This is a genomic window from Actinacidiphila sp. bgisy160, assembly GCF_965342435.1.
In the GTDB taxonomy this organism is placed as follows: Bacteria; Actinomycetota; Actinomycetes; order Streptomycetales; family Streptomycetaceae; genus Actinacidiphila.
Genome location: NZ_CBDRCM010000009.1, coordinates 1 through 186,664, shown reverse-complemented (window position 1 = coordinate 186,664; position 186,664 = coordinate 1). Strand labels below are relative to the sequence as shown.

General features: G+C 71.2%; 190 protein-coding genes, 4 tRNA genes and 4 pseudogenes. 55 read left to right on the top strand and 143 right to left on the bottom strand.

Annotation, left to right across the window (positions count from 1 at the left end):
* Window positions 1-59 precede the first annotated feature (59 nt).
* Together ACRWNP_RS11450 and glmS are read right to left on the bottom strand one after the other, a co-directional pair.
* Window positions 60-428, bottom strand: a complete 369-nt coding sequence (locus ACRWNP_RS11450) for a holo-ACP synthase (RefSeq protein WP_431960968.1) — start codon at window positions 426-428, stop codon at window positions 60-62.
* A gap of 7 nt (window positions 429-435) precedes the next feature.
* Complete coding sequence (glmS, locus tag ACRWNP_RS11445) at window positions 436-2,283, bottom strand: glutamine--fructose-6-phosphate transaminase (isomerizing) (protein WP_431960967.1); 1,848 nt, start codon at window positions 2,281-2,283, stop codon at window positions 436-438.
* 218 nt (window positions 2,284-2,501) lie between these two features.
* Between glmS and coaA the strand changes: the two genes are divergently transcribed.
* The 5 genes from coaA to ACRWNP_RS11420 all read left to right on the top strand — a co-directional run bounded on the left by coaA (window position 2,502) and on the right by ACRWNP_RS11420 (window position 5,703).
* Window positions 2,502-3,482, top strand: coding sequence for a type I pantothenate kinase (coaA, locus tag ACRWNP_RS11440; protein WP_431960978.1), 981 nt, complete (start codon window positions 2,502-2,504; stop codon window positions 3,480-3,482).
* 30 nt (window positions 3,483-3,512) lie between these two features.
* Window positions 3,513-4,460: a DUF389 domain-containing protein gene (locus tag ACRWNP_RS11435; protein WP_431960966.1), complete on the top strand. Its 948-nt coding sequence runs from the start codon at window positions 3,513-3,515 to the stop codon at window positions 4,458-4,460.
* A 176-nt stretch (window positions 4,461-4,636) separates the two neighbouring features.
* Entirely contained in the window at window positions 4,637-4,939 is a 303-nt protein-coding gene (locus tag ACRWNP_RS11430; RefSeq protein WP_431960965.1) for a hypothetical protein, read from the top strand.
* Between the two features lie 90 nt (window positions 4,940-5,029).
* A complete protein-coding gene (locus tag ACRWNP_RS11425) occupies window positions 5,030-5,293 on the top strand; it encodes a CopG family transcriptional regulator (RefSeq protein WP_431960964.1) in 264 nt (87 codons plus the stop codon).
* On the top strand, window positions 5,290-5,703 hold the full coding sequence (locus ACRWNP_RS11420; protein WP_431960963.1) for a PIN domain-containing protein: 414 nt from the start codon (window positions 5,290-5,292) through the stop codon (window positions 5,701-5,703). Before ACRWNP_RS11425 ends, ACRWNP_RS11420 begins: the two co-directional genes overlap by 4 nt.
* Before the next feature lie 353 nt (window positions 5,704-6,056).
* On the opposite strand, the gene glmM is transcribed toward ACRWNP_RS11420, so the two are convergent.
* The 4 genes from glmM to ACRWNP_RS11400 all read right to left on the bottom strand — a co-directional run bounded on the left by glmM (window position 6,057) and on the right by ACRWNP_RS11400 (window position 10,415).
* The gene (glmM, locus tag ACRWNP_RS11415) at window positions 6,057-7,415 is read right to left on the bottom strand and encodes a phosphoglucosamine mutase (RefSeq protein WP_431960962.1); all 1,359 of its coding nucleotides are present in this window, start codon (window positions 7,413-7,415) and stop codon (window positions 6,057-6,059) included.
* Window positions 7,416-7,560: 145 nt separating this feature from the next.
* Window positions 7,561-8,061, bottom strand: coding sequence for a 30S ribosomal protein S9 (rpsI, locus tag ACRWNP_RS11410; protein ID WP_431960961.1), 501 nt, complete (start codon window positions 8,059-8,061; stop codon window positions 7,561-7,563).
* Window positions 8,062-8,101: 40 nt separating this feature from the next.
* On the bottom strand, window positions 8,102-8,548 hold the full coding sequence (rplM, locus tag ACRWNP_RS11405) for a 50S ribosomal protein L13 (protein ID WP_018562765.1): 447 nt from the start codon (window positions 8,546-8,548) through the stop codon (window positions 8,102-8,104).
* A gap of 241 nt (window positions 8,549-8,789) precedes the next feature.
* Window positions 8,790-10,415 (bottom strand): ATP-binding cassette domain-containing protein, encoded by a 1,626-nt coding sequence (locus tag ACRWNP_RS11400; protein ID WP_431960960.1) that lies wholly within the window; start codon window positions 10,413-10,415, stop codon window positions 8,790-8,792.
* Window positions 10,416-10,481: 66 nt separating this feature from the next.
* On the opposite strand from ACRWNP_RS11400, the gene ACRWNP_RS11395 reads away from it, so the two are divergent.
* Window positions 10,482-11,519 carry a hypothetical protein gene (locus ACRWNP_RS11395; RefSeq protein ID WP_431960959.1) on the top strand — a complete coding sequence of 346 codons (1,038 nt, stop codon included), beginning with the start codon at window positions 10,482-10,484 and terminating at the stop codon, window positions 11,517-11,519.
* Between the two features lie 26 nt (window positions 11,520-11,545).
* Window positions 11,546-13,396: a hypothetical protein gene (locus tag ACRWNP_RS11390; protein WP_431960958.1), complete on the top strand. Its 1,851-nt coding sequence runs from the start codon at window positions 11,546-11,548 to the stop codon at window positions 13,394-13,396.
* A gap of 43 nt (window positions 13,397-13,439) precedes the next feature.
* On the opposite strand, the gene truA is transcribed toward ACRWNP_RS11390, so the two are convergent.
* The 33 genes from truA to ACRWNP_RS11225 all read right to left on the bottom strand — a co-directional run bounded on the left by truA (window position 13,440) and on the right by ACRWNP_RS11225 (window position 32,758).
* Complete coding sequence (truA, locus tag ACRWNP_RS11385; protein ID WP_431960957.1) at window positions 13,440-14,297, bottom strand: tRNA pseudouridine(38-40) synthase TruA; 858 nt, start codon at window positions 14,295-14,297, stop codon at window positions 13,440-13,442.
* Between the two features lie 71 nt (window positions 14,298-14,368).
* Window positions 14,369-14,872, bottom strand: coding sequence for a 50S ribosomal protein L17 (gene rplQ / locus ACRWNP_RS11380; RefSeq protein WP_431960956.1), 504 nt, complete (start codon window positions 14,870-14,872; stop codon window positions 14,369-14,371).
* A gap of 82 nt (window positions 14,873-14,954) precedes the next feature.
* Complete coding sequence (locus ACRWNP_RS11375; protein ID WP_431960955.1) at window positions 14,955-15,977, bottom strand: DNA-directed RNA polymerase subunit alpha; 1,023 nt, start codon at window positions 15,975-15,977, stop codon at window positions 14,955-14,957.
* Between the two features lie 106 nt (window positions 15,978-16,083).
* Window positions 16,084-16,710 (bottom strand): 30S ribosomal protein S4, encoded by a 627-nt coding sequence (gene rpsD, locus ACRWNP_RS11370; RefSeq protein WP_431960954.1) that lies wholly within the window; start codon window positions 16,708-16,710, stop codon window positions 16,084-16,086.
* Between the two features lie 36 nt (window positions 16,711-16,746).
* Window positions 16,747-17,151 carry a 30S ribosomal protein S11 gene (gene rpsK / locus ACRWNP_RS11365; protein ID WP_018558890.1) on the bottom strand — a complete coding sequence of 135 codons (405 nt, stop codon included), beginning with the start codon at window positions 17,149-17,151 and terminating at the stop codon, window positions 16,747-16,749.
* A gap of 67 nt (window positions 17,152-17,218) precedes the next feature.
* Window positions 17,219-17,599, bottom strand: coding sequence for a 30S ribosomal protein S13 (gene rpsM, locus ACRWNP_RS11360; RefSeq protein ID WP_361800616.1), 381 nt, complete (start codon window positions 17,597-17,599; stop codon window positions 17,219-17,221).
* A 188-nt stretch (window positions 17,600-17,787) separates the two neighbouring features.
* Window positions 17,788-17,901 carry a 50S ribosomal protein L36 gene (gene rpmJ / locus ACRWNP_RS11355; RefSeq protein ID WP_003956441.1) on the bottom strand — a complete coding sequence of 38 codons (114 nt, stop codon included), beginning with the start codon at window positions 17,899-17,901 and terminating at the stop codon, window positions 17,788-17,790.
* 28 nt (window positions 17,902-17,929) lie between these two features.
* Window positions 17,930-18,151: a translation initiation factor IF-1 gene (gene infA, locus ACRWNP_RS11350; RefSeq protein ID WP_003956442.1), complete on the bottom strand. Its 222-nt coding sequence runs from the start codon at window positions 18,149-18,151 to the stop codon at window positions 17,930-17,932.
* 153 nt (window positions 18,152-18,304) lie between these two features.
* On the bottom strand, window positions 18,305-19,141 hold the full coding sequence (map, locus tag ACRWNP_RS11345) for a type I methionyl aminopeptidase (protein WP_431960952.1): 837 nt from the start codon (window positions 19,139-19,141) through the stop codon (window positions 18,305-18,307).
* Window positions 19,142-19,233: 92 nt separating this feature from the next.
* A complete protein-coding gene (locus ACRWNP_RS11340; RefSeq protein ID WP_431960951.1) occupies window positions 19,234-19,908 on the bottom strand; it encodes an adenylate kinase in 675 nt (224 codons plus the stop codon).
* Window positions 19,908-21,221: a preprotein translocase subunit SecY gene (gene secY, locus ACRWNP_RS11335; protein ID WP_431960950.1), complete on the bottom strand. Its 1,314-nt coding sequence runs from the start codon at window positions 21,219-21,221 to the stop codon at window positions 19,908-19,910. Before secY ends, ACRWNP_RS11340 begins: the two co-directional genes overlap by 1 nt.
* 223 nt (window positions 21,222-21,444) lie before the next feature.
* Window positions 21,445-21,900: a 50S ribosomal protein L15 gene (gene rplO, locus ACRWNP_RS11330; RefSeq protein WP_431960949.1), complete on the bottom strand. Its 456-nt coding sequence runs from the start codon at window positions 21,898-21,900 to the stop codon at window positions 21,445-21,447.
* Window position 21,901: 1 nt separating this feature from the next.
* Entirely contained in the window at window positions 21,902-22,084 is a 183-nt protein-coding gene (rpmD, locus tag ACRWNP_RS11325) for a 50S ribosomal protein L30 (protein WP_018558884.1), read from the bottom strand.
* The gene (gene rpsE / locus ACRWNP_RS11320; protein ID WP_003998815.1) at window positions 22,084-22,689 is read right to left on the bottom strand and encodes a 30S ribosomal protein S5; all 606 of its coding nucleotides are present in this window, start codon (window positions 22,687-22,689) and stop codon (window positions 22,084-22,086) included. Before rpsE ends, rpmD begins: the two co-directional genes overlap by 1 nt.
* Window positions 22,690-22,730: 41 nt before the next feature.
* The gene (gene rplR / locus ACRWNP_RS11315) at window positions 22,731-23,114 is read right to left on the bottom strand and encodes a 50S ribosomal protein L18 (RefSeq protein WP_319158056.1); all 384 of its coding nucleotides are present in this window, start codon (window positions 23,112-23,114) and stop codon (window positions 22,731-22,733) included.
* Window positions 23,115-23,117: 3 nt separating this feature from the next.
* Window positions 23,118-23,657 carry a 50S ribosomal protein L6 gene (rplF, locus tag ACRWNP_RS11310; RefSeq protein ID WP_319139016.1) on the bottom strand — a complete coding sequence of 180 codons (540 nt, stop codon included), beginning with the start codon at window positions 23,655-23,657 and terminating at the stop codon, window positions 23,118-23,120.
* Window positions 23,658-23,678: 21 nt separating this feature from the next.
* Window positions 23,679-24,077 carry a 30S ribosomal protein S8 gene (gene rpsH / locus ACRWNP_RS11305; protein WP_018558881.1) on the bottom strand — a complete coding sequence of 133 codons (399 nt, stop codon included), beginning with the start codon at window positions 24,075-24,077 and terminating at the stop codon, window positions 23,679-23,681.
* Window positions 24,078-24,272: 195 nt separating this feature from the next.
* A complete protein-coding gene (locus tag ACRWNP_RS11300) occupies window positions 24,273-24,458 on the bottom strand; it encodes a type Z 30S ribosomal protein S14 (protein WP_059127180.1) in 186 nt (61 codons plus the stop codon).
* Between the two features lie 3 nt (window positions 24,459-24,461).
* A complete protein-coding gene (gene rplE / locus ACRWNP_RS11295) occupies window positions 24,462-25,019 on the bottom strand; it encodes a 50S ribosomal protein L5 (protein ID WP_431960948.1) in 558 nt (185 codons plus the stop codon).
* Entirely contained in the window at window positions 25,019-25,342 is a 324-nt protein-coding gene (rplX, locus tag ACRWNP_RS11290; protein ID WP_431944472.1) for a 50S ribosomal protein L24, read from the bottom strand. Before rplX ends, rplE begins: the two co-directional genes overlap by 1 nt.
* A gap of 3 nt (window positions 25,343-25,345) precedes the next feature.
* A complete protein-coding gene (gene rplN, locus ACRWNP_RS11285) occupies window positions 25,346-25,714 on the bottom strand; it encodes a 50S ribosomal protein L14 (protein WP_055718836.1) in 369 nt (122 codons plus the stop codon).
* A gap of 157 nt (window positions 25,715-25,871) precedes the next feature.
* The gene (gene rpsQ / locus ACRWNP_RS11280) at window positions 25,872-26,156 is read right to left on the bottom strand and encodes a 30S ribosomal protein S17 (protein WP_431944475.1); all 285 of its coding nucleotides are present in this window, start codon (window positions 26,154-26,156) and stop codon (window positions 25,872-25,874) included.
* Entirely contained in the window at window positions 26,156-26,380 is a 225-nt protein-coding gene (gene rpmC, locus ACRWNP_RS11275; RefSeq protein WP_431960947.1) for a 50S ribosomal protein L29, read from the bottom strand. Before rpmC ends, rpsQ begins: the two co-directional genes overlap by 1 nt.
* Complete coding sequence (rplP, locus tag ACRWNP_RS11270) at window positions 26,380-26,799, bottom strand: 50S ribosomal protein L16 (protein WP_018558876.1); 420 nt, start codon at window positions 26,797-26,799, stop codon at window positions 26,380-26,382. Before rplP ends, rpmC begins: the two co-directional genes overlap by 1 nt.
* A gap of 5 nt (window positions 26,800-26,804) precedes the next feature.
* Window positions 26,805-27,629 (bottom strand): 30S ribosomal protein S3, encoded by an 825-nt coding sequence (rpsC, locus tag ACRWNP_RS11265; protein ID WP_431960945.1) that lies wholly within the window; start codon window positions 27,627-27,629, stop codon window positions 26,805-26,807.
* Window positions 27,629-27,976: a 50S ribosomal protein L22 gene (gene rplV / locus ACRWNP_RS11260; RefSeq protein WP_361800744.1), complete on the bottom strand. Its 348-nt coding sequence runs from the start codon at window positions 27,974-27,976 to the stop codon at window positions 27,629-27,631. The genes rpsC and rplV overlap by 1 nt, the downstream gene beginning before the upstream one ends.
* Window positions 27,977-28,025: 49 nt before the next feature.
* Window positions 28,026-28,307, bottom strand: a complete 282-nt coding sequence (gene rpsS / locus ACRWNP_RS11255) for a 30S ribosomal protein S19 (RefSeq protein ID WP_431944481.1) — start codon at window positions 28,305-28,307, stop codon at window positions 28,026-28,028.
* Window positions 28,308-28,319: 12 nt separating this feature from the next.
* Window positions 28,320-29,156, bottom strand: a complete 837-nt coding sequence (rplB, locus tag ACRWNP_RS11250) for a 50S ribosomal protein L2 (RefSeq protein WP_319139010.1) — start codon at window positions 29,154-29,156, stop codon at window positions 28,320-28,322.
* A 47-nt stretch (window positions 29,157-29,203) separates the two neighbouring features.
* Window positions 29,204-29,530 (bottom strand): 50S ribosomal protein L23, encoded by a 327-nt coding sequence (gene rplW / locus ACRWNP_RS11245; protein ID WP_319139009.1) that lies wholly within the window; start codon window positions 29,528-29,530, stop codon window positions 29,204-29,206.
* Window positions 29,530-30,180, bottom strand: coding sequence for a 50S ribosomal protein L4 (rplD, locus tag ACRWNP_RS11240; protein WP_431960944.1), 651 nt, complete (start codon window positions 30,178-30,180; stop codon window positions 29,530-29,532). The genes rplW and rplD overlap by 1 nt, the downstream gene beginning before the upstream one ends.
* A 4-nt stretch (window positions 30,181-30,184) precedes the next feature.
* A complete protein-coding gene (gene rplC, locus ACRWNP_RS11235; protein WP_018558869.1) occupies window positions 30,185-30,829 on the bottom strand; it encodes a 50S ribosomal protein L3 in 645 nt (214 codons plus the stop codon).
* Window positions 30,830-30,843: 14 nt separating this feature from the next.
* Window positions 30,844-31,152, bottom strand: coding sequence for a 30S ribosomal protein S10 (gene rpsJ / locus ACRWNP_RS11230; protein WP_014144312.1), 309 nt, complete (start codon window positions 31,150-31,152; stop codon window positions 30,844-30,846).
* 379 nt (window positions 31,153-31,531) lie between these two features.
* Complete coding sequence (locus ACRWNP_RS11225; protein ID WP_431960943.1) at window positions 31,532-32,758, bottom strand: S8 family peptidase; 1,227 nt, start codon at window positions 32,756-32,758, stop codon at window positions 31,532-31,534.
* 168 nt (window positions 32,759-32,926) lie between these two features.
* Here ACRWNP_RS11225 and ACRWNP_RS11220 point away from each other — a divergent pair, with 168 nt between their 5' ends.
* Window positions 32,927-34,966 (top strand): PIG-L family deacetylase, encoded by a 2,040-nt coding sequence (locus tag ACRWNP_RS11220; protein WP_431960941.1) that lies wholly within the window; start codon window positions 32,927-32,929, stop codon window positions 34,964-34,966.
* 102 nt (window positions 34,967-35,068) lie between these two features.
* Here ACRWNP_RS11220 and tuf read toward each other — a convergent pair whose 3' ends face one another.
* The 16 genes from tuf to ACRWNP_RS11140 all read right to left on the bottom strand — a co-directional run bounded on the left by tuf (window position 35,069) and on the right by ACRWNP_RS11140 (window position 55,258).
* Window positions 35,069-36,262 carry an elongation factor Tu gene (gene tuf, locus ACRWNP_RS11215; protein ID WP_319158063.1) on the bottom strand — a complete coding sequence of 398 codons (1,194 nt, stop codon included), beginning with the start codon at window positions 36,260-36,262 and terminating at the stop codon, window positions 35,069-35,071.
* Window positions 36,263-36,422: 160 nt separating this feature from the next.
* Window positions 36,423-38,549, bottom strand: coding sequence for an elongation factor G (gene fusA, locus ACRWNP_RS11210; protein ID WP_431960940.1), 2,127 nt, complete (start codon window positions 38,547-38,549; stop codon window positions 36,423-36,425).
* A 39-nt stretch (window positions 38,550-38,588) separates the two neighbouring features.
* Complete coding sequence (gene rpsG / locus ACRWNP_RS11205; protein ID WP_431944495.1) at window positions 38,589-39,059, bottom strand: 30S ribosomal protein S7; 471 nt, start codon at window positions 39,057-39,059, stop codon at window positions 38,589-38,591.
* 2 nt (window positions 39,060-39,061) lie between these two features.
* Entirely contained in the window at window positions 39,062-39,433 is a 372-nt protein-coding gene (gene rpsL / locus ACRWNP_RS11200) for a 30S ribosomal protein S12 (RefSeq protein WP_014144289.1), read from the bottom strand.
* 300 nt (window positions 39,434-39,733) lie between these two features.
* Window positions 39,734-40,165 carry a DUF1707 and DUF4190 domain-containing protein gene (locus tag ACRWNP_RS11195; protein ID WP_431960939.1) on the bottom strand — a complete coding sequence of 144 codons (432 nt, stop codon included), beginning with the start codon at window positions 40,163-40,165 and terminating at the stop codon, window positions 39,734-39,736.
* Between the two features lie 183 nt (window positions 40,166-40,348).
* The gene (locus ACRWNP_RS11190; RefSeq protein ID WP_431960937.1) at window positions 40,349-44,248 is read right to left on the bottom strand and encodes a DNA-directed RNA polymerase subunit beta'; all 3,900 of its coding nucleotides are present in this window, start codon (window positions 44,246-44,248) and stop codon (window positions 40,349-40,351) included.
* A gap of 103 nt (window positions 44,249-44,351) precedes the next feature.
* On the bottom strand, window positions 44,352-47,840 hold the full coding sequence (gene rpoB, locus ACRWNP_RS11185; RefSeq protein WP_431960936.1) for a DNA-directed RNA polymerase subunit beta: 3,489 nt from the start codon (window positions 47,838-47,840) through the stop codon (window positions 44,352-44,354).
* Between the two features lie 564 nt (window positions 47,841-48,404).
* On the bottom strand, window positions 48,405-48,788 hold the full coding sequence (gene rplL / locus ACRWNP_RS11180) for a 50S ribosomal protein L7/L12 (RefSeq protein WP_431960935.1): 384 nt from the start codon (window positions 48,786-48,788) through the stop codon (window positions 48,405-48,407).
* Window positions 48,789-48,869: 81 nt separating this feature from the next.
* Entirely contained in the window at window positions 48,870-49,424 is a 555-nt protein-coding gene (rplJ, locus tag ACRWNP_RS11175; protein WP_089226434.1) for a 50S ribosomal protein L10, read from the bottom strand.
* A 271-nt stretch (window positions 49,425-49,695) separates the two neighbouring features.
* Window positions 49,696-50,649, bottom strand: coding sequence for a hypothetical protein (locus tag ACRWNP_RS11170; RefSeq protein ID WP_431960934.1), 954 nt, complete (start codon window positions 50,647-50,649; stop codon window positions 49,696-49,698).
* A gap of 163 nt (window positions 50,650-50,812) precedes the next feature.
* Window positions 50,813-51,538 carry a 50S ribosomal protein L1 gene (gene rplA / locus ACRWNP_RS11165; protein ID WP_431960933.1) on the bottom strand — a complete coding sequence of 242 codons (726 nt, stop codon included), beginning with the start codon at window positions 51,536-51,538 and terminating at the stop codon, window positions 50,813-50,815.
* 74 nt (window positions 51,539-51,612) lie between these two features.
* A complete protein-coding gene (rplK, locus tag ACRWNP_RS11160; protein ID WP_319135229.1) occupies window positions 51,613-52,047 on the bottom strand; it encodes a 50S ribosomal protein L11 in 435 nt (144 codons plus the stop codon).
* 347 nt (window positions 52,048-52,394) lie between these two features.
* Window positions 52,395-53,291 carry a hypothetical protein gene (locus tag ACRWNP_RS11155; RefSeq protein ID WP_431960932.1) on the bottom strand — a complete coding sequence of 299 codons (897 nt, stop codon included), beginning with the start codon at window positions 53,289-53,291 and terminating at the stop codon, window positions 52,395-52,397.
* 620 nt (window positions 53,292-53,911) lie between these two features.
* Window positions 53,912-54,754, bottom strand: a complete 843-nt coding sequence (gene nusG / locus ACRWNP_RS11150) for a transcription termination/antitermination protein NusG (RefSeq protein WP_431960931.1) — start codon at window positions 54,752-54,754, stop codon at window positions 53,912-53,914.
* A gap of 69 nt (window positions 54,755-54,823) precedes the next feature.
* Window positions 54,824-55,123, bottom strand: a complete 300-nt coding sequence (gene secE / locus ACRWNP_RS11145) for a preprotein translocase subunit SecE (protein ID WP_431960930.1) — start codon at window positions 55,121-55,123, stop codon at window positions 54,824-54,826.
* Between the two features lie 62 nt (window positions 55,124-55,185).
* Window positions 55,186-55,258 (bottom strand) — tRNA-Trp (locus ACRWNP_RS11140).
* Window positions 55,259-55,472: 214 nt separating this feature from the next.
* On the opposite strand from ACRWNP_RS11140, the gene ACRWNP_RS11135 reads away from it, so the two are divergent.
* Window positions 55,473-56,690 carry a pyridoxal phosphate-dependent aminotransferase gene (locus ACRWNP_RS11135; protein ID WP_431960929.1) on the top strand — a complete coding sequence of 406 codons (1,218 nt, stop codon included), beginning with the start codon at window positions 55,473-55,475 and terminating at the stop codon, window positions 56,688-56,690.
* Window positions 56,691-56,819: 129 nt separating this feature from the next.
* Window positions 56,820-57,833 carry an adenosine deaminase gene (locus ACRWNP_RS11130; protein WP_431960927.1) on the top strand — a complete coding sequence of 338 codons (1,014 nt, stop codon included), beginning with the start codon at window positions 56,820-56,822 and terminating at the stop codon, window positions 57,831-57,833.
* Window positions 57,834-57,983: 150 nt separating this feature from the next.
* Here the strand turns inward: ACRWNP_RS11130 and ACRWNP_RS11125 are convergent, their stop codons facing one another.
* A complete protein-coding gene (locus ACRWNP_RS11125) occupies window positions 57,984-59,039 on the bottom strand; it encodes a UDP-N-acetylmuramate dehydrogenase (protein ID WP_431960926.1) in 1,056 nt (351 codons plus the stop codon).
* Between the two features lie 57 nt (window positions 59,040-59,096).
* Window positions 59,097-60,266, bottom strand: coding sequence for a thiolase family protein (locus tag ACRWNP_RS11120; protein WP_431960925.1), 1,170 nt, complete (start codon window positions 60,264-60,266; stop codon window positions 59,097-59,099).
* Between the two features lie 118 nt (window positions 60,267-60,384).
* Here ACRWNP_RS11120 and ACRWNP_RS11115 point away from each other — a divergent pair, with 118 nt between their 5' ends.
* Window positions 60,385-60,867, top strand: coding sequence for a winged helix-turn-helix transcriptional regulator (locus tag ACRWNP_RS11115; protein ID WP_431960924.1), 483 nt, complete (start codon window positions 60,385-60,387; stop codon window positions 60,865-60,867).
* 116 nt (window positions 60,868-60,983) lie between these two features.
* Here ACRWNP_RS11115 and ACRWNP_RS11110 read toward each other — a convergent pair whose 3' ends face one another.
* The 7 genes from ACRWNP_RS11110 to ACRWNP_RS11080 form a co-directional block, all read right to left on the bottom strand.
* The gene (locus ACRWNP_RS11110; protein WP_431960923.1) at window positions 60,984-62,426 is read right to left on the bottom strand and encodes an MFS transporter; all 1,443 of its coding nucleotides are present in this window, start codon (window positions 62,424-62,426) and stop codon (window positions 60,984-60,986) included.
* Window positions 62,427-62,504: 78 nt separating this feature from the next.
* Window positions 62,505-63,068, bottom strand: coding sequence for a TetR/AcrR family transcriptional regulator (locus ACRWNP_RS11105; RefSeq protein ID WP_431960922.1), 564 nt, complete (start codon window positions 63,066-63,068; stop codon window positions 62,505-62,507).
* Between the two features lie 78 nt (window positions 63,069-63,146).
* Window positions 63,147-63,581 carry a MaoC family dehydratase gene (locus tag ACRWNP_RS11100; protein ID WP_431960921.1) on the bottom strand — a complete coding sequence of 145 codons (435 nt, stop codon included), beginning with the start codon at window positions 63,579-63,581 and terminating at the stop codon, window positions 63,147-63,149.
* 3 nt (window positions 63,582-63,584) lie between these two features.
* Window positions 63,585-64,037, bottom strand: a complete 453-nt coding sequence (locus ACRWNP_RS11095; RefSeq protein WP_431960919.1) for an FAS1-like dehydratase domain-containing protein — start codon at window positions 64,035-64,037, stop codon at window positions 63,585-63,587.
* Between the two features lie 99 nt (window positions 64,038-64,136).
* Entirely contained in the window at window positions 64,137-64,301 is a 165-nt protein-coding gene (rpmG, locus tag ACRWNP_RS11090; protein ID WP_004571794.1) for a 50S ribosomal protein L33, read from the bottom strand.
* An 88-nt stretch (window positions 64,302-64,389) separates the two neighbouring features.
* Window positions 64,390-64,462, bottom strand: a tRNA-Met gene (locus ACRWNP_RS11085).
* Between the two features lie 46 nt (window positions 64,463-64,508).
* Window positions 64,509-64,581 (bottom strand) — tRNA-Thr (locus ACRWNP_RS11080).
* A 213-nt stretch (window positions 64,582-64,794) separates the two neighbouring features.
* Here ACRWNP_RS11080 and ACRWNP_RS11075 point away from each other — a divergent pair.
* The 3 genes from ACRWNP_RS11075 (at window position 64,795) to ACRWNP_RS11065 (ending at window position 67,669) form a co-directional block, all read left to right on the top strand.
* A complete protein-coding gene (locus ACRWNP_RS11075) occupies window positions 64,795-66,039 on the top strand; it encodes an amidohydrolase family protein (protein ID WP_431960918.1) in 1,245 nt (414 codons plus the stop codon).
* 28 nt (window positions 66,040-66,067) lie between these two features.
* The gene (locus ACRWNP_RS11070; protein WP_431960916.1) at window positions 66,068-66,730 is read left to right on the top strand and encodes an SDR family oxidoreductase; all 663 of its coding nucleotides are present in this window, start codon (window positions 66,068-66,070) and stop codon (window positions 66,728-66,730) included.
* A 471-nt stretch (window positions 66,731-67,201) separates the two neighbouring features.
* On the top strand, window positions 67,202-67,669 hold the full coding sequence (locus ACRWNP_RS11065; RefSeq protein WP_431960915.1) for a DUF1348 family protein: 468 nt from the start codon (window positions 67,202-67,204) through the stop codon (window positions 67,667-67,669).
* On the opposite strand, the gene ACRWNP_RS11060 is transcribed toward ACRWNP_RS11065, so the two are convergent.
* The 3 genes from ACRWNP_RS11060 to ACRWNP_RS11050 form a co-directional block, all read right to left on the bottom strand.
* Complete coding sequence (locus ACRWNP_RS11060) at window positions 67,639-67,884, bottom strand: hypothetical protein (RefSeq protein ID WP_431960914.1); 246 nt, start codon at window positions 67,882-67,884, stop codon at window positions 67,639-67,641. The genes ACRWNP_RS11065 and ACRWNP_RS11060 overlap by 31 nt on opposite strands.
* A gap of 154 nt (window positions 67,885-68,038) precedes the next feature.
* Window positions 68,039-68,590, bottom strand: a complete 552-nt coding sequence (locus tag ACRWNP_RS11055; RefSeq protein ID WP_431960913.1) for a DoxX family protein — start codon at window positions 68,588-68,590, stop codon at window positions 68,039-68,041.
* Window positions 68,591-68,829: 239 nt separating this feature from the next.
* Window positions 68,830-68,988 (bottom strand): hypothetical protein, encoded by a 159-nt coding sequence (locus tag ACRWNP_RS11050; RefSeq protein ID WP_431960912.1) that lies wholly within the window; start codon window positions 68,986-68,988, stop codon window positions 68,830-68,832.
* Window positions 68,989-69,268: 280 nt separating this feature from the next.
* Between ACRWNP_RS11050 and ACRWNP_RS11045 the strand changes: the two genes are divergently transcribed.
* Both ACRWNP_RS11045 and ACRWNP_RS11040 read left to right on the top strand, forming a co-directional pair.
* The gene (locus ACRWNP_RS11045; RefSeq protein WP_431960911.1) at window positions 69,269-69,964 is read left to right on the top strand and encodes a hypothetical protein; all 696 of its coding nucleotides are present in this window, start codon (window positions 69,269-69,271) and stop codon (window positions 69,962-69,964) included.
* A 212-nt stretch (window positions 69,965-70,176) separates the two neighbouring features.
* Window positions 70,177-70,455, top strand: coding sequence for a hypothetical protein (locus ACRWNP_RS11040; protein ID WP_431960910.1), 279 nt, complete (start codon window positions 70,177-70,179; stop codon window positions 70,453-70,455).
* Window positions 70,456-71,120: 665 nt separating this feature from the next.
* On the opposite strand, the gene ACRWNP_RS11035 is transcribed toward ACRWNP_RS11040, so the two are convergent.
* Window positions 71,121-71,202, bottom strand: a tRNA-Tyr gene (locus tag ACRWNP_RS11035).
* Window positions 71,203-71,390: 188 nt separating this feature from the next.
* Here ACRWNP_RS11035 and ACRWNP_RS11030 point away from each other — a divergent pair.
* The 4 genes from ACRWNP_RS11030 to ACRWNP_RS11015 all read left to right on the top strand — a co-directional run bounded on the left by ACRWNP_RS11030 (window position 71,391) and on the right by ACRWNP_RS11015 (window position 75,305).
* Window positions 71,391-71,879 (top strand): YajQ family cyclic di-GMP-binding protein, encoded by a 489-nt coding sequence (locus ACRWNP_RS11030; RefSeq protein ID WP_431960909.1) that lies wholly within the window; start codon window positions 71,391-71,393, stop codon window positions 71,877-71,879.
* Window positions 71,880-72,070: 191 nt separating this feature from the next.
* On the top strand, window positions 72,071-73,393 hold the full coding sequence (locus tag ACRWNP_RS11025) for a radical SAM protein (RefSeq protein ID WP_431960908.1): 1,323 nt from the start codon (window positions 72,071-72,073) through the stop codon (window positions 73,391-73,393).
* Window positions 73,394-73,846, top strand: coding sequence for a flavodoxin family protein (locus ACRWNP_RS11020; protein WP_431960907.1), 453 nt, complete (start codon window positions 73,394-73,396; stop codon window positions 73,844-73,846).
* Window positions 73,847-73,922: 76 nt separating this feature from the next.
* Window positions 73,923-75,305 carry an FAD-binding oxidoreductase gene (locus ACRWNP_RS11015; RefSeq protein WP_431960906.1) on the top strand — a complete coding sequence of 461 codons (1,383 nt, stop codon included), beginning with the start codon at window positions 73,923-73,925 and terminating at the stop codon, window positions 75,303-75,305.
* A gap of 30 nt (window positions 75,306-75,335) precedes the next feature.
* Here the strand turns inward: ACRWNP_RS11015 and ACRWNP_RS11010 are convergent, their stop codons facing one another.
* From ACRWNP_RS11010 to ACRWNP_RS10955, 12 genes are all read right to left on the bottom strand, one after another.
* Window positions 75,336-75,737 (bottom strand): YccF domain-containing protein, encoded by a 402-nt coding sequence (locus tag ACRWNP_RS11010; protein ID WP_431960905.1) that lies wholly within the window; start codon window positions 75,735-75,737, stop codon window positions 75,336-75,338.
* A gap of 117 nt (window positions 75,738-75,854) precedes the next feature.
* Window positions 75,855-76,715 (bottom strand): zinc metalloprotease HtpX, encoded by an 861-nt coding sequence (gene htpX / locus ACRWNP_RS11005; protein ID WP_431960904.1) that lies wholly within the window; start codon window positions 76,713-76,715, stop codon window positions 75,855-75,857.
* A gap of 119 nt (window positions 76,716-76,834) precedes the next feature.
* Complete coding sequence (locus tag ACRWNP_RS11000) at window positions 76,835-78,343, bottom strand: NADH-quinone oxidoreductase subunit N (RefSeq protein ID WP_431960903.1); 1,509 nt, start codon at window positions 78,341-78,343, stop codon at window positions 76,835-76,837.
* Window positions 78,343-79,908, bottom strand: coding sequence for a complex I subunit 4 family protein (locus ACRWNP_RS10995; protein WP_431960902.1), 1,566 nt, complete (start codon window positions 79,906-79,908; stop codon window positions 78,343-78,345). The genes ACRWNP_RS11000 and ACRWNP_RS10995 overlap by 1 nt, the downstream gene beginning before the upstream one ends.
* Window positions 79,909-79,911: 3 nt before the next feature.
* Window positions 79,912-81,915, bottom strand: a complete 2,004-nt coding sequence (locus ACRWNP_RS10990; protein ID WP_431960901.1) for an NADH-quinone oxidoreductase subunit 5 family protein — start codon at window positions 81,913-81,915, stop codon at window positions 79,912-79,914.
* Window positions 81,912-82,289, bottom strand: a complete 378-nt coding sequence (gene nuoK / locus ACRWNP_RS10985) for an NADH-quinone oxidoreductase subunit NuoK (RefSeq protein ID WP_431960899.1) — start codon at window positions 82,287-82,289, stop codon at window positions 81,912-81,914. Before nuoK (ACRWNP_RS10985) ends, ACRWNP_RS10990 begins: the two co-directional genes overlap by 4 nt.
* The gene (locus ACRWNP_RS10980; RefSeq protein WP_431960898.1) at window positions 82,289-82,846 is read right to left on the bottom strand and encodes an NADH-quinone oxidoreductase subunit J family protein; all 558 of its coding nucleotides are present in this window, start codon (window positions 82,844-82,846) and stop codon (window positions 82,289-82,291) included. The genes nuoK (ACRWNP_RS10985) and ACRWNP_RS10980 overlap by 1 nt, the downstream gene beginning before the upstream one ends.
* On the bottom strand, window positions 82,843-83,454 hold the full coding sequence (locus ACRWNP_RS10975; RefSeq protein WP_431960897.1) for a NuoI/complex I 23 kDa subunit family protein: 612 nt from the start codon (window positions 83,452-83,454) through the stop codon (window positions 82,843-82,845). The genes ACRWNP_RS10980 and ACRWNP_RS10975 overlap by 4 nt, the downstream gene beginning before the upstream one ends.
* Entirely contained in the window at window positions 83,454-84,416 is a 963-nt protein-coding gene (nuoH, locus tag ACRWNP_RS10970) for an NADH-quinone oxidoreductase subunit NuoH (RefSeq protein WP_431960896.1), read from the bottom strand. Before nuoH (ACRWNP_RS10970) ends, ACRWNP_RS10975 begins: the two co-directional genes overlap by 1 nt.
* Window positions 84,413-85,423 carry an NADH-quinone oxidoreductase subunit C gene (locus tag ACRWNP_RS10965; RefSeq protein WP_431960895.1) on the bottom strand — a complete coding sequence of 337 codons (1,011 nt, stop codon included), beginning with the start codon at window positions 85,421-85,423 and terminating at the stop codon, window positions 84,413-84,415. The genes nuoH (ACRWNP_RS10970) and ACRWNP_RS10965 overlap by 4 nt, the downstream gene beginning before the upstream one ends.
* Window positions 85,420-86,037, bottom strand: coding sequence for an NADH-quinone oxidoreductase subunit B (locus ACRWNP_RS10960; protein ID WP_431960894.1), 618 nt, complete (start codon window positions 86,035-86,037; stop codon window positions 85,420-85,422). Before ACRWNP_RS10960 ends, ACRWNP_RS10965 begins: the two co-directional genes overlap by 4 nt.
* Window positions 86,028-86,396, bottom strand: coding sequence for an NADH-quinone oxidoreductase subunit A (locus tag ACRWNP_RS10955; protein WP_326572910.1), 369 nt, complete (start codon window positions 86,394-86,396; stop codon window positions 86,028-86,030). Before ACRWNP_RS10955 ends, ACRWNP_RS10960 begins: the two co-directional genes overlap by 10 nt.
* Before the next feature lie 202 nt (window positions 86,397-86,598).
* On the opposite strand from ACRWNP_RS10955, the gene ACRWNP_RS10950 reads away from it, so the two are divergent.
* From ACRWNP_RS10950 to ACRWNP_RS10930, 5 genes are all read left to right on the top strand, one after another.
* Entirely contained in the window at window positions 86,599-87,762 is a 1,164-nt protein-coding gene (locus tag ACRWNP_RS10950; protein WP_431960893.1) for a sensor histidine kinase, read from the top strand.
* 217 nt (window positions 87,763-87,979) lie between these two features.
* On the top strand, window positions 87,980-89,293 hold the full coding sequence (locus tag ACRWNP_RS10945; protein WP_431960892.1) for a sensor histidine kinase: 1,314 nt from the start codon (window positions 87,980-87,982) through the stop codon (window positions 89,291-89,293).
* A gap of 269 nt (window positions 89,294-89,562) precedes the next feature.
* Window positions 89,563-90,222 carry a LuxR C-terminal-related transcriptional regulator gene (locus tag ACRWNP_RS10940; RefSeq protein WP_431960977.1) on the top strand — a complete coding sequence of 220 codons (660 nt, stop codon included), beginning with the start codon at window positions 89,563-89,565 and terminating at the stop codon, window positions 90,220-90,222.
* A gap of 257 nt (window positions 90,223-90,479) precedes the next feature.
* Window positions 90,480-92,405 (top strand): 2-oxoacid:acceptor oxidoreductase subunit alpha, encoded by a 1,926-nt coding sequence (locus tag ACRWNP_RS10935; protein WP_431960891.1) that lies wholly within the window; start codon window positions 90,480-90,482, stop codon window positions 92,403-92,405.
* Complete coding sequence (locus tag ACRWNP_RS10930; RefSeq protein ID WP_431960890.1) at window positions 92,398-93,483, top strand: 2-oxoacid:ferredoxin oxidoreductase subunit beta; 1,086 nt, start codon at window positions 92,398-92,400, stop codon at window positions 93,481-93,483. Before ACRWNP_RS10935 ends, ACRWNP_RS10930 begins: the two co-directional genes overlap by 8 nt.
* 49 nt (window positions 93,484-93,532) lie before the next feature.
* Here ACRWNP_RS10930 and ACRWNP_RS10925 read toward each other — a convergent pair whose 3' ends face one another.
* A complete protein-coding gene (locus ACRWNP_RS10925; RefSeq protein ID WP_431960889.1) occupies window positions 93,533-93,928 on the bottom strand; it encodes a winged helix-turn-helix transcriptional regulator in 396 nt (131 codons plus the stop codon).
* 105 nt (window positions 93,929-94,033) lie between these two features.
* Between ACRWNP_RS10925 and ACRWNP_RS10920 the strand changes: the two genes are divergently transcribed.
* Window positions 94,034-94,891, top strand: coding sequence for an SDR family oxidoreductase (locus ACRWNP_RS10920; RefSeq protein WP_431960888.1), 858 nt, complete (start codon window positions 94,034-94,036; stop codon window positions 94,889-94,891).
* Window positions 94,892-95,088: 197 nt separating this feature from the next.
* Window positions 95,089-96,033, top strand: coding sequence for an EamA family transporter RarD (gene rarD, locus ACRWNP_RS10915; RefSeq protein ID WP_431960887.1), 945 nt, complete (start codon window positions 95,089-95,091; stop codon window positions 96,031-96,033).
* On the opposite strand, the gene ACRWNP_RS10910 is transcribed toward rarD, so the two are convergent.
* The gene (locus ACRWNP_RS10910; protein ID WP_431960886.1) at window positions 96,023-96,688 is read right to left on the bottom strand and encodes a CGNR zinc finger domain-containing protein; all 666 of its coding nucleotides are present in this window, start codon (window positions 96,686-96,688) and stop codon (window positions 96,023-96,025) included. The genes rarD and ACRWNP_RS10910 overlap by 11 nt on opposite strands.
* 67 nt (window positions 96,689-96,755) lie before the next feature.
* On the opposite strand from ACRWNP_RS10910, the gene ACRWNP_RS10905 reads away from it, so the two are divergent.
* A complete protein-coding gene (locus ACRWNP_RS10905) occupies window positions 96,756-97,205 on the top strand; it encodes a VOC family protein (protein WP_431960885.1) in 450 nt (149 codons plus the stop codon).
* A 70-nt stretch (window positions 97,206-97,275) separates the two neighbouring features.
* The gene (locus tag ACRWNP_RS10900) at window positions 97,276-97,857 is read left to right on the top strand and encodes a flavodoxin family protein (RefSeq protein WP_431960884.1); all 582 of its coding nucleotides are present in this window, start codon (window positions 97,276-97,278) and stop codon (window positions 97,855-97,857) included.
* Between the two features lie 10 nt (window positions 97,858-97,867).
* Here the strand turns inward: ACRWNP_RS10900 and ACRWNP_RS10895 are convergent, their stop codons facing one another.
* The 20 genes and pseudogenes from ACRWNP_RS10895 to ACRWNP_RS10800 form a co-directional block, all read right to left on the bottom strand.
* Window positions 97,868-98,740, bottom strand: coding sequence for an ABC transporter permease (locus ACRWNP_RS10895; protein ID WP_431960883.1), 873 nt, complete (start codon window positions 98,738-98,740; stop codon window positions 97,868-97,870).
* On the bottom strand, window positions 98,727-99,692 hold the full coding sequence (locus ACRWNP_RS10890; protein WP_431960882.1) for an ABC transporter ATP-binding protein: 966 nt from the start codon (window positions 99,690-99,692) through the stop codon (window positions 98,727-98,729). Before ACRWNP_RS10890 ends, ACRWNP_RS10895 begins: the two co-directional genes overlap by 14 nt.
* Window positions 99,693-99,732: 40 nt before the next feature.
* Window positions 99,733-100,995, bottom strand: coding sequence for a LolA family protein (locus ACRWNP_RS10885; protein ID WP_431960881.1), 1,263 nt, complete (start codon window positions 100,993-100,995; stop codon window positions 99,733-99,735).
* 256 nt (window positions 100,996-101,251) lie between these two features.
* Entirely contained in the window at window positions 101,252-102,238 is a 987-nt protein-coding gene (locus ACRWNP_RS10880; RefSeq protein ID WP_431960976.1) for a polyprenyl synthetase family protein, read from the bottom strand.
* A 425-nt stretch (window positions 102,239-102,663) separates the two neighbouring features.
* A pseudogene (locus ACRWNP_RS10875) lies at window positions 102,664-103,868 on the bottom strand (FAD-dependent oxidoreductase); the annotation flags it as partial.
* Window positions 103,865-104,032 (bottom strand): annotated as a pseudogene (locus ACRWNP_RS10870) (ATP-grasp domain-containing protein); the annotation flags it as partial. The pseudogenes ACRWNP_RS10870 and ACRWNP_RS10875, both read right to left, overlap by 4 nt.
* Window positions 104,033-104,173: 141 nt before the next feature.
* Entirely contained in the window at window positions 104,174-105,826 is a 1,653-nt protein-coding gene (gene nuoN, locus ACRWNP_RS10865) for an NADH-quinone oxidoreductase subunit NuoN (protein ID WP_431960880.1), read from the bottom strand.
* The gene (locus tag ACRWNP_RS10860; protein ID WP_431960879.1) at window positions 105,823-107,418 is read right to left on the bottom strand and encodes an NADH-quinone oxidoreductase subunit M; all 1,596 of its coding nucleotides are present in this window, start codon (window positions 107,416-107,418) and stop codon (window positions 105,823-105,825) included. Before ACRWNP_RS10860 ends, nuoN begins: the two co-directional genes overlap by 4 nt.
* A complete protein-coding gene (nuoL, locus tag ACRWNP_RS10855) occupies window positions 107,418-109,316 on the bottom strand; it encodes an NADH-quinone oxidoreductase subunit L (protein WP_431960878.1) in 1,899 nt (632 codons plus the stop codon). The genes ACRWNP_RS10860 and nuoL overlap by 1 nt, the downstream gene beginning before the upstream one ends.
* A gap of 12 nt (window positions 109,317-109,328) precedes the next feature.
* Window positions 109,329-109,628, bottom strand: coding sequence for an NADH-quinone oxidoreductase subunit NuoK (nuoK, locus tag ACRWNP_RS10850; RefSeq protein WP_431960877.1), 300 nt, complete (start codon window positions 109,626-109,628; stop codon window positions 109,329-109,331).
* Window positions 109,625-110,473 carry an NADH-quinone oxidoreductase subunit J gene (locus ACRWNP_RS10845; RefSeq protein ID WP_431960876.1) on the bottom strand — a complete coding sequence of 283 codons (849 nt, stop codon included), beginning with the start codon at window positions 110,471-110,473 and terminating at the stop codon, window positions 109,625-109,627. Before ACRWNP_RS10845 ends, nuoK (ACRWNP_RS10850) begins: the two co-directional genes overlap by 4 nt.
* Window positions 110,470-111,126 (bottom strand): NADH-quinone oxidoreductase subunit NuoI, encoded by a 657-nt coding sequence (gene nuoI / locus ACRWNP_RS10840; RefSeq protein WP_431960875.1) that lies wholly within the window; start codon window positions 111,124-111,126, stop codon window positions 110,470-110,472. Before nuoI ends, ACRWNP_RS10845 begins: the two co-directional genes overlap by 4 nt.
* Complete coding sequence (nuoH, locus tag ACRWNP_RS10835; protein ID WP_431960874.1) at window positions 111,119-112,456, bottom strand: NADH-quinone oxidoreductase subunit NuoH; 1,338 nt, start codon at window positions 112,454-112,456, stop codon at window positions 111,119-111,121. Before nuoH (ACRWNP_RS10835) ends, nuoI begins: the two co-directional genes overlap by 8 nt.
* Window positions 112,453-114,954, bottom strand: coding sequence for an NADH-quinone oxidoreductase subunit G (locus ACRWNP_RS10830; RefSeq protein WP_431960873.1), 2,502 nt, complete (start codon window positions 114,952-114,954; stop codon window positions 112,453-112,455). Before ACRWNP_RS10830 ends, nuoH (ACRWNP_RS10835) begins: the two co-directional genes overlap by 4 nt.
* The gene (nuoF, locus tag ACRWNP_RS10825; RefSeq protein WP_431960975.1) at window positions 114,951-116,282 is read right to left on the bottom strand and encodes an NADH-quinone oxidoreductase subunit NuoF; all 1,332 of its coding nucleotides are present in this window, start codon (window positions 116,280-116,282) and stop codon (window positions 114,951-114,953) included. The genes ACRWNP_RS10830 and nuoF overlap by 4 nt, the downstream gene beginning before the upstream one ends.
* A 2-nt stretch (window positions 116,283-116,284) precedes the next feature.
* Window positions 116,285-117,112 carry an NADH-quinone oxidoreductase subunit NuoE gene (gene nuoE / locus ACRWNP_RS10820; protein WP_431960974.1) on the bottom strand — a complete coding sequence of 276 codons (828 nt, stop codon included), beginning with the start codon at window positions 117,110-117,112 and terminating at the stop codon, window positions 116,285-116,287.
* Between the two features lie 26 nt (window positions 117,113-117,138).
* The gene (locus tag ACRWNP_RS10815) at window positions 117,139-118,482 is read right to left on the bottom strand and encodes an NADH-quinone oxidoreductase subunit D (RefSeq protein ID WP_431960872.1); all 1,344 of its coding nucleotides are present in this window, start codon (window positions 118,480-118,482) and stop codon (window positions 117,139-117,141) included.
* A complete protein-coding gene (locus ACRWNP_RS10810; RefSeq protein ID WP_431960871.1) occupies window positions 118,479-119,216 on the bottom strand; it encodes an NADH-quinone oxidoreductase subunit C in 738 nt (245 codons plus the stop codon). Before ACRWNP_RS10810 ends, ACRWNP_RS10815 begins: the two co-directional genes overlap by 4 nt.
* Entirely contained in the window at window positions 119,213-119,767 is a 555-nt protein-coding gene (locus ACRWNP_RS10805) for a NuoB/complex I 20 kDa subunit family protein (RefSeq protein ID WP_018558792.1), read from the bottom strand. Before ACRWNP_RS10805 ends, ACRWNP_RS10810 begins: the two co-directional genes overlap by 4 nt.
* Window positions 119,768-119,782: 15 nt before the next feature.
* A complete protein-coding gene (locus ACRWNP_RS10800; RefSeq protein WP_018558791.1) occupies window positions 119,783-120,142 on the bottom strand; it encodes an NADH-quinone oxidoreductase subunit A in 360 nt (119 codons plus the stop codon).
* Between the two features lie 555 nt (window positions 120,143-120,697).
* Between ACRWNP_RS10800 and ACRWNP_RS10795 the strand changes: the two genes are divergently transcribed.
* Window positions 120,698-121,483 (top strand): C40 family peptidase, encoded by a 786-nt coding sequence (locus tag ACRWNP_RS10795; protein WP_431960870.1) that lies wholly within the window; start codon window positions 120,698-120,700, stop codon window positions 121,481-121,483.
* A gap of 250 nt (window positions 121,484-121,733) precedes the next feature.
* Here the strand turns inward: ACRWNP_RS10795 and ACRWNP_RS10790 are convergent, their stop codons facing one another.
* The 9 genes from ACRWNP_RS10790 to ACRWNP_RS10750 all read right to left on the bottom strand — a co-directional run bounded on the left by ACRWNP_RS10790 (window position 121,734) and on the right by ACRWNP_RS10750 (window position 129,972).
* Window positions 121,734-122,129: a hypothetical protein gene (locus tag ACRWNP_RS10790; protein ID WP_431960869.1), complete on the bottom strand. Its 396-nt coding sequence runs from the start codon at window positions 122,127-122,129 to the stop codon at window positions 121,734-121,736.
* 300 nt (window positions 122,130-122,429) lie between these two features.
* Window positions 122,430-122,789 (bottom strand): DUF4180 domain-containing protein, encoded by a 360-nt coding sequence (locus ACRWNP_RS10785; protein ID WP_431960867.1) that lies wholly within the window; start codon window positions 122,787-122,789, stop codon window positions 122,430-122,432.
* The gene (locus tag ACRWNP_RS10780; RefSeq protein ID WP_431960866.1) at window positions 122,782-123,246 is read right to left on the bottom strand and encodes a helix-turn-helix domain-containing protein; all 465 of its coding nucleotides are present in this window, start codon (window positions 123,244-123,246) and stop codon (window positions 122,782-122,784) included. The genes ACRWNP_RS10785 and ACRWNP_RS10780 overlap by 8 nt, the downstream gene beginning before the upstream one ends.
* Before the next feature lie 130 nt (window positions 123,247-123,376).
* A complete protein-coding gene (locus ACRWNP_RS10775) occupies window positions 123,377-124,666 on the bottom strand; it encodes a geranylgeranyl reductase family protein (RefSeq protein ID WP_431960865.1) in 1,290 nt (429 codons plus the stop codon).
* A 115-nt stretch (window positions 124,667-124,781) separates the two neighbouring features.
* Window positions 124,782-125,471 carry a demethylmenaquinone methyltransferase gene (locus ACRWNP_RS10770; protein WP_431960864.1) on the bottom strand — a complete coding sequence of 230 codons (690 nt, stop codon included), beginning with the start codon at window positions 125,469-125,471 and terminating at the stop codon, window positions 124,782-124,784.
* A gap of 93 nt (window positions 125,472-125,564) precedes the next feature.
* Window positions 125,565-125,969: an imidazolonepropionase-like domain-containing protein gene (locus ACRWNP_RS10765; RefSeq protein WP_431960863.1), complete on the bottom strand. Its 405-nt coding sequence runs from the start codon at window positions 125,967-125,969 to the stop codon at window positions 125,565-125,567.
* Window positions 125,970-125,978: 9 nt separating this feature from the next.
* Entirely contained in the window at window positions 125,979-127,178 is a 1,200-nt protein-coding gene (gene mqnC, locus ACRWNP_RS10760; RefSeq protein ID WP_431960862.1) for a cyclic dehypoxanthinyl futalosine synthase, read from the bottom strand.
* A 54-nt stretch (window positions 127,179-127,232) separates the two neighbouring features.
* A complete protein-coding gene (locus ACRWNP_RS10755; protein ID WP_431960861.1) occupies window positions 127,233-128,912 on the bottom strand; it encodes a protein kinase domain-containing protein in 1,680 nt (559 codons plus the stop codon).
* A 187-nt stretch (window positions 128,913-129,099) separates the two neighbouring features.
* Window positions 129,100-129,972 carry a menaquinone biosynthetic enzyme MqnA/MqnD family protein gene (locus ACRWNP_RS10750; RefSeq protein ID WP_431960860.1) on the bottom strand — a complete coding sequence of 291 codons (873 nt, stop codon included), beginning with the start codon at window positions 129,970-129,972 and terminating at the stop codon, window positions 129,100-129,102.
* 306 nt (window positions 129,973-130,278) lie between these two features.
* Between ACRWNP_RS10750 and ACRWNP_RS10745 the strand changes: the two genes are divergently transcribed.
* Window positions 130,279-130,482: a cold-shock protein gene (locus ACRWNP_RS10745; protein ID WP_004943697.1), complete on the top strand. Its 204-nt coding sequence runs from the start codon at window positions 130,279-130,281 to the stop codon at window positions 130,480-130,482.
* Between the two features lie 535 nt (window positions 130,483-131,017).
* Here ACRWNP_RS10745 and ACRWNP_RS10740 read toward each other — a convergent pair.
* The 5 genes from ACRWNP_RS10740 to ACRWNP_RS10720 all read right to left on the bottom strand — a co-directional run bounded on the left by ACRWNP_RS10740 (window position 131,018) and on the right by ACRWNP_RS10720 (window position 134,474).
* Entirely contained in the window at window positions 131,018-131,317 is a 300-nt protein-coding gene (locus tag ACRWNP_RS10740; protein ID WP_431960973.1) for a DUF4229 domain-containing protein, read from the bottom strand.
* 109 nt (window positions 131,318-131,426) lie between these two features.
* Entirely contained in the window at window positions 131,427-131,945 is a 519-nt protein-coding gene (locus ACRWNP_RS10735) for an N-acetyltransferase family protein (protein WP_431960859.1), read from the bottom strand.
* Between the two features lie 92 nt (window positions 131,946-132,037).
* Complete coding sequence (mqnE, locus tag ACRWNP_RS10730; protein ID WP_431960972.1) at window positions 132,038-133,201, bottom strand: aminofutalosine synthase MqnE; 1,164 nt, start codon at window positions 133,199-133,201, stop codon at window positions 132,038-132,040.
* A gap of 46 nt (window positions 133,202-133,247) precedes the next feature.
* Window positions 133,248-133,703 (bottom strand): Lrp/AsnC family transcriptional regulator, encoded by a 456-nt coding sequence (locus ACRWNP_RS10725; protein ID WP_431960858.1) that lies wholly within the window; start codon window positions 133,701-133,703, stop codon window positions 133,248-133,250.
* A gap of 81 nt (window positions 133,704-133,784) precedes the next feature.
* Window positions 133,785-134,474: a UbiX family flavin prenyltransferase gene (locus tag ACRWNP_RS10720; RefSeq protein WP_431960856.1), complete on the bottom strand. Its 690-nt coding sequence runs from the start codon at window positions 134,472-134,474 to the stop codon at window positions 133,785-133,787.
* A 390-nt stretch (window positions 134,475-134,864) separates the two neighbouring features.
* On the opposite strand from ACRWNP_RS10720, the gene ACRWNP_RS10715 reads away from it, so the two are divergent.
* Both ACRWNP_RS10715 and ACRWNP_RS10710 read left to right on the top strand, forming a co-directional pair.
* On the top strand, window positions 134,865-135,410 hold the full coding sequence (locus tag ACRWNP_RS10715) for a rhomboid family intramembrane serine protease (protein WP_431960971.1): 546 nt from the start codon (window positions 134,865-134,867) through the stop codon (window positions 135,408-135,410).
* A 35-nt stretch (window positions 135,411-135,445) separates the two neighbouring features.
* Window positions 135,446-136,042: a DUF4870 domain-containing protein gene (locus ACRWNP_RS10710; RefSeq protein WP_431960855.1), complete on the top strand. Its 597-nt coding sequence runs from the start codon at window positions 135,446-135,448 to the stop codon at window positions 136,040-136,042.
* 18 nt (window positions 136,043-136,060) lie between these two features.
* Here the strand turns inward: ACRWNP_RS10710 and mqnP are convergent, their stop codons facing one another.
* Both mqnP and ACRWNP_RS10700 read right to left on the bottom strand, forming a co-directional pair.
* On the bottom strand, window positions 136,061-136,984 hold the full coding sequence (mqnP, locus tag ACRWNP_RS10705; protein ID WP_431960854.1) for a menaquinone biosynthesis prenyltransferase MqnP: 924 nt from the start codon (window positions 136,982-136,984) through the stop codon (window positions 136,061-136,063).
* Complete coding sequence (locus tag ACRWNP_RS10700) at window positions 136,981-138,432, bottom strand: menaquinone biosynthesis decarboxylase (protein WP_431960853.1); 1,452 nt, start codon at window positions 138,430-138,432, stop codon at window positions 136,981-136,983. The genes mqnP and ACRWNP_RS10700 overlap by 4 nt, the downstream gene beginning before the upstream one ends.
* A gap of 88 nt (window positions 138,433-138,520) precedes the next feature.
* Here ACRWNP_RS10700 and ACRWNP_RS10695 point away from each other — a divergent pair, with 88 nt between their 5' ends.
* Genes ACRWNP_RS10695 through ACRWNP_RS10685 form a run of 3 tightly spaced genes read left to right on the top strand, consistent with a single transcriptional unit; the run spans window position 138,521 to window position 139,608 of the window.
* Window positions 138,521-138,931: a PLD nuclease N-terminal domain-containing protein gene (locus ACRWNP_RS10695; RefSeq protein WP_431960970.1), complete on the top strand. Its 411-nt coding sequence runs from the start codon at window positions 138,521-138,523 to the stop codon at window positions 138,929-138,931.
* 21 nt (window positions 138,932-138,952) lie between these two features.
* Entirely contained in the window at window positions 138,953-139,399 is a 447-nt protein-coding gene (locus ACRWNP_RS10690; RefSeq protein ID WP_431960851.1) for a nucleoside deaminase, read from the top strand.
* Window positions 139,396-139,608 (top strand): hypothetical protein, encoded by a 213-nt coding sequence (locus tag ACRWNP_RS10685; protein WP_431960850.1) that lies wholly within the window; start codon window positions 139,396-139,398, stop codon window positions 139,606-139,608. The genes ACRWNP_RS10690 and ACRWNP_RS10685 overlap by 4 nt, the downstream gene beginning before the upstream one ends.
* Here ACRWNP_RS10685 and ccsB read toward each other — a convergent pair.
* From ccsB to hemL, 8 genes are all read right to left on the bottom strand, one after another.
* Window positions 139,593-140,672, bottom strand: coding sequence for a c-type cytochrome biogenesis protein CcsB (gene ccsB, locus ACRWNP_RS10680; RefSeq protein ID WP_431960849.1), 1,080 nt, complete (start codon window positions 140,670-140,672; stop codon window positions 139,593-139,595). The two genes, ACRWNP_RS10685 and ccsB, sit on opposite strands and share 16 nt — an antisense overlap.
* Window positions 140,669-142,456, bottom strand: coding sequence for a cytochrome c biogenesis protein ResB (gene resB / locus ACRWNP_RS10675; RefSeq protein ID WP_431960848.1), 1,788 nt, complete (start codon window positions 142,454-142,456; stop codon window positions 140,669-140,671). Before resB ends, ccsB begins: the two co-directional genes overlap by 4 nt.
* Window positions 142,457-142,459: 3 nt before the next feature.
* Complete coding sequence (locus tag ACRWNP_RS10670) at window positions 142,460-143,224, bottom strand: cytochrome c biogenesis CcdA family protein (protein ID WP_431960847.1); 765 nt, start codon at window positions 143,222-143,224, stop codon at window positions 142,460-142,462.
* A gap of 1 nt (window position 143,225) precedes the next feature.
* Complete coding sequence (locus ACRWNP_RS10665; RefSeq protein WP_431960846.1) at window positions 143,226-143,843, bottom strand: TlpA family protein disulfide reductase; 618 nt, start codon at window positions 143,841-143,843, stop codon at window positions 143,226-143,228.
* 87 nt (window positions 143,844-143,930) lie between these two features.
* The gene (locus ACRWNP_RS10660) at window positions 143,931-144,503 is read right to left on the bottom strand and encodes a type 1 glutamine amidotransferase domain-containing protein (RefSeq protein WP_431960844.1); all 573 of its coding nucleotides are present in this window, start codon (window positions 144,501-144,503) and stop codon (window positions 143,931-143,933) included.
* A gap of 90 nt (window positions 144,504-144,593) precedes the next feature.
* Window positions 144,594-145,904 (bottom strand): hypothetical protein, encoded by a 1,311-nt coding sequence (locus ACRWNP_RS10655; RefSeq protein WP_431960843.1) that lies wholly within the window; start codon window positions 145,902-145,904, stop codon window positions 144,594-144,596.
* A 266-nt stretch (window positions 145,905-146,170) separates the two neighbouring features.
* On the bottom strand, window positions 146,171-146,845 hold the full coding sequence (locus ACRWNP_RS10650) for a histidine phosphatase family protein (RefSeq protein ID WP_431960841.1): 675 nt from the start codon (window positions 146,843-146,845) through the stop codon (window positions 146,171-146,173).
* Window positions 146,842-148,155 carry a glutamate-1-semialdehyde 2,1-aminomutase gene (gene hemL / locus ACRWNP_RS10645; protein WP_431960840.1) on the bottom strand — a complete coding sequence of 438 codons (1,314 nt, stop codon included), beginning with the start codon at window positions 148,153-148,155 and terminating at the stop codon, window positions 146,842-146,844. The genes ACRWNP_RS10650 and hemL overlap by 4 nt, the downstream gene beginning before the upstream one ends.
* Window positions 148,156-148,261: 106 nt before the next feature.
* Here hemL and ACRWNP_RS10640 point away from each other — a divergent pair, with 106 nt between their 5' ends.
* Window positions 148,262-148,840 carry a hypothetical protein gene (locus tag ACRWNP_RS10640; protein WP_431960839.1) on the top strand — a complete coding sequence of 193 codons (579 nt, stop codon included), beginning with the start codon at window positions 148,262-148,264 and terminating at the stop codon, window positions 148,838-148,840.
* A 32-nt stretch (window positions 148,841-148,872) separates the two neighbouring features.
* On the opposite strand, the gene ACRWNP_RS10635 is transcribed toward ACRWNP_RS10640, so the two are convergent.
* A complete protein-coding gene (locus ACRWNP_RS10635; RefSeq protein ID WP_431960838.1) occupies window positions 148,873-149,175 on the bottom strand; it encodes a hypothetical protein in 303 nt (100 codons plus the stop codon).
* Window positions 149,176-150,243: 1,068 nt separating this feature from the next.
* Between ACRWNP_RS10635 and ACRWNP_RS10630 the strand changes: the two genes are divergently transcribed.
* The 3 genes from ACRWNP_RS10630 (at window position 150,244) to ACRWNP_RS10620 (ending at window position 151,703) form a co-directional block, all read left to right on the top strand.
* Window positions 150,244-150,471 (top strand): hypothetical protein, encoded by a 228-nt coding sequence (locus tag ACRWNP_RS10630; protein WP_431960837.1) that lies wholly within the window; start codon window positions 150,244-150,246, stop codon window positions 150,469-150,471.
* Window positions 150,472-150,550: 79 nt separating this feature from the next.
* Window positions 150,551-151,273, top strand: a complete 723-nt coding sequence (locus ACRWNP_RS10625) for a hypothetical protein (protein ID WP_431960836.1) — start codon at window positions 150,551-150,553, stop codon at window positions 151,271-151,273.
* Complete coding sequence (locus tag ACRWNP_RS10620) at window positions 151,263-151,703, top strand: protein-tyrosine phosphatase family protein (protein ID WP_431960835.1); 441 nt, start codon at window positions 151,263-151,265, stop codon at window positions 151,701-151,703. The genes ACRWNP_RS10625 and ACRWNP_RS10620 overlap by 11 nt, the downstream gene beginning before the upstream one ends.
* On the opposite strand, the gene ACRWNP_RS10615 is transcribed toward ACRWNP_RS10620, so the two are convergent.
* From ACRWNP_RS10615 to ACRWNP_RS10605, 3 genes are read right to left on the bottom strand one after another with little or no spacing between them, the layout of a single operon-like run.
* Window positions 151,682-151,972: a glutaredoxin domain-containing protein gene (locus ACRWNP_RS10615; RefSeq protein ID WP_431960834.1), complete on the bottom strand. Its 291-nt coding sequence runs from the start codon at window positions 151,970-151,972 to the stop codon at window positions 151,682-151,684. The two genes, ACRWNP_RS10620 and ACRWNP_RS10615, sit on opposite strands and share 22 nt — an antisense overlap.
* Window positions 151,969-153,333 carry a M1 family metallopeptidase gene (locus ACRWNP_RS10610; RefSeq protein WP_431960833.1) on the bottom strand — a complete coding sequence of 455 codons (1,365 nt, stop codon included), beginning with the start codon at window positions 153,331-153,333 and terminating at the stop codon, window positions 151,969-151,971. The genes ACRWNP_RS10615 and ACRWNP_RS10610 overlap by 4 nt, the downstream gene beginning before the upstream one ends.
* Window positions 153,330-157,253 (bottom strand): Pls/PosA family non-ribosomal peptide synthetase, encoded by a 3,924-nt coding sequence (locus ACRWNP_RS10605; RefSeq protein WP_431960832.1) that lies wholly within the window; start codon window positions 157,251-157,253, stop codon window positions 153,330-153,332. Before ACRWNP_RS10605 ends, ACRWNP_RS10610 begins: the two co-directional genes overlap by 4 nt.
* Before the next feature lie 330 nt (window positions 157,254-157,583).
* Here ACRWNP_RS10605 and ACRWNP_RS10600 point away from each other — a divergent pair, with 330 nt between their 5' ends.
* The 3 genes and pseudogenes from ACRWNP_RS10600 to ACRWNP_RS10590 all read left to right on the top strand — a co-directional run bounded on the left by ACRWNP_RS10600 (window position 157,584) and on the right by ACRWNP_RS10590 (window position 158,427).
* Window positions 157,584-158,009 (top strand): hypothetical protein, encoded by a 426-nt coding sequence (locus ACRWNP_RS10600; RefSeq protein ID WP_431960831.1) that lies wholly within the window; start codon window positions 157,584-157,586, stop codon window positions 158,007-158,009.
* A pseudogene (locus tag ACRWNP_RS10595) lies at window positions 158,006-158,158 on the top strand (ATP-binding protein); the annotation flags it as partial. The gene ACRWNP_RS10600 and the pseudogene ACRWNP_RS10595, both read left to right, overlap by 4 nt.
* A 92-nt stretch (window positions 158,159-158,250) precedes the next feature.
* On the top strand, window positions 158,251-158,427 hold the full coding sequence (locus ACRWNP_RS10590; protein ID WP_431960830.1) for an ATP-binding protein: 177 nt from the start codon (window positions 158,251-158,253) through the stop codon (window positions 158,425-158,427).
* Between the two features lie 158 nt (window positions 158,428-158,585).
* On the opposite strand, the gene ACRWNP_RS10585 is transcribed toward ACRWNP_RS10590, so the two are convergent.
* A complete protein-coding gene (locus tag ACRWNP_RS10585; protein WP_431960829.1) occupies window positions 158,586-159,317 on the bottom strand; it encodes a DUF429 domain-containing protein in 732 nt (243 codons plus the stop codon).
* 111 nt (window positions 159,318-159,428) lie between these two features.
* On the opposite strand from ACRWNP_RS10585, the gene ACRWNP_RS10580 reads away from it, so the two are divergent.
* Window positions 159,429-159,929 carry a hypothetical protein gene (locus ACRWNP_RS10580; RefSeq protein ID WP_431960828.1) on the top strand — a complete coding sequence of 167 codons (501 nt, stop codon included), beginning with the start codon at window positions 159,429-159,431 and terminating at the stop codon, window positions 159,927-159,929.
* A gap of 224 nt (window positions 159,930-160,153) precedes the next feature.
* Here ACRWNP_RS10580 and ACRWNP_RS10575 read toward each other — a convergent pair whose 3' ends face one another.
* Entirely contained in the window at window positions 160,154-161,134 is a 981-nt protein-coding gene (locus tag ACRWNP_RS10575) for a phosphotransferase family protein (RefSeq protein WP_431960827.1), read from the bottom strand.
* 285 nt (window positions 161,135-161,419) lie between these two features.
* On the opposite strand from ACRWNP_RS10575, the gene ACRWNP_RS10570 reads away from it, so the two are divergent.
* On the top strand, window positions 161,420-162,142 hold the full coding sequence (locus tag ACRWNP_RS10570; RefSeq protein ID WP_431960826.1) for a hypothetical protein: 723 nt from the start codon (window positions 161,420-161,422) through the stop codon (window positions 162,140-162,142).
* 311 nt (window positions 162,143-162,453) lie between these two features.
* Here ACRWNP_RS10570 and ACRWNP_RS10565 read toward each other — a convergent pair whose 3' ends face one another.
* Window positions 162,454-163,032, bottom strand: coding sequence for a TetR family transcriptional regulator (locus ACRWNP_RS10565; RefSeq protein ID WP_431960825.1), 579 nt, complete (start codon window positions 163,030-163,032; stop codon window positions 162,454-162,456).
* A gap of 116 nt (window positions 163,033-163,148) precedes the next feature.
* Here ACRWNP_RS10565 and ACRWNP_RS10560 point away from each other — a divergent pair, with 116 nt between their 5' ends.
* Complete coding sequence (locus ACRWNP_RS10560) at window positions 163,149-164,630, top strand: FAD-dependent oxidoreductase (RefSeq protein WP_431960824.1); 1,482 nt, start codon at window positions 163,149-163,151, stop codon at window positions 164,628-164,630.
* Between the two features lie 179 nt (window positions 164,631-164,809).
* Window positions 164,810-165,565: an SDR family NAD(P)-dependent oxidoreductase gene (locus ACRWNP_RS10555; RefSeq protein ID WP_431960823.1), complete on the top strand. Its 756-nt coding sequence runs from the start codon at window positions 164,810-164,812 to the stop codon at window positions 165,563-165,565.
* A 299-nt stretch (window positions 165,566-165,864) separates the two neighbouring features.
* Here the strand turns inward: ACRWNP_RS10555 and ACRWNP_RS10550 are convergent, their stop codons facing one another.
* A complete protein-coding gene (locus ACRWNP_RS10550; RefSeq protein ID WP_431960822.1) occupies window positions 165,865-167,058 on the bottom strand; it encodes an RtcB family protein in 1,194 nt (397 codons plus the stop codon).
* Window positions 167,059-167,272: 214 nt separating this feature from the next.
* Between ACRWNP_RS10550 and ACRWNP_RS10545 the strand changes: the two genes are divergently transcribed.
* The 3 genes from ACRWNP_RS10545 to ACRWNP_RS10535 all read left to right on the top strand — a co-directional run bounded on the left by ACRWNP_RS10545 (window position 167,273) and on the right by ACRWNP_RS10535 (window position 170,279).
* Window positions 167,273-168,079: a hypothetical protein gene (locus ACRWNP_RS10545; RefSeq protein WP_431960821.1), complete on the top strand. Its 807-nt coding sequence runs from the start codon at window positions 167,273-167,275 to the stop codon at window positions 168,077-168,079.
* Between the two features lie 65 nt (window positions 168,080-168,144).
* A complete protein-coding gene (locus ACRWNP_RS10540; protein WP_431960820.1) occupies window positions 168,145-168,849 on the top strand; it encodes a DUF3558 family protein in 705 nt (234 codons plus the stop codon).
* A gap of 119 nt (window positions 168,850-168,968) precedes the next feature.
* Window positions 168,969-170,279 carry a DUF2637 domain-containing protein gene (locus ACRWNP_RS10535; protein WP_431960969.1) on the top strand — a complete coding sequence of 437 codons (1,311 nt, stop codon included), beginning with the start codon at window positions 168,969-168,971 and terminating at the stop codon, window positions 170,277-170,279.
* A gap of 230 nt (window positions 170,280-170,509) precedes the next feature.
* Here ACRWNP_RS10535 and lysS read toward each other — a convergent pair whose 3' ends face one another.
* Complete coding sequence (gene lysS / locus ACRWNP_RS10530; protein WP_431960819.1) at window positions 170,510-172,177, bottom strand: lysine--tRNA ligase; 1,668 nt, start codon at window positions 172,175-172,177, stop codon at window positions 170,510-170,512.
* Window positions 172,178-172,305: 128 nt separating this feature from the next.
* Between lysS and argS the strand changes: the two genes are divergently transcribed.
* Together argS and ACRWNP_RS10520 are read left to right on the top strand one after the other, a co-directional pair.
* A complete protein-coding gene (gene argS / locus ACRWNP_RS10525) occupies window positions 172,306-174,051 on the top strand; it encodes an arginine--tRNA ligase (RefSeq protein WP_431960818.1) in 1,746 nt (581 codons plus the stop codon).
* Between the two features lie 277 nt (window positions 174,052-174,328).
* Window positions 174,329-174,934, top strand: a pseudogene (locus tag ACRWNP_RS10520) (DUF4253 domain-containing protein); the annotation flags it as partial.
* A gap of 115 nt (window positions 174,935-175,049) precedes the next feature.
* Here the strand turns inward: ACRWNP_RS10520 and ACRWNP_RS10515 are convergent.
* The 8 genes from ACRWNP_RS10515 to ACRWNP_RS10480 form a co-directional block, all read right to left on the bottom strand.
* Complete coding sequence (locus tag ACRWNP_RS10515; RefSeq protein ID WP_431960979.1) at window positions 175,050-175,379, bottom strand: hypothetical protein; 330 nt, start codon at window positions 175,377-175,379, stop codon at window positions 175,050-175,052.
* 436 nt (window positions 175,380-175,815) lie between these two features.
* On the bottom strand, window positions 175,816-176,817 hold the full coding sequence (gene hemB / locus ACRWNP_RS10510; RefSeq protein WP_431960817.1) for a porphobilinogen synthase: 1,002 nt from the start codon (window positions 176,815-176,817) through the stop codon (window positions 175,816-175,818).
* A 157-nt stretch (window positions 176,818-176,974) separates the two neighbouring features.
* The gene (locus ACRWNP_RS10505; RefSeq protein ID WP_431960816.1) at window positions 176,975-178,711 is read right to left on the bottom strand and encodes a uroporphyrinogen-III synthase; all 1,737 of its coding nucleotides are present in this window, start codon (window positions 178,709-178,711) and stop codon (window positions 176,975-176,977) included.
* On the bottom strand, window positions 178,708-179,685 hold the full coding sequence (gene hemC / locus ACRWNP_RS10500) for a hydroxymethylbilane synthase (RefSeq protein ID WP_431960815.1): 978 nt from the start codon (window positions 179,683-179,685) through the stop codon (window positions 178,708-178,710). The genes ACRWNP_RS10505 and hemC overlap by 4 nt, the downstream gene beginning before the upstream one ends.
* Window positions 179,682-181,100, bottom strand: a complete 1,419-nt coding sequence (locus tag ACRWNP_RS10495; protein WP_431960814.1) for a glutamyl-tRNA reductase — start codon at window positions 181,098-181,100, stop codon at window positions 179,682-179,684. Before ACRWNP_RS10495 ends, hemC begins: the two co-directional genes overlap by 4 nt.
* On the bottom strand, window positions 181,097-181,867 hold the full coding sequence (locus tag ACRWNP_RS10490; protein ID WP_431960813.1) for a redox-sensing transcriptional repressor Rex: 771 nt from the start codon (window positions 181,865-181,867) through the stop codon (window positions 181,097-181,099). The genes ACRWNP_RS10495 and ACRWNP_RS10490 overlap by 4 nt, the downstream gene beginning before the upstream one ends.
* Window positions 181,868-181,998: 131 nt before the next feature.
* Entirely contained in the window at window positions 181,999-182,721 is a 723-nt protein-coding gene (locus ACRWNP_RS10485; RefSeq protein ID WP_431960812.1) for a 3'-5' exonuclease, read from the bottom strand.
* 91 nt (window positions 182,722-182,812) lie between these two features.
* Window positions 182,813-183,109, bottom strand: coding sequence for a glutaredoxin family protein (locus ACRWNP_RS10480; protein ID WP_431960811.1), 297 nt, complete (start codon window positions 183,107-183,109; stop codon window positions 182,813-182,815).
* A gap of 109 nt (window positions 183,110-183,218) precedes the next feature.
* On the opposite strand from ACRWNP_RS10480, the gene ACRWNP_RS10475 reads away from it, so the two are divergent.
* The 3 genes from ACRWNP_RS10475 to ACRWNP_RS10465 all read left to right on the top strand — a co-directional run bounded on the left by ACRWNP_RS10475 (window position 183,219) and on the right by ACRWNP_RS10465 (window position 186,648).
* A complete protein-coding gene (locus tag ACRWNP_RS10475; protein WP_431960810.1) occupies window positions 183,219-184,139 on the top strand; it encodes an HAD family hydrolase in 921 nt (306 codons plus the stop codon).
* Window positions 184,140-184,446: 307 nt separating this feature from the next.
* Complete coding sequence (locus ACRWNP_RS10470) at window positions 184,447-185,241, top strand: ECF subfamily RNA polymerase sigma factor, BldN family (RefSeq protein ID WP_431960809.1); 795 nt, start codon at window positions 184,447-184,449, stop codon at window positions 185,239-185,241.
* A 216-nt stretch (window positions 185,242-185,457) separates the two neighbouring features.
* Window positions 185,458-186,648 (top strand): DUF5667 domain-containing protein, encoded by a 1,191-nt coding sequence (locus tag ACRWNP_RS10465; RefSeq protein WP_431960807.1) that lies wholly within the window; start codon window positions 185,458-185,460, stop codon window positions 186,646-186,648.
* Window positions 186,649-186,664: the final 16 nt, after the last annotated feature.

Below are 186,664 nucleotides of genomic sequence, written 5' to 3'. Positions count from 1 at the left end.
TGTCTGCTCGTCTGTTCTCCCTCCCCCCCCCCCCCCCCCACCCCGCACCCCGGACCGGGTCAGGACTCCGCGATGACCACCGCGGACGCGACCCCCGCGTCGTGGCTGAGCGAGATGTGAAACGCCCGCACCCCCAACTGCTCGGCCCGCGCCGCCACCGTCCCCCGGACGATGAGCCGCGGCTGCCCCGAATCCTCCGTGACGACCTCCGCGTCCGACCAGTGCAGCCCTCCGGGCGCCCCCAGCGCCTTCGCGACCGCCTCCTTCGCGGCGAACCGCGCCGCGAGGGAGGCGCTGCCCCGGCGGGCCCCACTGGGGAGGTGGAGCTCGCCGGGCAGGAAGAGCCGCTCGGCCAGGCCGGGGGTGCGCTCCAGAGACTGCTCGAAGCGGTCGATCTCGGCGACGTCGATACCCACCCCGATGATCACGGCGTGATCACTCGACCGTGACGGACTTCGCGAGGTTCCGCGGCTGGTCGACCTCGTTGCCGCGGGCCGTGGCCAGTTCGCACGCGAAGACCTGCAGCGGCACGGTCGCGACCAGCGGCTGCAGCAGCGTCGGGGTCTGCGGCACCCGCACCAGGTGGTCGGCGTAGGGGACGACGGACTCGTCGCCCTCCTCCGCGATGACGATGGTGCGCGCGCCGCGGGCCCGGATCTCCTGGATGTTGGAGACGATCTTGTCGTGCAGCACCGAGCGCCCGCGCGGCGACGGCACGACCACGACGACCGGGAGGTCCTCCTCGATCAGCGCGATGGGGCCGTGCTTGAGTTCGCCGGCGGCGAAGCCCTCGGCATGCATGTAGGCGAGCTCCTTGAGCTTGAGCGCGCCCTCCAGGGCCACGGGGTAGCCCACGTGGCGGCCGAGGAAGAGGACGGTGTTCTTGTCCTTGAGGGAGCGGGCCAGCTCGCGCACCGGCTCCATGGTCTTCAGGACCTGCTCGACCTGACGGGAGATCTGGGAGAGCTCGCGGATGACGGCGAGGATCTCGTCGCCCCACTTCGTGCCGCGCACCTGGCCCAGGTAGAGGGCGACGAGGTAGCAGGCGACGACCTGGGTGAGGAACGCCTTCGTGGAGGCGACGGCGACCTCGGGGCCGGCGTGCGTGTAGAGCACCGCGTCGGACTCTCGGGGGATGGTGGAGCCGTTGGTGTTGCAGATGGCCAGCACCTTGGACCCCTGTTCGCGGGCGTGCCGCAGGGCCATGAGGGTGTCCATGGTCTCGCCGGACTGGCTGATGGCGACCACCAGGGTGCGCGGGGCCAGGATCGGGTCGCGGTAGCGGAACTCGCTGGCGAGCTCGACCTCGCAGGGGATGCGGGTCCAGTGCTCGATCGCGTACTTGGCGATCATGCCCGCGTGGAAGGCGGTGCCGCAGGCGACGATGACGATCTTGTCGACCTCGCGCAGCACGGAGGCGGGGATGCGCACCTCGTCAAGGGTCAGCAGGCCGCTCGCGTCGATCCGGCCCAGCAGCGTGTCGGCGACGGCCTTGGGCTGCTCGGCGATCTCCTTGAGCATGAAGTAGTCGTAGCCGCCCTTCTCGGCGGCGGAGGCGTCCCAGTCGATGTGGTACGGCCGGACGTCGGCGGGCTTGCCCTCGAAGTCCGTCACGGTGACGCCCTCGCGGCGCAGTTCGACGACCTGGTCCTGGCCGAGCTCGATGGCCTCGCGGGTGTGCGCGATGAACGCCGAGACGTCGGAGGCGAGGAAGTTCTCGCCGTCGCCGACGCCCACGACGAGCGGGGAGTTGCGGCGGGCGCCGACCACGACGTCCGGCTCGTCGGCGTGGACGGCCACCAGGGTGAAGGCGCCCTCCAGGCGGCTGCAGACCTGGCGCATGGCCTCGGCGAGGTCCCCGGTGGAGGAGTACGCCTCGGCCAGGAGGTGGGAGACGACCTCGGTGTCGGTCTCGGAGAGCAGGTCGTGGCCGCGCTCGGCCAGTTCGGTGCGCAGGGCGGCGAAGTTCTCGATGATGCCGTTGTGGACGACGGCGACCCGGCCCGCGTTGTCCAGGTGCGGATGCGCGTTGGCGTCCGTGGGGGCGCCGTGGGTGGCCCAGCGGGTGTGCCCGAGGCCGGCGGGACCGGCCGGCAGCGGCCGTTCGTCCAGCAGCTTCTCCAGGTTGACGAGCTTCCCGGCCTTCTTGGCCGCGGCCAGGCCGCCGTCGGCGAGGACGGCGACGCCCGCCGAGTCGTACCCCCGGTACTCCAGACGCTTCAGACCCGCGATGACGACGTCGAGGGCGGACTGACCGCCCACGTATCCAACGATTCCGCACATGTGCCGTAGCCTACGGTCCGACCGGCGCCCGGACCTGACGGATCCTGCCCGACATCGGAATTTCCCACGGACACCAGCCCCTGGCGAGCCGTAGCCCAGAGCAGGAGTCGAGGGCCGGCGGCCGCCGGCCGCGACTGGGGCCGCGGCGTGACGCACCCCACTCCACCGTCCCGTTCGGACTCCGTTAACAATGGACTGTGATCTCACCGGTCTCCTCGATGCCCCAAAGCGCCCACAGACCCAGGTCGGAGGCGACTCCCTACGTCGACCTGACCCGGGCGGAGTGGAGCGCGCTGCGCGACCGTACGCCGCTGCCGCTGACCGCGGAGGAGGTCGAGCGGCTGCGCGGTCTGGGCGACGTCATCGACCTGGACGAGGTGATCGACGTCTACCTGCCGCTGTCGCGGCTGCTCAACCTCTACGTCGGCGCCACCCACGGCCTGCGCGGCGCGGTCAACACCTTCCTCGACGACACCGGGGAGGGCCACGGCTCGCAGGCCGGCACGCCCTTCGTCATCGGGGTCGCCGGCAGCGTCGCGGTCGGCAAGTCGACCACCGCGCGCATCCTGAAGGCGCTGCTCGCCCGCTGGCCCGAGCACCCGCGGGTGGAACTGGTCACCACCGACGGCTTCCTGTTGCCCAAGGCCGAACTCCAGCGCCGCGGGCTGATGTCCCGCAAGGGCTTCCCCGAGTCGTACGACCGGCGCGCCCTGACCCGCTTCGTGGCCGACGTGAAGGCCGGCAAGGACGAGGTGCGCGCGCCCGTCTACTCGCACCTGATCTACGACATCGTGCCGGACGAGGAACTGGTCGTCCGGCGGCCGGACATCCTCATCGTCGAGGGCCTGAACGTCCTGCAGCCCGCCCTGCCGGGCCAGGACGGCCGCACCCGGGTCGCGCTCGCCGACTACTTCGACTTCAGCGTGTACGTGGACGCGCGCACCGAGGACATCGAGCAGTGGTACCTGGCGCGCTTCCGCAAGTTGCGCGAGACCGCCTTCCAGAACCCGCTGTCGTACTTCCACCGCTACACCGAGGTCTCCGAGGAGGAGGCCATGGAGTACGGCCGGCACACCTGGCGCGCCATCAACCAGCCCAATCTGCTGGAGAACGTGCTGCCGACCCGCGGCCGGGCCACCCTGGTCCTGCGCAAGGGCCCCGACCACAAGGTGCGGAGGCTCTCGCTGCGCAAGCTGTAGTCCGCGGACCCCCGGGGTAGCCTGCCCCGCATGCTGCATCTTCGGATGATCGTCCCGCAGGGGAGCACCGACGAGGTCGTGTCCCTCGTCGAGGGGACCGTCGGCGCCACCCACGTCGCCGTGCTGCCAGGAGCGGCCCGCAAGCCGCGTGGGGACATCGTCATGTGCGACGTGGCGCGCGAGGCGGGTGACGAACTGCTGCGGGCGCTGCGGCACATGGGCGTCGCCGACACGGGCTCGATCGCGGTGGAGCACATCGACCTGTCGCTGTCGGCTCGCGCCGCCAAGGCCGAGGAGGAAGCGCCCGGGGAGGGCGCGGACGCCGTGCTGTGGGAGTCGCTGACCGACGCGACCCACGAGGAGTCCACCCTCACCGTCACCTACCTGGCGTTCCTGGCCCTGGCGACGATGCTGGCGGCCTGCGGCGTGATGCTGGACAGCGCGATCCTGATCGTCGGCGCGATGGTCGTCGGCCCCGAGTTCGGCCCGCTGGCGGGTGTGTGCACCGGTCTGGTCCAGCGCCACGGGCGGCTGGCCCGGCGCTCCCTGACGGCGCTGCTGGTGGGCTTCCCAGTGGCGATGGTGCTCACCGGCGGCTTCAACTACCTGATGGACGCCCTCGGCGTCTTCAGCGTGACCGACTTCACGGCCCCGCATCCGTCGACCGCGTTCATCTGGCAGCCGGACGCCAGTTCCTTCGTGGTGGCGTTCCTCGCCGGGATCGCCGGGATCCTCTCGCTGACCTCCGCCAAGTCCGGCGCCCTTGTCGGCGTGGCCATCTCGGTGACCACCGTCCCGGCGGCCGCCAACGCCGCCCTCGCGCTGTCCTACGGCGACTACCGCGAGCTGTGGGGCTCCTCGGCGCAGCTGGGCGTCAACCTGGCCGGCATCGTCGTCGCGGGCGTCCTGACGCTGCTCGCCCAGAAGGGCTTCTGGGCGATGCAGCGCAGGCGGCGTTCGGTGTCGCGCCCGGTCTAGCCGGGTCTAGTCCATGATGCCGACCGAGAATGCCCGGCTCGGCCTTGCACTCGGAGTTGCCGAGACTGACAACAAGCTGGCCCGCGCCTACCGTCAGGTCAACACCACCTCAGCCAGATCGGCCAGGGAATCCAGCATTTGCCGGCAGCATACCGACGGACCGGCCACGTCAAGCATTGATCGTCACGCTTGAGCCGTTCCCCGTCGCCAATGCCAACCTGCCTCACCTGAGCCTGCCCGCCGCCGACATTCCGATCGCCGTCGTCGGAGCCCAGGAAATCGAACGCCTGGTGACGTTGGCCGACACCACCCCCAGCTCTCTCCTCCTGGAGCGAGGGGCCGATCCCCAATGCTCCACGCGGGCGCTCGACGAATGCCTCAATGGGCATGAAAGGGACCGCAACCCGATCCTCGATCAGCGATGGGCGTCCTACCCCTGGGCGACAGCCCGGCTGCCTCCCGTCTCGGATGCGGCGTAGCCGTGCGGCGCTCCTTCACCCAGGCAGCTCTCACTCGGCCCGGATTTCAGCGAGACACCCATCGGGAGGCTTGGCGGTAGGATACGTAGCATGAGTGAGCCCACCGGCAAGTACTCGATCACCATGCCACGCGACATCGCCGAGGCCGCCAAGGCCCGCAGCGGTCCCTCCGGCCTGTCCGCCTACGTCGCCGCTGCCGTAGCCCGGCAGATCGAACGCGACAACCTCAACGAGCTCATCCAGGTCTCCGAGGCTGAGCACGGGCCCGTCACAGACGAGGAGATCCAGGCGTTGCGCGACCAGCTTCACCAGGCCCGGCAGCATCAGACACAGGGCGGGGCGAACGCCGCGTGACCCGCTCTCCCGCCCTTCCCGGCGGCACGTTGGTCCTGGACAGTGAGGGTCTTGCCAAGGCTGTGCAGCGTGACCGGTCCGTCACGGGATGGCTCGCGCTGGCCCGAGCCGACGACCTGCGCGTGATCACGTCCGCGGCAACCCTGGTAGAGGTGGCCCACCCCCGGATCAACCGCCCAGCGCTGGAGTGGACGCTGTCTCGCCTGGTCGTCGAGCCAGTCAGCGAACCGATCGCCCGCCACGCCGCCGCTCTCCTCGCCGACGCGGGGTTGCATGGCCACAAGTACGCCATCGACGCCATGCTCAGCGCCACCGCCCTCGCGGCCCCCGGCCCCGTCACGATCCTCACCTCGGACCCCGAAGACCTGACCGCGCTGTGCGGCGGACAGGCCACCGTGATCAAGATCTGACGCGGCCCCTCACCGATGAGGCAGTTCCTCTCGGCCGACCGCTACTGAGCTGCAGGAGGCGGGCAAGCCCGCCGACCCGTCCGGCTACCGGTGACGGGCACCCTTCCGGGGCCGGCACTGACGGCGGTCAGTGCCAGCCCGTTCGGACCAATGGGCCACCGCGCCGCGGAGCGGACGCACCGGCCCGGGAGCGGGCTTCCGGGCCCCTGGACACACCGAGTGGCTGCCGCCCAGGGGCCCGGGGCCGCGAGGCCGGCAGCCCGACTGCCCGGTCCCCCTTATGACGGAGGGGTGCCGGGCAGCGGGCGCGCGCCGGACGGGATCAGGAGCCGGACGCCGGGTCTAGCGTTGGTCTAGCCGAGCGCGGACTTCACGGCGTCGGCGAGCCGGCCGGCCACGGAGCGGGCGTGGTCGATGTCGGCGGCCTCGACCATGACGCGGACCACCGGCTCGGTGCCGGAGGGGCGCAGCAGCACCCGGCCGGTGGTGCCGAGCTCGGCCTCCGCCTCGGCGACGGCGGCGGACAGCTCGGTGGAGGACCCGACGCGGCTCCTGTCGACGTCCCGGACGTTGATCAGGACCTGCGGCAGCCGCTCCATGACGGCGGCCAGCTCGGCCAGCGAACGGCCGGTGGAGGCGACCCGGGCGGCCAGCATGAGGCCGGTGAGGGTGCCGTCGCCGGTGGTGGCGTGGTCGAGGATGATCACGTGGCCGGACTGCTCGCCGCCGAGCGCGTAACCGTGCTCCTTCATCGACTCCAGCACGTAGCGGTCGCCGACGGCGGTCTGGATCAGGTCGATGCCCTCGCGCTCCATGGCGAGCTTGAAGCCCAGGTTGGACATGACGGTGCCGACGACGGTGTTCTTCCGCAGCCGGTCCGCCTCGCGCATGGCGAGGGCCAGCACGGCCAGGATCTGGTCGCCGTCGACCTCGTTGCCCCGGTGGTCCACGGCCAGGCAGCGGTCGGCGTCGCCGTCGTGGGCGATGCCGAGGTCCGCGCCGTGGTCGATGACGGCGGCCTTGATCAGGTCCAGGTGCGTCGAGCCGCAGCCGTCGTTGATGTTGAGGCCGTCCGGCTGGGCGCCGATGGTGACCACCTCGGCGCCGGCCCGGGCGAAGGCCTCGGGCGAGACGCGGGCGGCGGCGCCATGGGCCTCGTCCAGGACGATCTTCAGGCCGTCCAGGCGGTTCGGCAGGACGCCGATCAGGTGGGCGACGTACTGGTCGAAGCCCTCGTCGTACTCGCGCACACGGCCCACGCCGGCGCCGGTGGGGCGGTCCCAAGGGGCGCCGGTGCGGTGCTCGTCGTAGACGGACTCGATGCGGTCCTCGAGCTCGTCCGCGAGCTTGTGGCCGCCGCGGGCGAAGAACTTGATGCCGTTGTCGGGCATCGGGTTGTGGCTCGCGGAGAGCATCACGCCCAGGTCCGCGCCGAGCGCACCGGTGAGGTAGGCCACGGCCGGGGTCGGCAGCACGCCCACCCGCAGCACGTCGACGCCGGCGCTGGCGAGCCCGGCCACCACCGCGGCCTCCAGGAACTCTCCGGACGCGCGCGGATCCCGTCCCACCACGGCCACCGGCTTGTGGCCCGCGAACGTGCCCGCCTCGGCGAGCACATGCGCCGCAGCGACCGACAGTCCGAGCGCGAGCTCGGCCGTCAGATCCGCGTTCGCGACACCGCGCACACCGTCCGTACCGAAGAGTCGTCCCACGTCTTTCCTCCGAGATGTTGCCGTGCTCCGCCCCGTACCCGTCGGGCGTTCATCCGGTTATACGCCCATACCCCCCGGAATGCGTACGCCCCGGAGACGCACAGAGTGCCTCCGGGGCGTACGTGCAGTGCAGCACGCGCGATGATCAGCGCTTGCTGTACTGCGGCGCCTTGCGGGCCTTCTTCAGACCGGCCTTCTTGCGCTCGATCTCGCGGGCGTCGCGGGTCAGGAAGCCGGCCTTCTTGAGCGGGCCGCGGTTGTTGTCCACGTCCGCCTCATTCAGCGCACGGGCGACGCCCAGGCGCAGCGCACCGGCCTGGCCGGAGATGCCGCCGCCGTTGATGCGGGCGATGACGTCGTAACGGCCGTCGAGCTCGAGGATCTTGAACGGCTCGTTGACTTCCTGCTGGTGCACCTTGTTGGGGAAGTACTCCTCAAGGGTGCGACCGTTGATCGTCCACTTGCCGGAGCCCGGGACGATCCGGACGCGGGCGACGGACTCCTTGCGGCGGCCCGTACCGGCGGCCGGCTGGGGCTCGCCGAAGCGGGAGGCGAGGGACTCGGAGGTGTACTCCTCCGGGATCTCGATGGTCTCCACGATCTCGCCGTCCTCGACGAGAGGGGTCTCAGGGGTGGTCTCGGCCACGATGCTCCTCAGATGCTTTCTGTGTCGGTGGTGGCCGGGACTAGCCCTGCGCGACCTGGCTGATCTCGAACGGAACCGGCTGCTGGGCGCCGTGCGGGTGCTCGGCACCCGCGTACACCTTCAGCTTGGAGAGCATCTGGCGGCCCAGGCTGTTCTTGGGCAGCATGCCCTTGACGGCCTTCTCGATGGCCTTCTCGGGGTTCTTGTCGAGCAGCTCGTCGTAGCGGACGGAACGCAGACCGCCCGGGAAGCCCGAGTGGCGGTAGGCGAGCTTCTGCTGCTTCTTGTTGCCGGAGAGGTGCACCTTGTCGGCGTTGATGATGATGACGAAGTCACCGGTGTCGACGTGAGGCGCATAAATCGGCTTGTGCTTGCCCCTCAGGAGGGACGCTGCCTGGGACGCCAGACGGCCCAGGACGACGTCCTGCGCGTCAATGACGTGCCACTGGCGCTGGACATCGCCGGGCTTGGGGCTGAACGTACGCACGGTCGTAGCCTTCGCTTCTTCAGTGAGTGGGTACTGACAAGGCCACCCGGACGATCACGACAGCCCAATCGCCTGCGGCGACGCATACCGCAGGGCGAACGCTGGTCATCGGCCCGGTGGACCGGCGTAGCGGCCTCTCACGTGAGAACGAGCAAGCCAATACGCATAACGAACCTGCAGAATACCCGCGGCTGCCCGTTCGGGTCAAAACAGCCCGTGCGAGGGCGCGCCCGGACCCCGGTCACCCCCGCTCCCGCACCACCCGTGTCTCGTCCCACACCGGCTCCGGCACCTCCCGGACGACCCCGTCCGCACCGAAGACCAGGTACCGGTCGAAGCTGCGGGCGAACCAGCGGTCGTGCGTGACCGCGAGCACGGTCCCGTCGAACGCCTCCAGCCCCTCCTGCAGCGCCTCCGCCGACTCCAGGTCCAGGTTGTCGGTCGGCTCGTCCAGCAGCAGCGCCGTCGACCCGGCCAGCTCCAGCAGCAGGATCTGGAAGCGCGCCTGCTGCCCGCCCGACAGCTGGTCGAAGCGCTGGTCGCCCTGGCGGTCGAGCTCGTAGCGCCGCAGGGCGGACATCGCCTTGCCGCGGTCGCGCGCGTGCTCGGTCCACAGGATGTCGACCAGGGTGCGCCCCATCAGCTCCGGGTGCGCGTGTGTCTGCGCGAAGTGCCCCGGCACGACCCGCGCGCCCAGCTTCCACTCCCCCGTGTGCCGCACCCCGGGATCACCGGCCAGCAGCCGCAGGAAGTGCGACTTGCCCGAGCCGTTCGAACCGAGGACGGCCACCCGCTCCCCGTAGAAGACCTCCAGGTCGAACGGCTTCATCAGCCCGGTCAGCTCCAGCCGCCCGCAGGTGACGGCGCGCAGCCCGGTGCGCCCGCCGGACAGCCGCATGCGGATGTCCTGCTCGCGCGGCGGCTCCTGCGGCGGCCCCGCCTCCTCGAACTTCCGCAGCCGGGTCTGCGCGGCCCGGTAGCGGGAGGCCATGTCGGGGCTGATGGCCGCCTGCTGACGGAGGGTCAGTACGAGTTTCCTCAGCCGGGCGTGCTCCTCCTCCCAGCGCCGCCGCAGTTCCTCGAAGCGGGCGAAGCGTTCACGGCGCGCCTCGTGGTACGTGGCGAAGCCGCCGCCGTGCACCCACACGTCCGAGCCGGCCGGTCCCGGCTCCACGCTGACGATCTTCTCGGCGGAACGGGCCAGCAGCTCACGGTCGTGGGAGACGAACAGCACCGTCTTCCTGGTCTGCCGCAGCTGCTCCTCCAGCCAGCGCTTGCCGGGGACGTCGAGGTAGTTGTCCGGCTCGTCCAGCAGCAGCACCTGGTCGGTGCCGCGCAGCAGCGCCTCCAGCACCAGCCGCTTCTGCTCGCCGCCTGACAGCGTCCGCACCTCGCGCCACTGGGCCCGCTCGTACGGGACGCCCAGCGCGGCCGTGGTGCACATGTCCCAGACCGTCTCGGCCTCGTAGCCTCGGGCCTCGGCCCAGTCGCTGAGCGCCTGCGCGTAGGCGAGCTGGGCGGCCTCGTCGTCCTGCGCCATGATCTCCAGCTCGGCGGCGTCGACGGCCGCCGCCGCCTCGCGGATGCGCGGCGGCGCGACGGACACCAGCAGGTCCCGCACGGTCCGGTCGTCCCGCACCGAGCCGACGAACTGCGGCATGACACCCAGTCCGCCGCTCACCGCGACCGTGCCGCCGTGCGGCTTCAACTCACCGGAGATCAGCCGCAGGAGGGTCGTCTTGCCGGCGCCGTTCGCCCCGACGAGGGCCACCGCGGCGCCCTCGCCCACCCGGAACGAGACGTCGCCCAGCAACACCCGGCCGTCCGGCAGGTAGTACTCCAGATGCGCAACGTCCACATGTCCCATGCCGTGGATTCTCGTAGCCCGGCCGCCCGCCGCCAAACGGGTTTTCTCCTCTATAGAATCCGCGCCATGACTGACGGGCCGCAGCAGCCGTACAACCCGAACGAAGGATGGACCGCACCGCCGGGACAGCGAGGCGTCCCGGGTGACCCCGGGGAGGAGCGCCAGGTGCTCCGCGGCCAGGTTGTCGGCGGCCCCGACCACCACCCCCAGCAGCCCGCCTGGACCCCGCCCGCCGACTGGGCGCCGCCGGTACCCGGTCAGGGCACCCGGGGCCCCTCGCAGCCGCAGGTCCCGCCGCGCGCGGCGCACGAGCCCGACTGGTCGGCGCTCGCCGAGGAGGCGGCAGCCGGCGCCAGGCGCCGCCGGCTGTTCCTCATAGGCGGCGGCGTCCTCGCCGCCGCGGCCGTCGCCGGGATCGTCACGGTGGCCGTGGTCAGCTCCGGGAGCCCGGGGCCCTCCCCCACCGAGACCGCCTCGGCCCCCGCCTCCGAGGTCCCCCTGCCGCCCGAGCCCTCCTTCTCCGAGGTCTCCCCCGGCCCGACCTACGGTCCGCTGGACTTCCTCTCCACCGCTGCCAAGGACACCGCCCCGCTCAACGTGGGCACCCTCTTCCCCGGCAGCAAGCTGGACTTCTCCGGCGGCCGCTCGTACGTGAAGACCTCCGCCAAGGAGAACGGCGACTGCGCCGGCGCCGCGACCGGCTCGCTGGCCGCGGCCCTCACCCGCAACGGCTGCACCCGCATGATGCGGGTGACGTACACGCGCGGCCGATCCGCGGTCACCATCGGCGTGGCCGTGTTCAAGGACACGGCCTCCGCCAAGAAGCTGGCCAGGACCAACAAGTTCGTGCGCCCGCTGAACGGCGGCGGCGTGACCGACTTCTGCCACGACGTGGCGTGCTGGTCCAAGTCCGGCGCCGTGGGCCGCTACGCGTACTTCACCATCTCCGGTCCCAGGAACGGCGCCGCGGCCACCAGCTCCGACACCGCCTCCCGGCAGGCCGGCCAGGACGGCTTCGACTACGCCTTCAACCGCATCGTCCAGCGCGGCAGGGACCAGGCCGACGCCGCGATGGCCTCCGAGGCCGCCTCGCCGGCCGGCTGACCCCGCCCGACCCGGACCAGAACGGCATGCCCTCCCTGCGTACGCTGCTGACCCTGCCCCGCATGCTCCGCCACGGCGCCGCCGTCGGGGCCGGCCTGCCGCCGGACGAGGCCGTCGTCCTGGACGTCCCCGGCGTCCCGCTGCGCGGCGCGCTCGCCGCGGCGCGCAGCGGCGACCACGGGCCCGCCCGGGAGCTGCTGTCCGCGACCCGGCTGGGATGCCAGTGGGAACTGCGCGACACCTACGTCTCGGAGCTGGCACGGTTCGCCCTGCACAACCCCGGGTGGCTGGACGCCTGGCTGGACGCCGCGCCCGAGGACCCGGACGCGGCGCTGGTCAAGGCCGACCTGTGCGTCCACCAGGCCTGGGAGATACGCAGCGGCGCCCGCGCATCGGAGGTCCCGCCCGAGCAGTTCAAGGCGTTCTTCGCGCTGCTCAAGGACGCGGTGCCGGTGATCGGCGCCGCCGCCGAGCTCAACCCCGCCGACCCTGTGCCGTGGCGCGTCGCACTCACCCACGCGCGGGGCACGCAGTCCTCGCGGGAGATCTTCGACGCGTACTGGGCCGAGGCGGTCGAGCGCGCCCCGCACCACTACGGCTGTCACGCCTCCGCCCTGCAGTACCTGTGCGCCAAGTGGTACGGCACGCACCGCGAGATGTTCGACTTCGCCGAGCAGGCCGCCGAGGAGGCGCTGCCCGGCTCGAAGATCAACGCGTTGCCGCTGCTCGCCGCCGTCGAGTACGACCTCGTGGCGGGCGGGCCCGCCGCCGACGACGCGTCCGGCGCGGACGAGGTCGAGCCGGCCCGCATCGCCGCCGCCGTCGACCGCGCCCTGGAGCTGTCCCGCTGGTACGACCCCGGCGACCCGGAGGCGGCGGAGATCCGCAACCACCTGGCGCTGATGCTGATGCGCGCGAGCCGCTGGGAGGAGGCGCTGGGCGTCTTCCGCGACATCGGCGTGCACGCCACCAGCCTCCCCTGGGCCTACCTGGGCGCGGATCCCCGTCAGGAGTTCCTGGACTTCCGTACCGGGGTGCGCATGCGGGTCGCCACCCGCACCCCGTTCTTCGGCACCCCGCCCCAGGTCCCCGTCCCGGCAGTCGGGCACGAGTGGACGCCGCGCGCCCTGGCGGTGGCCTCCGCACCGCTCACCGCCGTCGCGCAGGCGGCACTGCTGTGCCGGACCGGGCTGCGGCTGGCCCCGGCGGGAGCGGGCTTCACCCATGTCGAGCTGACCGGGGAGGGCAGCCTGGCGGGGGCGGTCGACCTGTTCACGGCGGGCGAGAAGTGGCCCGCCGTCGTCCTGCAGCGCTCGGGCGACCGGTACGGGATCACGTTGTACGCCCGGGGCAGGAAGGTCGCCGCGCACGAATGGGCACCGGGGGCGCCCGTCCCGTCCCTGGAGACCGCCGGAGCCACGGCCGGCGCCCTCGCCGCGGCGTACGGCGTCCGCGACGCACGGCCCCTCACGGCGCTGCTGCGCGGCATGGACGCCCCCGGGCGGCGGCTCGCGGACACGGTGGCGGCACTGGGCCTGCCGGCGCTGCCCGAGGGCTTCGGGGAGCGTCCCACGACGCTCGACGGGGTGCCCGGTGCCCGGGTACTCGCCCCGCGCGGCTTCCTCTCCGGGGTCAGGGGCACCCTGACCACGGAAGACGGCGCGATGCCGCTGCCCCCGCGGGGCGCCGCGGTGCGCCTGCCCGCCCGCTGGTGGGCGACGCGCGCCCTGTACCTGCTGCTGCTCGTCCCGGCCGCCTGCTTCTCCTGGTGGGGTGCCTTCCACGACCGCCTGCGCCCGGTCCCGCTGGTGCTGACGTCCCTGGGCTCGGGCTACGTCCTCACCCAGGTGGTCACGGCACTGCGGCGCCGTGGATGAGCGCGCGGGCAGGCGGCGGACCGGCGCCCGCCGGCCGCGCCCCTCAGGCGCGAGGCAGCGGCAGGGTGCGCATGTTGCGGGCCTCGCGGTTGCGCGCGGCCAGCAGCTCGTCCGCCGGGTAGCCGACCTCCTCCAGGGTCAGCCCGTGCGGCCGCACCACGTTGACCGCCGAGTGCCGCACCCGTCCCGCCAGGACCTCGGCGGGGAAGCCGGCCGACCGGTGGCCGTCGCCGACCAGCAGCATCGACCCGACCAGGGCACGCACCATGTTGTGACAGAAGGCGTCCGCACGGACGGTCGCCACGGCCAGCCCGGAGGCGTCCCGCTCCCAGTGCAGCTCCAGGAGGGTGCGGATGGTCGTCGCGCCCTCCCGCTTCTTGCAGTAGGCCGCGAAGTCGTGCTCGCCGAGCAGCTTGCGCGCCGCTTCGTTCATCAGGTCCACGTCCACCGGCCGGTCGTGCCACAGCACGTGCCCCCGCAGCAGGGGATCGACCCCTCCCTGGTGGTCGCCGACCCGGTAGGCGTAGCGGCGCCAGATCGCGGAGAAGCGCGCGTTGAAGCCGGCCGGGGCCCGCGAGACCTTCCACACCCGTACGTCCCAGGGCAGCCGTCCCGCCAGCCGGCGCAGCAGCTTGCCGCCCTCCAGCGCCCACACGTCCTCCGGCAGGTCGACGTGCGCGACCTGCCCCCGGGCGTGCACACCGGCGTCCGTACGCCCGGCGACGGTCAGCTCGACCGGGTCCGGCAGCCGCAGCACCGTCTGGAGAGCCGACTCCAGCTCCCCCTGCACCGTCCTCCTGCTGCGCTGCTTCGCCCACCCGGAGAACTCGGTTCCGTCGTACGCCAGGTCCAGCCGCACCCGGACGTACCCGGGCTCCACCTCATCGCTTGCCACACTCACCCGCAGATCCTCTCAAACACACGGACGGGCCCGCCCCAGCGATCTGGGTGCGGGCCCGTCCGGTCGGGACGTCAGGCGTCCTTGGACTCCTCGGCCGGAGCCTCGGTGGCCTCGGCCTTGTCCTCGACCTCGGCCGGAGCCTCGGTCTTGGCCTCGGCCTCCTTGACCGCGCGCTTGGTCGCGGCCTCCGCCTCGCCCGTGGCCTGCTGGGCCACGGTCAGCGCCTCCACCAGCTCGATGACGGCCATCGGCGCGTTGTCGCCGCGACGGTTACCGATCTTGGTGATGCGGGTGTAACCACCCGGGCGGTTCTCGTACCGCGGGGCGATCTCGGTGAAGAGCGTGTGGACGACGCTCTTGTCCGTGATCGTCTGCAGCACCAGGCGACGGTTGTGGATGTCGCCCTTCTTCGCCTTGGTGATCAGGCGCTCCGCGACCGGACGCAGACGGCGCGCCTTGGCCTCGGTGGTGGTGATGCGGCCGTGCTCGAACAGCGACTTCGCGAGGTTCGCGAGAAGCAGACGCTCGTGCGCGGCGCTGCCGCCCAGACGGGCACCCTTGGCGGGCTTCGGCATGGTGTTTCTCCTCAATCTCTGCACCGGCCGTGTCAGGTACCGGTGTCAGGGCCCCCCGGGCGGATGCCCGGGGGCAGTCAGATCAGTACTGCTCGGTCTCGACGAAGCCGGCATCGACGTCGTCGTCCGCACCGAAGGTGTCGGCGGCGGAGGTCGGGTCGAATCCGGGCGGGCTGTCCTTGAGGGCCAGGCCCATGCCGGCCAGCTTCGCCTTGACCTCGTCGATCGACTTCGCACCGAAGTTGCGGATGTCGAGCAGGTCCGCCTCGGAGCGCGCCACGAGCTCACCCACCGAGTGGATGCCCTCACGCTTGAGGCAGTTGTAGGAACGGACGGTGAGCTCGAGCTCCTCGATCGGCAGCGCGAGGTCCGCCGCCAGGGCGGCGTCCGTCGGGGACGGGCCCATGTCGATGCCCTCGGCGTCGACGTTCAGCTCGCGGGCGAGACCGAACAGCTCGACGAGGGTCTTGCCGGCCGAGGCCACGGCGTCACGGGGACGCATCGCGGGCTTGGTCTCGACGTCGACGATCAGCTTGTCGAAGTCGGTGCGCTGCTCGACACGGGTCGCCTCGACCTTGTAGCTGACCTTGAGCACCGGGCTGTAGATGGAGTCGACCGGGATACGGCCGATCTCCTGGCCCTGCTGCTTGTTCTGGACGGCGGAGACGTAGCCGCGACCGCGCTCGACGGTCAGCTCCATCTCCAGCTTGCCCTTGCCGTTCAGCGTGGCCAGGACGAGGTCGGGGTTGTGCACCTCGACACCGGCCGGGGGCGCGATGTCGGCGGCGGTGACCACACCCGGGCCCTGCTTGCGCAGGTACATCACGACCGGCTCGTCGTGCTCCGAGGAGACGACCAGCGACTTGATGTTGAGGATGAGGTCGGTGACGTCCTCCTTGACACCCGGCACGGTGGTGAACTCGTGCAGGACGCCGTCGATCCGGATCGAGGTGACGGCGGCACCCGGGATCGAGGAGAGGAGCGTGCGGCGGAGCGAGTTGCCGAGGGTGTAGCCGAAGCCCGGCTCCAGCGGCTCGATCACGAACCGGGAGCGGAACTCGTCGACGACCTCTTCGGTCAACGAGGGGCGCTGAGCGATCAGCATGAGGTATTGCCTCCAGTCTTCGGCACCCACCATTTGATGCCGAGGCTTCAAGGGTACGGGCGGCGCGGCGCGAAAAGCGCCGCACCGCCCGGGACCGTGAGCCCTGCTACTTCGAGTAGAGCTCGACGATCAGCTGCTCCTGCACCTGGGTGTCGATCACCGGGCGCTCGGGCAGGTTGTGCACGAGGATCCGCAGACGCGAGGGGATCGCCTCCAGCCAGGCCGGGACGGTCCTCTCGCCCGCCTCCCCCTGAGCCACCTGGAAGGGGGTCAGGCTACGGGAGGACTGACGGACCTCGACGATGTCGTTCGCGACGACACGGGCCGACGGGATGTCGGTCTTGACGCCGTTCACGAGGAAGTGGCCGTGACGGACCAGCTGCCGCGCATGATCACGCGACTTGGCGAAGCCCGCCCGGTAGACCACGTTGTCCAGCCGGGACTCCAGGATGCGGAGCAGGTTCTCACCGGTCTTGCCGGACCTGCGGTTCGCCTCCTCGTAGTACCCGCGGAACTGCTTCTCAAGGACACCGTAGATACGCGCGCACTTCTGCTTCTCGCGCATCTGCAACAGGTACTCGCTGTCCTTGGTGCGCCCGCGTCCGTGCTCACCCGGGGGGTAAGGACGGATCTCGATCGGGCACTTCGCGCTCTCGCACTTGCTCCCCTTGAGGAAGAGCTTCTGCTTCTCCCGACGGCAACGCTTGCAGTCGGCCCCGGTGTAACGCGCCATTCCTGTTTTTCTCCTACCTGCTCAGCGGATTGCTGATCAGACGCGCCGGCGCTTCGGCGGGCGGCATCCGTTGTGCGGGGTCGGAGTGACGTCCTGGATCGAGCCGACCTCGAGGCCGGTGGCCTGGAGGGAGCGGATCGCGGTCTCACGGCCGGAGCCGGGGCCCTTGACGAACACATCGACCTTGCGCATGCCGTGCTCCTGCGCGCGGCGGGCGGCCGACTCGGCGGCCATCTGCGCGGCGAACGGGGTCGACTTGCGCGAGCCCTTGAAGCCGACGTGGCCGGCGGAGGCCCAGGAGATCACGTTGCCGGACGGGTCCGTGATCGAAACGATGGTGTTGTTGAACGTGCTCTTGATGTGGGCGTGCCCATGAGCGACGTTCTTCTTCTCCTTGCGGCGCACCTTCTTGGCGCCGGCCTGACGGCCCTTCGGAGGCATATGTGGTTACTCCCGGTGGAGGTGGTCGGTCCTACAGCGAAGACCGCTGACGAGCGTCCGCTGAGGACTACTTCTTGCCCGGCTTCTTCTTGCCGGCGATGGCGCGACGCGGGCCCTTGCGGGTGCGGGCGTTGGTGTGGGTCCGCTGACCGTGGACCGGCAGGCCGCGGCGGTGGCGCAGGCCCTGGTAGCAGCCGATCTCCACCTTGCGGCGGATGTCCGCCTGGATCTCGCGACGGAGGTCACCCTCGGTCTTGATGTTGGCGTCCACGTACTCGCGGATCTTGACGAGGTCCTCTTCGTCCAGGTCGCGAACGCGGGTGTTCGGGTTCACGCCGGTGGCGGCGAGGGTCTCCTTGGCCAGGGTGCGGCCAATGCCGAAGACGTAGGTGAGGGCGACTTCCACACGCTTTTCGCGCGGGATGTCAACACCTGAAACGCGTGCCATTCAATGGCTCCTGTTGGTGTTGGGGGTCTTCCGCAGCGCCGCTCCTGGCCGCCGTACGAGGTACGGACCAGGTCCCCGGCCCCCGCCGGAGGTGTCGTCAGCCGGACGGATCCGGCCCGACGGGCGCTGCGTATGTACATGTGTTGCTCGCGTCGCGGGAAGAACTGCGAGGTGCAGGTCGGCGTGCGTCAGCCCTGGCGCTGCTTGTGGCGCAGGTTGTCGCAGATGACCATGACCCGGCCGTGACGGCGGATCACCTTGCACTTGTCGCAGATCTTCTTGACGCTCGGCTTGACCTTCATGGAATTCAGGTTCTCCGGGTCGTGAGATCTACTTGTAGCGGTAGACGATCCGTCCGCGCGTGAGGTCGTAGGGGGACAACTCCACAACGACCCGGTCATCGGGAAGGATGCGGATGTAGTGCATGCGCATCTTGCCACTGATGTGCGCGAGGACCTTGTGACCGTTCTGCAGCTCCACCTTGAACATAGCGTTCGGCAGAGACTCGATCACGGTGCCCTCGATTTCGATGGCGCCTTGCTTCTTGGCCATGTCCTGCTTTCGGGATCGGCTACCTTGATCGGCTTTTGGCATGCCTGAAGGCATACGCGAGCCGACGTGACAGTCTACGTCAGCCGTTCCTGAAAGACGAATCCGGGGTGTATGCCCGCGAAAGATGATCGATAAGCGGGCCGGAGGGGGCGCTCAGGCGAGCGGGTCCGGCGCGGCCGTGATCCCGTACTCCGCCAGCTTGGCCTTGCCGCCGTCACGGGCGGTCAGGACCAGCGGGCCCTCCTCGGTGAGCGCGACGGAGTGCTCCCAGTGGGAGGACCAGGTGCCGTCGTCGGTCCTGACCGTCCACTCGTCCTCGAGAACGTGGGTGAGCGGGGTGCCGAGGCTGACCATCGGCTCGATGGCCAGGCACATGCCCGCCACCAGACGGGGGCCCTTGCCGCGCTTGCGCGAGACGTAGTTCAGCAGGTGGGGGTCCATGTGCATCTGCGAACCGATGCCGTGGCCGCCGTACTCCTCGATGATCCCGTACTTGCCGCCGCCGGGCTTGGGCTGCCGGCGGATGTACGTCTCGATGGCACGGGAGATGTCGACCAGCCGGTCGCCCTTGCGGAAGGCGGCGATGCCGGCCCACATGGACTCCTCGGTCACCCGGCTGAGCTCGATGAGCTCCGGAGCGTGACCGCCGCCCACGAAGGCGGTGTAGGCGGCGTCGCCGTGCCATCCGTCGACGATGGCACCGCAGTCGATCGAGATGATGTCGCCGTCCTTCAGGACGGTCGCGGTGTCCGGGATGCCGTGGACGACGACATCGTTCACGGAAGTGCAGATCGTGGCGGGGAAACCGCCGTAGCCGAGGAAGTTCGGCTTGGCGCCGTGGTCGGCGAGGACCTTGCGGGCCACGTCGTCCAGGTCCTTGGTGGTGGCCCCGGGGACGGCCGCCTCACGGGTGGCCTCGTGGATCGCGGCGACGACCAGGCCCGCCGCGCGCATCTTCGCGATCTGCTCGGGGGTCTTGATCTCCACCATCGGTCCTGGCCTTCCTTCGTCCCACGGGATACCTCAACGGTACGGCCGCGGGGTCCTGGGGGACACCGCGGCCGCAACGGTCACGCATGTGTTCAGGCGGCGCTGTCGCCCGTGTCCTTCTTGCCCTGCAGCGCGTCCATCGCCCGCTTGGTCACCTCGGCGACCTTGCCCAGGGCCGAGATCGTGCGCACCAGGCCCTGCTGCTTGTAGTAGTCGATGATCGGCTCGGTCTTGCTGTGGTACTCCTCCAGCCGGACCCGCACCTTCTCCTCGGTGTCGTCCGAACGCTGGTACAGCTCACCACCGCACTCGTCGCACACGCCCTCGACGGCCGGAGGCCGGTAGACCACATGGAAGACGTGGCCGCCGTCTTTGCGGCACAGTCGGCGGCCGGCGATCCGCTTGACGACCTCCTCCTCGGGGACCTCGAGGTCCAGGACGGCGTCCAGCGCTATCCCGGTCTCGGCGAGGATCTTGTCGAGCGCCTGGGCCTGGCCCACGTTCCGCGGGAAGCCGTCGAGCAGGAAGCCGCCCGCGGCGTCCGGCTGCAGCATGCGGTCCTTGGCCATGCCGATGGTGATCTCGTCGGGGACCAGCCGGCCGGCATCGGTGTACTCGCGGGCCCTGAGGCCCAGCTCCGTGCCCTGGCTGATGTTCGCCCGGAAGAGGTCGCCCGTGGAGATGTGCGGGATCGACAAGTTCCTGGCAAGGTACGCAGCCTGCGTACCCTTGCCGGCCCCGGGGGGCCCGACGAGGACGATGCGCATCAGCGGAGGAACCCTTCGTAGTTACGCTGCTGAAGCTGGCTCTCGATCTGCTTCACCGTCTCCAGGCCGACACCCACGATGATCAGGATGCTCGTCCCGCCGAACGGGAAGTTCTGGTTCGCGTTGAACAGCACCAGCGCCACAGTGGGCACCAAGGCGATCAGACCCAGGTACATAGCGCCCGGCCACGTGATGCGGTTGAGCACGTAGCTGAGGTACTCCGCGGTGGGACGACCAGCCCGGATGCCCGGGATGAACCCACCATACTTCTTCATGTTGTCCGCGACTTCTTCGGGGTTGAAGGAGATGGCCACGTAGAAGAAGGCAAAGAAGACAATCAGCAGGAAGTACGCGGTGATGTAGATCGGGTGATCGCCCTTGACCAGGTTGTCCCTGACCCAGTTTGCCCAGGTAGAGGTGGATCCACTGAACTGGACGACCAGTGACGGGATGTACAGGAGCGATGACGCGAAGATGACGGGAATCACACCCGCCTGGTTCACCTTCAGCGGGATGTAGGTGGAGGTTCCACCGTACGAACGACGCCCGATCATGCGCTTCGCGTACTGCACGGGGATGCGGCGCTGCGCCTGCTCGACGAAGACGACGAGGGCGACCATCGCCAGACCCACCAGGATGACGGCCCCGAACTCGACCCAGCCGTCCGCGATGTTCCCGGACTTCTTGATCGCCCAGAGGGCGCCGGGGAAGCCGGCCGCGATCGACAGGAACATCAGGATCGACATGCCGTTGCCGATGCCGCGGTCGGTGATGAGCTCACCCAGCCACATGATGAGGGCGGTGCCCGCGGTCATCGTGATGACCATCGTGATCGTGGTGAAGATCGACTGGTCCGGGACGATGTTGAAGCGGTCGGGACACTGCTGGAAGAGGCTGCCGGAGCGGGCGGTGGCCACCAGACCGGTGCCCTGCAGGATCGCGAGCGCCACGGTGAGGTAGCGCGTGTACTGCGTGATCTTCGTCTGGCCGGCCTGGCCCTCCTTCTTGAGGGCTTCCAGGCGCGGGATGACCACGGTGAGCAGCTGCAGGATGATGCTCGCGGTGATGTACGGCATGATGCCGAGCGCGAAGATCGTGAGCTGCAGAAGCGCGCCGCCGCTGAAGAGGTTCACCAGGCCGAAGAGGCCCTGATTCCCGCCGACCGCCTTGATGCAGGAGTTGACCACCTGGTAGTCGACCCCAGGGATCGGGATGTGCGCCCCCAGCCGGAACAGCACCATGATGCCCAGCGTGAACAGCAGCTTCTTGCGCAGGTCGGGCGTCCTGAACGCCCGGGCGAACGCGGTGAGCACGGTGCCTCCTGCGCCTCCCGCGTCTTCGGCGGGAGGTGACGGTGTTGAAAGCTACGAATGGTGGAACTGCAAAACGTTTGGGCTTGCCTGACCCGCTTCAGTGCACAGGCCCCGCAAGACTAGCCCGGCCCACCTTACCGGCGGGCATCCGTCCCCGGAATGACCAACCGGGGATGCCCCGCACGAAAGTGCGGAACATCCCCGGATGGATGTGGCATCACTCTCAGACGAGCTCGGTGACCGAGCCGCCCGCAGCGGTGATCTTCTCCTTGGCGGAGCCGGAGACCGCGTCGACGGTCACCTGCAGCGCCACGGAGACCTCGCCGGTGCCCAGCACCTTGACGAGCTGGTTCTTCCGCACGGCACCCTTGGCGACCAGGTCGGCCACCGTGACCTCGCCACCCTCGGGGTAGAGCGCGGCCAGCTTGTCCAGGTTCACGACCTGGAACTCGGTGCGGAACGGGTTCTTGAAGCCCTTCAGCTTCGGAAGACGCATGTGGAGGGGCATCTGCCCACCCTCGAAGCGCTCCGGAACCTGGTAGCGGGCCTTCGTGCCCTTGGTACCACGACCGGCCGTCTTGCCCTTGGAGGCCTCACCGCGACCGACACGGGTCTTGGCGGTCTTGGCGCCCGGGGCCGGACGGAGGTTGTGGACCTTCAGCGGAGACTGCTCTCCCATGTCAGTCGACCTCCTCGACCGTGACGAGGTGGCGGACGGTGTGGACCATGCCGCGGATCTCCGGGCGGTCCTCCTTGACCACGACGTCGTTCAGCCGCTTCAGGCCGAGCGAACGCAGGGTGTCACGGTGGTTCTGCTTGCTGCCGATGTAGGACTTGACCTGCGTGACCTTGAGGCGAGCCATTACGCACCCACCCCTGCACGCGCCCGGAGCAGAGCAGCCGGGGCCACGTCCTCGAGCGGCAGACCACGACGGGCGGCGATCTCCTCGGGGCGCTGCAGGCCCTTCAGCGCCTCCACCGTGGCGTGCACGATGTTGATCGCGTTGTCGGAGCCGAGCGACTTCGACAGCACGTCGTGAATGCCGGCGCACTCCAGGACGGCGCGCACCGGACCACCGGCGATCACACCCGTACCGGGGGAAGCAGGCTTGAGCAGGACGACGCCCGCGGCCTTCTCGCCCTGGATGGGGTGCGGGATGGTGCCCTGGATACGGGGGACCTTGAAGAAGTGCTTCTTGGCCTCCTCAACGCCCTTGGCGATGGCGGCCGGCACCTCCTTGGCCTTGCCGTAGCCGACACCCACGGTGCCGTCACCGTCGCCCACCACGACCAGCGCGGTGAAGCTGAAGCGACGACCACCCTTCACAACCTTGGCGACGCGGTTGATCGCGACAACGCGCTCAACGTACGCGGTCTTCTCGGCGGCAGCTGCGCCGCCGTCACGGCCCTTCCGGTCCCGCCGCTCGCCGCCACCGGCACCGCCACCGCGGCGCTGGGGTCCAGCCATTGGATTTACCTCTCTCTGTTTCCGCTAGCTACGGAACCGGCTCAGAAACCGAGCCCGGCTTCGCGGGCGGCGTCGGCCAGGGCAGCGATGCGACCGGCGTACCGGTTGCCACCGCGGTCGAACACAACGGTCCCGACACCGGCCGCCTTGGCCCGCTCGGCGACCAGCTGGCCGACCTTCTTCGCCTGCTCGGTCTTGTCGCCCTCGGCACCCCGGATCGAGGTGTCCAGGTGCGACGCCGAGGCCAGGGTGTGGCCCTTGAGGTCGTCGATGACCTGCGCCGTGATGCCCCGGTTGGAACGGGTCACGACCAGGCGCGGACGCTCCTCGGTGCCCGAGATCCGCTTGCGGACGCGGATGTGGCGACGCTTCTTGGCAGCGCCCTTGTAAGCGTCGCCCTTGGCGATCTTCACGCCGTATGCCATGGCTTACTTACCAGCCTTTCCGACCTTGCGGCGGATGACTTCGCCCTCGTACTTGACGCCCTTGGCCTTGTACGGGTCGGGCTTCCGCAGCTTGCGGATGTTCGCGGCGACCTCGCCGACCTTCTGCTTGTCGATGCCCTCGACCGAGAACTTGGTGGGGCTCTCGACCTTGAAGGAGATGCCCTCGGGGGCCTCGACGAGGATCGGGTGGCTGTAGCCCAGGGCGAACTCCAGGTTGGAGCCCTTCGCCTGGACGCGGTAGCCGACACCGCTGATCTCGAGCTTCTTCACGTAGCCCGCGGTCACGCCGGTGATCATGTTCGCCACCAGCGTGCGGGACAGGCCGTGCAGGGCCTTGTTCTGACGCTCGTCGTTCGGACGCGACACCTGCAAGGTGCCGTCCTCGCTCTTGACGATGTCGATCGGCGCGGCAACGGTGTGGGTCAGGGAACCCTTGGGGCCCTTCACCGAGACCGTCCGGCCATCGATGGTGACGTCCACGCCGGCGGGAACCGGGATGGGCAGCCGTCCAATACGCGACATGGCTATACCTCCGTTTCCCGACTACCAGACGTAGGCGAGGACTTCCCCACCCACGCCCTTCTTGTTGGCCTGCTTGTCGGTGAGGAGCCCGTGGGAGGTGGAGATGATCGCCACACCCAGGCCGCCGAGCACCTTCGGCAGGTTGGTGGACTTTGCGTAGACCCGCAGACCGGGCTTGCTGATGCGCTTGATGCCGGCGATCGAGCGCTCGCGGTTCGGACCGAACTTCAGGTCGATGGTGAGGTTCTTGCCGACCTCGGCGTCCTCGACCTTCCAGCCCTGGATGTAACCCTCCTGCTGGAGGATCTCCGCGATGTGCGACTTGATCTTGCTGAACGGCATGGTGACCTCGTCGTGGTACGCGGAGTTCGCGTTCCGCAGACGCGTCAGCATGTCTGCGATCGGGTCAGTCATGGTCATGTGATGGCCTTAGGCCTCTCTCGCCGGGGTTTCCTATATGCGCCATCCCTCTCCCCCATGAGGCTGGGGACGGGTGCGGCGCGGGGACCTACGGCGTAGTAAGACGGTCATGGGCGGCGGGCGCCCAACCCTTCTACCTTACGGTACTCAGGGCCGGGCTCCCGCCACTCATCTGCTTACCGAGAGCCCTGGTGGTTACCAGGAACTCTTGGTCACGCCCGGCAGTTCACCGCGGTGCGCCATCTCGCGAAGGCACACGCGGCACAGGCCGAACTTGCGGTACACGGAGTGCGGACGGCCGCAGCGCTGGCAGCGCGTGTAGGAACGCACGCCGAACTTGGGCTTGCGGGCGGCCTTCGCGATAAGAGCCTTCTTCGCCACGGCTCACGCCTCCTTGAACGGGAAGCCGAGGTGACGAAGGAGCGCGCGGCCCTCAGCGTCGTTGGTCGCCGTGGTCACCACGGTGATGTCCATACCCCGGGTGCGGTCGATCTTGTCCTGGTCGATCTCGTGGAACATGACCTGCTCCGTGAGACCGAAGGTGTAGTTGCCTCGGCCGTCGAACTGCTTCGGCGACAGACCGCGGAAGTCGCGGATGCGCGGGAGCGCGAGCGACAGCAGACGGTCCAGGAACTCCCACATGCGGTCACCGCGCAGGGTGACGTGGGCGCCGATCGGCTGACCCTCACGCAGCTTGAACTGCGCGATGGACTTCCGGGCCTTGGTGACGGCCGGCTTCTGGCCGGTGATCGTGGTGAGGTCGCGGATCGCGCCCTCGATCAGCTTGGAGTCGCGGGCGGCGTCGCCCACACCCATGTTGACCACGATCTTGGTGAGACCGGGGATCTGCATGACGTTCTCGTACTGGAACTCGTCACGCATCTTGCCCGCGATCTCCTCGCGGTAGCGCGCCTTCAGACGAGGCGAAGTGGTGGTAGTCATCAGATGTCCTCACCAGTCCGCTTGGCAACGCGGATCTTGTTGCCCTCGTCGTCGAAGCGGTAGCCGACGCGGGTCACGACCTTCTTGCCGTCCTTCTCAACGACCAGCTGGACGTTGGAGACGTGGACGGGCGCCTCGGTCGTGATGATGCCGCCGGTCTTCGAACCGCGAGCGGTCTGGCCGGCCTTGGTGTGCTTCTTGACCCGGTTGACACCCTCGACCAGGACACGGTCCTCGGCGGGGTAGGCCGCGATGACCTTGCCCTGCTTGCCCTTGTCCTTACCGGTGATGACCTGGACCAGGTCGCCCTTCTTGATCTTCATCGGTTACAGCACCTCCGGCGCGAGAGAGATGATCTTCATGAACTTCTTCTCGCGCAACTCCCGGCCCACGGGGCCGAAGATACGGGTGCCGCGGGGGTCACCGTCGTTCTTGAGGATGACGGCCGCGTTCTCGTCGAAGCGGATGTACGAACCGTCGGGACGGCGGCGCTCCTTGACGGTGCGCACGACGACCGCCTTGACGACGTCGCCCTTCTTCACGTTGCCACCGGGGATCGCGTCCTTGACGGTGGCGACGATGACGTCACCGATTCCCGCGTAGCGGCGACCGGAGCCACCGAGCACACGGATGCAAAGGATCTCCTTCGCGCCCGTGTTGTCGGCGACACGCAGTCGCGACTCCTGCTGGATCACGTCTATCTCCTGATCGTCTGCCGGTTCCCGCAGGGTCCTTGCGGATCACCCTGCGAGCCTGGCGGAACCGTCCTGCGGGGAACCCCCCGCAGGAATTACGTGCCGGCCGGGGCCGGACCGCGCGAACGGGTCACGCGGTCCGGCCGGCCGAGCGGTCTTACTTGGCCTTCTCGAGGATCTCGACGACGCGCCAGCGCTTGCTCGCGGACAGCGGCCGGGTCTCCATGAGGAGGACGCGGTCGCCGACGCCCGCGGCGTTCTGCTCGTCGTGCGCCTTGAGCTTGTTGGTACGGCGGATGACCTTGCCGTACAGGGCGTGCTTCACACGGTCCTCGACGGCGACCACGACGGTCTTGTCCATCTTGTCGCTGACCACGAGACCCTCACGGGTCTTGCGGAAGCCGCGCTGCTCGCTGCTCTCAGTCACATTCTTCTCGCTCATCAGGCGTTCTCCACCGTCTCGATGCCGAGCTCACGCTCACGCATGAGGGTGTAGATCCGGGCGATGTCCTTGCGGACAACCTTCAGCCGGGAGTTGTTCTCGAGCTGTCCGGTGGCCGCCTGGAAGCGGAGGTTGAACAGCTCCTCCTTGGCCTCACGCAGCTTGGCGACGAGCTCCTCGTCACCCAGCTGGCGCAGCTCGGTCGCCTTGGTACCGGCCGCCATTACAGCTCACCTGCCTCGCGCCGGACGATCCGGCACTTCATCGGAAGCTTGTGGGCGGCTCGGGTGAGCGCCTCACGCGCAACCTTCTCGTTCGGGAAGGACAGCTCGAACATCACCCGACCGGGCTTGACGTTCGCGACCCACCACTCCGGGGAGCCCTTACCGGAACCCATGCGGGTTTCGGCCGGCTTCTTCGTGAGCGGGCGGTCCGGGTAGATGTTGATCCAGACCTTGCCGCCACGGCGGATGTGACGGGTGATGGCGATACGAGCGGACTCGATCTGCCGGTTCGTCACGTACGCGGGGGTGACGGCCTGGATGCCGTACTCACCGAACGCCAGCTCGGTGCCACCCTTGGCCATGCCATCACGCTTCGGGTGGTGCTGCTTACGGTGCTTGACCCGACGGGGGATCAGCATGGGGGTCAGGCCTCCGTTCCGGTGGTCTCCGCAGCCGGAGCCTCAGCGGTGGTCACCTCGGCCTTGGGGGCCTGGGCGTCACCCTGGGGACGACGGCCACGGCCGCCGCGCTCGCCACCGCGGCGCTGCGGACGGTCATTGCCACCGCCACGGGCCGGGCGGTTGCCGGCGCGGGCGGCGGCGTTCTCGGCGCGGACCTCGGCGATGTTCTTGACGTCGCCCTTGTAGATCCACACCTTCACGCCGATACGGCCGAAGGTCGTACGGGCCTCGAAGAAGCCGTAGTCGACGTTGGCGCGCAGCGTGTGCAGCGGAACGCGGCCCTCGCGGTAGAACTCCGAGCGGGACATCTCGGCGCCGCCGAGACGGCCACCGCACTGGATCTTGATGCCCTTGGCGCCGGCCTTCATCGTGCTCTGCATGCTCTTGCGCATCGCACGACGGAAGGAGACGCGGGAGGACAGCTGCTCGGCGACGGCCTGGGCCACCAGCTGAGCGTCCGTCTCCGGGTTCTTGACCTCGAGGATGTTCAGCTGGACCTGCTTGCCGGTCAGCTTCTCCAGGTCGCCGCGGATACGGTCGGCCTCCGCGCCGCGGCGGCCGATGACGATGCCCGGCCGGGCGGTGTGGATGTCGACGCGGACGCGGTCGCGGGTGCGCTCGATCTCCACCTTGGAGATGCCGGCCCGCTCCATGCCCTGCGTCATCATCCGGCGGATGGCGACGTCTTCCTTGACGTAGTCCTTGTACAGCTTGTCGGCGTACCAACGGGACTTGAAGTCCGTGGTGATGCCGAGCCGGAACCCGTGCGGGTTAACCTTCTGGCCCATTACCGGGTCCCTTCCTTGCTGCTGACGACCACGGTGATGTGGCTGGTCCGCTTGCGGATCCGGTAGGCGCGGCCCTGGGCGCGCGGACGGAACCGCTTCAGGGTCGGGCCCTCGTCGACGTACGCCTCACTGATGTACAGCGACTCGGCGTCGGTGTGGTCGTAGTTGTGCGCGGCGTTGGCAATGGCGCTGTCGAGCACCTTGCCCACCGGCACGCTCGCGGCCTGCGGGGCGAAACGCAGGACCGCCTGAGCCTCCGTGGCGCTCATGCCACGGATGAGGTCCACCACGCGGCGGGCCTTCATGGGCGTGACGCGGATGTACCGCGCCTGGGCCCTGGCTTCCATGGTTGTCCCTTCGGTGTCTGTCTGTGTCGTCACTGTTCCGCTCCGCAGGTCAGCGACGACGCGACTTGCGGTCGTCCTTCTCGTGGCCGCGGAAGGTGCGGGTCGGCGCGAACTCGCCGAGCTTGTGGCCGACCATCGACTCGGTGACAAACACCGGGACGTGCTTACGGCCGTCGTGCACCGCGATCGTGTGGCCCAGCATCGCCGGGATGATCATCGAGCGGCGGGACCAGGTCTTGATGACGTTGTGGGTACCGGCCTCGTTCTGAGCGTCCACCTTCTTGATCAGGTGGTCGTCGACGAAGGGCCCCTTCTTGAGACTGCGCGGCATCTAAACCCGCTCCTAGCGCTTCTTGTTCGTCTTGCGGCGGCGGACGATGTACTTGCTGCTGGCCTTCTTCGGCGAGCGAGTACGACCCTCCTTCTGACCCCACGGGCTGACCGGGTGGCGACCACCGGAGGTCTTGCCCTCACCACCACCGTGCGGGTGGTCGACAGGGTTCATGGCCACACCGCGGACGGTCGGGCGGACGCCCTTCCAGCGCATACGGCCGGCCTTGCCCCAGTTGATGTTCGACTGCTCGGCGTTGCCGACCTCGCCGATGGTGGCGCGGCAGCGGACGTCGACCATGCGGACTTCACCGGACGGCATGCGAAGGGTGGCCATGGAGCCCTCCTTCGCCAGCAGCTGCACCGAAGAGCCCGCGGAGCGGGAGATCTTCGCGCCGCCGCCGGGACGCAGCTCGATGGCGTGAACGGTGGTACCGACGGGGATGTAGCGCAGCGGCAGGTTGTTGCCGGGCTTGATGTCCGCGCCGGGGCCGTTCTCGATCCGGTCGCCCTGGTTCAGCTTGGCCGGGGCCAGGATGTAGCGCTTCTCGCCGTCCGCGTAGTGCAGGAGCGCGATGCGCGCGGTGCGGTTGGGGTCGTACTCGATGTGCGCGACCTTGGCCGGCACGCCGTCCTTGTCGTGACGACGGAAGTCGATCACGCGGTAGGCGCGCTTGTGGCCACCACCCTGGTGGCGAACGGTCACACGACCGGCGTTGTTACGGCCGCCCTTGCTGTGCAGCGGGCGGACCAGCGACTTCTCCGGCGTGGACCGCGTGATCTCGACGAAGTCGGCGACGCTGGAGCCACGACGGCCCGGGGTCGTCGGCTTGTACTTGCGGATACCCATTTCTCAGTCCTCGGAAGATTCCGGACTTCTGAACGTTCCGGCCTCCGTTAGGAGACCGGGCCGCCGAAGATGTCGATGCGGTCGCCCTCGGCGAGGGTCACGATGGCGCGCTTGGTGTCCTTGCGCTTGCCGAAACCGGTCTTGGTGCGCTTGCGCTTACCCTGACGGTTGATCGTGTTGACCCCGGTGACCTTGACCGAGAAGACCGCTTCGACGGCCTGCTTGATCTGGGTCTTGTTGGCACGCGGGTCGACGACGAACGTGTACTTGTTCTCGTCCAGCAGCGCGTAGCTCTTCTCGGAGACCACCGGCTTGACCAGGATGTCACGGTGGTCCGTGAAGGTCCGGCTGGTGATCGCGGTCTGCTCGGCCATCAGGCGTCGCTCCCTTCGGTCTCGGCGGCGCCGTTACCGATGAAGCGGTCGAAGGCGGCCTTGGTGAAGACCACGTCGTCGGAGACGAGCACGTCGTACGTGTTCAGCTGGCCGGCCTCCAGGATGTGCACCTGGGGCAGGTTGCGGGCGGAGAGCCACGCGGCCTCTTCGGCGCGGTCGGCGACGAGCAGCACGTTCTTGCGGTCGCTGATCTTGCCCAGCAGCGTCTTGGCGGCCTTCGTCGACGGGGACTCGCCCTCGACGACGCCGGTCACGACGTGGATGCGGTTGTGACGCGCCCGGTCGGTGAGGGCACCGCGCAGGGCGGCGGCCTTCATCTTCTTCGGGGTCCGCTGCGAGTAGTCACGCGGCACGGGACCGTGCACGACGCCGCCACCGGCGAACTGCGGGGCGCGGGTCGAACCCTGACGGGCGCGGCCGGTGCCCTTCTGGCGGTACGGCTTCTTGCCACCACCGCGGACCTCGCCACGCGTCTTGACCTTGTGCGTGCCCTGACGGGCGGCGGCCAGCTGCGCCACGACGACCTGGTGGATCAGCGGGATGCTGACCTTCGCGTCGAAGATCTCGCCCGGGAGCTCTACGGTCCCGGTCTTGTCGCCGGCGGGCGACAGAATGTCAATGGTGCTCATATCCTCAGGCCCCCTTGGCCGCGGTGCGGACCAGGACGAGGCCGCCGTTCGGGCCGGGAACCGCGCCCTTGATGAGCAGCAGGCCCTTCTCCGCGTCAACAGCGTGGACGGTCAGGTTCTGGGTGGTGACCCGCTCGTTGCCCATGCGGCCCGCCATGCGCAGACCCTTGAACACACGGCCCGGGGTGGCGCAGCCACCGATGGAGCCGGGAGAGCGGTGCTTGCGCTGGGTGCCGTGACCGGCGCCGAGGCCCTTGAAGTTGTGACGCTTCATGACACCGGCGAAGCCCTTGCCCTTGCTCTTGCCGGTGACGTCCACCTTCACGCCGGCCTCGAACACCTCGGCGGTGATCTCCTGGCCGAGGGTGTACTCGGCGGCGTCCGCGGTGCGGAGCTCCACCAGGTGGCGGCGGGGGGTCACGTCGGCCTTGGCGAAGTGGCCCTTGAGGGGCTTGTTCACCTTGCGCGGGTCGATCTCGCCGAAGGCGATCTGGACCGACTCGTAGCCGTCGACGTCGTTCGTGCGGACCTGGGTCACGACGTTCGGGCCGGCCTTGACCACGGTCACGGGGACGACACGGTTGTTCTCGTCCCAGACCTGGGTCATGCCGAGCTTCTCGCCCAGGATGCCCTTGATCTGCTTAGCCATCTGTTCCGCGCCTCTCAGAGCTTGATCTCGATGTCGACGCCGGCCGGAAGGTCCAGGCGCATCAACGAGTCAACGGTCTTGGGCGTCGGGTCGAGGATGTCGATCAGGCGCTTGTGCGTGCGCATCTCGAAGTGCTCGCGCGAGTCCTTGTACTTGTGCGGCGACTTGATGACGCAGTACACGTTCTTCTCAGTGGGCAGCGGCACCGGGCCCGCGACCTGCGCACCAGTACGCGTCACCGTCTCGACGATCTTCTTCGCCGAGGAGTCGATGACCTCGTGGTCGTAGGCCTTGAGCCGGATGCGGATCTTCTGTCCCGCCATGGCTACTTCGTAGTCCTGTCTGCTAGTGAACGCTCTGGAACTCGGTGGTTCGACCGTCTTCTCCGACCCACGCGGTCGGGCGTGTCGCTTCCCTTCCCTTAAATCTCCGCATGGCGGAGACCCTCAGGGAGGGGATACGTGGGAGAAGGCACCCACCGAGCGCCTGGCGAGCACCCCGCTGACGCTTCCCGGAAGATTCCCGTACGTCCGTCCCGAGCGGGACGACGAGTACTGTGGGACTCGCTTCCGGTCCTCCCGACGGGAGGCGCGCAGCATCGGCACTCGACCGAGCAACCCGGCTAGTCTGCCATACCGGACGCGTCGGACGCCAATCGGGGCGCAGTACCTTACCCGCCGCCCCCGCTTCCCCAAACCCGGGTCACAGTCCGGATGTGTACACCAGCAACGGCGGGGTGCCGGGCGGGGCGTCGACGGGCACGCCGGGAGTGGCGTTGGCCAGCAGCCAGGAGGCGAGGAAGGGCGTGGAGACGTCCCCGTTCGTGTCCTTGTAGAGCGCCGCCACCCCCGTGACGTGCGGGGCGGCCATCGAGGTGCCGCTCATGCGGACCAGCCCCCCGCCCATGGCCGCCGAGGTGATCCCGGTGCCGGGGGCGCTGATGTCCACGCAGCCGCCCCAGTTGCTGAAGGACGCCTTGTGGTCCGACTCGTCGGTCGCGGCGACGGTGAACGCGCCCGGCGCCCCGGCCGGGGAGACACCGCAGGCGTCCTCGTCGGAGTTGCCGGCGGCGACCACCGGGAAGACCCCCGCGGCCGCCAGGCCCTCCACCGCGCGGTCGGCCGTCTCGCTGTGCGCGCCACCGGTCGACAGGTTGGCGACCGCCGGCTTCACCGCATGGGCGGCCACCCAGTTCATCCCGGCGACGACCGTGGCCACCGAGCCGCGGCCGTCACAGCCCAGCACCCGTACCGAGACCAGCTTCGTCGCCCGGGCGACCCCGGTGCCGGCGCCGCCGACCGTCCCGGCGACGTGCGTGCCGTGCCCGTTGCAGTCGGCGCCGTCCCGGCCGTCCCCCACCGCGTCGAACCCTGGCACCGCCCGCCCGCCGAACTCGGCGTGCCCGAAGTCGATGCCGGTGTCGATGATGTACGAGGTGACCGCGGCGCCCGTCGCCCGGACACTGAAGACACCGCCCTCGCGGGCCCGGCTGCCGATCCGGGCCAGGCCCCAGGACACCTCGGCGGCGGCCGCGGTCACCTGCGTCGCCGGATTCGGCGCCGCGACCTCGGTGTCCTGTTCCACGGCCTCCACCCCCGGCACCGCGCGCAGCCGGGAGACCTGGCCGTCGGTCAGCCGCGCGGCGAAGCCCACCAGCGCGCTGGTGAACGTGAACATCGCCCTCGCCTCGACGCTGCGCAGCACCGTGCCCGGATCGGTACCCGGCCGCAGCATCACCACATACTGCCCGCGGATGCCGCCCTGAGCCGCCATCCGCAGCGGGGCCCCCGGCGGCTCCGGCGTCGCGGCGGCCCCGCCGAGTGCGGGCAGGACGGCCGTCAGGACGGCGGCGACGACCACTGCCCGGCGCTGGGACAGGCGCATGGCGGGCTCCTCGGGGGACTCGTACGGGTGTGCACCGAACGTCACCAGTCGTAACATCGAGTGCTCATGGCCTGCTCGCGCAGTGCGCCGATCGGGCGAGGGGCTGCGGCGGCCGGGAAGGTGACGCCCCGATGACGTACACGCGTCGCCCAGGTGGCGCACGCCGCGCCGGAGCGCGGCAACCTCCCGGGCGGAACCGCCCTCTAGCCTGACGTGAAGATCGCTCCCACCCGTCGGCGCTTCCTGGCCGGCCTCGCCGCCGGCACCGCCGCGGTCGCCGTGGCCGGCTGCTCCCGGTCCGGGGTCGCGGCCACCGGTCCGGCGCCCGCCCCTCTCGCGTTCCGTGCGGCGGCCGGCGGGGCACGGCTGCTCCAGGTCCTGGCGCACCCCGACGACGAGCTGTACTTCATGAACCCGGACACCGTGCAGGCCGTCGAGGCGGGCGTCCCCGTGGTGTCGGTGTACGTCACCGCGGGCGAGGCGCACGGCGTCAACCGTCCACCGGGACAACCGCGTCCGGCCCCCGACAAGGCCGCCTACTCCGCCGCCCGCCACCAGGGACTGCGGCAGGCCTACGCGGCGATGCTGGGCACCGACATCTTCACCCCCTGGCGGCGCGGCACCACGCGGCTGGCCCACGGCATGACCTCCGAGGTCGACACGCTGCGGGTGGGCGACCGCGAGGCGGTGCTGGTCTTCCTCAACCTCGCCATGCACGGCAGCACCAACAGGGTCGGCCTGCCGCAGCTGTGGCAACTGCCCGGCATGACGATGCCGACCTTCACCTCGGCGGGCTCACCGAACACCGCCAGGGGCACGTACACCCACGACGTCCTGGTGGACGTGCTCACCGGCCTGCTGGAGCGCCACCGGCCGACCGTCGTCCACACCCTCGACCCCGACCCGGACATGGAGGCCAACGGGGCCACCTGGCGACGGGACATCGAGCAGCTCGGCTACAGCGACCACTGGGACCACACCGCGACCGCGCTGTTCACCTGGAAGGCGATCGCCCGCCACGCCGACACCGTCGCCCGCAGCGAGGGCGTCGTGCCCGCCTTCCTGACGACGGCCTACCGGGGCTACTACAACCACCACTGGCCCTACAACCTCCCGCCGGCACTGCTGCGCCGGAAGGCCGGCTACCTCGCCCCGTACGGCGGCGCCCCCGACTGGCCGTGCGGCGACCCCTCCGGCTGCGGCGACTACGCGGTGGGCGTGGGCAGGCCGCTGACCAACCGCAAGGGCTGGGTGCGCAGCACCCACTACCGCCACCCCGGCGCCCGCCTCGTGCCCGGGACCGACGCGCAGGGGCGACTGGTCGCCCACGGTGTGCTCGGCACCCGCGCGGTGCGCTGGCGCGAGACCGCCCCCGGCAGCGGGCGCTGGGGCCCGCCACGCGACCTGGGCGGCGGCCCGCTCGCCCCCGCGCTGAGCGTCGTGACCGACCCGGCCGGCGGCGGCCCGCTGCTGTTCGCCCTGCGGTTCGCCTCGCTGGACAGCGACCGGACGGCCAACACCCGGGACGTGGTGCTGCTGGAGGAGGGCCGTGACTGGCAGGGGCTCGGCTCGCCCGAGGACGACCCGGACCGGGGCCGCAGGATCGGCGTCCCCGTCGCGGTGACCGCCCCGGACGGCCGGGTGCACCTGTTCGTACGCAACGCCGCCAAGGGCCTGAGCACTCGCGTACGGGAGCCGGACGGCAGCTGGATCGGCTGGCAGGACCTGGGCGGCGGCCAGGTGCAGGACGGGCTGAGCGCGGTCGTGGACCGCGACGGGAGGGTGCACGTGTTCGCCGCCGGGCGCACCGCCGTGCACCACTGGTCCCAGGACGCGCCCGGCCGTCCGCCGGTCTGCCGCTTGCTGACCGCACTGCCCGTCCCCGCCGATCCCCCGGCCGCCACTGCCGAGCCCGACGGCTCCCTGTCGCTGGTCTACCGCCTGCCGGCGAGCGACGAACTGCTCGTCCACCGGCTCGGCTTCGTCCGGGCGGCGCTCGCGCCTGGCCGGCCGAGGCTCTTCGACGGTTACGGCCCCCTCGCCCAGGCCCACGGGCTGCTCGCCGGCCGCGGCGCCGACGGGTCCGTCCACGTCGCCGGCCTCGCGCACCCGGCCGGCGCGCTGCGCCGGGGCGCCCCCGCGTACGGCTTCCCGGCCCTGCACGGCCGCCCCGGCGCCCGGCCGGCCGTCGTGGGCTTCGGGACGGACGCCACGCCCTGGATCTGGCGGCCGGAGCTGCGCACCCCGGTCTAGCCGCCCCGGGCCGAAACGGCGAGGGCCCCGGCCCACCGCGTGAACGGTGGGCCGGGGCCCTCGTGCAACTCGCCTACGGCAAGCGGCGGATCGCCGGGATCCTTACTTCAGGATCTTGGTGACCTGGCCGGCGCCGACGGTCCGGCCACCCTCGCGGATGGCGAACTTCAGGCCCTCCTCCATGGCGATCGGCTGGATCAGCGCGACCGTCATGGCGGTGTTGTCGCCCGGCATGACCATCTCGGTGCCCTCGGGGAGGGTCACGACGCCGGTCACGTCCGTGGTACGGAAGTAGAACTGCGGGCGGTAGTTGTTGAAGAACGGGGTGTGACGGCCACCCTCGTCCTTCGACAGGATGTAGGCCTGGGCCTCGAACTCGGTGTGCGGGGTGACCGAGCCCGGCTTGATGATGACCTGGCCGCGCTCGACGTCCTCGCGCTTGATGCCGCGGAGCAGCAGACCGACGTTCTCACCGGCCTGGCCCTCGTCGAGCAGCTTGCGGAACATCTCGATGCCGGTGACCGTGGTGGTGGTCTTCTCCGGCTTGATGCCGATGATGTCGACGGTCTCGTTGACCTTGAGGACACCGCGCTCGATACGACCGGTGACGACGGTGCCACGACCGGTGATCGTGAAAACGTCCTCGATCGGCATCAGGAACGGCTTGTCGACGTCGCGCTCGGGGGTGGGGACGGACTCGTCCACGGCCTTCATCAGGCCGAGGAGCTTCTCGCCCCACTCCTTGTCACCCTCCAGCGCCTTCAGCGCGGAGACGCGGACGACCGGCAGGTCGTCGCCCGGGAACTCGTACTCGGAGAGCAGTTCACGGACCTCGAGCTCGACGAGCTCCAGGATCTCCTCGTCGTCCACCATGTCGGCCTTGTTCAGGGCGACGACGATGTACGGAACGCCGACCTGGCGGGCCAGGAGCACGTGCTCCTTGGTCTGCGGCATCGGGCCGTCGGTGGCCGCGACCACCAGGATCGCGCCGTCCATCTGCGCGGCACCGGTGATCATGTTCTTGATGTAGTCCGCGTGACCCGGGCAGTCGACGTGCGCGTAGTGACGCGCGTCCGTCTGGTACTCGACGTGCGCGATGGAGATGGTGATACCGCGCTGCCGCTCCTCCGGCGCCTTGTCGATCTGGTCGAACGGCGTGAAGGGGTTCAGCTCCGGGTACGCGTCGTGCAGCACCTTGGTGATCGCAGCGGTAAGAGTGGTCTTACCGTGGTCGATGTGACCGATGGTGCCGATGTTGACGTGCGGCTTAGTCCGCTCGAACTTCGCCTTCGCCACTGGGGTCCTCCTGTGGAGTTGCTGTACGCCTTACTTCATCGGCGCCAGGGTGATCTTTGCTGGGTTGCGGGCGGCCGGGGCATCCGGCGCTCCCCTTGCGGTTCGCGGCGGAATGCCCCTAAGCCTCCCGGTCAAGCCTAGTGCGAGTGCACCTACTGGGTTACTCGCCCTTGGCCTTCGCGATGATCTCCTCGGCGACGTTCTTGGGAACCTCGGCGTAGGAGTCGAACTGCATCGAGTAGCTCGCGCGACCCGACGTCTTGCTGCGGAGGTCGCCGACGTAGCCGAACATCTCCGACAGGGGCACCAGGGCCTTGACGACCCGGGCGCCAGCGCGCTCCTCCATGGCCTGGATCTGGCCACGGCGGGAGTTGATGTCACCGATGACGTCGCCCATGGACTCCTCGGGCGTGGTGACCTCGACGGCCATCATCGGCTCGAGCAGCACGGGGCCGGCCTTGCGGGCGGCCTCCTTGAAGGCCTGCGAACCGGCGATCTTGAACGCCAGCTCGGAGGAGTCGACCTCGTGGTAGGCACCGTCGAGAAGGATGACGCGGACGCCCACCATCTCGTAGCCCGCCAGGATGCCGAACTTCATGGCCTCCTGGGCACCGGCGTCCACCGACGGGATGTACTCGCGGGGGATGCGGCCACCGGTGACCTGGTTGACGAACTCGTAGGAGGCGTCGCCACCCTCGAGAGGCTCGATGGAGATCTGGACCTTCGCGAACTGGCCCGTACCACCGGTCTGCTTCTTGTGGGTGTAGTCGACCTTCTCGACCGTCTTGCGGATGGTCTCGCGGTACGCCACCTGCGGCTTGCCGACGTTGGCCTCGACCTTGAACTCACGGCGCATGCGGTCGACCAGCACCTCGAGGTGCAGCTCGCCCATACCGCCGATGATGGTCTGGCCGGTCTCCTCGTCCGAGTGGACCTGGAAGGAGGGGTCCTCCTCCGCGAGACGCTGGATGGCGACACCCAGCTTCTCCTGGTCGCCCTTGGACTTGGGCTCGATCGCGACCTGGATGACCGGCGCCGGGAAGTCCATGGACTCCAGGATCACCGGGTTCTTCTCGTCGCTCAGCGTCTCACCGGTGGTGGTCTGCTTCAGGCCCATGACGGCGACGATGTCGCCGGCGCCCACCGAGTCGATCTCCTCACGCTTGTTCGCGTGCATGCGGTAGATCTTGCCGATGCGCTCCTTGCGGCCCTTGACGGAGTTCAGCACGGCGGTGCCGGACTCCAGGCGGCCGGAGTACACGCGGACGAAGGTGAGCTTGCCGAGGTGCGGGTCGCTCATGATCTTGAACGCCAGCGCCGACAGCGGCTCGTCGTCGGAGGGCTTGCGCCTGATGATCTCCTCGGCGTCGCCGACCGCGTGGCCCTCGATGGCCTCGACGTCCAGCGGGGAGGGGAGGTAGCGCACGACGGCGTCGAGCAGGGGCTGCACGCCCTTGTTCTTGAACGCGGTGCCGCAGAAGACCGGGGTGACGGTGACGCCGTCGCCCTTGCCGGAGTTGATGGTGACGCGGCGGATGGCCGCGTACAGCTGCTCCTCGGTGGGCTCGGTGCCCTCGAGGTACAGCTCCATCATCTCCTCGTCGTTCTCCGCGACGGCCTCGAGCAGCTTGCCGCGCCACTCGTCGGCGGCCTCGGTGTGCGTGGCCGGGATGTCGACGACGTCGTACATCTCGCCCTTGGTGGCCTCGGCGGACCACACGAGGGCCTTCATGCGGACGAGGTCGATGACGCCCTTGAAGTCGGCCTCGGCACCGATCGGCAGCTGCATGACGATCGGGGTCGCGCCCAGGCGGTCCACGATCATGTCGACGCAGCGGTGGAACTCGGCACCGGTGCGGTCCAGCTTGTTGACGAAGCAGATGCGCGGGACGCCGTAGCGGTCCGCCTGACGCCACACGGTCTCGGACTGCGGCTCGACGCCGGCGACGCCGTCGAACACCGTCACGGCACCGTCGAGCACGCGCAGCGAACGCTCCACCTCGACGGTGAAGTCGACGTGACCCGGCGTGTCGATGATGTTGATGGTGTGGTCGACGTTCTCCAGCGGCCAGTGACAGGTGGTCGCGGCGGACGTGATCGTGATGCCGCGCTCCTGCTCCTGCTCCATCCAGTCCATCGTGGCAGCGCCGTCGTGGACCTCACCGATCTTGTACGAGACACCGGTGTAGAACAGGATCCGCTCGGTGGTCGTCGTCTTGCCCGCGTCGATGTGGGCCATGATCCCGATGTTGCGGACCCTGGCCAGGTCAAGTGAAGTGGTAGCCATAAGGCTTCAGTCTTCTCTCGGTTCTCGATGGGGTAGCGACTACCAGCGGTAGTGCGCGAAGGCCTTGTTGGACTCGGCCATCTTGTGGGTGTCCTCGCGGCGCTTGACCGCGGCGCCCAGACCGTTGCTGGCGTCCATCAGCTCGTTCATCAGACGCTCGGTCATGGTCTTCTCGCGGCGGGCACGGGAGTAACCCACGAGCCAGCGCAGCGCCAGGGTGTTGGCACGGCCGGGGCGGACCTCGACCGGGACCTGGTAGGTCGCACCGCCGACGCGGCGGGACTTGACCTCGAGGGAGGGCTTGACGTTCTCCAGGGCACGCTTGAGCGTGATGACCGGGTCCTGGCCGGTCTTCTCGCGCAGGCCCTCGAGGGCGCCGTACACGATGCGCTCGGCGGTGGAGCGCTTGCCGTGCAGGAGGATCTTGTTGACGAGCGAGGTCACCAGAGGAGAACCGTAAACCGGGTCGACGATGACCGGGCGCTTCGGGGCGGGGCCCTTACGAGGCATTCTTACTTCTCCTTCTTGGCGCCGTAGCGGCTGCGGGCCTGCTTGCGGTTCTTGACACCCTGGGTGTCGAGCGAGCCGCGGATGATCTTGTAGCGAACACCCGGCAGGTCCTTCACACGGCCACCACGCACGAGCACGATGGAGTGCTCCTGCAGGTTGTGACCCTCACCCGGAATGTAAGCGGTGACCTCGATGCCGCTGGTCAGACGCACACGCGCGACCTTACGCAGGGCCGAGTTCGGCTTCTTCGGGGTGGTCGTGTAGACACGCGTGCAGACGCCGCGGCGCTGAGGGGAACCCTTCAGTGCGGGCGTCTTGTTCTTCTCGACCTTGTCCTGCCGGCCCTTTCGGACCAGCTGCTGGATCGTAGGCACCGTTTCTCCGGTTTCTGTGTGCCGACTCGATACTTCTAACCTGGGGTTTCAGCGGCTCACTCCGACCCACGCGGTCGGGTGTGTCGCGCACCTCATACGATTTCCGTCGAAGCGAAAGTGCGTATTTGTCGGTGTATCGGCCTCGGTGTCCCGCGCGGACAAGTGCACGCACGAGAACCCGGGCACACCCCAGGCACAAGGTCAGAGCGTACCCAGCGCCCAGCCTTCGGTCAAAACATATGGTCTCGGCCGATGCCGCACCCTCCCGCCGGACCCCTCCGTGGGCTCGCGGGAACGCACTCAGCCGTGACTGACCGCCACTACCACCATAACGACGATCGCCGTGATCGCGACCGTGAACGCGGTCAGAAGGTAGCCCATCACCAGACCGCACACGGCGAGGACGTCGCCCCGCTCGCCCGTGCGCCGGATCTCCCGGCGCGCCATGTGCCCCAGCACCACGGCCGGTATCCCGGGGATCACCAGCCCGAACACGCCCACCGCACCGCAGACCAGCGAGGCGACCGCCTTGGCGTTGACCGGCGGCGGCGGCGTGGGGAGCCGACGGGGACGCGGGATGTCCGCGGTGAGTCCGTACAGCTCCTGGTACGTCACAGCCTGGTAGGCCAGCCCGACCCGGTCCTCGAACTCCGACTGGGTCAACCGGCCTTCGGTGAACGCCGCCTTGAGCACGTCCACCGTACGCTCGCGATCATCGTTCGCAGCCCGCATCGCTCCATTATGCCCGGAAAACCACGTTCCGCGGGCGGCTCGTCACACGGCCGGCGCGACCGCGCCGCCTCCTCCCCCGGCCGGACCGCCCAGAGGGCCCCACAGGCCCGTCCAGACCCCGTGGAAAGCCGCTGGGCGGCCACCCCGGAAGGGGTGGCCGCCCAGCGGCTTCAAGCGCACGACTCAGCCGTTGTACGGGCCGTAGTCGTAGTCCTCCAGCGGGACGGCCTGGCCGGAGCCGGTGCCGAACGGGCTGTAGTCGATGTCGTCGTAGCCGACGGCCGAGTACATCGCGGCCTTGGCCTCCTCGGTCGGCTCGACCCGGATGTTGCGGTAGCGGGACAGGCCCGTACCGGCCGGGATGAGCTTACCGATGATGACGTTCTCCTTGAGGCCCAGCAGCGAGTCGGACTTGGCGTGGATCGCCGCGTCGGTCAGGACCCGGGTCGTCTCCTGGAAGGAGGCGGCCGACAGCCAGGACTCGGTGGCCAGCGAGGCCTTGGTGATACCCATCAGCTGCGGACGGCCGGAGGCCGGGTGGCCACCCTCCGCCACGACCCGACGGTTCTCGGTCTCGAAGCGGCCGCGCTCGACCAGCTCGCCCGGCAGCAGCTCCGCGTCACCGGACTCGATGATCGTCACCCGGCGGAGCATCTGCCGGATGATGATCTCGATGTGCTTGTCGTGGATCGACACACCCTGCGAGTTGTAGACCTTCTGCACTTCCCCGACCAGGTGGACCTGGACGGCCCGCTGACCCAGGATGCGCAGCACGTCGTGCGGGTTGGTGGCACCCACGGTCAGCTTCTCGCCGACCTCGACGTGGTCGCCCTCGCCCACCAGCAGACGGGCACGCTTGGAGATCGGGTAGGCGATCTCCTCGGCACCGTCGTCCGGGGTGATGACGATCTTCTTGGTCTTCTCGGTCTCCTCGATCCGGATGCGGCCGGCCGCCTCCGAGATCGGGGCGACACCCTTGGGGGTACGCGCCTCGAAGAGCTCGACGACACGCGGCAGACCCTGGGTGATGTCGTCACCGGCCACACCACCGGTGTGGAAGGTACGCATCGTCAGCTGGGTACCGGGCTCACCGATGGACTGGGCGGCGATGATGCCGACCGCCTCACCGATGTCCACCAGCTTGCCGGTCGCGAGCGAACGGCCGTAGCACATCGCGCAGGTGCCCACCGCGGACTCGCAGGTCAGGACCGAACGGGTCTTGACCTCCGCGACGCCGTTGTGGATGAGCTGCTCGATGAGCACGTCGCCCAGGTCGGTGCCGGCGGTGGCCAGCACCTTGCCGTCCACCACGACGTCCTCGGCGAGGCAGCGCGCGTACACGCTGGTCTCGACGTCGTCCGTCTTGCGCAGCGAACCGTCCTCGGAGCGCTCGGCGATCGCCAGCTTGAGGCCGCGCTCGGTGCCGCAGTCCTCCTCGCGGATGATGACGTCCTGCGAGACGTCCACCAGACGACGCGTCAGGTAACCGGAGTCGGCGGTACGCAGGGCGGTGTCCGCGAGACCCTTACGGGCACCGTGGGTGGAGATGAAGTACTCCAGCACGGTGAGACCCTCACGGAACGACGCCTTGATGGGCCGCGGGATGGTCTCGTTCTTCGCGTTGGACACCAGGCCACGCATACCCGCGATCTGGCGCATCTGCATCATGTTTCCGCGGGCGCCCGAGTCGACCATCATGAAGATCGGGTTGGTCTTCGGGAAGTTCGCGTTCATCGCCTCGGCGACCTCGTTGGTCGCCTTGGTCCAGATCGCGATCAGCTCCTGCGTGCGCTCGTCCTTGGTGATCAGACCGCGCTCGTACTGCTTCTGGACCTTCTCGTCCTGTGCCTCGTAGCCCGCGATGATGGCCTTCTTGGCCTCGGGCACGACGACGTCGGAGATGGCCACGGTGACACCGGAACGGGTCGCCCAGTGGAAGCCCGCCGCCTTCAGGTTGTCGAGCGTCGCCGCCACGATGACCTTCGGGTAGCGCTCGGCGAGGTCGTTGACGATCTCGGAGAGCTGCTTCTTGCCCACCGGGTAGTCCACGAACGGGTAGTCCTCGGGCAGCAGCTCGTTGAAGAGCGCGCGGCCCAGGGTCGTGTTCAGCCGGAAGGAGTCGCCGAGCTGCCAGGGCTCCTCGCCCTCCACGTCCGCCGGCGGGGTCCAGCCGCGGGGCGGGACGGTGCCGATCGGGAAGCGGATGTCGATCCTGGACTGCAGCGACAGCTCACGCGCGTCGAAGGCCATGATCGCCTCGGCGGTCGAGCCGAACGCCCGGCCCTCGCCGCGGAGCTCGCGCTCCTCCGCGTCCGTGGTGAGGAAGAACAGACCCAGGACCATGTCCTGCGTCGGCATCGTCACCGGACGGCCGTCGGCGGGCTTGAGGATGTTGTTCGAGGACAGCATCAGGATGCGGGCCTCGGCCTGTGCCTCCGCGGACAGCGGCAGGTGCACGGCCATCTGGTCGCCGTCGAAGTCCGCGTTGAACGCGGTGCAGACGAGCGGGTGGATCTGGATGGCCTTGCCCTCGACCAGCTGCGGCTCGAAGGCCTGGATGCCGAGGCGGTGCAGGGTCGGCGCACGGTTCAGCAGCACCGGGTGCTCGGCGATGACCTCTTCGAGCACGTCGTACACGACCGTGCGGCCGCGCTCGACCATGCGCTTGGCCGACTTGATGTTCTGCGCGTGGTTGAGGTCCACCAGGCGCTTCATCACGAACGGCTTGAAGAGCTCCAGCGCCATGGCCTTGGGCAGACCACACTGGTGCAGCTTGAGCTGCGGGCCGACGACGATGACCGAACGGGCCGAGTAGTCGACGCGCTTGCCGAGCAGGTTCTGACGGAACCGGCCCTGCTTGCCCTTGAGCATGTCGGACAGCGACTTCAGCGGACGGTTGCCGGGGCCCGTGACCGGGCGGCCGCGGCGGCCGTTGTCGAAGAGCGCGTCCACGGCCTCCTGAAGCATGCGCTTCTCGTTGTTCACGATGATCTCGGGGGCACCGAGGTCGAGGAGGCGCTTGAGGCGGTTGTTGCGGTTGATGACGCGGCGGTACAGGTCGTTCAGGTCGGAGGTCGCGAAGCGGCCACCGTCCAGCTGCACCATCGGACGCAGGTCCGGCGGGATCACCGGGACGCAGTCCAGCACCATGCCCTGCGGCTTGTTGGTGGTCTGCAGGAAGGCGGAGACGACCTTGAGGCGCTTGAGCGCCCGGGTCTTCTTCTGGCCCTTGCCGGTACGGATGATCTCGCGGAGCTTGGCGGCCTCCTCGTCCAGGTCGAAGGACTCCAGGCGCTTCTGCAGCGCCGCGGCACCCATCGAACCCTGGAAGTAGGTCCCGAAGCGCTCCCGCAGCTCGCGGTAGAGCAGCTCGTCCCCCTCCAGGTCCTGGACCTTGAGGTTCTTGAAGCGGGACCACACCTCGTCGAGCCGGTCGAGCTCGCGCTGGGCACGGTCGCGCAGCTGCTTCATCTCACGCTCAGCACCCTCGCGCACCTTGCGGCGCACGTCGGACTTGGCGCCCTCGGCCTCCAGCTCGCCCAGGTCGGCCTCGAGCTTCTTCTGCCGGGACTCGATGTCGGAGTCACGGCGCTGCTCGATCTGCTGACGCTCGACGGAGACCTGGGCCTCCAGCGAGGGCAGGTCGCGCGTGCGGCGCTCGTCGTCCACCCACGTGATCATGTAGGCGGCGAAGTAGATGACCTTCTCGAGGTCCTTCGGGGCGAGGTCGAGCAGGTAGCCCAGCCGCGACGGAACGCCCTTGAAGTACCAGATGTGGGTCACGGGAGCGGCCAGCTCGATGTGGCCCATCCGCTCACGACGCACCTTGGCGCGAGTGACCTCGACGCCGCAGCGCTCGCAGATGATGCCCTTGAAGCGGACACGCTTGTACTTGCCGCAGTAGCACTCCCAGTCCCGGGTGGGGCCGAAGATCTTCTCGCAGAAGAGTCCGTCCTTCTCGGGCTTGAGGGTGCGGTAGTTGATGGTCTCCGGCTTCTTCACTTCGCCGTGCGACCACTGCCGGATGTCGTCCGCGGTCGCCAGGCCGATCCGCAGCTCGTCGAAGAAGTTGACGTCGAGCACTTTGTCGTCAATCCCTCTTTCGGGGTCGAAAGTCAAACATGTCTGAACGGTCCGGGGGAGGGCGGGGAGCCGATCTCAGCGGATCGGCTCCCCGGCCGGCCCGTCAGACCTCTTCGACGCTGCTCGGCTCGCGCCGGGACAGGTCGATTCCGAGCTCTTCCGCGGCGCGGAAGACGTCCTCGTCGGTGTCGCGCATCTCGATGGACATGCCGTCCGAGGACAGCACCTCCACGTTGAGGCAGAGCGACTGCATTTCCTTGATGAGCACCTTGAAGGACTCGGGGATGCCGGGCTCGGGGATGTTCTCGCCCTTGACGATGGCCTCGTAGACCTTCACACGGCCCAGGACGTCGTCGGACTTGATGGTGAGCAGTTCCTGCAGCGCGTAGGCCGCGCCGTACGCCTCAAGGGCCCACACCTCCATCTCACCGAAACGCTGACCACCGAACTGCGCCTTACCACCCAGCGGCTGCTGGGTGATCATCGAGTACGGACCGGTGGAGCGGGCGTGCAGCTTGTCGTCCACCAGGTGGTGCAGCTTGAGGATGTACATGTAGCCGACCGAGATCGGGTCCGGGAACGGCTCGCCGGAGCGGCCGTCGAACAGCCGGGCCTTGCCGGAGGGCAGCACCAGGCGCTGGCCGTCGCGGTTCGGGATCGTGGCCTCGAAGAGACCGGCGATCTCGTCCTCGCGGGCACCGTCGAACACCGGGGTGGCGACGTTGGTGCCGGGCTCGACGCGGTCGGCGCCGATCGCCGTGAGGCGGCGCGCCCACTCGTCGCCGAGGCCGGCGACGTCCCAGCCCTGGGCGGCCAGCCAGCCGAGGTGGATCTCCAGGACCTGTCCCGGGTTCATTCGGGACGGGACACCCAGCGGGTTGAGGATGATGTCGACCGCGGTGCCGTCCTCGAGGAACGGCATGTCCTCGATCGGCAGGATCTTGGAGATGACGCCCTTGTTGCCGTGACGGCCGGCGAGCTTGTCACCGTCGGTGATCTTGCGCTTCTGCGCCACGTAGACGCGGACCAGCTGGTTCACGCCCGGCGGCAGCTCGTCGCCCTCCTCGCGGTCGAAGACGCGCACGCCGATGACCTTGCCGGTCTCGCCGTGCGGCACCTTCAGCGAGGTGTCACGGACCTCACGGGCCTTCTCACCGAAGATCGCGCGCAGCAGGCGCTCCTCCGGGGTCAGCTCGGTCTCGCCCTTCGGGGTGACCTTGCCGACCAGGATGTCGCCTGCGACGACCTCGGCGCCGATGCGGATGATGCCGCGCTCGTCGAGGTCGGCCAGGACCTCCTCGGAGACGTTCGGGATGTCCCGGGTGATCTCCTCGGGGCCGAGCTTGGTGTCACGGGCGTCGACCTCGTGCTCCTCGATGTGGATCGAGGAGAGGACGTCGTCCTGCACCAGACGCTGGCTGAGGATGATCGCGTCCTCGTAGTTGTGGCCCTCCCACGGCATGAACGCCACCAGGAGGTTCTTGCCCAGCGCCATCTCACCGCGCTCGGTGGACGGGCCGTCGGCGAGCACCTGGCCGGCGATCACGCGGGCGCCCTCGTCCACGACGACCTTCTGGTTGAAGGACGTGCCCTGGTTCGAGCGGGAGAACTTGGCGACCCGGTAGGTGTTGTAGGTGCCGTCGTCGTTGGCGACGGTGATGTAGTCCGCGGAGACCTCCTGGACCACACCGTCCTTGTCGGCCTTGATGACGTCACCGGCGTCGACCGCGCAGCGGTACTCCATGCCGGTGCCGACCAGCGGGGCCTGCGCCTTGAGCAGCGGCACCGCCTGGCGCATCATGTTCGATCCCATGAGCGCGCGGTTGGCGTCGTCGTGCTCGAGGAACGGGATCATGGCGGTCGCGACCGACACCATCTGGCGCGGCGAGACGTCCATGTAGTCCACGTCCTCGCCGGGGACGTAGTCGATCTCGCCACCACGGCGGCGCACCAGGACGCGCGACTCCGCGAAGCGGTTGTCGTCGGTCAGCGGCGCGTTCGCCTGGGCGATGACGAAGCGGTCCTCCTCGTCGGCCGTGAGGAAGTTGACCTCGTCGGTGACGACACCGTTCTCGTCGACCTTGCGGTACGGGGTCTCCACGAAGCCGAACGCGTTCACCCGGCCGTAGGAGGCCAGCGAGCCGATCAGACCGATGTTCGGGCCTTCGGGGGTCTCGATCGGGCACATGCGTCCGTAGTGGGACGGGTGCACGTCACGGACCTCGAAGCCGGCCCGCTCACGGGACAGACCACCGGGGCCCAGCGCGGACAGACGGCGCTTGTGGGTCAGGCCCGACAGCGGGTTCGTCTGGTCCATGAACTGGGACAGCTGGCTGGTGCCGAAGAACTCCTTGATGGAGGCGACGACCGGCCGGATGTTGATCAGGGTCTGCGGCGTGATCGCCTCGACGTCCTGGGTGGTCATCCGCTCGCGGACGACGCGCTCCATACGGGCCAGACCTGTGCGGACCTGGTTCTGGATGAGCTCGCCGACGTTGCGCAGACGACGGTTGCCGAAGTGGTCGATGTCGTCGACCTCGACGACCACGGACGCGCCGTTGTCACCGGTGGTCTCGGTCTCGCCCGCGTGCAGCTTGACCAGGTACTTGATCGTCGCGATGACGTCCTCGACGGTCAGCACGCCGGCGTCGAGCGGGGCGTCCGCGCCCAGCTTCTTGTTGATCTTGTAGCGGCCGACCTTGGCCAGGTCGTAGCGCTTGGGGTTGAAGTAGAGGTTCTCCAGCAGCGTCTGCGCGGCCTCACGGGTCGGCGGCTCGCCCGGACGCAGCTTGCGGTAGATGTCGAGCAGCGCGTCGTCCTGGCCCTGGGTGTGGTCCTTCTCCAGGGTGGCGCGCATCGACTCGTACTCGCCGAACTCCTCGAGGATCTGCTCGGTGGTCCAGCCGAGCGCCTTCAGGAGGACGGTGACGGACTGCTTGCGCTTGCGGTCGATGCGGACACCGACCATGTCGCGCTTGTCGATCTCCATCTCCAGCCAGGCACCACGGGAGGGGATGACCTTGGCGGAGTAGATGTCCTTGTCGGACGTCTTGTCGATCTGGCTGTCGAAGTAGACACCCGGCGAGCGCACCAGCTGGGACACCACGACACGCTCGGTGCCGTTGATGACGAAGGTGCCCTTGTTGGTCATGAGCGGGAAGTCGCCCATGAAGACCGTCTGGGACTTGATCTCGCCGGTCTCGTTGTTGGTGAACTCGGCCGTGACGAAGAGCGGGGCCGCGTACGTGAAGTCGCGCTCCTTGCACTCGTCGATCGAGTTCTTCGGAGGCTCGAAACGGTGGTCGCGGAAGGTCAGCGACATCGACCCGGAGAAGTCCTCGATCGGGGAGATCTCCTCGAAGATCTCCTCCAGACCGGACTTGGTGGGGACGTCCTGACCACTGTCCAGGGCCGCCTCGACGCGAGCCTTCCAGGCGGCGTTGCCGAGAAGCCAGTCAAAGCTCTCGGTCTGCAGCGCGAGGAGGTTCGGGACCTCGAGGGGCTCCTTGATCTTCGCGAAAGAGATGCGCAGCGGGGCGGTGCTTGCGCCGTTGTTCGAATTGGCAGTCGAGGCGTTGCGCGAGGCGGCCAAGAGGGGGTCCTTCCGAGGGCTCGGACTCACTACGCGCGTACCGGTTCCGCCCCCGGGCGCAGACAAGGATGCCCTGGTCAGGGCGGCTCCTCATGTGTGCTCAGGCTTGGGGTTGCCCCTGGTGACGGGCCAGGCGGCAGCTAACAGGCAGCGCAAAGGGTCAGTGTAGCCGCTTGGCACACTGATGTCCAGTGCAGAGTTTCGGAGACCGGCGCTGCACCAATCTCGTCCTCCGGAGGGGTCGGTAGGAGCCCCTTGTTGTGAGCCGTCATGCCCTCGTTCACGCTTGCCACGCTAGGCATTCCCGCATCGCCTTCGTTCCATGCCTCGGTCCATGGCCGATGTGACGACGCGTCCTGAGAATCGCGCGCTGCGTGCGGTTCGTCAAGGCCTCCGCCCCGCGGAGATCGTCACAGCTGAAGGAAGGCGACGGTCCCGGAACGGTGATGATCACCCTACCCGGGCCGGTCGCCGGACCGGGTGACGCACCACGCAAACGACCGAGGGCGGCCACCCGAAAGGGTGGCCGCCCCGCGGCTGATCAGCCCCCGGAAGGGGCAGAGATCACTTGACCTCGACGGACGCGCCCGCGGCCTTGAGGGACTCGGCGGCCTTGTCCGCGGCCTCCTTGTTGACCTTCTCGAGGACCGGCTTCGGGGTGCCGTCGACGAGGTCCTTGGCCTCCTTCAGGCCCAGGGAGGTCAGCTCGCGCACGACCTTGATGACCTGGATCTTCTTGTCGCCGGCGCCGGTGAGGATGACGTCGAACTCGTCCTTCTCCTCGACAGCCTCGGCGGGGGCGCCGGGGACACCGGCGGCGGCCATGGCGACCGGGGCGGCGGCGGTGACGTCGAACTTGTCCTCGAAGGCCTTCACGAACTCGGAGAGCTCGATGAGGGTCATCTCCTCGAACTGCGCGAGCAGGTCTTCCTGGCTGAGCTTCGCCATGATGGCGGTCCTTCCACTAATTCGGCAGGTGCCGGATGTACATGTCGGCGGGCGTACGGGCCCGCTAGAGCACGGGAGTGGTTACTCCGCGTCCTCGGCGGGAGCCGGCGTACCGGCACCGCCCTGCTCGGCCTTCGCACGAAGCGCTTCCACGGTGCGGACGAGCTTCGAGGGCAGGGCCTGGAAGACAGCAGCGGCCTGGCCCTGCTTGGCCTTCATGGCACCCGCCAGCTTGGCGAGCAGCACCTCGCGGGACTCGAGGTCCGCGAGCTTCTTGATCTCATCGGCGGACAGCGGCTTGCCGTCAAGCACACCGCCCTTGATGATGAGGTTCGGGTTCTCCTTGGCGAAGTCACGGAGACCCTTCGCCGACTCCACCGGGTCACCGGTGACGAAGGCGACCGCCGTCGGACCCGCGAACAGGTCGTCCAGTGCGGTGATCCCGGCCTCGTTGGCCGCGATCTTGGTCAGCGTGTTCTTCACCACGGCGTACTGGGCGTTCTCACCGAGCGAACGGCGCAGCGTCTTGAGCTGCGCCACGGTGAGACCGCGGTACTCGGTCAGCACGGCGGCGTTGGAGCTGCGGAACTTGTCCGTCAGCTCGGCAACCGAACCGGCCTTGTCGGGCCTCGCCATAGAGCCTCGGCCTCCTTCCGGGTGATTCGGACCGCACGGGAAGGGGCCGGGCAAAACAAACGCCCCGGCGCAGGCGCACGGGGCGTGACTCGACCGGATACGCGAGGAGCGAATCCAGGAGTGCATCCACTGTCACCTGCGCGGGCCGTCCGCATCAGCGGATCCTTCGGCTGCCGCGCCCTCACGGACGCGCCAGCAACCAGCGGTCTTTGGCTTCCGTTGAAGGGTACGCGAACGGATCCCTGCCCGGCAAATCCGGCGTCGGCGCCGGTCAGCCCGTGAGGCCGGTGCCCCCGGTGAGCCCGGACGCCTTCATGTCCTTCAGCATCCCGAAGAGGTCGACGGTGTCCTTCGCCGACGGGGCCTCGACCGTGGCGGCGGTGCCGTAGTCGGAGTAGCGAGCCGTCATCCGCACCGTGCCCTCGGGCATCCTCATCCCCACGACCATCTTCACCGGGTAGTGGTCCCCGTTGACCCAGATCTCGGTGTCGTACCCCTTGATGCCCGCCTTCTCGGCGTTGGCGATCACGGCCGCGCGCTGCTTCGCGGAGAGCAGGTCGGCGGCCTTGTTGGCGTCGACCATCTCCGCGAACGTCAGCGTGCCCTTGTAGTGGTCCGTCTCGGCGCCGCCGACCTTCTCCGCCCCGACGTGCTTCAGGTTGGGCGACTGGAGCAGTAGGGCGAGCTGCTCGGACGGGTCCTGGTTCAGGTTCCCCAGGCTGCCGCTCAGCTGCTTCCGAAGCGCCTCGCTGCCGCTCGCCTCGGCCGCGGCCTTGAAGTCCAGCTTCATCCAGCGCTTGCCGCCCATCTCGGCGGCCTGCATCGCCCCCAAGTCCATGTACATGACGTCGTGGACCATGATCATCCGCATCTCGGACGGGGCGTCCGGGCCGGCGGCCGCGAGGGCGGAGCCCTTCACGGTGAAGTCCATGACCGCCGGATCCCACCCCTGCACGCCGGTCACCTCCACTGTGCCGCCGCCCTCCACGCCGGGCGGCGTGCTGACCGTCATGCGGACCTTGGCGGACTTGGCCTCCGACGTCTTCCTGAAGGCTGCCTGGATGATCTCGGCGATCTTGCCCTGGGACTGAACCGCGGAGTGGGGCGCGTCGGCCTTCTTCCGCTTCTTGCCGCCCCCGTCACCGTCGTCGCAGCCCGCGAGGCCGACCACGACGGCCAAGGCCGCCAGACCGACGCCCACACGCTTCGCCGCGGACACGCTCATGAATCCCCACCCCATGCTGTTCGTCGTCTGTGACTGCGCGATGCAACCGCTTGTCACGTTAACGCACCGCGCCGACACGGTCGTACGGAAAAAACCGGCCCCGCGCCTCCGGAGAGGCGCGGGGCCGGTTTCACAGCTGCACGGGCCGAGGGGCCCGCCCCGGTCAGACGGCGGCCGGGTCCTCCTCGACGAGGAGGTTGCGGGTGCGGTTGGGGTCGACCGGGATGCCGGGGCCCATCGTGGTGCTGATGGCGGCCTTCTTGATGTAGCGACCCTTGGCGGCGGACGGCTTCAGACGGAGGATCTCGTCCAGGGCGGCGCCGTAGTTCTCGACCAGCTGCTGCTCACCGAACGAGGTCTTGCCGATGATGAAGTGCAGGTTCGAGTGCTTGTCGACGCGGAACTCGATCTTGCCGCCCTTGATGTCGGTGACGGCCTTGGCCACGTCGGGGGTGACGGTGCCGGTCTTCGGGTTCGGCATCAGACCACGGGGGCCGAGGACGCGGCCGAGGCGGCCGACCTTGCCCATGAGGTCCGGGGTGGCGACGACGGCGTCGAAGTCCAGACGGCCCTTCGCCACCTCGTCGATCAGCTCGTCGGCGCCGACGATGTCGGCCCCCGCGGCACGCGCGGCCTCGGCACGGTCACCGGTCGCGAAGACCAGGACCCGGGCGGTCTTACCGGTGCCGTGCGGAAGGTTCACGGTGCCACGGACCATCTGGTCGGCCTTGCGCGGGTCGACGCCCAGACGGAAGGCCACCTCGACGGTGCCGTCGAACTTGCTGGTGGAGGTGTCCTTGGCGAGACGGACGGCCTCGAGGGGCGCGTACAGACGCTCCCGGTCGATCTTGGCGTCCGCAGCGCGGAGAGACTTGCTGCGCTTGCTCACTACTGCTCCTGTGTGTCTTGAGGAGTCGTGGTGCGGGCCGAGCAGGCCCTGCCACGGAACTGCTGGTGGAGTGGTCAGCCCTCGACCGTGATGCCCATGGAACGCGCGGTGCCGGCGATGATCTTCTCGGCGGCGTCCAGGTCGTTCGCGTTGAGGTCGGGCAGCTTGGTCGTGGCGATCTCGCGGACCTGGTCACGCGTAAGCTTCGCGACCTTGGTCTTGTGCGGCTCGCCGGAGCCCTTCTCCACACCCGCGGCCTTGAGGATCATGCGGGAGGCCGGCGGGGTCTTGGTGATGAAGGTGAAGGAACGGTCCTCGTAGACCGTGATCTCCACCGGGATCACCCAGCCACGCTGCGACTCGGTGGCCGCGTTGTAGGCCTTGCAGAACTCCATGATGTTGACGCCGTGCTGACCCAGCGCCGGGCCCACCGGCGGGGCCGGGTTGGCCGCACCAGCGTTGATCTGGAGCTTGATAAGCCCCGTGACCTTCTTCTTCTTGGGAGGCATGTGCTCTCTCCGGGTCCTAGTGAGAGTTTTCCTGCCTGCGAGCAGGCATACCGCACCACGATAGCGGGTATCGTGCCGAGCCCCGAAACCGAGCAGGTCAGAGAAGGCCCGGCAGCACACCGGGACACTCCCGGGGACCGCCCGGGCGGCCTGCCGGCGCCCCGGCCGCAGCCACCGGCCCCTGGCCCCGGCCCCGCCGTTCGGCATCCCTCCAGGGCCGCCCAGGCCCTCGGCGCCCGCCCCTGGGACGTACACACGAAAGAGGTGTACCTAGCCTCGGACCTGGGCCAGCATGCGGGCTGTGGGCACTGACCCGGGCAAAATGCGTGATCAGTTGTTGTTGTCTGTCAACGCTGGTTCGTCTCAAGCGGCCCGTGGACGGCCCCAAGCTCCGTGCTCAAGTTCCATTGGAAGGAATCCCGCCAGGCAACCTCGCCCGCCGCCCAGCCCACCACGGCTGCAATGACCTTGTCCGCTGAGACTGTCCGTGTCTGATAGTGCTCGCTGGGACTGCGATCACGATATTCGAGCTGGTATGTGCCGTCAGGCCGGAGCCAGACTTGGGCGTAGCAGTCCGCCTCTGCGGCGCACTGCAACACGAGGTGCCCGTCACGGGGAAGGTTCAGCACCGCTGCTTCAAGTCTGGCGCCGCGTGGGCGGTTCTCCTCGGGGCGGTGGTCAGGGTGCACGACGGCGTCCGAGTCTGCGAGATCTTCCCGGACGGGCTCGCTCGCCGGCAGTCCGCAGGCATCGATCAGTTCGAAGAAGAGGTCTTCCACGAACGGGTCCGCTCTCTTGACCAGGACCATGCGCAGTGCGTCACGGTTCGCCGTGAACCCTGCCTCGGCGGCCCAGTCTGCGATCTGCTCCGTATTCTCGGGCACGTCTGCGAGCAGCCATCGGATGCTTCTGTCCCTGTCGGTCTCTCCCGGTGGCGCGTCATCCTCCGAGGGCGGCGGCCCCGACACCTCGTAGTCGGCGGCCATCACCGGGTCAAGGAAAGCCGACCAAGTCACCCCGGAGGGAGTGAGACCGCGGACGTAGCAGACATCGCTGTCCATGATGCTTGCGATCATGACCGGCGAGCCGGTCGCTGTGACCAGCCGTCGCAGCCATCGGTCGTCGTCGTTCTCCGGCAGATGGTCATTCACTTGCAGCGTCTGCCAGCCCCCGGGGCGGCGCGGCGAGCACTCATGGAAGTAATCAGCACGCTCGTCGATGCACCACTCCGGGTCGTCGAACACAGGCAGGTCCCGCAACGAAGAATCGCTGCGCGCCAGAACAAAATCGCCAGAGTAACCCATGCTTCCTCCCCAGAGACTGCCGCGATGCTAGCGACAGGGACGGACAGCGGCTGGGGTGCCCACGCGGACGGTGTGGAGAGGCTTTGGGCTGGAACTAGCCACGGGGCGAGAGATCGGGGCCCGTGAGCTTGCGGCGACTCGGGCGGTCTGCGGACCTGCCCGACGCGGCAGCACGGGTCGCGGTGGAGAGCCCCCTCCGGCTCCATGCCGTCCCCCACCTGGGCAACCGGCCACTGGCATCGTTGCCGCCATCGCACATCCGCGCGTGGGCTCGGCTACTGGAGGACACGGGCGCTGATGGCTCGTACCGGCGCGTGATCTCCGGCAACGTCTCTGCCGTACCGTCGGCGGCTGCGGACGGTACGGCCACCTGGCACGCAACCCTTGCCGTGCTGGCTCGGTTCGTCCGCCCGAACCGGCCGATCTTCGGCCTGGCGGTCGACGCCGTCTTCCGCAAGGCCCGGAGACGTTCGACGGCCCGGTGACGGCCCTCAGCACGCGAAAGAGCCCCTGCCCAACGGGAAACCGCTGGGCAGGGGCCCTTTCGGATGATCGTTTGACTAGTTCTTCTGGATCTGGTCGAAGCTGAGCTCGACCGGGGTCTCGCGGCCGAAGATCTCCACGAGGCCCTTGACCTTCTTCGAGTCCGGGTTGATCTCGTTGATCGTGGCCTGCAGCGTCGCGAAGGGGCCGTCGGTGACCGTGACCGAGTCGCCGACCTCGAAGTCCAGCACCTGGACCTCGACCTTGCGCTTCGGCACGGCGCCGCCCTCGCCGCCCTCGGCAGCGGCGGCGGCCTGCTCCTCGACCTCCGGGGCCAGCATCTTGGTGACCTCGTCCAGCGTCAGCGGGTACGGGTCGTAGGCGTTGCCGACGAAGCCGGTGACGCCGGGGGTGTTGCGGACGACGCCCCAGGACTCGTTCGTCAGGTCCATGCGGACCAGCACATAGCCGGGCAGCTTGTTCTGACGGACGGTACGGCGGTCGCCGTTCTTGATCTGGACGACCTCTTCCTGGGGCACCTCGGCCTGGTAGATGTAGTCCTCGACGTTGAGCGAGACGGCGCGCTGCTCCAGGTTGGACTTCACGCGGTTCTCGTAGCCGGCGTACGTGTGGATGACGTACCACTCGCCAGGGAGGGCGCGCAGCTCGTCGCGGAACGCGGCGACCGGGTCCACCGGGGCCTGCTCCTCCGCGGCCTCTTCCTCCTCCGCGGCCTCTTCCTCTTCCGTGGCCTCGTCCTCGTCGACGACCTGGACGGCAGCCTGCTCGGCGGGCTCGCCGGCGGCCTCGTCTGCAGCCTCCGCCTGGTCGATGTCGCCGTCGGCTGCCTCGACGATGTCGAGCGCGGTGTCGTCGCCCTCGACGGTCTCGTCGGCGTCGTACAGGTTCGGGTCAGACACGGTCGCTGCTTCTTCCTTCACGATGTGGAACAGGCGGTCGGGCGCCACGGGCACCCTCCGCGGGAGGAATCACCCGAAGACGTACGAGACGCCCTTGTTGAATCCCCAGTCAATCACGGTAACGAGCGCGATGATGACCACAACGAAGACAATCACCACGCTGGTGTAGGTGATGAGCTCGCTGCGCGTGGGCCAGACGACCTTGCGGAGTTCCGCGACGATCTGGCGGTAGAAGAGCGCGAGGCGCGCGAGGGGCCCCTTCTTGCCGCGCTTGCCGCCACGGCGGGGCTTCTTGGAGCCGGAGTCGGTGGAGTCACTGTCGGGACGACCACTCTCAGGCGTCGCGGTGGAGCCCAGGGCTTCCGTCACTCGTCCTCACCTGAATCCGGGTCGTTTGCCGAACAATCCTCAAAGCGTCTGCCTGCTTGTAGCAGGGCCGGAGGGACTCGAACCCCCAACCGCTGGTTTTGGAGACCAGTGCTCTACCAATTGAGCTACGACCCTTTGAATGCCCCCCAACGTACCGCATCCGGGCGGCTGCACGATGTGCGCAGCCAAGATCAGCTCGCGGGGGCCATCGACGGATGAGTGTACGTGTTCGCGGGCCGGGCGTCGAATGCCTACCGTGTCCGGGCGCGGTTCGGCGCGGTTGCGCGCGGTTGCGACCGGAACGTGAACTTGTGTGCTCCGCTGCCGCCGGGTCTGCGACGATGCAGACATGACCGCTGCAACTGAACGACGCGTGTCGGCCCGCATCGGGTCGATCTCCGAGTCCGCGACGCTGGCCGTGGACGCGAAGGCCAAGGCCCTCAAGGCCGCCGGGCGACCGGTCATCGGCTTCGGAGCCGGCGAGCCCGACTTCCCGACGCCGGACTACATCGTCGAGGCGGCCGTGGAGGCGTGCCGCAATCCGAAGTACCACCGCTACACCCCGGCCGGCGGCCTGCCGGAGCTGAAGGCCGCGATCGCCGCCAAGACACTGCGCGACTCCGGGTACGAGGTCGACGCCTCCCAGATCCTGGTCACCAACGGCGGCAAGCAGGCCATCTACGAGGCCTTCGCCGCGATCCTCGACCCGGGTGACGAGGTCATCGTCCCGGCGCCGTACTGGACGACCTACCCCGAGTCGATCCGGCTGGCGGGCGGCGTCCCGGTGGAGGTGGTCGCCGACGAGACCACCGGCTACCGGGTCTCCGTCGAGCAGCTGGAGGCGGCCCGCACGGAGAAGACCAAGGTCGTGCTCTTCGTGTCGCCGTCCAACCCGACCGGCGCCGTATACACCGAGGCCGAGACCGAGGCGATCGGCCGCTGGGCCGTCGAGCACGGCCTGTGGGTGCTGACCGACGAGATCTACGAGCACCTGGTCTACGGGGGCGCCGCCGCGGTCTCGCTGCCGGCGCTCTTCCCCGAGCTGCGCGACAAGTGCGTGGTCGTCAACGGCGTGGCGAAGACCTACGCCATGACCGGCTGGCGCGTGGGGTGGATCATCGGCCCCAAGGACGTCGTCAAGGCCGCCACCAATCTGCAGTCGCACGCCACCTCGAACGTGAGCAACGTCGCCCAGGTCGCCGCCCTGGCCGCCGTCTCCGGCGACCTGGTGGCCGTGGCCGAGATGCGGAAGGCCTTCGACCGCCGCCGCCAGACCATCGTGCGGATGCTCAACGAGATCCCCGGTGTCGTCTGTCCCGAGCCGGAGGGCGCGTTCTACGCGTACCCATCGGTCAAGGCGCTGCTCGGCAAGGAGATCCGGGGCAAGCGGCCGCTGAGCTCCGTGGAGCTCGCGGAGCTGATCCTGGAGGAGGCCGAGGTCGCCGTGGTCCCGGGCGAGGCCTTCGGCACCCCCGGCTACCTGCGCCTTTCGTACGCGCTCGGCGACGAGGACCTCGTCGAGGGCGTCTCCCGGCTGCAGAAGCTGCTGGGCGAGGCCAAGGCCTGAGTCCTGCGGCCCGCGGGCTCCCTGACCAGCAGGTCAGGGAGCCCGCGTGTGTGTGCGGGCAAGCGCTCGTTCGGGGAAAGGGAACGAAAGCGGTACCGGCACCCCCCGCCGGTGCGGCAGGATCTGTGGATGGCACGCGATGTATCCCTCCTCCCCAAGGCGCACCTCCACCTGCACTTCACCGGCTCGATGCGGCCCGCGACCCTGCTGGAGCTCGCCGACAAGTACGGAGTGCACCTCCCCGAGGCGCTGACCTCGGGCGAGCCGCCCAGGCTGCGCGCGACCGACGAGCGCGGCTGGTTCCGCTTCCAGCGCCTGTACGACATCGCGCGTTCCGTGCTCCGCTCCCCCGAGGACATCCGGCGTCTGGTGCGCGAGGCCGCCGAGGAGGACGCCCGCGACGGGTCTGGGTGGCTGGAGATACAGGTCGACCCGACCTCGTACGCGCCGCGCCTGGGCGGGCTGATCCCGGCGATGGAGATCATCCTGGACGCGGTGGAGACCGCCTCCCGGGACACGGGCGTGGGCATGGCCGTCCTCGTCGCCGCCAACCGCACCAAGCACCCGCTGGACGCCCGTACGCTGGCCCGTCTCGCGGTGCGCTACACCGACCGCGGGGTGGTCGGCTTCGGGCTCTCCAACGACGAGCGCCGGGGCCTGGCCAGGGACTTCGACCGGGCCTTCGCCATCGCCCGGGAGGGTGGGCTGCTGGCGGCGCCGCACGGCGGCGAGCTGGCGGGCGCGGGCAGCGTCCGCGACTGCCTGGACGACCTGCACGCCGTCCGGGTCGGGCACGGCGTGCGGGCCGCCGAGGACCCGCGGCTGATGGCCCGCCTCGCCGAGCGCGGCACGACCTGCGAGGTTTGCCCGTCGTCGAACGTCGCCCTCGGCGTCTACGACCGGCCCGAGCAGGTGCCGCTGCGCACCCTGTTCGACGCCGGGGTGCCGATGGCGCTGGGCGCCGACGACCCGCTGCTGTTCGGCTCGCGGCTCGCCGCGCAGTACGAACTGGCCCGGGACGCGCACGACTTCACCGACGAGGAGCTGGCCGAACTGGCCCGCCAGTCGGTGCGCGGCTCCGCGGCGCCGGAGGGCGTGCGCACCAAGCTCCTGGCGGGCATCGACGACTGGCTCAGCGGCTGAGCCCGGCCGGTACGGTGCGGGCGACGGTGGCGGCGAAGTCGTCCAGCGGCTGGTCGTCAGGCCCGTGGGGGGTGGGTACGGGGCGGCGCCTGCCCAGAAGTGCACGCCGTCGTCACCTGACCCGGGTGCGCCCGTTCAGCGCCGACGGCGCTAGAGGCTCACGCCGACCGTCACCGGCTCGTTGACGAGGGTGATCCCGAAGGCCGCGTGGACGCCCTCGACGACCTCGCGGGCCAGCGCGAGCAGGTCGGCGGTGGTGGCGCCGCCCCGGTTGGTGAGGGCGAGGGTGTGCTTGGTGGAGATCCGCGCGGGGCCGGTGCCGTAGCCCCTGGTGAAGCCCGCCTTGTCGATCAGCCAGGCGGCGGAGGTCTTGATGCGGCCGTCGCCCGCGGGGTAGGCGGGGGGCGCGCTGTCCGGGCCGAGCCGGTCGTGGACACGGGCCAGGAAGTCCGCGTAACCGGCTTCGGTGAGGACCGGGTTGGTGAAGAAGGAGCCCGCCGACCAGGTGTCGTGGTCCTCCGGGTCCAGCACCATGCCCTTGCCCGAGCGCAGCTTCAGCACCGTCTCGCGGGCGGTGGCCAGGGGCACCCGGTCACCGGTGCCCACGCCGAGGGCGCGGGCCACCTCGGCGTACTTCAGCGGGCCGGACATCCCGTCGGCATCCTCCAAGGCGAAGCGCACCCGCAGCACGACGTAGCGCGCGGGGTCCGCCTTGAATCGGCTGTGCCGGTAGGAGAAGGCGCACGCGGCGTTGTCCAGGACGACCGTCTCGCCGCCGGCCCGGTCGTACGCGATCACCTCGGTGATCGTGCTGGCGACCTCCTGGCCGTACGCGCCCACGTTCTGGATGGGCGTGGCCCCGGCGGAGCCCGGGATGCCGGCCAGGCACTCGACGCCCGCCAGGCCCGCCTCCACGGTACGGGCGACGGCGTCCGTCCAGACCTCGCCCGCCGCGAGCTCCAGCTCGGTGCCGTTCAGCTCGAAGCCGCCGGTGGCGATGCGCAGCGCGGTGCCCGCGAAGCCCTCGTCGCCGATCACCAGGTTGCTGCCGCCGCCGATGACCAGTAGCGGCGTCCCCGACGCGTCCGCCTCCCGTACGGCCTCGACGACCTCGGCGTCCGTGGTCGCCGTCACCAGGCGGGTGGCGGGGCCGCCGAGGCGGAAGGTGGTGAGGGGCGCGAGCGGGGCGTCGTTGAGTACGTGCACGGCATTCAGGGTACGGGGCGGGCGGCCCCGCCATGGATGCCGCGCGCCCCGTACGGATCAGAGCGCCTCGAGGACCGTCGCGTTGGCCAGTCCGCCCGCCTCGCACATGGTCTGCAGCGCGTAGCGCGCGCCCCGGGCCCGCATGGCGTGGACGAGGGTGGTCATCAGCCGGGTGCCGCTGGCGCCGAGCGGGTGGCCCAGCGCGATGGCGCCGCCGTTGACGTTCACCTTGGCCGGGTCGGCGCCGGTCTCCTGGAGCCAGGCGAGGACGACGCTGGCGAAGGCCTCGTTGACCTCGAACAGGTCGATGTCCGCCAGGTCCAGCCCGGCGCGGCGCAGCACGCGCTCGGTGGCCGGGATGACGCCCGTCAGCATCAGCAGGGGGTCGGAGCCGGTGACCGCGAAGCTGTGCAGCCGGGCGAGCGGACGCAGGCCCAGCCGCTCGGCGGTCTCGCTGCTGGTGATCAGCACAGCGGAGGCGCCGTCGTTGACCGGGCTGCTGTTGCCGGCCGTGACCGACCAGTCGATCTGCGGGAAGCGCTCGGCGTAGCCGGGGTCGGCGAAGGCGGGGCGCAGCCCGGCGAGGATCTGCGAGGTGGTCGTGGGACGGACGGACTCGTCCGTGCCGAGCCCGGCGAGCGGCGCCACCTCGGTGTCGAAGGCCCCGTCCGCCCACGCGGCGGCGGCCTTGCGGTGCGACTGCGCGGCGAAGTCGTCCATTGCCTCGCGGCTCAGCGACCACTTGGCGGCGATCAGCTCCGCGCTGATGCCCTGCGGCACGAGTCCGCCGGGGAAGCGCGCGGCGATTCCGGGGCCGAACGGGTCCGCGCCGGGCGTCACGTTGGACCACATGGGCACCCGGCTCATCGACTCCACGCCGCAGGCCACGACGACGTCGTAGGCGCCGGCGATGACGCCCTGCGCGGCGAAGTGCACGGCCTGCTGGGAGGAACCGCACTGCCGGTCGACCGTGGTGGCCGGGACGGAGTCCGGGAAGCCCGCCGAGAGCCAGGCCCAGCGGGTGGTGTTCATGGCCTGCTCGCCGACCTGGTCGACGGTGCCGCCGATGACGTCGTCGACGAGCGCCGGGTCGATCCCGCTGCGGCCGACGAGCTCCTTGAGGGTGTGGGCGAGCAGCTCCACCGGGTGCGTCCCGGCGAGCGCCCCGCCCGGCTTGCCCTTGCCGATGGGGGTGCGGACGGCTTCGACGATGACGGCGTCGCGCATGACGTTCTCGCCTCCTGCGAATGCGGTGCGGAGTTAGTTTGATTTTCCAACTCTATGCCGACGCCGAGCGTAGGACGCGTGGGTTTGGAATCACAACCCGCCGTGTGAGACTGGGGCGGTGAGCCAGACCACACCCGCGCCCCCGCTGCCGGGGCGCCCCTGCTCGGCGGCCGCGTCGCTGTACGTCGTCGGCGAGAAGTGGGCGCTGCTCGCGGTCCGCGAGATCCTCTACGGCAACCGGCGCTTCGACGCCATCGCCCGCAACACGGGCGCCCCGCGCGACCGCCTCACCGCGCGGCTGCGCGCCCTGGAGGAGGCCGGCATCGTCGAGCGGCGCGCCTACAGCGACCGGCCGCCGCGGTACGAGTACCACCTGACGGAGGCGGGGCGTGATCTCGCGCCGGTCATCAGGGCGCTGGTGGCGTGGGGCGACAAGTGGGCGGTGGAAGAACCGCCGGTCGTCCTGCGGCACCGGGACGACCATCCGGTGGACGCGGTCGAGTACTGCCGTACGTGCGGCGAGGAGGTCCACGACCGCGACCTGACGCTCGACATCCGGAGTGAGGGGTGGACGCCCGCGGGGCGTACGGGGTCCGGCTGACCGCGCCCCTCGGGACCCTGTACCGGGTGGCCGGGGCGACGGCTGCCCGCCGGGTGGGTGCCCCGGCCCGGCGCGCGTCACCACCGGTTCGGTGGTGACGCGCGCCGGATGAGGCGTCAGGATGCCGTGTCGACCAGGGGCTTGGGCGGGACGGGGAGCGTCTCGGGGGCCTTCGCGGCACGGCGGCCCGGGACGAGCAGTGCCGCCAGCGCGCCGGCCGCGACGGCGGCCGCGCCCACCCACAGGGCCGGGGTCAGGCCGTCGACGAACCTCGTCGCGGACTCGTAGCCGCCCTGGGCGGAGAAGACCGCCGCGAGGGTCGCCACGCCGAGGGCCCCGCCGACCTCGCGAAGGGCGTTGTTGGCGCCCGAGGCGATGCCCTGCTCCTCCGGCCGCACGCTGCCCATGACGATGTTGGCGCTCGGGGCGAAGTACATCGCCATACCGACACCACTCACGACCAGCGCCGGCACCTGCGCCGCGTACGACACGCCCGGCTCGAGGATCAGGGCGAACCAGCCGAGGCCCACCGCCTGCAGCGCGAGTCCGGCGGCGACGACCGGCCGGCCGCCGACGCGGTCGGACAGGAAGCCCGCGATGGGCGCGACGATCATCGGCATGCCGGTCCAGGGCAGCATGCGCAGCCCCGCCTCCGTCGGGGAGTAGCCGGCGACGCCCTGGAGGAACTGGCTGAGCAGGAAGATCGAGCCGAACATGCCGAGGAACATCAGCAGGCTGGCCGCGTTGACGGCGGCGAAGGCCCGGCTGCGGAAGAGCCGCATGGGCAGGATCGGGTTGCCGGCGCGGATGCCGTGCCGGACGAAGGCGGCCAGCAGCACACCGCCGCCGATGAGGCCGCCGAGGACCGGGCCACTGGTCCAGCCGTCGGCGTTGCCGCGGACGAGGGCGTAGACGATGCCGAACAGACCCGCGCTGGCGAGCACCGTGCCGGTCACGTCGAGCCGGGGGTCGGGGCCGTGGCTCTCGGCCAACCGCAGCCGGGCGAGCGGCAGGAGGAGCACACCGATCGGAACATTGAGCCAGAAGATCCACTGCCAGGAGATGTGCTCGGTGAGCGAGCCGCCGATGAGCGGCCCGGCCGCGACCGCCAGGCCGTTGACGGCGCCCCAGATGCCGAACACCATGCCGCGCCGCTCGGGCGGGACGGTCGCGGAGAGCAGGGTGAGGGTGAGCGGCATGAGGATCGCGGCACCGACGCCCTGGACGGCGCGGGCGGCGATGAGCTCGCCCATGCCGGGGGCGAGCGCCGCGGCGGCGGAGGCCGCGGAGAAGACGACGAGCCCCACGAGGAACATGCGCCGGCGGCCGAAGCGGTCGCCCAGGGCGGCGCCGAACATCAGCAGGACGGCGAAGGTGAGCGTGTAGGCGCTCACCGTCCACTCCAGATCCTCCAGGGCGCCGCCCAGGTCCGCGCGGATGGAGGGCAGCGCCGTGGTGACGACCAGATTGTCGAGCGCCGCCATGAACCCGGCGACGCTGGTGATGACGAGGGCCCAGACGACGCTGCCGCGCCTGGCCTCCGCCGGTTGCTGTGCCATGAACTCCCCCAGCCGATTAGTAATTGATCAATAACTTTCATGGACACGCCTGGACCCGGGGAACGCCGACGCGACCCGTCAGCCCTTCCCGGGGAAGCGGTCGGCGTAAAGGTCCTCGATCCCCGCCCAGCCGCGCTCGTGTTGTGGGACACCGAGCGCCACCAGCACGTTCACGAGCATCCCCGTGCCGAAGAACTCCGCCGTGTCGCGGTCGCCCACCCCTGTGCGCGCCCTGACGTAGTCCCACAGGCCCAGCCAGCCGCGCCGGCAGGCCTCCCGGATCTCCTCGTCGTCGACGGCGGCCACGTACATCTGCAGCTGCATCCGCAGGACGTCGCCGCCCCCGATGAGCTCCTGGTAGGAGCCGCACATCGCCTCGAACGCCTCCTCCCCCTCCAGCCCCTCGGCCGCCCTCTCGAAATGCGCCTCGATCGTCTCGACGCACCGCGCCGCGGCGGCCAGGAACAGCGCCTTCTTGTTCGGGAAGAGCCGGAAGAGATACGGCTGCGACACGCCCATGCGCTTGGCGATGACCCCGGTGGAGGTGCCGTTGTAGCCACCCGTGCCGAACTCCGTCATCGCCGCGCGGATCGCCGCCTCGCGGCGCTCCTCCGCGCTCATCCGCATGCCGTCGCCTGCCATGGCGAGTAAGTTATCAGTCAATAACAAGCGTGGGCAAGAGGAAGGCGACGGGACGTCCCCGCCGCCCTCTCCCCACCGCTACGCCAGCCGGACCACCGCGCGCGACATGCCCAGCACCTTCTGCCCGGCGCTGACGGCCGTCACATCCACCCGGACGGTGCGCTCGTCGTCGTCCAGCTTGGCCGCGACCTTGGCGCTGACCTCGATCAGCGCGCCCGCCTCGTCGTTCGGCACCACGACCGGCTTGGTGAAGCGGACCCCGTACTCCACGACCGCGCCCGGGTCGCCCGCCCAGTCCGTCACCACGCGGATCGCCGAGGCCATGGTGAACATGCCGTGCGCGATGACGTCCGGCAGACCGACCTGCCTGGCGAACTTCTCGTTCCAGTGGATCGGGTTGAAGTCACCGGAGGCGCCCGCGTACTGCACGAGTGTGGCGCGGTTCACGGGGAAGGACCGCGCCGGCAGTTCGGTGCCGACCTCGACCTCGTCGTAGGAGATCTTCGCCGTCATCGGTCACTCACCCTCCGGCGCGCGCGCCACCAGTTTCATCAGCGCCGTCACCACGTGCTCGCCGCTCTCGTCGTGGACCTCGCCGCGGACGTCGATGACGTCGTTGCCCGCGAGCGACTTGATGGCCTCGATGGTGACCGTCACCGACAGGCGGTCACCGGCCCGCACGGGGCGGGTGTAGCCGAACTTCTGGTCGCCGTGCACCACCCGGCCGTAGTCCAGTCCCAGCTCCGGGTCGAGGACGACCTGCCCCGAGGCCTTGTACGTGATCAGGAACGGGAAGGTCGGCGGCGCGATCACGTCCGGGTGGCCCAGGGCCTTGGCCGCGTCGGGGTCGGTGTAGACCGGGTTCGGGTCACCGACCGCCTCGGCGAACTCGCGGATCTTCTCCCGGCTCACCTCGTAGGGAGCGGTGGGCGGATATGTCCGCCCCACGAAGGACTGGTCCAGCGCCATCGGCACCTCCTGGAGCTGTGGTTTGCGCGTCGGCGGGTCCGCCAACGCCAAGAGGCCGCCCCCGGTGTCAGGGGCGGCCTCTTCGGTCTGGGGCCTGTGTCAGCGCGTCTCGCGGTGCGCGGTGTGCGCGTTGCAGCGCGGGCAGTGCTTCTTCATCTCAAGACGGTCCGGGTCGTTGCGCCGGTTCTTCTTGGTGATGTAGTTCCGCTCCTTGCACTCCACGCAGGCCAGCGTGATCTTCGGGCGGACGTCGGTGGCGGCCACGTGAGTGCTCCTTGACGAACGGCAATAAGGTTTGAACACGGAAAGAGTAGCCGATTGAGGGACCGATCCCACAATCGGCTACGCGGGGTAGCGGCGACCGGACTTGAACCGGTGACACAGCGATTATGAGCCGCTTGCTCTACCGACTGAGCTACGCCGCTTCGATGAACAGATCACCCGCCAGGTGGCGGGTCATCCGATCACCAGAGCCCCAATACGGAATCGAACCGTAGACCTTCTCCTTACCATGGAGACGCTCTGCCGACTGAGCTATTGGGGCGAGCGAGGAAGACATTACACGCTCCGCCGCCGAAGGTGAAATCCGTATCTTGCGGGCAGTCGCCGGACCACCACCCACCCCCGCCGCCCCAGCCGCTCGGTCCCATACGTCACTTGACGTCACCAGTACGACTAATCGCTCTTCCCGGACGGACCGGGCACCGCGCCCTAGGCTCGGAACCGCGTGATCTTGCCTCCGGCCCCGAGGAGCGCGATGACCGACAGCCAGCCGCAGCAGCCCACCGACCCACCGCTCGGCGAAGCCACCCCAGCCCCCGCCCTCCTGCTCTGCGGTGCCCGTCTCGCCGACGGCCGCACCGTCGACGTGCGCCTGGCCGGGGCCCGCATCGAGGCCGTCGGCACCGCCGGCAGCCTCCACGAGGGCACCCGTGTCGACCTCGGCGGGTACCTCCTGCTGCCCGCCCCCGCGGAACCGCACGCCCACCTCGACACCGCCCTGACCGCCGGCTCCGGCGGCCCGCCCTCGTACGACGACGAGGACGTGCAGCGCCGGGTCACCGAGGGCGCACTCCACCAGCTCGGCCACGGCGCGACCGCGGTCCGCACCCACATCCGCATCGGCGACGTACAGGGCCTGCGCGCCCTGGAGGCGGCGCTGCAGGCCCGGCGCGCCCTGCGCGGTCTGGTCGACGTGCAGACCGTGGCCGTCCCCCGGGTGCTCACCGGCCCCGCGGGCACGGACGGCCTCGCCGTGCTCCGCGACGCCCTCAAGATGGGCGCCGACGTGGTGGGCGGCTGCCCCGACCTCGACCCGGACCCGGGCGGATACGCGGAGGCCGTGCTCGCCGTGGCCGCCGAGTTCGGCCTCCCGGTCGACCTGCACACCGACGCCGCCGACCCGGCCCGGCTCTCCCGGCTCGCCGCGATGGCGGGGGGACTGCGGCCCGGCGTCACCCTCGGCCCCTGCGGCGGCCTGGCCCGGCTCCCGGACGACACCACCGTCCGCCTCGCCGGGCAGCTCGCCGCCGCCGGGGTCTCGCTGACCGCCCTCCCGCAGGGCGGCTGCGGCGCCCTGGAGTCGGTGCGCCGGGGCGGCACCGCCCCGGTGCGGACCCTGCGGGCGGCCGGTGTCCGGATCTCCGCGGGCAGCGGCGCGCTGCGCGACCTGACCAACCCCGTCGGCCGCGGCGACCCCCTGGAGGCGGCCTTCCTGCTCGCCTCGCACGGCGAGTGCGCCCCCGGGGATGCCTACGAGGCGGTGAGCCGGGACGCAAGGGCCGTCATGGGGCTGCCCGAGGTACGGGTGGAGGCGGGCTTCCCCGCCGAACTGCTCGCGGTGCGGGCCGACCGGCTGGAGAGCGCGCTGTCGCTGGCGTACAGCCGGATCGTCATCCACCGCGGCCGGGTCGTCTCCCGGACCAGCGCGGTCCGCGAGTACACCGACACCCTGGCCCTCGACCTGCCGCGTCAGTCGAGGAGTCGCCGTGACCCGGCATGAGCGGCACGCCGGGCGTAGCGTCGGTGGCATGCGCACTGTGATCGCTGGTGGACATGGACAGATCGCGCTGCGGCTGGAGCGGCTGCTCGCCGCGCGCGAGGACGAGGTGGCAGGCATCATCCGCAGGCCGGAACAGGCCGACGACCTGCGTGAGGCCGGCGCCGAACCGATCGTTCTGGACCTGGAGTCGGCGTCGCTGGACGAGGTGGCCCAAGTGCTGGCTGGCGCCGACGCGGTCGTCTTCGCGGCGGGCGCGGGGCCGGGCAGCGGCGTCGCCCGCAAGGAGACCGTCGACCGGGATGCCGCCGTGCTGCTGGCCGACGCGGCCGAGCGCGCGGGCGTACGCCGTTACCTGATGGTCTCCGCCATGGGGGCCGACGCCGAACCGCGGCCCGGCACCGACGAGGTCTTCGCCGCCTATCTGCGCGCCAAGGGCGCCGCCGACACCGAAGTGCGCCGCCGTGCCGACCTGGAGTGGACGATCGTGCGCCCCGGCCGGCTCACCGACGACCCGGGCACGGGGCGGGTCCGGCTCGCCGCCTCGACAGGACGCGGTTCGGTGACGCGCGACGACGTCGCGGCGGTCCTGGCGGAGCTGCTGGACACGCCCTCGACGGCGGGGCTCACCCTGGAACTGATCGAGGGTCACACCCCGGTGTCGGTCGCGGTGAAGGACGTCGCCGGCAACTGAACCGCGCTCCCGGGCAAGGGCGAACGCCGTCAGCAGCGGTGGCGGCCGGGCTTGTCCCTCCAGGCCTGGCAGGCCTTGGCGCCAGCTTCCGCGTGCATCTGCCGGATCTCGCTGCACCGTTGGTCGAGGGGCCTGGTGAAGCCGCGTACTGGTGGGCGTCGTCGAAGCCGATCTCCCGGGTGGCCGTGATGTCACAGCAGTCCGGTTCCCAGCCGGGCCCGCACGCGGCGCGTCCGGCTCGCGGGAATCGGCCTGGTGGTGTTCTGCCGGGCGGTGCTCATCACCGTTCTCGGTCTCCCACCACCCACCACCCACCACAGAACACTGGCCCCCGAATTCCGCGGGTGCGGGATGCGGGCACGGGCGGACGGGTAGTGGGGGAACGGCCGAGATGCGATCAGTCCGGCTCTGGGCTGCACTTGACCGTATCGGGACGGGCCAGCGCCATCCCCCTGACGTCACGGAGAGACCATGCCGATGAAGCCCCCGGCACCCCCGTTCACCCGGGAGACAGCGATCGAGAAGGTCCGCCTCGCGGAGGACGCCTGGAACAGCCGCGACCCCGAGAAGGTGTCCCTCGCCTACACGCCGGACAGCCGGTGGCGCAACCGCGGCGAGTTCGTCAACGGGCGGGAGGAGATCGTCGCGCTGCTCACCCGGAAGTGGACGAGGGAACTGGAGTACCGGCTCATCAAGGAGCTCTGGGCCTTCGACGGCAACCGCATCGCGGTGCGCTTCGCCTACGAGTGCCACGACGACTCCGGCAACTGGTACCGCTCCTATGGCAACGAGAACTGGGAGTTCGACGACGAGGGCCTGATGCGCGTACGGCTGGCCAGCATCAACGACGTCCCGATCGCCGAATCGGAGCGCAAGTACCACTGGCCGCTGGGACGGCGGCCCGACGATCACCCGGGTCTGTCCGACCTCGGGTTCTGAACGGCCCGCGCCTGCCGGCGCAGCTCCACCCGCGCCGCGGGCGAGCGGCCCGGGCCGGTGTGCCAGTACGGGTGCCAGAACAGCCGGCAGGAGAGCCACAGCAGGCGTCGTCGCAGGATCGCCGCGTGGGCGGGCTCCGCGGCGAGTTGCGCATAGGTGCGGTGCCATTCGCGCTGCGCCTGCACCAGATCGGGCGGGAACACGGTGTTGGCCATGCACGGAATTCAATCACGTGTTCGATTTTCTGCGCACGCCTCACGCGTCACTCGTAGGGGTGAGCTTGCGGCAGCGCCAGGGGCGTAGGACGTTCTACGACCCCGGGCCCCCCGGGGTCGTGGCAGTGTGCCGCCGGCATGAGGGCCGGCCCAGCTAGAGGTTCAGGACGATGATGGCCCCCAGGCCGCCCAGGCCCAGCGCGACTGCGGCATCGGCCCAGCCGCCCCTGCCCCAGCGGAAGTACCGGTCCAGCGCGAGGCGCCCGGGGCCGATGGCGGCGACACCGAGGGCGGCGACGGTGATCACCAGGTTGTACTCGATGCCGCCCTGCTCGTCCCACAGCCCGCGGGCACCGGTCACCGTGACCATGGCATTGATCATCACGCCGATCAGCGCCGCCGCGGCGAGCGGGGTGAACAGCCCCAGCGCCAGGCCCACGCCGCCCAGGAACTCCGAGGCCCCGCCGATGGCGGCGTACACCTTCCCCGGCGAGTAGCCCAGCGCCTCGAAGCCCTTGCCGGTGCCGGTGAGCCCCTGGCCGCCGAACCACCCGAAGAGCTTCTGGAGCCCGTGCCCCGCCATCAGGACACCGATGGTGAGCCGGATCAGCAGCAGACCGCAATCACCGGCGGTCACCGGCGGCCGCGCCGATACGGCTTCCTCGGTCTGCGGCGGAGGGCGCAATCGCTCAGCTATGTAGTTCATGGGGAACCCTCTTCTGCCCCCGTGCCCCCGACGTACGGCGCCGGCCGACCCCAGGGGACCGGTGGAGCGTGTTGGTGCAGTGACCGCGGATCACACAGGCATCCCTCCTCCCACTCGAGGAGGTACGCGACAGCCGCGTGCCGCGTTCAACCACTTTCCCCTCTTTCGTACACCTCATCCGTAAATGACGGAAATGCCGACCGCTGCCCCCCGGTGGTCAGGTTCCGGCCTCGCGTCGCTCAGAGCCGCAGGCGCGGGGCCTGGTCGTCCGGGGTGTCCGGACTCGCGAAGTGGAAGGGGACCGCGAGGGCGGAGGCCAGAACCCGGCCGGACCGGTCGGCGGCCTCCGCCGAGGGGTGGCGCCGGCCCGCGCCCCGCTCCTCACCCGGGTACCGCACGGCGGTACCCGGGCGGATCGTGGCCAGACGGTGCTCGCCCGCGGGATCCGCGGGGCCCGCCGGACCGCACCCTATGCCGCGGCAACCGACCGCTTCCCCCGAAAGAAGTCGCGCGACCGTGCAACCCCCCGCGCGCATTCGGGAGTACCTACGAACAGACATCCAAGCGGCGGCCACCGCATCCGGTGGCCACCGCGGGCCGGCGCGCGGGCCCACCGCGCCGGCCGTCAAGGACCGCCCGGCGCGGTGCCGGGTGGCAGCTTCAAAGGAGAAATGCTCCGTGGCTCTCAGTATTGCCAGGAAGGCGGGCGTGGCCGCCGCCGCAGCGGTCGCCATCGGCGCCGTGACGTTCGGCGCCTCCGCCATGGCGTCACCCTCTGGCCCGTCGGCTCCGTCCGCCCCGGCCGCGGACCGGGCCGGCGCACCCGCCGCCGTGGCCGCCAAGGCGGTCGCCGCGCCGAAGAAGCAGACGCCCCAGGTCGTCACGCAGCTGATCGGCAAGGGCCGGGTGGACGGTCTCCGCTGGTCGGTGGCGTTGGAGTTCCACCGGACCCTGCCGCAGGGCTACGAACTCCCCACCAGCCCCGTCGGCACCCCCGCCCGCGGCACCGCACTGCTGTGCCAGCGCATGTACATCGGCGGCGTCCGCATCGACCACCAAGGCGGCCCCTGGTCCGACTGCCAGCCCGTCAACGGCACCCAGGACCCCGCAGGCTCCGGCGACATGGGCCTGTGGGGCCTGCACGGCAAGGGAACCACCGGCTCCCGCCTCATGGTCTCCAACCCCGAGGCCGACATCGCCTACGGCATCGTCAACCTCACCGACGGCACCCACCTCAAGGCCACCACCATCACCGTCCCCGGCACCCACTACCGCGCCTGGGCCGTCGCCATACCCAACGGCAAGACCATCACCACCGTCGACCAATACGACTCCCACCACCAGCGCCTCACCCAGGACACCGAGTGGCGCTGACCCCGCAGGAGGGGATTCCTTCCGGGAACCCGCCCCATGGCCGAGTGTCACATCTCGCGTCGCCGACCTGTCCTCATGGACGAAGAGCACACCAACCGCGGAAGGCGGGGGTTCCCCTCATGGGCGTCGAGCGATCGCGGCGACCGGAAGATCACGTCCGTACCGGCCACCCGGCCCGGTACCTGAACCGACCGCGCACACACGCAGGCACGGTGGACAGCCGCTCCGGCACCCACGGAACCATCGACGTCCACCAGGCCGCACCCCGCCGCCGACACGGCGCGAAGCTCGGCATCCCCGCCGTCGTCGTACTGGCCGTCGCCGCCCACCTGGGCCTTGGCGGGCTCCTTCTGACGTCCGGCCCCTGGAAGCACTGGGCACTCGGCGCCGTCCTGGCCGTCGTCGTGTTCAAGGTCGCCTTCCTGCTCCTGCGCCGTGGCAAGGCCCGCAAGGCCCGCAAGGTCACCGAGCGCGTCCCCCACGCGTCCTGATCACGCACAGATCCCGGAGCTCCCCGCCCGCAGCCGGCCACCACCACGTCGACAGTCCCCTCCCCCATACGCGGCCACGGATGCGTCACCGCGATCACGGCCGCCGCGCTTCTCGCGGTGCCCCTGATCACCGGGTGCAGCGGCAACGGCGGCACGGAGAAGTCGGCCACCACCCCGGTTGCGTCCTCATCGACGCCCGTGCCCGGCGCCAATGGCCGTGCCTGACCAACGGCCCCGTTCCTGGGGAACTGCGGGCCGTCCTGGACACCACCGTCACCGACGACCTTGCCGATCGCATGCCGCCGATCCAGGGATGCGCGATGGCGTCTACAACGGGGACGGGCTGCCAAGCTGTCTGGATCGGATGTCCAACCGCAGGACTGCTGATGATTCGCCCCCGGTGCCCCTCGGGCCCACCGAGCGCCGGCCGGCAGGGAACGTCACGACGCGCACTCTCCGGCGGGATCTCCCGGCCTTCGCAGCAGATCCCGCCGAGAGGCGCCTGCGCTGGTTCTCATCCCGGATGCCGGCCCACACGTGGTCCAGAAAGGCTGGTAGACAGCGTGTCCGGATGAGACAACCCGGCACACCGAAATGGCTCTTTCGGGCACAACAAAACAGCCCCTGGTCTGCGTTTCCGCAGCTCAGGGGCTGTGTTTCCACTGTGGCGGCGCCAGGATTCGAACCTGGGTAGGCTAAGCCGACGGATTTACAGTCCGCTCCCATTGGCCACTCGGGCACACCGCCTGGGAAGTGTCTCCGCGGGCCGTTTGTGTGCGGTCCCCGTGGCGACGTCGTAAACAATACCCGATGCGCGGGGGTGCTTCGCCACCCTATTGATCAGCGCTCCGGGCGGGTCCGGTGGCTAGGCTTGCGGGGGCGACCCGGAGGTGGGTCGCGGACCTGACGGATCAGAGCCAAGGAGCCAACAGAAGATGGCCGACTCCAGTTTCGACATCGTCTCGAAGGTCGAGCGGCAGGAGGTCGACAACGCCCTCAACCAGGCCGCCAAGGAGATCTCGCAGCGCTACGACTTCAAGAACGTCGGCGCGTCGATCTCGTGGTCCGGGGACAAGATCCTGATGCAGGCCAACTCCGAGGAGCGGGTCAAGGCCATCCTGGACGTCTTCGAGACCAAGCTGGTCAAGCGGGGGATCTCCCTGAAGTCGCTGGACGCGGGCGAGCCCCAGCTGTCCGGCAAGGAGTACAAGATCTTCGCGACCATCGAGGAAGGCATCTCGCAGGACAACGCCAAGAAGGTCGCCAAGATCATCCGTGATGAGGGGCCCAAGGGCATCAAGGCGCAGGTCCAGGGCGACGAGCTGCGCGTCAGCTCCAAGAGCCGGGACGACCTGCAGGCCGTCATCGCACTGCTGAAGGGCAAGGACCTCGACTTCGCGCTGCAGTTCGTGAACTACCGCTGAGCGAGGTCCAGCCCGAGGTCCCGGCCGGGAGAGGCGGCCGGGGCCTTTGCCACGCGCACTTCGGGGCGCATTCGGAGGGTGCCGCCCGGGAAGCCGCCGCAGGTGCGTAGTGTCTTCCTGTTAGGTCTCCCCGGGACCGTCCCGCCGGTCGACGGCGGACCCGGGGCAGCGTCTCGAGGATGGAGCCGGGCATGCAAAGCCGCACCGCTTTGGTCGAGGACCTGATGAGCCGCTTCCCGCACGTCCCGCGCGAGGCGGTCATCAAGGAGGACCTGCTGCGCGGCGGGATCGCGTTCGACGAGTCCGCGCTGAGCGGCAACGAGGACGGCGACGTCAAACCGAAGTCGTACTTCATCTTCTCCTTCGATCACCGCACCCTCCCCGAACTGGGCGCCGCCGCGCTCAAGCGGCCGCCGGAGGAGATCGTGCTCACCGGCGGGCCGTACGACCTGCGCCGCACGGTGGTGTCGGTGCGGGTGAACCCTGCCTCGCCGTACCGCGTGCGGGCGGGCGGGCGCGGGGTGCTCGGGCTGTACCTCGACGGGGTGCGCATCGCGGACGTCGGCCTGCCGCCGATGCCGGCGTACTACCGGCACACCCTGGAGAACGGGAAGTCGGTGATGGAGGTCGCGCCGACGATCCAGTGGGGCTACCTGATCTACCTGACGGTCTTCCGTGTGTGTCAGTACTTCGGCGCCAAGGAGGAGTGCCAGTACTGCGACATCAACCACAACTGGCGCCAGCACAAGGCGGCAGGCCGCCCCTATACGGGGGTGAAGCCGGTCGAGGAGGTGCTGGAGGCGCTGGAGATCATCGACAAGTACGACGAGGCGAAGACCTCCACCGCGTACACCCTCACCGGCGGGGCGATCACCTCCAAGGTCGCCGGGCGGGACGAGGCGGACTTCTACGGCCACTACGCCAAGGCCATCGAGGAGCGTTTCCCGGGCCGCTGGATCGGCAAGGTCGTCGCGCAGGCGCTGCCCAAGGAGGACGTGCAGCGCTTCAAGGACTACGGCGTGCAGATCTACCACCCCAACTACGAGGTGTGGGACCGCCGTCTGTTCGAGCTGTACTGCCCCGGCAAGGAGCGTTACGTCGGCCGCGACGAGTGGCACCGCCGCATCCTGGACTCGGCGGAGATCTTCGGACCCCGCAACGTGATCCCCAACTTCGTGGCGGGCGTGGAGATGGCCGAGCCGTTCGGCTTCACCACCGTCGGGGAGGCGATCGACTCCACGGCGGAGGGCCTGCGCTTCTTCATGTCGCGGGGCATCACCCCGCGCTTCACCACCTGGTGCCCGGAGCCGACGACCCCCCTGGGCAAGGCGAACCCGGAGGGCGCGCCGCTGGAGTACCACATCCGCCTGCTGGACGTGTACCGCGCGACGCTGGAGGAGTACGGGCTGAGCTCGCCGCCCGGGTACGGCCCGGCCGGCCCCGGCAACGCGGTGTTCTCGGTGAGCTCGTTCATGGACAGCCTGCCGGCGTCGGCGCCCGTCGGAGTGAGCTGAGTGCCGGCCCTGCTGATCGTGCATCACACGCCGTCGCCGAATCTGCAGGCGATGTTCGAGGCGGTGGTCGCGGGCGCGACCACCGACGAGATCGAGGGGGTGGACGTCGTACGGCGGGCCGCCCTCGCGGCGACCGCCTCCGACGTGCTCGCGGCGGACGGCTACCTGCTGGGCACGACGGCGAACCTCGGCTACATGTCGGGGGCGCTCAAGCACTTCTTCGACCAGGTCTACTACCCGTGCCTGGACAGCACGCGCGGGCGCCCGTTCGGCTACTACGTGCACGGCGGCAGCGACGTGACGGGGACGGTACGGGGGATCCGGTCGATCACCACGGGCCTCGGCTGGGAGCAGGCGGCGGCCGAGGTGACGGTCACCGGGGAGCCCTCCAAGGCCGATCTGCAGGCCTGCTGGGAGCTGGGCGCGACCCTGGCCGCCGGGCTGGCGGACTGACCGCAGGGGCCCGGCGCCGACATGCCGGGCCCGTGCCCCCGTCCTACCGTGGAGGTGGAGAGAGGGGGCGGCACCGATGGCACCCCACATCCTGGACGACGCGGCCCTGGACGGCTTGCGCTCCCGCTTCGCGGGCGAGGTCGTCGCACCGGGCGACCCGTCGTACGACGAGAACCGCACGCTGTTCAACGCGATGATCGACCGGAGGCCGTCCGTGATCGCCCTGTGCGAGACGGTGGACGACGTCGCCGCGGCGATCCGGTTCGGCCGCGAGCACGGGCTGGAGGTCGCCGTCCGCGGGGGCGGGCACAGCGTCGCCGGCACGTCCCTGACCGACGGCGGCATCGTCGTCGACCTGCGGCGCATGCACGCGGTGGTCGTGGACCCGGCGGCGCGTACGGCACGGGTCGGCGGCGGCGCCACGATGAGCCACCTGGACCGGGCGACGCAGCCGTACGACCTGGTCACCACCGGGGGCCGGGTGTCGACCACGGGGGTGGGCGGTTTCACCCTCGGCGGCGGATCGGGGTGGCTGGAGCGCAGGTTCGGGCTGGCCTGCGACAATCTGCTGGAGGCCGAACTGGTCACGGCGGACGGCACCTTGGTGCGGGCCGCCGAGGACGAGAACGCGGAGCTGTTCTGGGCGCTGCACGGGGGCGGCGGCAACTTCGGCGTCGCCACCTCGCTCACGCTGAGGCTCTACCCGCTGCCCGCGGTCACCATGGCCCTGCTGCTGTGGCCGCCGGAGGCCGGCCCCGAGGTGCTGCGCGCCTACCGCAGCCTGCTGTCGTCGGCGCCGGACGAGATGGGCGGGGGCCTGATCTTCCTGACCGGGCCGCCGGAGGAGTTCGTGCCGGAGCATCTGGTGGGCGCGCTCACCTGCGCCGTCCTGGTCACGTACGCAGGCACCGGGGAGACGGCGCGCGAGGTGCTGGAGCCGCTGCTGGCACTCGGGCCGCAGGGGCGCCTGGTGACGGAGTTGCCGTACGCGGACCTGCAGTGCATGCTCGACGACCCGCCGGGCTACCGGAACTACTGGTCGGCTGAGTACCTGGACGACTTCCCGGACGAGGCCGTGGACCGCTTCTGCGCGCGCGCCCGGGACATGGTGGTCCCCTCCCCCTCCCAGCACGTGCTGTTCCCCGTGGGCGGCGCCGTGGCGCGCGCCCCCGCCGACTACCCGCTGCCCTGGCGCCGGGCGCCGTGGGTCGTGCACCCGTTCGGCCTGTGGGCGGACCCGGCGGACGACGAGCGGGCCCGGCGGTGGGCCCACGACATCCGCGCCGACCTGCGGCAGTGGTCTTCGGGGGCGGTCTACCTGAACTTCATCGGCGACGAGGGCGAGGGCCGGGTGATCTCCGGGTTCGGCGCGCACAACCTGGGGCGGCTGGCCCAGGTGAAGACGGAGTACGACCCGGAGAACGTCTTCCGGCTCAACCACAACATCGAGCCGGGCTGAGCCCCCGGCCGGGGAGCGCGGGGCGGCGGCTCAGCGGGTGGCGTAGGGGGCGTCCACGGGGACGATCTCGCGGCCGAGCGGCACCAGGGAGATCGGCACCATCTTGAAGTTCGCGATGCCGAACGGGATGCCGATGATCGTCAGGCAGAAGCCGATGCCCGCGAGCACGTGGCCGATGGCGAGCCAGATCCCCGCGAAGATCAGCCAGATGATGTTCCCGAGCAGTGACCCGACCCCCGCGTCGCGGCGTTCCACCGTGGTGCGGCCGAAGGGCCACAGCACGTAGTTGGCGATCCTCAGGGACGCGATCCCCCACGGGATGGTGATGATGAAGATGAACATCAGCAGGCCCAGCAGGGCGTAGCCGATGGCCATCCACAGGCCCCAGATGACCAGCCACACGACGTTCAGGACGATGTTGACCGCCTTCATTGGCCCAGCCTCCCATGCGCCCGGGGGCCCCGCCCGTCAGGTGGGCGGGAGCCGCAGCTCCGACAGCCGCCCCCCACGGGGCCCGTACCCGCGCGCGGGCCGGGCCGCACGTACGCGTCAGCGGCGGTAGCCGGCCATCTCCTCGAGGCGGGTGATGCGCTCGGCCATCGGGGGGTGGGTCGAGAAGAGCTTGGACACGTCGCCGGGGCGGAACGGGTTGGCGATCATGAGGTGGCTGGTGGTCTCCAGCCGGGGCTCGGGCGGCAGCGGGGCGCGCTTGGTGCCCGTCTCCAGCTTGCGCAGCGCGGAGGCGAGGGCGAGCGGGTCGCCGGTGAGGCGGGCGCCGGAGGCGTCGGCCTCGTACTCGCGGGAGCGGCTGACGGCGAGCTGGATGAGGGAGGCGGCGACAGGGCCGAGGATCATCATCAGGAGCAGGCCGAACAGGCCGGGGCCCTCGTCGTCGTCGGAACGGCCGACGGGGATCAGCCAGGCGAAGTTGACGAGGAACATCACCACGGAGGCCAGAGCGCCGGCGACGGAGGAGATGAGGATGTCGCGGTTGTAGACGTGGCTCAGCTCGTGGCCGATGACGCCGCGCAGCTCGCGCTCGTCGAGGAGGCGCAGGATGCCCTCGGTGCAGCACACCGCGGCGTTGCGCGGGTTGCGGCCGGTGGCGAAGGCGTTGGGGGCCTCGGTCGGGGAGATGTAGAGCCGCGGCATGGGCTGCCGGGCGGAGGTGGAGAGCTCGCGCACCATGCGGTAGAGCGCCGGCGCCTCGAACTCGCTGACCGGGCGGGCGCGCATGGAGCGGAGTGCGATCTTGTCGCTGTTCCAGTACGCGTAGGCGTTGGTCCCGAGGGCTACGACGAGCGCGACGATCAGTCCCGTACGGCCGAAGAAACTTCCGATGATCAGGATGAGAGCCGACATTCCGCCCAGGAGCGCGGCGGTCTTCAGGCCGTTGTGCCGGCGGTGCACGGTACACCCTCCAAGTTGTGCATCAGGAGGACCTTCTCTCCTCGTTCAAGGAGAACCTCCCGAAGGGGGCAACGCCACCGGAAGGGCGTTAGTTCCCTTGTGCACCTTCCACCGGGTGCTCAGAGCAGGGTGGCGGAGGCGAAGCGGAGGACGAGCTGGGGTGCGCCGGACAGCACGATCCCGACGACCGCGGTGAGCGCGATGGCGGCGCTGAGCGGGCGCGGCGGGCGGGACGGGCGCGCGGCGGCGGCCTGCTCGGTCGCGGGCTTGGCGAAGAGCAGGACCGTCCACCGAAGGTAGTACACGAGCGCGATGACGACGTTGACGGCCATGACGGCGGCAAGCCAGCCGAGGTCCGCGTCGACGGCCGAGGAGAAGACGGCGACCTTGGCGAACAGGCCGATGACTCCCGGCGGCAGACCGGCCAGGCAGAGCAGGAAGAAGGCCATGGCCAGTGCGGCGAGCGGGTGGCCGCTGTGGAGGCCGCGGTAGTCGGTGAGCCGGTTCTGCGGCGCGGTGCGGGCGACGAGCGCGGCGACGCCGAAGGCGCCGAGGTTCACCGCGCCGTACATCAGCGCGTACGCGAGGGTGGTGCCGATCTGGCGGTCGGGGTCGGTGTACGCGGCCGCGGCGATCGGGACCAGCAGGTAGCCCGCCTGGCCGATGGACGACCACGCCAGCAGGCGGACCGCGCTGCGCGGGCGGTCGGGGCGCTGCATCAGGGCGGCGACGTTGCCGACGGTCATGGTGAGGGCGGCCAGGACGGCGACGGCCGGGCCCCAGACGTGCGCGTACGGCCGGAAGGCCACGACCGTGACGAGGATGAGGCCGGCGAACCCGGCGGCCTTGCCGACGACCGACAGGTAGCCGGCGACCGGGAGCGGGGCGCCGGTGTAGGTGTCGGGCACCCAGAAGTGGAAGGGGGCGACGGCGAGCTTGAAGGCGAAACCGACGACGGTGAGGGCGGCGCCGGCGGCGGCGAGGGTGTCCAGGCGAGGGTCGACGCCCTGCAGCCCCTTGGCCATGGCCTCCAGGTGGAGGGTGCCGGTGGCGGCGTAGACGAAGCTGACGCCCAGCAGGGTGACGGCGGTCGCGGCGACCGAGGACAGGAAGAACTTCAGGGCAGCCTCGCTCGACAGCCGGTCGCCGCGGCGCAGGCCGACCAGGGCGAACGAGGGGAGGGTGGTGACCTCCAGGGCGATCACGAGGGTCGCCAGGTCGCGGGAGGCGGGCAGCAGGGCGGCGCCGGAGGCCGAGGAGAGCAGCAGGAACCAGAACTCGCCGGGAGGCAGCTCGTCGAGGGTGTGCACCGACAGCAGGGCGGTGACGAGCGCCCCGGCCAGGACCAGCAGTTGCACGACGAGCGTGAAGTGGTCGGCGACATAGGAGCAGTCGCCGGGGCTGCCGACCAGGCAGAAGGTCGTGCGGTCACCGTCGAGCAGCGGCAGCAGGCTCAGCCCGGCCAGCACGAGGCCGGCCAGGGTGATCCCCACCAGGCTCTGCTTGCGGCCCTCGGGCAGGAAGAGGTCGGCGACCAGGACGACGAGCGCGGCCGCCGCCACGATGCCGGGCGGGGCGATCGCGGCCCAGTCGACCGACTGGACGACGGAGGTGGCGAGGGTGCTCATCAGCTGCCTCCGAGCAGGGTGCGCACGGCCGGGTCGGTGAGGCCGAGCAAGGCGGCGGGCCACAGGCCGGCGAGGACGGTCAGGACGGCCAGCGGGGTCCAGGCCGCGAACTCGTAGCCCCGGACGTCGGCGAGCGCCGGCGCGGCCTGGACGGTGTCGCGGTCGCCCATGCAGACGCGGCGCACGACGACGAGGAGGTACGCGGCGGTGAGCAGGGTGCCGAAGGCGGCGACCGCGGTGAAGACGAGGTAGGCGCCGCGGTCCAGGCCCGGGGCGGGCTTGAAGGAGCCGAACATCGCCAGCATCTCGCCCCAGAAGCCGGCCAGGCCCGGCAGGCCGAGGGAGGCGACGGCCGCGAAGGCGAGCAGGCCGCCCATGCGGGGGGCCTTGCCGTACAGCGCGGCGCCGGTCTGCCCGGCGAGGCTGTCCAGGTCGGTGGAGCCGTAGCGGTCCTTGAGCGCGCCGACCAGGAAGAAGAGCAGGCCGGTGATGAGCCCGTGGGCGATGTTGGCGAAGAGCGCGCCGTTGACGCCGGTGGTGGTCAGGGTGGCGATGCCGAGCAGCACGAAGCCCATGTGGCCGACGGAACTGTACGCGATGAGGCGCTTGAGGTCGCCGCCGGCGCCGCGGCGGGCCAGGGCCAGGCAGGCCAGCGACCCGTAGACGATGCCGACGACCGCGAGGGCGGCCAGGTAGGGCGCGAAGGTCTGCATGCCCTCGGGTGCGGCCGGCAACAGGATCCTCACGAAGCCGTAGGTGCCCATCTTGAGCAGGACCCCGGCCAGGAGCACCGAGCCGACCGTGGGGGCGGCGGTGTGGGCGTCGGGGAGCCAGCTGTGCAGCGGCCACATCGGGGCCTTGACGGCGAGGCCGAGGCCGATGGCGAGGACGGCGATCAGTTGCGTGGAGTGACTGAGTGGCGACCCGTTGTCAGAGGCGAGTGCCACCATGTCGAATGTGCCCGCCTTCAGCCCGATGAGGAGCAGGCCGAGCAGCATGATCACGGAGCCGAGCAGTGTGTAGAGGATGAAGCGGAGGGCGGACTTCTCCCGGTTCTCGCCGCCCCAGCGGGCGATGAGGAAGTACATCGGGATGAGGACCGTCTCGAAGGCGAGGAAGAAGAGCAGCAGGTCGAGCACCGAGAAGGTGGCGAGCGTGCCCGTCTCCAGGAGGAGCAGGAGCGCCACGAAAGCCTTCGGGGAAGGGCCCGCGGGCATCTTGAAGTAGCTGTAGAGCGCGCAGAGGAAGGTCAGCAGCGCGGTCAGGACGAAGAGGGGGAGGCTGATGCCGTCGATGCCGAGGTGGATGCGGATGCCGAGCGCCGGGATCCAACTGATGTCGGTGTTCGCCTGCATCGTCGCGGGGTGGTCGTGGTCGAAGCCCGCGGCGAGGACGATGCTCAGGACGAGGACGAGACCGGTGACGGTGACGCCGTGGCGCAGCACGGCCTGGTCGGGGTTCTTCCCCTTCAGGCCGGGCGGGGCCGGCAGCAGCGCGGCCGCGGCGCCGAGCAGTGGCAGGACGACGGCGGCCGCGAGGACGTACTGGAGGACGGTGTCGTTCACGGCTCACGCTCCGACGGCGACGAGGACGGCGAGTATCACGGAGCCGGCCAGCAGCACGCTGATATAGGTCTGCACGTTGCCCGTCTGGGTTCGGCGCACGATCGCGCCGAGCAGCCGGGGCAGTCCGCCCGCACCACGGACGTAGGTCTCGACGACCTCGCGGTCCAGGAAGCGGACGAGGCCGGAGGCGGCGAGCACGGGGCGGACGAAGAGCGCCGCGTAGAGGGCGTCGAGGCGGAAGCCGTGCGAGGCCGGCCCGAAGAGCGGGCCGAGCAGCAGGCGTCCGGGGTCGGCGGGGTCCTGGGCAGCGGCGACATCCCCGTAGACCTGTTCGTGGGTCTGCAGCGCCGCGGCCTCGGTGAGCGCCGGCTCCTCCTCCGCGGCCTCGGCGGTGACGATCGCGCCGAGCGGGGTGCCGCGGCGAACCGCGGCGGCCTGCCAGGCGCCGTAGGTCGCGAGGATGCCGACGACGGCGAGGCCGACGCCGAGGATCGAGGTGACCAGGGTCGGGGCGAGCTCGTTGCCGTCGAGCCAGGCAGGGAGGTCGAGGAGGGAGGGCACGAGGGCGACGGCGCCGAAGGCGAGGGTCGGGACGGCCAGCACCCACAGCACGACGGTCATGACGGCCGGTTCCCTGCCGTGGGCCTCGGGGGCCGTGGCGCCCTGGCCGCGGAAGGCGAGGAGGAACAGGCGTGTGGCGTAGCCCGCGGTGAGCACGGCGGTGATCAGCGCGGCGACCAGGACGAGCCAGCCGACGGCCGACGGCACGCCCTCGGCGTGGCCGGAGGCGGCGTGCTCGGCCGCTCGCAGCACCGACTCCTTGGAGAAGAAGCCGGAGAAGGGGGGGATGGCGGCCAGCGCGGCCAGCGCGATGCCCATGGTCCACATGGCGTCGGGGACGCGCTTGCCGAGGTCGCCCATGCGGGACATCGCGGCCAGCGAGTTGGTGCCGGCGGCGTGGATGACGACGCCCGCGGCGAGGAAGAGGAGGGCCTTGAAGGCGCCGTGCGAGATGAGGTGGAACACGGCGGCGCCGCGGTCGCCGACGGCGAGGGCGGCGGCCATGTAGCCGAGCTGGCCGATCGTCGAGTAGGCGAGCACGCGTTTGATGTCGTCCTGGGCGAGCGCGGCCAGACCGGAGCCGATCATGGTGACGGCGGCCAGCACGCCGAGCACCGCGAGGGTGACGGTGGATGCCTCGAAGACCGGCAGCAACCGGGCGACGAGGTAGATGCCGGCCGCGACCATGGTGGCGGCGTGGATCAGCGCGGACACCGGGGTGGGACCGGCCATCGCGTCGGGCAGCCAGGTGTGCAGCGGGAACTGCGCCGACTTGCCGGCGACGCCGGCGAGCAGCAGCAGGCCGACGACGGTGGGGTGCCCGATCCCGCCGTGGGTGGCCGCGGTGAGGATGCCGTTGATCCGGAACGTCCCGGCGTCGGCGGCGAGCGCGAAGACGCCGATCAGGAAAGGGACGTCGCCGAGCTTGGTGACCAGGAAGGCCTTGAGCGAGGCGGCCCGGGCGACCTCGGTCTCCCAGTAGTGGCCGACCAGGAAGTACGAGCAGATGCCCATGATCTCCCAGCCGACCAGCAGCACCATCAGGTCACCGGTGTAGACGACCAGGAACATGGCGGCGGTGAAGAGGGAGACCAGGGCGGAGTAGGAGGCGTAGCGCGGGTCGTGGCGCAGGTAGGCCGTGGAGTACAGCTGCACACAGGTGGCGACCAGGCCGACGAGGACGGCGATCAGCACCGCGAAGCCGTCGAGGTGCAGGGCGAGGTCGACGGGTACCGAGCCGGTCGGCGTGAGCCGCGTCGCGGCGTCGGTGGCCGGCCCGGTGCCCTGCCGTACGGCGACGACCACGGCCAGCACGAAGGCGGTCACGGTGGGCAGTACGGCCAGCGGCCGGACGAAGCCGGGGGCGGTGCGGCCGAGCAGCAGACCGCCGACGGCGCCGAGGAAGGGGAGGAGGGGGACGAGGACGGCGAGGGTCGTCAGGGTCACGCTGCGGCCTCGGCCTTCTCTTCGGGTGCGGAGGGCCCGGCCCCTTCGCCCTGCGGGTCGTGCGGTGCGCGCTCGGCGAGGTCGGTGAGGCGGTCGACGTCCGAGCTGCCCCGGTTGCGGTACACCAGCAGGACGATGGCGAGGCCGATGCCGATCTCGGCGGCGGCGATGACGATGACGAACAGCGTCAGCGCCTGCCCGGCGTGGAGGGTGTCGTGGAGCCAGACGTCGAAGGCGACCAGATTGAGGTTGACCGCGTTCAGCATCAGCTCGACCGACATCAGGACGAGGATCGCGTTGCGCCGGGCGAGGACGCCGTACAGGCCGACGGAGAACAGGAGGGCGGCGAGGACGGCGGGATAGACGAGATGCATCAGCGCTCTCCCGGCTGCTGACGGGACTGCTTGCGGGACAGGACGATCGCACCGACGAGCGCGGCGAGCAGGAGCACGGACAGTGCCTCGAACGGCAGCACCCAGTGCCGGAAGAGGATCTGGCCGGTGACCTTGGTGGAGCCCTGCGCGGCGCCGTCCACGTCGATCCAGGTGGCCCGGAAGGCGTCCACCACGACCCACACCAGAGTGCCCGCGGCGGCGACGGCCACGGCCAGCGCCGCGATCCGGTTGCCCGAATCGGCGTCCGGGGAACGCCCGATCGGCGCCTTGGTGAGCATCAGCCCGAACAGGACGAGCACGACGACCGACCCGACGTAGATCAGCACCTGCACCCAGGCGATGAACTCGGCGGTGAGGAGGAGGTATTCGACGGCGACGCCCCCGAGCGCGACGACCAGCCACAGCGCGGCGTGCACCAGCTGCTTGGTGGTGACGCTGACGACGGCGGCGGCGAGGGTCGCGACGCCCACGAGGACGAAGGCGGTCTCGACCCCGGCCGGGGACAGGAAACCGGGGTGGGCTGCGGCGAGGCTCACGCGTCGCCCCCCGGCTGCTCGCGCTCGGCCCCGGCGGCCCCGGCGGTCTCGGCGGCCCCGGCGGTCTCGGCGGCCCCGGCGGCGAGGGCCGCGGCGGCCGCCTTCTCCGCGGCCTTGCGGGCGGCACCGAGTTCCTTGGGCTCCTCGGCCGCCGGGTCCAGCGGCGGCGGGGCCGGCACCGTCCACATCCACTCGCGCAGCTTGTCGCGCTCGTGGGTGAGTTCGAGGATGTCGGTCTCCGCGTACTCGAACTCCGGCGACCAGAACAGTGCGTCGAAGGGGCACACCTCGATGCAGATGCCGCAGTACATGCAGAGCGAGAAGTCGATGGCGAAGCGGTCCAGCACGTTGCGGCTGCGCTCGCGGCCGCCGGGGGTGACGGCGGGCACCGTCTCCTTGTGGGAGTCGATGTAGATGCACCAGTCGGGGCACTCGCGAGCGCAGAGCATGCAGACCGTGCAGTTCTCCTCGAACAGCGCGATCACGCCGCGGGTGCGGGGCGGCAGTTCGGGCTGCACCTCGGGGTACTGCGCGGTGTGCGAGCGCCGGGTCATCGTGCGCAGGGTGACGGCGAGGCCCTTGGCCAGGCCGGAACCGGGGATGCCCATCAGGAGATCACCACCTTCACCACGCCGGTGAGCGCGATCTGGGCCAGGGCGAGCGGGATGAGGACGGTCCAGGCGAACCGCTGCAACTGGTCCTCGCGCAGCCGGGGGTACGTGACCCGGAGCCAGATGACGACGAAGGCCAGGGCCGCGGTCTTCAGCAGCGTCCACAGCCAGCCGAGATGGCCGGACCAGGGGCCGTGCCAGCCGCCGAGGAACAGGACGGTGGTCAGGCCGCACAGCACGACGATGCCGGCGTACTCGGCGAGCAGGAACAGGGCGAAGCGCAGGCCCGTGTACTCGGTGTAGGCGCCGAAGATGATCTCCGAGTCGGCCACCGGCATGTCGAAGGGCGGGCGCTGGAGTTCGGCGAGGCCCGCGGTGAAGAAGACGACGGCGCCGATCAGCTGCCACGGCGTCCACCACCAGGCGTACGCGTCGACGATGCCGGGCAGCGAGAGCGTCCCGGCCGCCATCGCGACGGACGCGGCGGCGAGCAGCATCGGCAGCTCGTACGACATCAGCTGCGCGGCGGTGCGCAGACCGCCGAGCAGGGAGAACTTGTTGGCGGAGGCCCAGCCGGCCATGAGGGAGCCGAGCACCCCGACGCCCATCACGGCGAGCACGAAGAACAGGCCCGCGTCGATGTCCTGGCCGACGAGCCCGTCGGGGCCGACCGGGATGGCGATGAGGACCAGGAGGTAGGGCAGCAGCGCGACGGCGGGCGCGAGCTGGAAGATCTTCCGGTCCGCGTCGGCCGGGACCACGTCCTCCTTCTGCGCGAACTTCACGCCGTCGGCGACGAGCTGGGCCCAGCCGTGGAAACCGCCGGCGTACATGGGTCCGAGGCGGCCCTGCATGTGGGCCATGACCTTGTGCTCGGTCTGGCCGACGGCCAGGGGCAGGACGAGGAAGGCGACGAGCACGGCGAGCAGCCGGAGGATCACGTCGAGGGCTTCGCTCACGGTGTGCTGCCTCCTTCTGCGTCGTCGTTGCGGGGGGTGTCCGGCGGGCCGCCGGGGGTCGCGTCCGGACTCGTTCCGGGGCGCCGCGCGGGTTTCTCCGCGTCGGACTGCGCTGCCGGTGCGGCGGCCGGGCCGGCAGCGGGTTCGGTGTCACGGGGGACGTCCCAGGGGGCGTCCGGGGTGCGCCTGCGGGGAGTCTCGGACGGCGCCGGGGTCGCCGGGGCCTCGGCGGCGCCCTGACTGGCGGAGCCCTCGGTGACGCTTCGGGTACGGCGCGGGGTGGCAGGGACCGCGGCGGCGCCCTGACTGGCGGAGCCCTCGGTGACGCTTCGCGTGCGCCGCGCGGGGCGCTCCGCGGCACCGGCGGGGCCGGCGGCACCGGCCGCACGCGGGGTACGGGCGGGCCGGGCCGGGGCGGGCGGCAACTGCCCCTTCAGCGGGCCCCACTCGTTGGGGTCGGGCACGCCCGGCGGCAGCATTTGGCGGCGCTTGGGCCCGCCGTGATCGGACTCCCCCGGCTCCTTCGCCCCCGGCCACGCCTTCGCGACACGCGCCGCCAGCACGAAGTCCTTGCGCAGCGGGTGCCCCTCGAAGCCGTCGGGCAGCAGCAGCGGCACCAGGTGCGGGTGGCCGGTGAAGTCCACCCCGAACATCTCGTGCGTCTCGCGCTCGTGCCAGGCGGCGCCCGCGTAGACACCGACGGCGGTCGGCAGGGCCGGCGCCTCGTGCGGGACGGTCGTACGGATCATCAGGCGCCGCACCGAGCCGACCGCGGGGGCGACGACGTGGGCGCAGACGCGGAACCCGGTGCCGCCCTCGTCGACGGCGCTGAGCCAGTCGAAGAAGGTGCAGCCGAGGGTGTCCCGGGCGGCCCGCAGGGCGTCGGTCCAGGACGCGGCGGGGACGTCGACGGTCAGCAGGCCGTACGCCTCCTCCGCCGTGGCCTGCGCGCCGAAGACCTCGGCGACGGCGTCCGGCTCGGGGAGCCGGTCGAAGGGCGTGGTCACTTCGCGGCCTCCCCGGGTGGTGGCGGGGCCTGGACGAGGCCGCTGCGCAGCGCGGCGGTGGACGCGCGCGGGGTGCCCCCGTCGCCGTAGCGCTCGCCGAGCGACTCGCGGGCGATCTTCTCCTGGAGCTTGAGGATGCCCTGCAGCAGCGCCTCGGGCCGCGGCGGGCAGCCGGGCACGTAGACGTCGACGGGGATGATCTGGTCGACGCCCTTGGTCACGGAGTAGGAGTCCCAGTAGGGGCCGCCGCAGTTGGAGCAGGCGCCGAAGGAGATGACGTACTTCGGCTCGGGCATCTGCTCGTACAGGCGCTTCACGGCCGGGGCCATCTTGTCCGTGACGGTGCCCGAGACGACCATGAGGTCGGCCTGGCGCGGGCCGGGCGCGAAGGGGATCACGCCGAGCCGGATGAAGTCGTGCCGGGCCATGGACGCGGCGATGAACTCGATGGCGCAGCAGGCGAGCCCGAAGTTGAAGACCCACAGGCTGTAGCGGCGGCCCCAGTTCAGGACCACCTTCATCGGCTCCGGCGCCAGGCGCGCCAGCGTTCCGAGGCGGCGCGGCTCCGGAAGGTACTCGGGAGTGCTCACATCGGTCACTTCGGTCACGTCCATTCCAGGACGCCCTTCTTCCAGGCGTAGAGCAGACCGACGGCGAGGAAGCCGAGGAAGACGAACATCTCGACCAGCGTCGTGCCGCCGTACCCCTCGGCGGCGAACACGGTCGCCCAGGGGAAGAGGAAGATCGCGTCGACCGCGAAGACGACGTAGAGGAAGGAGTAGACGTAGTAGCGGATCTGGGTGTGCGCCCAGCCCTCGCCGACGGGGTCGACGCCGCACTCGTACGTGAGCATCTTCTCCTGCGTCGGCACGACGGGCCGCAGCAGGCGACCGGCCCCGAAGGCCACGGTCACGAAGAGCACCCCGAGCACCGCGACCAGCCCGACGACCGAGTAGCCGTGGAAGTAGTCCACGTCCGTCCGCCCCTCGTTTCTCGTCGTAAGCGCGTTGTCCAGCGATCCCGGTGGATCTTTAGACGATCTGTACGAACGGAGTCTAGGCCCTGCCTCCCGGAGCGGAACCACCCGTCCTGACCGGTGGTACGGATAACCCCACCTTGTCCCCGCAGGCGTACCCCATGGCGGTGGCCGCCCCGTCCACGGCAGGCTTGACGTCATGACCATCACATCCCAGCGCGGTGAAGCCGCCCCGCTGCCGCCGGCGCGCTTCGCCTTCGACGCCGTGACGTGGAAGGAGATCGCGTATCTGCTGGCGAACCTGCCCGTGGACATCGTGGGCTTCGTCTTCGTCGCCGTCGTGCTCTACCTCGGCGTCGGGCTGTCCGTGACCGTGGTCGGCCTGCCGCTGCTGGCGCTGGGACTGGCCGGGTGCCGGTTGCTGGGGCGGCTGGAGCGGATACGGGCACGCGGCATGCTCGGGGTGGCCGTGGACGAGCCCCGATCGCTGCATCCGGGGCGGATGGGCTTCTTCCCCTGGCTGTGGACCTCGCTGAAGGACCCGGTGGGGTGGCGGCACGCGCTGTACTTCTTCATCCGGCTGCCATGGGGGATCGCGACCTTCACCATCGCCCTGACCTCGCTCTTCGTGGCGTGGCCCGTGCTGCCGTTCATCGCCCGGGGGCTGGCCAACGCGGACCGCGCGATGGTCCGCGGCCTGCTGTCGCCCTCCGACGAGCTGGAGCGGCGGATCGCCGAGCTGGAGTCGGACCGGGGCACGGTGGTGGACACCGCCGCCGCCGACCTGCGCCGTATCGAACGCGATCTGCACGACGGCGCCCAGGCACGGCTCGTGGCGCTCGCCATGGACCTGGGCCTGGCCAAGGAGAAGCTGCAGGAGGACCCGAAGGCGGCGGCGAGGATGGTCGACGACGCCCACGGCGAGGTGAAGCTGGCCCTCCAGGAGCTGCGCGACCTGGCCCGCGGCATCCACCCGGCCGTCCTCACCGACCGCGGCCTCGACGCGGCGCTGTCCTCGGTGTCCGCCCGGTGCACGGTGCCGGTGCAGGTGCAGGTGGACCTGGCGAGCCGGCCCGCGGCGGCGATCGAGGGCATCGCCTACTTCACCGTCTCCGAGCTGCTGCAGAACATCAGCAAGCACAGCGGGGCGCGCCTGGCCGTCGTCGAGCTGTGGCGCTCGGACGGCCGGCTGATGATCCAGGTCCGCGACGACGGGCGGGGCGGGGCGACCGCCTCGGGGGGCAGCGGGCTGGGCGGGCTCGCCGAGCGGCTGGGCTCGGTGGACGGCCTGCTGGTGATCGACTCCCCCGCGGGCGGCCCGACGACGGTGACGGCCGAGCTGCCCTGGCGGGACCGCGCCTGAGCCGCGCACAAGTAGGCCGGTGCCCTCGCGGAGGGGACCGGCCTTCTCTCGTGGCGCCAGGCGGCGAGTCAGCGCCCCGGTCCGGGCCGCCGCACAGCGGGGTGGGGTTTTCCCCAGGTCCGAGACGCCGATCCGCACCATGGGCGCGAGGGCCCCGCAGGAGGAGGCTGAAGACAACACAGGCGGCAGAGGGACGACGAAGAGGACGGACGTGACCATGGCATACGGTTTCCCGGAGCCGCGCGAGCACCGGTTGCCCGCGGCGCTGCGCGCGCCGATCGAGGCCCGCACCTGGCGCGAGCTCCTGTATCTGCTGCTGAACCTGCCGATGGGCGTCATCGGCTTCGTCTTCACGGTGACGATGCTGTCGCTCGGCGCGGGCCTGCTGGTCACCTTTCTCGGGCTGCCCGTCCTCGCCGCGATGCTGGCCGGTTGCCGGGGGCTCGGCGTCGTGGAGCGCGAGCGGGCCCGTCAGTGCCTGCGCATCGACGTGGCCGCGCCAGAGCCGCTGCGCCGACGGCCCGGTCAGGGCCTCATGTCGTGGCTCGGCGGCCAGCTGACCAGCGGCGCCTCCTGGCGGCACGTCCTGTACTTCTTCGTGCACTTCCCGTGGGGCGTGTTCACCTTCTCCGTGGCCGTCTCCTTCTTCACCTACGGCTGGGGGCTCCTCACGTACCCGCTGTGGCAGTGGGTGTTCCCGGCCTACACCGACCAGCCGGGGCTCCAGCTGTACGGGGACGGGAACGGCAACGGCTGGTGGCTGGACTCGCCGTTCGAGCTGGCCATGACCTCCGCGCTGGGCCTGCTGCTGGTCCTGGTCACCCCCTGGCTGATCCGGGGCATGGCGTACGTGGACAGGGGCCTGGTCGCGGGGCTGCTGGGGCCGTCCCGGCTGGCCAGCCGGGTCTCGGAGCTGGAGTCGGACCGGGGCACGGTGGTGGACACCGCCGCCGCCGACCTGCGCCGTATCGAACGCGATCTGCACGACGGCGCCCAGGCACGGCTCGTGGCGCTCGCCATGGACCTGGGCCTGGCCAAGGAGAAGCTGCAGGAGGACCCGAAGGCGGCCGCCACCATGGTCGAGGAGGCGCACGGCGAGGTGAAACTGGCCCTCCAGGAGCTGCGCGACCTGGCCCGCGGCATCCACCCGGCCGTCCTCACCGACCGCGGCCTCGACGCCGCCCTGTCCGCCCTCGCGGCTCGCTGCACCGTGCCGGTGCAGGTGAGCGTGGACCTGCCGGGGCGGCCGGTACCGGCGATCGAGGGCATCGCGTACTTCACCGTCTCCGAGCTGCTGCAGAACATCAGCAAGCACAGCGGGGCCTCGCGCGCCGCGGTGGACCTGTGGCGCTCGGGGGACCGGCTGATGATCCACGTCGCCGACAACGGACGCGGCGGCGCCTCCACGGCTCGCGGCTCGGGCCTGGCCGGGCTCGCCGAGCGGCTCGGGGCGGTGGACGGCGTCCTCGCGGTGGACTCCCCCGCCGGCGGCCCGACCACCGTCGCGGCCGAGCTGCCCTGGCGAACCTGACGTCACGGTGGCCGCGCAGGCGCCGGGACCGGAAGACCGCTGGACCGACCGGAACGACCGCAGGACCGCAGGACCGCAATAACCGCAAGGCCGCAATAGCCGTAGGACCGGGAAGACCGGCAGAACCGAGAGGACGCTGATCGCGCCCCCCTCCGTCCCTCCCCGCACCCCGCCCCGGTGGCAAGGCCGTGTGCCGGCCGCCGGAAGCTGGAATGCTGGGGAGGGGCACATCACGTCGACACGGGGGGCCGGTAGCGGTGGAGGACAGAGTGCGGGTGGTCATCGCCGAGGACTCGGTGCTGCTGAGGGAGGGACTGACCCGCCTGCTGACCGACCGCGGGCACGAGGTCGTCGCCGGGGTCGGGGACGCCGAGGCCCTGCTGAAGGTGATCGGCGAGCTCGCCGCCGAGGACGCGGTGCCCGACGTGGTCGTGGCCGACGTGCGGATGCCGCCGACCCACACCGACGAGGGCGTGCGCGCCGCGGTGCGGCTGCGCCGCGACCACCCGCGGCTGGGAGTGCTCGTGCTGTCGCAGTACGTGGAGGAGCGGTACGCCACCGAGCTGCTGGCCGGCAGTTCCCGGGGGGTCGGGTATCTGCTCAAGGACCGGGTGGCCGACGTGCGGGAGTTCGTCGACGCGGTCGTACGGGTGGCCGGCGGCGGTACCGCCCTGGACCCGGAGGTGGTGGCGCAGCTGCTGGGGCGCAGCCGCAAGCAGGACGTACTGGCCGGTCTCACCCCGCGGGAGCGCGAGGTGCTGGGGCTGATGGCCGAGGGCCGGACGAACTCCGCGATCGCCAAGCAGCTGGTGGTGAGCGACGGGGCCGTTGAGAAGCACGTCAGCAACATCTTCCTCAAACTGGGGCTGGCTCCCAGCGAGGGAGACCATCGGCGTGTCCTGGCCGTGCTCACGTACCTCAATACCTGATCCTCTGACGTATCGTCAGAGCAACCCGCGGAAGCCCAGAACTGAAGCGGCGCCGGAAGGCGTCCCCTATGGAGGAAGCAGGCAGCACCGGCTCCGGGGGCGGTGACCGTGACCCATCAGGGCACAAAGGGAGCTCAGCGCGGCGTTCACGATGCGGGAAGACCCGGGAAGGCGACCCTTACCCACGTACGATGGCGCGTGGGACACAAGGTCACGGCCCCGGTCGTGAGCCGCCGCCTCGAAGGAGGTCCGATTCAGTGACCAGCCAGGTCAGCAGCCCGACAACCCCCGATCGCCCCGTTCTGGGAGAGCAGCGGAAACCGGCCAAGGAGACCAAGAAGCTCGATCGGGTGGTGATCCGTTTCGCCGGGGACTCCGGCGACGGCATGCAGCTCACGGGAGACCGGTTCACCTCGGAAACGGCGTCGTTCGGCAACGATCTGTCCACCCTGCCGAACTTCCCGGCCGAGATCCGGGCCCCCGCAGGCACCCTGCCGGGCGTCTCGAGCTTCCAGCTGCACTTCGCCGACCACGACATCCTCACCCCGGGCGACGCCCCGAACGTCCTGGTCGCGATGAACCCGGCGGCACTGAAGGCGAACATCGGCGACCTGCCGCGCGGCGCGGAGGTCATCCTCAACACGGACGAGTTCACCTCGCGTGCGATGGGCAAGGTCGGCTACACGGCCTCGCCACTGGAGGACGGCTCGCTGTCGGCCTACGCGGTGCACCCGGTGCCGCTGACCACCTTGACGGTGGAGGCGCTCAAGGAGTTCCCGCTGACCCGCAAGGAGGCCGAGCGCAGCAAGAACATGTTCGCGCTCGGGCTGCTGTCGTGGATGTACCACCGGCCCACCGAGGGCACCGAGGACTTCCTGCGCAAGAAGTTCGCGAAGAAGCCCGAACTGGCCGAGGCGAACGTCGCGGCCTTCCGCGCGGGCTGGAACTTCGGCGAGACGACCGAGGACTTCGCGGTCAGCTACGAAGTGGCCCCGGCCGAAGCGGCCTTCCCGACCGGCACCTACCGCAACATCTCGGGGAACCTGGCGCTGTCGTACGGCCTGGTCACCGCGAGCCGACAGGCCGACCTGCCGCTCTTCCTGGGCTCGTACCCGATCACCCCGGCCTCGGACATCCTGCACGAGCTGAGCCGGCACAAGAACTTCGGCGTGCGCACCTTCCAGGCCGAGGACGAGATCGCCGGCATCGGCGCCGCGCTCGGCGCGGCCTTCGGCGGCTCGCTGGCCGTCACCACCACCTCCGGCCCGGGTGTCGCGCTGAAGTCGGAGACCATCGGCCTCGCGGTGTCGCTGGAGCTGCCGCTGCTGGTCGTCGACATCCAGCGCGGCGGGCCCTCGACGGGCCTGCCGACCAAGACCGAGCAGGCCGACCTGCTGCAGGCGATGTACGGGCGCAACGGCGAGGCGCCGGTCCCGATCGTGGCGCCGCGCACCCCGGGCGACTGCTTCGACGCGGCGCTGGAGGCGGCCCGCATCGCGCTGACCTACCGCACCCCGGTCCTCCTGCTCTCCGACGGCTACCTGGCCAACGGCTCCGAGCCGTGGCGGGTCCCCGAGCTGGACGAGCTGCCCGACCTGCGGGTGCAGTTCGCGACGACGCCCAACCACGTGGCGGAGGACGGCACCGAGGAGTTCTGGCCCTACCTGCGCGACCCGGGGACCCTGGCACGCCCCTGGGCGGTGCCGGGCACCCCCGGTCTGGAACACCGGATCGGCGGCATCGAGAAGCAGGACGGCACCGGGCACATCTCGTACGACCCGGCCAACCACGACCTGATGGTGCGCACCCGGCAGGCCAAGATCGACGGCATCGAGGTGCCCGACGTCGTCGTCGACGACCCGGACGGCCGGGCGCGGACGCTGGTGATCGGCTGGGGCTCGACATACGGGCCGATCACGGCGGCCGTACGGCGCATCAGGGGCGCAGGGGGCGCGGTCGCACAGGCGCATCTGCGCCATCTGAACCCCTTCCCCGGGAATCTCGGGGAGGTCCTGGGGCGTTACCAGAAGGTAGTGGTCCCGGAGATGAACCTCGGCCAGCTCGCCCACCTGCTGCGGGCGAAGTACCTGGTCGACGCCCGCTCGCACACCCAGGTCACCGGCCTGCCCTTCAAGGCCGAGCAACTCGCTGCCGCCATCCAGGAGGAGAGCGCAGATGTCTGAGGCTCCTGCCGTCGAACACCGCACGCCGGGGCTGCCGGCGCTGTCCCTGGTCCCCAAGGCCGAAGCCAGGCAGTCCATGAAGGACTTCAAGTCGGACCAGGAAGTGCGCTGGTGCCCCGGCTGCGGTGATTACGCGATCCTCGCCGCGGTGCAGGGCTTCATGCCCGAACTGGGCCTGGCCCGGGAGAACATCGTCTTCGTCTCGGGGATCGGCTGCTCCTCCCGCTTCCCGTACTACATGAACACCTACGGGATGCACTCCATCCACGGCCGCGCCCCGGCCATCGCGACCGGCCTCGCCGCCTCGCGGCGCGACCTGTCGGTGTGGGTCGTCACGGGTGACGGCGACGCGCTGTCCATCGGCGGCAACCACCTGATCCACTCGTTGCGTCGCAACGTGAACCTCAAGATCCTGCTCTTCAACAACCGGATCTACGGTCTGACCAAGGGGCAGTACAGCCCCACCTCCGAGCTCGGCAAGATCACCAAGTCGACGCCGATGGGCTCGCTGGACGCGCCCTTCAACCCGGTCTCGCTGGCGCTCGGCGCGGAGGCCTCCTTCGTGGCGCGCACCGTCGACTCCGACCGCAAGCACCTCACGAGCGTGCTGCGGGCGGCCGCCGCGCACCCGGGCACCGCCTTCGTCGAGATCTACCAGAACTGCAACATCTTCAACGACGGCGCCTTCGAGGTGCTGAAGGACCGGACCTCCGCCGAGAACGCGGTGATCCGGCTGGAGCACGGGGAGCGGATCCTCTTCGGCGCCGACAACACCAAGGGCGTCGTGCGCGACCGGGCCACCGGCGACCTGAGGGTCGTCGACGTCGACGCGTCCAACGAGGACGAGATCCTGGTGCACGACGTGCACGCCGCCTCGCCCACCACGGCCTTCGCCCTGTCCAGGCTCGCCGACCCCGACACGCTGCACCGCACGCCGATCGGCGTGTTCCGCAGCGTCGAACGGCCGGTCTACGACGCGCTGATGTCCGAGCAGCTGGAGCAGGCCGTCGAGCAGCACGGCAAGGGCGACATCGCCGCCCTGCTGGCCGGCAACGACACGTGGACGGTCGTGGGCTGACCCACCACGCCCATCACGCCGGACGTACGACGGGGCCCGGGCCTGATCGTCAGGCCCGGGCCCCGTCGTACGCCCGGCGGGCCACCATCACCTGCTCCGTGCGGTCCTCGGTCCAGCGGGCCAGGGCCCAGACCTGATCCGCGGCCTCCTTGCCGAGCGGGGTGAGGGAGTACTCCACGCGCGGCGGGATGACGGGGTGCGCCCGGCGGTGCACGAAACCGTCGCGCTCGAGGGTCTGCAGGGTCTGGGCGAGCATCTTCTCGCTGACCCCGCCGATCGTGCGGCGCAGCTCGCTGAAGCGCAGCGTCCCGTCGATCAGGGCGGCGAGCACCAGCACGCCCCAGCGGCTGGTGACGTGTTCGAGGATCACGCGCGAGGGGCAGTTGCGCGCGTTCACGTCGGGGGGCGCCTGCAGCACATCGGTCAGCTCGTCCCTTACGTCCATGCCACCAGCTTACTTTGAAGTGGGTACTTTCTGGAAGTTAGTACCGCTCGTAGGGTTAGTCCAGTCATCACGAACGGGGACAACAGCGACTGGAGTGAACCCCTCATGAGCATCGTCGTCACCGGAGCCACCGGTCAGCTGGGCCGTCTGGTCGTGGACCGACTGCTGGCCGACGGCCCGGCCGAGCGTGTGGCAGCCGTCGTACGCGACGCGGACAAGGCCGCGGACCTCGCCTCCCGGGGCGTGGAGCTCCGGGTGGCCGACTACGACGCGCCCGCGACCCTCAAGGGCGCCTTCCGGGCGGGCGACGTGGTGCTGCTGATCTCGGGCAGCGAGGTCGGCCGGCGCGTCGCGCAGCACACCGCCGTGATCGAGGCCGCCAAGGAGGCGGGGGTGGCACGGCTCGCGTACACCAGCGTCCTCGGCGGACCGGACGCCGACTTCCGGCTCGCCGGGGAGCACCAGGAAACCGAGCGGGCCCTGCTGGACTCCGGGCTGACCTACACACTGCTGCGCAACGGCTGGTACACCGAGAACTACACCGCACAGATCCCCGTCCAGCTGGAGCACGGCGTCACCGGCAGCGCGGGCGAGGGCCGCATCGGCTCCGCGAGCCGCGAGGACTACGCGGACGCCGCCGCGGCCGTGCTGACCGGAGAGGGGCACGAGAACGCGGTGTACGAACTCAGCGGGGACGAGGCCTGGACGATGGCCGAGTACGCCGCCGAGCTGGCCCGCCAGTCCGGCCGGCAGGTCACCTACACCGACCTGCCCGCCGACGCCTTCCTGGCGGTCCTGACCGGCGCAGGGCTGCCCGAGCCGGTGGCCGAGATGCACGTCGACGTGGACGTCGCCGGCATCTCCCGCGGGCTCCTCCAGGGTGGCAGCGGCGACCTCGCCCGGCTGATCGGACGTCCCACCACCGCGCTCGCGGACACGGTCGCGGCGGCGCTCAAGGGCTGACCCCACCCGCCCGCCCGAACGGCGGGGCCCCGCGGCGGATCCCCTCCGGACGCGGGGGCCCCGCCCCCTGCCCGTCCCGCGCGGACGCGCTCCCGGCCTGCGGCGAAGGTGTCATGACCGTCATGCGATACGCAGATGACGGGAGATGGCCACGCACGCTACCTTCGAGCAGTCGGCCAGCGCCCCGGGAGGAACGAGTGAACGAGCAGCGTGCCGGTCTGCTGTACGGATTCGCCGCCTACGGGCTCTGGGGGCTCTTCCCCCTGTACTGGCCGCTCCTCGAACCTTCCGGCGCGGGCGAGATCCTCGCCCACCGCATGGTCTGGTCGCTCGCCGTCGTCTCCCTCGTGCTGCTGGTGATGCGCCGCTGGGCCTGGGTCCCCGAACTCCTGCGGCAGCCGCGGCGGCTCGGGCTGCTGGCTGTGGCCGCGGCCGTCATATCCGTCAACTGGGGCCTGTACATCTGGGGCGTCAACAGCGGCCACGTGGTCGAGACCTCGCTGGGCTACTTCATCAACCCGCTCGTCACCATCGCCCTCGGCGTCCTCGTCCTGCACGAGCGGCTGCGGCCCGCGCAGTGGGCCGCGGTCGGTGTCGGCGCCGCCGCCGTCCTGGTGCTGACCCTGGGGTACGGGCGGCTGCCCTGGATCGCGCTGACCCTGGCCTGCTCCTTCGCGACCTACGGCTTCATCAAGAAGAAGGTCGGCATGGGCGGCCTGGAGTCGCTGGCGGCCGAGACGGCCCTGCAGTTCCTGCCGGCGCTCGGCTACCTGGTCTTCCTCGGCACCCGCGGCGACGCCACCTTCGCCTCGCACGGGGCCGGTCACGCCTTTCTGCTCGCCGCGTGCGGCGTCGTCACGGCGGTACCGCTGATCTGCTTCGGAGCGTCGGCCATCCGCATCCCGCTGAGCATGCTGGGGCTGCTGCAGTACCTCGCGCCGGTCTTCCAGTTCGGGCTCGGACTGCTGTGGTTCCACGAGGAGATGCCAGCTGAACGCTGGGCCGGCTTCGCCCTCGTCTGGCTCGCCCTGGCTCTGCTGACCTGGGACGCGCTGCGTGCCGCCCGGCGTGGCCGGATCGCGGTGCGCGCCGCCGCCGTGCTGCCCGACGAGGCGGCGCCGCGCGGGGCCGTCACCGGCTGAGCCGCGGCGTCGGCGCACGGACGCCGGCCTTCGGGTCCCTCGACGCCTCATGTGCCTCGTGCGCCTGACTGCGGGAGCGGTGGGCGCGGACCTTGTGGCGGTTGCCGCAGTGCTCCATGGAGCACCAGCGGCGCCGGCCGGGGCGTGAGGTGTCCACGAAGACCAGCCGGCAGTCGTGGGCGGAGCACTCACGGACGCGGTCGGCGTACGGGCCGGAGAAGAGCTCCACCGCGTCCCGCGCGACGGCCGCCAGGACCTGCGTGCCGGTGACCGGGGTGCGCCAGGCGCGGCTCCCGTCGGCGGCCAGGCGCAGCGCGGGAGGACGCCAGGCGGCCGCCTCGTTGAGGACGACGAGGTCCGCGGCGGGGAGCGGTTGCCCGTGGACGCGGGCGACGGCGACGCGCCAGAGCGCGTCGCGCAGGTACCGGGCCGTGGCGACGTCCTCCGGGGAGACCGCGAGGCCGTCGGGGTCGGGGCGCAGCCGGCACGCCGCCGCCCAGCGGACCAGGTCGGCGGGCTCGTGGAGGACCTCGTAGCCGGCGTAGGCGCCGGGACCGCCGGTGGGCAGCAGCTCGAGGCCGAGCGCGCCCGGATCGAAACGGTAGGCGACTCCTTCGGGTGAAGGGAGGACCAGACCGATTGCGGGCTCCTTCATGTAACCAATATAACTGGTTACAGACCGGCCGGGACGCCGGCAGGAGACGCGAACGAGGGGGCACGGCATGGCAGTTCACTGGAAGCTCGTGATCGACGCGGCGGATCCGCACCGGCAGGCCGCCTTCTGGGCGGAGGCCCTGGAGTACACGCTCGAGGACCACAGCGTGCTGATCGAGAAGCTGCTGGGGTTCGGCGCCGTCACGGAGGATCTTCTGACCGAGGCGGCCGGCCGGAGGGCCTGGCGGGACCTGGCCGGCGTGCGCCACCCCGAGGACCCGTACGACGAGGAGAAGGGCTCGGGCCTCGGGCGGCGCATCCTGTTCCAGCGGGTGCCCGAGGCCAAGACGGTGAAGAACCGGCTGCACATCGACCTCCACCCGGGCACCGGCCGGCTGGAGGCGGAAGTGGCCCGGCTGGAGGGGTTGGGCGCGAAGGTGCTGCGGCGGATAGCGGAGCCCTCCGGCACCTGGGTCACCATGGCAGACCCGGAGGGGAACGAGTTCGACGTCGCGTGACCCTCGGCTCCGGCACTCGCCTTGACGACGGAGGCGGAGCGATGAAAACATCTCCATGCATACGCAACTAATGCATACGCAAGGAGATGACGGGGTGTCGGACTCAGAGCGGTCGTTCCTGTTCCTGGTGGGAAGCACCCGCGCCGACGGCAACACGGAGATGCTGGCGCGGCACGCCGCCGAGCAGCTTCCGCCGACGGTGGACCGACGCTGGCTGCGGCTGAAGGATCTGCCGCTGCCGCTCTTCGAGGACCGACGGCACGACGGCGACGGCCGCTATCCCGCGCCGACAGGACACGCCGCGACGCTTCTGGAGGCCACCTTGGCGGCCACCGACATCGTGGTGGTCTCACCGCTGCACTGGTACAGCGTCTCGACCGGCACCAAGCTCTACCTGGACCACTGGTCGGGCTGGATGCGCGTGCCCGGGCTGGACTTCCTGGAGCGGATGCGTGGCAAGACCCTGTGGTCGGTGACCGTGCACGGCGGCCGGGACCCGGCGACGGCGGCCCCGCTGGTGGGGACGCTGCGGCACACGGCGGACTACGCCGGTATGCGCTGGGGCGGGGCGTTGCTGGGCTACGGCAGCAGGCCGGGTGACATCCTGCGGGACACGGCGGCGCTGGGCCGGGCGAAGACCTTCTTCAGCTGACCGCCTGGGCTCAGGCCGTGATGTCGCGAGTGGTGAAACGGGCCCAGGCCGCGGACCCGAACACGGCGACGTAAAGGGCCTGGAGCTGGAGGTTGCTGCGCATCTCGTCCCAGTAGACGGGGGCGCGGACCAGGTCGGCGAAGCTCAGCCAGTAGTGGGGGAAGAGGTAGGGCTGCACGGCGTGCAGTTGCGGGATGGTGTCGACGATCTGCACGGTGATCAGCAGGCCCACGGTCGTGGCCATGGCGGCGATGCCGCTGTTGGTGAGCGTGGAGATGAACAGGCCCAGCGCGGCGATGCCGGTGAGCGAGGCGGTCACGACCAGGGCGACCAGCAGGGCGCGCAGCAGCCCCTCGGAGAACGGAACCGTCGTGCCCGACAGCAGGGTGACGTCGCCGAGCGGGAAGAGCAACGCGCCGGTAACCAGTGCCGAGACGGCCACGACGAGCGTGCCGATCAGGCAGAAGGCCAGGACGGAGGCGTATTTGGAGACCAGCAGACGGGTGCGCCCGGCCGGGGCGACCAGCAGATAGCGCAGGGTGCCCGCGTTGGCCTCGCCGGCGATGGCGTCACCGGCCACGACACCGATCGCCATGGGGAGGAAGAACGGCAGCGTCGCGGCGAGCGAGGCGAAGACCAGGAAGAGACCGTTGTTGGTGATCAGCGCGACGAAGGCCGGGCCGTCGCCGCCGCCGCCTGCCGAGCCGCCGTCACCGGTCTCGATCCGCACCGCGATCCCGATGAGCACCGGGACCCCGGCCAGGACGGCCAGCAGGGCCACGGTGCGCCAGCGGCGCAGCACGGTCACCAGCTCGCTGCGGAACAGCCCGAGCGAGCGGATCGGCCACACCGGCCCGGTGGTCAGGGTGTCAGCCTGCGACATCGAAGCCCTCTCCGGTCAGCGCGACGAACGCGTCCTCCAGTGAAGCCCGTTCGACGCCGAAGCCGCGGACGCGGACTCCGGCGGCGACCAGTGCGGCATTGAGGTCGGCGAGTTCGGGGAGCGCCGCCGGGTCCTGGGCCAGTTCCCCCGTGACCCGGTCGCCGTCGGCGGCGAGACCTGTGACCCCGCGCTCCTTCAGGACCCGCACCGCCTCGGCGGGGTCGGGGGTGGTGACCACCAGACGGCCGGCGGAGGACAGCGCCTCCACCGGGCCCTGGGTGATCAGCTTGCCGCGGGACATCACGGCGGCGTGGGTGCAGACCTGTTCGATCTCGTCGAGGAGGTGGGAGGAGAGGAAGACCGTGGTGCCGTCCGCCGCCAGCTCGCGGACGAGCGAGCGGATCTCCCGCATGCCCTGCGGGTCCAGGCCGTTGGTGGGCTCGTCCAGCACCAGCAGCTCACGGGGCCGCAGCAGCGCCGCGGCCAGGCCGAGCCGCTGCTTCATGCCGAGCGAGTAGGCACGCGCCTTCTTGCCCGCGGCGGCGGCCAGGCCCACCCTCTCCAAGGCCGCGTCGACCCGGTCCCCGCGGGTGCGGGGACCGGCGGTCGGATCGGCCGCGTCGAAGCGCAGCAGGTTGTCCCGGCCGGAGAGGAAGCCGTAGAGGGCGGGGCCCTCGATCAGCGCGCCCACGCGCGGCAGGACGTTGCGCACCGCGCGCGGCATCGGCTCACCGAGCACCCGCACCGTACCGGAGGTCGGGTCGATGAGCCCCATGAGCATGCGGATCGTCGTCGTCTTCCCGGAGCCGTTGGGCCCCAGGAAGCCGAAGACGCTGCCCCGGGGTACGGCGAGGTCGAGGCCGTCGACGGCGAGCTGTCCGCCGCGGTACCTCTTGGTGAGTCCGCTCGTGGAGATCGCGTGCTCACCGGACTCGGCGGACGGCTCCCCCATCGGCGCTCCTTCGCTGCGTGCCGGTGCCCTGCTGCGCGCTCTACTTCGCGGCCGCGTCCGCGGCCTTGATCAGGGCGTCCTGGGTCACGGTGCCCACGTAGACCTTGCCGCTGTCGGTGATCAGTGCGTTCACCAGGCGGGTGCCCAGCACCGTGCCGGTGCCGAAGTCACCCTTGACCTCCTTGCCGAAGGTACCGAGCAGCCCCTGCCCGCCAAGGCCGGGGGCCTTGTCCCCGCCCTTGGACGGGTCGGCGTTCAGCGCCTCCCGCGGCAGCTTCAGCTCGGCGATGGAGTCCCAGCCCTTGCCGAGGACGCCCAGGCCCTCCAGACCGTCCAGGCCGCCGAGGTCACCGAGCTCCTCGTGCGCCTCGCGGGCCTCCCGCCCGGCCTTCCCGTCGGCCTTCTCCGTCGTCACCTTCGCCCCCTTGGGCGGGGTGAAGTCGAAGGTCGAGGCGGCGGGCCGGGAGAAGTCGACCTTGGTGAAGGCGACGTCGACGACGGCCTTGCCTCCGCCGCTCGGGGAGAGAGTGAACTTCAGCGGCACACCGGTGCCGGCGTCCACGCCGATCCGGATCGCCCCGACCGTGGAGTCGGCGGCCTTGGGCCTGATCACCAGCTGGTAGGCGTCCCGCCCGGCGATGCGCGCGGTGCCGTCCACCGTGACGGTGGAGCTGTCGTCCGTCGCGTCGAGGATCTTCTTCGCGGCCTCCTGCGGGGTGGCCGGCCAGCCCTCGGGCAGTTCGCGGTCGCCCTTGGCCGAGTCCTCGCCCCGCGCGTCGCGCGGGAGACCGGTCAGGTGATACGCCTGATTGCTGCCGCTGTCGTAGGCCCAGACCTCGTCACCGTTGTGGACGAGGCTGTACTCCGCGGCGTTCCGGACGATCGACACCCTCTGCTTCTGCGGGCCGTCGGCCGCGATGCGCAGGGTGTGGGAGCCGGCCAGCAACTGGGTCAGCTGCTCCCTCGGGTCGGCCGATGAGTCCCCGCGGCCGCCGGCGCCACCACCACCGCCGCCGAAGGGCCCGGCGGCTCCCGTGGCGCCGCTCAGCACGGCCGGCAGGCCGAAGTCCGTGCTGATGCGGACCGAGCCGGAGATCGTCTGGGTGTCCGAGGCCGCGACCTTCGCGATCAGCTCCTCGGCCGTGATCTTGGGCAGCTCCGGGCTGCCCGCGTTCGCGAGCGCCGGAACGAGCCCGATGGTCGCCGCGGCGACTCCCGCCGCCGCCACCGGGACCGCGTAACGTATCGCCTTGGTCCGCCGCCGGGGTTCCCGGTCGTCGTCCATGGGCTGGATGGGTGCCATTACGTGCCTACCTCCGTCGTCAACGGCGGGTTCTCGTCAGCGTCGCACTCGTCCACCTCGGGCCATTGTCGCCCGATCCGCCGTGTGGTGCTGCCTCTTATCCCATCAATCGCGCCACTCGGGCGCATCGCCCGCCGGGATCAACTCGGCGTACACCCCTGGGATGACGGTCCCTGACCACGACTCAGGGCACAGGGCGCCTCACCCGGTGGCCGCACGGGCCGCGTCGGCGCCGGGGACGGCCCGTCCCGGGCTCCTAGCCCGCGCGGTGCACCACGGCGTCGCACAGGCCCTCCAGGGCCCGCTTGGCGGCGCAGTCGGGCAGCGGTGCCAGCAGGGCCCGCGCCTCGTCCGCGTAGCGCACGGTGTCGCGCCGGGCCTGAGCCAGCGCCGGGTGGGCGCGCAGCAGCGCCAGCGCCTCGGCGTGCCGCCGGTCGTCCGTCAGATCGCCGTCCAGCAGTTCGCACAGCCGCCGGTCGTCCGCCGACGCGAAGCCGCCCGCCTTGGCCACGGCCGAACGCAGGTGCAGCACCGGCAGGGTCGGTACGCCCTCGCGCAGGTCCGTGCCCGGGGTCTTGCCGGACTCGTGCGAGTCGCTGGCGATGTCCAGCACGTCGTCGGCGAGCTGGAAGGCCGTGCCGACGCGCTCCCCGTACTGGGTGACGATGTCGACGACGCTCTCGTCCGCGCCGGACATCATCGCGCCGAAGCGGCACGAGACGGCGATCAGCGAGCTCGTCTTGCCGGCGATGACTTCCAGGTAGTGGTCGATCGGGTCGCGTCCGTCCCGCGGGCCGACGGTCTCCAGGATCTGCCCGGTGACCAGCCGCTCGAAGGCCTCGGCCTGGATGCGTACGGCCTCCGGCCCGAGGTCGGCCAGTATGTGCGAGGCCTTGGAGAACAGGAAGTCGCCGGTCAGCACGGCGACCGAGTTGTCCCAGCGGGCGTTGGCGCTCGGCACGCCGCGGCGCACCGCGGCCTCGTCCATGACGTCGTCGTGGTACAGCGTCGCCAGGTGCGTCAGCTCCACCACCACGGCCGACGGCACGATGCCCGGAGCGTGCGGGTCGCCGAACTGGGCGGCCAGCAGCACCAGCAGCGGACGGAACCGCTTCCCGCCCGCGTGCACGAGGTGGCGGGCCGCCTCTGTGATGAACCGCACATCGCTCTTGGTGGCCTCCATGAGGCCCTCCTCGACGGCGGACAGCCCGGCCCGGACCCCGGACTCGAGGTCCTCGTCCATTACGCTCAGCCCGAAGGGCCCGACGACCGTCGTCACCTGGGATTCTCCTGTCGCTGAGATCGCTTCTGCGGCGTGCGGCGTGGCGCTGTACTACACCGGCAGAGTAACCGGTCGCCTCTCGATCACTGCGAGGGCATGGCCCCCTCGGGCCACTACGCCCGGTTTTGCCCGCCTGTGCGACCGGTCTTCCCCGGGTCCGCGCCCGGTCGCGGGCCCCCACCGCCGCCTCGGACCACCCCTTGCGGGGCGCCCGGAGCGGGCTCCGCGAAGGACCTCGTGCCACTGGCGCCTTCCCCGCGAGCCGCCCGCCATGCCCGCCCGCCGTACGGCTCCCGGCGCGCACGCCGAACGGCGCGGCCCGCGCCAAGTGCGGGGAGCCACGCCGTGGATGGCCGCGCGGGCCGGGGCGCGGGACCCGCCCAGCGCCCGTACGCCTTCGTCACCGCCGCCGCCGGTCGCGGCGAGGCCCACTCCGTGCCGCACACGAGGCGCAGCACCGGCCCCGAAGGTGGCCGCGGCGGGCAGGCCGGTGAAGTACGCCCCGGAACGGAGGAGCCAAAGCCGGCGCCCAGCCGGGGGGCGAGCCGCCGGTACGGGCCGGCTCGGCACGCAGCTCGGACCCGAGGAAGTCCAGCGCCTCCAGGTCGACGCGGTAGCCGGTGGCGGCCCTCACGTGGTCGGCGCGGAACTCGGCCGCCCGGCCGCCGGGAGCGGCGGTGGACAGCACGGCCTTGCCGCCCTCGTCCAGGCAGGCGCCGCGCAGGGTGTGGTCCCCGCTGACGGTGGCCTTGCCCTCGAAGCGCTCCCGCGGCCACCAGGCATCCAGCGGCCCGGCACGCGGCGCGCGAGGTACACCCGCAGGGGCGCGGGCAGGCCCCGGACATACCGGGCGTGGTAGGTGAAGGCGTACAGGGGCCAGGCCCGCCCGAAGGGCGACTCGGGCTGCAGGCGCGGCTGCCGGTCCGGCGGGTCGCCGAAGCCCACGGAGCGCCGCCCGCGGGCCGGCAGCCGTACGGTGGCGCCCGCCTCCGCGAGCAGTACGGCGCTCTCCACCGCGGACTGCCCGGCGCCCACGGCGACCGCCTCGCGCCGGTGAGCCGGCCCAGGTCGGTGTGCTGGGAGCTGTGCGAGACGGGTCCCGTCACCGACGGTCCGTCGGGCGTGACCCGGCGCAGCACACCGGGCGTGTGCGCGAAGCCGTGCGCTCCGCCGCCGACGACGACCGCCCGGGCCCGGAACTGCTCGCCGGAACCGGGCTCGCGCTCGAAGCCGCCTGTCGCGGCCCGGTCCACGGACACCGCCTTGACCTGTCCCAGGTCGGGGACGAGCCGCTCCTGGAACCGGTGGCCGTAGCGGACGAAGGTCCCGGCGGGGATCAGGTCCCAGTCGGTGACCAGCGGCCGCTCCCCGGCGTCCAGGCAGAAGTCGCGCAGGGTGTGGCCGGGCCGGGCGGGCGGAGATGCTGGATGCGGCGGGGGTGGACTTCAGGAGTCATGGCGGAGGGCATGTTCTCGCGCCGGCTGACCATGGGGTTGCCGAAGGTGCGTAGGGCGATTCCTCGTTCGCGCAGGTGTGCGGCTGTGGACGGACCGCACGGGCCGGCGCCGATCACAGCGACGGGCGTCGTCATGGGTGTTCCCTTCGCATCGCGGTTCGACGTCGTGACCGGTACATCCGCAGCAGGTGCCGGGCGCCGGGCCGCAGGAAGCGGGCGAGCATGGTGAGGAACGGCCGCAGCCCGTCGGCGGCCGGCCAGGCCAGTTCGGTGCCGGTGGCGCGGCCGGGGGCGTGCGGCGGGCGAACGCACGCCGGAAAGACGGCTCCCGGATGGATTGGCGCGATCCGGCCGTGACGGCTCCGCGCGGCCGGGCCGCGACAGCACGGCGCCCCGTGACCGGGGAGCCGGTCACGGGGCGCTCGGGCCGTGCGAGGGGGTCAGCGGACGAAGACGCCCGCCTGGCTCGCGAGGTCCAGGAAGTACTGGGGCGCGACACCCAGCACCAGGGTGACGGCGACACCCACCGCGATGGCCGTGGACGTCAGCGGCGAGGGCACGGCGACCGTGGGACCGTCCACCTTCGGCTCGCTGAAGAACATCAGCACGATGACCCGGATGTAGAAGAACGCCGCGATCGCGGACGAGATCACACCCACGATCACCAGCGGCACCGCGCCGCCCTGCGCGGCGGCGCTGAACACCGCGAACTTCCCGGCGAACCCGGAGGTCAGCGGGATGCCGGCGAAGGCCAGCAGGAAGACCGCGAAGACCGCGGCCACCAGCGGTGAGCGCCGCCCCAGACCCGCCCAGCGCGACAGGTGCGTGGCCTCCCCGCCGGCGTCGCGCACCAGCGTGACGACCGCGAAGGCGCCCAGCGTCACGAAGGAGTACGCCGCCAGGTAGAAGAGCACCGAGGAGACGCCCTCCGGCGTGGTCGCGATGACACCGGCCAGGATGAACCCGGCGTGCGCGATGGAGGAGTACGCGAGCAGACGCTTCACGTCGGTCTGGGTGACCGCGACGATCGCGCCGACCAGCATCGTGAGGATCGCGACGCCCCACAGCACCGGCCGCCAGTCCCAGCGCAGCTCCGGGAGGACCACGTAGAGCAGCCGCAGCAGCGCGCCAAAGGCGGCGACCTTGGTGGCCGCGGCCATGAAGCCGGTGACCGGGGTCGGCGCGCCCTCGTAGACGTCCGGCGTCCACATGTGGAACGGCACGGCGCCCACCTTGAACAGCAGGCCCATGCCGACCAGCGCGGCGCCGATGAGCAGCAGCGCGTCGTTGCCCGCGGTGTCGGCGAGCGCCGGGGTGAGCTTGGCGGTGCCGTCCACGACCGACGCGATGCCGGAGTAGGAGACCGTGCCCGCGTAGCCGTACAGCAGGGCGATGCCGAAGAGCAGGAAGGCCGAGGAGAAGGCGCCCAGCAGGAAGTACTTGACCGCCGCCTCCTGCGACATCAGGCGACGCCGCCGGGCCAGGGCACAGAGCAGGTAGAGCGGGAGGGAGAAGACCTCCAGGGCCACGAAGAGCGTCAGCAGGTCGTTGGCCGCCGGGAAGATCAGCATGCCGCCGATGGCGAACATCAGCAGCGGGAAGACCTCCGTGGTGGTGAAACCGGCCCGGACGGCGTCCTTCTCCTGGTCGCTGCCGGGCACCGCGGAGCCCTGCGCGGCGAAGGAGTCGACGTTGCGGCCGTGCGCCTTGGGGTCGAGCCGGCGCTCGGCGAAGGTGAAGACCCCGACCAGACCCACCAGCAGGATCGTGCCCTGCAGGAAGAGGGCCGGGCCGTCGACGGCGACCGCGCCCATGGCGGCGATGTGCGCCTTTGTCGTGGCGTACCCGCCCGCCGCGAGCGCCACGACCGCGGCGAAGGCGGCGGCCATGCCGATCACCGCGAGGCCGACCTGACCGGTGTAGCGCAGGCGCCGCGGCAGGAACGCCTCGATGAGGATGCCGAGGATGGCCACACCGAAGACGATCAGGACGGGAGCGAGCTGGGCGTACTCGATCTTCGGCGCGTTGATCTTGTCGGCGGCGAGCGGTGCCGCCGTTGTCCACAGGCTGTGGACAGCAACTGTGCTGCTCACTTGGATGCCTCCAGCGCCGGCTTGGGGTCGGTCTTGTGCACGTCGGAGAGCGTCTGCTGCACCGCCGGGTTGACGACGTCCGTCAGCGGCTTCGGGTACACGCCGAGCACGATCAGCAGCGCGATCAGCGGTGCCACGACGGCGAGTTCCCGGACCTTCAGGTCGGGCATCCCCTGCACCTCGGCCTTCACCGGGCCGGTCATCGTCCGCTGGTAGAGGACGAGGACGTACAGCGCGGCGAGGACGATGCCCGTGGTGGCGATGATCCCGACGGCCGGGTAGCGGCTGAACGTCCCGACGAGGACGAGGAACTCGCTGACGAAGGGCGCGAGCCCCGGCAGCGACAGCGTGGCCAGACCGCCGATCAGGAAGGTGCCGGCCAGCACCGGGGCCACCTTCTGCACCCCGCCGTAGGACGCGATGAGGCGGGAGCCGCGGCGGGAGATCAGGAAGCCGGCGACCAGCATCAGCGCGGCGGTGGAGATGCCGTGGTTGACCATGTACAGCGTCGCCCCGCCCTGGCCCTGGGAGGTCAGCGCGAAGATGCCCAGGATGATGAAGCCGAAGTGGGAGATGGACGCGTACGCGATCAGCCGCTTGATGTCGCGCTGGCCGACGGCGAGCAGGGCGCCGTAGATGATGCTGACCAGCGCCAGCACCAGGATCACTGGCGTCGCCCACTTGCTGGCCTCGGGGAAGAGCTGGAGGCAGAAGCGGAGCATCGCGAAGGTGCCGACCTTGTCGACGACCGCGGTGATGAGCACCGCGACCGGCGCCGTGGCCTCACCCATGGCGTTGGGCAGCCAGGTGTGCAGCGGGAACAGCGGGGCCTTGACCGCGAACGCGAAGAAGAAGCCCAGGAACAGGGCGCGTTCGGCGGTGGTGGACATGTCGAGCTTGCCGGACGCCCGGGACTGCAGGATTTCCTGCAGGGAGAAGGTGCCCTGGCCGAGCTGGTCGGCGGTGACGGCGTAGAGCCCGATGACCGCGGCCAGCATGATGAGCCCGCCGGCCAGGTTGTAGAGCAGGAACTTCACCGCCGCGTAGGAGCGCTGACGGGCCGCCTCCTCCTCGCCGTGCTCGTGGGCACGGTCCCCGAAGCCGCCGATGAGGAAGTACATCGGGATGAGCATGGCCTCGAAGAAGATGTAGAAGAGGAAGACGTCCGTGGCCTCGAAGGAGATGATCACCATCGCCTCGACCAGCAGGATCAGCGCGAAGAAGCCCTGGGTGGGGCGCCAGCGGCGGTCCGGGTTCTTCTCCTCCAGGGGGTCGGCGTCGTGCCAGCCCGCGGCGATGACGAACGGTACGAGCAGCGCGGTCAGCCCGATCAGCGCGACGGCGATGCCGTCCACCCCGAGTTCGTAGCGGACGCCGAAGTCGGCGATCCAGGCGTGGGACTCGGTGAGCTGGTACCGGGCCCCGCCCGGGTCGAAGCGCACGAAGACGACGGCGGCCAGCACGAGCGTCGCCACTGAGACGAGCAGCGCGAGCCACTTGGCGGCCCCGCGCCGCGCCGCCGGCACCGCGGCGGTGGCGATCGCGCCGAGCGCCGGCAGCCCGGCGGTCAGCGTGAGCAGGGGGATGGACATCAGGCAACACCCCTCATCAGCAGCGTCGCGGCGACCAGCACCGCGGTGCCCGCCAGCATCGACACGGCGTAGCTGCGCACATAACCGTTCTGGAGCCGGCGCATCCGGCCGGAGAGGCCGCCGACGGCGGCCGCGGTGCCGTTGACGACGCCGTCCACACCCTTGTGGTCCACGTAGACCAGGCCGCGCGTGAGGTACTCGCCGGGGAGCACCAGGGCGACGTGGTTGAAGTCGTCCTGGAGCAGGTCGCGCCGGGCGGCGCGGGTGAGCCAACTGGCCCGCGGGGCGACGGAGGGGACGGGGCGGCGACCGTACATGGCCCAGGCCAGGGCCACGCCGAGCACCATGACCACCATCGTGGCGCCGGTGACGGCGCCCGCGCCGATCGGCGGGTGGCCCTCCTCGTGACCGGTGACCGGCTCCAGCCACTTCACGAATGCCTCGTGGAAGCTGAACAGGAAACCGGCGAAGACCGAGCCGAAGGCCAGGACGATCATGGGGATCGTCATCGACTTCGGCGACTCGTGCGGGTGCGGCTCGTGGCCGTCCGCGTCGGGCTGCCAGCGCTTCTCGCCGAAGAAGGTCATCACCATCACGCGGGTCATGTAGAACGCGGTGATCGCCGCGCCCAGCAGGGCCGCGCCGCCGAGGATCCAGCCCTCGGTGCCGCCCTTGGCGAAGGCGGCCTCGATGATCTTGTCCTTGGAGTAGAAGCCGGACAGGCCCGGGAAGCCGATGATCGCCAGGTAGCCGAGCCCGAAGGTGGCGAAGGTGACCGGCATGTACTTCCACAGGCCGCCGAACTTGCGCATGTCCACCTCGTCGTTCATGCCGTGCATGACCGATCCGGCGCCGAGGAAAAGCCCGGCCTTGAAGAAGCCGTGGGTGACCAGGTGCATGATCGCGAAGACGTAGCCGATCGGGCCGAGGCCCGCGGCCAGCACCATGTAGCCGATCTGCGACATCGTCGAGCCGGCCAGGGCCTTCTTGATGTCGTCCTTCGCGCAACCGACGATCGCACCGAAGAGCAGCGTGACCGCGCCGACCGTCACCACGGCGATCTGGGCCGTGGGTGCGGCGTTGAAGATCACGCCGGAGCGGGTGATCAGGTAGACGCCGGCGGTCACCATCGTCGCGGCGTGGATCAGGGCCGAGACCGGGGTCGGGCCCTCCATCGCGTCGCCGAGCCAGGACTGCAGCGGGACCTGGGCCGACTTGCCACAGGCGGCGAGCAGCAACATCAGGCCGATGCCGGTCAGGACGCCCTCGCCCGCCTGGTCCACCTGGCCGAAGAGCGGCTCGAAGGTGAAGGTCCCGAAGGTGGTGAACATCAGCATGATCGCGATCGACAGGCCGACGTCGCCGACGCGGTTGACGATGAAGGCCTTCTTGGCCGCGGTCGCCGCGCTGGGCTTGTGCTGCCAGAAGCCGATCAGCAGGTACGAGGCGAGGCCCACGCCCTCCCAGCCGACGTAGAGCAGCAGGTAGTTGTCGGCGAGGACCAGCAGGAGCATCGCCGCGAGGAAGAGGTTGAGGTAGCCGAAGAAGCGGCGGCGCCGCTCGTCGTGCTCCATGTAGCCGATCGAGTAGATGTGGATGAGCGTGCCCACACCGGTGATCAGCAGAGCGAAGGTCATCGACAGCTGGTCGAGCTGGAAGGCCACGTCCGCGTGGAAGCCGCCGACCGAGAGCCAGGTGAAGGCGGTCGAGTGCAGCGCGCGGTCCTCGCCGCCGCGGCCCAGCATGTCGAAGAAGAGCACCGCCGCGACGACGAAGGACACCCCCGCGAGCGTGGTGCCGATCCAGTGGCCCGCGCGGTCCAGCCTCCGGCCGCCGGTGAGCAGCACGCCGGCCCCCAGCAGCGGCAGGAGGACGAGCCATCCGATCAAGTAGTCCACTGTCGCTACCCCTTAGAGCTTCATCAGGCTGGCGTCGTCGACCGAGGCCGAGTGGCGGGAGCGGAAGATCGTCACGATGATCGCCAGGCCCACGACGACCTCCGCGGCGGCGACGACCATCGTGAAGAAGGCGATGATCTGGCCGTCGAGGTTGCCGTGCATGCGGGAGAAGGTGACGAACGCCAGGTTGGAGGCGTTCAGCATCAGCTCGACGCACATGAAGACGATGATCGCGTTGCGCCGGATGAGCACCCCGGCCGCGCCGATCGTGAACAGCAGCGCCGACAGGTACAGGTAGTTGACCGGATTCACTTCGACGCCTCCTCGGAGCGCTGTTCCAGCTCGGCGACCTTGGCGACCGCCTCCGCGGACACGTCCCGGTACTGGCCGCGGCCGCGCAGCGTCGGGCTGACGCTGAGCTCCGAGGCCGTGCCGTCCGGCAGCAGGCCGGGGACGTCGACCGCGTTGTTGCGGGCGTAGACGCCGGGCGCGGGGGCCGGAGTGGGAAGGGGCCAGGCGGAGCCCGACGCCCCGGGCTGCCGGCCGGACGACACGGCCTCCCGCACGCGCCGTAGGCTGAGTTCGCGCTGGGTGGCGCGGGCCTCGGTGCGCTCGCGGTGGGTGAGGACCATCGCGCCGACGGCGGCGGTGATGAGCAGCGCGCCGGTGATCTCGAAGGCCCACACGTACTTGGTGAAGATCAGCGAGGCGAGTCCCTCGACGTTGCCGCCGGCATTGGCCTGGCCGACCCCCTGGAAGTTCTTGATCGAGGCGTTGGCGATGCCGGCGATCAGCAGTACGCCGAAGCCGATGCCTGCTCCGGCGGCCAGCCAGCGCTGCCCCTTCAGCGTCTCCTTGAGCGAGTCGGCAGCGGTGATGCCGACCAGCATGACGACGAAGAGGAAGAGCATCATGATCGCGCCGGTGTAGACGACGATCTGGACGACGCCGAGGAAGTACGCGCCCTGGGCCAGGTAGAAGACCGCCAGGACGAGCATCGTCCCGGCGAGCGACAGTGCACTGTGCACGGCCTTCTTCATCAGCACGGTCGCGAGCGCGCCGAGCACCGCGACGGTGCCGAGCACCCAGAACTGGACCGCCTCCCCTGTGGAGGTGGTGTACGCGGCCAGCGTCGTCAGGGTGGTCACGCCGTTCATGCCTCGCCTCCCGTCCCGGCCGGAGCGGTGCCGCCCGTCGCGGGGACCTGCACGTCCGCCGCGCCTTCGCGGTCCCGCTCGGCCCGCACCGTCTCGTCCGGCTTCTCGCCCTTGGAGACCGCGACCTGGCGCTCGGTGCCCGGGGCCGCGTGCGTCACCGCGCCGCGGTAGTAGTCGCCCTCGTCCATGCCGGGGAAGATCGCGTGCGGGGTGTCGACCATGCCCTCGTCCAGGCCCGCGAGCAGCTGCTCCTTGGTGAAGATCAGCGACTCGCGGCTGCTGTCGGCGAGCTCGTACTCGTTGGTCATCGTCAGCGCCCGGGTCGGGCAGGCCTCGATGCACAGCCCGCACAGGATGCAGCGGGCGTAGTTGATCTGGTAGACGCGGCCGTAGCGCTCGCCCGGCGAGTAGCGCTCCTCGTCGGTGTTGTCGGCGCCCTCGACGTAGATGGCGTCGGCGGGGCAGGCCCAGGCGCACAGCTCGCAGCCGACGCACTTCTCCAGCCCGTCCGGGTGCCGGTTGAGCTGGTGGCGGCCGTGGAACCGCGGCGCGGTCGGCTTCTTCTCCTCGGGGTACTGCTCGGTCAGCCGCTTCTTGAACATGGCCTTGAAGGTCACGCCGAAGCCGGCTACCGGGCCCAGGAACTCAGGCATCGTCGGCCTCCTTGCCTACGAGTTGACGCTCCGCACGGGACGGCCGCCGCGGGACGGGCGGCAGCTCCTGGCCGGGCAGCGGCGGTACGGGGAACCCGCCCGCCATGGGGTCGAACGGCTCCTGCGGCCCGGCCTGTTCGGCCGTCTCCCGGGCCTTGTCGCCGCGGTCGCGGAAGACGTCGAAGACCAGCGAGACCAGGAGCAGCAGGACCACGCCGCCGCCGACGTAGAGCACGATCGACTGGAAGTCGTAGTTCTCGTTGCGCAGCGCCCGGACGGTGGCGACCAGCATCAGCCACACCATCGAGACCGGGATCAGGACCTTCCAGCCCAGCTTCATCAGCTGGTCGTAGCGGACGCGGGGCAGCGTGCCGCGCAGCCAGATGAAGAAGAAGAGCAGCAGCTGCACCTTGATCACGAACCAGAGCAGCGGCCACCAGCCGTGGTTGGCGCCCTCCCAGAAGGTGCTGATCGGCCACGGGGCCCGCCAGCCGCCCAGGAAGAGGGTGGTGGCCACCGCCGAGACCGTCACCATGTTCACGTACTCGGCGAGCATGAAGAGCGCGAACTTGATCGAGGAGTACTCGGTGTTGAAGCCGCCGACCAGGTCGCCCTCGGACTCGGGCATGTCGAACGGCGCGCGGTTGGTCTCACCGACCATGGTGCCGATGTAGATGATGAAGGACACCGGCAGCAGCAGCACGTACCAGCGGTCCTCCTGCTGGGCGACGATCTGCGAGGTCGACATCGAGCCGGAGTAGAGGAAGACCGACGCGAAGGCGACGCCCATCGCGATCTCGTAGGAGATCATCTGCGCGCAGGAGCGCAGTCCGCCGAGCAGCGGATACGTCGAGCCGGAGGACCAGCCGGCCAGCACGATGCCGTAGATGCCGACGGACGCGGTGGCAAGGATGTAGAGGACGCCGATCGGCAGGTCGGTGAGCTGCATCGGCGTGCGGTGGCCGAAGATGGAGATCTCGTTGCCCGCCGGGCCGAAGGGGATCACCGCGACCGCCATGAAGGCCGGGATGGCCGCCACGATCGGGGCCAGCACGTAGACGACCTTGTCGGCCTTCTTGACGATGAGGTCTTCCTTGAGCATCAGCTTCACGCCGTCGGCGAGCGACTGCAGCATGCCCCAGGGACCGTGCCGGTTGGGGCCGATGCGCAGCTGCATCCACGCGACGACCTTGCGCTCCCACACGATGGAGAAGAGCACGGTCACCATCAGGAACGCGAAGCAGAAGACCGCCTTGATGGCGATCAGCCACCACGGGTCCCGCCCGAACAGGGACAGGTCCTCGGCGGCGAGCGTCGTCAGTCCCGTCACGGGGTCACCTCCGGTGCGGCAGCGGCGTCCACGGCGGCCGGGGCGATCCGGACGACCTGGCCCGGCAGGGCGCCGGTGTCCGAGGCGACTCCCCCGCCGGCCGAGTTGAGGGGCACCCACACGACCCGGTCGGCCATCGCCGTCACCTGCAGCGGCAGCCGGACCGTGCCCAGCGGACCGGACACCTCCAACGGCTCCCCTTCGGCGACGCCGATCTCCTCGGCGGTGGTCGCCGACAGGCGGGCGACCGCCGGGTGGCGGGTGCCGGCGAGGGCGTCGTCGCCCTGCTGCAGCAGGCCCTGGTCGAGGAGCAGCCGGTGGCCCGCGAGGACCGCCTCGCCGCTGCCGGGCTTCGGCAGCGGGCGGCCGGTCTCCTGCGGGCCCGCGGCGCGCGGGCCCTCGTACGGGGCGAGCCGGGCCAGCTCGGCGCGGGCCGAGCGGACGTCGGCGAGGCCGAGCGAGACGTCCATCGCGTCGGCCAGCATCGTCAGCACCCGGGCGTCCGGGTACTGGTGGCGCTGGACCTGCTGGGCCGGCTTGATCGCGGCCTCGAAGAGCCTGACCCGCCCCTCCCAGTTGAGGAAGGCGCCGGCCTTCTCGGCGACCGCGGCGACCGGCAGGACGACATCCGCCCGGTCGGTGACCTCGCCGGGGCGCTGCTCCAGGCTGACCACGAAGCCCGCCGCGTCCAGGGCCGCGCGGGCCCCGGCCGGGTCGGGCAGGTCGGCCGGTTCGACGCCACCGACCAGCAGCGCGCCGAGTTCCCCGCTCGCCGCCGCCTCCAGGATCCCGGCGGTGTCGCGGCCGTGGCGGGACGGGATCGTGGCCACGCCCCAGATCTCTGCGACCTCGTCGCGGGCCCGGGGATCGGTGACCGGGCGGCCGCCGGGCAGCAGCCCGGGCAGGGTGCCCGCCTCGACGGCGCCGCGCTCGCCCGCGCGGCGCGGGATCCACGCCAGCCGGGCGCCGGTGGCCCGGGCGAGACGTACGACCGCGGTGAGCGCGCCGGGCACGGCCGCCAGCCGCTCGCCGACCAGGACGACGGAGCCCTCGGCGCGCAGCGCCTCATGGGCGGTGGTGCCGTTGCCGTCGAGGCCCACGCCACTGGCCAGGGCGTCCAGCCACTCGGTCTCGGTGCCCGGCGCGGCGGGCAGCAGGGTGCCGCCCGCCTTCTCCAGGCCGCGGGTGGCGAACGGGGCCAGCGCGAAGGTGCGCTGCTTGTGCCTCCGCCAGGCCTTGCGGAGCCGCAGGAAGACGCCGGGCGCCTCCTCCTCGGCCTCCAGTCCGGCCAGCAGGACGGCGGGGGCCTTCTCCAGCAGGGTGTAGGTGACGCCGTCGCCGGACAGGTCCCGTCCGCGGCCCGCCACGACGGCCGCCAGGAAGTCGGCCTCCTCCGCGGAGTGGACGCGGGCCCGGAAGTCGACGTCGTTGGTGTCGAGGGCGACACGGGCGAACTTGGCGTAGGCGTACGCGTCCTCGACGGTGAGCCGGCCACCGGGCAGCACGCCGGTGCGGCCGCGGGCCGCCGCGAGTCCGCGGGCCGCGGCCTGAAGGGCCTCGGGCCAGCTCGCGGGCTCCAGTTCACCGGTGCCGGCGTTGCGGACCAGCGGGGTGGTGAGCCGCTCGGGGCGCTGCGCGTAGCGGAACCCGAAGCGGCCCTTGTCGCAGATCCACTCCTCGTTGACCTCGGGGTCGTCCTGCGCGAGCCGGCGCATGACCTTGCCGCGCCGGTGGTCGGTACGGGTGGCGCAGCCGCCCGCGCAGTGCTCGCACACGCTCGGCGAGGAGACCAGGTCGAAGGGCCGGGACCGGAAGCGGTAGGCCGCCGAGGTCAGGGCGCCGACCGGGCAGATCTGGATGGTGTTACCGGAGAAGTACGACTGGAAGGGGTCGCCCTCGCCGATGCCGACCTGCTGCAGCGCGCCGCGCTCCACCAGCTCGATCATCGGGTCGCCGGCGATCTGCTGCGAGAAGCGGGTGCAGCGCGCGCACAGCACGCAGCGCTCGCGGTCCAGCAGCACCTGGGTGGAGATCGGGACCGGCTTCTCGTAGGTCCGCTTGCGGCCCTCGAAGCGGGTGTCGGCCTGGCCGGCGGACATCGCCTGGTTCTGCAGCGGGCACTCGCCGCCCTTGTCGCAGACGGGGCAGTCCAGCGGGTGGTTGATGAGCAGCAGCTCCATCACCCCGCGCTGGGCCTTGTCCGCGACGTCGGAGGTGAGCTGGGTCCTGACGACCATCCCGTCGGTGCAGGTGATGGTGCAGGACGCCATCGGCTTGCGCTGGCCCTCGACCTCGACGATGCACTGGCGGCAGGCGCCGACGGGGTCGAGGAGGGGGTGGTCGCAAAAGCGCGGGATCTCGATGCCGATCAGTTCGGCGGCACGGATCACCAGGGTGCCCTTGGGCACGGAGATCTCGATGCCGTCGATGCTGACGGACACCAGGTCCTCGGGCGGCACCGCCGCCTCACCGGAAGCGGCGTTGGTGGTGACGGTCACGCGTTCACCTCCAGGTGAGACTTGTCGGCCCAGGCCGTGGACTTGGACGGGTCGAAGGGGCAGCCGCGGCCCTCCAGGTGCTCCACGTACTCGTCGCGGAAGTACTGGAGGGAGGAGAAGATCGGGCTGGCCGCTCCGTCGCCGAGGGCGCAGAAGGACTTTCCGTTGATGTTGTCGGCGATGTCGGCGAGCTTGTCGAGGTCCGCCAACGAGCCCGCCCCGCTTTCGATGTCCCGGAGCAGCTGGACGAGCCAGTAGGTGCCCTCACGGCAGGGGGTGCACTTGCCGCAGGACTCGTGGGCGTAGAACTCGGTCCAGCGGGTGACGGCCCGCACCACGCAGGTCGTCTCGTCGAAGCACTGCAGCGCCTTGGTGCCGAGCATGGAACCCGCGGCGCCGACGCCCTCGTAGTCCAGTGGGACGTCGAGGTGCTCGTCGGTGAACATCGGCGTCGAGGAGCCGCCCGGGGTCCAGAACTTCAGTTTGTGGCCGGGGCGCATCCCGCCGCTGAGGGTCAGCAGCTGGCGCAGCGTGACGCCCAGCGGGGCCTCGTACTGGCCGGGGTTGGCGACGTGGCCGCTGAGCGAGTAGAGCGTGAAGCCCGGGGACTTCTCGCTGCCCATGGAGCGGAACCAGTCCTTGCCCTTGTGCAGGATCGACGGCACCGAGGCGATGGACTCGACGTTGTTGACCACCGTCGGGCAGGCGTACAGACCCTCGACCGCCGGGAAGGGCGGGCGCAGCCGGGGCTGGCCGCGGCGTCCCTCCAGGGAGTCGAGCAGCGCCGTCTCCTCACCGCAGATGTAGGCGCCCGCGCCGGCGTGCACGGTCAGCTCCAGGTCGAAGCCGCTGCCCAGGATGTCCTTGCCGAGGAAGCCTGCCTTGTACGCCTCGTCCACCGCGTGGTGCAGCCGCCGCAGCACGGGGACGACCTCACCACGCAGGTAGATGAAGGCGTGGTGGGAACGGATCGCGTGGCAGGCGATCACCATGCCCTCGATGAGCGAGTGCGGATTGGCGAAGAGCAGGGGGATGTCCTTGCAGGTGCCGGGCTCCGACTCGTCCGCGTTGACGACGAGGTAGTGCGGCTTGCCGTCGCCCTGCGGGATGAACTGCCACTTCATCCCGGTGGGGAAGCCGGCGCCGCCGCGGCCGCGCAGTCCCGACTCCTTGACGAGGGCGATCACGTCGTCCGGGGGCATGGCGAGCGCCTTGCGCAGGCCCTCGTAGCCCTCGTGCCGGCGGTACGTCTTGAGCGTCCAGGACTGCGGATCGTCCCAGAAGGCCGAGAGAACGGGCGACAGCACCTTCTCCGCCGAGTCGACCATGGTCACCGCTCCTCCTCGCCTTCCGTCGGACGCTCCTGCGTGACCGGGCCCGCCGGGTGCTCCGGGTCGGAGACCGCGGAGTCCAGCGGGGCGTCGTGGGAGCTGAGGTGGGCCGCGGGCGTCTCGTCCTGCGGCGGGGCGGAGGGCTGACGGGGCACGCCCGCGCCGCTGCCCGGCAGGGACTCGCCGCGGGCGAGCCGCAGGCCCGCCAGCGAGGCGGGGCCCGCGCCGCCGCTCGCCTCGACGGCACCGGGGCGTTCGTCGGGGAACCCGGCGAGGATCCGGGACGTCTCCTTGTACGTGCACAGAGGAGCGCCGCGGGTGGGTTCGACGGTGCGGCCGGCGCGGAGTTCGTCGACGAGCCGCTTGGCCGACTCGGGGTCCTGGTTGTCGAAGAACTCCCAGTTGACCATCACCACCGGAGCGAAGTCGCACGCCGCGTTGCACTCGATGTGCTCCAGCGTGATCTTGCCGTCGTCGGTGGTCTCGCCGTTCTCGACGCCGAGGTGCCGCTTGAGCTCGTCGAAGATCGCGTCGCCGCCCATGACGGCGCACAGGGTGTTGGTGCAGACCCCGACCTGGTACTCGCCGGAGGGCCTGCGCCGGTACATCGAGTAGAACGTGGCCACCGCGGTGACCTCCGCCGTGGTCAGCCCCAGTTGCTCGGCGCAGAAGCGGACGCCGGTACGGGAGACATGGCCCTCCTCGGCCTGCACCAGGTGCAGCAGCGGCAGCAGGGCGCTGCGGCTGCCGGGGTAGCGCGCGATGATCTTCGCCGCGTCCGCGTCCAACCGCTGCCGTACGTCGGCCGGGTAGTCCGGCGCGGGCATCGCGGGGATGCCGAGTGATACCTCTGTCACCGGTCGACGCCTCCCATCACGGGGTCGATGGACGCCACCGCGACGATGACGTCGGCGACCTGGCCGCCCTCGCACATCGCCGCCATGGACTGCAGGTTGGTGAAGGACGGGTCGCGGAAGTGGACGCGGAAGGGGCGGGTGCCCCCGTCGCTGACCACGTGGACGCCGAGTTCGCCCTTGGACGACTCGACGGCGACATAGGCCTGGCCGGCCGGGACCCGGAAGCCCTCGGTCACCAGCTTGAAGTGGTGGATCAGGGCCTCCATGGAGGTGCCCATGATCTTCTTGATGTGGTCGAGCGAGTTGCCGAGCCCGTCCGGGCCGAGCGCCAGCTGCGCGGGCCAGGCGATCTTCTTGTCGGCGACCATCACCGGGCCGGGCTGCAGCCGGTCCAGGCACTGCTCGACGATGTCCAGCGACTGCCGCATCTCCTCCAGGCGGAGCAGGAACCGCCCGTAGGAGTCGCAGGTGTCGACGGTCGGGACCTCGAACTCGTAGTTCTCGTAGCCGCAGTACGGCTGGGACTTGCGCAGGTCGTGCGGCAGGCCGGTGGAGCGGAGGATCGGCCCGGTGGCGCCCAGCGCCATGCAGCCGGCCAGGTCCAGGTAACCCACGTCCTGCATGCGGGCCTTGAAGATCGGGTTGCCGGTGGCGAGCTTGTCGTACTCGGGGAGGTTCTTGCGGAACTTCTTCACGAACTCGCGGACCTGGTCCACGGCGCCGGGCGGCAGGTCCTGGGCGAGGCCGCCCGGGCGGATGTACGCGTGGTTCATCCGCAGGCCGGTGATCAGCTCGAAGACGTCCAGGATCATCTCGCGGTCGCGGAACCCGTAGATCATGATCGTGGTGGCGCCGAGCTCCATACCGCCGGTGGCGATGGCCACCAGGTGCGAGGAGATGCGATTCAGCTCCATCAGCATCACGCGGATGACCGAGGCCCGGTCCGGGACCGCGTCGGTGATGCCGAGCAGCTTCTCCACCGCCAGGCAGTACGCCGTCTCGTTGAAGAACGGCGTCAGGTAGTCCATGCGCGTCACGAACGTGGACCCCTGGGTCCAGGTCCGGAACTCCATGTTCTTCTCGATGCCGGTGTGGAGGTAGCCGATGCCGCAGCGGGCCTCGGTGACCGTCTCGCCGTCGATCTCGAGGATCAGCCGGAGCACACCGTGGGTGGAGGGGTGCTGCGGGCCCATGTTGACGACGATGCGCTCGTCGTCGGCCTTGCCGATGGTCTCGGCCAGCTCGTCCCAGTCGCCGCCGGTGACCGTGAAAACCCGGCCCTCGGTGGTCTCCCGCTCCTCGGCCTGCTGGGGTGCTTGCCTGAAGTCGTGCGTGCTCACGAGTACGACCTCCGCTGGTCCGGAGCAGGGATCTGGGCGCCCTTGTACTCGACGGGGATGCCGCCGAGGGGGTAGTCCTTGCGCTGCGGGTGGCCCTGCCAGTCGTCCGGCATCATGATCCGGATCAGGGCGGGGTGACCGTCGAAGACGATCCCGAAGAAGTCGTAGGTCTCGCGCTCGTGCCAGTCGTTGGTCGGGTAGACCTCGACGAGCGACGGGATGTGCCGGTCCGTGTCGGCGACGCTCACCTCCAGCCGGATCAGCCGGTTGTGGGTGATCGAGCGCAGGTGGTACACGGCGTGCAGCTCGCGGCCCTTGTCCTCGGGGAAGTGGACGCCGCTCACGCCCGTGCAGAGCTCGAAGCGCAGCGCGGGGTCGTCGCGCAGGGTCCTGGCGACCACGGGCAGGTGCTCGCGCACGACGTGGAAGGTGATCTCGCCGCGGTCCACGACGACCTTCTCGATCGCGTTGTCCGGGAGGAGGCCCTGCTCCTCCAGCGCGCCCTCGAGTTCGTCGGCGACGTCGTCGAACCAGCCGCCGTACGGACGGCTCGCCGCCCCGGGCAGCCGCACGGTGCGCACCAGGCCGCCGTACCCGGAGGTGTCACCGCCGCCCCGGGCGCCGAACATGCCGCGCTGGACGCGGATCGCCTCCCCGTGGTCGCCGCGCTGGCCGGGCAGCCCGGCCGCGTTGACGTCCTTGTCCGGGTTCGGGGTGTCCGGGGAATCCGTCATCGGAGGAGCCCCTTCATCTCGATCGTCGGCAGCGCCTTCAGCGCCGCTTCCTCCGCCTCGCGCGCGGCCTCTTCGCGGTTCACGCCGAGCTTGCTGTGCTGGATCTTCTGGTGGAGCTTGAGGATGGCGTCCATCAGCATTTCGGGACGCGGCGGACATCCAGGGAGATAAATGTCAACGGGCACCACATGGTCAACACCCTGCACAATTGCGTAGTTGTTGAACATCCCGCCGCTCGATGCGCAGACCCCCATCGAAATCACCCACTTGGGGTTCGGCATCTGGTCGTAGACCTGGCGCAGGACGGGGGCCATCTTCTGGCTCACCCGGCCGGCCACGATCATCAGGTCCGCCTGGCGCGGGGACCCGCGGAAGACCTCCATGCCGAAGCGGGCCAGGTCGTACCGCCCGGCCCCGGTCGTCATCATCTCGATGGCGCAGCACGCGAGACCGAACGTGGCCGGGAAGACCGATGCCTTCCGGACCCAGCCGGCCGCCGCCTCGACGGAGGTGAGCAGGAACCCGCTCGGCAGCTTCTCTTCAATACCCATGGCTATTCTCCGCCCCTAGTCCCATTCCAGGCCGCCGCGCCGCCAGACGTAGGCGTAGGCGACGAAGACGGTGAGCACGAAGAGGAGCATCTCGACGAGCCCGAAGACCCCCAGGGCGTCGAAGGTGACGGCCCAGGGGTAGAGGAAGACGATCTCGATGTCGAAGACGATGAAGAGCATCGCCGTCAGGTAGTACTTGATCGGGAAACGGCCACCCCCGGCCGGATGCGGAGTCGGCTCGATGCCGCACTCATACGCCTCCAACTTGGCCCGGTTGTACCGTTTCGGGCCGATGATGGAGGCCATGACCACGGAGAAGATCGCGAAGCCGGCCCCGAGGCCGCCCAGCACGAGGATGGGCGCGTAGGCATTCACGTCCCCGCTCCTTCCAGTCGACGATGACTGATGACGGACCGTGCCCGGACATGCGCCCCGCGCCACCTGGATCGACCCCATGTGAGGCAGTTCACAAGCCCAGACTGCCCGCATCCTATGCCTCCTGGTCTGTGATCTGCGACACGGGGTTCACTCTGGCCTTTGTGATCTCCGCCACCCGTCGAACGATCATGAACGGGGATGAGCGGTGATCTTCTCACTCAGTAATCCCAAACGATCACCAGAAGTCACATTCTCCTGTGTTTCCGCTGGTAAACAGGGGTGCCGCACTATCAGGACGCGACGAGTCGAGGCAAATTGGAGCCGGACCGGAGGACGTGGTAGCGACTCGCCACCCGTGCGGGTGAGCCGTGAAACGCCGCGCTGACGGCGGCCCGGAGCACGTGAACGCGCGCACGAGGATTTGAAGTTGAATGTCCGGAACGCCCTGAATAAGGAAGATCAAAAAAGGGACAATACCACTGGTCCGGAGCCAACTGTGGCGCATCACACTTTTGTTGAACGGAACCGACCGGGCCTGATACCCAAGTCTTCATGTCCCTTCAGACCTCGCATATACGCCGCCGGCGACGCGCCTCGCAGAGCCCCAACTGGGTGCGCCGCGCAGGAGTCGCCGGCGGCGTCATCGGAACGCTCGCCCTGACCGGAATGTCGTCTTCGGCGAACGCCGAGCCCTCGGCCACCGACCCGGCGACCACGGGGAGCATCCCCGTCATCCCCGCCCTCTCCACCACCGCCACCGCCGCGCAGGCCGCTGACGCCATCGACGAGACCGTCGTCGAGCAGCAGCTGGACGCCGCCCGCGCGCAGGCACGCACCGCGGCCATGAAGGCCGCCCAGAAGAAGAAGGCCGCCGCCGACGCGCGGGCCCGCGCCGCGGCCAAGGCCGCCAAGGCGCGCGGGACCGCGACCGCGTCCCGCTCCGCCGGGCGCACCGCGCTGGCCGCCTCCTCCTCCACCGCGACGGGCAGCGTCGCCTCCGTCATCGGCTTCCTGAAGGCCCAGGTCGGCAAGCCGTACGTCTACGGCGCCACGGGCCCCAGCGCGTACGACTGCTCCGGTCTCACCCAGGCCGCCTTCCGCACCATCGGCGTCGAGCTGCCGCGCACCTCGCAGGCGCAGTCGACCTTCGGCACCCCCGTGTCCGTGAGCGCGGTCCAGCCGGGCGACCTCGTCTTCTGGGGCGGCGTCGGCTCCGCCTACCACGTGGCCGTCTACATCGGCGGCGGGCAGTACCTGGACGCGGCGAACCCGAGCAAGGGCGTCGTCATCCAGCAGATGTCCAACTACATGCCGACGTCCGCCGTCCGCGTGCTCTGATCACGCGCCCCGTCCCCACGGAGGCCGCCGCCCCGCACCGGGCCGGCGGCCTCCTCCGTTCCGTGCCCGTGCGGTCCGCCGCCGCGAGGGGAGCCGCCGCATCGCACCCCGCGGCAGGCGGCCGCACACGAAGGTCCGGCCCCGCCGCAAGGAGAGGTACCGCACACGGGGCCGGACGACCGGGGGAGCCCCGGAGGGGGCTCACGGGCCGGAGCCCGGCTCCGCCGTGGCGGGTGGCCGGGCTCCGGGTTCATCGACGGTGGCAGTCACGGCCTCCGCCGTGCCAGACCCTGACCCAGTGGCCCGGCGTGCGGACCCATTTGACGCGGCCGTGGCTGGAGACCCGCACCAGGCGTCCGGGGCGGTACTCCAGCTTCCAGGAGCCCGAACCGAACGAGCACTGTCCCCGCCGGTCGCCCCGCCGGTCGTCGTCGTGACGGCCGTCGCCCCGCCGGTCCTCGTCACGCCGGTCGCCCCGCCGGTCGTCGCCCCGCCGGTCGTCGTCACGCCGGTCGTCGCCCCTGCGGTCGCTCGGACGGTTGTCCGTGGGTGCCGCCGAGGCCGGGCCGGCGGCGAGCACGCCCCCTCCGGCGAGCAGGACCGATGCGGCAGCGGCGGCCAGAACCTGGGTTATGCGCGTGCTCATGACTGCACCCTTCTCTTGATCACGGATCCCCGAGCAGTGATCAAAAGTATGAGCACAACGCCTCAAATCCCGCATTTCGGGCGCGAGCTGACTCCGGGGCAGACGCGCCTGACATCGATGTCAACGACATCGATGTCAGAGAATGGCGGACCGCCCCGCCCGCCTGCCTCCACCCGGGCCCGCGCGAACGTGCGGGCGGGGCACCAAAGTTCACCACCCGTCCCGGCGCACCGCGGTGCCCGGCGGAACAACGAAGGCCACGGCGCCGGGAGTTCGCTCCGGTGGCGAGCCGGCGTCCGGTCAGCCCAGGCGGGCGTCGAGCGCCCCGAGGTCGTCGACGAACCACGCGCGGTCGCCGCGGTTGCACTCGCGGACCAGGTCCCGAAAGGCCGTACTGGCCCCGGTGTACGCCGAGACGTCGCCCACGACGGCAAGCCGTATGCGGTAGTTGGCGAACTTCTGCAGGATCTCCCCCGCCAGTCCGGTGCGCAGGGCGAAGAACCGCTCGTCCAGCCTGCCGACGGGGACGGCCACCACCTCCGCCCGGTGGAAGGCGGATCCGATCACGTCGAGCGCGTCCTGGACGCCGGAGATCCGCGCGCCCTCCTCGCCGCAGACGAGGACGGGAACGCCCCGCCGCTCGGTCACCACGTCAGCCACGGTCCGCCTCCGGGTCCTCGGTCCGCTCCTCCGGGAACATGTCGTTCTCCCCTCCCAGGACGCCGTCGATGGTGCGCAGGACGTCCGCCGTCGCCGCGGCGCCGCCGAGCACCACGACCTTCAGCCGCGAGCGTTCGTCGTCGTAGACCGTCCGGACCCGGGCCAACTCGTGGGGGTCCCGCGCCATCTGGGCGCCGGCCACGAGCAGGGTGCCCAGGCGGTCGGCGGCGGCCGCCCCGATGCCTTCGACCTCGACGACGGCCGAGACCTCCACCCGGTGCCGGTCGGCGGCCGCCGGCCTGCCGGTGAGGGCGTCCAGGTCGGCCCGGGCGACGCGGTACTGCTTGCCGATGCGCACGGCCTTCAGTCGGCCGTCGCGGATGTAGCCGCGGACCGTCCGCACGTGCAGACCGAGCCGGTCCGCGACCTGCTCGACGGACAACCAGTCCCTCTCCATAAGTACGCATCCTACCCTGTAGGGGTAACGAAAGAGTTGTTCAGGTAATCCCCCGCAGCCGCGTGACGGCACAAGAAAGCCGCGCCGGCCCGTACGGAACGGGCCAGCGTGGCAAGCGGATGCCGAGGGGTCAGGAGCGCGGCGCCACCTTCGACAGACCGTTGATCACACGGTCCATCGCGTCGCCGCCCGACGGGTCGGTCAGGTTCGCCAGCAGCTTCAGCGTGAAGCGCATCAGCATCGGGTGCGTCAGGCCGCGCTGGGTCGCCAGCTTCATGACCTTCGGATTGCCGATCAGCTTCACGAAGGCCCGGCCGAGCGTGTAGTAGCCGCCGTAGGTGTCCTTGAGGATCCGCGGGTACGACTGGAGCGCCAGTTCCCGCTGGGCCGCGGTGCCGCGCGCGTGCGCCTGGACGATGACGTCGGCGGCGATCTGGCCGGACTCCATCGCGTAGGCGATGCCCTCGCCGTTGAACGGGTTGACGAGGCCGCCCGCGTCGCCGACCAGCAGCAGGCCCTTGGTGTAGTGCGGCTGGCGGTTGAAGGCCATCGGGAGCGCCGCACCGCGGATCGGCCCGGTCATGTTCTCCTCGGTGTAGCCCCAGTCCTCCGGCATCGAGGCGCACCAGGCCTTCAGCACCTCGCGCCAGTCCAGCTCCTTGAAGGAGGCGGAGGTGTTGAGGACGCCCAGGCCCACGTTGGAGGTGCCGTCCCCCATGCCGAAGATCCAGCCGTAGCCGGGCAGCAGCCGCGGGTTGCCGGGGACGCGCCGGTCCCACAGCTCCAGCCAGGACTCCAGGTAGTCGTCGTCATGCCGCGGCGAGGTGAAGTACGTGCGGACGGCCACGCCCATCGGGCGGTCCTCACGACGGTGCAGGCCCATCTGGAGGGAGAGCCGGGTGGAGTTGCCGTCCGCCGCGACCACCAGCGGCGCGTGGAAGGTGACCGGGGTCTTCTCCTCGCCCAGCTTGGCCTCGACGCCCGTGATGCGGCCGGTGCGCGCGTCGCGGATCGGGGCGCCCACGTTGCAGCGCTCGTAGAGCCGGGCGCCGGCCTTCTGCGCCTGACGGGCGAGGAGTTCGTCGAAGTCCTCGCGCTTGCGCACGAGCCCGTAGTCGGGGAACGAGGCCAGGTCCGGCCAGTCCAGCTGCAGCCGGACCCCGCCGCCGATGATGCGCAGGCCCTTGTTGCGCAGCCAGCCCGCCTCCTCGGAGATGTCGATGCCCATCGCGACCAGTTGCTTGGTCGCCCGGGGCGTCAGGCCGTCACCGCACACCTTCTCGCGCGGGAAGGCGGTCTTCTCCAGCAGCAGGACGTCGAGCCCCGCCTTCGCCAGGTAGTAGGCCGTCGTCGAACCGGCGGGCCCGGCACCTACGACGATCACATCGGCGCTGCGTTCCGAAGCGGCGGTCTCGGTCACGGTGCTCCTCGCTGCTCTGGGCTGATGCGGCCTGTCTGCGACCAGCCGGCGGCGGCCGGACCGGACCCGTGCAGTCTATGTGGCCCCCTCCGCGCGCGGACCGGGCGCCCCGCCTTCAGCGCACCGCGCGGTGCAGCGCCACGATGCCGCCCGAAAGGTTGCGCCAGGCGACCTTGGACCAGCCGGCCTTCTGCAGTCGCCCGGCGAGGCCGGGCTGGTCGGGCCAGGCGCGGATCGACTCGGCGAGGTACACGTACGCGTCGGGGTTGCTGCTGACCGCGCGGGCGACGGGCGGCAGCGCCCGCATCAGGTACTCGGTGTAGACCGTGCGGAACGGCGCCCAGGTGGGGTGGCTGAACTCGCAGATGACGACCCGGCCCCCGGGACGGGTGACCCGCAGCATCTCGCGCAGCGCGGCGTCGGTGTCGTGGACGTTGCGCAGGGCGAAGGAGATCGTGACGGCGTCGAAGACCCCGTCGGCGAACGGCAGCCGAGTCGCGTCGCCCGCGGTGAGCGGGAGGAAGGGGTGGCGGCGCTTGCCCTCGCGGAGCATGCCGAGGGAGAAGTCGCAGGGCACCACGCGGGCGCCCGCCTCGGCGAAGGGCAGGGAGGAGGTGCCCGTGCCGGCGCCCAGGTCCAGCACGCGCTCCCCGGGACGGACGGCGAGGGACTGCGCGACGACCTTGCGCCAGCGGCGGTCCTGGCCGAGCGACAGCACGTCGTTGGTCAGGTCGTAGTTGGCCGCGACGTCGTCGAACATGGCGGCGACTTCGTGCGGCTGCTTGTCCAGGGAGGCTCGGGTCACGCCCCCATTGTTCACCCGGCGGCCCCGCGCTCCGCGCAGGGGCCCCGGCTGCGGTGAGCGGCCACCCGGCCGACGAGGCGCACGGGTGGCCGCTCAGGCCCTGCGGTGCAGGAGCCGGCCGGCGACGACGGTGGCGAGGCAGGCGCCGTGCTCGTCGAAGACGGCGAAGTCCGCCCGGGCGCCCGGCTCCAGAGGCGGGGCCTGACGCGCCGGCAGCAGGCCGCTGCGGTCCAGGGCGGAACGCAGAGCGGGGTCGGCCGGGGCGGTGGCGACGGCCGTGACCCCGCGCAGCAACAGGGCGTGCACGCGTTCGCGCGGGGTGGGGGCCGGCGGGAGCTCGCCCTCGTGGGTCAGGCCCGGACGCAGCGCGCCGGGCCAGGTCCGGACGCGGGCGCCCGGGTGGTCCGCCCGTACCGCGTCGAGCGGGCCCACGGCGGCGACGAGGCCGCCGTCCACCACCACGGCCGGGCCGTCGGTCCCGGCATGGATCGTCAGCATCGGCGCTGGTCAGGAAGTGCTGAGCAGCTTCAGTTCCGGGTGCGCCGTGCCGCCCTCGATCGCCGTCGACGACAGGTGGGAGACGACGTGGTCGTCGACCGGGTCGTTCGCCGGGTCGTCGTGGACGACGAGGTGTTCGTAGGTGGTGGCGCGCTGGGCCGGGACCCGGCCCGCGGCGCGGATCAGGTGGATCAGCTCCATGCGGTTGGAGCGGTGCTTGGCACCGGCCGAGGAGACCACGTTCTCCTCCAGCATCACCGAGCCGAGGTCGTCGGCGCCGTAGTGCAGCGACAGCTGGCCGACCTCCTTGCCGGTGGTGAGCCAGGAGCCCTGGATGTGGGCCACGTTGTCCAGGAAGATCCGTGCGATGGCGATCATCCGCAGGTACTCGAAGAGCGTGGCCTGGGTCCGGCCCTTCAGGTGGTTGTTCTCGGGCTGGTAGGTGTACGGGATGAAGGCGCGGAAGCCGCCCGTACGGTCCTGCACGTCACGGATCATGCGCAGGTGCTCGATGCGCTCGGCGTTGGTCTCGCCGGTGCCCATGAGCATCGTGGACGTCGACTCCACGCCGAGCTTGTGCGCGGTCTCCATGATCTCCAGCCAGCGCTCGCCGCTCTCCTTCAGCGGGGCGATCGCCTTGCGCGGCCGCTGCGGCAGCAGTTCGGCGCCTGCGCCCGCGAAGGAGTCCAGGCCCGCGGCGTGGATACGGGCGATGGCCTCCTCCACCGGCACCTTGGAGATGCGGGCCATGTGCTCGACCTCGGAGGCACCGAGGGAGTGGATGACCAGCTGCGGGAAGGCCTGCTTGATGGCGCTGAAGTGCTTCTCGTAGTACTCGACGCCGTAGTCCGGGTGGTGGCCGCCCTGGAACATGATCTGGGTGCCGCCGAGTTCGACCGTCTCCGCGCAGCGGCGCAGGATGTCGTCGAGGTCGCGGGTCCAGCCCTTGGCCGTGTCCTTGGGCGCGGCGTAGAAGGCGCAGAACTTGCACGCCGTCACGCAGACGTTGGTGTAGTTGATGTTGCGCTCGATGATGTACGTCGCGATGTGCTCGGTACCCGCGTAGCGGCGGCGGCGCACGGCGTCGGCTGCGGCACCGAGGGCGTGCAGGGGCGCGGAGCGGTAGAGGTCGAGCGCCTCCTCGGGCGTGATGCGGCCGCCGTCGGCGGCACGGTCGAGGACGGACTGCAGGTCGGCGTTCTCGCTCACCGGGGCGTCCCTTCCGAGGGTCGTTGACGGACCCGCTCAGCCTACGCCAGGGGGTCAGCCGCCCTGCTTCCTGAGGTCCCCTTCCGGCTGACCGGCCAGGGAGTCGCCCGAGCGGTAGTGCAGCGAGCCGTCCGCGTTGAGGGCGAAACGCTCGTCGGCCGAGCCGTCCGAGCAGACCCCGGGATGCGGGTTGGTGCCGCCACTGGTGTCCAGCACGACGCTCTTCTCCGTGGCCTCGGCGAGCTTCCAGTCGCCGCTGCAGTCGTAGGACGTGCCGAGCAGGTCCAGCACGCTCTTGTCGCGGCCGACGACCGCGCCGACCTTGCCCTCGCGCAGCGTGATCTCCATCGTCCCCGGCACGCCGTGGGCGGTGACGGTGTCGCCCTTCCACGTACCGACGAAGGCCTTCGGGAGGGCGTCCAGCCGCGGCCCCGAGGCCGGCGGCGGGGAGGAGGACGCCGGGGAGGAGGATGTGGCCGAGGACGCCGTCGAGGGCCCGGAGTCCGCGTTGTGCGAGGGGCCGCGCTCACCGCCCTTGGCCTGCTCCGAGCCGTCGACGAGGCCCGGCAGCACGAGCGCCAGTGCCACGGCGGCCGCGACCAGCACGATCCCCGTGGCGGCCAGAGCGGCGGCGCGGCCGCGCCGCTGGCCCGGGGCGGGGGTGGGCGGGGGCGTGGCGGCCGGCGGCGGCGCGTCGTGAGGTTCGGTCAGCGAGGGCGGCGGGCCGAACGACCCGTACGAGGGGTGCGAACCGTACGAGCCGCGGCTGCCGCCCGGCCCGCCGGCGGTCCCGTCCGCGGTACCGGTGACCGGGCCGTTCGGGCCCGGTGGCGGAGCGGGTTCGAGGTCGAGCAACTCGACGGCCTGCCGCCCCAGGCGCTCCGTCAGCGGGGCCGGCAGCCAGCCGGACCGCACCAGCGACGCGGCGTCGCCGCCGGGGGCCAGCAGTTCGGCGAGCCCGCGGGGCGTCGGACGCACCGCGGGGTCCTTGGCCAGGCAGGACTCCGCGATCCGGCGCAGCTCGTCGGGGACTCCGTCGAGTTCGGGCTCCTCGTGGGCGACCTTGTAGAGCAGGACCGCCGCGCTGTCCCCGGTGAAGGGACCGCGGCCGGTCGCGGCGAAGGCCAGCACCGCGCCGAGGGCGAAGATGTCGGCGGCGGGGCCGGTGGGTCCGCCGGTGACCTGCTCGGGCGCCATGTAGCCGGGCGAGCCGACGACCACGCCCTTGCTGGTCAGGGCGGCCGTGGCGTCCATGGCACGGGCGATGCCGAAGTCGATCAGCACCGGGCCGTCGAGCGAGAGCAGCACGTTGGACGGTTTGATGTCGCGGTGCACCAGCCCCCGCCCGTGCACGGCCTCCAGCGCCTCGGCGAGCCCCGCGCCCAGCGCCCGTACGCCCTGCGGCGTCAGGGGCCCGAAGGTGGCGACGGCCTCGGACAGGGCGGGACCGGCGACGTAGCGGGTGGCCACCCACGGCACCGGCGAGTCGGTGTCGGCGTCCAGCACCGGCGCGCTCCACGCGCCGCCGACCCGGCGCGCCGCGTCGACCTCGCGCTGGAACCGGGTGCGGAACTCCAGGTCGTCCGCGAGCTCCGAACGCACCACCTTCACGGCCACCGTCCGGCCGCCGGGGCTGCGCCCCAGGTAGACCCGGCCCATCCCGCCGGCCCCCAGCCGGCCGAGGATGCGGTACGGGCCTATCGCCGGGGGGTCGTTCGCTTGCAGGGGCTGCATCTGCGCGCCTCTCACCGGTGCGGAAGGTCAGTGGAGTTGTACCCGTGGCCGCCGTGGTCACCCCAGCCGTCGCGGCTGCCGCCTGAGCGGGTCCGGAGGCCGTCGCCACGGCCGGGGCCGCCGACGATCGCAGTGGGCCCGCGGGCCCTGCCCGGGCCGGCGGCGGGGCGCCACCGGCCCGTACGGGTCAGCCCCCGGCGCCCAGCAGTTCGACGCGCGCCTGCGCCGGGAAGCCCACCCGGCGGGCGAACTCGGCGATGCCGGTGAGCTGCTCGGGGCCGAGCGAGAAGTCCAGGGTGGTGAAGTAGCGCTGGAGTGTGCGGGCGTCGAAGGCCTCCCAGCGGGCGGCCTGCTCGGCGACCTTCTCCACCTCCTCCATGCTCAGGTCGCGGGAGGCGAGAAAGGCCTGGTGCACTTCGTGCACCGCGTCGGGACGGGCCGCCAGGTAGTCGCGGCGGGCGGCCCAGACGGCGAAGACGAAGGGCAGCCCGGTCCACTCCTTCCACATCAGCCCGAGGTCGTGCACCTCCAGGCCGAGCCGCGGCGCGTCGTGCAGCGAGGCACGCAGCGCCGCGTCCCCGATCAGGACGGCGGCCTGGGCCTCCTGCATCATCAGCGAGAGATCGGGGGGGCACGTGTAGTAGTCGGGCTCGACCCGGTACTGCTCGGCGAGCAGCAACTGGGCCAGGCGGACCGAGGTGCGGCTGGTGGAGCCGAGGGCGACCCGGGCGCCGTCCAGCGAGCCCAGCGGGACCTGGCTGACGATCACGCAGGACATCACCGGGCCGTCGCAGCCGACGGCGATGTCCGGGAGCGCTACCAGGTCCTCGGCGTGCCGGAGGTACTCCATGAGGGTGATCGGACCGACGTCCAGGTCCCCGGCGACGAGCTGGGCGCTCAGCTTCTCCGGCGTGTCCTTGGTCAGCTCCAGGTCGAGCAGGGCACCCGTTCGGGCCAATCCCCAGTAAAGGGGTACACAATTCAGGAACTGGATGTGCCCGACGCGAGGCCGGGCCCGGCGCGCACCACCGGCGGATGGAAGAGGCGCAGATTTGTCCACATCAGGAGGCTAGACCCCCGCCCCCGGGATCTTCCGGCGGGGCCCGGTCACCCACGCCGGGCCATCGGGAGTCGGCACCGCGTTCACTCCGCGTTCGCGCCTCGCGCGGCACGGGGGAAATCCGATCTTGTCGCTCTTCCCCGCCGCAGATGCTCCGTGCTACTGTCGTCGCAAGTTGCAGTTTGGTTTCCCTTGCAGTACAGAGCCTGCGGAGCATGTGACCGCGGGCTTTTGTAGTTTTCAGACTTCTTGCAGTGAGCAGGGCAGGTTCTGGAGCAGGGCAACCCTTTGGCCCAAGGAGGGCTTATGGCTACCGGAACCGTCAAGTGGTTCAACGCCGAGAAGGGCTTCGGCTTCATCGCCCAGGACGGCGGCGGCCCCGATGTCTTCGTCCACTACTCCGCGATCAACGCCTCCGGCTTCCGTTCGCTGGAGGAGAACCAGGCGGTGACCTTCGACGTCACGCAGGGTCCGAAGGGCCCTCAGGCGGAGAACGTCACCCCCGCCTGATCGCGGACTGACGCGCAGTAACCGACGAGCAGTACCAAGGAGCCCCGCACGGTCGTGCGGGGCTCCTGCCTTTCGGGCGCCGCGGTCGGGAAACCGCGTAAAGCGGCTTCGGTCTCCCGTGCGAAGTCGGCGGCGACGACCGCGCGGCGCAGTTTCATGGACGGGTGAGATGGCCGCCGACCGCTCCGTGAATGCGAACGGGCGCACAGTGAAGCGGCGTATGGACTCGGCACGGGAAACGGTGGAATTCGCGTCGTCCACGGCCGGCTGCTGCCCGGCAGGCAGTTCCGCGCCGGAGACCGGCTCGCCCAGGGCCTCCGCCTTGTGGCCGGTCCGCTTCCCGTGCTCCAGGCCCTCGGGTCGGGGGGCGAGCGGGGCGCAGACGTACGGCCCGCCCTCGACGCGTGGGCTCCGTAGGCGGATGTTACTTACGGTAACGCATTCAGGAGGCGGGCAATGGCCCCGCCGCGCCGGGCCTCCGGCGTTCGCGGACCTGCCTCGGCACGCGCTCGCGGGCCGCCCCGGCCCCCGGGTGTCAGTTGCTCCGAGCCGCCGCGCGCGAGGCGTCGTCCGCCTCGTCCTCCTGGGCGGCGCTGGCGGCGAGGTTCGCCTTCGCGCGCTCCACGCGGGTGGAGACCTGGACGGAGGCCTCCTCGCGCACCCCGCGCAGCACGACGAAGCTGAGCGGCGCGCTGATCACCAGCGCGAGCAGCATCACCCACAGCAGGTTGGAGTCGCCGAGGCCGGCCGGCAGCACGCGGACGTAGACCAGGCCCCAGATCACCAGGAAGCAGGCCGCGAACAGGCCAAGACGCATCAGGGAGTAGCGCAGCATGGGGCTCGGTTTCCAGCTCACGGTCGTTGCCACTTCCTTCGTTTCCCTCGTTCCGGTCCGCGGGACGGACCTGACATACCCGTATCAGTGAAGCACGGGCCCGGGACCGTCAGGTCAGCGGGAGCCACATCGTGATGTCGTCACGGTCGTCACCTGCGGCGACGCGTATCGCCGCGGGAACACGCCCGACCTCCTTGTAGCCGGCCGAGGCGTAGAAGCGCTCCAGCCCCATGCCGCCGCGGCAGGTGAGCTTCAGTCCCTCCAGACCGAGGTCGCGGCCGGCCCGCTCCGCCGCCCGCAGCAGCTCCGAGCCGTTCCCGCAGCCCTGCAGGGACGGGTCGACCATGACGGTGTACAGCCACGCCCAGTGCCTCATCAGGCGGTGGGTGTTGAAGGTGAGGAAAGCCGAGGCGACCAGCCGGTCGCCGCGGAAACCCGCGACCATGTGCGCCCTGCCCTCGGACAGCGCCGCGTAGTGCCGTTCGGCTTCGAGGGCGACGTCGGCCCGGCCCACGGGCGCGACGAAGCCGACGGCGCCGCCCGCGTTGGTGACGTCGGTCCACATGCGGACGAGCCGGTCCCGCAGTCCGGGGGTGAGCTCGGGGTCGAGGGTGAAGCGCAGTGCCATGGCGCACACCCTAGGCATCGAGGCTGACAGCACTCGACGGGCGTCCGGCCGCCGGCCGACATCGGGGTTAAGTCGGAACCTCGTCCCCGGTCTCACACGCGCATCGGCTGCGGCGACTCACGGCGGGCGGCATCGGGACCGGGGTACTCGCGGATGATCTCGTACCGGGTGTTGCGCTCGACCGGACGGAAGCCCGCGTCCTGGATGAGCTCCAGCAGGTCGTCGCGGGTGAGCTTGTTGGGCGTCCCGTAGTTGTCGGCGTCGTGCGTGATCTTGTACTCGACGACCGAGCCGTCCATGTCGTCCGCACCGTGCTGCAGCGCCAGCTGGGCGGTCTGCACGCCGTGCATGACCCAGAACACCTTCACGTGCGGCACGTTGTCGAACAGCAACCGGGAGACCGCGAAGGTCTTCAGCGCCTCGGCGCCGCTGGCCATCGTGGTCCGCGCCTGGAGGGTGTTGCGGACCTTGCCGTCCTTCAGGTCGACGAAGTCGTGCTGGTAGCGCAGCGGGATGAAGACCTGGAAACCACCGGTCTCGTCCTGCAGCTCGCGCAGCCGCAGCACGTGGTCCACCCGGTGCCGGGGCTCCTCGATGTGCCCGTACAGCATGGTGCACGGGGTCTTGAGGCCCTTCTCGTGCGCCAGGCGGTGGATGCGCGACCAGTCCTCCCAGTGGGTGCGGTGGTCGACGATGTGCTGCCGCACCTCCCAGTCGAAGATCTCCGCGCCGCCGCCGGTCAGCGACTCCAGGCCGGCCTCGATCAGCTCGTCCAGGATCTCGCTCGCGCTCATCCCGGAGATGGTCTCGAAGTGGTGGATCTCGGTGGCGGTGAAGGCCTTCAGGGAGACGTTCGGCAGCGCCTCCTTGAGCGCCCTCAGCGAGCGCGGGTAGTAGCGCCACGGCAGCGTCGGGTGGAGGCCGTTGACGATGTGGAGCTCGGTGAGGTTCTCGCCCTCCATCTGCTTCGCCAGCCGGACGGCCTCCTCGATGCGCATCGTGTAGGCGTCCTTCTCCCCCGGCTTGCGCTGGAAGGAGCAGTACGCGCAGGAGGCGGTGCAGACGTTGGTCATGTTGAGGTGACGGTTGACGTTGAAATGGACGACGTCACCGTTCTTCCTCGTCCGCACGTGGTGGGCGAGCCCGCCCAGCCAAGCCAGGTCGTCGGACTCGTAGAGGGCGATGCCGTCCTCGCGGGTCAGCCGCTCACCCGCGTAGACCTTCTCCTCCAGCTCGCGCTTGAGCCCCGCGTCCATCGTCCGCCTCGCCTTCACCATCCGAATCGACCGTTCGACCTTACGCCTAGCTTGTCTCGGGGAGTTCGCCGACCCGGTTCTCCCACTTCGTGGAGAGCACGATCGTGGTGCGGGTGCGGGAGACGCCCTTGGTGCCGGACAGCCGGCGGATGGTGTGCTCCAGGCCGTCCACGTCGGGGACGCGCACCTTGAGCATGTACGAGTCGTCGCCGGCGATGAACCAGCAGTCCTCGATCTCGTCCAGGTCGCGCAGCCGGGTCGCCACGTCCTCGTGGTCGGCGGCGTCGCTGAGCTGCAGGCCCACCAGCGCGGTCACCCCGAGGCCGAGTGCGGCGGGGCGGATCGTGGCGCGGTAGCCGGTGATCACGCCGGCCTGCTCCAGCCGGTTGATCCGGTCGGTGACGCTCGGTCCGGACAGGCCCACCAGCCGGCCCAGCTCGGCGTACGAGGCCCGGCCGTTCTCACGGAGGGCCTGGATGAGCTGCCTGTCCACCGCGTCCATCAGACTGGACCCCTTCATTCGTGCCGCGACTGCGCTGCCAGGACAAGAATCTAAGGCATGTACGGGGATGTGCCCTGCGCATCAATCCGCGGCAGCCCCGTCCACCCCGGCCCCGGCGGCGCCCAGCTCGCCGTCCCAGCGCCGGTACAGCTTGTGCGGGACCCCCACGGCGTCCAGCACCCGGCCGGCGACGAAGTCCACCAGGTCCTGTATGTCCCTGGCCCCCGCGTAGAAGGCGGGCGAGGCCGGGAGTACCACGGCGCCCGCCTCGTCCAGCGCGACCAGGTGCCGGAGCGTCTGGCCGCCCAGCGGCGTCTCCCGTACGGCGACCACCAGCGGCCGGCGCTCCTTGAGGGTGACGCTCGCCACCCGCTGCAGCAGGTCCTTGGAGAGCCCGAGGGCGACGCCCGCGACGCAGGCCGTGCTCGCCGGCACGATCAGCATCCCCTTGACCTGGTACGAACCCGAGCTCGGCCCGGCCGCGAGGTCCCCGGCGGACCAGTAACGCACCCGGCTCAGATCGGTCTCGAACCGGTCCGGGGTGCCGTCCGCGCCGCGGGCCAGCCAGCGGGCCAGGTCATCGCGCCAGTGGGCGTCCCGGAAGGGCGCCCCGGTCTCGTCCAGGACGGTGAGCCGGGCGGCCCGGCTGACCACCAGGTCCACCGCCTCACCGGCGTGCAGCAGCGCCCGCAGCACCGCCGCGGCGTACGGCGTCCCGGAGGCGCCGGAGACCCCGACCACCCAGGGTGCCCCGCGCTCGCTGTCGTCCATGACGCGAGCCTATCCGGCCGCTCGCACAACCTTCCGGCCACCTCGCGGATCCTTGGCGCGCTGCCGCTGTCCGTCGGCCTCGCCCCCGACGCGGCACCCGTCGCCGCCCCGGCAGGCGCCACCCCGCTCGACCCTCAGGACGTCATGGGCGCCATGACGCAGTTCATGATGGGCGGAATGGACGAGTAGGCCCGGGAACCGCCACGGATGCCGTGGCCGTTGTCTACCGTGAGGGAAGCCTGGCCGGCCAGGCGGGCGGTGGACCACCACGAGGGGGAACCTGTGGCGTACAGACCCATCGCCGGCCGTGACGCCGGTGGCCCCCGGCGAGGCGTTCACGGTGACGCCGCGCCGGGTGCGGGCGAGCGGGCCAAGACGGCCGCCGCGATCATGTTCATCTGGGTGGGGCTGCTCTGGCTGATCGAGTGCGTCGACCTGATGACCCATCACGCGCTCGACACCTTCGGCATCGTGCCGCGCCGGATCGGCGAGCTGCGGGACATCATCCCGGCCGCGTTCATCCACTTCGGCTTCGACCACGTCGCCACCAACAGCCTGCCGCTGCTGGTGCTGGGCTTCCTCGCGGCGCTGCGCGGCACCGGCCGCCTGCTGAGCGTGGTCTTCGTCATCGTGATGACGAGCGGTGGCGGGGTCTGGCTGGTGGCCCCGCCGCACACCAACACCGCGGGCGCCTCCGGCGTGGTCTTCGGGCTGTTCGGCTACCTGCTGGTGCGCGGCTTCGTCGACCGGCGCCTGATCGACATCGCGGTCGGCCTGGTCGTCGCGGTGGCGTACGGCTCGATCCTGTGGGGTGTCCTGCCCACCGCGCAGGGCGTCTCCTGGCAGGGTCACCTCTTCGGCCTCGTCGGCGGCGTCGTGGGCGCGTTCCTCTTCCGGGACCGCCCCCGCCGACGGGTTGATCAGTTGAGGCCGTAGGATCCCGGGAACGAAGCGACGGGGGGCGGTTGTCCATGACCGATTTCAGCAAGCACGACGAGGTACCGCCGCGGGACACGGCACCACCCGTGCCGCCCCAGGGACCGGCCCAGGGCCCCCACGCCATGGCGTCGCCGCCACCGCTGCCCCCGTACGGCTACGGCTACGCCCACGGGCCGCTGCCGTACCCGCCCCCGCCGCTGCGGCCGCCCACCACTCCGGCCATGTGGGCCCATCTGGGCGCGCTGCTCACCCTGGTGGCGGGCAGCAGCGTGTGCTGCGTCGGCTGGGCGCTGGCCTGGGTGGCCCCGCTGATCGTCCGCTCCAACCAGCCCAACAAACACGACCCGTTCATCCGGCACCACGCCGCCCAGGCGATCAACTACGGCATCACCACGGCCATCGTGGGCCTGCTCGGCATCATCGGCTACGGGGGCGGCTTCGCCTGCCTGGCTGCCTACGAGGACGGCGGGCCGGTCTGGCTGCCCATCACGGCCTTCTCCCTGACGGCCGCGGCCGCGCTGTACCTGCTGACCGGGCTGGTCTTCTGCATCATCGGCAGCACCAAGGCCAACAGCGGTCAGTGGTGGAGCTACCCCAGGTTCTTCGCCCTGCCGTTCGTGCGCGGCTGACCGGTCGCGGCCCGGGCGTCAGACGCCCAGGCCGCGCACCGCGAGGTCCAGCAGGGCGCAGAGGAACAGCGCCATGCCGATGAAGCCGTTGACCGTGAAGAACGCCCGGTTGAGCCTGCTGAGGTCGCCGGGCTTCACGATGGTGTGCTCGTAGACGAAGGCGCCGCCCACGATCAGCATGCCGGCCCACCAGAAGGCCCCTGCACCCACCGCCAGTCCGTACCAGACCAGCAGCACGGTCGTCACCACGTGGCTCACCCGCGCCCCGTACAGCGCGCCGTCGATGCCGAACCGGGCCGGCACCGAGCGCACCCCGTGGGCGCGGTCGGCGGCGACGTCCTGGCACGCGAAGATCAGGTCGAAGCCGCCGATCCACACGCCCACCGCGAGGCCGAGGATCACGGCGTCCCACGACCAGGAGCCGGTGACCGCGAGCCAGGCGCCGACCGGGCCCATGGCCTGGGCGAGGCCGAGGATGGCGTGCGGGTAGTCGGTGAACCGCTTGCCGTACGGGTAGACCACCATCGGGACGACCGCGATCGGGGCCAGCGCCAGGCACAGCGGGTTGAGCAGCGCGGCGGCGCCCAGGAAGAACACGACGGCGATCAGCGCGCCGGTCCACGCCGAACGCACGGACACGGCGCCGGTGACCAGTTCGCGTCCCGCGGTGCGGGGATTGCGGGCGTCGATCTCGCGGTCGATGATCCGGTTGCAGGCCATCGCGAAGGTGCGCAGGCCGACCATGGCGACGGTGATCAGGAAGAGCTGCCACCAGTGGACGGTCCGGTCCTGCGCGAACATCGCGCTGAGCGCGGCGATGTAGGCGAAGGGCAGCGCGAAGACCGAGTGCTCGATCATCACCAGCCGCAGGAACGCCCGTACCTTGCCGTCCGGGCGCGGAGAGGGTCCGAAGAGATCCGGAGTCGCGGATTCGGCGCTCACAGGCCGTACTCCTTCCAGCGGCGGTCGACCTTCGCGGCGGTCTCCGGGTCGGAGAGCACCATCTCGGGCCAGCCGCCGTCTCGGGTGTAGCCCTCCTCGGGCAGCTTCCGGGTCGCGTCGATACCCGCCTTGCCACCCCAGAACTGCTGGTAGGAGGAGTGGTCGAGGTGGTCCACGGGACCTTCGACCACCGACAGGTCCCGGGCGTAGTCGGTGTTGCCCAGCGCCCGCCAGGCCACCTCGTGCAGGTCGTGCACGTCGCAGTCGGCGTCGACCACGACGATCAGCTTGGTCAGCGACATCATGTGCGCGCCCCAGATGGCGTGCATGACCTTCTGGGCGTGCTTGGGGTACTTCTTGTCGATCGAGACGATCGCGCAGTTGTGGAAGCCGCCGGCCTCCGGCAGGTGGTAGTCCACGATGTCCGGCACGACGACCTTCAGCAGCGGGAGGAAGAACCGCTCGGTGGCCCGGCCCAGCGGACCGTCCTCGGTGGGCGGCCGGCCCACCACGATGGACTGGAGCAGCGGGCGGCGGCGCATCGTCACGCAGTCGATGGTCAGCGCCGGGAAGGGCTCCTGCGGGGTGTAGAAGCCCGTGTGGTCGCCGAACGGCCCCTCGGGCAGCATCTTCCCGGGCTCCAGCCAGCCTTCCAGGACCACCTCGGCCTGTGCGGGCACCTGCAGCGGCACCGTCTTGCAGTCGACCATCTCGATGCGCCTGCCGCCCACGAAACCGGCGAGGAGGTACTCGTCGATGTCGCCCGGCAGCGGCGCGGTCGAGGCGTACGTCACGGCCGGCGGGCACCCGAACGCGATGGCCACCGGCAGCCGTTCGCCGCGCCGCTGGGCCACCTGGTAGTGGTTGCGGCTGTCCTTGTGGATCTGCCAGTGCATCCCGATGGTGCGGCGGTCGTGCCGCTGCAGCCGGTACAGGCCCAGATTGCGGACGCCGGTCTCGGGGTCCTTGGTGTGCGTCAGGCCGAGGTTGAAGAAGGAGCCGCCGTCCCCTGGCCAGGTGAACAGGGCGGGCAGCGCGTCGAGGTCGACGTCGTCCCCGGTGAGGACGACCTCCTGGACGGGCGCGTCCTTCACCTTCTTCGGCGGCACGTGGGTCATCCCGGCGAGTTTGCCGAAGGCCTCGCGCACGCCGACGAAGCCGTGCGGCAGTTCCGGCTTGAGCAGCCCGCCGATCCGGTCGCCGATGTCGGCGTAGGACTTCAGGCCGAGGGCCTTCAGCAGCCGGCGGTCGGTGCCGTACACGTTCATCGCCAGGGGCATCGAGGAGCCCTTGACGTTCTCGAACAGCAGCGCCGGGCCGCCCGCCTTGTTGACGCGGTCGACGATCTCACCGACCTCCAGGTACGGGTCGACCTCTGCCTTGACACGCCTCAGGTCCCCCTCCTTCTCCAGGGCCCTCAGCAGCGAGCGAAGATCGTCGTAAGCCATGCGGTCCAGTATCCGGCACGCACTACCCTGGATCCGTCACCGGGGCCCTGCCACGCCCCGCCGTCGCTGTCTGGGGGGCATGCCCGCGATGATCCGGTACATCCCGTTCCTGCTGGTGCTGGCGTTGTGGATCTACGCCTTCATCGACTGCCTCAACACGCCCGAGGAGCAGGTCCGCGGCCTCCCCAAGGTCGTGTGGGTGATCGTCATCCTGCTCTTCGGCGAGGTGCTGATCGGCCCGATCGCCTGGCTGGTGGCCGGCAAGCACCGCACGGCCCCGGCGGGCGGGAGCACGCCCTCGGAGTGGCACCGCAACCACCGCACGCAGTGGGTCGCCCCGGACGACAACCCGGAGTTCCTGCACTCGCTCCGCGAGGAGAACAAGAAGGACGAGCAGCTGCTGAAGAGCTGGGAGGCCGATCTGCGGCGCCGCGAGGAGGAGCTGCGGCAGCGCGAGAACGGCTCCGGCGACAGCCAGGACAACCAGCCGCGCGGCTGATCCTGCGGGACACTGGGCGTCATGGACGACGCGCGGGCGATGCTGGCGACGGCCGTCGCGGAGGCCCGGGCGGGCCTCGCGGAGGGCGGGATCCCCATCGGGGCGGCCCTGTACGGCCCGGACGGGCACACGGTGCTGGGCCGCGGCCGCAACCGGCGTGTGCAGGACGGCGATCCGTCCATGCACGGCGAGACGGCGGCCTTCCGCGCGGCCGGGCGGCAGCGCACCTACCGCGGCACGACGATGGTGACCACGCTGTCGCCGTGCTGGTACTGCAGCGGCCTGGTCCGGCAGTTCGGGATCTCCCGGGTCGTCATCGGTGAGGCCCGTACCTTCCACGGCGGCCACGACTGGCTGGCCGAGCACGGCGTGGAGATCGTCCTGCTGGACGACCCGGAGTGCGTCGCCCTGATGACGGACTTCGTCGCGGCCCGTCCCGACCTGTGGAACGAGGACATCGGCGCGTGATCCCCGCCATCGGCGCCGGGCCCCGGCTCACCGCGGACGCCGTCGGCCGCGCCCGCGTCGCCGCCGCCGTCGACGAGGCGCTGTGCTCGGCCGGCCTGAAGGTCACCGGGCACGGTGCCGACCCGGGACTGCGCGCGGCGATCCGGGAGGCCGCGCGCGGCTTCTTCCGGCTGCCGGCCCCCCGGACCCGGGGTCAGAGACCCGCGTAGGAGTGCTTGCCGGTGATGAAGATGTTCACGCCGTAGTAGTTGAACAGGAAGCAGGCGAAGGCGAGCAGCGCCAGGTAGGCGGCCTTGCGGCCCTTCCAGCCGGCGGTGGCGCGGGCGTGCAGGTAGGCCGCGTAGACCACCCAGGTGATGAAGGACCAGGTCTCCTTGGGGTCCCAGCCCCAGTAGCGGCCCCAGGCGGCCTCGGCCCAGATCGCGCCGGCGATGATCGTGAACGTCCACAGCGGGAAGACCATGGCGTTCACGCGGTACGCGAACTTGTCCAGGCTCGCCGCGGACGGCAGGCGGTACATGATGTTCGCCCAGGTGCCCTCGTTGCCGCCCGGGGCCGCGAGGCCGGTCTCGTAGCGGTCGCGGAAGAGGTAGAGCACGTTCGCCACCGCGCCGAGGTAGAGCACCGCGCCGGAGATGATGGCGCACGAGACGTGGATCCACAGCCAGTACGAGTGCAGGGCCGGGACCAGCTGGTCGCTGTCGGTGTAGAGGACCGAGACCGCCAGGCCGAGGTCGAGCAGCACCGTGGTGGTCAGGAAGAGCCCGATCCAGCGGACCTTCTTGCCCAGCAGGAGCAGCACCAGGTAGGCGGTGACCGCCGTGGCGCCGAAGGTGGTGGAGAACTCGTACATGTTGCCCCAGGGGGCGCGCTGCACCGAGAAGGCACGCGCCGCCACGGCAGCCACGTGCAGCGCCCACGCCAGCACGGTCAGGGACACCGCGATACGGCCGTACAGGTCGCCCTGCTCGGTGTCGCCCGCCGCGCCGGGGCCGTCGGCGATGCCGCGGTCACTGGCGGAGGCCCGGGTGACGACCTTGGGGCGGGCCAGGGTGGCGGTGCCGCCGCCCTGCTTCACGGTCACGGTGACCGGGGGCGCGGCGGCGGCGCCGGGGGCGAGCGCGGCGGAGGTCCTGGCGACCTTGCTGCGGCTGCCGAAGACCCACTCCGCGATGTACGCGAGGAAGGCGAGCGTGTAGACCGCCATCGCCGAGTAGATCAGGTAGTTGCTGGTGTGGGCGACGTTCTCGTTGACCGCGGCAGCGATGGTCACGCGCGCGCTCCTTCGTCATGGGGCAGGGGTTCTTCTGAGGCTTGGGGGGCGGCTTGCGGGTCCGCCTCGGGCAGCGGCGGGGCCTCGACCGTGAGGTCGGCGGCGAGCGCGCCGAGCTCGTCGGCGATCCGCGCCGACTCGCTGCGGCCGAGTCCGGCCAGCTCGACGACGGTGGCTCCGTCGTCGCCGCGTACCGCGCGCACCCAGATCCGGCGGCGCTGGATGAACAGCGAGGCCGCCAGGCCGGCGATCGCGGCCACGGCACTGACCAGCGCCCAGCCGTTGCCGACCTGGTGGGAGACCTGGAAGGTGGCCCAGGTCTTGATGCCGTCGAAGGTGAGCGAGCCGTCGCCGCCGGGCAGCGCAAGGGTGTCGCCCGGCCGCAGCATGTCGCTGAGGATCTCGCCGTCGGCGCCCTTGTACTGCTTCATCTTCTTGGTGTCGAGCTGGTACACGTTCTGCGGCAGACCCGCGTCCACGCCCAGGTCGCCGTGGTAGGCGGTCAGGACCAGCACCGGGTAGTCCAGCGCCGGGAAGGTCGAGTGCGGGCCCTGCTGCGCGTCCAGCGCGAAGGTCGGGGTGAACAGACCCTGGAAGCCGTACTGCGTCTTCTTGCCGGCGTGGTCGCGGACGTCCATCGCCTTGATCACGCCGGCCGAGGTCTGGTTGCCGTCCCGCGGCAGGAACGGGACCGGGCCCTGGAAGACGACGTTGCCCTGGCCGTCCTTGACGGTGACGACGGGCGCGTAGCCGTGGCCGATCAGGTAGACCTTGGAGCTGTCCACCTCCAGCGGCTTGTTGACCTCGATCGTGGACTTCGTCTGCCTGCCGCCCGGGCTCGTCCAGTAGTGGATGTTGGCGCGGAAGGTGCGCGGGGTGCCCTTCTGCGGGCCGCTGCGCGCGTACGAGGCGGTGAAGCCGTCCAGCTTGAAGCCGAAGGTGTCCAGGTCGTCCGCGTTGTAGAAGGTGCCCGGCTTGAAGTCGTCGTACTGGGTGAGCGTGTTGTTGAAGCCGTCGCCCTCGACGATCAGCTTGCCGCCCTCCGCCTTGAACAGCCCGCCCACCGCGAAGGAGATCAGCAGGCCGAACAGGGCGATGTGGAAGGCCAGGTTGCCGGCCTCGCGCAGGAAGCCCTTCTCCGAGGCGACCGCCGTGCCGGTGATCCGGGTGCGGAAGCGGCGGCCGCGCAGCGCGCGCTGCGCGGCGGCGAGCACCGCGTCCGGCTCGGCCTCGGTGCGCCAGGTCGCGTGGGCCGGGAGCCGGGTGAGATTGCGCGGGGCGGCCGGGGGCTTGGCGCGGAGCTGGCCGACGAACTGCCAGCTGCGCGGCACGATGCAGCCGGCGAGCGAGACGAACAGCAGGATGTAGATCGCCGAGAACCACACCGAGCTGTAGACGTTGAACAGCCCGAGTTTCTCGTAGAGCGGCGTCAGCGTGGTGTGGGCGGCCTTGAAGTCCTGCGCCTTGAGCTCGTCGACGGCGGTCTGCGGCACCAGCGAACCGGGGACGGCGGCCAGCGACAGCAGGAAGAGCAGGATCAGCGCCACCCGCATCGAGGTGAGCTGACGCCACGTCCAGCGCGCCCAGCCCCCGACCTCGCGGCCGGTCCAGGCGAGTGCGCCGGCCGGGCCCGGCTTGCGGACGCCGCCGAAGGAGCCGGGCACGGCCTGGCCGAGGTCCTCGACGGGCGCGGTCGACAGCTGTGCGCCGGCCGCTCCGAGATCGGCCGCACCGGCGTCCGCCGCCGCGCCGGGGGGTGCCCCCGCGGTGTCTTTGGAGCTCATGGATCAGATCCCTGGAGTGAAGCCGGACGACCAGATCTGCATCTGGTAGACGATGTGGTCCCAAACGCCGGTGACGAGCAGCAGGCCGACGGCGACGAGCATGCCACCGCCGATCCGCATCACCCACACATAGTGGCGCTTGACCCAGCCGAAGGCGCCGAGCGCGCGGCGGAAGGCGATGGCGGCCACGATGAACGGCAGGCCGAGGCCGAGACAGTAGAAGACGGTGAGCAGCGCGCCGCGGCCCGCGCTGGCCTCGTTGAAGGCGAGCGTGTTGACGGCGGCCAGGGTCGGGCCGATGCAAGGGGTCCAGCCGATGCCGAAGAGCAGCCCGAGCAGCGGCGCCCCCACCAGCCCCATCGCGGGCCTGCGGTGGAAGCGGAACTCGCGCTGGGTGATCCCGCCCACCAGGCCCATGAACGCCAGGCCCATGACGATGGTGAGCGCGCCGAGCACCTTGGTGATGACCGTCTTGTGCTCCTGCAGTGTCCAGCCGAAGTTGCCGAACAGCGCGCCGCCGGAGACGAAGACGGCGGTGAAGCCCAGGACGAACAGCGATGCGCCCGCGAGCATCCGGCCGCGCCGGGCCTCGGCCAGGTCGGTGCCGGTGACACCGGTCACGTACGACAGGTAGCCGGGGACGAGCGGCAGCACGCACGGCGAGAAGAACGAGACCAGACCGCCGAGGAGCGCGATCGGCACGGCGGCGAGCAGGGCGCCGCTGAACACGGTCTGGTTGACGTCGCCGGTCGCGGCGAGTGCGCTCACGTCACTTCTCCGCGATCACCGGGTCGAGGACCTCGTGCAGTTCGTCCGCGCTGAGCTCCTTCAGCGCCCGCACCGCGATCTTCCCCTGGCGGTCGATGATCAGCGTGGAGGGGATGGCCTGCGGGTTGACGCTGCCCTTGGGGAAGCGCAGCACCAGGTCGCCGGACGGGTCGTAGAAGCTCGGGAAGGGAATGGCGAATTCCTTCTCGAAGGCCTTGGCCTGCGCGGTCTGCAGATCCCGGGTGTTGATGCCGAGGAACTGGACGCCCTGGGACTCGGTCTCCTTCGCCACCTTGGCCAGGTGCGGCGCCTCGGCCCGGCAGGGCGGGCACCACGAGCCCCAGATGTTGAGGACGACGACCTTGCCCTTGTGGTCGGCGAGGCTGAGCGGAGCACCCTCGACGGACTTCCCGCTCAGCTCCGGCGCGGCCACCCGGTGGCCCCGCTCGACCGTGGAGATCTCACCGGTGCCGCCGACATAGTTCGTTCCGGAGCCGGTGCCGTTGGAGGACGCTGTGGAGGTCGAGCAGGCCGTGACGGCCAGCGCGAACGCGGCTGCCCCGGCGAGTGCCGCGGCACCGCGGAGCGGACGGCGTCGGAGGGCGCGCGTAGGACTCATGTGAAAAGTTTCGCATGTGGCCCGGGGCGATCTCGCGCACCCCCGACAGCTTTGCCGAAAGCGGCAAATGCCCCAAGTAAGCGACGGTTAATCGCGGCTCCCGGTCTGGTGCGCGAACTCGTCCACCAGTGCGTCCTGGAAGGCCTTGAGGTCACCGGGCCTGCGGCTGGTGACCAGGACGTTGGGGCCGTCGCAGTCGACCACGACCTCCTGGTCGATCCAGGTGCCGCCGGCGTTGGTGACGTCGGTGCACACGCTGGGCCAGGAGGTGAGGGTACGCCCGTGCACGACGCCTGCCTCCACGAGCAGCCACGGCGCATGGCAGATCGCCGCGACCGGCCGGCCCTCGGTGAAGAAGTCCCTGGTGAAGCTCACGGCGTCCGGGTCCAGCCGCAGCAGGTCGGGGCTCACGACGCCGCCGGGGAGCACCAGCGCGTCGAAGTCCGCGGCGACCACCTCGCCGAGCGTGTCGTCCACCGGGAACGTACCCGCCCGGTCGAGGTGCTCGAAGGCCTGGACGCGGCCGCGGCGGGTGGAGACCAGCCGGGGCGTCCCGCCCGCCTCGCGCACCGCCTCCCAGGGGCCGGTGAGTTCGCTCTGCTCGGCGCCCTCCGGCGCCACCAGGAAGGCGATCTTCCTCCCGTGCAGGGACGCGCGCATGACCTCCGCCCTCCTCGGCTCGGTCCTCGGGGACGTTCCCGTTCACCGCCTCGCCTGCCCGCCGCTTTCCGAATGAAACGGACGGATCGCTCAGGAAGGGGAGGGAAGGAATGAAGGGGAGGAAGGGGATGAGGTGGACTTGGAGGAACGTTCCTGCGCGAGGAAGCGGCGCCAGCCGCCCGCGGGACGCTGCCCCGGCCCGAGGGTGCGCAGCTTCGCCAGCACCGCGGGGTCCTGCCCGTCCAGCCAGTCCACGAACTGGCGGAACGACACCAGACGCACGTCCCGGTGGTCGGCTATCCGCCGGAGCGCGTCCTCGACGGCGTCCATGTAGATCCCGCCGTTCCACTGTTCGAAGTGGTTGCCGATGAACAGCGGCGCGCGGTTGGTCTCGTACGCCCGGCGGAAGCCCCCCAGGTAGGCGTCGCGCGCCTGCCGCTGCCAGGCCGGGTAATGGGCGGGGTTGCCGCGCGTGGAGTTCACCGACTGGTTGGCCAGCATGTTGTAGTCCATCGACAGCACCTCGAAGGAGCGGCCGGGGAACGGCAGCGCCTGCAGCGGCAGGTTCCACAGCCCGTGGCTCCTGCCCGGCCACACCTGCAGACCGCCGGGTGAGCTGGCGTCGTAGCGCCAGCCCAGGCGGGCGGCGGTGGGCAGCAGCGAGCGCTGGCCCAGCAGGCAGGGCGTACGGCCGCCGACCAGTTCCTTGCGGTAGTCGAAGGGCAGCGGGGGCAGGTCGGTGAAGCCTGTGTGGGTGCGCCAGTTCTCCACGAAGCCGACGGCCTGGTCTATCTCGCTGCGCCAGTCGGCCGGGCTCCAGCGGCCCACCGAGCCGGATCCCGCGCAGAAGTGGCCGTTGAAGTGCGTGCCGATCTCATGGCCCTCCAGCCAGGCCAGCCGCAGCTGCTCCAGGGTGGCGCGGACGTGGGCGTCGGTGAGGTAGCCGATGTCGGAGGCGCCGACGGGATTGCGCGGCGGCTTGTAGAGCCTTCTCTTCGACTCGGGGAGCAGGTAGATGCCGGAGAGGAAGAACGTCATCTTCGCCCCGTGCTCACCCGCGACCTTCCGGAACCGCGCGAAGAGGCCGTTGTCCAGCTCGCCCGCCCCGTCCCAGGAGAAGATCACGAACTGCGGCGGCGTCTGGCCGGGTTCCAGGCGCTCCACGGCGGGCTGGTGGGGCTGCGGCCCGGTGTCGGCCGTGGAGCCGTCGCCGATCGCCCGCACCGACGGGGAGGGGGAGGGGGTGGGCTTCCCCTGCCGGCCCGTGGACGGTGTCGGCGAAGCCGGGGACCCCCCGTTCACGTGCCGGCCACCGGGATCCTCACCGGCACAGCCCACCAGGCCGGCGGCGGCCGCTCCGGCCGCCAGGCCCAGTACCCCTCGTCGGCTGATGTCCCGCATTCCGCGCCCCAATCCCCGTGCGTCGCCCCGGCCTCACCGCGTCACCGCCCTAGATGCCGTGCGGGCGCGGCGGGTTCCGTCGCGGGGAGCTGGATTTCACCGGACGGGCACCGGATCGGGCCGGGCGGCGGCAGCCGTCACAAGGCGTGACGGAGCGCACCGGCCTCCGTGGCCGGCGCCCTCGTGAGGGACGGTCGCCGGGTCCTGTCGTCAGCGTGCGGCTCCCCCGGCCGGCTCCGCGGCGGGGGCTCCGCCGACGACAGGACCTACGCGCCGAAGCCCTTGCTGCCGCCCTTGACCGGCTTGGCCCCGGCCAGCAGATGGGCCGGGACGAGGTCACGGGCGGGCTCGGTGTAGCCGACGGAGACGATCCTGTCGTCCTCGAACGTGAAGGAGGTCAGGCTCGCCAGGGTGCACTGCCGCTTGCGCGGGTCGTGCCACAGGCGTCGCTGCTCGACGGCGCTGCGCACGATCCAGATCGGCAGTTGGTGGCTGACGCACACCGCCTCGCGGCCGCGGGCCGCGTCGCGGGCCGCCTCCAGCGCGGCCGTCATACGGACGACCTGGTCCGCGTACGGCTCGCCCCAGCTCGGCCGGAACGGGTTGACCAGGTGCTTCCAGTTGGCGGGGCGCTTGAGCGCGCCGTCGCCGACCCCGAAGGTCTTGCCCTGGAAGACGTTGTCCGCCTCGATCAGCCGCTCGTCGCTCGCGACGTCCAGGCCGAGGACGGCGCCGATCGGCGCCGCCGTCTCCTGGGCGCGCTCCAGCGGCGAGGCGACGACGTGGGTGATGTCACGGCCCGCGAGGTGCTCGGCGACCCGGTCGGCCATCTTCCGGCCGAGGTCGGACAGGTGGTAGCCGGGCAGGCGCCCGTAGAGCACGCCGGTGGGGTTCTCCACCTCGCCGTGCCGCATCAGGTGGACGACCGTGATCTCGCTCATGCCGTGGCCTCCGCGGCGGCGCGGGCGGCGGCCGGCAGGGCGGCGGCGACACGCTCGACGGCGGCGGCGTCGTGCGCCGACGACACGAACCACGACTCAAAGGCGGAGGGCGGCAGGTACACGCCCTGGGCGAGCATCGCGTGGAAGAAGGCGGTGAAGCGGAACGCCTCCTGCTTCCTGGCCTCGTCGTAGTTCGTCACCCGGTCCTCGGTGAAGAACACCGAGAACATGTTGCCCGCGGTCTGCAGGCTGTGCGCCACGCCCTCCTTGGCGAGAGCGGCGGAGACCAGGCCCGACACCTCCGCGGCGACGGAGTCGACGGTCTCGTACACCGCGTCGTCCAGCAGCCGCAGCTGGGCGAGGCCCGCGGCGGTGGCCACGGGGTTACCGGAGAGCGTGCCCGCCTGGTAGACCGGGCCGGCGGGCGCGAGGTGCGCCATCACGTCGGCACGGCCGCCGAACGCCGCGGCGGGGAAGCCGCCGCCCATCACCTTGCCGAAGGTCATCAGGTCGGGGCGGACGCCGTCGATGCCGTACCAGCCGGCCTTCGAGACGCGGAAGCCGGTCATCACCTCGTCGGAGATGTACAGCGCGCCGTTCTCCCGGCAGAGGTCCGCCAGGCCCTGGTTGAAGCCCTCGGCCGGCGGCACGACGCCCATGTTGCCGGGCGACGCCTCGGTGATCACACAGGCGATCTCGCCGCGGTGGGCGGCGAACGCGGTCCGTACGGCCTCGAGATCGTTGTACGGGAGCACGATCGTGTCTCCGGCCTGCGCGCCCGTCACCCCAGGGGTGTCCGGCAGCCCGAAAGTGGCAACCCCGGAACCCGCGGCGGCCAGCAGCGCGTCCACATGACCGTGGTAACACCCCGCGAACTTGATCACCTTGGCCCGGCCCGTGAACCCGCGCGCCAGCCGGATCGCCGACATCGTGGCCTCGGTGCCGGAGGAGACCAGCCGCACCAGCTCGACCGGCGCGACGCGCGCCACGATCTCCTCGGCCAGTTCCACCTCGCCCTCACCGGGCGTGCCGAAGGACGTACCCCGCGCAACCGCCGCCTGCACGGCGGCGATCACCTCGGGACGCGTGTGGCCGAGGATCATCGGCCCCCAGGAGCAGACGAGGTCGACGTATTCGCGACCATCCGCGTCCTTCAGGTAGGGACCCGTTCCGGACACCATGAACCGGGGCGTACCGCCCACGGCACGAAAGGCGCGCACCGGGCTGTTCACCCCACCAGGGGTCACGGCGGCCGCTCGATCGAACAAGGTCTGAGAAACTGGCGCTTCGTAGGCGTACGGATAGCTCACAAGCACATGTTCTCAAATGCCGGGCGTTGCGCGACAAGGTATCGACCGTGCATCTGAGACGATGATCGGGTTGCGCGGTTGGGTCTGCGGATGGTCGGGTAGTGGAATGCAGCGCGGTGGCGAACGCGGTGACGTGGGCGGCGGGGCGGACGACCCCGACGCGGAGCACGCCCGCCCCACCGGTCGGCGCCGCCGGCCGCCGAAAGAGCGCGACAGGGCCGTTGAGAAAAGCGGGAGCAGGGGTGGCCGAGTGGGGGTGACCTACAAGTACTTCGGCGCACCCGATGGTGCCACCGCCGCGCGGGTCCCGATCTCGATGCGACCCGAGGAACTCGGCGGTGACGAGCTGGGCCAGGGCATGTACACCAAGGTCAAGCCGGAGACGATGGCCGCCATGGTGCTGACCGGGATCGAGGGCATACCCCCGGCGAAGGTCCCGCCGCTGGAACTCGTCGTGCTCCATCCCGACTACGCCGTCGTCAAGCTGCCCCACTCCGTCGTCGAGCCGTTGCGCAAGGCCGACGAGGAGGCCCTCGGCGCCGCCGCCTTCATCTGGTCCACCGTCCCCGACCGCCGCGGTCCGCGGGACGCTTTCGTGATCTACAAGATGCTGCACGAGTGGCAGGACTTCGCCCAGCGCTGTCACGAGAGCGGGCACCAGCTGTACTGCCTGGTGTGGCCTTGACGGGCGCCGGGCGGATGCGGGTTCACTGACGGTTACAGGACCACCACGACGACGCCGTTGTCATAGCCGTAGCCGTATCCGCCGTAACCTCCGTAGCCATGGCCGTAGCCGTAGCCGTAGCCACAGTCGTCGTGGAAGCGATCGTTGTAACGCCATCCGTAACCCCAGTCGCCGTAGCCCCCACAGCCGTCCCCATGGGTGACGACGGACTGGTGCGAGGCGGGGGCGGCCTGTTGCGGAGCCGCCCCGGCCGCGCCGGCTCCGACGAGGGCGAGGATGGGTGCCGCGAGTGCCGCTGCGGCGACCCGGCGGATGGTGATGCTCGTGACGCGCATTGTCGTTCCCCTTCGAGGTGCGGAACGTGGGCGCCGGTCGCGTGCGCGACCGTGCGCGGATCGCACCGGCCGATGGGGGTGGCACTGGTGCGACAGGGGGTGCGCCTGGACCTCGGGTGCGGACGCACCATCACAGACGTGAAGTGTCGGACGGGATGCGGCTCATAGGAGTCGCCCTCTGACATGAACCTTAGGTTCCATTACTCCCCGCAGTCAATACATAGGGTGAAATACCCTAATTTCGGACCCGATTCATGCGGTGGGAACTCCTCCGGTCACGAAGGGTGACCAAACCGGTGACGTTCCGTCGTGCGCCGGTCACACGGGAGCATCGCGCAACCGGGGTTGATCCGGACGGATCGGGCACAACCTGGCAGGCGGGGCGGTTCACCGCCCTCCCCAGCGCCGTTCGCGCGGACGAAGACGAGCATGAGCGAGTCCCACGAGGTGCGGCCGGCGGAGACCAGCGGCTGCCCGCTCCGCCGGCGGCGGATCCTGCTGCGGCGGCCACCCCACCACGAACTCACCGGTCGCCCGCGGCCGTTGACCGGGCCACCCGGGCCGCCGGGTCCGGCGGCCCGGGTGGCCCGGCGCACGGGACGTGACGGCCCGCGCGGCGAAGTGCAGTTCGCTCAGCCGGGCGAGGGCGTCGCTCGCGCCGAGCAGTACCCCGCACAGCCGCCCGGGCGGCACTCGGGGCAGCGGTGGCTGCGGTGCGGGCGGCCGGCTGCGGCCCGGCATGACGCTTGCCCTCAGGCTCCTGCCCGGCGTCCCTCACTCAAGGACGCCGGTCCTGGCCTGTCAATCGGCGCCCGGGGCACGACGGGGCCCCGGGCGGGCCCGTCGGGGCCCACAGGGAGGCCGGCGACGGGCGGTGGCCGCCGGGACGCCGCGGCGCCGGCTCGCGCACGGGCTCCCGCCAGGGCCGATCGTACGACCGGCCGAGCCCCGGACCCGCCGTCTGCGGTACGTCCGGCGCCCGCGGCGCTGCGATCGCCGCGGGCGCCGGCACGCGGACATACTGGGCTACTGCACCACAAAGGGCGTGACCCACCCGGAGGCACCACGATGCCCGTGTACGAGATGCGCGCGGAGTACGACACCGAGGATGGCGGACCGGCCGGCGACGGCGCGGTGCGGGCGTGGCACATGGTCCAGGACGGCGCCGCGACGGGGCTGTGCGGTCGGGGGCTCTCCCCCGCCGCGGCCGTACAGCCGGAGGACGTGTGGGGGACGCCGCAGGCACAGCCCTTCTGCCACAGTTGCGGCGCGCTGTATCTGCGTCAAACCGCCTGAGGCGGCGGAGGATAGCCGCTCGAACGCTTGTCCCGCATGCGGAACCCCGAGATTCCGGAGCGGGTGGAATCATGTGCGGATGCTGCTCACCGAGATCGACGCCGTCAATTGGAATGCCATTCCCTCGCCACGGCCACGCCCTCGGACCGCGGATGCCCGGGACGGCCTGAGGGCACTTGCCGCCGCGCGGGACCTCGACTCGGTCGCCTCCGCCGTGGCGGCTCTGACCAGCGGTTCGCTGCTCCGCGGGGGCAACGGCGAGGTGCTGCCCGGCGCCGTGGTCGCGACCCCTTTCCTGCTGGACATCGCCGAGCACGGGCATCCGCACGCCCGGGAGTCGGCGGTCGTCCTCGTCGACCGCGCCATGCGGTCCGCCCCGCTCGCCGGTTTCAGCCGCTTTCGCACGACGGCCGGACATGACGCGCCGTTGTGCTGCGCGATAGCCGAACTCGTCCGCGACCGCCGGGATTCCCTGGCGGAATGCGGGAGGTCCGGGAAATACCTCCTCAAAGCGAGTGACGCCCATTGGCGTTTCGACATCCGGGAGGCCTCGGGCACGTCCGGTGACGTCGTCGCCCTCGGCACCCTCCAGGGCGGGCTGCCCGCGCCCTGCACGGGCGGGGAACTGCACCACGACGGCGCGGTGACCGAGGTCGGCTCCGTGGGCGTCGAGTGCCCGCCGGTGGACGCCACCGCCGAGGCCTGCCTGCGGCTGTCCGGCCTCGCGGCCGGTGCCGCCGAGGACGGCGGCCTGGTCGGCGCCGTGCTCTACCCGGCGGCGTGCGGCGGCCATGGCCGCTGAACCCGCGGCCGGCTGGGAGCCGGGCGCACCGGGGGTGCTGCGGCTGCCGTCGGGGCGGCTGGTGCGCGGGCGGGGGCTGCGCCACCCGCTGCCGGCCGGGCCCGTACCCGCGTTCGGGCTGTACCTGCTGGGCCACGAACCCCCGGCGGTGGCCTGGGAGAGCCGCTGGGTGCGCTGGCCGGACTTCCGGCTGCCCGCGGACCGTGCGGACGCCGCTCAGGCGCTGCGCGCGGCATGGCGGCGTGCCGCGGACGAGCGGGTGGAGGTCGCCTGCGGCGGCGGACTCGGCCGTACGGGGACGGCCCTGGCGTGCCTGGCGGTGCTGGACGGGGTGCCCTCCGGTGAAGCCGTCGCCTACGTCCGGGAGCACTACACCCGGCGCGCGGTGGAGACGCCCTGGCAGCGACGCTACGTGTCGCGCTTCGCCTGAAGGTGCGGGGCGTACGCCCTGACCGCCTCCCTCAGCTGCCGCAGCGAGGGGTTGACCATGGGCCGTCCCGCCACGGTGACGGTCGGCACGGTCTCGTTCCCGTCCGCCACCGAGCGCACGAAGGCCGCGGCGTCCGGATCACGCCAGATGTTGACCTTGGTGTGGCGCAGCCGCGCGAACCACAGCTGCGCCCGCAGCTTCATGCAGAAGGTGCAGCCGGGCCGCCAGTAGACGATGATCCCGCCCTCGTCCGTGTACGCGTCGCTCATGCTCCCCCGATCGGCAGGCGTGGCAGCCGGGTCCCGTGCAGCCATGGATGGAAGACCAGCGCCTCCAGCGGCCGGTCGGTGTGCTCCCGGGCCAGGGCGGTGAACTGCCCGGTGGTCACGGTGCCATGGCGGTGGGCGGCGGTCCAGGCCCGCAGCAGCCGGAAGAACGCCGGATCGCCCATGACCGTGCGCAGCGCGTGCAGCGTGAGGGCGCCGCGCTTGTACACCCGGTCGTCGAACATGCGCCGGACACCGGGGTCGGCGAGCCGCAGGTCCTGGGGCTGGGCGGCGAGCTTGGCGTGGGCGCGGGCCGCGTTGCGGGCGGCGGTCGTCTCGCCGCAGGACTCCGCCCACAACCATTCGGCGTACGCGGCGAAGCCCTCGTTCAGCCAGATGTCCCGCCAGTCGGCGAGGGCGAGGCTGTTGCCGAACCACTGGTGGGCGAGTTCGTGGGCGACGAGGCGTTCGCAGCCGCGGCGGCCGTCCAGGTGGTTGCGGCCGAAGACGGACAGCCCGTGCGCCTCGACGGGGACCTCCAGCTCCTCGTCGACCACGACGACCGCGTACTCGCCGAAGGGGTAGGGCCCGAAGAACTCGGTGAAGGCCTCCACCATCCGCGGCTGGCGTCCGAAGTCGTGGGCGAAGTCGGCGGTCAGGCGCGGCGGGACGGCGGCCGGCTGCGGCAGCGGGCCGCCGAGGTGGTCGATCAGCTCGTACCGGCCGATCTGCACGGTCGCCAGGTACGGCGGCATCGGATGCGGCTGGTCGTACACCCAGGTCGTGGTGGAGGCGCCCACCCGGTACGACTCCAGGCCGCCGTTGGCGACGACCGTGTACGGCGAGGGCGCGGTCACCGTGATCCGGTAGCCCGCCCGGTCGCCGAGGTGGTCGTTGCAGGGGAACCAGGAGGGCGCGCCGATGGGCTGGCTGGCGACGAGCGCGCCGTCCTCCAGCTGCTCCCAGCCCAGCTCCCCCCAGTCGCGGGAGCGGACGGGCGACGGGTTGCCGGCGTAGCGGACCTCGACCGTGAACGGCCCCTCGGGCAGCGCCTTCGTGGGCTTGACCCGGAGCTTCCCCGCCCGGTGCGTGTACCGGGCGGGCCGTCCGTCGACGAGGACCCGGTCGAGGCGGAAGGCGCCGAGGTCGAGGCTGAACGCGGAGAGGGCCCGGTCCGCCACCGCGGAGATCCGGGCCCGGCCCGAGAGGCGGTTGGCCGCCGGGCGGTACTCGAGTTCCAGGTCGTAGCGGGTGACCCGGTAGCCGCCGTTGCCGTGCTCGGGGAAGTAGGAGTCCGCGGACACCTCCGCCCCGGGCGTGGCGGGGACGACGGCCCCGCCACGCACGCGCTTGCCGTTGCTCACCCTGTGCGGGCCCCCTCTGTGTGCCAGGCGGAGATCGGGTTGCCGAGCCAGCGAGTGCCCTCCGGCACGCTCTCGCCCCGCATGACGAGCGAGGCCGGGCCGATCGTGCCCCGGGCCCCGACGGCCGCGCCGGGCAGCACGATGCCGTGCGGGCCGAGGCTCGCGCCCTCCCCGAGTACGACCTCGTCCATCCGCAGGATCCGATCGTGGAACAGGTGTGTCTGTACCACGCAGCCGCGGCCGATGGTCGCGCCGTCCCCGACCCGGACCAGGTCCGCCTCCGGCAGCCAGTACGTCTCGCACCATACGCCGCGCCCGATCCTCGCCCCCAGGCACCTCAGCCACAGGTTCATCAGCGGCGTGCCGCCGACCGCCCCGACCAGCCACGGCACGGCCAGCACCTCGACGAAGGTGTCGGCCAGTTCGTTGCGCCACACGAACGAGCTCCACAACGGCCGTTCGCCCACCCGCACCCGCCCGACCAGCAGCCACTTCATCACGACGGCCACCGCACAGGCGACCGCACCGGCGCCCGCGAGCAGCGCTCCGCCGGCGGCGAGCGCCACGGGCACCCCGTAGCGGCCCGCCAGCGCCGCGTACCCGGCGAGCACCAGCACCGCCAGCGCGACCGCGCACATCACGGGGACGACCCGGCACAGTTCGACGGCCGCGCGGGCCAGCACGAGCCGCCGGGGCGGCGCGAAGGTGCGGCTGCGGTCGCCCTCCTCGGGGACCCGGGGCAGCTTCATCGGCGGCATGCCCAGGTACGAGCTGCCCGCCTTGGCGCCCTTGGGCGTCGCGGAGAGCACGCCGACCAGGCCGTTCTTCGGCACCGCGCGGCCGGGGGCGGTCATGCCGGAGTTGCCGAGGAAGGCCTTCTTGCCGATCCGGGCCTCGGCGATACGCATCCGGCCGCCGCCCAGCTCGTAGCTGCCGACCATGGTGTCGTCGGCGAGGAAGGCCCCGTCGCCGAGGGTGGTCATCGCGGGTAGCGCCAGCACGGTGGACGCCTCCACACGGCGGCCGACCTTCATACCGAGCGCCCGCAGCCACACCGGCGTCAGCAAGCTGGCGTAGAACGGGAACAGGTGCGCGCGGGCCCGGTCCATCAGCCGGGCCGTCGTCCAGGCCTGCCAGGCGACGCGGCCGTGCACGGGGTGGTGGCCCTCGCGCAGCCCGACGCCCAGCAGCCGCACCCCGGCCAGCACCAGCAGCGCGTACGTCAGGAGCCAGGCGAGCGTGGCCAGGGGGACGGCCGTGAGCGCGGCGGGCAGCGGCGCGGCGGCGCCGCGCAGGCACGGTGCCAGCACCAGCAGGGCGGGCAGCGCCGACACCGCGGGCAACAGTTCCAGGGCGAAGGCGGTCGCCTCGTACGCCGCCGACCAGCGCAGCCGTCGCGGCGGACGGGAGTCGGCGCCGCGGTGCGGGGCCTTGCCGGTACGGACGGCCGGCACCCCGCCCCAGCGCAGCCCGGCCCGGACGGCGCCCACGACCCCGGAACCGGGGGCGATCTCGGCGCGCTTGCCGATCCGGGCGCCGGGCAGAAGGGTGCTGCGCGAGCCGACCGTGGCACCCGCCCCGACACGGATCTTGCCGATGTGCAGCAGGTCGCCGTCGAGCCAGTGCCCGGACAGGTCGACCTCGGGCTCCACCGCGCTGCCCTTGCCGAGCTTGAGCATGCCCGTGACGGGCGGCAGGGAGTGCAGGTCGGCGCCGTCGCCGACCCTGGCGCCCAGCGCGCGGGCGTAGTGGCTCAGCCAGGCGCCGGTGAGGTTGCCGGCGCCGCTGACCTGCGCGAGGCGTTCGGCGGCCCACAGGCGCAGGTGCACCGCCCCGCCTCGCGGATACGTGCCGGGGCGCACTCCGCGCAGCAGCAGCCGGGCACCGCCCGCGGAGACGGCGACCCGTCCGGCGGGGCTGATCAGCAACGCCCAGCCGGCCAGCACCCACCACCAGGAGATGGCCGGGACCCCCGGGAAGGGACCGAGGAGGTGCAGCGCGTTGCCGATCGCGGCCGCCACGACGCCCCAGCGCAGTCCGGCCAGGACGAGCAGCGGCGGCAGCAGCGCCAGCTGCACGGCGGCGGCCCGCCGGGGCACCGGCCGTACCGGGCGCGCGGCGGCGCGGCGGGCGTCGGCCTCCTCCAGCCGGGCGGCGAGCGCCCCGAGGGTGGGGTGCTGGTAGACGTCGCCGACCGCGGCCGAGGGGTAGCGGCTGCGCAGCTGCGAGACGAGGCGGGCGGCGGTCAGACTGCCGCCGCCGAGCGCGAAGAAGTCGGCGTCGGGCCCGGTCACCGGGGCGCCGAGGATCTCGCCCCACAGCCCGGCGAGCAGCCCCTCGGTGCCGGTGAGTTCCGTGGCGGGCGTGGTGGGCGTGGCGAGTTCGGGCAGCGGCCAGGGCAGCGCGTCCCGGTCGACCTTGCCCGAGGTCCGGGTGGGCAGGGTGCCGACGACGGCGACCAGCGGGACGAGGGCGGCGGGCAGCGCCTCGCGGAGCCGGGCGAGGGCGTCGGCCTGGTCGAAGTCCTCGGTCACCGCGACGTAGCCGACCAGGATCTGGTTGCCGCCCTTGGTGGTGCGTACGGCGGCGGCCGCGCCGGCGACGGCGGGCAGCGCCTGCAGGGCCGCGTCGATCTCGCCCAGTTCGACGCGGCGCCCGCCGAGCTTGACCTGCTCGTCGGCTCGGCCCACGAAGACCAGGCCCTCCGCGTCCGCGCGGACCAGATCGCCGCTGCGGTAGGCGCGGTCCCAGCCGAGGGCGGGCAGCGGCGCGTACTTCTCGGCGTCCTTGGCGGGGTCCAGGTAGCGGGCGAGGCCGACCCCGCCGATGACCAGCTCGCCGGTCGCGCCCATGGGCAGCGGTTCGCCGTGGGCGTCCACGACGGCCAGTTCCCAGCCGTCCAGGGGCAGCCCGATGCGGACCGGGCCCTCGCCGGTGAGCTGGGCGGCGCAGGCCACGACGGTGGCCTCGGTCGGGCCGTAGGTGTTCCACACCTCACGGCCCTCGACGGCCATCCGCTCGGCCAGTTCGGGCGGGCAGGCCTCGCCGCCGAAGATCAGCAGGCGGACGTCGTCGAGCGCCTCGACCGGCCACAGCGCGGCCAGGGTGGGCACCGTGGAGACGACGGTGATGCCCTGCTCGACGAGCCAGGGACCGAGGTCCGGGCCGGCGCGAACGAGGGAGCGCGGCGCGGGCACCAGGCAGGCGCCGTGCCGCCACGCCAGCCACATCTCCTCGCAGGACGCGTCGAAGGCCACCGACAGCCCGGCCAGCACCCGGTCGCCGGGTCCCAGCGGCTCCTCGGCGAGGAAGAGCCGGGCCTCGGCGTCGACGAACGCGGCGGCCGAACGGTGGGTGACGGCGACGCCCTTGGGTGTGCCGGTGGAGCCGGAGGTGAAGATGATCCACGCGTCGTCGTCCGGCCCGGGACGGCGGCCGACCGTACCCCCGGGCTCGGCGCACGGGGTGATCGTGAGGTGCTCGCCGATGACGGCGCACACCCGCGCCTCGGAGAAGACCAGCCGGGCGCGTTCCTCCGGGTCCTCGGCGTCGACCGGCACATAGGCGGCGCCCGCGGAGAGCGCGGCGAGGACCGCCACGTACAGGTCGGCGGTGCCCGAGGGCACCCGCACCCCCACCCGGTCGCCGGCGCCGATGCCCGCCTCCGCCAGACGGCGGCGCAGGCGCTCGGTCGCGGCGGCCAGGGCGCGGTAGCTCAGCGTCGTGGTGCCGTCGTCGACCGCGGGTGCGGTGGGGTGCGCCCGGGCGGTGGCGGCCAGGACGCCGAGCAGGGTGCGCTCGGGGGCGGCGTCGCCGGCCCGGAAGAGCGCGGGCGCGGGACCGGTTTCGCCGGTGCCCCCGGCGACTCCGGCCGACGCGGGGTCCTCCAGGAGAGGGACGGGCGAGTCGACGAGCGTCATACGGTGCTCCCCGGCTCGGCCGAGCCGGGGGTCGGCGGCGCGGCCGCGGACGCGCTGGGCACCTTGTCACGGTCGCTCACGGCCAGAGACGGACGCATGTCGAACCCTCCAAAAAGCTCACGACCACTGCGGTGCCGGTGACCTTCGACCGGCCGGGGACCACGGCGTCCCGGCCCGCGGGCTCGTTCCCGCGACTGGCGTACGCCCGGCATCCCCGTACCGCGGCCGTCCGGACCGGACGGCGGGCGGGCTCCTTCACCCAGCGTCACACATGACGAACAGGGAGTTTACCGGCGCTCGATCCCCCCGGCCCGCCGAAAAGGAGGCCACGTGGCCGCTCTCACAGCCGTGCCGGGCCGCGCGGGCGTCGTCACGACCCTCCTTCCCGCGGCCGCTCCAACGGTCCCGACGCCGTTCACCCGCCCTTCCCGGGTGGTGGGCCGGGGCCCGCACGCCGCGCATGGCGTCCTCGCCCGACGCTGCCCGACCTGCGAGACGCGGGATCATGCGCTTGCCGCCGCTCCCTGCTGGTGGGGGGCGGGACTGGCGGGTGCCGCCGTCGCGGGACCGTCCGCGGCGGCGGCCGCGTCTGCCGCGCCCATCACGGCGACGACGCCGCACGGCGGTCCGTGGCGCCCCGACACCGACGACCCCCGCTTCACGCTGGTCGTGATGCCGGACACGCATTACCTCTTCGACGGGGCGAGCATCCATCCGGCCCCCGTCGAGGCGTCGTTCCGCAAGGTGAGCGGCTGAGGCCGGACGAACTGCGCGAACCGTCCGCCGACGATCCGGCGGCCGACGGCTGGAACGCGATTCCACGGGGGCGACCTGTCCAACTGTGCGCCATTGCAGAGGAGTTCGCGGTACGGGCGGGACTCCCGGCCTCCCGCCGCGGCGAGTTCGTCCTCGCGGTCAACGAGGTAGCCTCCAACGCCATCACCCACGGCGGCGACCGTGGCCGCCCGATGCTGCGCCGCATCGACGGCAAGGTGCAGTGCCGATCACCGACTCCGGCCCCGGCTTCACCGCCGCCGTCAACCCCGAACAGCTCCCGGGCCACGACTCCCACTGCGGGCGCGGCCTGTGGCTCACCCGCACGGTCACCGACCACCTCACGATCGCCACGGCCACGGTCGGCGCCGTCGTCACCCTCGCCCTCCGCCCCCACTGAACTGGCGACGCCGGCGCCCGGGGCGGCTCGACGCACGGCGACGCGTCAGGTCACCAGCCGGGCACCCGCGGATGTCACCACGCGAACAGGCCCGCCACCCAGGCGAACCTCCCGGCGGCGCCATCGAGCACGCCCCCGAGTGCGCCGCGCCGGGGCGCTCACGGCAGGACCGGGAGGGTGCCCGCGCGGGGGATGTGGATCCAGCCCTCGACGGCGGCCGCGTGGGTCTCCTCGGGGCCGGCCGGGGCGCGGGTGAGTCCGCGCCGGACGGCCCGGGCGGCCAGCGCGGCGATCAGCGCGTCGAAGGCGTGCTCGCTGCCGTCGTACGCGGCGCGCTCGGCCGGGCCGAGCCTCAGCCAGGGCGCGGCCGCGCGGAGTTCCGCCGTCGAGCGTTCGGGGCCGAGGCCCCATTGCCGCCGGGACGCCGCCGGGTACACCTCGGCGATCCGCCCGGAGCCGTCGCGGGCCACCGGCCGGTCACGGGCGGCGAGTTCGTCGGCGAGGTGGGCCCAGCGGGCGGTGGTGGCACCGAGCCGGTCGAAGGCGACGGACAGCGGCCACCGGCCGCCGAGTTCCTGGTGGGTGAGGATGTCGGTGCGGCGGTGGCGCAGGGTCGCCCGGTGCGCGGAACTGCCGGTGCCCCGTCCGGGCCAGGGCGTGCCCGCCGCGTGCGCGGCGACGGCCTCGACGAAGGGGATCGGCCAGCCGAAGGGGCAGTCCACCCCGGCCCCTTCCCCCTGTTCCAGGCCGCCGAGCAGGTCGACCAGTACCTCGTCGGTGCACCCGAGCAGCGGCGGGGAGACGACGGCCGTGCCGTCGCCGGGCCAGGTGACGACCGCTGCCGCTGTCGTCCGGGGGCTCGCGGCCAGGTCGATCCCGAGGGTGCGCACCGTCCCATCGTCCCCGCCGCGCGGGGACCCCGCCCGCGCGGCTGAACGTTCCGGTGCCGGCGTGCGTATCCCCTGGCGTACCGCACTGCAGCCAATGGTGAGGACCGGCCGATGAACGCTCAGAGCAACGTCCCCTTCCAGGGCCTTCAAGCGCTCCCCGACGGCGAGGCGGAACTGCCGCTCGTCGTGCACCTGCGCTGGGAGGACCTCGCCGCGCTGGGCCGTGAGGCGAGCCGGCTGGCGGTGCGGCTGCAGCGGCCCGTGAGCCTCGACGAGGCGGCCGGGCACCACCTGCGGACGCGGTTCGGGGTGAGCCACACGCCCGACAAGGACGAGCACCCGAAGACCGAGGCGCCCCGCGCGGTCACCGCGGCGGTGCCCTCCTCCGCGGCCCCGATGGCGATCGCCCCGGGTACCGCGCAGCAGTCCGGCGGCGCCCACGCGGCCCCCGCCCAGACGACCCCCACCCACGCGCCCCACACATCGGCGCACACGACCGCCCCGGCCTCCGGCACCGGACTCACCTCGGCCCGGCAGCCGGAGCCCCCGGGCCGGGTGGCGCCGCTCGGCGGCCGGAACGTGGTGGAGCAGCCCGCGAGCGCCGCCGGATAGCCGGCCCCCGGCGGCCGCTCACATCGCCGCGAGCGCGCGTCCGACGTCCCGCGGACGCCGTACGTGACAGGTCCGGCGAGTCCGGGCCGAGCGTCACCCGGCAACGGCCCTCGTCCAGCGGCTCGCCCGCCCGGGCGGCGGTCAGCGTCGCGTCGAGGTACGCGGCCGGGTCGGTGCCCGGGCCGCCGGGAAGGTCGCGTCCCCGACCTCACCGGGCAAGACAGCTAGCCCTGCCGGACGGCCCTGGCCTCAGCGACCCACCGGCCGAGGACGTCGCGGACGTGGTGGGCGTGGTCGGCGGGATAGCCCCGCGGGCCGCACTCGACGACCAGGATCAGTCCCAGGTAGACCCGGTACAGGGCCAGCCGGTGCAGCGTGGAGGGCCCGAAGTCGAGTGCGCCGCCCGCCTCGTGGTAGCCGGCGACGAGGTCGCTGCGGGGGCCGGCGTCGCCGCCGAGGGCCAGGGAGACCAGTTCGGCCACCGGGTCGCCCCAGAAGGCCCGCTCGTGGTCGATGAGCCCGGTGACGGCGGAGCCGTCGTCGGCGACGAAGACGTTGCCGGGCCACAGGTCGAAGTGGACCAGCCGCGGTTCGATCACCTCCGCCAGGACGTCCGCGCCCTCCGCGACCAGCGCGCGGATCTCGTCGGGGGCGACGCCGAGCGGGGTGCGCCAGTGCTCGGCGTCGTCCAGCATCGCGTCCACCATGGCGCCGAACGCCGTCGGCCAGTCCGCCGCGGACAGCTCTGCCTCGGGCGCCGGGTAGCCGTACCAGCCGTCCTCCGGGGCGAGCGTGTGCAACCGCGCCACGATCCGGCCCAGTTCACGGCGCAGCCCGGCCTGCCGGTGCGTGGGGATGCGCTCGGCCGCCTTGTCCCAGGGGGTGCCGGGCAGGACCGACAGCGCCATGAAGTCCGGTGCGGTGTGCAGGAGCTCCGGCAGCGGCACGTCGCCGAGGGCGGCCATGCGGCGGTGCGCCATGACCTCGGTGGCCATGATGCCGCGCTCGTAGCGCAGCACCACGGCGTCCGGCGGTGGGGCGATCTTCACCACCGCAGGACGCCCGTCGTCGAGCCGCACCCGATAGGCGGCGTTGAACCAGCCGTCCGTCAGCTCGGCCTCCATCGTGCAGCCGACGCCCGCCGACTCCCGCAGCAGGGCAGCCAGTTGCTCGGCGGACAGGGCGCGTTTGGTGAGGCTCCTCATGTCCCCGCATGCTATGAGAGCGCTCCCACGCTGTCACCGGCCGCATGCGGCACCGCCCTCACGGCGCCGGCCCGGGCGACGGCGCGTCCGTGGCACGCCGTCGCCCGGATTGCGGGGCGGGGGCTACACCGTCACACCCGGTACCGCAACCCCTACGCGACTGGTCTGTTCCCGGGCCACTTTCATATGGCAATCTCATCTTCACGTCGTACGCTCAGGCCCCACGTCCCCCACGCTCACCTCCTCAGCCCCAGGTTCCTCAGGATCGACGAAGAGAAGACCGCCGTGGCGTCCCTGCCCCTCACCCTGGCGGCTCGTCTGCTGCCCACCGCCGTACTCGCCATCGTCGGCTGGACGATGGCCTCCTCGTCCCACGAGGACGCCGGCCGCACGTCGGCGAACGGGTCCCAGACCGGCTCCGCCGCCCCGTCCACATCGGACTCCGGCTCGGGTTCGGACTCCGGTTCCGGATCGGACGGCTCCAAAGACGTGCCCGCCACGTACTCCAAGCCGCCCGCGCCGTGCACCGCGATCAAGACCGCGACCATCAAGAAGCTGGTGCCGGAGGCCAAGACGGCGGGCAAGCAACTCTCCCTCACCGACCCCTCGCACCGCACGGGCTGCTCGTGGAACGCCCTCAAGGGCTTCGACTACCGGTGGCTCGACGTGACCTTCGAGGTGTCGACGACCAGCGGCGGCCAGGACGGCGAGGCGGCGGCGAAGGCCTCCTACAAGCGCCTGAAGAAGGCGACCACGGCCTCCGGCATCGGCGACGAGGCGTCCGTGTCCGTGGAGCTGACGACCGAGGACAAGCAGCAGACGCGCGAGGCGGTCGTGGTGTTCCGCAAGGGCAACGCGGTCGTGACCGTCACCTACAACGGCAGCGACTTCGAGAACAAGAAGGCGCCGGGCGAATCCGAGGTCCGAGACGGCGCGCTGGCGGTGGCCAAGGACGCGCTGGCCGGGCTCGGCCCGGGCACCAACGTCGAGGGCGACCAGAGCGCCTGAGCCGGGCCCGTCCGGCCCGGTTCAGGCCCCCGGTGTGCACCACGTCGCGTGGCGGACGCCGGGCGAGGCGCGCGGCCGTCACGGGGGCCGGCGCGGTCGTGATCACGTGGGTCGCGGCCGGCGCGGCCGGGTCCCCGTCGGCGGACTCGGCGTCGGGGACGGCGGCCCGGCCCTCGAAGAGCCCGGCCGGACCGGCACCGATGCCGCGGCCCCGACGCGCGGCACGATGACCGCGAGGACGTTCTCCGGCTCCATACGTCGTCACCCCCTCGTTCGCGGGTCCGCTCCCGCGGACACCGGCCGTCGCCGGATCAGGGCGCCGCGGCCGTCAGGTAGCGCTGGACGGTGGGTCCCAGCCAGGCCACGACCCGCTCGCGCGGCATCGCCGCGGCCGGCGGGAAGCGGAGGACGTACCGGCTGACGGCCATGCCGAGGATCTGCGAGGCCACGAGCACGGCGCGTTCCGCGGCCCGGCCGGGCTCCGGATCGGGGCACACGGCGGCGACGACCGGCGCCAGTTGCCGCTGCAGGATCGACCGCATCCGCTCGGCGCCGGCCGGGTTGGTGACGCCGACGCGCAGCAGGGCGGTCAGCGCCTCGTCCTCCTCCCAGCGCTCCAGGAAGTGCGCGACGAGGACGGCCCCGACGTCCCCTGGCGCGACCGCGGTCAGGTCCGGCATACGCAGGTCGAACTCGGAGGCGGCGGCGAAGAGGCCCTCCTTGTTGCCGTAGTAGCGCATGACCATCGACGGGTCGATGCCCGCGTCCCTGGCGATGGCGCGGATGGTCGCGCGCTCGTAGCCGTCGGCGGCGAAGCGGTCGCGGGCCGCGGCGAGGATCGCCGCACGGGTGACGTCGGAACGGCGGGTGGAGGGGGGCTTCGCGGTCATGCCCACAACTGTAGGCCAACAGTTGTTGACATAGCCAGCCGGACAGGAATACGTTTGCCAACAAGCGTTGACCAACACACGTTGGCCCACAAGCGTTGGCACTCGAGGAGGCCGCCATGAACACCGAGAACCGCAACCACGCCGCCCGCCTGGGCGGCAAAGACCGCCCGGCCGGGGTCCTGGTCGTGGGGGCCGGTCCGACCGGCCTGCTCCTCGCCGGGGACCTCGCCGCCGGCGGCGTCCCCGTCACCGTCCTGGAGCGCCGCGCCCCGGGGCACGGCAACCTGAGCCGGGCCTTCGGCGTCCACGCCCGCACCCTCGAACTCCTCGACGCCCGCGGCCTGGCCGACGAGCTGGTCGCCACCGGCCACCGCCTGCGCGGCCTGCGGCTCTTCCGCCGGCTCTCGCTGGACCTGACCGACCTGCCCTCCCGCTTCCCCTACCTGCTGATCACCCCCCAGTACGAGGTGGAGCGGCTGCTGGAGCGCCGGGCCCGCGCCGCGGGCGTGCGCTTCGAGCACGGCACCGAGGTCCTCGCGGTACGCCAGGACGACGCGGGCGTCACACTCGACGTCCGCGCCGCGGACGGCACCCTCGCCACCCGCCGCGCCGCGTACGCCGTCGGCACCGACGGCCACCGCAGCGCCGTCCGGACCGCCCTGGGCCTGCCCTTCCCCGGCCGGTCCGTGATCCGGTCGATCGTGCTCGCCGACGTCCGGCTCGCCGAACCGCCCCCGGAACTGCTGACCGTCGGCGGCACGGGCGACGCCTTCGCCTTCGTCGCGCCCTTCGGCGACGGCTGGTACCGCGTGATGTGCTGGGACCGCACCGGCGAGCGGCCGGACGGTGACCCGGTCGGCCTCGACGAGGTCCGCGACATCACGCGCCGCGCCCTGGGCACCGACCTCGGCATAGGAGAGGCCCGCTGGCTCTCCCGCTTCCACAGCGACGAACGCCAGGTGCCCGTCTACCGCGCCGGCCGCGTGCTGCTCGCCGGCGACGCGGCACACGTCCACTCCCCCGCCGGCGGCCAGGGGATGAACACCGGCCTCCAGGACGCCGCCAACCTCGGCTGGAAGCTCGCCGCCGTGGCGCGCGGACGCGCGTGCGACGCCCTGCTCGACACCTACCAGGCCGAACGCCACCCGGTGGGCGCGATGGTGCTGCGCAGCAGCGGCGGCATCATCCGGCTCGCCATGGCCCGCAACGCCCTCCAGCGGGCCTTCCGCGACCTGGTCTCCCTGGCCGTCGGCCACCTCCCGCCGCTGCGCCGCAGGGCCCTGGGCGCGGTCACCGGCATCGGCATCGCCTACCCCGCCCCGCGTGGCGCCCACCCCCTGACCGGCGGGCGCGCGCCGGACCTGCCCCTGCGGGAAGGGCGGTTGTACGAGGCCCTGCGCGCCGGCCGCTTCGTGCTCGTCACCCCCGAGGGCCGCGCGGACGGTCCCGCCGACCCGCGCGCCGTCCACGTCACCCGTACGGACGGCGGCCGCACGACGTTGCTCGTCCGCCCCGACGGATACGTCGCCTGGGCAGCCGAGGGCGCCGACGACGGCGTACGCGCCGCCGCGCTCACCGCGTGGGCCGGGGAGGCGTGACGAATCGAGCGTCCCGGCCCTGGCCGCGCCGACGGGCGGCGCGACGGTGTTCTGGCCGTGGTTCACCCGGCGGACCGCCCTGAGAGCCCTCGGCGTCACCGCGCCTATGCTGCAAGCGTAGGCGGGCACTTGTCGCTCCCGACCTCCCGACCTCCCGACCGGCGAAAGGCAGCACGACCATGAGCCCCCGTACCGCAGTCGTGACCGGCGCGAGCAGCGGCATCGGTGCCGCCACCTCCCGCAGGCTGGCCGAAGCCGGCTACCACGTCGTGCTCACCGCGCGGCGCGCCGACCGTCTGGAGGCGCTCGCCAAGGAGATCACCGCGGCGGGCCACTCCGCCGCGGCCGTCGCCCTCGACGTCACCGACCGCGGCGCCGTCGACGCGCTCGCCGCCTCGCTGGACCGGGTGGACGTCCTGTTCGCCAACGCCGGCGGCGCCCTCGGCGCGGACCCGGTCGCCACCGCCGACCCCGCGGAATGGCGCACGATGTACGAGGTCAACGTCCTCGGCGTGCTCAACACGGTCCAGGCGTTCCTGCCGGGGCTGATCGCCTCCGGCGACGGCACCGTCGTCGTGCTCTCCTCCACTGCCGCGTTCACCCCCTACGAGGGCGGCGGCGGCTACGTCGCGGCCAAGCACGGCGCCCACGCCCTCGCCGGCACGCTCCGCCTGGAGCTGCTCGGCGAGCCGGTCCGCGTGATCGAGATCGCCCCCGGCATGGTGAAGTCCGAGGGCTTCGCCCTCACCCGCTTCCACGGCGACAAGGAGAAGGCCGCCGCTGTCTACGCGGGAGTGGCCCAGCCCCTCACTTCCGAGGACATCGCCGACACGGTCACCTGGGCGGTCACCCGCCCGTCCCACGTCAACGTCGACCTGCTGGTCGTCCGCCCCCGCGCCCAGGCCGCCCAGCACCGGGTGCACCGCGAGCCGTAGTCGCCCGGCGCGGTCGGGGGGGAGCACGAGCGACGTGCCGGGGGTAACCGTCCGGGCCCGCGGAGCGCCCTCGGCCGGTCGACCCGGCACGGGTCGACGACGGCCTGTCCCCCCGGCCCGCGCACCCCGGGCGTCGCCCAGAGCTCTGCGGGAGCCGCCGGAGGGGGCGCGCGTTCGCGCAACTCGGCGACGCGCGGCGCGGCGAGACCCGCCCGGCCACTCAGACCGCCTCGACCCGGGCCGCACAGGCGCACCGCCCGCCCTCGCCGTCACCGTACGGCCGGCACCCCCGGCCGGGCTCAGCCCTTCACGCAGACGACCTGCTTGAGCTTCGCGACGACCTCAACGAGGTCCCGCTGCTGCTCGATCACCTTCTCGATCGGCTTGTACGCGCCCGGGATCTCGTCCACCACACCCGAGTCCTTGCGGCACTCGACGCCCTTCGTCTGCTCCTCCAAGTCCCGCGTGGAGAACCGCTTCTTCGCCGCGTTGCGGCTCATCTTGCGGCCCGCGCCGTGCGAGGCGGAGTTGAAGGCGTCGGTGTTGCCGAGGCCCCGGACGATGTACGAACCGGTGCCCATGGAACCCGGGATGATGCCGTGGTCACCACTGCCGGCCCTGATCGCGCCCTTGCGGGTGACGAGCAGGTCCATGCCGTCGTAGCGCTCCTCGGCCACGTAGTTGTGGTGGCAGGAGATGACCTCGCCGAAGGTGACCTCGGCCTTGCGGAACTCGCGCCGCAGCACCTCCTGGAACAGGGCCATCATGATCGCCCGGTTGCGCTTCGCGTAGTCCTGCGCCCAGAACAGGTCGCGCCGGTAGGCCGCCATCTGCGGGGTGTCCGCGATGAAGACGGCCAGGTCGCGGTCGACCAGGCCCTGGTTGTGCGACAGCTTCTGGGCCTCGCCGATGTGGTGCTCGGCGAGTTCCTTGCCGATGTTGCGCGAGCCGGAGTGCAGCATCAGCCACACCGCGCCGTCCTCGTCGAGGCAGACCTCGATGAAGTGGTTGCCGGAGCCGAGCGTGCCCATCTGCTTCGTCGCGCGCTCGTGCCGGAACCTGACGGGCTCGGCCAGGTCGTCGAAGCCGTCCCAGAAGCCGTCCCAGCCGGCCGCGGACAGGCCGTACAGCCGGGCCGGGTCGACGGCCTCGTCGTGCATGCCGCGGCCGACCGGGATGGCCTGCTCGATCTTGGAGCGGAGCCGTGAGAGGTCACCGGGCAGGTCGCTGGCCGTCAGAGAGGTCCGCACCGCGCTCATGCCGCAGCCGATGTCCACGCCGACCGCGGCCGGGCAGACCGCGCCGTGCATGGCGATCACCGAGCCCACCGTGGCGCCCTTGCCGTAGTGGACGTCGGGCATGACGGCGAGTCCCTTGATCCACGGCAGCGAGGAGACGTTGCGCAGCTGCTGCATGGCGACGCCCTCGACCGCGGCCGGGTCGGTCCACATGCGGATCGGCACCCGCACTCCGGGCACTTCTGTGTACGACATCTGTTCCCCCCGGGTCGGACGGTGAGATCCATCAAGGCAACACAAGCAACGCGCCTCAATGGAAAGCGGAATAAAGGGCGAAGTCGCGCATACAGCCCTATGATCCGGCGACGGCCGCAGCGCGTGCGGTAGACATTGTGTCTACCCGTCGCCCACCCCCGCCAAGGGATTTACGCGGGCGCCGGACCGATCGCCGGAGGAAGGGGCCACCTCAGTGCAGCCAACGGGAGACCGCGTCCACCGGGTCCGGGGCCTGGTGGCCGCGGCGTGCATGACCGCGTTCGGCGTCGCGGCGCTGGCCGGCTGCTCGGGGTCGAGCGGCTCCGGGGACGGCGCGCGCAACGGCGACATCGCGGACGGCGGGCAGTCCACCCCGGCGGCCCCGCCCGGCCGGTACCGGGTGCTGCCCGAGCCGTGCGGCTCGGTCGCCCCGGACACGCTCAAGAAGTTCGTCCCGGACGCGGACGACTACGCCGGCGAGGCGACCGTGACGTTCGACACGGACCGCAAGGCGGGCTGCAAGTGGACCGGCCGCACCGGCCTCGGCAACCGCTACCTGCACATCGACCTCGAGCGCGTCGTGTCGTACGACACATCCGTCAGCGACGAGAGCCAGGCCACGGCGGACTACGACAACCGCGCCGCCCAGGCCCACATCCCGGCCTCCACGGCACCGGCCGGCGCCGCCGCCTCCGCGTCGGCGGCCTCGGGTCAGCCCAGCTCGGAAGCGGGGAGCCCGGTGGCACCGGACATCCCTTCGCCGTCCGCGACCGCCACCGGCGACACCTCCCCTCGCACCCTCGACGACCTCGGCGACGGGGCCTTCCTCGATGACGTCCTCAGGAACCAGGACTCCGGACTCCACCGCGACGTCACCGTCGTCTTCCGCATGGCGAACGTCCTGGTCACCGTCGAACTCTCGCAGTGGTCAACGGACAAATCGGTCGAACCGCCCAGCGAGCAGCTGCAGCTGGGGGCCCGCCAGGTCGCGGCCGAGCTGGCAGATCAACTCGACGAATGAGACGAAGCGCGTAGTCTGGCCGTTTGTGCCATGACATGACACGCAACGAAATGAGCGAAGGATCCATGCACCGATCAGCCCCGCACCTCGCCCGCCTGCTCGTGGGCGCGGCCGTGCCGGTGATGCTCGTCGCCGGCTGCTCCTCCGGCTCGGACTCGTCCAAGGACGACGCGCAGAAGGCGGCCGCCGCCTCGGCCCCCGCGTCGAAGTCCGCGTCACCGTCGCCCAGCGCCGTCGCCGCCACGTACGCCGAACTCCCCGACCCCTGCCGGGTCATCGGCGCCAAGACCGTCAAGTCCCTGGTCCCGAAGGCGAAGAAGCCCGCGGGCACCCCCGCGCACTCGGCGCAGCGCGACGAGCGCGGCGGCTGCTCCTGGAACGGCCTGGACGGCTACCAGTACCGCTGGCTGGACGTCTCGCTCCAGCGCTACGACTCGGTCGCGGGCCTCGGCTCGGCCGAGGAGCAGGCGAAGAAGCGCTACGCCGAGCAGGTCGCCGAGGCCGGCCGGGCGAAGGGCGCCAAGAGCGCGCCGGTGACGGTGGACGGCGTGTGGGACGCGGGCACCGCCGTCACCTCGACGGTGAAGAAGGACAAGGAGGAGTACCGGGACGTCACGGTCGTCGCCCGCACCGGGAACGCCGTGCTGGTGCTCACCTACAACGGCGCGGGCCTCGAGGACGCCAAGACCCCGGCCGAGTCCGGCCTGAGGTCCGACGCCCTCACGGCGGCCAAGGAGGCGGCCACCGCGATCGCGGCGGCGAACGCGTAACAACTGCGGAATCCGCTGTACCGATTCACCACGTTTGGGCAACCTGCCCGTTGCCCCGTGTGGCAGGCTTGGCAGGCCAGTTTCCGAGCCTGGGAGGGTCGCGGGTGTCCGCGATACGCATGAACCGGACGCACCGGATCCTGACCGGTGTGGTCGTCACGGGCGCGGTGGTCATCGCCGCGATCGGCTTCGCGGGCTCGTACGCGGCCGTGCGCGAGCTGGCGCTGCACAAGGGCTTCGGCTGGTTCGCCAACGTCTTCCCGATCGGCATCGACGCCGGGATCGTGGTCCTGCTCGCGCTCGACCTGCTGCTGACCTGGCTGCGCATCCCGTTCCCCCTGCTGCGCCAGACGGCGTGGCTGCTGACGGCGGCGACGATCGCCTTCAACGGCGCGGCGGCCTGGCCCGACCCGCTCGGCGTCGGAATGCACGGCATCATCCCGATCCTCTTCGTCGTCTCGGTGGAGGCGGCCCGGCACGCGATCGGCCGGGTCGCCGACATCACCGCCGACAAGCACATGGAGTCGGTGCGGCTCGCCCGCTGGTTGCTGGCCCCGTTCGCGACCTTCCGCCTCTGGCGGCGCATGAAGCTGTGGGAGCTGCGCAGCTACGACGAGGTCATCCGGGTCGAGCAGGAACGTCTCGTCTACCGGGCCCGGCTGCGCGCCCGCTATGGCCGGGCCTGGCGCCGCAAGGCCCCGGTCGAGGCCCTGATGCCGCTGAAGCTCGCCCGGTACGGGGTACCCATGGAGCAGACGGCCGCCGTCGGCCTCGCCGCCGCGGGCATCGACCTGCCGGCCCCGGCCGGGCTCACGGCGGCGGGAAACGACCCGCGGCCGCGCCCCACGCAGGCGGCGGCTTCCGCCGTCGCAGCGCCGGATCACGATTCCAGGATCGTCCGGGCCATGACGCCCGCCCAGGCACCGATGGCGACCGCTGTGGCGGAAGGGCCGAGCAAGTGGTTCGCCGCTCCCGAGCCCGTGCGTTACCAGGGCGGCTACGCCCCGGACAACGGGTCGTCAGCGTTTGCGCCGCCGCAGCAGCAGGCCTTCGCCAACGGAAGGCCGCAGCAGGCCCCTGTGCCGCAGCCCCGCGCGCCGGAGCCCGAGCACGCTCCGGAGCCGGCGCCCGTGCCGGTACAGGAGCAGGCGCCGGAGCCGGAGCCGGAGCCGTCCGTACAGGTCCCGAACGGCGCGGGCGGCACGCGCCCCCTCGGCGAGGGCGTAACGGAAGCAGGGCCGTCGGACGAGGACCTGTACCGGGTGTTCCGGCAGTCGATAGTGGGTGAGGGCATGCCCACAACCCGCACCTTCGCCGCGGACATCGAGACGGCGTACGGACTGCGCCTCCCGTCTCGCGATCTGAACCACCTTATGGAGCGGTTCACGGCCCGCCTCAACAGTCAGATGATGGAAGACCACATCGCGTAAGGCCCACGGAGCCTGGCGTGTTCGGCGCCCGGTAGGCGGCCTTCGGCGCCAGGAACCCTGATGAGGATGCCGGAGTCGCACTGCCGGCAGGCCTCTTGGCGAGGTCCCGGGCGAGTCGGTCACGCACTCGTACAGGCACGCGGACAGGCACCCCTCGAATATTCGCGCCCCGGTGCGCACGACGGCGGCGGGTGGCCGTGCCACTCGCCGCCGTCACGTGCACGTCCGGTTCAGCTCGCCGCGAGCAGTTCCCGCACACGATCCTGACCCACCGCCAGGAGCAGCGTGGGCAGCCGCGGGCCGGTGTCCCGGCCGACCAGCAGCTGGTAGAGCAGGGCGAAGAAGGACCGCTGGGCGACCTTCATCTCCGGTGTCGGCTTGGCGTCGGGCGCGAAGCCGGCCTGGATCTTCGGCACGCCGTAGACCAGGGTGGTCAGCCCGTCCAGCGACCAGTGCTCGGCGAGCCCGTCCACCAGCAGTTTCAGCGCCTCCCGCTCCTCGCCGGACAGCGCCGCCAGGGCCTCGGCGTCCGGCTCGGTGCGCACCCGTGTGCGGGCCTCCGGCTCCACGTGGGTGTTCACCCAGCGCTCTGCGCAGTCCAGCCGCGGCCGGGCCTCCTCCAGGGAGGCCAGCGGCCGCTCCTGGTCGAAGTCGCGCAGGATGCGCAGGGTCTGCTCCTCGTCGCCGGTCGTGATGTCCACGACCGAGGCGAGGGTGCGGTACGGCAGCTTGCGCGGGGTGGTCGGGAGCTCACCGCTCGCGGTGCCCGCGGCCCGCGAGTGCACCGCGAGGTCCACCGGGGCGGCCGTGCCCTCGGCGACCTTGCGCTCCAGCGCGTCCCACTCGTCGTAGGTGCGGGAGATCTCGTCGCCGAAGGAGATGTTGAACGCCTGGTTGGGCCGGCGGCGGGCGTACAGCCAGCGCAGCAGCTGCGGCTCCATGATCTGCAGGGCGTCGGCCGCGATCGGCACCCCGCCCTTGGAGCTGGACATCTTGGCCATGCCGCTGATGCCGACGAAGGCGTACATCGGGCCGATGGGCGGCTCGGCGCCGAAGATCTCGCGCACCAGTTGCTGACCGACCATCCAGGAGGAGCCGGGGGACTGGTGGTCCACGCCCGACGGCTCGAAGTCCACGCCCTTGAAGGCCCAGCGCATCGGCCAGTCGACCTTCCACACCAGCTTGCCGCGGTCGAACTCGGTCAGCCGCACCGTCTCGCGGTTGCCGCAGGCCTGGCACTCGTAGGTGAGGTCGGTGGTGTCGTCGTCGTAGGCGACGACCGTGGTCAGGTCCTTGCCGCAGGCCGAGCAGTACGGCTTGTACGGGAAGTACTCGGGGGCCTGCGCGAGTGTGGCCTCCTCGTCGTCCTGCTCCTCGCCGCCGCCCTTCTTCTTCGTCCGGTAGCGGCCGAGCACCTCGTCGATCCGCCGGCGCTCGCGCATCGCGTGCAGGATCTGCTCGCGGTAGGTGCCCGAGGTGTACTCGACGGTCTGGCTGATCTCGGTCACCTCGACGCCGAGCGCCGCCAGCGCCTCCCGGAAGGGGGCCTTGAAGTGGTCCGACCACGTCTCGTACGCGCTGCCCTCGGGCGCCGGCACGGAGGTCAGCGGCTTGCCGATGTGCTCGGCGTACGAGGGGTCGTAGCCGGCCGGCACCTTGCGGTAGCGGTCGAAGTCGTCCCAGGACAGGATGTGCTCGCAGGGCACGCCACGCCGCTTGATCTCGTCGGCGACCAGGTGCGGGACCATGATCTCGCGCAGGTTGCCCAGGTGGATCGGCCCGGAGGGGCTGATCCCGGAGGCGACGATGATTTTCTTGCCCGGAGCCCGCCGCTCGGCTTCCGCGATGACGTCGTCCGCGAAGCGGGCGACCCAGTCGGCCTCGGTGCTCTGAGCCACTGTCTCGACTTCCTTCCACCTGTGCAGCGGGTAGCGCGGTACCCGGCAATTGTCCCAGAGAAAAATGAGTGGTAGCGCGTGGGATACTGAGGGTTGATCTCTGATCCCTCTCAGGAAGCACCCATCCCATGGCCTCGGTCAACTCGCTTTCCGCCTCGATCCAGCAGCGCGTCGCTGACGCCCTCGGTGCCGATCCGCTGCTGCGACGTAGCGACCGGGCCGACTTCCAGGCCAACGGTGTTCTGGGCCTCGCCAAGCGGAACAAGGCGAACCCGCGGGAGCTGGCCGCCCAGGTCGTCGAGGCCCTCCCGGCCGGCGATGAGCTGATCGCCTCCGTCGAGGTCTCGGGACCGGGCTTCCTCAACATCACCGTCGCGGACGCCGCGATCACCCGCACGCTCGCCGCCCGGGCCGCCGACGACCGGCTCGGCGTGCCCGCGAAGGCCGCGCCCGGCACCACGGTGATCGACTACGCGCAGCCGAACGTGGCCAAGGAGATGCACGTCGGCCACCTGCGGTCCTCCGTCATCGGCGACGCGCTGGTCAAGATCCTCGAGTTCGAGGGCGAGACGGTGATCCGGCGCCACCACATCGGCGACTGGGGCACCCAGTTCGGCATGCTCATCCAGTACCTGGTGGAGCACCCGCACGAGCTGGACCACGGGGCGTCCGAGGCCGGCGAGGAGGCCGGTGAGGCCTCCATGTCACGCCTCAACCGGCTCTACAAGGCCTCCCGGACGGTCTTCGACGCCGACGAGGAGTTCAAGACCCGCTCCCGCAAGCGCGTCGTCGACCTGCAGGCCGGCGACCCGGAGACGCTGGCGATGTGGCAGCGCTTCGTGGACGAGTCGAAGATCTACTTCAACTCGGTCTACGACAAGCTCGACATCGAGATCCGCGACGAGGACGTCGTGGGCGAGTCCGGTTACAACGACATGCTCGTGGAGACCTGCAAGCTGCTGGAGGAGTCCGGCGTCGCCGTGCGCTCCAACGGCGCGCTGTGCGTCTTCTTCGACGACGTCAAGGGCAAGGACGGCGAGCCCGTCCCGCTCATCGTGCAGAAGGCCGACGGCGGCTTCGGCTACGCCGCGACCGACCTGTCCGCGATCCGCGACCGCACCGCGGACCTGCACGCCGACACGCTCCTGTACGTCGTGGACTCCCGGCAGGCCCTGCACTTCAAGATGGTCTTCGAGACGGCCAGGCGGGCCGGCTGGCTGACCAACGAGGTCACGGCGCTCCACATCCCGTTCGGCACGCTGCTCGGCAAGGACGGCAAGCCGTACAAGACCCGGTCCGGAGAGACCTTCCGGCTGGTCGACCTGCTGGACGAGGCGGTGGAGCGCGCCGCGACCGTCATCCGGGAGAAGTCCTCGGAGCTGACGGACGAGGAGGTCGCGGACCGGGCCAAGGAGGTCGGCATCGGCGCGATCAAGTACGCCGACCTGTCCACCTCGCTCGGCCGGGACTACGTCTTCGACCTGGACCGCATGGTCTCGCTCAACGGCGACACCAGCGTGTACCTGCAGTACGCGTACGCCCGTATCCAGTCGATCCTGCGCAAGGCGGGCGACACGAAGCCGGCCGCGCACCCCGAGCTGCCGCTGGCCCCGGCCGAGCGGGCGCTCGGCCTGCTGCTGGACGAGTTCGCGGAGACCCTGGCGGGCGTCTCGGAGACGTACGAGCCGCACAAGCTGGCCTCGTACCTGTACGCGCTGGCCTCGGCATACACCACCTTCTACGACCAGTGCCCGGTCCTGAAGGCCGAGACCCCGCAGCTGCGGGAGAACCGCCTGTTCCTCTGCGACCTGACCGCCCGCACCCTGCGGCAGGGCATGTCGCTTCTCGGCATCCGCACGCCCGAGCGCCTCTGACGCACCCCGCGCCCGTACGACGGCGGCCCCGACGGCAGTCACAACCTCCCGTCGGGGCCGCCGTCGTCAGTGGCCACGCCTCCATTCACGCCCATGGCGTGCTCCCAACCAGCTCCCGAAGCTCGCGCAGGACCCGGCCGGCCGGTCCCTGGGCCTCGACCTCCCGCCCGGCACGCTCCTCGACGCCACGAGCGACGGCCGCCGGCACGAACCTCTGCTCCGGCACGCGGAAGGGCCCGCCGAGCCCGGCTCCTGGGAACGGCTGCTCCCCACGCGGATGCCGGCGGGGCCGCACCCGGTGCTGCTCTCCATGGAACCGGCACTGCCCGCCACCAGGGATCTGGACCCCGGAGCGATGTCCTGTCCGGGCGACCACGACGCCGACGAGGTCCTGGCCGGTCTCTGGGGGGACAAGGACGAGGACGAGGACAGGGACGCGGGGGACCTGGTCGCCCCGTTGGGCCGGACGTGGCCCGGCCTCGCCCCGGCGCGGGAGTTCGAGGCCGACCCGGACGTCAGGGCGGCCGAGGTCGCCGCCTCCGTGGTCGAGGCGGGGTGGATCAAGGACCCCCGAGCGGCCCTCGCCCCGCCCGGCGCAGCGCCGACGTCCCCGTGGCCATCGGCTGGGGGGCCGTGCAACCACCAGAACGACGTGGCCCGGCTCTGTTCGGTCCCGCGTTCCTGGGAGGAGCGCTTCGGCGTGCGCGTCGTGGCCGTGGCCTTCGACGTGCTCGTCCTGTCCATGGCCGCACCGCCGGCCACCGTGGAGGAGGCCGAGTCCGTGGCCGCCGGGCACGCCGCCTTCTGTTCCGGACAACGTCACCCAGGGCAGCGGCTCGCTCCGCGCGTACGCGGAGTCCCTGGTGGACGCGCCCGCTGGTCCTTCTGGTGGGACTGGACGGTCCCCGGCCGGGCCCGGGGTACGGGTGTCCTTCCCCGCGGTGGAAGGACACCCCCGAGACGACCCGGTCAGGACCGCTCAGCGGCGGCGATGCCGCTCAGCGGCGGAAGTGCCAGCGGTGGTCGTGGCGGTGGTGGCGGTGGTGCCAGCGCGGGTGGTGCCGGTGGTGACGGTGGTACCAGCGGCCGTCACGCCCCCGGTCGCGGCCGAACTCACGGCCGCCCCAGCCGCGGTCACCGTGGTACCGGTACTCGCCGCCCCGGCCGCGGTCACCGTGGTACCGGTACTCGCCGCCCCGGTCATGTGTCGCCTGGGTGGTGTGCGACACCGCCGCCGTGGGCGGCGTTGCGGCGCCGGCGGCGCCGGCCCCGCCCAGCAGGACGGCGGCCGCGACGCCCAGCGCGGCGGCGAATCGGGGAATCCGCATCGCGGTTCTCCTTTCACGGCGGAGGCCCTTCTGCCTCCGCCTGCTGTGGACTTGCTGTGAATTTCCCACCCACATCAGCCGTTAAGTCCGAATCAGCACCAAAGCCGCTGGATGTAATGAAATGCCGGGCAGCATGGAACCGCACCGCCCACGCCCGCGTCCTGCGCGCGATCATCTGAGGGCGCCACGTCAGGGCGGGCGTGAAGGGCGCCGCCCTCAACCTTCGGCACGTGACCGCCCCGACCGCAGACCCGGCCGGGCGCGATCACTCCTCTGCCGCCGATGGCGCCCCGGCCGGTGCCCCATGTGCGCCGGGCGCTCCGCGACCTGACGGTGCGTGCGCCACGCCCCGGTCCCGGCGGCCGTCGGCACGCCCTCGACGGGGAGAACGCCCGGCGCGCGTCGACGGTCGTACCGGCGACCGAGGTGGCCGCGCTCAGAGCTGCGCGGCCACCTCGGTCGCCCAGTAGGTCAGGATCAGCTGGGCGCCGGCCCGTCGGATGCCGGTCAGGGTCTCCATGATCGCCCGGTCCCGGTCGATCCAGCCGCGCTCGGCGGCCGCCTCGACCATCGCGTACTCTCCGCTGACCTGGTACGCCGCCACCGGCACGTCCACCGACTCGGCGACCTTGGCCAGCACGTCCAGGTACGGCAGCGCGGGCTTCACCATCACCATGTCGGCGCCCTCGGCGATGTCCAGCGCCAGCTCGCGCAGCGACTCGCGCAGGTTCGCCGGGTCCTGCTGGTAGGTCTTGCGGTCGCCCTTCAGCGAGGAGCCAACGGCCTCGCGGAACGGCCCGTAGAACGCCGACGCGTACTTGGCCGTGTAGGCCAGCATGGACACGTCCTGGTGACCGGCGGCGTCCAGGGCGCCCCGGATCACGCCGACCTGACCGTCCATCATGCCGCTGGGGCCCACGACGTGGACGCCGGCGTCCGCCTGGACCCGGGCCATCTCGGCATAGCGCTCCAGGGTCGCGTCGTTGTCCACCCGGCCCTCGGAGTCCAGCACGCCGCAGTGGCCGTGGTCGGTGTGCTCGTCAAGGCACAGGTCGGACATGACCACCAGCGCGTCACCGACCTCGCTGATCACGTCACGGATCGCCACCTGCAGGATCCCGTCCGGGTCCGTGCCGGGCGTGCCGACAGCGTCCTTCTTCTCGTCCAGCGGCACCCCATAGAGCATGATCCCGCCGACGCCCGCCTCCGCCGCCTCGACGGCGGCCTTGCGGAGGGTGTCCCGGGTGTGCTGCACGACGCCCGGCATGGCGGAGATCGGCACGGGCTCGTGAACGCCCTCACGGACGAAGGCGGGCAGGATCAGCTCGGCCGGGTGCAGCCGGGTCTCCGCGACGAGGCGGCGCATCGCGGGCGTCGTGCGCAGCCGCCTGGGCCTCGTACCGGGGAACTGACCGTATCCGCTTCCGTTTCCGTTCATCACCGCGCCGCGCCTCTCTCCGTCCCGGGCCGTTTCCGCGTTCCACGGTACGCCCGTACGCGCCGTGCTCATGCCGACCCGTTGTCGGCCCCGGAACGCGGCGGCCCCCGGCTCCGCCGAGGGAGCCGGGGGCACACGGAACGAACCGCGGGATGCGTCAGACGCGGGCCCTGCGCCGGGACCCGGGACGGCGCTCGCTGGGACGCGTCACGGGGTCGCCCGCGGCGACCGCCGCCTCGCGCCGGCGGACGCCGAAGTCCGCCAGCGCCTGCGCGAGCGCGTGGACGGACGGCTCCGGGGCCATCACGTCCACCCGCAGCCCGTGCTCCTCCGCGGTCTTCGCGGTGGCCGGGCCGATGCAGGCGATCACCGTCACGTTGTGCGGCTTGCCGGCGATGCCGACGAGGTTGCGCACCGTGCTGCTCGAGGTGAACAGCACCGCGTCGAACCCACCGCCCTTGATCGCCTCACGGGTCTCCGCCGGCGGCGGAGAGGCCCGCACGGTCCGGTAGGCGGTGACGTCGTCGACCTCCCAGCCGAGCTCCACCAGGCCCGCCACGAGCGTCTCCGTCGCGATGTCGGCGCGCGGCAGGAAGACCCGGTCGATCGGGTCGAAGACGGGGTCGTAGGGCGGCCAGTCCTCCAGCAGGCCCGCGGCGGACTGCTCGCCGCTGGGCACCAGGTCCGGCTTCACACCGAACTCCACCAGCGCCGCCGCGGTCTGCTCGCCCACCGCCGCGACCTTGATCCCGGCGAAGGCGCGCGCGTCGAGCCCGTACTCCTCGAACTTCTCGCGGACGGCCTTGACCGCGTTCACCGAGGTGAAGGCGATCCACTCGTACCGTCCGGTGACCAGGCCCTTCACCGCGCGTTCCATCTGCTGCGGGGTACGGGGCGGCTCCACCGCGATCGTGGGCACCTCGTGCGGCACGGCACCGTAGGAGCGCAGTTGGTCGGAGAGGGACGCGGCCTGCTCCTTGGTCCGCGGGACGAGCACCTTCCAGCCGAACAGCGGCTTGGTCTCGAACCAGGAGAGCAGCTCGCGCTGCGTGGTCGGCTCGCCGACCACGGCTATCGCCGCGATCGGGCCCTCCGGCGTGGGCAGCGCCTTCGTCGCCTTCAGCTCGGCCGCGATCGTCGACAGCGTCGCCGTCCAGGTGCGCTGACGGGTCGTCGTACCGGCCACGGTCACCGTCAGCGGGGTGTCCGGCCTGCGGCCCCCGGAGACCAGCTCCGCCGCGTTGGCGGCGACGGTCTGCAAGGTGGTGGAGACGACCAGGGTCGCGTCGCTGGCGCCCGCCTCGCTCCAGCACCGCCCGGACGCGGTCGCGGCCTCCACGAACCGCACGTCGCCGCTGAGCGGGACGCCGGCGTACGCGGGCACGCCCACAGCCGCGGCGACGCCCGGCACGACCTCGAAGGGGATGCCGGCTCGCGCGCAGGCGAGCATCTCGGCGGCGGCCGCGGAGTCGAGTCCGGGGTCGCCGGCGATCGCACGGACCACCCGCTTGCCGGAGCGCGCGGCGGCCATGAAAAACTTGGCAGCGGCGGCCGAAGGGCTCAACTCCCCCTCGGCGTCGCCCGGCTGCGCCGTGTCCACGCCCGGCCGGGCGTGGGTCCGTACGACGTCCAGCACGTGCTGGTCGCCGACCAGCACATCGGCGTGGGCGAGCGCCTCGACGGCGCGCAGGGTCAGCAGCCCGGGGTCACCGGGCCCGGCACCGAGGAAGGTGACGTGCCCGAGGGCGGAACCCGGCGTACCCGTGCCCGCGGTCCCGGTGTGGGCCGCGGCTGCCGCGGTACCCGTCCTGCCTGCCGTGCCGGCCGGTCCTTCCGGCCCGGCCGCGGTGGCGTCTACGGTCGTGTTGGTCGCTGCGGCGGCGGTGGGGCTCAAAGTTCGCGCTCCCCCATAAGACCGGCCGCGCCCTTGGCGAGCATCTCGGCGGCGAGCTCGTGACCGAGGGCCACGGCTTCGTCCCGGGATGCGGGGGTCGGACCGGTGATGGACATCTGCACCAGCGAGGAGCCGTCGGTCGTCCCGACGACACCGCGCAGGCGCAGCTCGGTGATGGGCTCGCCGACGCCTTCGAAAGCAGGCTCGGCCAGCGCGCCCACGGGCGCGGAGCAGCCGGCCTCCAGGGCGGCGAGCAGTGCGCGCTCGGCGGTCACGGCGACCCGGGTGAACGGGTCGTCGAGCCCGGCGAGCACGGAGGCGAGCCCTGCGTCGGCCGCAGAGCACTCGACGGCCAGCGCCCCCTGTCCGGGAGCGGGCAGCACGACGTCGGAGGAGATCAGCTCGGTGGCCTCCGAGAGGCGGCCCAGCCTGATGAGTCCGGCGGCGGCGAGCACCACGGCATCGAGGTCGCCTGAGGCAACATATCCGATGCGCGTGTCGACGTTGCCGCGGATCGGCACGGTCTCCACGCGCACCCCCATCGAGCGGGCCCAGGCATTCAGCTGCGCCATGCGGCGCGGCGAGCCGGTGCCGATGCGGACGCCCCGGGGAGAGGCGGCCAGCTGCTCGAAGGTGAGGCCGTCGCGCGCGATCAGCGCGTCGCGCGGGTCCTCACGGAGGGGGACCGCGGCAAGGGTGAGGCCCTCGGGGTCGGCGGTCGGGAGGTCCTTGAGGGAGTGGACGGCGAAGTCGATCTCACCGCGCAGCAGCGCGTCGCGCAGGGCGGAGACGAAGACGCCGGTACCGCCGATCTGCGCCAGGTGCTCGCGCGAGACGTCGCCGTAGGTGGTGATCTCCACCAGCTCCACGTCACGGCCGGTGATCTGGCGGACCTGCTCGGCCACCATGCCGGACTGCGCCATCGCCAGCGCGCTGCGCCGGGTTCCCAGTTTCAGTGCGGTTGGGCTCGTCATGCCCGCCCTCGATTCGAGTCACTCGTTGCTGAAGCAGCCGACGCCGCCGGCGGGACGGCCGCGGAGGGGATCACCGGGGTGCCCGGTGAGTCGGCCCTGCTGACCGCGGCGACCGCCTGGGGGTCCAGGTCGAAGAGTTCGCGCAGCGCGTCGGCGTACCCGGCGCCGCCGGGCTCTCCCGCGAGCTGCTTGACCCGCACAGTAGGCGCGTGCAGGAGCTTGTCGACGACGCGGCGCACGGTCTGGGTGACCTCCGCGCGCTGCCGGTCGTCCAGGTTGGGGAGGCGGCTGTCGAGGCGCGCCAGTTCGGTGGCTACCACGTCCGCTGCCATGGCGCGCAGGGCCACGACGGTCGGCGTGATGTGCGCGGCGCGCTGGGCGGCGCCGAAGGCGGCCACCTCAGCGGAAACGATCTTTCGCACCTCGTCGACGTCGGCGGCCATCGGGGCGTCGGCCGCGGCCGCGGCGATCGTCTCCAGGTCCGTGACGTGGGCGCCGTCCAGGGAGTGCACCAGCGGGTCGATGTCGCGCGGCAGGGCGAGGTCGAGCATCCCGATGGGCGCGACGGGCTCGCCGCCGGAGCGCAGGGCCCGCGAGAGCGTGGCGCGGGCGACGGTGTCGGCGGTGAGCACCAGGCCGGTCGCCCCGGTGCAGGACACGACGATGTCGGCGTACGCCAGCTCGCCGGCCAGGTCGTCCATAGGCGCGGCACGTCCGCCAATGCTCTCGGCGAGGCGCTCGGCGCGCTCGTGCGTGCGGTTGACGACCACGATCTCGCCCGCCCCCGCGCGGGCCAGGGTGGCCGCGGCGAGCGAGCTCATCGAGCCGGCGCCGACGACGAGGGCGCGCTTGCCCTTGCCCCACTCCTCGAAGGGGACGCCGCCGATGGCCTGGGCCATCTGCTCCAGCCCGAAGGTGACCAGCGACTGCCCGGCCCGGTCGATCGCGGTCTCGGAGTGCGCGCGCTTGCCGACCCGCAGCGCCTGCTGGAACAGGTCGTTCAGGGACCGGCCTGCGGTGTGCAGCTCCTGGCCGAGGCCCAGGGTGTCCTTGATCTGGCCGAGGATCTGGCCCTCGCCGACGACCATGGAGTCCAGACCGCAGGCGACCGAGAACAGGTGGTGGACGGCCCGGTCCTCGTAGTGCACGTACAGGTGCGGGGTCAGCTCGTCGAGACTGACGCCGCTGTGCGTCGCGAGCAGCGTGGACAGCTCGGCGACGCCGGCGTGGAACTTGTCGACGTCCGCGTACAGCTCGATGCGGTTGCAGGTGGACAGGACCGCGGCCTCGCTGGCGGGCTCGGCGGCCATGACGTCGAGCAGCAGCTTGCCCTTGGTGTCCTCACCGAGCGCCGCGCGCTCCAGCACGCTGACGGGGGCGGTGCGGTGGCTCAGTCCGACGACGAGGAGGCTCATGCCGGCATCACGGCGGGGACGTCCCCGTCAGGTCCCGGACGGCCGCTGCCGTCGCGGGCCGCCTTGGCCGCCACCGGGGGCGCCGTGAGGCTGCCCTCCAGCTCCTCGCCGGCCTTGCGCTGCTCGTGGAAGGCGAGGATCTGCAGTTCGATGGAGAGGTCGACCTTGCGGACGTCGACCCCGTCGGGGACGGTCAGCACGGTCGGGGCGAAGTTGAGGATCGAGGTGACGCCGGCGCCCACCAGCCGGTCGCAGACCTCCTGGGCCGCCCCGGCGGGCGTGGTGATCACGCCGATGGACACCTGGTTGTCCTGAACGATGCCCTCCAGCTCGTCCGCGTGCCGCACGGGCAGCCCGGCGATGAGCCGGCCGGTGAGCTGAACGTCCGCGTCGATGAGCGCGGCGATGCGGAAACCGCGGGAGGCGAAGCCGCCGTAACCGGCGAGCGCGGCCCCGAGGTTTCCCATGCCGACGATGACGACCGGCCAGTCCTGGGTGAGGCCCAGCTCGCGGGAGATCTGGTACACGAGGTACTCGACGTCGTAGCCGACACCGCGGGTTCCGTACGAACCGAGGTAGGAGAAGTCCTTGCGCAGCTTGGCGGAGTTCACCCCGGCGGCGGCCGCGAGTTCCTCCGAGGAGACGGTGGGCACCGATCGCTCGGACAGCGCGGTCAGGGCCCGCAGGTACAGCGGGAGCCTGGCGACGGTGGCCTCGGGAATCCCTCGGCTGCGGGTCGCCGGTCGGTGAGTTCGGCCAGTTGCCACGATGCTCCTGCGGGTAGAGCTGGGCTGCAGGCGGCACCCGTCTTTGGGACCGCCCCGTGCACGCCAGGCTATGTCTTTGTGAACGCGTGCACAAAGATGGTGTCCGATTTGCCCGGGAGAAGTGACAGGCATCACGCACCCCCATTGCAGGCATAAGAAACGTTCTGCTGCGACGGAACGTTCCACGCGGGCGCCCGGTCGGCGCCCCGGCGCCCCACCCACAGCGCGTCCGCTCCGGCGAGTTGCGGCCATTCGACGGCCGTCGCGCGCGCCAGCGCCTTCTCGGCCTGCACGGGCCCACCCGGGTGGTCCAGGACGTACGAGGCGAACAGCCGGGCCGTCGTGCGGGCGTCCCCGAGCGCCGTGTGCGCGGTCCAGCCGGTCAGCCCGGCCGCCTCGGCGCACGCCAGCAGGCTCAGCCCGCCCGGCGCGGGCTCGCGCAGCGCGGCCATCCGCATGGTGCACAGTTCGGGAACGACGGGGAACTCCACCCCGAGCCGGGCGTACTCCGCCGCCAGGAACGCGCGGTCGCAGCCGACGTTGTGCCCCACCAGCACCCGCCCGCGCAGCAGCCCCAGCAGCCTCGGGGCGATCTGCCCGAACAGGGGAGCGCCGACCGCCTCGACGTGGCGCGACTCGATGCCGTGGATATGGGTGGGGCCGACCGGCCCCTCGGGGTCGACGAGGGTGGAGAACTCGCCCTCGTGCACGAAGTCGCGGTCGAGCAGCACCACGGCCAGCTCGACCACCCGGTGGCGCCGCGAACTGGAACCGGTGGCCTCCAGATCGACCACGGCGAAACCGCCGCGCGCCTGAAGCCTTCCGGGGAGCACGCAGTCACCGTCCTTACTCACGCACCCCCGCTGTACAAAACGCCTTGATGGTAAACGAGCACCTGCGTCCAGAGGAACACGCGCAAATCGCCCACCTGTCGCACCAGGGCCCTCAGGCGCCCAGCCCGCGCCGCAGCCGGCCCTCGTCGACACGCCAGAAGGTGTGCTGTTCCCCGTCGATGAGGACGACCGGGATCTGCTCCCAGTACCGGTCGTGCAGCTCCTCGTCGCGCGTGATGTCCCTCTCCTCGAAGCGCGCGCCCAGGTCGTCGACGACCCTGCGGATCACCGTCCGCGCGTCGTCGCACAGGTGGCAGCCGGGTTTGGCGATCAGCGTCACAGTCCGATCGGCCGGGGTTTTCCGGTCATTGCGGGCGTCGCGTCCGAACAGAGGGCTCATGCCGGCCATTCTGCCCCCGCCAACCGCCGACCCGCGGTAACACCCTCGTCGCGAGGAGTTCATTCACCTGCTCCATCGGTGCACCGGAGTTGCCCAACGGACTGGCTATGCTCGCCTCATGGCCGCTCTGCGATGGCTCACCCCCCGTAAGCGCTCCGCCACCGCGCGCAGCGTGCTGGCCGGCGAGGCCGCGGCCGAGGCCGCGCTCGCGGCACCCGCGGAGAAGGAGGACGGCCGGGCCGGCGTCCCGGCGTTCCCGGTGGCCGGCGATCCGCACGCGGCCGCCTTCTTCGACCTGGACAACACCGTGATGCAGGGCGCCGCGATCTTCCACTTCGGGCGCGGCCTGTACAAGCGGAAGTTCTTCCGGAGCCGCGACCTCGCGCGCTTCGCGTGGCAGCAGGCGTACTTCCGGATCGCCGGGTCCGAGGACCCCGAGCACATGCAGGAGGTGCGGGAGAGCGCGCTCACGATCATCAAGGGGCACCGCGTCGAGGAACTCATGTCCATCGGCGAGGAGATCTACGACGAGTACATGGCGGACAAGATCTGGCCCGGCACCCGCGCGCTCGCCCAGGCCCACCTCGACGCCGGCCAGCGGGTCTGGCTGGTGACCGCCGCCCCGGTCGAGACGGCCACGATCATCGCCCGCAGGCTCGGCCTCACCGGCGCCCTCGGCACCGTCGCCGAGCACGTCGACGGCGTCTACACCGGCCGATTGGTCGGCGAGCCGCTGCACGGCCCCTCCAAGGCCGAGGCCGTCAAGGCACTCGCCGCCGCGGAGGGACTCGAACTCTCGCGCAGCGCCGCGTACAGCGATTCGTCGAACGACATCCCGATGCTGTCGCTCGTCGGACATCCATACGCGATCAATCCCGATACGCGTCTGCGTAAACACGCGCGCGAAATGGGCTGGCGGCTGCGCGATTACCGTACGGGCCGCAAGGCGGCGAAGATCGGCATCCCGGCGGCCGCAGGTGTGGGCGCCGTGGCGGGCGGCGCGGCCGCCGCGATGGCCCTGCAACGCCGCCGCCGCTAGGAACGCGGGCGACACGCCCGGGTCCCCCTCTTGCGCCCCGTCGGTTCACGCTGGGCCACACAGCCACAACACGCTCTCCACGCGAGCATTTCACGACGCTATGTGGTCAACACCGTTTCGATGTTCGATAATTGCTCGATCACCATTCCGCCAGAGAGTGGGCGGAACCGACGATTTCAGCAACTGGGTGTAGCGTCGCCTGTACGAAGCGTTATTCTCCTCAGACGCAAGCCGGTACCCACACGTCGCTACGACGGGTGAACGGTTCCGTACTGCACGTGATGGAAGTTCTGCCTCTGGGAGTCCCGTGTACCCACACACCGGGGTTGACGCCTCTGGCCTGGCTACGCTGCGCGCACTGGTGGCTGAGCACCTGCTGCGCGTCGTCCCCGCGTATGCCGTGCCCGTCCCCGCACTCGCCACGGCGGCAGCGCCCGCCGGCCGCGCCTACGCGCTGGCCGACGGCCGGGCCACGGTCGGCAGGCGATCCCGCAGCACCCAGCAGGCCGACCGGTCCACGGGCGCCACCCCGCGCCGTCCGGCGGCCGACAGCGACAGCGGACGCATGATGGATCTGGTCGAGCGCGCCCAGGCGGGCGAGACCGAGGCCTTCGGGCGGCTCTACGACCACTACTCCGACACGGTCTACCGCTACATCTACTACCGCGTCGGGGGCAAGGCCACCGCCGAGGACCTGACCAGCGAGACCTTCCTGCGCGCCCTGCGCCGCATCGGCACCTTCACCTGGCAGGGCCGTGACTTCGGCGCGTGGCTGGTCACCATCGCACGCAACCTGGTGGCCGACCACTTCAAGTCCAGCCGCTTCCGGCTGGAAGTGACCACCGGGGAGATGCTCGACGCCAACGAGGTCGAGCCCAGTCCGGAGGACTGCGTCCTGGAGGCGCTGTCCAACGAGTCGCTGCTCAGGGCCGTCCGCAAGCTCAACCCCCAGCAACAGGAGTGCGTGACCCTGCGTTTCCTGCAGGGGCTCTCGGTGGCGGAGACGGCCCGCATCATGGGCAAGAACGAGGGCGCGATCAAGACCCTGCAGTACCGGGCCGTACGGACCCTCGCCCGGCTGCTCCCCGACGACGCGCGATGAGCGCGATGGATGGATCTTCATCTTGCGACTGCCTCCACGGTCAGATCATCATGACTGCGTAACCCAACTCGGGCGGCACTCGTTGCATCACATGCGGACCCCCCAATGCCGTGCCCTGCCCGCTTCCGATCACTCGATCGGGTGGAAAGGCTCAAGGTGCACAACCTTGAAGGCACTACGGGGAGTCGAGGTGGATGACGAGAGGAGGTGCCGCCCGTGATCGCGAATCCAACGGCGCACCGGCGGGCCAACGCCTTCGCCGACGCCCTCGAGGGCGAAGGCCCCCAGACGGGTGCCGGCGTACAGCACGGCGCCCACGCCGCGGACCGGCATGCGGATCCGGACCAGGACACGTTCCTGGTCCTGGCGGACGCCCTGCGGGACGTGCCGCGACCGACGCTGGACCCGGAGACCAAGACCGTCCAGCGTGCCCAGTTGATCGCCGCCATGGAGGCCGCGCTCGCCGACGGCACGCTGACGGTTCCCGTACAGCGCGACGGCGGCCGGGGCGCGCACCGTGCCGACGGCCACGGTCTCGGCAAACTGAAGCCGCGCTCCGCGTGGTCGCGCAGGCTCGCCGCCGGCGGCCTCTCGGTCGGTGTGGCGGCCGGTGCCCTCGGCGGCGTCGCCGCGGCGAGCACGGACGCGCTGCCCGGCGACACCCTCTACGGCCTCAAACGGGGCATGGAGGACATGCGCCTCAACCTCGCCGACGACGACGCCGACCGCGGCAAGGTCTATCTCGACCTCGCCTCCACCCGGCTCCAGGAGGCCCGCCGCCTCATGGAACGCGGCCGGGGCGGCGAGCTCGACGACGAGTCCGTGGGCGAGATTCGCAGGGCGCTGTCAGGGATGCAGCAGGAGGCCTCCGAGGGCCACCGGCTGCTCGCCGCCGCGTACCGCAAGGACGGTTCGCTGCAACCGATCGAGACGCTCTCCGCGTTCTCCAGCAACCACCGCAGGGGCTGGACCGAACTGCGCGGCAAGCTCCCCTCCCGGCTCGACGACGTGGGCAACAAGGTCACTTCCGTCTTCGACGCCATAGAGGACGAAGTGGCCCCGCTGCAGAAGCTGTTGCCGCCCTCCACCGGGACCGGCGACAGTGACGGCCGCGGCATCCCGGGCAGCGGCGACCGCTCCGCGAGCGGCACCCGGGGGCCCTCACCCTCGGTCAGCGGGTCGGCGAGCGGCTCCGCCGAGGAGCGCGACGGCGACAAGGCCGGCCCGTCGGCGTCACGCAGCTCGGACAACGGCCTCATCGGCGGCACGGGCGATCTGCTCGACCCCACGCCGAGCAGCGGTTCCCCGGGCGACGACGGCCACCAGCCCTCGGTCACCCTCCCGCCGCTGCTGCCGGGGCTGCTCCCGGGCCTCGGACTCAGCGCCGAGGACGACGGGGGCGACTGAGCACGCACCGCACGGG

What these genes read in the sequence shown, in the direction of transcription:
- rpsK (WP_018558890.1), bottom strand. Translation starts at nt 17,151, where the DNA reads ATGCCTCCGAAGGGCCGTCAGGCCGGCGCCAAGAAGGTGCGCCGCAAG.
- ACRWNP_RS10710 (WP_431960855.1), top strand. Translation starts at nt 135,446, where the DNA reads ATGACCGATTTCAGCAAGCACGACGAGGTACCGCCGCGGGACACGGCA.
- ACRWNP_RS10575 (WP_431960827.1), bottom strand. Translation starts at nt 161,134, where the DNA reads ATGAGGAGCCTCACCAAACGCGCCCTGTCCGCCGAGCAACTGGCTGCC.
- ACRWNP_RS11110 (WP_431960923.1), bottom strand. Translation starts at nt 62,426, where the DNA reads ATGGCACAGCAACCGGCGGAGGCCAGGCGCGGCAGCGTCGTCTGGGCC.
- hemC (WP_431960815.1), bottom strand. Translation starts at nt 179,685, where the DNA reads ATGACGAGCCCAACCGCACTGAAACTGGGAACCCGGCGCAGCGCGCTG.
- rplL (WP_431960935.1), bottom strand. Translation starts at nt 48,788, where the DNA reads ATGGCGAAGCTCAGCCAGGAAGACCTGCTCGCGCAGTTCGAGGAGATG.
- ACRWNP_RS10975 (WP_431960897.1), bottom strand. Translation starts at nt 83,454, where the DNA reads ATGGGCATCCCCGGTTCCGGCCTGGCCAAGGGCCTCGCCGTCACCCTG.
- ACRWNP_RS10945 (WP_431960892.1), top strand. Translation starts at nt 87,980, where the DNA reads ATGGCATACGGTTTCCCGGAGCCGCGCGAGCACCGGTTGCCCGCGGCG.
- rplD (WP_431960944.1), bottom strand. Translation starts at nt 30,180, where the DNA reads ATGAGCACCATTGACATTCTGTCGCCCGCCGGCGACAAGACCGGGACC.
- rplF (WP_319139016.1), bottom strand. Translation starts at nt 23,657, where the DNA reads ATGTCGCGTATTGGACGGCTGCCCATCCCGGTTCCCGCCGGCGTGGAC.
- ACRWNP_RS10605 (WP_431960832.1), bottom strand. Translation starts at nt 157,253, where the DNA reads ATGACGCTCGTCGACTCGCCCGTCCCTCTCCTGGAGGACCCCGCGTCG.
- ACRWNP_RS10805 (WP_018558792.1), bottom strand. Translation starts at nt 119,767, where the DNA reads ATGGGTATTGAAGAGAAGCTGCCGAGCGGGTTCCTGCTCACCTCCGTC.
- ACRWNP_RS10860 (WP_431960879.1), bottom strand. Translation starts at nt 107,418, where the DNA reads ATGTCCATCCCCCTGCTCACGCTGACCGCCGGGCTGCCGGCGCTCGGC.
- ACRWNP_RS11105 (WP_431960922.1), bottom strand. Translation starts at nt 63,068, where the DNA reads ATGGCAGGCGACGGCATGCGGATGAGCGCGGAGGAGCGCCGCGAGGCG.
- ACRWNP_RS10620 (WP_431960835.1), top strand. Translation starts at nt 151,263, where the DNA reads ATGGCCGCTGAACCCGCGGCCGGCTGGGAGCCGGGCGCACCGGGGGTG.
- rplJ (WP_089226434.1), bottom strand. Translation starts at nt 49,424, where the DNA reads ATGGCGAGGCCCGACAAGGCCGGTTCGGTTGCCGAGCTGACGGACAAG.
- rplX (WP_431944472.1), bottom strand. Translation starts at nt 25,342, where the DNA reads ATGAAGATCAAGAAGGGCGACCTGGTCCAGGTCATCACCGGTAAGGAC.
- rplV (WP_361800744.1), bottom strand. Translation starts at nt 27,976, where the DNA reads ATGGAAGCCAGGGCCCAGGCGCGGTACATCCGCGTCACGCCCATGAAG.
- ACRWNP_RS11195 (WP_431960939.1), bottom strand. Translation starts at nt 40,165, where the DNA reads ATGCGGGCTGCGAACGATGATCGCGAGCGTACGGTGGACGTGCTCAAG.
- nuoI (WP_431960875.1), bottom strand. Translation starts at nt 111,126, where the DNA reads ATGCCTGAGTTCCTGGGCCCGGTAGCCGGCTTCGGCGTGACCTTCAAG.
- ACRWNP_RS10550 (WP_431960822.1), bottom strand. Translation starts at nt 167,058, where the DNA reads ATGTCGTACACAGAAGTGCCCGGAGTGCGGGTGCCGATCCGCATGTGG.
- ACRWNP_RS10700 (WP_431960853.1), bottom strand. Translation starts at nt 138,432, where the DNA reads ATGGCTTACGACGATCTTCGCTCGCTGCTGAGGGCCCTGGAGAAGGAG.
- rplB (WP_319139010.1), bottom strand. Translation starts at nt 29,156, where the DNA reads ATGGGTATCCGCAAGTACAAGCCGACGACCCCGGGCCGTCGTGGCTCC.
- rpsH (WP_018558881.1), bottom strand. Translation starts at nt 24,077, where the DNA reads ATGACCATGACTGACCCGATCGCAGACATGCTGACGCGTCTGCGGAAC.
- ACRWNP_RS10565 (WP_431960825.1), bottom strand. Translation starts at nt 163,032, where the DNA reads ATGACCGCGAAGCCCCCCTCCACCCGCCGTTCCGACGTCACCCGTGCG.
- ACRWNP_RS10890 (WP_431960882.1), bottom strand. Translation starts at nt 99,692, where the DNA reads ATGGGGGAGCCGTCCGCCGAGTCCGGTGAGCACGCGATCTCCACGAGC.
- ACRWNP_RS10660 (WP_431960844.1), bottom strand. Translation starts at nt 144,503, where the DNA reads ATGCGCGCGTCCCTGCACGGGAGGAAGATCGCCTTCCTGGTGGCGCCG.
- ACRWNP_RS10715 (WP_431960971.1), top strand. Translation starts at nt 134,865, where the DNA reads ATGTTCATCTGGGTGGGGCTGCTCTGGCTGATCGAGTGCGTCGACCTG.
- glmS (WP_431960967.1), bottom strand. Translation starts at nt 2,283, where the DNA reads ATGTGCGGAATCGTTGGATACGTGGGCGGTCAGTCCGCCCTCGACGTC.
- nuoF (WP_431960975.1), bottom strand. Translation starts at nt 116,282, where the DNA reads ATGGTCGACTCGGCGGAGAAGGTGCTGTCGCCCGTTCTCTCGGCCTTC.
- rpmJ (WP_003956441.1), bottom strand. Translation starts at nt 17,901, where the DNA reads ATGAAGGTCAAGCCGAGCGTCAAGAAGATCTGCGACAAGTGCAAGGTG.
- ACRWNP_RS11065 (WP_431960915.1), top strand. Translation starts at nt 67,202, where the DNA reads ATGCCGATGAAGCCCCCGGCACCCCCGTTCACCCGGGAGACAGCGATC.
- ACRWNP_RS10495 (WP_431960814.1), bottom strand. Translation starts at nt 181,100, where the DNA reads ATGAGCCTCCTCGTCGTCGGACTGAGCCACCGCACCGCCCCCGTCAGC.
- ACRWNP_RS10885 (WP_431960881.1), bottom strand. Translation starts at nt 100,995, where the DNA reads ATGGCACCCATCCAGCCCATGGACGACGACCGGGAACCCCGGCGGCGG.
- ACRWNP_RS11130 (WP_431960927.1), top strand. Translation starts at nt 56,820, where the DNA reads ATGGCACGCGATGTATCCCTCCTCCCCAAGGCGCACCTCCACCTGCAC.
- rplO (WP_431960949.1), bottom strand. Translation starts at nt 21,900, where the DNA reads ATGGGAGAGCAGTCTCCGCTGAAGGTCCACAACCTCCGTCCGGCCCCG.
- ACRWNP_RS10960 (WP_431960894.1), bottom strand. Translation starts at nt 86,037, where the DNA reads ATGGACGTGACCGAAGTGACCGATGTGAGCACTCCCGAGTACCTTCCG.
- ACRWNP_RS10810 (WP_431960871.1), bottom strand. Translation starts at nt 119,216, where the DNA reads ATGACGGATTCCCCGGACACCCCGAACCCGGACAAGGACGTCAACGCG.
- rpsM (WP_361800616.1), bottom strand. Translation starts at nt 17,599, where the DNA reads ATGGCACGCGTTTCAGGTGTTGACATCCCGCGCGAAAAGCGTGTGGAA.
- coaA (WP_431960978.1), top strand. Translation starts at nt 2,502, where the DNA reads ATGCCCCAAAGCGCCCACAGACCCAGGTCGGAGGCGACTCCCTACGTC.
- ACRWNP_RS11015 (WP_431960906.1), top strand. Translation starts at nt 73,923, where the DNA reads ATGGCACCCCACATCCTGGACGACGCGGCCCTGGACGGCTTGCGCTCC.
- ACRWNP_RS10745 (WP_004943697.1), top strand. Translation starts at nt 130,279, where the DNA reads ATGGCTACCGGAACCGTCAAGTGGTTCAACGCCGAGAAGGGCTTCGGC.
- rplC (WP_018558869.1), bottom strand. Translation starts at nt 30,829, where the DNA reads ATGGCTAAGCAGATCAAGGGCATCCTGGGCGAGAAGCTCGGCATGACC.
- nuoE (WP_431960974.1), bottom strand. Translation starts at nt 117,112, where the DNA reads ATGCCCGCGCCGGACTACCCGGCCGACGTACGGCAGCGGTTGGACGCG.
- ACRWNP_RS10635 (WP_431960838.1), bottom strand. Translation starts at nt 149,175, where the DNA reads ATGCGCGTCACGAGCATCACCATCCGCCGGGTCGCCGCAGCGGCACTC.
- ACRWNP_RS10735 (WP_431960859.1), bottom strand. Translation starts at nt 131,945, where the DNA reads ATGGCACTGCGCTTCACCCTCGACCCCGAGCTCACCCCCGGACTGCGG.
- ACRWNP_RS11000 (WP_431960903.1), bottom strand. Translation starts at nt 78,343, where the DNA reads ATGAGCACCCTCGCCACCTCCGTCGTCCAGTCGGTCGACTGGGCCGCG.
- ACRWNP_RS10480 (WP_431960811.1), bottom strand. Translation starts at nt 183,109, where the DNA reads ATGGCCGGCATGAGCCCTCTGTTCGGACGCGACGCCCGCAATGACCGG.
- ACRWNP_RS11340 (WP_431960951.1), bottom strand. Translation starts at nt 19,908, where the DNA reads ATGCGCATCGTCCTCGTCGGGCCCCCCGGGGCCGGCAAGGGTACGCAG.
- mqnE (WP_431960972.1), bottom strand. Translation starts at nt 133,201, where the DNA reads ATGGACGCGGGGCTCAAGCGCGAGCTGGAGGAGAAGGTCTACGCGGGT.
- rpsS (WP_431944481.1), bottom strand. Translation starts at nt 28,307, where the DNA reads ATGCCGCGCAGTCTCAAGAAGGGGCCCTTCGTCGACGACCACCTGATC.
- ACRWNP_RS10560 (WP_431960824.1), top strand. Translation starts at nt 163,149, where the DNA reads ATGAACACCGAGAACCGCAACCACGCCGCCCGCCTGGGCGGCAAAGAC.
- ACRWNP_RS10925 (WP_431960889.1), bottom strand. Translation starts at nt 93,928, where the DNA reads ATGGACGTAAGGGACGAGCTGACCGATGTGCTGCAGGCGCCCCCCGAC.
- ACRWNP_RS11390 (WP_431960958.1), top strand. Translation starts at nt 11,546, where the DNA reads ATGCCCTCCCTGCGTACGCTGCTGACCCTGCCCCGCATGCTCCGCCAC.
- ACRWNP_RS10690 (WP_431960851.1), top strand. Translation starts at nt 138,953, where the DNA reads ATGGACGACGCGCGGGCGATGCTGGCGACGGCCGTCGCGGAGGCCCGG.
- ACRWNP_RS11075 (WP_431960918.1), top strand. Translation starts at nt 64,795, where the DNA reads ATGACCGACAGCCAGCCGCAGCAGCCCACCGACCCACCGCTCGGCGAA.
- rplK (WP_319135229.1), bottom strand. Translation starts at nt 52,047, where the DNA reads ATGCCTCCCAAGAAGAAGAAGGTCACGGGGCTTATCAAGCTCCAGATC.
- rplE (WP_431960948.1), bottom strand. Translation starts at nt 25,019, where the DNA reads ATGACTACCACCACTTCGCCTCGTCTGAAGGCGCGCTACCGCGAGGAG.
- nuoK (WP_431960899.1), bottom strand. Translation starts at nt 82,289, where the DNA reads ATGCATCTCGTCTATCCCGCCGTCCTCGCCGCCCTCCTGTTCTCCGTC.
- ACRWNP_RS10930 (WP_431960890.1), top strand. Translation starts at nt 92,398, where the DNA reads ATGTCTGAGGCTCCTGCCGTCGAACACCGCACGCCGGGGCTGCCGGCG.
- fusA (WP_431960940.1), bottom strand. Translation starts at nt 38,549, where the DNA reads ATGGCTACCACTTCACTTGACCTGGCCAGGGTCCGCAACATCGGGATC.
- ACRWNP_RS10910 (WP_431960886.1), bottom strand. Translation starts at nt 96,688, where the DNA reads ATGAAGGAGCCCGCAATCGGTCTGGTCCTCCCTTCACCCGAAGGAGTC.
- ACRWNP_RS10895 (WP_431960883.1), bottom strand. Translation starts at nt 98,740, where the DNA reads ATGTCGCAGGCTGACACCCTGACCACCGGGCCGGTGTGGCCGATCCGC.
- ACRWNP_RS10640 (WP_431960839.1), top strand. Translation starts at nt 148,262, where the DNA reads ATGCAGCGCGGTGGCGAACGCGGTGACGTGGGCGGCGGGGCGGACGAC.
- ACRWNP_RS11095 (WP_431960919.1), bottom strand. Translation starts at nt 64,037, where the DNA reads ATGGCGCTGGACCAGTCCTTCGTGGGGCGGACATATCCGCCCACCGCT.
- ACRWNP_RS10755 (WP_431960861.1), bottom strand. Translation starts at nt 128,912, where the DNA reads ATGCAGCCCCTGCAAGCGAACGACCCCCCGGCGATAGGCCCGTACCGC.
- rpsG (WP_431944495.1), bottom strand. Translation starts at nt 39,059, where the DNA reads ATGCCTCGTAAGGGCCCCGCCCCGAAGCGCCCGGTCATCGTCGACCCG.
- ACRWNP_RS10900 (WP_431960884.1), top strand. Translation starts at nt 97,276, where the DNA reads ATGCATACGCAAGGAGATGACGGGGTGTCGGACTCAGAGCGGTCGTTC.
- ACRWNP_RS10535 (WP_431960969.1), top strand. Translation starts at nt 168,969, where the DNA reads ATGAACCGGACGCACCGGATCCTGACCGGTGTGGTCGTCACGGGCGCG.
- rplQ (WP_431960956.1), bottom strand. Translation starts at nt 14,872, where the DNA reads ATGCCGAAGCCCGCCAAGGGTGCCCGTCTGGGCGGCAGCGCCGCGCAC.
- ACRWNP_RS10515 (WP_431960979.1), bottom strand. Translation starts at nt 175,379, where the DNA reads ATGCGGATTCCCCGATTCGCCGCCGCGCTGGGCGTCGCGGCCGCCGTC.
- ACRWNP_RS11170 (WP_431960934.1), bottom strand. Translation starts at nt 50,649, where the DNA reads ATGAGCGTGTCCGCGGCGAAGCGTGTGGGCGTCGGTCTGGCGGCCTTG.
- ACRWNP_RS10475 (WP_431960810.1), top strand. Translation starts at nt 183,219, where the DNA reads ATGGCCGCTCTGCGATGGCTCACCCCCCGTAAGCGCTCCGCCACCGCG.
- ACRWNP_RS10625 (WP_431960836.1), top strand. Translation starts at nt 150,551, where the DNA reads ATGCTGCTCACCGAGATCGACGCCGTCAATTGGAATGCCATTCCCTCG.
- ACRWNP_RS10880 (WP_431960976.1), bottom strand. Translation starts at nt 102,238, where the DNA reads ATGGACGAGGACCTCGAGTCCGGGGTCCGGGCCGGGCTGTCCGCCGTC.
- ACRWNP_RS11135 (WP_431960929.1), top strand. Translation starts at nt 55,473, where the DNA reads ATGACCGCTGCAACTGAACGACGCGTGTCGGCCCGCATCGGGTCGATC.
- ACRWNP_RS10790 (WP_431960869.1), bottom strand. Translation starts at nt 122,129, where the DNA reads ATGAGCACGCGCATAACCCAGGTTCTGGCCGCCGCTGCCGCATCGGTC.
- ACRWNP_RS10845 (WP_431960876.1), bottom strand. Translation starts at nt 110,473, where the DNA reads ATGAACGGCGTGACCACCCTGACGACGCTGGCCGCGTACACCACCTCC.
- ACRWNP_RS11030 (WP_431960909.1), top strand. Translation starts at nt 71,391, where the DNA reads ATGGCCGACTCCAGTTTCGACATCGTCTCGAAGGTCGAGCGGCAGGAG.
- ACRWNP_RS11375 (WP_431960955.1), bottom strand. Translation starts at nt 15,977, where the DNA reads ATGCTGATCGCTCAGCGCCCCTCGTTGACCGAAGAGGTCGTCGACGAG.
- hemB (WP_431960817.1), bottom strand. Translation starts at nt 176,817, where the DNA reads ATGAACGGAAACGGAAGCGGATACGGTCAGTTCCCCGGTACGAGGCCC.
- ACRWNP_RS10630 (WP_431960837.1), top strand. Translation starts at nt 150,244, where the DNA reads ATGCCCGTGTACGAGATGCGCGCGGAGTACGACACCGAGGATGGCGGA.
- rpmC (WP_431960947.1), bottom strand. Translation starts at nt 26,380, where the DNA reads ATGGCGGCCGGTACCAAGGCGACCGAGCTGCGCCAGCTGGGTGACGAG.
- ACRWNP_RS10615 (WP_431960834.1), bottom strand. Translation starts at nt 151,972, where the DNA reads ATGAGCGACGCGTACACGGACGAGGGCGGGATCATCGTCTACTGGCGG.
- ACRWNP_RS10650 (WP_431960841.1), bottom strand. Translation starts at nt 146,845, where the DNA reads ATGAGCGAGATCACGGTCGTCCACCTGATGCGGCACGGCGAGGTGGAG.
- ACRWNP_RS10720 (WP_431960856.1), bottom strand. Translation starts at nt 134,474, where the DNA reads ATGGACGACAGCGAGCGCGGGGCACCCTGGGTGGTCGGGGTCTCCGGC.
- ACRWNP_RS10950 (WP_431960893.1), top strand. Translation starts at nt 86,599, where the DNA reads ATGACCATCACATCCCAGCGCGGTGAAGCCGCCCCGCTGCCGCCGGCG.
- ACRWNP_RS11400 (WP_431960960.1), bottom strand. Translation starts at nt 10,415, where the DNA reads ATGGGACATGTGGACGTTGCGCATCTGGAGTACTACCTGCCGGACGGC.
- rpsD (WP_431960954.1), bottom strand. Translation starts at nt 16,710, where the DNA reads ATGGCGCGTTACACCGGGGCCGACTGCAAGCGTTGCCGTCGGGAGAAG.
- ACRWNP_RS10740 (WP_431960973.1), bottom strand. Translation starts at nt 131,317, where the DNA reads ATGCTGCGCTACTCCCTGATGCGTCTTGGCCTGTTCGCGGCCTGCTTC.
- ACRWNP_RS10580 (WP_431960828.1), top strand. Translation starts at nt 159,429, where the DNA reads ATGAACGCTCAGAGCAACGTCCCCTTCCAGGGCCTTCAAGCGCTCCCC.
- rpsJ (WP_014144312.1), bottom strand. Translation starts at nt 31,152, where the DNA reads ATGGCGGGACAGAAGATCCGCATCCGGCTCAAGGCCTACGACCACGAG.
- ACRWNP_RS11055 (WP_431960913.1), bottom strand. Translation starts at nt 68,590, where the DNA reads ATGAACTACATAGCTGAGCGATTGCGCCCTCCGCCGCAGACCGAGGAA.
- ACRWNP_RS11025 (WP_431960908.1), top strand. Translation starts at nt 72,071, where the DNA reads ATGCAAAGCCGCACCGCTTTGGTCGAGGACCTGATGAGCCGCTTCCCG.
- resB (WP_431960848.1), bottom strand. Translation starts at nt 142,456, where the DNA reads ATGAGCTCCAAAGACACCGCGGGGGCACCCCCCGGCGCGGCGGCGGAC.
- argS (WP_431960818.1), top strand. Translation starts at nt 172,306, where the DNA reads ATGGCCTCGGTCAACTCGCTTTCCGCCTCGATCCAGCAGCGCGTCGCT.
- ACRWNP_RS10765 (WP_431960863.1), bottom strand. Translation starts at nt 125,969, where the DNA reads ATGCTGACGATCCATGCCGGGACCGACGGCCCGGCCGTGGTGGTGGAC.
- rpsC (WP_431960945.1), bottom strand. Translation starts at nt 27,629, where the DNA reads ATGGGCCAGAAGGTTAACCCGCACGGGTTCCGGCTCGGCATCACCACG.
- rplP (WP_018558876.1), bottom strand. Translation starts at nt 26,799, where the DNA reads ATGCTGATCCCCCGTCGGGTCAAGCACCGTAAGCAGCACCACCCGAAG.
- infA (WP_003956442.1), bottom strand. Translation starts at nt 18,151, where the DNA reads ATGGCCAAGAAGCAAGGCGCCATCGAAATCGAGGGCACCGTGATCGAG.
- ACRWNP_RS10725 (WP_431960858.1), bottom strand. Translation starts at nt 133,703, where the DNA reads ATGGACGCGGTGGACAGGCAGCTCATCCAGGCCCTCCGTGAGAACGGC.
- ACRWNP_RS10655 (WP_431960843.1), bottom strand. Translation starts at nt 145,904, where the DNA reads ATGCGGGACATCAGCCGACGAGGGGTACTGGGCCTGGCGGCCGGAGCG.
- ACRWNP_RS11010 (WP_431960905.1), bottom strand. Translation starts at nt 75,737, where the DNA reads ATGAAGGCGGTCAACATCGTCCTGAACGTCGTGTGGCTGGTCATCTGG.
- ACRWNP_RS10920 (WP_431960888.1), top strand. Translation starts at nt 94,034, where the DNA reads ATGAGCATCGTCGTCACCGGAGCCACCGGTCAGCTGGGCCGTCTGGTC.
- ACRWNP_RS10695 (WP_431960970.1), top strand. Translation starts at nt 138,521, where the DNA reads ATGATCCGGTACATCCCGTTCCTGCTGGTGCTGGCGTTGTGGATCTAC.
- ACRWNP_RS10665 (WP_431960846.1), bottom strand. Translation starts at nt 143,843, where the DNA reads ATGAGTCCTACGCGCGCCCTCCGACGCCGTCCGCTCCGCGGTGCCGCG.
- rpmD (WP_018558884.1), bottom strand. Translation starts at nt 22,084, where the DNA reads ATGGCTCGCCTCAAGGTCACGCAGGTCAAGTCCTACATCGGCAGCAAG.
- ACRWNP_RS11425 (WP_431960964.1), top strand. Translation starts at nt 5,030, where the DNA reads ATGAGTGAGCCCACCGGCAAGTACTCGATCACCATGCCACGCGACATC.
- map (WP_431960952.1), bottom strand. Translation starts at nt 19,141, where the DNA reads ATGGTGGAGATCAAGACCCCCGAGCAGATCGCGAAGATGCGCGCGGCG.
- ACRWNP_RS10540 (WP_431960820.1), top strand. Translation starts at nt 168,145, where the DNA reads ATGCACCGATCAGCCCCGCACCTCGCCCGCCTGCTCGTGGGCGCGGCC.
- ACRWNP_RS11060 (WP_431960914.1), bottom strand. Translation starts at nt 67,884, where the DNA reads ATGGCCAACACCGTGTTCCCGCCCGATCTGGTGCAGGCGCAGCGCGAA.
- ACRWNP_RS10780 (WP_431960866.1), bottom strand. Translation starts at nt 123,246, where the DNA reads ATGGAGAGGGACTGGTTGTCCGTCGAGCAGGTCGCGGACCGGCTCGGT.
- rplR (WP_319158056.1), bottom strand. Translation starts at nt 23,114, where the DNA reads ATGGCATACGGCGTGAAGATCGCCAAGGGCGACGCTTACAAGGGCGCT.
- ACRWNP_RS11435 (WP_431960966.1), top strand. Translation starts at nt 3,513, where the DNA reads ATGCTGCATCTTCGGATGATCGTCCCGCAGGGGAGCACCGACGAGGTC.
- ACRWNP_RS11120 (WP_431960925.1), bottom strand. Translation starts at nt 60,266, where the DNA reads ATGCGCGACGCCGTCATCGTCGAAGCCGTCCGCACCCCCATCGGCAAG.
- ACRWNP_RS11070 (WP_431960916.1), top strand. Translation starts at nt 66,068, where the DNA reads ATGCGCACTGTGATCGCTGGTGGACATGGACAGATCGCGCTGCGGCTG.
- ACRWNP_RS10795 (WP_431960870.1), top strand. Translation starts at nt 120,698, where the DNA reads ATGTCCCTTCAGACCTCGCATATACGCCGCCGGCGACGCGCCTCGCAG.
- ACRWNP_RS10905 (WP_431960885.1), top strand. Translation starts at nt 96,756, where the DNA reads ATGGCAGTTCACTGGAAGCTCGTGATCGACGCGGCGGATCCGCACCGG.
- rpsE (WP_003998815.1), bottom strand. Translation starts at nt 22,689, where the DNA reads ATGGCTGGACCCCAGCGCCGCGGTGGCGGTGCCGGTGGCGGCGAGCGG.
- ACRWNP_RS10555 (WP_431960823.1), top strand. Translation starts at nt 164,810, where the DNA reads ATGAGCCCCCGTACCGCAGTCGTGACCGGCGCGAGCAGCGGCATCGGT.
- ACRWNP_RS11395 (WP_431960959.1), top strand. Translation starts at nt 10,482, where the DNA reads ATGACTGACGGGCCGCAGCAGCCGTACAACCCGAACGAAGGATGGACC.
- rpsQ (WP_431944475.1), bottom strand. Translation starts at nt 26,156, where the DNA reads ATGAGCGAGAAGAATGTGACTGAGAGCAGCGAGCAGCGCGGCTTCCGC.
- ACRWNP_RS11100 (WP_431960921.1), bottom strand. Translation starts at nt 63,581, where the DNA reads ATGACGGCGAAGATCTCCTACGACGAGGTCGAGGTCGGCACCGAACTG.
- rplW (WP_319139009.1), bottom strand. Translation starts at nt 29,530, where the DNA reads ATGGCCGAGCAGACCGCGATCACCAGCCGGACCTTCACGGACCACCGT.